Source organism: Pseudomonas sp. B1(2018) (genome assembly GCF_003097365.1).
GTDB classification, from domain to species: Bacteria; Pseudomonadota; Gammaproteobacteria; order Pseudomonadales; family Pseudomonadaceae; genus Aquipseudomonas; species Aquipseudomonas laurylsulfatiphila.
This window is the reverse complement of sequence record NZ_PYUK01000001.1, coordinates 288,357-519,042: the sequence shown is the minus strand read 5'-3', so window position 1 is coordinate 519,042 and position 230,686 is coordinate 288,357. Positions and strand designations below refer to the sequence as shown.

The following is a 230,686-nucleotide window of genomic DNA, read 5'->3' as shown; positions in this document are numbered from 1 at the left end:
GATCTACGAATACTTCCCGACGATGGAGGCGCTGATTGCGGCGATCTTCGAGGACTATCGCGCCCAAGTTCACATCGAGTTGCTGGCGGGCATCAGCGCATTGCCAGCCAGCGCAACGCTGTTCGACGGGATCGTCCTGACCTTGCGGGTCGGCCTGGCGGCCCATTACAAGAAAACCCTGTTCGATCCGGTGTTCAGCGTTCGCTCCACCCATTACGACGAGTTGGTGCGGCTGGATCTGATAAAGGCCAGGCAGATCTGGGACACCACTGCGACAGCGACACTGATGCAGCGCTTTGCCAGCGAAGTGGTGGTGAAGGATCGGGAGAAGGCCGAATTTCTGGTTTACCAGACACTGCTGGCTTTACCCAGGGCGATGTTGCTGGAAAACCCCGGCTACCTGACTGACGAAGACACCCCGCTGTTGATCGCGCGCATGTTGCATGCGCTGTTGACCACAGCCAGTCAATAAACGACGCCCCTGTAGGAGCTGTCGAGTGCAACGAGGCTGCGATCTTTTAAAGGCAGGATCAAAAGATCGCAGCCTGCGGCAGCTCCTACAGGGGGCTTCAGTGGCCACAGGTCCCGAGTAAACCCGGGCTCTCCCTGTGGGAGCCAGCCTGCTGGCGAAGAACGGCCGGACAACGCGATCATTCAGACAGGGCGCGTTATCGTTAACGTCCATCGCGAGCAGGCTCGCTCCTACAGGTCAGAGATCAACGATCAACGCACGCCGGCATTGCGTAGCGCCGAGGGCGTGAAGTCCGCCAGCTTGTAACTGACGTCGTAGTTCGGTCCTTTTCCGGTCTCGTTCATCATGCCGAATGCGACGTAACGGCCAGCGACCAGGTCGGCGATGCTTTGCACGGCATAGACGGTGATGCCGTTCACGTAGTCGCTGAAGGGATAGCCTTCGGCCACTCGCCACAGTTGACCGCGGCCGTCGTAGTGATCGGCTTCCACCAGCGTCCAGCTGTCTTCGTCGAAATACATATCGCGCTTGGCGTAGATATGGCGCTGGCTCGGCTTCAACGTGGCCTCGACATGCCAGACGCGGTGCAGCTCATAGCGCGAGAGATCCTGGTTGATATGCCCCGGCTTGAGAATATCAGCGTATTTCACGTCGGGTGATTGCAGCTTGTAGTTGTTGTAGGGGATGTACATTTCCTTCTTGCCAACCAGCTTCCAGTCATAGCGATCCGGTGCTCCGTTGAACATGTCGGCGTTGTCGGAGGTACGCATGCCGTCGGATGCAGAGCCCGGCCCATCGTAGGCCAGTTGCGGCGCGCGACGTACTCGGCGTTGCCCGGCGTTGTAGACCCAGGCCTGGCGGGGGTCTTTGATCTGGTCGATGGTTTCATGGATCAGCGATACAGTACCGGCCAGCCGCGCCGGCCCGGTGATGGTGTTCTTGTAGTAGTACAATACGTTCGCCGCTGTTGCCGGATCAACGCCCTGCATCTTTTCCGGGTAGCCCATTTCTTCTTCAATCTGGACGATGATGTATGAGCCGTCAGGCTGAGGAACGGCCTGGGCGGTTCCTCTTGTGTAGCCACCCCCGCGATAACGGGTCGCATGGTTGAAGTAGACCTCTACGCCGGATTTGGGAATCGGAAAGGGGAAGTAATGCGCATCACCGAAGTTGCCGACGCCGTTGCCGTCATTGACGAGCTGCGTAGACACCGCGTTTTTCTTCACGATGTCGTAGATTTTTTGTGGCGATGAGCTGGTGCGGTGGGTTGGGTATACCGGGATTTTGTAGCTGTTGGGATAACGCTTGAACATTGCGAGCTGGCCTGGAGTCAGCTTGTCTTTGTACTGTTCGGCGTTGGCCGGTGTGATCACCAGCAAGGGTTTCTCATTTTCGAACGGGTTGCCGACGAACCCATTGGTCACCGGTGCGGCATTGGTTTTCAAGCCACCGGTCCAGGCAGGGATGCTACCGTTGGCATTGCCTTCCTTTTGCCCGCCCAGCGGAGTCAGCGTCGCGCCCAACTGGGCCGCTTCTTCAGGGGAGACCGCGGCCATTACGCTGGTGGCCAACAGACTTAGCGCCAAAGCGCCCGCTTGCATCATGGATGTGGTTTTCATGCTGTATTTCCTCCGTCTGACGCCTGTTAGAAGTTCACGCCGAAGCTGAGTGAAAGGAAGTCGCGGTCAGTCTGGGTATTGAAATCACCACCAAAGAAGTTGGTGTAATTGAGGCTCGCGGTGTAGGTGCTCTGGTAATCCGCATCCAGGCCGACACTGATCGCCTTGGCGCCTTCCTCGAAGGTCGGGCTGCGGCCATTGACGTCATGGGACCAGGCCACGTTCGGTGTGAGGTTGACGCCAGCGATGGCGTTCGGGTAGTTCAGGCTGGCGCGCGTGCGGTAACCCCAGGAACTGGTGCTGTAGAAGCCCTTGTTGTTGCATTCCTGTTGCGGGTTGCTCGGCCGGGTTGTGCCGGCGGGCGCGCCGGGAACCTGTGTCGGGCTGCCGGCGCAGGTGGCCGCGCCGGCGGCTCCCGGCAAAATGCCGGGGCCGAAGGTGGTGCTGCGGCCGAAGCGCAGGTCGGTGCCGTCGGTTGCACCCAGGCCACTGATGTGGGTGTAGCCCACTTCACCGATCAGGGTCAGACGCTCGCCGCCCAGGACCTGGTTGAAGAACTTGGTGGCGGTCAATTGCGCCTGGGTCACAGGCATACGTTTGTAGCCAGGCAAGTAGGCGCCGGCAGATTTGCTGGCAAACCCGGAGGTGAACACCGGCGTCAGCGGCGAAACGCCGGTGGCTGCGTAGTTCAGATCGGCACCATTGATGCTCAAGGGCTGGTTGGGGCGGTAGCTGACTTCGCCGCCCAACGCGACGCCTTCATAGTTGGTGGCGAAACTCAAACCATACAGGCGGATGTCTTCGGGGTACTCGACGAAGTAGCGGGTCGCGCGAACCTGTTGGGCCAGCCCGGGCACTGTCGAAGTGTTTTGCGTGAAGCTGACCGAGGGGCTGCGGCTGTGATAGTTCAAGGCATAAGCGCCGAACTCGGTGTCGTTCAATTCCGGCACGTTCCAGCGCAAGGCCAGGCCGTACTGGCCACCGTCGCGAGCATCCTTGTCCTTGGCGCGCGGCAGGTAAACATCATCCAGTGCCCCGGCATTGATCTGGGGGATTGTCGCGGTGTTGCTGGCCACACCGGGCGCCAGGTCGAGGCCGGCCAGCACGTTGCGATCAGTACAGCCCTTGGCGATCGGGTCGACGCTGAAGAAGGTCCCGCAGTTATCGACGACCGACTTTTTCCACTCCAGCTGATAGAACGCCTCGGCGTTGAAGTTCTCGCTCAGGCTCTGTGACACATACAGCAGGTTCACGGGGATCAGGCCCTCCTTGACCTCTGCGCCCGGGCGACGCAAAGCCGTCACGTCGACCGGGTTGATCGCGTTGATGCCGTTGCTGATAAAGGTGCTTTCCCCCCAACTCACCACCTGCTTGCCCAGGCGTACGTTGCCTGCCAGATCGTCGATCGTGTAGTTGTGGTAGATGAAACTGTCGAGGAACATCGCACCTGAAGACTTGGCGGCACGATCGCGGCCATGGTCGTCGATGTCGTAGAACGATTGGTGCTCATCCATGAGCTCGAAGTCGTACCAGTACTTGCCGCGCACGAAGGCGCCACTGTCGCCGTATTTCAACTCCAGATCGTGAACGCCCTTGAAGATTTTCGAGAAGGTCTCGCCTTTCTTGAAATTCAATCGGCCATCGTCGGCGTTGCGTGCCGACGAGTTGCCGTTTGCGCCTACTGAGTTGAAGTTGGAAACAAACTTCGGATCCGGATCGGCTGCGGCCCAACTGGCGCCAATCGACAGCGACGAATCGAACTGCCCCTGAATCTCCCCGATGTTGAAATCAATGGCCTGTGCCTGAGCGCTAACGCCCAGCGCGACAGCCACCGCCAGCAACTGCGGCTGGAAGGCTTCGTACTTTCTTATTGTCATGTGGCGCTCCAATTGCAAATTTCAAAACGACGGGAAGTCAGTCCAGTTGACCGGGTTGTTCGCGGCGGTTGAGCAGGTGAGAGCAGCAGCAAAAATGCCGTGGTGGAGTTGAATCTGATGCAGTGCGGACGAGAGTCACGTTGCGGCTACCTGTGTGATTTTTGTTGTTGTTTTTGGTCGAGCTGGGGGCAACGCTAATCGCAATGCAGGCGAGCGATGCCCCCTCGGGGAGAGGGGGGTAAGACAGGTGGCGGGGAGGGGGGCTGTAGTGTTTTTCGGGCGTGCTGCCAGCCATGCAGGGCAGTTCGACCCATCCCCCTCAACAGGAGGGGGCAGGAGTCAGGCCGGTTTACGTAACTATCGATCCAGGGGTTGCTGTGATCGCCGCCAGACCAACGCGACGAACGGAGCCTTTCAACTGACCTTGGAGAAAATGATGTCGCAGAAAACTTACGTAGCCGGCGTCGGCATGATTCAGTTCACCAAGCCTGGTGCCAGCCTCAGCTACATCGAGATGGGCGCGCAGGCCATTCGCCTGGCCCTGAAGGATGCGGGCGTTGATTACAACCTGGTGCAGCAGGCGTATGCCGGCTATGTGTACGGCGATTCCACCAGCGGCCAGTCGGCGCTGTACGAAGTGGGCCTGAGCGGTATCCCGGTGGTCAACGTCAACAACAACTGCGGCAGCGGTTCGACCGCCCTGTACCTGGCTCGCCAGGCTGTGGAAAGCGGCGCCGTCGATTGCGCGCTGGCGTTCGGTTTCGAGCAGATGCAGCCGGGCGCGCTGAAGGATCACTGGCTGGACCGTCCAGGCACCTACGGCAAGGGTATGGCCGTGTCCAGCCAGATCTTCCCGGAAGGCGATGCCATGCCGAACGCGCTGCGCCTGTTCGGCGGCGCCGGTAAAGAGCACATGGAAAAGTACGGCACCAGGATGGAGACCTTCGCGGCCATCCGCGCCAAGGCCAGCCGTCACGCCGCCAACAACCCGCTGGCCGTGTTCAAGAAAGTCATCACCACTGAAGACGTGATGGCCGACCAGGTGATTTTCCCGGGCGTGATGACCCGCCTGATGGCTTGCCCACCGACCTGTGGCGGTGCTGCGGCGATCATCGTTTCCGAGCGTTTCGCCAAGAAACATGGCCTGCGTACCGACGTGACCATCCTCGCCCAGTCGCTGGTCACGGATAAACCGGATGCCTTCGATCCACCGTCGATGATCAGCATCGTCGGCGTCGGCATGACCCAGCGCGCCTCGCAGGAAGTCTACGAAAAAGCCGGTGTCGGTCCGGAAGACATTCGTGTTTGCGAGATGCACGACTGCTTCGCCCAGAACGAACTGCTGACCTATGAAGGCCTGGGTTTCTGCCCTGAAGGCGGCGCCGAGAAGTTCGTGATGGATGGCGACAACACCTACGGTGGCCAGGTCGTGGTCAACCCGTCGGGCGGCCTACTGTCCAAGGGACATCCGCTGGGCGCCACCGGTCTTGCCCAGTGCTATGAACTGACCCACCAGCTGCGCGGCACCGCCGGTGACCGTCAGGTCGAAGGCCTGCAGCACGCGCTGAAACACAACCTGGGTCTGGGTGGCGCAGGCATCGTGACCCTGTTCGGTCGCGGCTGATCAGCTGTACGCGCGCTCGCTTGGAGCGCGCGTTTTCCCATTCACCTGCAAGGAACCCAGTGCAATGGCAGACATCAGTCTGATCGGCCGTTCGCTCGGCGTGACCACTGCCGAGCTGGAAAAGGGGCGCCTGCGCTTCTTCGCCAAATCCATCGGTGAAACCGATCCTGTCTATACCGACGAAACGGCGGCCAGGGCGGCGGGGCACAAATCCCTGCCGATGCCACCGACGTTCCTGTTTTGCCTCGAGCGTGAAGGCCGGGATACCGACCATATCGTCGAAGGCATCATGGGCTTTGACCTCGGGCGCATCCTGCATGCCGAGCAAAGCTTCACCTATCACCGGATGGCGTTCGCCGGCGACGTGCTGACCTTCGATAGCCGGATTGTCGACGTCTACGACAAGAAGGGCGGCGCGTTGCAATTCGTGGTCAGCGAAACCCGTGTGACCAACCAGATGGGTGAGCACATCGCCGACGTTCGTTCGTCGGTGGTGCAGCGCTGAGGAGCAGACATGACGATCCCTCTATACAGCGAGCTACAGGTGGGTGACGCACTCCCGCCGTTGCAGCTGCCACCGGTCAATCGCACCACGCTAGCGCTGTATGCCGGTGCGTCGGGCGATCACAACCAGGTGCATATCGACCTCGATTTCGCACGCCGCTCGCGCCAACCCGATGTGTTTGCCCACGGCATGCTGTCGGCCGCCTACCTTGGCCGGCTGCTGACCGGTTGGGTGCCGCAAGCGCAGATCCGCTTTTTGTCGATGCGTTTTGTCGGTATCACCCAGCTCGGCCATGTCCCGCACCTGACCGGGCGCATTGTCGAGAAATACGAAGCCGACGGCGAAAAACGCGTGCGCCTGCAGATCCAGTGCAACAACCAATACGGCGAACCTCGCCTGACCGGTGACGCCATCGTCGCCGTAGCTTGAACTCAATGACAAAAACATTGGCAGGAACCCAACAATGAAAAAGCTCGAAGGTAAAGTCGCCCTGGTCACCGGCTCCGGCCGTGGTATCGGTCGCAGCGTGGCGCTGAAACTGGCCAGCGAAGGTGCCCGCATCGTGGTCAACGATCTGGACGCCGCGCCGGCCGAGGAAGTGGTCGCAGAAATCCGCGCTGCTGGCGGTGACGCCGTTACCTGCGTGGGCAGCGTGACGGCCGTTGACTTCGCCGATCGCCTGGTCAAGACCGCGATGGACAGCTACGGCACCATCGACATCATCGTCAATAACGCCGGTTACACCTGGGACAGCGTGATCCAGAAGATGACCGACGAGCAGTGGTACGCGATCATCGACTGCCACATCACCGCGCCATTCCGCATCCTGCGCGCGGCTCAACCGATCATCAGCGCGGCGGCCAAACAAGAGGCTGCCGAAGGCCGTGTGGTCAATCGCAAGATCGTCAACATCTCCTCGGTATCGGCCAGTGGCAATCCCGGCCAGGTCAACTATTCCACGGCCAAGGCCGGTGTATTGGGCATGACCAAGGCGCTGTCCAAGGAGTGGGGACGCTACAAGGTCAACGTCAACGCGGTGGCTTTCGGTCACATCGAAACCCGTATGACCCTGCCGGTGGAAGGTGATCCGAAGTTCATCAATATCGAAGGGCGGGAAATCAAGGTCGGCATCAGTCAGGCCACCGTCGAAGCTTCGAAATCCATGATTCCGCTGGGCCGTCCCGGCAACCCGGACGAAGCGGCCAACGCCGTGTATCTGTTCTGCATCCCGGAATCGGACTACCTCTCGGGCCAGGTACTGGTCTGCGGTGGCGGCCTGGGTACGGTTTGATCAGAAAGCAACGGCGGCCGTGTTGCACGGTCGCCTTTCCCGACTCTGGCGCGAGGCTGTTCGATGACCGACGACGAAGCAACCACTCCCGTGCGGCAACTGCTGCATACCCGCACCGTCACCTGCACCGGGTATTTACGCAGCGACGGCCTGTTCGACATTGAAGGACGTTTGCTGGACATCAAGGGCAGAGAAACCGAAATGCCCTTTGGCACCATTGAGGCCGGCGGGGCGCTGCATCAGATGGTCATCGTGATGACCGTGGACGCCAACCTCGTGATCCAGCACGTGGAAGCGCGCTCTGAAATCACGCCCGCACCCATGTGCAAGCAGATCAGCCACGCCTACGCGGCTTTGAAGGGCTTGAAAATCGGTGCCGGGTTCAAACAACGGGTGGCTGAACGCGTCGGCGGCGAGCGCGGCTGTACGCATCTGACCGAATTGCTTGGCCCCATGGCCACCACCCTGATCCAGACCACCGCACCGTTGTTGCGTGAGCAGCTGCGCCTGCGCGAGACCCGCGAACCTGGCTTCAAACGCCCGAAGCACTGGGTCATCGGCACCTGCCACACCTATCGCACCGATGGCGAAGCCGTGCGCACGCTGTGGCCGGACCATTACGAGCCCGGTACATCCGAAAAAGATTGACCCTGGCCATGTCGTGACATTGAAAACCTGTGCTGATCCCAACGAATAACAACAATGGAGATGCAACATGAAGTGCACTAAAACATGGCTGCCTGCTTTGCTATTTGCCACGTCGATGTGGTGCTGGGGGTCCACTGCGCTGGCCGCCGATAAACCGAACATCCTGGTGATCTTCGGCGACGACATCGGCTACTCCAATCTCAGTGCCTACAACCAGGGCATGATGGGCTACGAGACGCCGAACATCGATCGCATCGCCAACGAGGGCGTGCTGTTCACCCATGCCTACGGCGAACAATCCTGCACCGCCGGGCGCTCGGCGTTTCTGCTCGGCGAGCATCCGTTCCGCACCGGCCTGTTGACCGTCGGCATGCCCGGCTCCGAGCACGGCATCCCGGACTGGGCGCCAACGATCGGCAACGTCATGAAGCAGCAGGGCTACACCACCGGGCAGTTCGGCAAAAACCATATGGGTGATCGCGACAAACACCTGCCGACCCAACACGGTTTCGATGAGTTCTTTGGCAATCTGTACCACATGAATGCCGAGGAAGAGCCCGAGACCTATTACTATCCGAAAGACCCTGAATTCCGCAAAAAGTACGGCCCGCGTGGGGTGGTCCACTCCTATGCCGACGGCAAGATCGAGGACACCGGCCCGTTGACCCGCAAGCGTATGGAAACCATCGACGAGGAATTCGTCCAGGCCACCGGGAACTTCATCGACAAGGCGCACCAGGCCGATAAACCGTTCTTCGTCTGGTTCAACAGCACGCGCATGCATGTCTGGACCCACCTGAACGAGGAAGCCGATGGAAAGACCGGCATCGGCCTGTACCCGGACGGCATGGTCGAACACGACGGGCAGGTCGGTCAGTTGCTGAAGAAGCTCGACGACCTGGGCATCGCCGACAACACCATCATCATCTACACCACCGACAACGGCGCACAGAAGGTCAGCTGGCCGGATGGCGGCACCTCGCCGTTCAATGGCGAGAAGGGCACCACCAACGAAGGCGGGCACCGCGTGCCGCTGTTGGTGAAATGGCCCGGTGTGATCAAGCCGGGCAGTCACTCCAACGCCCTGATCGCCCATAACGACTGGATGCCGACCCTGGCCGCGGCGGCCGGCCTGCCCAAGCTGCGCGAGGACCTTGCCAAGGGCACGACCCTGGACGGCAAACCCTACAAGGTGCATCTGGACGGCTACAACTTCCTGCCTTTCTTCAAGGGTGAGGCCAAGGAGAGCCCGCGCGAGGAGTACTTCTACTTCGGCATGGGCGGCGAATTGAACGCGGTACGCTGGCGTGACTGGAAGGTGACCTTTGCCAGCATGACCGGCTCCTTCGGCTCTGCAACCCGGACGGTCACCAATGTGCCGGTGGTTACCAATCTGAAGGCTGACCCTTTCGAGACAGCTCGCCGGGACTCGGCAATGTCTGCGCGTTGGGCTGGCGACCAGATGTGGTTGTTCGTGCCGATCCAGGACAAAATCCAGGCGTTCATGGCCACCCTTGCGCAGTACCCGTTCCAGGAAGGCGTGAGCCTCAACGCCGCCAATATCAGCTATCAGAGCCTGGCGGTGAAACAGGCGATGATGAAGCTGCAGAAACTGACACCACCGGCCAACTGACAACAGCCAATCGTCCCCCTCTCCCTGAGGGGGACAGTACCCCCTCGGCATTTCCTATCGTGGACAAGCCTGGCCGGCAATGTTCGGCTCTTGTCCCTGAGGAAAAGCCATGATCCCCCGTATTTTGTTCGAGCATGAACACGAAGAGTTCCGTAACACCGTTCGCCGTTTCCTGAGCGAAGAGTGCAGCCCGTTTCACGAGCAATGGGAAGAAAACCGCTGCGTACCGCGCGAAATCTGGCGACGTGCCGGTGAACTCGGCATGCTCAACGCAACGACCCCTGAAGCGTATGGCGGACTGGGTCTGGATCGTCGCTTCTCGATGATCGCCTCCGAAGAAATCGCCTTCGCCAATACCACGGGCCTGAACGGTTTTTCGGTGCATGACATCTGCGCCGGTTACTTCATCAACTTCGGCACTGAAGCCCAGAAGCAGCAGTGGCTGCCGAAAATGGCCAGCGGCGAAGCCATTGCCGCCGTGGCCATGACCGAACCGAACACCGGCTCCGACCTGCAAGCAGTCAAGGCCCGCGCGGTGCTCGATGGCGATGACTACATCATCAACGGGTCCAAGACCTTCATCTCCAACGGCACCAACTGCGACATCATCGTCCTGGTGGCCAGGACCGGCAATACCGGCAAGGGCTCGCAGGATATTTCGCTGATATTGGTCGAGGCTGACCGGCCGGGGGTGAGCAAATCCACGCCGCTGAAAAAAGTCGGACTGCATGCGCAGGACACCACCATGCTGTTCTTCGAGGATGTGCGCGTACCCAAAGCGAACGTGCTCGGCGATGTACCGGGGCAGGGCTTCATTCAGTTGATGAGGGAACTGGCCTGGGAGCGCTTGTCGATTGCCGTCAGCAGCATTTCCGGTGCCCAGGCCGTGCTCGATCACACCATCGACTACACCCGTGGCCGCACCGTGTTCGGCAAGCCGATCATCGATTTCCAGAACTCGCGCTTCAAACTCGCCGACCTGAAAGCCGAGATCACTGTCGGCCAGACCTACGTCGATCGCTGCATGGAACTGTGCCTGGCGCACAAGCTGACCAGCGAAGCCGCGGCAGCCGCCAAGCTGTATTGCTCGGAACTGTATTCGAAGGTGGTCGATCAGTGCCTGCAACTGCACGGCGGCAACGGCTACATGCTCGAGTACCCGGTAGCGCGGCATTACCTGGATAGCCGCGTGACGCGCATTTATGGCGGGGCCAACGACATCATGCGCGAGCTCGTGGCGCGCACGCTCTGAGACTGACAGCGGTTGCGCAGCGCCAGGCCGCCGCGCAACCGCCAAACGATGAATGGACAGGGTAAGTGCAATGAATGATTTGAACGAAGCGAACCGGGCGCATTACGGCGTAGAGCAGGGTTGGTGGTTCGCCAAGGAACTGGAGACGCGCTGGAGCGACCTGGATCCTTACGGCCATGCCAACAATGGTGCGTACCTCACCTGGTGCGAAGAGGCACGGGTCGGCTATCTGACCGAAATCGGTGTGCCACGCCTCACTGCGGATACACCGGGGCCGGTGATCAAGGACGTTGGCTTTACCTACGACCGGCCGGTGTTCCAGGGTGAAAAAATCCTCGTGTGCGCGCGGATTGCCTGGATCAGGAAAACCAGTTTTCGCATGGAGTTTTCGGTGTGGAACGGCTCACTGGTCGGTCACGGCTATTCGGTCTGCGTCTGGCTGGTGAACCAGACCGGAGAGCGCGTCACCGTACCCGATCATCTGCGCAGCAGGATGGTCGAGGTTGATGGCTGTGAGCTGCTGTCGGCGACATCGGCGTAACAGGCATCTCCATTCGCCTTCGAGCCGGACGGACCTGCCTCTTTTTTCATTGAACGACAGGAAGAGCTCAACGATGAAAATTTCATGTTCCTCCCTCTCACCCCTCGTCCTTGCGCTGATGCTGACACCGGCACTGGCTAAAGATGAAAAAACGATCCCCCCTGTAGGCGACTGGCAAGAACAGTACGCTTACTCGGTCGGCGTGCAGGCGTATATCTACGCCTTCCCCATCCTGCAATTGGCGACGTTGCGGCACAAATGGGCCACTGATGCGGCGTCCTTCCCGTATGCGGCCCCCAACCATTTTTACCACTTCAGGGACATCGTCGATGCCGACTACAAGGATGGCGGCTCGCCCAACAACGATACGCTGTACTCATGGGGCTTCTTCGACCTGAGCAAGGAGCCGGTAGTCCTGGCGCATCCTGACATGGGCGAGCGCTATTTCGTGTTCCAGCTGGCGGACATGTACGCCGACAACTTTGGCTATGTCGGCAAACGAACGACGGGATCGAAGGCGGGCGCGTTCCTCATCGTCGGCCCCGACTGGCAGGGGGAAACTCCGGCCAATGTGCAAGGTGTGATTCGAGCCCGCACGCCCCACGCGTTGGTGTTCGGACGCACCTTTGTCGAGGACCGCAATGACGTTGCGGCCGTCAACAAATTGCAGGACCAGTACCAGGTCGTGCCCCTGAGTTTGTGGGACAAGCCCGGCGCGACACTGCCTGAAAATCGCGATGTACAGGTGCCCGTCGACAGCCAGCGCGACCGACTGGCGGACTGGAAGACGATCAACCAGGCCATGGCGCAGAACCCGCCTGCGGCCAAGGACAAGCAACTGCTCGAGCTGTTTGCGACGGTGGGTATCGGCCCCGGCCTGAATGGCCAACTCGAGCTGCTTGATGAAGCGAGCAAGCGCGGACTGGCTCGTGCTGCGCAGGGTGGTCGCCCCATGGTGGGTGGGATGTCTGCGGCAGGCGTGGCCAACAAACCCGTCAACGGCTGGCATTTCTCGCGCAAGAACGGTGGACGCGCCGGCCTCGAAGATGACTTCCGTGGCCGGGCAATCTGTGCCGCCGGGGGCATCATCTGTAATGAACCGCAGGAGGCGACTTACATTGTGGCGTATGCCGATGTCGATGGTCAGCCGCTTGACGGCAACAAGCGCTACACCTTGCATTTCGCCAAGGGCCAACTGCCGCCGGTCAAGGAATTCTGGTCACTGACCCTGTATGGCCCGGATAAAAACCTGGTCGACAACCCGATCAATCGCTATGCGATTCGGGATCGCACGCCAGGGGTCAAGCAGAATGCCGATGGTTCGATGAGTCTCTATCTGCAGAATGATTCGCCGGGCAAGGACAAGGAATCCAACTGGCTGCCTTCTCCCAGGCAGGGGCGTTTTTACCTGGCGCTCCGGGCCTACGTACCGGACGACGCGGTGCTGAACCAGACCTGGCAGCCACCGACAGTCAAGCAGATGGATTGACTGCCCCACGAATGTCCTCGCTCGGCGGTATCCCGCCACGCGTCACTTTGCCCTATAGAACAACAACCACAAAGGAGTGATTTATGCCGCGTTTCCCGCTGTCTCCACTGTTCATCGGCCTGCTCGCCGCCAGCGTCGCGCTGCCTGTGCTGGCCGACGAGTCACTGTTCATGGGTGCTCCGGTTCAAGTGGGGCACACCGCCAGCGGTGCACTGATCAACCAGGCGGTCATCGACAATGCCAGGCTCGTCAGGCATCAGAACAGTGAACCCTACAAACTCACCGAGGGGGTGTGGATTCTCCCTGGCCTGATGCTCAACTGCGCAGTGATCGAAGGCCCCGACGGGTTGATCGTCTGGGACACCGGCGAAGGCCTGGCCGATGGCAAGCGCTACCGGGAGGAGATCCGCAAGTTCAGCGACAAGCCGATCAAGGCCATCATCTACAGCCACTCCCATTACACCAAGGGTGCCCGCACACTGGTCGAAGGCGAGAAGGATGTGCTGACCATCGGCCATCCCAAGCTCAATGAGAACATGCAGATCAGCGGCCTGGGGTCGTACTACTCGGAGGTCGAACCGCTGCAGCGTGCCCGCGCGTACCAGCACGCACAGATTGCCTTGCCGGAGCAAGGGCCGGATGGCAAGGCCGGTTTCGCGGTGTCGATGGGTGAAAGCGGCTTTATTCCGGTGAACACACCCGTGCAGCATGGCCAGGAAATGGTGGTCGCAGGGGTGCGCCTTAAATTCCTCACCCGTGGTGGCTCCGACACTGACGATACCATTGCCGTCTGGCTGCCGGACCGCAAGGTCGCGCTGAACAACCTGGTGTGGCCGTGGATGCCCAACTTCTACACCCCGCGCGGTGCCAAGTACCGCGAGCCGCGCGACTGGACCCTGGGCCTGCAGGACCTGATCGATCTTCAGCCCGAGTACTTGATCAATCAACATTCCCTGCCGGTTTCCGGCAAGGAAAACGTGCTGCAAACCCTGGGCAACTACCGGGATTTCATCAACCTGGTGCTCGACCAGACCCTGCGTGGGATTCTCCAGGGCAAGGGACCGGAAGACCTGCGCGATTTCATCCGGCTGCCCCGGCACCTGGCAGAAGACCCCTGGATGTTCGAGTCCTACGGTCAACTGGATTGGTACGCACCCGCCATCATGGAGCATGCACTGGGTTGGTGGGACGGCGATGCTGCAAGCCTGGTGAAGCTGCCGCCGCAGGCCAGTGCAGAGCGGCTGGTGCCGTTGCTGGGCGGGCGCGACAAGGTGCTCGCCGAGGTGCGCAAGGCGCAAGCGAAGGGCGAACTGGCGTGGGCCTTGGAACTACTGGGGTATCAGTTCCGCCTGACACCAGACGATGCGGAAGTCAAACAACTCAAGGCTGACCTGCTGCGACGCAGCGCCAATGTGGCCACCGCGAGCATCACCCGCGCGTTCATGCTGAACCAGGCACTGGCGTTGGAAGGCAAGATCAAGCTGCCCCGGGTGATACCGCCCAATGCGGCACAGATTACTGCCAATCCGCCGCGCTTCGTCGACGAGTTGCGGGTGCGTGTCGATCCGGTCAAGGCTCAGGACACCGATGCGGTGATGCGCTTCGATTTTGTCGACGGCACTCAATCCTCGGTGGCGCTGCACGTGCGCCGAGGCGTGGCGCAGTTCGTTGCGGCGCCGGCGACTTACTCGCAGAAGGCTGATTACGTGCTGCGCCTCGATGCAGCGACGTTCGCCGCGCTGTTCCTGAACAAGCAGGGGCTGTCCGAGTTGCAGGGGAGCGGCAAGGTCGAGTTGACCGGAGACGAGAAGGGCGCCTCGGCGTTTCTCGCGTTGTTCGATCCGTACAAGGTCTAGTCGCGAATGCTGCTGCGCAAGTGGCAGACAAAACAAAGCAGGATCAAAAGATCGCAGCCTTCGGCAGCTCCTACAGGGAAACGCATTCCAATGTAGGAGCTGCCGAAGGCGGCGATTTTTTGATCCTGGCTGCTGTCCAGCCACCTCGACTCGGCAAATATCCCCAATCCCTGTGGGAGCTGGCTTGCCAGCGATGGCGGCCTGACAGCCGACCAATACCGTCACAGCCAAATCAACACCAGGATCAAAAGATCACAGCCTTCGGCAGCTCCTACAGGTGTACGCGTTTCCATGTAGGAGCTGCCGTGGCTGCGATCTTTTGATCTTATCGTCAGGCCCACGGAGAAGGACCGGCACAAGAGCATGCCGGTCCACAATCAGCCTGGAGCCCAAGTGAACAGTTGCGGGTTCACCTGCAACCCGTCAATCAACGCAACCCATCAGTACGCAAGGCCGCCGGCGTGTAGTCAAACACCTTCGCCGTCAGCCCATACTGCGTATTGCGCGCCTCTTCGTTGCGCAAGCCCAGGACCAGATAGCGTCCGGAAATCACGTCGTACAGCGTTTCAGCGGCAGCGTACGTAGTCTGCTGGTCGTAGCGAAACAGCGGATGACCTTCAGCGACACGCCACAGTTGGCCACGGCCGTCATAGTGATCGACCTCGACGATTTGCCAGGTGTCCTCGTCGATATACATATGGCGCTTGGAGTAGATATGCCGTGCATCCGACTTGAGTGTCGCCACGACTTCCCAGACGCGGTGCAACTCGTAACGCGTGTGGTCCGGATTGATGTGGCCGGCCTTGACGATGTCATCGTATTTCAGCGCAGGGGATTCCAGTTTGTAGCTGTTGTACGGGATGTAGATTTCCTTTTTGCCCACCAGCTTCCAGTCATAACGGTCCGGAGCACCGTTGAACATGTCCAGGTTATCGGCGGTGCGCAGACCGTCGGAGGCTGAGCCCGGGCCGTCATAGGCCAGTTGAGGCGCGCGGCGTACCCGGCGTTGCCCGGCACTGTAAACCCAGGCCAGACGAGGTTCCTTCACCTGGTCGAGCGTCTCGTGGACCAGCGCCACGGTGCCGGCCAGTCGCGCCGGCGCGGTGACTTGCTGCTTGTAGAAGTACAGGAGGTTGTCGGCGCGCTCGGCCGGCAGATCCTGGACGCTCTCCGGATAGATGGTTTCTTCATCGAAACGCACCAGGGTGTAGTCACCGTCTACCTGTGGAGTGGCCTGGACATAGCTGCGGCGTGCACTGCCACCCAGGTAGCGGGTGATGTGGTTCCACACCACTTCTTCACCGTTCTTCGGAATCGGATAGGCGAAGTAACCATGGAAGTTCGCCACGCCGTCACCCTTGTTGGTCGGCTCAACTTTCAACGCATTCTGCTTGGCCTCATCGGCGATGGCCTGTGGTACCGACGCCGTACGATGCGTCGGGTAGACCGGGATCTTGTAGGTCTGCGGATAACGCTTGAACAGCGCCATCTGGCCGTCGGTCAACTTGGCCTGGTACTGAGCGGCATTGGCGGCGGTGATCACGAACAGCGGTTTTTCCGCGGCGAACGGGTCGGATACAAAGCCGTTGGCAGACACCTGGCCCGCCGTCTTCGGCAAGCCGCCGGTCCATGCCGGAATGCTGCCGTCGGCATTGCCCGATTTCTCGGCGCCGAGCGGGGTGAGTTCGGTACCGAGTTTGTTGGCCTCACCAGCGGGTACAGCCGCCATGACATGGCAAGCCAACAGGCTGAGTGCCAGGATGCAACCTTTCTGAATTGTCTTGTTCATTATCTAGCCTTAAAAGTTAACGCCGAAGCTCAGCGCCACGAAATCGCGGTCGACCGAAGTGTTGAAATCACCGCCGAAGTTGTTGGTGTAACTGAGGCTGGCGGTGTAGGTGTTGCGGTAATCGGCATCGAGGCCCAGGCCGACAGACTTGGAACCCTCGGTAAACACCGGGCTGTAACCGGAAACGTCATGGGACCAGAACAGGTTCGGGGTCAGGTTCACGCCGGCAAAAACGTTGGTGTAGGCCAGCTTGGCGTAGGCGCGGTAGCCCCAGGACGAGGTGGTGTAGTAACCGTTGCGTCCGCCCTGGTTGATGTCCCCGTAGACTGAGTCCCGGCCGTAACGCTGCTTGTTGAGCGACTCGAGGCCACCGATGTGGGTAACGCCGATTTCGCTAGCGACGCTCAGGTAGTCAGCACCCAGCATCGGGTCAAAGATATGCACGAAAGAGGTTTGCGCCTGGGTGACTTCCTTGCGGCGATAACCCTGGATGACCTGGCCTTCTTCGCCGTCGACGGTCGATTCGGCGTTCGAACCGGTCAGCGCGCGGAAGGCCGGGTTCAACAAACCACCACCGAGGTCAGCACTGTTGATCGTTATCGGGGCATTGGGCCGGTAGCTGATCTCGCCACTCCAGGCCGTGCCATCGGGCAGCGTGGTCGCGAAGCTCAGGCCGTAGAGGTGGATGTCTTCCGGGTAATCCAGGGAGTAGCTGCCATTGCCGGCCGCGGTCGCCAGGCCCAGGGCGAATTGTTCGTCCGGGCCCAGGCCACTGGCAGGCAACACGTTGTTGATGAAGTTGGTCACGCCACTCGCCGGGCGCAGGGCCAGGGTCGGGGTGCGCGAGTGGTAGTTCATGTAGTAGGCACCGTATTCAGTGCCGTCACCCAGCCAGTGCAACGCTAGGCCGAACTGACCACCGTCGCGGGCCTCGTGGTCTTTGCCGCGCGGGACGAATACACCCTCACGGCCATTGAAGCCAAAGCCCAGCCCTGCGGCGGCGGCGATGGGTTCGAGCGGCTTGACTTCAGCCAGACCGGCGGTGAAGTTGTTGTTGCAACCCTTGGCGATCGGATCGGCGCCGAAGAAAGTGCCGCAGTTGTCAAGGGCGTAGGGTTGCCATTCGAGCTGGTAGAAGGCCTCGAGATTCAAGTTGTCGGTCAGACCTTGCGACACGTAGAGCATGTTGACCGGAATCAGACCTTCCTTGATCTCCGCACCCGGGCGGCGCAGGGCCGCGACATCGAGCGGGTTGATCGAGTTGATCGAGTTGCCGATGAACAGGCTTTCACCCCAGCTCACGACTTGTTTGCCCAGGCGAACATCCCCGGAGCGATCGGCAATGGAGTATTTCTGCGCCACGAAGGCGTCGAGTATTTCTGTGCCGGAAGACCGCGCGGACATGTCGCGGCCGTCGTCACTGATTGGCTTGAACGGACGGTTCTCGTCCTTGAGCTCGAAGTCGTACCAGTATTTGCCCCGCACAAAGGCGCGGGTGTCTCCGTAGGTCAACTGAAGGTCATGCACGCCCTTGAAGATCTTCGAGAAGGTCTCGCCTTTTTTGAAGTTCTGTCGGCCGTCGTCGCCGCCGGAGGAGAAGCCGCTGCCGCCATTGGTGGTGTCGATCAGCTTCTGGCTCGGCGCCTGGGTGCCCCAACTGGCACCGATCGACAGTGCTGAGTCGAACTGACCCTGGATCTCGCCGATGTTGAAATCGACCGCGAGCGCCTGACCCATGGTCGCGGCCGAAACCCCGGCCGCCAACAGGCAGCGATTGAATGTTTTGCTGTGCACTGGGTGTTCCTTATTGTTGTTGTCTTGTGTTGTTGAGCAGAGGGCAGTGGCTGCGCGTCAGCTCTTGGTCTGCAGGAAACACAGCACTGCCTGGCGTTCCTCGGCCTTGCGCAGGCCGCCAAAGGCCATGGCGGTTTCGGGGAATTTCTTTGCCGGGGCTGTCAGGAATTGGTCGAGTTGCTCGACGTTCCACGTTGACTTTGCAACGGCCAGGCCTGCCGTGTAGGTGAAGCCCGGCACCGAGCCGATCGGGCGACCGACGACCCCGGCCAATTTGGGCCCCACCCGACTTTCGTCGAGCGCATGGCAAGCGCTGCACTTGGTCTGGAACACTTGTTGGCCAGCACTGGCGTCGCACTCCGCGGCCTGGCTGATGCCATGTGCCATTGCGAAACCGCTGGAAAGGATGGCCAATGCCAATCCGCGAATGGTTGTCTGCATCGTGTATCCCACTGCTAACCGGGTCTTACCGCCGTTGTGGAGTAAGTGCGGATAAGGTGGCAGTTGAAGGGGGCGGATGAATCGCTGGATGGCGACAGGGTTTCTAGCTTTCGGCGCCAATCATCAAAATCAAAAGATCGCAGCCTTCGGCAGCTCCTACAGGTGTACGCGATCCTCTGTAGGAGCTGCCGAAGGCTGCGATCTTTTGATGTTTATTTCGGTGGGCTGTACGGATCCGGTGTCCCGGCCTCAATCGGTGGATACTGTTTGAGGCTCGCCTTCAAATCCCCGACGATTTTCATCATTGGCCTCACGATCCAGGTGTTCTGCGCAAGGACATCATGCTCCTCGCGCAGGTCGGTCAGCAGGTTGATGCCTTTCGCCACGGGCAACACCTGCGGTGGGTCGTACATGTTCTCCTGCCAGATGAAGTGCAATTTCCAGTTGCGCCATTTGACAGCCGTCAACCGGTCGGCCACATAGGCCGGGAAACCTTCGCGGCTGGATTTTTCCTGTTTGCCGGTGAAGAAGTCCAACTGATCCACCCCGTCAATCGGCCGATCCTGCGGCACTTGTGCGCCCCCCACATGGGCGAGGGTGGTGTACAGGTCGACAATGTGCACGACGTCATTGGTGACGCGGCCACCGCTGATTTTCCCCGGCCAGCGCAGGATGAACGGCGCGCGCAGGCTTGCTTCCATGGCGGTGAAGTAGCTGCCGCGCCAAGGGCCGTTGGCGCCTTGCCAGGGGTAGGTCGCCTCACCTCCGTTATCGCTGGCGAAAACCACCAGGGTATTGTCTTCAATGCCCGCCGCCTTGATCGCATCGAGAATCTGCCCGCTGCGATGATCCATCTCGGCCAGCGCATCGGCCCACGAACCATTCCCGGTCTTGCCGGCGAATTCCGGGTTGGGAAGGGTGGGCATGTGCACCAGGGAGAACGGTACATAGGCAAAGAAGGGTTTCCCCGCCTTGGCATTACGCTGGATGAAGTCCACCGCGCGGGTGGCGACTTGCGCGTCGAGCGTGCGCCGGGTCGCCAAGTCCAGCCTGGCCACCTTGCGGGCCGGCTCGCCCTTGCGTGCTTCATAGATGTATTGCGCAGGTGCCAGTGACTCGTCCCAGCCCTGATTGCGCCCAATGGCCGGCTGTTCGTTGTCGGTGTCATCGGCGGCCGACCACATCGCTTCGTCATAGGTGCGCGGTATCCCGTACCACTCATCAAAACCCTGGTGAGTGGGAAAACGGTCCTCGTTGCTGCCCAGGTGCCATTTGCCCCAGATTCCGGTGGCGTAGCCGCGATCAGACAGTAACTCGGCAAGGGTGACTTCCCATTGCGTCAAACCATCCGGCGCACCGCCGCCGACCACTTTGTAGGTACCGGAGCGAATGGGAAAGCGCCCGGTCATCAGCGCCGAGCGCGAAGGCGTGCACTGCGGTTCGACGTTGAAATTGGTGAAGCGCACGCCTTCGGCAGCCAGTTCATCGATACGCGGTGTTGGCGCACCACGCAGGATGCCGCCGCCGTATACGCCGAGTTCGCTGTAGCCCAGGTTGTCCATCAGTATGACGACGATGTTGGGACTGGCCGGCTGTGCGAAGGCCGGCGTAGGGACGTTCAGTAGCGCTGCCGTGAGCGCAACAATGGACGCTATGGAGTTCATCGACATTCCTTCGGGATCGGATTTTCTCGCTGCCGATGCGTCACCCGAATCGCCTTGCCTTGCCTGCAAGACGATTCGTCCAACGCTCGGCACTGAGGATGTGATGCGTCAGCCCAGCAACGTCTGCGTGCGCTTGGCGGCCTTGCCACCGGCGCTGATCGCGCCGTCGATGAAGCCGCGCCAGCCTTCGCCATGGTCGCCCTGACCGAAGATGACCCGACCGCGATCCTGCTGGAAATGGTCGTAGTATTTGCCCAGCCAGTTGGGTCTGTAGCTGCAGTAGGTGCCGCGCGAATAAGGGTCGAGCGTCCACTCGTAGCTGTAGCATTCCGTCACTTCGATGCCCGGGAAGAAGCTTTCGAAGACCTGCTGCACGGCGTCGCGGTCCTGGACGTCGAGCTTGTCCGGGTCGCTGCCGAAGCAGGCGAAAAGGGTGTGGTCATCGGCCTTGGCATAGGTGGTCACCAGGCTGAGCGGCTGGTGCGAGTCGGCGATGCCCGTGTATTTGCCTTCTACAGGCAGCTTGCCCTTGGTCCGCACGAACACCTTCATCCCGCTGCCGGTATGGGTTTCCTTGGCGGCTGCTACCAGAGCCGGGTCCAGGGCAGGGGAGAACGCGATGCGCGGCAGCACGTTCATCGGCACCGCGACGATCACGGCGCCGGCCACGATGGTGTCGCCCTGTTGGGTGGTAATCAGCACCCGATCGCCCTTGTCTTCAACTTTGGCCACTGGAGTCGACAGGCGCACTTCGGGTTTACCGTCCGCGATCATTGCGTTGATCAGACTGATGGTGCCGTTCTTGAAGGTGTAGCGGCCAAGGGAATCGCTGAACTGCGACAGCTCCCAGCCCGGCAGAGACCACCAACGCAGCACGTCGGCATAGGACGCTTTGTCGCTCGTGGTGTGCGAAATGCCGGCGATGTAGGCGTCCACCACGGTGCGTTGCAGCGGCGTGAGCGAGAGCTGCGCATAACGGTCGGTCGCGCTCATCGCGTCCACGGCGCTGAGCTGATTCCAGGTGTACTTGGCGTCGTAGGGGCGCTCCCACAGCTTGCGAGCCTCGGCGAAGTAGGCATAGATCCCTTCGACGGCGCTCATCAACTCTTTGCCCGCGAGTTCGATGCGTTTGCCCTCGTGGATCACCGACAAGGTGTCCTTGCCTGGTACGTGGTGCTCGGGGGTTTCCTTGAGTTGCAGGCCGTAACGCTCGACTTCACCCCAGACAAAGGGTTGTGTCCAGTGGATCCAGGTGCCGCCCAGTTCGATCTTGTGGCCGGCGAATTCGCTGCTGAACGTACGGCCACCGAGGCGATTGCGCGCCTCCAGCAGCAGCGTCTTGTAGCCGTGCTTGCTGCTGTCGCGGGCAGCGGTCACCCCGGCGAAACCACCGCCAATGACCACCACGTCGTAATCGCAGCCAGCGCTCTTGCAACCCTGGTTGTTTTCTTGTGCCTGCACGCCATCGATGTGCGCCGCCCCCACAGCCACCGCCGCGCCAGCTGCACTGACGACCCCGGCATCGCGCAAAAACCTGCGCCGACTGACGCCACACTGGGTGTTCACTTCACGCTCCGTCATAGCCCAACCTCTTTATTGTTGTCATCGCCCTCGGGCGTTTAGCGCACAACGGTGACAGAGAGGCCCCGCCAAGAATCGCCTAACGGCGCCAGGCAATCTGACATCTGACGCCAGCCACAACGCACCGGGATATTTGCGTCTTCGCTAGTCCCCTGTAGGAGCGAGCCTGCTCGCGATGAACCCCGGAACACCGCGGTTATCCAGCAAGCGTGCGTTAACGTCAGCGACCATCGCGAGCAAGCTCGCTCCTACAGAACGATGACACCCCGAGGGGCGAGGGACGCCCCCCTTTTATTAGGGGTAGAGAGGTGGCGATGTTTGGAGTGTAATGGCTCGTGTTTCAAGGCGATCCGAGCAAGAGGCCCATCATGTCTCATGGCAACTACACGGTGTTCAGCGAGACGCTGCTGCAACGGCATAGCGAGATCTTCACGCCCTACCTGGAGTCCGTTGGCTTGAGTCAGGATGTCGTCGATCGCGCAGACAGCGAGGTACCACTGAGCAGTTACGTTCAGCTTCTGGAGACGACTGCCGAACATGTCGACCCCTGCCTGGGGTTGCGCATGGGCCTGGGGCAGCTGAGTCCGCCGACTTCGGGAAGCTATCTGGGCGCCTTCGGACACGCTGCACGCAGTGCCAGGGATGTCCGCGCCATGCTCAACTTCATCAGCCGCTACCTGGTGGTACATGCCCACGCCAATGAGCTGACCTGGTACTTGCGCGGTGGACGTGTGGAAGTCCACTACCAGCTGACCGACCCGAGTATTACGCGGCGCCGACAGGATGCCGAGTTTGCGATGGCCGGGCTGTACGCCACACTGTGCAAAGTCACGAATAACAAGTTCGCCCCGCTGCGGGTCGATTTCGCCCATCCACAGCCCGCCGACATCAGCCTCCACCAGCAGGCGTTCCAATGTCCATTGCGGTTCGGCCAATCCATCAATGTGATGATCTGGCCAAGCGCAATGCTCGAAGAGCCTTTGGTCACGGCCGATGAGCGCCTCTTCCAGGCGTTACAGCCGTTTCTGGAAGAACAGCGCAAGAAGCGCCTGGCGGATACCGAACTGACGTCACGCATCAGTCAGACCATTGCCGGCAATCTGCGAGCAGGCCACGTCGGCCTCGACGCGATCGCCAAGCAACTGGGTTTCAGTGCGAGGACATTGCAACGCCGACTGCAAGAACAGGACCTGGAGTTCAACACGCTGGTCGAGGAAATCCGCATTGCCAAGGCGTTGGAATACATGGAGAACTCCGCCCGCAGCATCAACGACATCGCGCTGGGGCTGGGCTACACCGAGGCCAGTTCGTTTACCCGGGCTTTCCGTCGCTGGACCGGGCTCAGTCCGCGCGAGTTTCGTCAGCATATTCGCTAAAACAACGAACAGCCCCTAAACGACAATGCCCGTATCCTGCGATATGGGCATTGTCGTTGTGGCGTTGCCTCAGAGCCAGTCGCGCAGCACCTGTTCAGTGTGCTCGCCACGTACAGGCAGCGGGCCCGGCCTGCCAGCCGGCGTACCACTGAAGCGAGGTGCCGGGTTGGCCTGGAGCATGCCATTTTCGCGGTCGAATACCTTGCGAGCCTGAAGGTGAGGGTGGTCCGCTGCCTCATCCAGGTTCAGTACCGGGGCGAAGCAGGCGTCAGTCCCCTCGAGGATTTCACACCATTGCTCGCGGGTACGCCGGGCGAAAATCGAAGCGAATTTCTCCCGCAGCTGCGGCCAGGTTTTCGGGTTGTAGCCGTTGGCGGTTTCCGGGTCGTCGCCCAGGCCAAGCTTCTCCCGCAGCAGAGCATAGAAACGCGGTTCCAAAGACCCCACGGACACATACTTACCGTCGGCGCAAAGGTAAGTGTTGTACCAGTGCGGGCCATCGAGCCCGCTTTGCCCGCGCTCGTTGGGCAATTGACCACCGGCCTTGGCGCTCAGCAGCAAATTCTGCATGTGGGCGCAGCCATCGACGATCGCGGCATCGATGACCTGGCCCTTGCCGGTAGTGCGAGCGTTCATGACGCCGGCGAGCAAACCGATGGCCAGGTAGAGCGCACCACCGCCAACGTCACCCACCAGACTTGGCGGTGCAATCGGTGCCTGCCCGGGCTGGCCGGCATACCACAGCGCACCGGCCAGCGCGATGTAGTTCATGTCATGCCCGGCGGCATGGGCCAGCGGACCATCCTGACCCCAACCGGTCATGCGGCCGTAGACCAGACGCGGATTGCGCGCCAGGCAAACATCCGGTCCGAGGCCCAGGCGTTCCATCACGCCGGGACGCATGCCTTCGATCAGGGCGTCACAGCTTTCTACCAGGCTCAGTACGGTCTGGATGCCTTCCGGGCTTTTGAGATCAACCCCGACGGAGCGTTTGCCGCGCTTATAGATAGCACCTGCGCCCATGTCGATTTCGTCAGCAGTCTGTGCGCCACGCTCCACCAGCACCACATCAGCGCCAAGATCGGCAAGCAGCATTCCACAAAAGGGTCCAGGCCCAAGCCCCGCGATTTCAAGAACCTTAAGGCCCGACAGCGGCCCTTGTTTCGTCTGCATAGCGCTCTCCATTGAAAGTTCAGTACAGATCGATGATAGCGTTCGGACAAAACGCCCAACCCCACTCATTGGGGGTGGGTGGCAGTTCACGGCACTGGTTCAAGCTGCAGGTGATAACACGTCCATGGCCAGTCTGAAGAGGTAAGCATCGTGAACCGCAGCATTTCCACCTTGATCGGTAGAAACACCAAACTTGACGGTGGCATTGTCTTTGGCAATACGCCGCGTCTGCGCTGGGCAAACTGGATCAAGCCCGATCAGGACAACCTGGTGGACCTCGCCACGCGCGGCCTGCTGGTGCAGCAGGCCGGCAAAAATATCCTGATAGTCGCCGGAGCCGAGGCGCTTCTGGCTCCACCACCACGAACCTGCCGTTGTCAGCCGCGTGCTCCGGGGTTGCTGGACACCCTGGCCAAACTCGGGCTTGGCGAAGGTGATATCGATGCGGTCGTACTGCCTCATCTGCATGCGCAGCTATCAACTGAACTGGCTGGCCTGGTCAGGGAAGGGGAGATGCCGCGCCTGCTGTTTCCAAATGCGCACTACATCGTGGGTGAACGCCATTGGCAGCGTGCCCGGCACCCGCATCCGCGTGACAGAGGCCAGTTCGTCTCGCCGATCATTCACCGCCTCGAGGACAGTGGCCGCCTGGTGCTGGTCAATGGCGGCCGCTGTGACCAGCTCGGCGATGGCTGGCAGTTCCATGTCTGTGATGGCTATACACCGGGACATCTGGTGCCTGAAATCGCTATGCCGGGCGGTCCGGTGGTGTATGCCGGCGACCTGATCCCGGGCATCCATTGGCTTGACCTGGATATCACCAGCGCCTACGACCGCAATCCAGAGTGCGTAGTCGGCGAGAAGGAGCGCCTGCTCGACCACCTGGTGGCCAGCGGCGGCCGGTTGTTTTTTTCCCGGGATCCTGAGATCGCCATGATCAAGGTCACGCGCGATCGGCAGGCACGTTACACGCCCTTCGACCAGCACGCTTCGTTCAGCCGATTCGAGGCCTGAGCGAGGCTGCAAAAAAAACGCCGCTTATCTCACGATGGCGGCGTTTTTTTCTTATTGCAGTGCAGTATCAGGCCTGAACGACCAAGCGGCCAGCCAGCCCTGTCTGGCAAATAAAAAGTAGGGGCAGACCATTTAGCCGAGGAGGGTGACCGCCCGCACCGCCAAAATGGAACCTGCACCTACGAAAACTGTAAGTCGCTGACAATCAACAGGCTGGTACCGAACTTGATATATCGACGCTTTTGTTTCGACTTGATGTAAGCACCAAGCCGGACAGTTCCCAATTGTTGGCCATCACAGCGATGGAAACACCACCTTTTAGGGGGGGGTAGCGCTTGAAGAACACCACTCAGCTAGCAGTAGGGTGCTCGTTTCTGCGTTGGTAAAGTATATAACTCAACTAAATGGTTGTTTAGTTTAGTTATATGGATTACTTATATAAACGAACAGGGCAAAGGAACGTTTCTAACCGAAAACAGCCAACCAGATCGTATGCCCACCACAAGCCGGATCTTCCGTTGTTTGCTCAACGACGCTAAAACTATGGGCATTGAGCAGTGCAACATATTCATCGTGGTCCAGGCTGGCATGATAAAGCGTTTCACCCTCGAAGCTGCCCAACGCAATGCCATGGGCCGTTCCGCTGGTAAACATCAGAGCGGCACCAGGTTGGGCATGGGCCTGGAAAATCGGGAACATTCGACGCTGATCCTCAGGCGTCAGGTGAAAGAAACTGTCCCACGCCAGAATGCCAGCGAAACGCTGTTCAAGCGCCAATTGGCGCATGTCGGCCACATGCCAATCGTGCTGCGCAAAACGTTGCCGACACAAGGCGATCATCGCCATGGACGAATCAATGCCAGACACAGCGTGTCCCGCGCCGATCAAGTAACCAGCCATGGGTTCGGCACAGCCACAGCCGATGCCGAGGACATGACCAGCCGCAACCGGCATGGCCTGGCGAAAACGATCCAGCCAGGATTGTTCGACCAGACGCCGCGAGCGAACGCGATCCGCCGTCGTACCATGGGCAGCTCGACAGAATGGAGGTTGATATGGGACGCCTTGGTTGAGGCTGAAGGTATCGCGTCGGGAGAGACTGGAAGTTCATTCGCATGGATCAACACCCAATACGGAGAACCTGACCCCAATGCAGAACTGCACGGAGCTGCAATCAAGGATGCGCCTCGTGCAGAGATGGTGCTGCACTTAACGAATAGTCGAGATCGGTCTTCGGGAAGCTGAACGGTTGTCACGGTAGCCTTTACAAATATTGTCACTGACCGCTTTTCGCCTTTTTCTCACGACTGCGAAAATGACTCGACGCTACCCCTCATCCCGCCACGCTGGAGCTGGCCGGCAAATCGGTGAATATCGCGTTGGGCTTACTGGAAAGAATGGCGCATGATGGCGTAGGCGTAACAACAGGAGGCACGTAATGGTCAAGGTAGCGTTGTTCGTTCGTCTGGAAGCCAAATCCGGGAAAGAGAAAGAGGTAGAGAGCTTTCTCTTGGGTGGCCTTCCAATAGTGGAGGATGAGCCGGCCACTACGGCTTGGTTCGCCATCCGCTTGGGGCCGTCCACCTTTGGCATCTTTGACGCTTTCCCGGATGAAGCAGGCCGGCAGGCTCATCTTTCGGGCAAGGTCGCAGCGGCGCTTATGGCCAAGGCTGCCGAGCTGTTTGCCACACCGCCATCAATTGAGAAGGTTGACGTCCTTGCGGCCAAGCTACCCGGCTAAGCAAGTCCAACAAGGCGCTCCAACCAATTTCCCTGCCGCCACTTTGCAGCATCAGGGGCGCGGCTGAGTTTGGACGTTTAGCGATGCCAACTGGGATAAAGCCGTGGAGGGGGCTGGCGATCCTGCTGACGCCTGTATCCACACCAGTGTGCAAGCCGAATTGCCCGATGCCCTTTGGTTGGATATGGAGCCGAACGCTGCACCGAAACCCATCAAAGCGCTGACCCCGATATCGCCGGGCGATCACAGCCAGATGTTCAGCAGTTGGCTGTGGCAGGGCACCGGCAGCCTAAATGTTAAACAGTTGCGTTTTATATATGAAGTGAGCCGTCACATTTTTTTGTACACAGTCTTGAACGACTGCTTTTGGCTAGCGGCCGTTCAGATGGAAGCCCCAACCATCTACGTATAGGCTGTGCGCTTCTGAAATGGATTTCCAGGTGAGGGCAAGTGGCTTATGGAAAGTTCCGAAATTCACGAACGGTTGAACAACCGTCGATTCATCGTCGCCAACAACACCCAAGGGCTATCGGGTAACGGAACGGTATTTCATTATCTCGTCGACGGCGGGGCCATCACCGGCACTTACCACGGCGGCCGGATCCGCATGGGCAGTCAAGTGGGGCGGGTGACGGGCAGCAACACTATCGAGCTTCTTTATCACTGCCTTACCACTGAGGACGAGATCCTTGCTGGCTGGTCGCGCGGCGAGATTGGCCAAGACCATCATGGGCGCACGACGCTTCACTTTGTTTGGGGATGGCTATCCGGTGCGACGGGGGGGGGGCGAGTCTAGTTACGTCGAGCTTGTCGACTAGCTAGCCTATTGCAGAAGCAGCGATTCGCGAACGTCCGCGAAGAGTTGAAAGCAGATATGTCGTCAATTGAGGCAGGTCCATACAAGCTCGAAAGGCCGCAACTGCGGCCGCAAACTCCATTAAACGCTTTACTGGAACCGTTCCGGCTCTATCGGGCTCCGAGCCTGACTTCGGCTTTCAACATCTTCCAGCAACGAATCCACCAGCGCCTGGCAGATCTGCAGCAAATGTTCGGTCGCTGGATTGACAGCGACAGGCGAAAGGTTCCCGGGGCAGAGCAGGGGATTCAACGCGGGCGGCGAACTTTAAACACTGAACTCCGGCAACATGAGCGTTCGACCCACCCGGATCATCAGCACGTTGCCATCACGCACAGCAGGACGGGAACCCATGCCAAACCCTTCATTCGGTGAATCCTCCTGCACCACTGCGGCCAGCGGCCTGGTGGAAGTGCGCGGCGCGCGGGAAAACAATCTCAAAGACGTCGATGTCGCCATTCCACGCAATGCGCTCGTGGTGTTTTCCGGTGTGTCGGGTTCCGGCAAGTCCTCGCTTGCCTTCGGCACGATCTATGCCGAGGCGCAGCGGCGCTACTTCGAGTCGGTTGCCCCCTATGCGCGGCGATTGATCGACCAGGCGGGCGTTCCGGATGTCGATGCGATCGACGGCCTGCCGCCAGCGGTCGCATTGCAGCAACAGCGCGGGGCGAGCAATGCGCGCTCTTCCGTAGGCAGTGTGACCACGCTGTCCAGTTTCATACGCATGATGTACTCGCGTGCCGGCGCGTATCCCGCCCATCAACCGATGTTGTATGCGGAGGACTTTTCGCCAAACACGCCGCAAGGGGCCTGTCCGGCGTGTCATGGCCTGGGCCACGTGTACGAGGTGACGGAGGCGAGCATGGTACCCGATCCGTCGCTGAGCATACGTGATCGGGCCATCGCCGCCTGGCCACCGGCCTGGCATGGTCAGAACCTGCGCGACATCCTGGTCACCATGGGCTACGACGTCGACCGCCCCTGGAAGGATCTGTCCAGAAAAGACCGTGACTGGATCCTGTTCACCGAGGAGACGCCCACGGTACCGGTCTATGCGGGCTTCACACCTGGCCAAACCCGTGACGCACTCAAGCGCAAGCTTGATCCCAGCTACATGGGGACCTTCACCGGCGCGCGACGCTATGTGCTGCACACCTTTGCCAATACCCAGAGCGCATTGATGAGAAAGCGCGTGTCGCGCTACATGGAAGGCAAGCCATGTCCGACCTGCCACGGCAAGCGGCTCAAGGCCGAGGCGCTGTCGGTCACCTTTGCCGGGTTGGACATTGGCGAGTTCATGCAAATGCCGCTGGACCACCTGGCTGCACTGCTTGAGCCCATAGCCCAGGGCGATTTTCGCGCGCACGCCGCCGGGGAGGGCTCCGACCTGTCCGCGACCCGTCGTGATCGATCCGAACGTGCCGCGCACGGTCGTGCGGTGCATGCCGCATCGCCTGACGTGCGCCGGACCTCGGCGCTCTCGGAGGAGAAGCGCCTTGCCGCACAGCGCCTGGTCGGGGGTGTGATGGCGCGACTGCGCCAGCTGCGCGGATTGGGCCTGGGTTACCTCACCCTGGATCGGGCCACCCCGACGCTATCGGCTGGCGAGCTGCAACGCTTGCGCTTGGCCACGCAACTGAGCTCCATGCTGTTTGGCGTGGTGTATGTGCTCGACGAACCCTCAGCAGGCCTGCACCCCTCAGACAGCCAGTCGCTGTACGACGCGCTGGACAAGCTGCGCGATGCCGGCAATTCGGTGTTCGTGGTGGAACACGACCTCGACTTGATGCGCCGCGCGCAATGGCTGGTGGATGTGGGGCCGGATGCGGGAGAGCGGGGCGGCCATGTGCTTTACAGCGGTGTGCCGCAAGGGCTGCGTAAGATTGCCGAGTCGCGCACCGCACGTTATCTGTTCGATGAAATCCCTGCGCCGGCTAGCCGTGGGCGCGAACCCGCCGGCTGGCTGGAGTTGCGAGGTATTCGGCGGCACAACCTGCACGGCGTGGATGCCAACATCCCGCTCGGCGTGCTGACGGCGGTGACCGGCATCTCGGGTTCGGGAAAGTCCAGCCTGGCCGCTCAGGCCTTGCCGGAACTGTTGCTGTTGCACCTGGGGCACGAGCCCGAGGACGATGCGGCTGAAAACGCCGGCAGCGAAGGGCCGGCGATGATCGAAGTCACCGGTGGCCACCTCGCAGGCGATGTGGAGGTGGTCCAGCGCCTGGTCCAGGTCGACCAGAAGCCGATTGGCCGTACGCCACGTTCCAACCTGGCCACCTACACCGGTCTGTTCGATCACGTGCGAAAACTGTTTGCCGCTACGCCGGACGCGCGCCGTCGTCGCTTCGACGCCGGGCGATTTTCCTTCAACGTGTCGAAGGGGCGCTGCGAGACGTGCGAAGGTGAGGGTTTCGTCAGCGTTGAGCTGCTGTTCATGCCCAGCGTCTACGCACCCTGTCCCACGTGCCATGGCGCGCGCTATAACGAGGCCACGCTCGCCGTGCGCTGGAATGGAAGCAACATCGCCGATGTGCTGAACATGACGGTGGAAGAAGCCCAGGACTTCTTTGCGAGCCAGGACGCCATCGCGCGGCCGTTGCAGCTACTGCGGGACATCGGGCTGGGTTATCTGCGCCTTGGGCAGCCCGCCACGGAGTTGTCGGGGGGCGAAGCGCAACGCATCAAGCTCGCCACGGAGCTTCAGCGAAGCCAGCGAGGTCGCAGCCTGTATGTGCTCGACGAGCCGACTACCGGCCTGCACGCGTCGGATGTCGACCGCTTGCTGGTACAACTGCAGCGCCTGATCGATGCTGGCAATACCGTGGTGATGATCGAGCACGACATGCGCGCGGTGGCCCAGGCCGACTGGGTGATCGACGTTGGGCCTGGCGCGGGAGAGGCGGGCGGCCGGATAGTAGCGGTCGGCACGCCCCGGCAGGTAGCGGTCGCGCCAACAAGCCAGACAGCTCCTTTCATGGCTGAGGCGCTCAGGCGCGCGCCACAGTCAGTCGACTGATCGCACAAGGGCGACCTTGTTCTGGTCACGATCGCAAGGTTGGTACGCGTGCTCCGCCTGAGTCGAAAATGGCACTTCACAGCCGGCCGCTACCGACCGATTTTGTTGAAAAAGTCGGTTAAAGATTTCAATCTCACATCTGCTGACGTGCCGATAAATTTCAAATTTCATGTAGACGCACGCACTTCAATTTTGGCGAAGCGTTTTTACACACTCTGGGCCGATTGCTGCCGATCAATCCGAGCCGGAGTTGACCTGAAACAAGCGCTCTGCGAGCGCTACAAAACTTTAAGTGATTCAGTATTGAAGAATCTGACCGAGGACGGCAGTAGGGGGACTGTGGCGACGTACGCTGGAAAAGACATAATCGATTTGACCAGAGGGTGCTCCTAGGTCGAGCGAGTCGAGAAATCGAAGTCAGCTAAACGGCGGCAATCTGATACGGTTTTTTATGTTGGATCTGAACCTTTTTTTTGTTGGTCGGTGCTCTATAGAGTGCGCGTCCGACGCACTAGTGGACAGTGATCGGCCGCCCACTATTTCGGGCTCTCTGATGACCGGATGACCTCGAGAGTCTTCAGGAACCACCATGAATACTCGTCCTGGCTTCCACAGCAAGGCATTGCCCGAGTCGCAACGTGACATCCTCGGCATGATCGCGACCGACCATCATCTGGGCGAAATACTCTGCGCCATCTGCGAGATGCTCGACGCACAGTCCCCCGAAACCTTCTGCTCGATTCTGCTTACCGATGCCGAGGGTAAACGCTTGCTGAGCGGCGCGGCGCCCGGCCTGCCGATCGAATACAGCAAGGCGGTTCATGGTATGACCATTGGACCAGAGGAAGGAACCTGTGGCACCGCAGCGTTCCGGCGCGAACTGGTGGTCACCGAAGACATCGCCCGGGACCCCAACTGGGAGCGTTTTCGCGACCTGGCGCTGGGGCATAACCTGCGTTCCTGCTGGTCGGTGCCTTTGCTCTCCCATCAAGGAAACGTGTTGGGTACATTTGCCCTATACCAGAACCGCGTCCATGCACCGGACGAGGCGCAGATTCAACGACTGGCCTGCGCAGCCCAACTGGCAGTCATCGCGATCCGCCATGAGCGTGACGGCCAACGACTGGAGGAAAGCGAGCAACGTTTTCGGTCGTTGTTCACCTACAACCCCAACCCGGTGTTCGCCCTTGATCTGGCTGGCAACATCCAGAGTGTGAACCCAGCAGGCCTGAAGCTGAAACCGCACACCGCAACCGATTTCATTGGTCATCACTTTTCCCATCTGGTGCTTGAAGAAGACCTGCAACGGGTCAGTCAGCATTTTTCCGCAGCCCGCGCCGGAGAGCCTCAGCGCTTCGAGGCGCGGGTTCGCGACGAGAGTGAAAAGCTGTTGACCATGGACATCTCTAACCTGCCGATCATGGTCAACGGAGAGATCGTCGGGGTATTTGGCATTGCCCGGGACATCAGCGAGCAAAAGCATTTCGAGCGCCAATTGAGCTTCAACGCCAGCCATGACCGTCTGACCGGTTTGCTCAACCGTGTCTCGCTTGAAGACCGGCTTGTTCTGGATTGTCACATCAGTCGTCGGCGTAAGCGTCGTCTGGCGGTGATGTGCATAGATCTGGATGGATTCAAATCCATCAACGATTCGACCGGGCACTACTTCGGCGATCAGGTGCTGATCGAGGTGGCGCAGCGTATGACCCAGCAGGTTCGTCCCGGGGATACCATCGTGCGCATGGGCGGTGACGAATTTATCGTGCTGTTGCCTGACCTGCTTCGTGATGAGGACGTTGTACCGGTGGCCGAGCGCTTGATGGCCAGCATTGCCAGACCCTACTGTGTCCAGGGCATTGACTTGCACGTGAGTGCCAGTATCGGCATCACCCTGAGCGATGGTCACATCGAGCAGCCGATGCAGCTGATCCAGCAGGCTGACATGGCCATGTACAAAGCCAAGCAGCAAGGGCGCAACAACTTTCAGTGGTACACCAGCGATCTTAATCAGCGCGTTTGTGAGCACGCGAGCCTGCGCAATGACCTGCAAAAGGCTATCGAAACTCAATCGTTACAGCTGCATTATCAACCGCAGATAGACGCGCGCACGGGGCGGGTGGTCGGGATCGAAGCGTTGCTGCGCTGGGAGCATCCGGAAAAAGGATTCATCTCTCCGGCGGTGTTTGTGCCAGTGGCAGAGGACAGTGGTCAGATCATCCCGCTAAGCCTTTGGGTTCTTGATACGGCTTGCGCGCAGTTGCGCCAGCTAGGCGAGCAGGGCATCACCGGCATCTCAATGGCCGTGAATATTTCGCCGATGCATTTTCAGCGTGGCCATTTCGTCCAGTGTATTCAGGCTACCCTGGACAAACATGGTCTGCTGGGTGAGCAGCTGGAGCTGGAGATCACCGAGTCGCTTCTGCTGCATAACGCTGAACAGGCGATCGACACGTTGCACCGGCTCAAGGCGTTGGGGGTGCGCATTGCTCTCGATGATTTCGGCACCGGTTTTTCCAGCCTCAGCTATCTCAAGCGTTTGCCCATCGACAAGATCAAGATTGACCGCTCGTTCATCCAGGAAATCGCCACCGACCATCACGATGCAGCGATCACCCAAGGCATCATTTCCATGGCCCATCACCTCAGCCTGACGGTGGTCGCCGAAGGCGTGGAAACGGCTGCCCAGGTGGATTTTCTGGAGGTCAGTCGCTGCGATATTTTTCAGGGGTATTACTTTGCCAAACCGATGCCCTTTGCAGAAATCGAAGCGTTCCTGAGCCATCCCGTTTCCCTCTCCCTGACCGGCAATTGTGTCGGGTCCCAGACCTGAAATTCAGACGCTAAGGCAAATTTTCAGACCCCAGCGCAGAACTCCCTCTCCCCAGGCAAGGCGCTCCCTGCGCCTTTCTCACACACTCGGCTCTAACGCTATCGCGCTGCAAAACAACAAGAGCCGCGAAAAATGACTAGTTTCCAACCTGCTACCGAAAGCCAGACCGGCCACATCGGCGCCCGTCAGACCCGTGTCGAGGACGCCGCATTGTTGCGCGGCCTTGGCTGCTATGCCGATGACGCTGCGATCCCGCCGGGTACGCTACACGCGGCGATCATCCGTTCACCCCACGCTCATGCGCGGATCACCTCGGTGGACTTTTCCAAAGCGCTGCTGATGAAAGGCGTGCACGGCGTACTGGTCGGCGAAGACGTCAAACGCTGGGCGCTACCGTTCCCGGTGGGTGTGCGTCAGCCGATGGAGCACTGGTGCGTTGCCGTCGACAAGGTGCGTTACGTCGGAGAGCCGGTGGCCGTGGTGATCGCTGAGAGCCGCTATCTGGCCGAAGACGCCATCGAAGGTGTGCGCGTTGAATACGAGCCGCTGCCACCGATCATCGATCCTGAACTGGCCACCGCCGAACAGGCGCCGATCCTGCACGAAGCAGTCGGCAGCAACGTGGTCAACGAACGGCACTTTCGTTATGGCAAACCGGAGCAGGCGTTCGAGCAGGCGCCGCACAAGGTCTCGCTCAAAGTGAAGTTTCCGCGCAGTTCCTGCACACCCATCGAATGCTATGTGGTGCTGGCTCAGTACGAGCGCGCCACTGGCATTTATGACGTGCTTGCCAATTTCCAGGGCCCCTATGCGTTACACACGGTCATGGCCCGTGCACTGAATGTGCCCGGCAACCGATTGCGTTTGCGCACACCGAAAGATTCCGGCGGCAGCTTTGGCATCAAGCAAGGCGTGTTCCCTTACGTGGTGATGATGGGCCTGGCGTCACGCAAGGTCGGTGCACCGGTGAAGTGGGTCGAGGACCGTCTGGAACATCTTCAGGGGGCTTCTTCGGCGACCAATCGGGTGACCGAAATTGAAGCGGCGGTAGAAGCCGATGGCCGCATCACCGCGTTGCGTTATGACCAGATCGATGATTGTGGTGCCTACCTGAGAGCGCCCGAGCCGGCAACTTTCTACCGCATGCACGGGAATCTGACGGGTGCCTACGCAATCCGCAATGTACAAGTGCGCAACCGGGTGGTGCTGACCAACAAGACCCCCTCCGGCCTGAACCGTGGTTTCGGTGGCCCGCAAGTGTATTTCGCCCTGGAGCGGCTGCTGCAACACATCGCCGTGCAGTTGAAGCTTGATCCGTTGGACGTGATCCGCCGCAACCTGGTGCCCGCCGATGCCTTTCCTTACCAAGCGGCCGCGGGTGCGTTGCTCGATTCCGGCAATTACCAGGCAGGCATTGCCTTGGCGGTGGCTGATGGCGGTCTCGACGAGTTGCTCAAACGTCGTGATCGGGCGCGTGCCGAAGGCCGAATCTATGGCATTGGGTATGCCGCCGTCATCGAACCCTCGATTTCCAACATGGGTTACATCACCACCGCGATGACACCCGAAGAGCGGCGTAAGGCCGGTCCAAAAAACGGCGCTGTCGCAACGGCAACCATTAACGTCGGCCCGTTGGGGGACGTCAGTGTGCACGTGTCCTCGGCCCCGCAAGGGCAGGGCCACCAAACCACCGTGGCCCAGGTCGTCGCCGAAGTGCTTGGGGTTGCGCTGGAATCCATCGTGGTCAACGTCGAGCTCGATACCCAGAAGGACGCCTGGTCGATTGCCTCGGGCAACTATTCGAGCCGCTTCGCCGGTGCTGTAGCCGGTGCCGTCTATAAGGCCGCGCTGAAGATCCGCGATCGCCTCGCCGCGATTGCCGCCGAGCAGCTGCAGGCCAGTCCCGAAGATATTCGCTTCGCGGGCGGCAAAATTTTTGTCGTCAATGGTGGTGCGGTGGCGCCATTCCATCGGATTGCTGGTGCGACCCACTGGTCGCCGGGCCTGCTGCCGGAAGGTGAAAGCGGCGGTCTGCGCGAAACCGCCTTCTGGAGCCCGCCGCAACTGGTGGCCCCGGACGACCAGGATCAGGTCAATAGCTCGCTGTGCTACGGCTTTGTCTTCGACATCTGTGGTCTGGAAATCGACCGCATGACCGGCGAGATCCACATTGATCGCTACGTCACCTGTCATGACGCCGGCCGCCTGCTCAACCCGGCGCTGGTCGATGGCCAGATTCGTGGTGGCTTCACCCAAGGCCTCGGCGCGGCGCTGATGGAAGAGTTCGCCTACGGCGAGGACGGCAGCTTCCTGAGCGGGACCTTCGCCGATTATCTGGTGCCGACCGCACCGGAAGTGATCGAACCGATGATCCTGCACATGGAAACGCCATCGCCATTCACCCCGCTGGGCGCCAAGGGCGTGGGCGAGGGCAACAATATGAGCACGCCGGTGTGTATCGCCAACGCGGTGGCCGACGCCCTCGGTCGCTCGGACATTCGTCTGCCACTGACTCCCTCCAAAGTACGCACGCTCATCGGGATCGACGAACCACCACGGCCCGCCGGTATGGAGCCTGATGAAAACCTGGACACAGCACCTGCCGGTGGACCGGCACTGCGGGCCAACGACTCGGTGGTGATTCCTGCTTCGCCGCAACAGGTCTTCGATACCTTGCTCGACCCGCAGACGCTGGCGGCGATCATTCCCGGTTGTCACGACCTGGTGCTAGAAGGCGAAAACCGTTACCGCGCGGATGTCACCGTCGGCGTCGGCATGATCCGTGCGCGCTTCGAGGCCAAGGTTGCCCTGAGTGATCTGGACCCTCCGCATTCATTGCGACTGTCCGGTTCCGGAAGCAGCTTGATGGGTTCGGCCCAGGGCCAGGCCAAGGTGCGTTTCGTCGAACTGGAAAATGGCCACACACGCCTGGAATACCAGTACCAGGTGGCGGTCAGCGGCAAAGTCGCCGCGGTCGGCGGCCGAATGTTGCAAGGGGCCTCGAAAGTGATCATCGGACAAATCTTTACTCGCCTGTCGCAACGGGTCAGCGGCCAAGCCATTTCCACCAGCTGGTGGGCACGATTGCAGGCCTCGCTTGGCGCGCTGTTTGGCAAGGGAGGTGCGCAATGAAACCGGCTGCTTTCGATTACGTTCGGGCTGACACCCGTCGTCAGGTGATGGAGTTGCTCGCCGAGTACGGCCAGGAAGCTCGCATCATTGCCGGTGGCCAATCGCTGATGGCGGTGTTGAACATGCGGCTGGCTCAACCCAAGTTGCTGATCGATATCAATCATGTGGCTGAGCTGGCCTACATCGAACTGCGCAAGGATTGCCTGGCGGTAGGTGCCGGGGTACGACAGGCGCAGCTGTTGGCGCGTTCGACCCTGATGGACGAGGTGCCTTTACTGGCACTGGCGATGCCCTGGATCGGTCACTTCCAGACGCGTAATCGCGGCACCGTCTGCGGTTCGGTGGCTCACGCCGACCCCAGCGCCGAGCTGCCGCTGTGCCTGGTGACGCTGGGCGGCGAGATCGTTCTCGAGTCGAAAAAAGGCAAACGCATCGTCAAGGCTGCCGACTTCTTCCAAGGCATTCTCACCACCGATAAGCGTGCAGATGAACTGGTCGTCGAGGTGCGTTTTCCGCTCAAGCGCGAAGGCATCACTTATCGCTTCCGCGAAATCGCCATGCGCCACGGCGACTTTGCAATTGTCTCCCTGGCCGCGGCCATCGGCGCGGAGCAGGTCGAACTCGGCATCGGCGGGGTCGCTGACCGTCCGCAACGTCGCAGTCTGCCTCGTGGTGCGGGGCTGCCGGACGCGCTCAATCAAACCGCCTGGTCGCTCGACGCTCAAGACGACGTGCAGGCCAGCGCTGCCTATCGCCGCCAACTGATTCGCGAGCTGGGTCATCAGCTGATCGAAGGAGTCTGAACATGCGTGTAACTGCCGACCAAACCTTTCCGATTCGCCTGGAACTCAATGGCCGCTCCCGCGAAGCACTGGCTGAACCGCGGACCCAACTCTGCGACTTCCTGCGCCACGACCTCGGTGCCACCGGTGTCCATGTCGGATGCGAACACGGCGTCTGCGGCGCCTGCACGGTGTTGGTGGACGGAGTCGCCATGCGTTCCTGCCTGATGCTCGCGGTACAGGGGCACGAGCGCCGTATCGAGACCGTCGAGTCCCTGGCCGACGACGACACGCTGAGCGATCTGCAACAAGCCTTTCGCCGACATCACGCCTTGCAGTGTGGCTTTTGCACTGCGGGCATTCTCATGTCCTGCGTGGATTTCCTCGAACGGGTACCCAGCCCGGACGAGATCCAGGTACGCGACATGCTTTCGGGGCATCTATGTCGCTGCACCGGCTACACAGGCATCGTCCAGGCCGTGCTCGAAGTCGCTGCCCAGCGCCAAACGAACAAAGGGGTATAACAAAAATGTTCGATCTCGGACGCAGTTTCCTCGCTGCCGTTGAACGCCGGCCGCACGCCGTGGCGGTCAGTGACGGTGCACTGAAGAAAACCTATGAGGACTGGTTCGTCGATATCCAGAGCGCCGCTTGGGGCTTGCAATGCCTTGGGCTGCGACGCGGTGATCGACTGCTGGTAGCAATGCAAAACCGCTGGCAGATGGCAACCCTGCATTGGGCCTGCCAGTTTACGGGCATCGTCATGACCCCGTTGAACTGGCGTTCGACCGCCGATGAACTGGGCTACTGCATCGAAGATGCGCAAATCCGTGCAGTGGCTTACGACGACGCTACCGTGACCGCCGTGGCCGGTTGCAGCGCCGCCACAAGGCTGCCACGGATCACCGCCGGTCTGCGTGCCGCCAACACCGACCTGAGTTTCGAGGAACTGTGTTCGCAGACCCCCTCAGGCATCATTTTGCAGGCCGACGCCGAGGATTTTTCACTGCTGCTGTACACCTCCGGAACCACCAGCAAGCCCAAGGGCGTGCCCCGGCGGCACCGTTGCGAACGCGCCGCGGCGGTTGCCCACGTAGCGCAAAACCTCTACCGCCAGAGCGAGTGCACGCTGGGTGTCATGCCGCTTTACCACACCATGGGCGTGCGTTCGTTGCTGTCCATGGCGCTGATCGACGGACATTTCGTCTGTGTGCCGAAGTTCGACGTGGAAGCCACGCTGCAGGCCATCGAACGGGAAAAGGTCAGCAACCTGTACCTGGTGCCGACGCTCTACCACATGCTCATTGAGCACCCGGCCTTTGCCCGTGAACGAGTCGCCAGTGTGGAGAAAATCGGCTTTGCCGGTGCGCCGATGAGCGACGGTTTGATGCGTCGCGTCGAGCAGGCGTTCCAGCCGCAATTGTTCGTCAATCATTACGGCAGCTCGGAAATCTACACCTTCACCATCGACCAGCAAGCCAACCGCAAACCCGGTTCGTCAGGGCGCAGTGCTATGAACCAGCGCGTGCGCGTGGTGCCGATCGATGCTCAAACGCCGGACGTGCAGGTCAACCCATTGGAGGAGGGCCAGATCATCGCCGACCTGGCAAGTGACGAGGCGTTCGAGGGCTATCTGAACCGCCCCGAAGCGACCGCCAAGGCGTTGCGTGATGGATGGTATTTCACCGGCGACATCGGCTACTTCGATCTGGAGGGCGATCTGTTCGTCACGGGTCGTGTCGATGACTTGATCATCACCGGCGGCGAAAACGTCAGCCCGGCAGAAATCGAAAACATGCTTTCTCTGCACCCGGCAGTGGAAGAAGTGGTGGTGGTCGGTCTGCCCGACGAGCAGTGGGGCAAGATCATTGCCGCGTTTATCAAGCTGCGCGCCGAAGTCTCGGAAGGCGACCTCGATGCCCATTGCATCGCTTCGGGCCTGGCCAAATTCAAGCGGCCACGGCGTTACCAGTTCATCGATCAGATTCCCAAGTCTCCAGTGGGCAAGGTGCTGCGGCGCGTGCTGCTGGCCCAATTCCAGGAACAGGCCTTGAAGGCCATCAGCTAATCATCCAGAGGACACTCTCATGCAACAACAAGCGATCCAGCAATTTCTCGACACTCAGTTCGATGGCTTCCAGGTTGAAGTCGATGTGTCCCGCGAGCGCGCCGACATCATCCTCAACCGGGCGCCATTGAACGTCATTTCCATGGGGCAGCGCGATCAATTGCGCCTGGTCTTCGAAGCCCTCGATGCACACAAAGACGTGCGCGTCATCGTGCTGCGCTCGGTGGGTGAACACTTCTCCAGCGGCGGCGACATCAAGGGTTTCCTCGAAGCCTCGCCCGAGCACGTTTCGAAGCTGGCCTGGAACGTCGCGGCACCGGCACGTTGCGAAAAACCGGTGATCGTCGCCAACCGTGGTTACACCTTCGGCGTCGGTTTCGAACTGTCCCTGGCCTGCGATTTCCGTATTGCTTCGCAAACCACTCGCTACGCCTTGCCTGAGCAGAACCTGGGTCAGATCCCGGGCTCGGGTGGCTCCGCGCGCTTGCAGAAAATCATCGGCATCACCCGCACCAAGCACATGGTGATGCGCGCCAAACGCATTACCGGCGACCAGGCCTACGCCTGGGGTATCGCGACCGAGGTCGTGCCGGATACCGAACTGGAAAGCACCGTCGATGCGTTGGTCGATGAACTGCGGCGCTTCTCGCCGCTGGCTCAGCGCACGGCGAAAAAACTGATCAACGACAACGAAGACGCGCCGCTGACCGTCGCGATCGAAATGGAAGGTCACTGCTACAGCCGTCTGCGCAGTTCCAAGGACTTCAAGGAAGGCGTCGAAGCGTTTCACAGCAAGCGTGAGGCCGTATTTATCGGCGAGTAGATCGTACCGGCGAACAGGCCCGGGAGTATGTTGGTAACGGCGTACGCCTTACGGAGCAGGGCCTGCCGCTCCTTTTGATTCACCGCTTGTGTGAGGCAACCATGACTACGACAACAACAATAACTGCATCACCCACCAGCGCCGCTATCGATACGCCGCAGATTCCACCGGGCAAGGCTTTGCTCGCGGCATTTGCCTCGACATTCGGCTGGGCGCTGGATTTGTTTGACCTGTTCATTCTGCTCTATGTGGCGCCGATCATCGGCCGCCTGTTCTTCCCCTCGGACACCCCGACACTGTCGCTGGCCGCCGTGTACGCCTCGTTCGCCGTGGCCTTGCTGGTACGTCCGCTGGGCTCGGCGATCTTTGGCGCGTATGCCGACAAACACGGTCGTAAGCGTGCGCTGATGGTATCGATGGTCGGCGTCGGTATTTCCACGGCACTGTTTGGCGTGTTGCCAACCATTCACCAGGTCGGGGTGTTGGCCCCGATACTGTTTTTGGTATTGCGGGTGATTCAGGGCATTTTCGTTGGCGGCATCGTCGCTTCCACTCACACCATCGGCACCGAATCCATCTCGCCGCGCTATCGCGGCTTGATGTCCGGGTTGATCGGTGGCGCCGGTGCCGGCATGGGCGCGCTGTTGGCGTCATTCACTTATCTGGTGTTGTCGGAGATCTTTCCGGGGGGCGAATTCGACGTCTGGGGCTGGCGCTTCATGTTCTTCTGCGGCCTGCTCAGCACATTTTTCGGTCTGGTGATGTTCCGTTACCTGGATGAAAGCCCGGTCTGGCGGCAACTGCAACAGGCCCGCAAAACCAAGGGGCCGACGGTCGTGGTCGTGTCGCCACTCAAGCGTCTGTTCGGTCGTGAGTACCGCGCCGTGATGCTGGTCAATCTGCTGATTACCTTCGGCGGCGGTGCCACCTATTACCTGGCCTGCGGTTATCTGCCGACATTGCTCAACGTGGTCGCCAAAGTGCCTCATACGCAGACTTCGCAGCTGCTCATGTATGGGTCGGTGGCAACCATTGTCGGCGCACTGGCCTTCGGTTACCTGAGTGACCTGATCGGTCGCAAGAAGACCTTCATGCTGCTGGGTGTGATCAACCTGGTGGGCCTGCCCATGATGTTCCATGGGGTCGCCGAGCCGGGTTCGCTGACCCGCACTGCGCTGTATTGCATGGGCATAGGCTTCATGGGCGGAGCGATCATCGCGCCTATCCTGATCTTCCTCAACGAACGCTTTGCCACCGAGCTGCGAGCCAGCGGCACCGGATTATCCTGGAACATCGGTTTCGCCCTCGGCGGAACCATGCCGACCTTTGTGTCTCTGGTCAGCAGCAGCCCCGCGCAGATCCCCATGGTACTGGCGTTTTTTGCCGTCGGTCTGTCTGTGATCTACCTGATTGGCAGTGTGGTAATTCCAGAAACCCAAGGCAATTTCAAATAAACGCGGGGAGGTGCTCCAGGAATTCGCAGATCAGCTGCAAGGTCTGCTCGGGCGCTTCGGTCTGGGGAAAGTGCCGACAGTTATCCAGCAACACACAGCGGCACGGTCCAGGCACCTGTCGCTGGATGACTGCCAGTTGCTCGGGCGTCGCGTAGTGGTCTTCGCGACCCTGGATGACCAGCAGCGGTTTTTCGATATAAGCCAACTGCGTTTCGAGATCGTCCAGGGAAAAGTCCGCGTGCAACCAACTGTCGCTCCAGCCGTGAAAAGCACCGTCGACATTGCTCCCATGGTGGCGCGCCAGGCGTTCGCGCAGTTCGCCCTGATGCCAAGCCTCAGTGGTATGGCGAATGCCAACGAGGCTCTCGGTCTCGACAATCACGTGAGGCGCCAATGCAATGCTGCCCAACACGCGCGGATCGTTGGCGGCGGCATAGGCCAGGACGATGGATGCGCCGTCACTGTGACCGAGCAAGACCACTTGCGGCAGTTGCAAGGCATCGAGCAGTTGCCGCAGTTCACGAGGCCCGTCGCTGCTCAGGTAGTTCAGCGGACGCGGCAGGGTTACCGGGCTCGATTGCCCATAACCCTGACGGCTGTAAGTGACTACACCGTAACCGCTGGCCTGGGCCAGGCGCTGGGGAAAGTCTTTCCATTGATCGGCGCTTCCGAGGCCTTCGTGCAGCAGCACAAGCGTCGGTCGCGATGGGTCAGCCGCAGGGATTTGGCGATATTCCAGGCGCAGCGACCCAAGTTGCAAAAATTGTTGTGGCGACATGTTGAATCAACGATTGAACAAGGTTGCTCGCAGGTTACCGTAAACGTAACCCTGCATGCAGCACCACGCTTTGCTTGAGGTACAGAAAACATGCGTCATCTCGATGTTCAGGTGATCGACCAGGCACTGCAATGGGCTCGCGCCGGGCAGGCACAGTGGTTGTGCACGGTGCTCTCCACCTATGGCTCGGCGCCGCGTGCGCCGGGTGCGATGCTGGTGACCAACGGCTCGGGCGAACACGTCGGCTCGCTGTCGGGTGGCTGCGTCGAAGAGGAGTTTCTCGAAAGTCTGGCGCGCGGTGAATTACGCGAACCGGCACAGATCGTCAGTTATGGCGACAGCGTCGAGCAACGCCACCGCCTGAGGTTGCCCTGTGGTGGCGTGCTGATAGTGCTGGTCGAACACCGCGCTGCCAGCCTTGAATGGATCGCACACCTGGAGAGTCTGCAAGCGGCGTTACTCGGTCAGCGACGTCTGCAGCGCCATATCGAGCTGAGCAACGGTGCCTTGCGCCTGGATCCGGACGCGGGCCACGGCAGCGAACGGGTACAAGTCGACTACGAAAGGGTGCGCATCAGCGTTGGCCCGGCATTACGCCTGATTCTGGCAGGGCTCTCGCCGGTCGCTGAAGTTTGCGCCAGTTTCGCCCGAGCCATCGGCTGCGAAGTTATCGCCTGCGACCCCCGGGAAGAGATGCTGCATGTACATCTTGAAGGCGTGGAGATGCAACGTGTGCTGCCCTCAATGTTCATTGCCGCCGGAGGTTGCCACGCGGCGACCGCGGTAGTGGCGCTGACTCACGATCCGCGAATCGACGATCTGGCACTGATGGAAGCGGTGCACACGCCGGCGTTTTACATCGGCGCCATGGGGTCCCTGGCAACCTCGGACAAACGCGCCGAGCGGCTCAAGCGCATCGGTGGTCTCACGGATGAACAGATTGCCCGTTTGCACATGCCCATCGGCCTCGACCTGGGCAGCAAAGCCCCGGCGGAAATCGCCCTGGCGGTGGTGGCCGATATCCTGCGCGTGTATCACGGGAAAGAGCGTCATGCCTTGTAAGACGGTTTTTCCGACGAGTGTGGGGGCTGCGAAAGTCGAGGTAGACGCTCGGTCATTCGCGCGCGATAGTGGTTTGCTGAACCATAGAGCGATCGCCGGTGTTGAGAAATAGATAGACGCCCCGATGATATGCATTGAGGTCGATAACGATATCGCTTCATGCGAGCGGAGAAATCTGATGTCCATTGCCCAACGGGTTTTCCACGGCAGGTTTGGACGGGTCGCCTTGCTGAATATGGATCGTTCGCTGGTCACCCACACCCATTCCGAATGCCATGTGCTGGTCAAAGTGTCTGGCGAAGACACTTACTTCAACGTTAACGGTCGGCGGGTACCGCTCAGCGATCGCACGGCGGTGCTGGTCAACGCCTGGGAGCCGCATTTCTACGATCCGCAGCCGGATGCCGGTGCCACCCTGATCCTGGCGCTCTACATCGAGCCCGCCTGGCTGGCCACTGCCCAGCAGTCGCTGGCGCTCAGCGGTCGGCCGGACTTTTTTGCCCAGTCGTGCATCGAGCTGTCGAGTCGTAATCGCACCTTGGCTGACATCTTGGTCGCCGAAGCGCATGGCTGCGGGATTGTTCCGAAAGAGCGCATGGAATTCATGCTGTTTGATTTCCTGATCGAGCTGATCGAGGACTTTTCCAGCTGGCGGCATTTGTCGCTACTGGGTGCGCCGAACTCAGGTGAGTTCCGGGACGCACGCGTGCGCCGTGGCACCGCCTGGTTGCTTGAGCACCTCGATGATCCGAACCCGATCGACAACGCCGCACGGGCTTGTGGTCTGTCGCGGGCGCACTTTTTTGCGCTGTTCAAGAAAGATACCGGCATGACGCCGACCCTGCTGCTTAACGATGCGCGCATGCGCCGGGCTTTTGCCTGGCTTGAGCGTGAGCGCAGTGGAACATTGGGCCTGTTGTCGGAGAACCTCGGGTTCTCCGAGCAAGGTCATTTCACACGGTTTTTCCGTCAGCACATCGGAGCTTCACCCAGCCAGTATCGGCGTGTAGTGGATTGTTATCCGACGGTTTGAATCGAGAGAAGGGCGGGGGTATTGGGCAATACTCCCGTCGGTGAAGTTAGTCGTTTATCTACAGCATTGGAGGCGTGTATAGGCTACGAAAGTTATAGGGTGGACTAATCGTCCAGAAACTCATAAATCTCTTTCATGCGTTCTTCACCCATCAACTCAAGCTCTTCATTAGTGTTGGCTACCCATTGGAGAGTGAAGTCCCAACAATCACAGTCATGAGCGTCTGCTTCTGTTTCAAATGCTTCTTGCAGGAATTTATGGCGATATTCTTTGGGCGACAGCCCGCAACTTTCAGCGAGGCTGTAGTTCAACTCGCTGAGTTCAAGCTGGAGCCATAAGTTGGCGTCCAGGAATTTCTTCAGGGCGAGTTCGGCTCTGAATTCTTTTGCGATCATGAATATTCTCTTGTGGCATGAAAAATGTGGCGGGTTGTACGAGGTCGGCCCAGCGCTAAATCGGACTATGTCAATTTCCTGCCATCATCCATCCTCGAACGCCATGACTTTCACTCAACTCTTTCACGACTCGAGCCGCGTCTTGTTTTTGTTTATACGGGCCGATGACGACAAAGTTGTTTTCTTTACGCGCTACCGGTAATTCCAGTTGCTTAATGGCATTTGTGGCGCGATGGCGGCTGGGTGTGTTCAACGCTATTTCGATCACACACAAGCCTGATGAAGGCGTGGTTGAAGCTTCTTTTTTAGCGTGGAAAATATAGCTACCACACGTTAAGCACGGGCTTTCCAGCGTGATTAGCGACCCAGGTACGGAGCGAAAGACGTGCCATTGCGGATCAGAGGTTTTTTTGCGGGCGAAGAGCACCAGGAGCAGGCCGGTAGAAGTAATCAGGCCGCTAAGGATAATTGTCCAATTGCGTGCTTGTGTGGGCAGTGAAGGCAGCGAAAATACTGGCGATTCGTCTGGCTTTTCGATCAAAAACTGTACGGCGTGAGCCTCCGTTGAGTCGGGTATGGGGGATTCGTTTTCCGCAAGGGGCGTGAGCCCGTCGGAATATTTCGTAGTGAGGTTTGTTACAACTTCATTAGCGGTGTCATCGATGAGCTGTTTTAGCTTTGTCACGTTTTTCTGGATGTATGAATTGTCGACATTGTTTTCACAAAGTGGTCCTATGGATGTGTACGTCCATAATAATGCTGATAGTTGCCCTACAACGCCCGTTACCAGGAAACCCAAGCCAAGCTTTCGCACGGCACCATCTCCAAATCAAATGAATAGTTATTTGTCCCATTTCTTTCTGATAAAGCATGGTTCTATTGTTTATCCTGGGATGGCCTGGATTCTTGAGCGCGTCAGTGTGCCCAAGCGCCAAAATAAGTTGGCTTCTTTTTTGTTGTTTTAAAGAACATCGGGCTTGCACTTTATAGAATGCTGGTTGACGAAAAAGGCTCAGGTGAGCGAAAAAAAATAGTATCAGATGGGTTGTTATGCTGGCCTATTAAAACACTTGTATTTAAGGTGAATTTTGTGACCGAAGTAACTGGCCAAAGATTTAGGTCATACCTATGCACTTGCTATAAAGGAAAGGACTGTTAGCCGGCCCTTTACGGTACGGACAGGGAGAAGCTATTGAATTTTTTGTCACCCTTTCAAACGATGGCGGTGTCCTGCGCTACATTTCAGGTGTCATTCCTACCTTGGAGCGTTCTTGGTGAACGATCCGGACATTGTGCTTGGTGAGCGCATTGATCCGCCGAACCACGAAGCGAGGGATGCTCAACAAGCATCAATTGTCGTCATTCGGTTCAACTGCGCTTCAGGGCAGAAAACTGACCACTTAACCACGTATAAAGCTGGGAAACCGCAGGGCTGATCTGCTTGCGATGTGGGCACACCAGACTCAACGGCGAAGCTTCGCCAGGAAAATCCGGCAGCAGCACAAGCAAGCGCCCAGTGGCGATATCGGCACTGACATCCAGCCAGGATTTGTAGGCGATACCTTCACCGTCCAACGACCAGCGTCGCACGACATCGGCGTCATCGCTGAACAGTGGCCCCGAAACCTGCACGGTTTGCCCGCCCAGGTTCCACTTGTCGTAGACCCGGCCATTTTGCAGATAGAGCAGGCAGTGATGCTTGCTCAAGTCATCCGGCGTTTGGGGAGAACCGCAGCGTTTCACATACTCCGGCGAGGCAACCAGAACCCGCTGGTTCCACGGTGCAAGCGGCAGTGCCACGTAGTTGGCGTCTTCATTCGGGCCATATCGAATCGCCACGTCCACCGGGTCGCGAAACAGATTGGCCATCTGGTCTGACAGGAAAAAACGCAACGTCAATTCTGGATGCTGACGGCGGAACAGCGTCAGCCACGGCAGCAGTATGTTGCGCCCCAGATCGGAGGGTGCTGTCACCTGCAGGACGCCCCGCAGCGTGGCGTTCTTACCACGCAAATTTTCCTTGCCTTGCTGCAGGGTCTCAAGCACCGAGTGGGCGGTGGGCAGATATTGCTCGCCTTCGGCAGTCAATCGCAGGCTGCGAGTGGTGCGGGCGAACAGGCGTACGTCCAGCTCGCGTTCCAGACGTTTGATGGCGGCGGCGACCTGACCAGGCAATAGATCAGCCTCCAGCGCCGCTGCGGTGAAACTGCCCAGCGCGGCGCTGCGGATGAATAAACCAAGATCATCGATGCGGATCATTTTCACTCCTGCAGTGAAAGTGTTGGCGCATTCTGCTTGTTTTTCTTTGTACTTGGGAAGTCGAAGATGGCTGCAAACGAGTGCATCACCCTTCAGACAGCGAGTGTTTATGAAAGCCATCACGTTTACCGAACACGCTTTGCCCATCGACAATCCACACGCATTGATCGACATAAGCCTCCCGGTGCCCACGCCTGGTCCACGGGATCTGCTGGTCGAAGTTCGCGCGGTGTCAGTGAATCCGGTCGATACCAAGGTGCGCGCCGGAACTTTCACAAAAGAACCGAAAATCCTCGGCTGGGATGCCACAGGCATTGTCCGCGAGATCGGCTCTGAAGTGACGTTGTTTCAGCCGGGCGATGAAGTGTTCTATGCCGGCTCGATTGCCCGCACCGGCAGCTACAGCGAATTCCATCTGGTCGATGAGCGGATCGTCGGGCACAAGCCTCGGTCATTGAGTGCCGCCGATGCGGCAGCGTTGCCGTTGACCTCGATCACTGCCTGGGAATTGTTGTTTGACCGGCTCGGTGTCGTCGAGGGTTCGGGGGAGGGCAAGTACCTGTTGATCACCGGAGCGGCTGGGGGCGTCGGTTCGATGCTGGTGCAACTGGCACGACAGCTGACCCGCCTTACCGTCATCGGAACTGCCTCACGCCAGGAAACCGCTGATTGGGTACGGCAGTTGGGCGCGCATCACGTGATTGATCATAGCCAGCCACTGCTCGCACAGTTGCAAGCGCTCGGCGTGCCGGAGATCGACTATGTCGCCAGCCTGACTCACACCGAACAGCACTTTGCACAACTGATCGACGTTCTCAAGCCGCAAGGGCGTCTGGGTGTGATTGACGATCCCGACAGCCTCGACGTGATGCCGCTCAAGCGCAAGTCGCTGTCGTTGCATTGGGAGCTGATGTTCACCCGCTCGCTGTACGAAACCCCGGACATGATCAACCAGCATCACCTGCTCAATCGGGTCAGCGCTCTGATTGACCAAGGTGTTCTTCAAACCACTGTGGGCGAGCACTTCGGTGCGATCAATGCGGCAAACATGCGTCGTGCCCATGCGCTAGTCGAGAGCGGCAAGGCCCGGGGCAAGATCGTTCTCGAAGGTTTCTGATTTCACTTAAGGCGGGTCGCTTGCGGGCCCGCTGAACCGCCTGCGGCATCACTTGCCATTTTTTAATGTTGGAGCGTTGACGATGAATTCGTCCAGTAACGTGTTGGTATCGATTGCCGTGCTAAAGGCCAAGGCAGGCAAAGAGCTGGCATTGAAACAAGAACTGCTGGCGTTGGTAGAGCCGACCCGAGCAGAGCCGGGCAATCTCGATTATGTGTTGTTCAAGCTGCGCGACGAGCAGGACACGTTCTACATGCGCGAGGCTTTCAGGGATCAGACGGCGCTGGATGCGCATTTTTCGATGCCTTACTTTCAGCGCTTTGCCGCCACGGCAGATGACCTGCTCGAAGAGCCGTTGCAACTGATATTCCTTGAGCAGGTATCGGCCTGATGATTCAACCAGTTGAACCGCACCACCTCGGCCGGCGTGGAGGCGGCCGGCGGATCAATTCGCTTCAGGACGCGGCTGTACTCCGAATTGCGGAACGATGTGAGTCCCCAGCTCCTCAATGACTTGCGCAGCAGGGCGCTTTCCGTATTTGAGATTCAGGATAACGTGGTCCACTCCGATTTCCTCAAGCGACTCCAGCAAAAACCGGAGATGGTAGTGTCCAAGTTTGAACCCCAAATGAATGCGAGTGGGCGGCGTGGACGGGTTCTCATCGAGGTCGATGTAAAGCGACTGAGTGAAGGGCTTATAGACTGAACCACATTGCTTCATGACCTCCAGCCGCCAATCTTCCACGATCAGTCGCTGCATGTTCGGCGCACGTGGATAGTTGATCCATCCGGTGCTTTCGCGCGCGATCCAATCCAGTGACTGGCGACTATTCCCGGTCACGAGCATTGGAATAACTTGGGTCGTGGGTTTCGGAATGAGGTCTGCGCCCTGCATCTCACCATCGCTCCAGCGAATGGGCTCGAAGCTGGTGCTGTGGGCTCTGCGAATCACCTCGTAATGCTCCCGAAAGATTTCTGCGCGCCTTTCGGGATCAACGCCAAAAGCCGAAAACTCCACAGGGCGATCGCCGGAAGCTACACCCAGAATCAAGCGACCTGCGCTCAACTGATCGACGCTGGCTGATGCCTTGGCCGTGTGCAGAGGATGGTGTAACGGGATGGCAATGGATGCGGTGCCAAGCGCTATCTCTGACGTGTGGGCGGCCATATAGCCCAGGTAAACCCAGGGGTCGAAGACTTGGCCGACATCACCGAAATTAGGGTCTCGAAGAGGCACATCGCGAAACCAGAGCGCGCAGAAGCCCAGCGCCTCCGCTCGTTTGGCCAATGCGACCTGGTTGAGCATGCTCGGAGTGTCCCCATCGAAGGCCTCCAAAGGAAAGAACAATCCCAGGCTCAAATGACCCGGAGTGAAGGTTCGGCTGAACCCTCGATGCTCCTGATAAGGAATCGTGCTCGGCCGATACATACTCATCTTCCTCAAGGGGGAGAACGTGAACAGCGCCCCTGTTTCCAGAGGTGCTGCGGCATCGGTCGCTTGGGAACGACAGGTGGGGTAGTGGGTGCAATCTTTGCCCGTTGCGCCGTACATGCTGGTCGGGTCGACCGGAGTGAGGGGCCAGTTGCTGGCGATACGCGCGGGCAGGTCCAGATTAGCATTGAGCGGACGGTCAAAATAAATCAGATCGTACCAACCCGATACATCGCCTGAGCAAACGCATGGGGACCATCCAACAAGCGTAGGCGGCATTGCGGGGAACCGCCATGTTCGTCGTCCGTCTCGGTACCTGTTGCAGATGATTACACCGCAGTCTGGGCCTTGGACGTCGTGATCGCCGCGCCGCGGGTTGCTATAGAGGACAGTCGTCAGGTCAGCCCGCTGAGCCTTTGGGTACTCGACCGACAATTGGGTCCGGCCCCAATCCTGAAATTCAGACGATAAGATAAATTTTCAGACCGCAACGCAGAACTCCATTTCCCCAGGCAAGGCACTCCCTGCGCCTTTCTCACACAATCCGCTCTATCACTAGCGCGTTGCATAACAGAAACAGGTGCGATGAGCGACTTTGGAACTTGCATTAACAATATTAACTTGATGCAGGAGGGGCGAGGCATCGTCGATTTCTCGTTTTCAGCAGGATATTAAGAATAATAAAAAACGCGCACCTGAAAATCTTGCGTTGCTTCTATTACTTTAAAATAACAAATGGAGCGCTATATAAATGAGTGGAAAAACAATAACTGCAAGTTCGGTGTTTTTTAGTATTACCCTGAGTGCCCAGGTGCATGCGGACTTCCTGAGTGACAGCAAAGCCACCTTGGGAATGAGAAACTTCTACTTCAATAACGACAACCGCGATGGCGTTGCCGCACCTTCCAAAACCGAAGAATGGGCGCAGGGTTTCACGCTGGACTTCAAATCGGGCTATACCGATGGAATAGTTGGCTTTGGTGTCGATGGCCTGGGGTTGCTGGGAGTTACCTTGGACAGTGGCAAAGGACGGCATGTCGGTAGCAGCATGATGCCTTCTGACAGTGACAACCGCGCCGTCGACGAGTGGAGCCGGCTGGGGCTGACCGTAAAAGTCAAGATGTCGAAAACTGAACTTCGCTACGGCACTTTGATTCCCAAACTCCCAATTCTGGTCGCCAACGACGGGCGCGTGCTTCCACAAACCTTCGAGGGCGGTCAAATCACCTCGAGCGAGTTCAAAGGGTTGACCTTGACTGGAGGTCGTATCGAACATGCAACAGGACGTGGTTCGAGCGATCAGACGGGGTTGGCAGTTGCCGGTGGTACGCGGGAAAGCAATCAGTTTGACTTCGCCGGGGGCGATTGGAACGTTACCAAGGTTCTGACAGCTCAGTACTACTACGCCAGCCTCGACAACTACTATACGCAGCATTTTATGGGATTAATTCACACCCTTGCCCTCTCGGACAATCAGTCCCTTAAAACCGACCTGCGCTATTTCAAAACTGACTCGTCAGGGGCAAATAGCTCCGGGACGTCAGGCTACAGAATGAGTGGCTACACCAAAAACGGTAGTGGAGAGATCGACAACCGTACCTGGAGTGCCGCGTTGATTTACACACTGGGTGGTCACGCGATTACTGCGGGGTACCAAAGTGTGTCAGATGGCAGCAACTTCACTCAACTCAATCAGGGTAGCCTGACTGACAAGGGCGCCGGTGGAGCAAGCCTGTACTTGTATACAGACCGCCTTATCCAAACTTTCACCCGCGCAGGCGAGCGCACAGCTTTCGGTCAGTATGCTTACGACTTCGCCGCTCTGGGTGTCCCTGGCCTGAAAGGATCGGTCATGTACCTCTCCGGTGATAATATTAAAACTACGTCAGGCAACAACCAAAAGGAATGGGAAAGAGACATTAGTCTGGACTACGTTCTTCAATCCGGAGCGCTCAAAGGCGTAGGGTTCGGCTGGCGTAACGGCAAGTCCAACAGCGAAGCATCTCGTAACGTAGATCAGAATCGTGTTTTTGTGAGTTATAGCATTCCGCTTTTCTAGATAGTGGTGCGGGAAGTTTGATTCAACCAACGTCCGAACCCGTCATGGCAGACAAACGAATGTAAAGGGCGGGCCGGGATATCGGATGCTCATGATCGGCGCAGACCCGGAGTGCGACGCGCCAGTCATGGTCAAGCTGGTCGTCGATGCCGAGGTAACAGTGGTCCTTTTTTACCAGTCGGGAGCCATGCACCTCGGGCTAAATTTGATAGTGTCCATTCGAAGGCATACGATTGAGCGCGAGGGTGTCTACGTACAAGTTACAGCTCCGCCACGGTGACACCACGCCTGAAGCGGTCAGCAGACTGGGAGGTGTTACTTGAAGCACACAACTGATACGCCCGCTAGCGTCATCACGACACTTACCTACCTGGTCAAGCACGATGCGAAGCCCTATGTGCATACCGAGGCTCTGACCGGTAACAGTGAACCGCACTATTTTGCTGAGCAGGAGGAGCGCGAGGTCACGATACGCAACGGTCGTCCGTTGGCAGACAGCCTGTCTCTGGACAAGCAGGGGTTTGAACTCCATCGGCGGGATACGGTGGTCGAGGATCTCTACGACGATACCTCAGTGGAAAGCGTCTACTATGACGAGGTCAAGGCCTTGATCAAGGAGTTGACGGGCGCGAGCCGGGTCGTCATCTTCGACCACACCAGGCGCAGCGACGCCGAGCGGCGGGATATTCGCGGCCCAGCCAGCCGTGTGCATAATGACTACACCGACCGCTCGGGACCTGAGCGTATTCGCGACGTGCTGGGCCAGGATCAGGCCGCCGCACTGGTGTCGGTGGCCCAGATTAACCTCTGGCGCCCGATGAGCGGGCCCGTCAAGCGCTCACCGCTGGCCGTGTTGGACGCCTCGACGCTCAACTCCAATGACCTGCTGGCCACCGACTTGGTCTATCCGGATCGTATCGGTGAGATCTACCACCTGGCCTACAATCCGCAACAGCGCTGGTACTATTTTCCGGACATGCGCCGTGACGAAGTCTTGCTGATCAAGGGGTATGACTCACGTTACGACGGCCGTGCCCGCTTCACGCCCCATACCGCCTTCAAAGACCCCAATACGCCGCCGGGAGCCCCGCCGCGCGAGAGTATCGAAGTTCGCACCCTGGCCTTCTTTGATTAGGTTTTTGCCGCTTGGCGCGGGCCTCCCGCCGCGCGGTGTTCCCCCCCGTGCTTTACCATGCGACCACCCGCTTCTCGTTGGTAGGGATGTATAGCGACTGGGTGAAGGGTTTGAACAGCTAACCACATTCAGCACGATCCGCAGTGCGCCAGTCCTCGACAATCAGCTGCTGAGTCTTTGGTGCGCGCGGATAGCTGATCCACCCGTGATATGGCCCAACTTTAAAGATTCAACGATACCTGAAGTTTAATAAAACATAACAGATCATGGTTGCTGTCAGGCCGACCAATATGTACTCGACGCGGGGTAGGAATATAACCAAACCACCTAGAGAAAACACGATCAAGGTGTTTTGTAGTATGTATTTCCTTATTTTAGGTACCGCTATGAAGTAGCCATATTGCTTGCCTAAGAAAAATAAGGCCATGCCGATGATTGACGTAATCTGGAAATCGCGCATCGCAATGTCATTCAGGATCGCATGCCTGATCAAATTTGCGAGAAGTGCTAGCCCCATAAACAGAAAAAGGTGCGAGTAGATTAAGGAGTGTCCACTCATACTACTTTCATTTTTGCTCAGTAGGTAAAAGCTATCAAAATAGATCCACCAGATACTGCAAATCATGATAAATCCGGTGATTGCCGCCATCACATTATAACGATCCCATTGGATGTCAGATAACCCTACAGAAAGGCTAATTACCGACTCGCCCAATAAGATAAGGGTGAGTAAACCTAGTCGTTCAACCAAGTGTTCTGTATGTGCGGGCAATGGCTTTAGCTTACCCCAAGAAAATAAAGGGAGCAGAATGTCAAGAAAAATCCCAATGTAAGCGACAAGGTAACGCATAGGTGGGTCAAAAAGAATGGATGAAAGACTAATCACTGCGCTAACTAACAGGGCGAAGCCAAGCCTGGAGGAGAATTCGCTACGGTGATCAAATTTATTTATGGACGAAATGTACATAATGCTGATGATGGCACGTATACCAAAATAGCAGGCAATAACAAGCGCAAAGTTTACTTCCAATTCTTCCCCAATCCGTGCAGACAGCACAATGAGCAGCAACATTAAAAATAATGTTGCCAAGCGGTGAAGGCTACTGTCTGTATCAAACCTATTTGAGTAAATCGTGTGGCTGGACCAGATCCACCATAATGGAACAAAAAGCAGTAAAAATGTCCATAATTGCTCCTGTTCAAAGTGGCCGTGATGAAGATGTCCGAGAGTATGCGTAACCTTGCCAATTGCTACAACAAAAATCAGGTCAAAAAACAACTCTAACCATGTGGCGTGTCGATTTTTTTCATAATACTTCAAAGATTTCATTCGCTGCTGGCTCCGTGTGCACCTCTTTAATGTAGAAGGAAACTAACGGATAAGCGAACGGGTGGACGGGTATAGGCGTCAACCTTGGGGGCGGTCGCAAAAACTGAGTGCAACACCTGACCTAGTCCACCACCACGTCTGTTAGTACGGTCAATACAGAATCCAGCGTGCCATCGGGCCGATAGCAACATTGCGCACGGGCGGACCTTAACGGGCAACTGGGCTGCTGTTCCGCCAACCATTCATTCAGCGCCTCGACCAGGACACGCGCCTCGACTATGGAATCTTCCGAGCTGTCAAAAATTAACATCGCCATTTTTTATGTCCTCGGTTCTCTGGGCTGATATTTTCGTGCCGCTGCTTTATGAGCGATGCTTATCGTTGGCAGCACCGCGGATTCTTCAATCTCCCGTATTGAAATATTATCGAATGCACACCTGGTGCGCTGCGCAATGGGGCACGTTCGCCCTCGGCTACGGTGTGGGTGATGCCAAGCGATTCTCTATCTAGCGATTTCGTCAACTCACTAACGAAAGCTCAATCATCTGACTCATCTCGGTGAACTCTGGAGCCCCGTCATAGCGAAGCCCGTCAATGTAAAACGCTGGGGTGCCATTCACGCCGCTCCGTACGCCGCCATTAAAATCGGATTTTATTTTGGGTATGTAAGTGCCGTCCTGCATAGCAACATAGAGTTCTTCGCTGGAGAGGCCGTGTTTTAGAACGATGGCCCCAAACAGCGGCAGGCCCAATCGATCTTGATTTTCATACAATTCGTCGTGAGCCTCCCAGAAGAATCCTCGACTCCCGGCATACTCAGCGGTGACGGCTGCACCCATCGCATGCGGGTGAGCGGTGGTCAGTGGAAAGTTACGGAACACAAACTGCAGATCATCGCGAAAATGCTGCTGTAGCTTTTTGACGACCCAATACGCTAAACCGCAGTAGGGACATTCATAGTCGCCAAATTCCACCAAGGTGACTTTGGCATGCCCACTTCCTTGGCGATGGTCGTTGGCACTTACCGGGACTTTGAGAGTGGCCATGTGATCACCTGCTAATTTTTGGTTGGCGCGCTTTGGGGCGAACTCGCCAGAGCATCCAGCGCATCCAGAATGCCGTCCGCCCCAGGGTTGATTGCCATCGGTGAGATATAGCTCCAGGCGATCACTCCCTCCTTGTCAATCACGAACAGCGCCCGCTTACAAACTCCCAGGTGGGAGTCGTACGCTCCATACTGTCGAGCCACAGCCCCTTTGGGCTCAAAATCGGCGAGCAGGCTGAAGTGAAAATTCCGATCTTTGGAAAAGGCCTGATGACACCAAGCGCTGTCAACCGAGATACCCAGTAGCGTCGCACCGTATTCTCTGAATGTGGGTAGCAACTGGTTGTATAAGGTCAGTTGGTCGCCACAAACAGAAGTCCAGTCTGCGGGATAAAACGCCAGTATCACGGGATTTCCCTTTAGCTCGCGTAGCGACAACTGCTGATCAGGGGTCGCGTACAGCGAGAAGCCGGGCGCGACAGTGCCGGCTGACAGCGGCCCCTGAACCAGGTCGTCATTCGTTTCTTTTGCAACATCCAATTCTGAAGTGTTCATTGCTTGAGCCCTGATAGATAGGTGGGTGGGATCTACTCAGGGGGGATACGACTTTCCCGGCGGGATAACTCCATCCACCATCAAGGGATTTATAAAGGCAACGATGCCTCGATCTCAGCCTGAGCCTGAGTGTTTTCGGCAGCGAAACGTTCACGATCCGCGTCAAGAAGCACGACGACGTTCGCCGTGCTTTCGCGGTATTTGGATTGAGGGCCATGTGGGTAGCGCAACGGCAGGATTCGCTCTGGCTCACCAATGACTATAGTCGCTGTTGTCGCTTGCCGTAGTCGCTGAACGCATTTTCGGTTTCCACAGCAAGGCCTCGCGCTAATTCTGTTGCCCATCCGCCTTCACCGTAATCGCCCGATCCTCTCATTGCTGATCGATTCGCCCCCGCGAATCCCGACATCAAAGCGTTGCTCGATCACTGGTGATTCCCTAGCCTCAATTGCTGATGAGTTGGTGGTTTACGACTGGCGGTATTTTTGAGCACGAATTTATCAGACGTCGTTCGTCGGTATCCTGGGTCGCCCATAGCGTGTTTTGATGAGATCCGACTATCTTGATTGGATGGCATCGTCTGTCGTGACTGCCATTCCCCGCAACATAATCGTCTTCCTGATCAAGCTCAGCGTAATGCGGATCTCATGTCCCAGCTTCTTGTGCATCGTTTACAGGGAAGTAGATCCATCTGAATGAGTTCGTGTTATCCACCTTTGGAGACAACTCATCATGGCTACTCTCTGTGAAATATGTAATGCGAGACCAGCGGTCGCGCGAGTGACCGTATCGCAAAATGGCCAAGCCAGGACAATGTCCATTTGCGACCACGATTACCGTCAACTCTTACGCCATCAAAGCATGTTGAATCCATTCGATTCTCTGCTGGGCGGGGGAGTGTCTCGCTTTTTCGACAGCATGGGCGGAGCAAAGGATCAGGGGGGCGATGACTTCAGGCTCTCTGCGCAAGTGCCTCGAGAATCTGTCGATGCAACCGATGCATTCAGTTCCCAGACGCTGGAAATCCTGCAACGCGCGGGTGAAAAAGCCCATGAGCTCAACCGTAGCGAGCTCGATACCGAGCACTTGTTGTATGTGCTGGCGGATACCGATGTGGGTACGGCGTTGCTCAAGGAGCTGAAGCTTTCTGCGGACGAGATCAAAGGCTACATCGATCAACATGCTCAGAAAGGCACGGCGCAGGACCAGTCCCCGGTGGACCGGATGAGCATTTCGCCCCGGTTGAAGAAAGTGTTCAATTCTGCGTTCCAGGCCTCTCGTGATTTAGGACATTCGTACGTTGGCCCGGAGCATCTGTTGATCGGACTTGCCTCTGTACCAGACAGTATTGCCGGGACATTGCTTAAAAAATACGGCGTAACGCCTGAAGCCTTGCGGCAGAAGGTGGTCAAGGTAGTGGGTAAGGGCGCTGAGGATGGGCGAGTCGATACCCCGACGGGAACACCGACACTCGACAAGTTCGGTCGCGACCTGACGTCACTGGCTCGTGAGGGCAAACTCGATCCCGTACTGGGGCGCGCGCAGGAAATCGAAAATACCATTGAGGTGCTGGCGCGGCGCAGAAAGAACAATCCAGTTCTTATCGGCGAACCTGGCGTCGGTAAAACCGCCATCGTCGAAGGGCTTGCACAACGAATAGTGAAGGGCGATGTCCCTGAGATCTTGCGTGGCAGACGGCTTGTTGAAGTCAATCTGAACTCAATGGTTGCGGGCTCTAAATATCGTGGTGAATTTGAGGAGCGAGCCAAGCAACTGCTTGATGAAGTCGCCGCAAAAAGCTCGGAGCTTATTCTGTTCATCGATGAGTTACACACGATCGTTGGCGCGGGGCAGGGTGGTGAGGAGGGCGGCCTGGATATTGCCAACGTATTGAAACCCGCATTGGCGCGCGGGGAGCTTAGTTTGATCGGTGCGACGACACTCAATGAATATCAAAAGCACATCGAAAAAGACGCAGCGCTTGAACGACGCTTTCAGCCTGTGTTGATATCCGAGCCCACCGTAGAACAGACCATCATTATCCTGCGTGGGCTGCGCGACAAGCTTGAGGCTCACCATCAGGTCACATTCGCCGATGAAGCATTTGTGGCGGCAGCAGAGCTGTCGGATCGTTACATCACCTCGCGCTATCTACCGGATAAAGCCATTGACCTGATCGATCAGGCAGCGGCCCGGGTTCGAATCAGTTCCTCCTCGAGGCCGGCTGGCATTCAGGAGTTGGAAGCCGAAATCACCCAACTTAAACGTGAACAGGACTATGCATCCTCCCGTAAACGATTTGATGAATCCAAAGGCTTCGAAGAACGCATTGGTCAAAAACAAGCGCAACTGGGAGAGGAAACAGAAGCCTGGGAGCGCAAGACAGGCTCCGAAACCCTTGAGGTGACCCTGGAGTCGATTGCCGAGGTACTGTCCCGTCTCACCGGGATTCCTGTGACCGAGCTTACGCAGGAGGAGCGTCAAAAGCTGTTGAATATGGAAGACACATTGCGTGATCGGCTGGTCGGGCAGGAAGATGCTGTTCGCGCGGTCAGCGATGCCGTTCGTTTGTCTCGAGCCGGCCTTGGCCAAGCCAACAGACCGATTGCCACGTTTCTCTTTCTTGGCCCTACGGGCGTCGGCAAAACCGAACTAGCCAAAGCGTTGGCGGAAACGGTGTTTGGTGACGAGCAATCGATCATTCGTATTGATATGTCGGAGTACATGGAGCGTCATGCGGTTGCCCGGTTGATCGGTGCGCCACCCGGTTACGTGGGATACGACGAAGGCGGGCAGTTGACAGAGCGTGTCCGCCGCAAGCCCTACAGTGTGATTCTGCTCGACGAGATCGAGAAGGCGCATCCCGACGTGAACAACGTATTGCTGCAGGTATTCGACGATGGGCGTCTCACGGACGGCAAGGGGCGTGTTGTGGACTTCAGCAATACGATCATTATCGCCACCAGCAACCTGGGCTCTCCCATTATCATGGAGAATCTTGAGCGCCCTGAAGATGAACGCCTTACGGATAAAGCGTTACGTGATGAATTAATGGGAGTCTTGAAAGGGCATTTTCGTCCCGAATTCCTGAACCGTATTGATGACATCATCGTGTTCCATGCCCTTACCCGTGACAACATCCGATCGATTGTGAGCATTCAGCTTGATCGGGTCATTCGAACCGCATCTGCACAGAACATCACAGTGAAAATTGATGACTCACTCATTGATCACCTGGCGGATGTTGGTTATCAGCCTGAGTTTGGCGCGCGTGAGTTGAAACGTCAGATTCGCCAGGCCGTCGAAACGCGGCTTGCGAAGGAAATGCTCGCTGACAAGCTGCAAGCCGGCGACAGCGTTGAGTTGGGTTACGACAAGGAGCGTAGCGAAGTGGTCTTCAATAAGGTGGAGGTGGATGCGCCAAAGACCGCCGAAAAGGGTAGTCCTCCAGACCAGCCAGATGATCTGGCACCTGTTGCGGAGACTGGGACTTAGCCTCAACACACTCACGTAACCTGGGAGCGGGCCTGTTGATCACGACGTGCAATGATGAACTGGATCCTCAAATGCCTGGATGAGCCCGGCAGGCTGAAGACGCAAGTGTGGAGGATTATCGTGCCAAAACCTGATTCTGAAGGGCGTGAGCGCAACTCGACGCTGAAAAATTTCAGACTTCAGTGGGCGCTGATGAATGCTTACGAACGTTTCGAACAATTGGTTGTTCTTGCGCTCAGTCTCATCATCGCGTCTGTGATTTTGATGGCGCTACTGCAGCTCTGTCGCAGGGTTGTGCCGTTGGTGATCGGTGGTGCGATTGACCCTCTAGATCACGATGTTTTCCAGGCCCTCTTTGGTTCAATCTTCACCGTGCTGATAGCCCTGGAGTTTAAGCATTCGATTGTACGCCCGGCCCTACGACGCAACAGCATCGTTCAGGTTCGCACAGTGCTGTTGATCGCCTTGCTGGCGCTCAGCCGGAAGTTCGTTATTCTCGATTCTGCCGCTACTCCTGCGCTCACCATTGCCGCACTAGGATTTGCCACCCTGGTGCTCGGCATCGTCTGCTGGCTCTTACGAGAGCGTGATCAGGATGAATAGCTACAAGGGTTACGCAATGCCGACAATTTTTTAGCGAGAGCACCCCGGTATAGCCGTGCCGTACGCATTATCAGTGACACTGTGTGGCGGAACCGCACCGTATCTTATGGCCGCGATGGCCGGATGGGGCTATGGGCACTTGTTCTGGATCTACCTGACGGTGATCAGCGCCATCAGTGCCGTGGTCTATTTGCGCATGCCAGAAACCAAGGACCTGCCACTGCGCTAATTGTTTAGAGTTACACCGATACAACCAAACGCCTGATGCACCGCATCGGGCGTTTGGTATTTCAGTAATGAATAAGAAGGGCGAGGGCGGTTTTCGCTGTTGCACAATGCTTCAATGCGATTAAAATCTATCCAAACTTAGCTCAACTAAATAGATGTTTAGTTGAGTTGGCTCACGTTCTCCATATGAAGACTTTTAAGGTGCCTCAGGCGGTTGGTAATACATAGACTATCCTCAATAGCAAAAATCACTCGTCAGACATGACGTTCTGATGAGCTCCAACCCAACCTAACAGGGTGCCAAGCAATGGAAAAGCCTGTTGAAATTTGCACGTTTGAGCTCGACGTTATATTGGTAGATAAGGCGGTAAAACGCCTACCGAACCCGATGATTACGGTCGCTGTTGACCGTGAAACGCAAGTGATAATAGGGGTATGCATTTCGACTGGCAAACCCCGGAGTTCGAACAGCATAGCGGAGCATTGAATTCCCAGGTGCGCTAGGAGAATCAAGGTCTAACACGCAGGTTCAGCATTACTCTGTAAACTTGTTTTTGGACTTGTTAACTACGGTGATTAACAAGTCAAATTTGTGGTAAACAACGGTATCGGACGAGCATTGTACTGAGCTTTTCATCCAACCAGATTCTGGCGAGCCACCAGGGTATTTGGTGGCAGGAAAGCTCCACAGGCTTCAAGCGCAAGGCGTACACCGCCAAACCTGCAGCATCTGCAAGTAAATCAACCGGCGTTTGTGATTTCCACGTGTGGCAGCCCTTGAAATCTGCGCACCAACTCCATGCTGAACGCCGCAGATTTCACACAGCGACGTGTTTGCACGTGGTCCTGTAGCGTAAGCAATGCCGTAAGCGAACAAGCTGTTACTAAAAAAGACCCTTTATATCAGACGAACTCGCATGCAGTGCACGATCACGCGAATATAGGGTGATTCGCCGCGATTTCTTCCGAGATCTGCGGGCACCGACGACAGGCATGCTTACGGGAGGCTGCGAAGAGCTAAAATGTCAGATGGGACTCATCGATGTAGTGCATGAGTTGAGTCCAATGTACTGAGTGGAACAGCACCGATTACTTCATATGCTTAAACCACGAAGAATAATTTTCGTGACTTCCTAGGCCCATGAATTTTCGAGAATATTTTTTAAGATGATTTTTCTGATTTTTAAGTGACAACGACACTGAGAACCAAGGTTGCGGTTGATAAATTTAGCAATTACTCGTACATGGTTGTTTTTTCACTCGATAAGTCACTGTTTTTCTTAAATATCCAGGGAACCGTTAAAAAGTCCAGCTAACTGCTGACGGCCACAAATGTACCTGGGAGAGGCTCTGTGTGGAATACCTGTGAGTACGCATAATGTATATTATGTTAAATCAGATGTTATGTGAGAGATGTTCATGTGCAGCTTGAACCGCTGATTCGACAAAACCGTTTCTGACGTCCGCTCTCTCGACGGGCCATGTCATTACTGTTCGATGAAGCTGATTCAGTGCCGTTTCTCTTCTGGTCAGCGTGTACCGTTGCTCGTGCAAGTTGGTGATGCAGCGCCGTTGCCCATGGTCGTTCAGTTCATCTACGTCCAACTCAAACTCAGGCACCGCGCTTACAACACTGCGGCTGCACAATTGCGGGCGATTCAGGCGTTCTACACCTATGCCAAAAACCGAGATACCGGCGCTTTGCACTTGCCACCTTCCAAGCGGCCACCTCGTCAGCGCAGCACATAGGTTCGCAAGGTAACCGTAAGGCGAGATTTTGTTGATCGCTTTTGAGTTGCGGCGACCGCCTTGTTGCGTGAGAGTAAGCCGTGGTCCAGCCTTGGCCGCTAACAATCGGAGCCTTGCCTTGTCTCAATTCGCAATCACACCAAAACTGCGGTTTCGCTATCCTTCACTGCCGGTCTATGCGATCTGTGCAGCATCAGTACCCGTGCTTTTCTACGCTGCATGCTCCAGTTCGACGCTACCAGTAGATCTGTTGAATACCCTGCATTTTCATGAGTTCAGTAGTCAAGAGTTCTTCATAGGTGGTCTGAGTTTCTACGCTTTCGCGCTCGTCAATAACGGTTGGTGTCGAGCGCGCTTGTATCGTAAACACGCATGCGATATCGCCCGGCTGGCTCTGATGGTCGAGGTGGAGCGCTTATCGGGAGATCGTTATCCTCTGGCCGCTCATCACGCACGTATTGAGCAGAGTCATCTGCATAAGGAGTTGGGTAACCTGGTAGATCCTCGTACGGAAAAGGTTATTGCGTTCATCGGTAGGCTTCTGAAAAAGCTCCTGTGATTTCCAAGGGTTAGTCGTCCCACAGCAGAGCTAAGCGCCAAGGGTCGAGCATGGACGCTCATGATCGCTGAACCTCGGTCGTGGGCTGCAGTCATTTTTGATATTCACTGAAATCTAGGGCAACTACGCTTGAGCAGCGCGCGTCTTGATATGATGACTCGGATTGCGATTCAAAACCCGCAGTGACATTGCCCAAAGCCCCCGACTGCCTTGGGAGCTGGCCCCTTCTGCTACATCTCCCTAGCCAGGACTAACCGTTGCTCTACATAAGCGCTTTCACTCCGTTGATCATCATCCTCATCTCAGTGGGGCTTGGCTTGCCAGCGCGAAACTGGTTTCTGGAATTCGGGTTGGCCGTGGTTGTGATCTCATCGATTACCACGATAGCGTTAGCGCTCCAAAGCGCCCGCGCAGCCGCTAAAGCTGAGAAATGGACTTTCGACGATTTCCTTCCAAAGGTCGATGACGGCAGATCGTATAACTTCAAATTTACCGCCGGCATCACGGGTGTAGATACTCGAAATCCAATCGATCATCTACGGCGTCAAATCGATGAGCTACAGAGGGTAGCGATTCAGGACGAAGACAACGCGATTCGAAGGCATCAAATGATCGACCGCCGCATTGACATATGCTTGGCTAAGATTCGGCATCACGAAACGGTAACTCTCCCGAAGGTGTTGGGGAGCTCATCGGGAGCAGTTGCGCTGTCAGCAATGCTCACGCTTTTAGGCAGCGTATACCTCGCCTTCCCTGTGCCTGCCTACGAAATCTTCTCGGCATGCGCACAACGCCTTGGCAGCCTATGGTGAGAGCGCTTCATCAGTTGTTGATTGCACCCGACGTTGGGACATTCGGCTGCTTGATCTGCCCAGAGTGGACCGCCCTCGCACGCAACTTTAGCAACGCAACCTACAGAGCAATCGTGCAGCACCTGCTAAGCGCTCGTAGTGCCCATGTAAAAGCGCAGCGCATGAACACAGATCAATGAACAGTTGCGTTCATCAGTAAGCCACTGAGCCAGCAGTAGCGGCACTTTGAGCGACTTATGAACGCCCAACATCGCCCATAAGTTAAATTTACTAACTGGAAAATAGTCCAGCGCCGCGAAACAAAAACAGAACGAGCCATCCGCCACGTCATAGATACGCAGTACATAGGGGACATTGGTGCATGCGCCCTCCCCGGTTCATATGCACTGCCCCTACAATCCCGTCTATGCCAGCTACATGACGGTCGCCATGTGCAGGTGGAAAAGGCGCTGCAACAACATCGCAGGCCATCACCTCAATGCCCTTTGACTTTCCTGATACGCAGCACAATCAACGCAAGAATACCAATCGCGAGCGGCGCCATGACCAGCATGGCCTCTCGCGGGGACACCTCAACGCCAAGCAGGTGCACCCCTGAGTAACCCAGCTTGAGCAAGCTGAGCAGGTAGTAGGTAATGGCAATAATCGACAGCCCCTCCACTGCGCGCTGGATCTTGATCTGGGCATCGGCGCGGGCATTCAGGCTTTTCAGGATTTCCGAGTTCTGTTCCTCCATTTCGACCTGGACCCGTGCTTGTAACAGATCGCCCAGGTTGGCGACGCTTTCGGCCAGGTGCTCCAGGCGCTGCTCGGTGGCGGTGCAGTACCTGACGGTAGGTTTGAAGCGGCGCTCGATAAATACGCCCAGGCGTTGGCAATCGCCTACGTGACTTTCCCGCAGCTCACCCAGACGTTCGAACACCAATTGCGCATAGGCTTGCGTGGCACTGAAGCGGTGCCGGGTTTTCGCCGCGCTGCTCACCACTTGCGCAGACAGGTTGGAAATATCCGCCAGCAGGGCTTTCGCATTGCTGCCGTGCGGGTCGGCGTTGCGTTCGGAAAGGGTGACCAGGGTCTTGTCGAAAACATCGAGCTGCGCGCTCAAGTCCTTGGCCATGGTCAAGGATAACGAGGCCATCATCCTGTAGGTCTCGATTTCCAGCAGGCGGCGTATCATCCGGCCCTGGCGGTAGGCATTCAGGCGCCGGTTGACGAACAACATGTGGTTGTTGCCCTCCTCGCTCAGGCGAAAATCACTCCAGACCATGGCATCGCCACCGCCCACGCACGAACCGCTCGGATCCTTGAAGCCGTACCGGGACAGGTCCAGGCCGGTTTCACCACGCACGACAATCTGCACCGAGTTGATCAGGGCCGGCAAATGCACTTCGACCTTTGACGCCAGCACCTCGGGCAGCGTGGTCCAGGACAAGTCATCAGAGGATGAAGTGACCACCAGTGTCAGGGTGAAAAACTCGGCATGGCGCTCCCATTTCAGTGCATGGCCATCGAGTTGGGTAATTCCTTGGGCGGCATTCAGGTCGAGGGTGCCAGGGCAGCATTGTTCGAGGAATGCATTGCACGCCTGATCACTGTCGAGGAAGGCCAGATGAAACACATGGGCCGGCTCATCGAAATACAGTGACGGGCGCGCGTGCAGTTCGTTGTGCAGGCTTTGTCGTAACGGGTGCATGTTGTATGGCCATGTTGGAGTTGTTTTTGCCGCTTGCGATGAATGCCCACCCGAGCCAGGTGCCGGATTTTTCGGGGCATTATCGATTGCTGTTGATGGTGGGACAGTTTGGCGAACTCATGAGTCACGGCCAGGTGACAAACCAATACCTTTGAAGGTGAAGCTGCAGGCGTAAGCGATCAGATGCGCAAGTGCACACTCATGTAGTCAATGAAAACGCGCAACTTGGGCGAGGCATAACGGCTGGCTGGCCACAGCATCCAGAAGACGACCTCGCGGTCAATGTAATCGTCCAGCACAGTGACCAGCTGGCCGCTTTCCAGCGCTTCGCGCACCAGGAACGTCGGCAGAAAGGCAACCCCCCTGCCCTGAATGGCGGCGTAGGCAAGAGGCTCGATGGTGTTTGACGTCATCGTGGCGGGCAGCACCAGTTCAGCCTCGGAGGGTTCGAGCCGCAGCGGCCAACGTTCCAGCTTTCCGGTTGCGGGGAATTTGTGCTGCAGGCATGAATGGCGTTCCAGTTCACGCGGATAAGTGGGTACGCCATGCTGCTTTAGATACGTCGGCGACGCCACCAGCACATGTGCGCAGGAACCCAGACGGCGCGAGGTCAAGCGAGAATCGGTTTGCTCACCGGTGCGAATCACCGCGTCGAACCCCTCCTCGATCACATCGACCATGCGGTCGCAAAAATCGATATCCAGTTCGACTTCCGGATACCGCTCCATGAACCCGTCAAAGGCCGGCATCATCAGGTCGCCGAGTAGAGGCGTGCCCACCCGAAGCCGTCCGCGTGGGCTGCCAGCCAGGCCTGACAGTTCGGACTCGGCAGCGGTGACTTCACTGAGGATGCGGCGGCAGCGCTCAAGGAACAGGGTGCCCTCGGCCGTCAGCGTGATGCTGCGTGTACTGCGATGAAACAGCCGCACATGCAAGCGCTCCTCCATCCGGGCGATGGTTTTGCCCACGGTCGAGGACGACACCCCCAACTGCCGGGCGGACTCGGTAAAGCTGCGCGTTTCGGCAACCAGCACGAACGTCGAGATGCCATTCAGACTTTCCATCACCTTTCCTGCCTGCTCCGGTAGAACCCCATCCACAGGGTGGGATTACGGAAAAAACATCCGAAATGTTCGGCCTCGCGGGATATTTTTCTCCGCGAATTTTACGCCTACATTGCGCCCATCCCACCACTGACAGGTATCGACGTCATGTCCAAACTGCACACGAGTATCCAGATAGGTCCACACCAGATTTCCCATCGCGTCGTTCTGGCGCCACTGACCCGCATGCGTGCCGAGCCGGGCGACATCCCTGGCCCGCTGATGGCCGAGTACTACGCCCAACGTACCACCGCCGGTGGCCTGCTGATCGGCGAAGCCACTATCGCCGCCGCCAATGGTAATGGCTACCTCGGTGCTCCCGGTTTGTATGACGATAGCCAAATCGCCGGCTGGAAGCTCGTGACTGACACCGTTCATGCCAAGGGCGGCAAAATCTTTCTGCAGCTCTATCACGCGGGGCGCCAGTCCAATAGCCTCTTGCAGCCGGACGGCGGCCAGCCGGTGGCCCCTTCCGTCGTTGACCACGGAGGCCTCGCCTTCACCGAGACTGGATGGACCCCCGCCAGCCCGGCGCGCGAACTGACCATCGCTGACATCCACGGGCTGGTGGACAGCTTCCGCGCCGCGGCCGAACGCGGTATCGCAGCCGGATTCGACGGCGTGGAGATTCACTCGGCCAACGGCTACCTGTTCGATCAATTCCTCCAGGATGGCAGCAACAAACGTACGGATATCTACGGTGGCTCGTTCGAGAACCGCAGCCGGTTCCTGCTGGAAGCGGTAGAGGCGGTGATCTCCGTCTGGGGCAGCAATCGGGTGGCGGTGCGTCTGGGGCCGAGCGGCAATTTCGGCGATATGTCCGACAGCGACCCCATTGGCCTGTTCACCTATGTCGCACGCGAACTGAACAAGCTGGACCTCGCCTATCTGCACCTGATCGAGCCACGCATCCTGGGGCTCGTCGAAGACGAGCGCCGTGACCAGAATCCGGTGGCGTCTCAACTCATCCGCCAGCACTACAAGGGCACCCTGATCGCGGCGGGCGGTTTCTCCGGTGAGTCGGCCAACGCGATCCTCGAGGCCGGCGATGCAGACCTGGTCGCGTTCGGCCGCCACTTCATCGCCAACCCTGACTTGCCGGAGCGCCTGCGCAACGGCTGGCCGCTGAACCCGTACGACCGCGAGTCGTTCTTCGGCGGCACGGAAGTGGGTTACACGGACTATCCTTTCCACACTGAAGTTGCGTGATCATTTTCGCCACGGGTAACCGGGGCCACCGTGCCCCGGCTATCTCCCCGAAAAAAATCAATCACCCCAGCAGCAATGCGCCAGCTGACTGCCCCGTTTCAGCGTAGCTTCTTCCAGCGGACTCAAGGTGCATGCTGGCTGATGGAAGGTGCTAACGCATGAAGGACCTTTTCTCCTACAGGCTTTTCACAAGGGTGGCGCGACTGGGCAGCTTTTCGGCCGCGGCACGCGAAGTGGGCCTTTCTCAATCCCAGGTCTCCAGGATTGTGGCCGAGCTCGAAGCCGATCTTGGCACCCTGCTGCTGGCGAGATCGACACGTGCCGTCGTACCGACTGAGGCAGGGGCGGATTTTCTCTCGCGCATGGAACCCATCCTCGTCGCGGTGGAAGAAGCAGAGCAAAGCGTTCGCGGCGGCCAGGAACTGCGTGGCGTAGTGCGGATCAGCATGCCAACGAGCATCGGCGTACGGGAAATCATTCCGCGTATAGCGCCGTTCGCAGCGATACACCCCAACCTTCATATCCAGGTCCTGCTCGCCGATCATTGGCAGGATCTGGTGCGCGAAAATATCGATGTAGCAATCAGGTTGGGACGGCTGGTGGATTCCACTGCAACGAGCCGTCAGATCATGACGATCTCCAGATTCATTCTCGCCTCACCGGCCTACTTGCGCGCCGCCGGGGAGCCGACTACGCCTGAGGACCTGCAATCCCATCGAATCATCGCCGGTCCAGCCTCGACGGTTCCCAGTGGGTGGATGTTCAAACGCGACGGCGAGACCCGGACGATTCAGCTCGAGGCGCACTTCTCGACCGATGAAAACGAAGGTGCAGTCGCGGCGGCCACCGCCGGGTTAGGGATTACATCGACAACGGCCTGGGCCTGTCGGCGGGAGCTTGAAAGCGGTGAACTGGTCACCCTGCTCACCGATTGGGAGACCGAATCCGTACCGGTGCATGCCTACTTCCCCCACGGCTCGCGTACCCGCAGGGCCGGCCGCGCCTTGATTGAACATCTTGTCGTCAACCTGCTTGAAGATGCCGGCGGTGCTTATGCATCCGACGCATAGAAGATAGCCCGCCAAAGCGTCTACTCCGATCCCGCCGAAGCTGCCAGTTTAGCGCCATACCCCGCGACGCAGCGGTCGAGCTGATCGGCCTGGCAGCGTGGCGGACGCCCTGACTTTTTCATTCAAGGAAATCCCTCATGCGCATGACTGGCAACACGATCTTCATCACTGGCGGCGGCTCCGGCATTGGCCGTGGTCTGGCAGAAGCCTTCCACAAACTCGGCAATCAAGTGATCATCTCCGGTCGTCGCAAGGCGCGGTTGCAAGAGACGCTCGACGCCAACCCCGGCATGGCCGCACTTGAACTCGACATCAACGACACGGCCAGCATCCAGGCAGCAGCGCAGCACCTCACTGCCAATTACCCTGAGCTCAACGTGCTGATCAACAATGCCGGCATCATGCTGCTCGATCATGCCGAAGGTCCGGTGGACGATGAGCTTGCGCTCTTGACCGTCACCACAAACCTGCTTGGGCCGATCCGCATGACCTCGGCGCTGGTCGAGCATCTGAAGGCCAAACCGGATGCGGTCATCGTCAACGTCTCCTCGGTGCTCGGCTTCGTGCCAATGGCCGTGACGGCGGTCTATTCGGCAACCAAGGCAGCGTTGCACTCCTACACCCTGTCACAGCGCTACCTGCTGCGCGAACACGGCGTCCAACTGGTCGAGATCGCACCACCGTGGGTACGCACCGAGTTGCTCAACAGCAGCGAGGAGGAACGCGCCATTCCCCTCGACCAGTTCATTACCGAAACGATGAAACAGTTCGAAAGCGGTGCGGACGAAATCCTCGTCGCCCCAGCCGATGTCATGCGCGCCAACCCTGGCCCGAACGAGCATGCCTGGGTCAACGGCTTCAACGACATGATCGCAAACGGACCGGCTTTCGGTTGACTCCACAAGGCAATATTGGGCGACCCTGCGGCCGCCGACCTTTCACATTGCAAGCAGGATCAGACCATGACTTCACGTACCCCCGCCGAGAACAGGGCCATCGTCCTCGAAGGCTTCGCAACCCTGTTCAATCGCAAGGATCTGGCAGCAGCCGAACGCTTCTGGTCACCCTCCTATATCCAGCACAGTGCCCATGTGCCGCCTGGTCGCAAGGGGCTGTTCGAGCTGGTCGCCGCAGGATCGCCCGATATGCGTTATGAATGCCAGCTGGCAGTCGCTGAAGGCGACTTCGTGATGTTGCACGGTCGCTTCACCGGAATCGGTCAACCGACGAACTGGGTCGTTGTCGATATCCTGCGCCTCGAGGACGGGGTGATGGTCGAACACTGGGATGTGATCCAGGACGAGGCGACGCGCGAAGGTTCCGCCGGCGGCCACCCCATGTTTGGCGATCAGTTCCCCGGCTAACGCGCCTTGCCCTCTCGCCCGGCGATCGTTGCCGGGCGGGCGATCATCGCACCTGTTGCCGGGTGGACATTTGCCTTGGCAGGAACACCTCGGCCAGCATGCAGCGCGCGCTGCCGCCACCGATGCGCTCGATGGTGTCGATGTTCACCGGTAACGGCGTGGTGTTAGTTTCGATCAAGCGACGCTGATCGGCGTTCAGGGATTGCCAGGCGGTGCGCGACATCACCAGTAGCGGCTCGCCTGCTGCGTTGTGTACCTCCAGCATGTTGCCGGCGAAGGACTCCAGCTGCGCCAAGTTCAAGGCGATGACCTGTTTGCCGCTGGTTTCGAGTCGGTTACGCAGCGCCTCGCGTTCGCCCTGATGGGGTACGGACTCCAGGCAAACCACCGCCAGACGAGTGCCGACACTCATCATCACATTGGTGTGATAAATCGCCACGCCTTGGCGGTCCACCGCGTTGAACGCGCACAGTTCATAGCCCAATTGGGTGACCAACTGATCCAGTGCCAGGGCGTGGGTGCGGGTCGAGTACCCTGCGTAGCAGATCCGCTGTTGCCGATCCAGGACCATGCTGCCGGTGCCCTCCAGGAAAACCTCCTGCTCTTCAAGGCTGGACAGGTCCAGCACCTGTTCGACCCGGTATTCGCCCAGCAACCCGTCGAGTACACCCTTGTCCCGCTCCAGACGCCGGTTGTGGCCCTGCATCGGGTACAACACCAGGGTGCCATCCGGGTGGCTGCTCCACCAGTTGTTGGGGAAGATCGAGTCCGGGGTATGCGGCGCTTCGCGATCGTTGTGCACCAGGACTTCGACGCCGTGCCGACGCAACGCGTCAACATAGCCGTCGAACTCGGCAAGGGCCTTGAGTTGTACGTCTTCAGCAACGGTTGCCGGACGCTGGAAGCGGTTGTTCGCCGCCGTGTCCTGATTGAAGGAGAAACGTGTCGGACGAATCATTAAAACCGTATTGGTGGTTTGCATGGGCACAGACTCAATGAGGGACGAGAGAGGCTCATTGTCTGTTTCAAACGGGGAAAAACCCGGTTGATAACGGCTGTTGCGCTGATGGAAACGGCTGAAGATTCCTGGTTGCCCAGCCGATTCGGTGAGGGCCGGAAAGCAAAAGATCGCAGCCTTCGGCAGCTCCTACAAGGACCGTGTTCACCGCCGTTTTGTAGGAGCTGCCGCAGGCTGCGATCTTTTGATCTGGCTGAGCAGTTTGTCGATGTGTAAAAGCGGGGAAACCCGGTTGATTACGTCTGTTGAAGAATCTGCCCTTTTCGGCCGGAAAGCAAAAGATCGCAGCCTTCGGCAGCTCCTACAGGGACCGTGTTCACCGCCGTTCTGTAGGAGCTGCCGCAGGCTGCGATCTTTTGATCTTATTCCATGGTGGTCTTGACCATCGCCAGTTCCGGGTGGCTGACCAGTTTGTCGATGTGCAAATCCGGGTCGTCGAACCAGACTTCGGTCAACACCCGGTAATGCTCCATGTCACGGCAGCGCATGCGCAGGCTGTAGTCGAATGCACCGCTGATCAGGCGACATTCCAGCACCTGCGGGCAGGCGCGGACCTTGGCTTCGAAGGCCTTTTGCGCCGCGCGTCCGCTCTGGTTCGACAACGCCACCAGCACCAGCAATGACAAGCCCGGCGTCAGTTTCTTCTCGTCGAGAATCGCGCCATAGCCGCGAATGACCCCAAGCTGTTCCAGCTTGCGCACTCGTTCCAGACACGGCCTGGGGGTCAGGTGCACGCGCTCGGACAGCTTTTGATAGGTGATGCGCCCTTCGTGGCGCAACACTTCAATGATTGCCTGATCGATACGATCAAGCACGATCGACAGATCGCGGATATCCGCCATGTACGCCTTGCCTCACTTCAAACGACCCGATAGAAATTGCTGCAAACGTTCACTGTTCGGCCGGTCGAGTATCGTAGCATCACCCTGCTCCTCGACCCGCCCCTGATGCAAGAACAACACCTGGCTCGATACCTGCCGGGCAAAGCCCATTTCGTGGGTCACCATCAACATGGTCCGGCCTTCCTCGGCAAGCGCCTGAATCACCTTCAGCACTTCACCCACCAGTTCCGGATCGAGCGCCGAGGTTGGCTCGTCGAACAACAGGATTTCCGGTTCCACCGCCAGGGCCCGGGCGATCGCCACCCGTTGTTGCTGCCCGCCCGACAAAAACGCCGGGTACTGATCGGCCACCCGTTGCGGCAAGCCGACTTTGTCCAGATACGCCCGAGCGCTCTCCTCCGCGGTCTTGCGACTCATGCCCAGGACTCGACACGGCGCCAGCACGATGTTCTCCAGCACGGTCAGGTGACTCCACAGGTTGAAATGCTGGAACACCATCGCCAGTCGCGTGCGCAAACGCTGCAACTGTTTTGGATTGGCAACACGCATGCCACCGACACCCTGGCGGGTGAGGACTCGCTCGCCATCCAGAGCAATGGCGCCTTCATCCGCCCGCTCCAGAAAGTTGATGCAGCGCAGCATGGTGCTTTTTCCCGAACCGCTGGCGCCGATCATGCTCACCACGTCCCCTGCCCTCGCGTTCAACGAGACGCCCTTGAGTACTTCGTTGTCACCAAAACGTTTATACAGATTTTCAACGGTGAGTTTGTACATGCGAATACTCCTGCAGCGGCACACCTGTCGGCGCCGCTCTGGATAAAGAATGGAAGTCAGTGCGCCGGACCGAGGAAGCTCAGCCAGCGCTTCTCCGCCAGGCGGAACGCGCCGACCAGCCCGAACGACAGCACGAGGTACAGCAGGCCGGCGATACCGAAAGCCTGAAAGGTCATGAATGTCGCGGCGTTGGCGTCCCGGGCGATTTTCAGGATGTCCGGGATCGTTGCGGTGAACGCCACCGAAGTCGCGTGCAACATCAGGATCACTTCATTGCTGTAGTACGGCAGCGCGCGGCGCAGCGCCGAAGGCAGGATCAGTTGCAGATACAGGCGCCAGCCACTGAGACCATAGGCCTGCGCCGCTTCGATTTCACCGTAGGGAATGCTGCGGATCGCTCCGGCGAAAATTTCCACGGTGTAAGCGCAGGTGTTGAGGGTGAACGCCAGCAAGGTGCAATTCATCGCATCGCGAAAAAACGCTTCGAGCAATGGCTGTGAACGAACCACGGCAATGCCGTAGATTCCGCTGTAGCAAATCAGCAGCTGGATATACAACGGCGTGCCGCGGAAGACGTAGGTAAACAGCTGAACCGGCCAACGCAAAACGCCCCAGCGCGAGACGCGCAAGATCGCCAGGGGCAACGACAGGAAAAAGCCCATGGCAATACTCGCCACCAGCAACCACAAGGTCATGGCCAACCCGGTGAGGGTTTCGCCGTCGCTGAACAGAAAGGGTTTCCAGTATTCGGCAATCAACTCGATCATCGTGCCATCCCCCGTACACCCTGGTTGTAGCGCCGTTCCAGCACGCGCAAGACATAGTTCGAAGCGCTGGTGATCAGCAGGTAAAGCGCGGCGGCCAACAGCAGGAAATCAAGCATGTTGAAGGTGCTTTTGCCGGCCTCCTGCGCGACTTTGACCAGGTCCGACAAACCGATGATCGACACCAGCGCCGTGGCCTTGAGCAGCACCAGCCAGTTGTTGCCAAGGCTCGGCAAGGCGAAACGCATCATTTGCGGGAACACCACGAAACGAAAACGCTGCCAACGGCTCAGGCCAAAGCACGCGGCGGCTTCCTGCTGGCCGCGCGGCACACTGAGAATCGCCCCGCGAAAGGTCTCGGTGAAATACGCACCATAGATAAAACCCAGGGTGATGATGCCGGCCACGAATGGATCGATTTCCATGTAGGGCCAGCCCATGGCCTCGGTCAGGGCGCTGAGCCAGCCTTGCAGGCTGTAGAAGATCAGCAGCATCAACACCAGGTCGGGCACGCCACGGATCAGTGTCGTGTAAAAGGTCGCCGGCAGATTCAACAGCTTCAGCGGCGACAGCTTGGCCGCCGCGCCGAGCAGCCCCAGCGCCATGCTCACGACAAGCGCGAGCGCCGACAGTTTGAGGGTGACCCAGGTGCCGTGCAGCAACAAAGGGCCATAGCCTTGCAGGGCCGAAAGATCGACCCCGATCAGATTCAGGAAGGAGTTCACGCCAGTCACCTGTCTTGAGGCGCCCCGGTCGCTGCAACACAGCGACCGGGGCGCAGGGATCAGTTGTTGTAGAGGTCCAGGTCACCGAAGTGTTTCTGCTGGATCTGCGCGTAGATGCCCTTGTCGTGCAGGGCCTTGATGGCGGCATTGAGCATGCCCTTGAGCTCTTCGTTGTCCTTGCGCACACCAATGGCGATTTCCGACGGCACCAACGGGTCGCTGATGCCTTCACTGTTTTGGAAGTCCGCCCCTTGTGGCGAGGTCAGGAAACTCATCTGCGCTTGCAGCTTGTCCTGGATCGACGCATCGAGACGGCCGAACACCAGGTCGGCATAGACCTGATCCTGATTCTGATAGGCCCGCAGTTTCACCCCGCCCGGCGCCAGTTTGGCCTTGGCGTAGGTTTCCTGAATCGTGCCCTGCATGTAGCCGATGGTTTTGCCGCGCAGCGACTCGGCGGTCGGCAGCAGACCGGAATCCTTGCGGGTAACGATGGCGGTCGGTCCGGCGTACAGGCGATCGGTAAAGTCGATCTGTTTTCTGCGCGCGTCGGTCACGGTCATCGACGATTCGATGGCATCGAACTTGCCGGCCTTGAGCCCCGGGATCAGCCCGTCAAAATCATTGCTGACCCACACGCAGGTGAGCTTCAGTTCGGCACAGATTGCATTGCCCAGATCCACGCCGAAACCCTGTACGCCGCCATCGGCCGTGGTGGATTCAAAGGGTGGGTAACTTGGGTTGACGCCAAATCGCAGCTCCTTCCATTCCTTGGCACTGGCGCCCGTGGTGCAGCACAGCAACGCGAGTGCCGGCAAAGTCAGCCATTTGATGTTCATGTTCTTGAGTCCCGGATTATTTGGATTTATCGCGATCCGGCGCCTGCGTCGGACCACACTTTTTGACAGGGGCAGAGAGTCTTTGCGGTCTTCACCGCAGCCGTTTTTGTTGTTGTTATCGACTGCAAGCAGCCAGTCGTCGCAGTTGCACGCCATCTCAAGCGGCGAACGACAAGTGCTTGAAACGGACCGCCAGAATGCCAATTGCCGGGAGTGTGCTGGTGTCGTAACCCCCTGTTCAAACAGCGTGCCTGTGCTGAACGGAGGGGTTTCACAGCCGATTCTGTCGTCTGCTGAAAGTGGCTGTTTTTCCGCTTGATGGGAGCGCCATAGCCAATGTGATTGCCTTTGAGGCTGGCTTTATCTGCATAACGATGAGTCGTAAAGGGTGCCTGGCCGATTCCGCTGTGCGCGCTCTGTTTTTCGACTTCTCTGGCTGTATCCAGGGTCGGTATCGGCCGAAATCTTCTCGCCATTGCCTCGACAATAAGTCCGTTGCAACTACATGGATCACCTACAGGTAGTCCAGACCGGCACATTAAAAAGACGCGCAAAGGAACCCAATATGACCCGTTACATTGACGTAAATGATCTGAGCCTCCTCGTCCGGGAAAAAGGCTTGCCCAGCTGCCTGATCGAAATGGCCGAATACATCCGTCAAGACTACGTACGCTGGCCGGAATTCGAAAAATGCGCGCGCCTGGCGAACCACTCGCCCGAGGGCGTCATCGAGCTCATGCCCGTGTCTGATGCGGCGCTCTACGCCTTCAAGTATGTCAATGGACACCCGAAGAACACCCACAATGGCATGCTGACGGTCATGGCCTTTGGCGCGCTGGGAGACGTCGATACCGGCAAGCCTGTGTTACTGAGTGAAATGACGCTGACGACCGCCATTCGTACCGCTGCCACCTCTGCGCTCGCGGCCCGCTACCTCGCCCGACCGGACAGTCGCCGAATGGCACTGATCGGCAACGGCTCACAGAGCGAATTCCAGGCCCTGGCATTCCATACATTGCTCGGCATTACTGAAATCAGTCTCTACGACATCGATCCAGCGGCAACGGCGAAACTGGTAGCCAACCTGCGGGCCTACCCTGCCATTCAGGTGAGCGTTGCCAAAACCGTCGCAGAAGCGGTACGGGGTGCCGATATCGTGACCACGGTCACGGCCGACAAGGCCTACGCAACCATTTTAACGCCTGAGATGATCGAGCCGGGGATGCACCTCAACGCCGTGGGCGGCGATTGCCCAGGCAAGACTGAACTGCACCGGGACATCGTGGAGCGTGCACGGGTCATGGTTGAGTACGAACCGCAAAGCCGAATTGAAGGGGAAATTCAGCAGATGCCCGCCGATTCTCCGGTTATCGAGTTCTGGAAGGTCATCGATGGTCAGACTCAAGGTCGCCAGCATGCCGAGCAAGTCACCTTGTTCGACTCGGTCGGCTTCGCCATCGAGGACTATTCCGCCTTGCGCTATGTGCTGGATGTTGCACGAACGCTCAACATTGGCAGCGATATTCAGCTGGTGCCAGAGTTGCAGGATCCGAAGGACCTGTTTTCGCTGCTGCAGCCTTCGGCACCTGCCGATGCAAGGCTTCGGGCTTGATACCGCTCGACACTTCAACTCTTTCACCCGGCGGCCTCTTCGGTTGCCGGGTAGGACCCTGAGCAAACCTCGGTCGTTTGAGCCTTTTTTACAGCACCTTCCGCCTACCGGTCGACGCAACACAACCGAATTCTGTGCCGGCAGTCAGTGTTGATGAAGTCAGTACGATACGGACCACTACAGCCGATTCAACTACCCCACGGCGGTGCAGGAACAAACCTTGATTCGATCCATTGTTTGAAGGCAACCACCACGGCCGTGGGGAATTTGGCCGATGGCCTGACCAGATAGACCCCACCGGCAGTGTCCAATTGCCAATCCGCAAGGACACGCAACAACCTTCCGGTCGCGATATCACGACTCATCAACCAGTCACCGGCCCCTAGTATTCCCGCATCAGCACGGGCGGCCGCCAGCAATGACTCACTGTCATTGGCTGTCAGGTTGCCTTTCGGTGTAATCGTCTGAAGTTCGTTGCCGCGATGGAGTCGCCACTGCGGAAAAGACGCAAGGCCACTGAAGCGAAGGCAATTGTGCCTGATCAGATCCTGTGGCGTTTCGGGCATTCCGTGCTTTCGGATGTAAGCCGGCGAAGCGCACAGAATCCGGCGATGGTCGCTCAGCTTTTTGGCGATCAACCGGCTGTCTTCCAACTCGCCGATCCGTATGGCAGCGTCAAAACCCTCATCAATGATGTCCACCAGACGCTCACTGTAATCGGCGAGGATCGAGACATGAGGATAAAGCTCGAGAAACTCCGGCAGCATCGGACCTAGCCAACGCCGTCCCATCGCTGCCGGTAATGCAAGGCGCAAAGTACCTCGAACTTCGCTGGCGCCCTTCGCCGCTTGCTGCTGCGCTTCATTCATCAGCTCGACGGCAGAGCGAAGGCGCTGCTCCAGCTGGGCGCCGGCTTCAGTGATCCGCACCTGCCGGGTCGAACGCTCCACGAGCCGAACGCCGAGGCGCTTCTCCATGGCGGCGAGTCGTTTCGAGACGACAGTCGGGTGTCGCTGCAATAGCCGACCCGCACCGACAAACGAGCCTTGCGAGGCAACGGCCAGGAACGCTGCGATCTCGTCACTGGACTGACTAGACAGAACATCAATATTCATGGTTTTAGAATGATCGCTCCCGATGAACGCCCCGACTCCAGGTCGGCATGTGCCCGTGCTGCGTCAGCCAGCGAGTAGCTTGACCAGATCCGGGGTTTGATAATTCCCGCACCTATGGCGGCCAACACATCCTGTGCGCGCTCCTGGTACTCAGAGGCGCTCGCCGTGTGGGCAGCCAACGAAGGACGCGTCAGGAACAGCGAGCCTTTGGCGTTGAGCGTAGACAGCTCCACGGCTGAAGGCGCTCCGGAGGACGCGCCAAACGACACCATCAGGCCCCGTGGTCGCAGACTGTCCAGAGAGGCCTGGAAGGAAGCGCGCCCTATGGGGTCATAGACAACGTCGACCTTTTTACCCTCGGTGAAACGAGCGACCTGCGATGCCAGGGTGTCAGCGTCAAACACCAGGACTTCATCGCAACCCAAGGCTTGAGCTTTTTCGACACTGGCCGGCTTTGAAACGACGCCGATTACAGTCGCACCCAAGTGCTTGGCCCACGGCACCATGATTTCCCCCAGCCCACCCGCTACACCATAGAGAAGAATGGTTGTGCCCTGCCCCACAGGATAGGTGGCCTTCAACAGGTACTGCGCAGTGATGCCCTTGAACATGACGGCTGCAGCATCAGCAAACGACAATGCATCCGGAATCCTGACCAGCCGCTCAGCCGGATAAAGCCGGGCCGAAGCATAGGAGCCAATAGGGCCGGTGGCATAAGCGACGCGATCTCCAACCTGCACGTTGCTGACACCGGCACCCACAACGGCGACACGCCCGGCGCCCTCCAACCCAAGTCCGGATGGCAACGCAACGGGCACCGCGCCCTTGCGTTGAGTCACATCGAGGAAGTTGACCCCAATGGCTGCCTGCTCAAGCCAGACTTCGCCGGGTCCTGGCGATTGTTCGCTCAGTGCCTCCAGGTTCAGTACTTCAGGATTGCCAAACTGGTTGAATCGAATCGCAGAGACCATGGTCATTTCCCCTTCAATCGGAAGCTGCCTTCACACAAGTGCCGTTAGTGTGAGTACTGCCCCTCTGACGAACAAGGTAGGTTGATTGCAGGTAATTAATGCACAGCATGCAGCAATAACGTCACAGATACCACGCGTAACTGCGTGGTGTCCGGTTTCATCAGACCGCTATACCTTTTGCACCCGCCCCTACAGTGAATCGCCTCTGTTATCTGCAATGCTCAAATCGCCCTTTCTTGCAGACTGCACGCCCCAGTTGATGAACACGGATCGCAAGTCCTTGTTTACCGGGGTATTGGCTGGCGGATGCCCTTGGCACAGGAAATGCGATAGCTACCGGGGACGCCTCAATGCCACACCCCGTTGAGGCCCAATTCCACGCTAGCTGAGGCAGCCAACATGAACGCGATTGACCTTCTGAAAGCCGATCATCAAACCGTGAAAGCCATTCTTGCTCAATTGAGCGAGTCGACTGATAAAGCGATCAAGAAACGCACTGATCTCCTGGATAAGCTGGAGATGGAGATTTCCATCCATACAAAACTGGAAGAAGAAATCCTCTATCCAGCCTTCAAGGCGGCAGGGACCAAGGAGCAGGACGTCTTGTACTTCGAAGCGAAGGAAGAACATCGCACCGTCGACTCTTTGGTATTACCGGATCTGAAGCAGACTGATCCGGGCACACCGGAATTTGCCGGGCGGGTGAAGGTCGTCAAAGAGCTGCTGGAGCACCACATTGAAGAGGAGGAAACCGAAATGTTTCCTCAGGCGAAAAAACTGTTGGGGAAATCCAGGCTCGACGACCTCGGTGAGCAAATGGAAGCGATGAAAGCCAGTTGCAAGAAGGAATGGGCCGCAACCCATATGGCAGCCTGAGGCCTGCACGATCGCAAAGTCCGGCCTACAGCCTAATGCTGCTCACTTAAGAGATAGAGCGAACAATAAGCAACCTGTGGCGAGGGAGCTTGCTCCCGCTGGACTGCGCAGCAGTCCCATTTTCAGGGCCGCTACGCGCCCCAGCGGGAGCAAGCTCCCTCGCCACAGATACAGAGGAGATCCTCTATGAACAATCGCCGTTCACTTCCCCCTTCACGGAACTTGCACGACAGCCACTGAAACGCGTTGCCTGTCACTGACCAGGCCAGCAACCAGCGCCGCCACGGCAATGGCAAACAGATAAAGGGCTTGCCGTCCCAAGTGCTCCATCAATGCGCCTGCCACCAATGGCCCGATGGTCGCGCCGATGCCGAACGTCACCAATAACACCCCAGCCACCGATACACGCAGTTGGGGCTCCAGATTGTCATTGGCATGAACAACGCCCAATGGGTACAGGCAGAACTGCAGGAAACCTATGACGGCGCCCGCCAGCATGACCCAGCCCTGTCCCGGGGCCTGCAAAAAGGCCAAGGGCAGGTAAGCGATGCACAGCAGAACGGCGGTCAGGCGAATCAGGCCTACGCGGGAAAAACGGTCCGACAGCTTGCCCAGCGGCAATTGCGCAAACAGTCCGGCCGCAATGCTCAGGGCCATGAACTGGCCAACCTGTGCAGGGGTGAAACCCGATTGCGCCGCGAAGATCGGGGTCAATCCATAGAAGCAGCCATTGAGCAATCCCGACGCCAGGACAGTGCCCAACGACTGCGGCAGACGACGGACATATCGCATGAAGCTGACTCGGTCCTGGCTGATCGGGCTGGGCTGCATGCCCCGGTGCATGGCCATCGGCACCAGGCCGATGGCAAAGGCGATGGCCACACCGGACAACACCAGGGTGTCGAGCCCATTGCCCAGGCCCAGCAGCAGTTGTCCCAGCATCATCCCCACGTAGCTGGCCACCATGTACAGCGACATGGCGCCGCCACGACGATCACTCGGCGCACAGTCGTTGAGCCAGCTTTCGATGACCATTAGTTGGCACATCATCGCTACACCGACCACAAACCTCAGCGCCAGCCATAGCGTCAGCGAGTCGCTCAATTGGTGGCTCAGTACCGCCGTGACAATCACCCCCGCACTGACCACGAAGGCCCGCACATGCGAGATCCGGCCAATCAGCCAGTACCCGATCCGCCCTCCGAGCACCATTCCCAGCGCATTGGCCGCCATGAGCGCACCGCCCCAGAACTCTGCGACACCGGCAGCGTCCAGGCGCAAGGCCAGATACGTCATCAGCAGGCTGGACCCCAACTGCATCAGCAGAGCTGCAGCGTATATCGTTGCAAAAACCTTGGTGAGCGCCAACATGTTCAGTTTTCCGGATCAGACGAGGCCGTGACGTTGTTTCCAGTCACCGGGATGCACGACATAGCCAAACAGGGCGTGTCCGCCATAGACGAGCTCGGTACCTTCGGGTATCCAGAGCAATTGCCCTGGCGCCACCCGGTACAGTTCACCGTTCGCTCTCAGTTCGAAACAGCCTTCAATGACGAAAATGACCTCGTCATAAAGCAGCGTCCAGGCGACCTCCGCGCCCTCCCACCGCGCAAAGCCAATCCCCAGATGAGGCGACACGTCATTGCTCAGGGCTCGGGCAACGCTGGCGCCCCCCGGGGGGCCACCGCGATGCACAAAGTCCAGGTCCCGGTGGTCGACCAGCATCACCGGCTTTCTGTCAGCAGGCGCCTGGTTCATAGTTCGCGCCTGCTGTTCCACGCCGCCCAACGGATTCGTGAACGCACGCCCAGCCCCAGGAAGGGTTCTGGCGGATTGCGCGAAGGCATGCCCGTCACGGACTGGATGTCATCCAGACGCTGAGAGTCGGCGCCCACCACTTTATCCGCCAGCAATGTCCCCGAGATGGTGCCCCATGCAGCCCCAACCCCGTTGTCACAAGCCGTCGCGAAAACGCCGTCGTCGAGCTTGCCGAAGAAGTTGGTGAAGTTGCGCGAAATCGCATAGACCCCGCCCCAGGTGTGTGTGAAGGGAACATGGGCAAGTTGCGGATAACGGGCGTGAAAAGCCGCGCAATGATCCTCGCGGACTTTCTGGCGGATCGAATCATTGATGCTGCGCCCGTAGCGTGGCACGTGCTTGTAGGTATTGCGGATGATGAGACGACGATCCTGGGTCATTCTCACCGTGGTGCCGGCGTGGTCGGCCGGTGTCAGCCCCCAGTCGGCCTGAACGCCAACAGAGGCCATCTCGGCGTCGGTGAGCGGACGCGTCCAACTGGCAAACGTCATTACCGGCAGCAGCCGATTGCGCAAGTAACCAAACTCCTGGGTGAAGATGCTGGTCCCCAGCAGCACTTTCGGCGTGCGGATCAAACCCTCTTTACCCACCAGGATCCAGTTTCCGCCGGCGTCCTTCTCCAGGCGCTGGATGGGCGATTCCTCGAGGACTTCAACGTTCTGCGGCAGTGACGCGCCCAGGCCGCGCACCAGTGCCGCCGGCTGCATGAGGTAGCAACCGGGGGTGAAGATCGCGCGGCTGTAGTAGTCGGTCCCGAGTACGCCGGCCAGTTCCTGGCGTTCCACCTGGCGATAAGGCTCACCCAGGTCGGCCAGCAGTTTCTCGAAATGGTCGAGGTAGGCCAGACCACGCTCACCCACCGCCCCTTGGTACTTGCCGGCATGGGACCACTGACAATCGATGTCGTGGCGACCGATCAGGGTTTGCAGTTGATCGATGGCCGCGCGGTTAAGCCCCAGCAGGCGTTGCTTGTGCTGTGGGTCCGGATGTTCCAGGGCAAACTTGTGCGGCAGATCGATGACGAAACCGGAGTTACGCCCCGATGCCCCATAACCGACACGCTGGGCATCGACCAGGAGAATGCGCGACTGTGGCATGTGCTCGGCCAACCGGCGTGCGGCGGCGAGACCGGCGAAGCCGGCGCCGACCACCACGTAATCGGCCTTTTGTTCACCGGTCAGGCGCTTGGCCGGACGCGGTTCGGGCAGTGCGGCGTACCAGCCACAACTGTGGTCATCATGAGGCAGGTTAACGATACTGTTCATGGGTCAATTCTCAAGCCACATGCTGTGGGGTGTCCTGGCAGTTCTGCAGCCAGGCATTGCGTTTTTGTTGGGCCTGCCGCCCGAGCAGGACGAAGCCGCGCAAGGCGCCATCGTTGTCGCGGAAGGCTGCGCTGAGTCCGTCCCCGGTCGCGTCGCAGTGCCATTGCCCGGCACAATCGATAGGTGGCGGGAGCAAACACAAAGGCGCCGCCGGCGTCTTCACCGTCACCGGCGCGAGTGGATAGCTCACTGGCGTCGGCTGTCCGGACAAAGTCCTGGCCAGGGCGCGTATGCCCTCATTGATCGGCGCAAGGTAAGGCATCAGTTGCCCATTCACCTCGATACAATCGCCCAAGGCATAGATGCCGCTTTGCGAAGTCTGCAGGTGCGCATCCACCTTGATACCTCGCCCGCACTCAAGGCCCGCGGCTTGCGCCAGCTCCACGTTAGGCCGCAGGCCGACTGCCGACACCACCAGGTCCGCATCGAAGTGCTGACCATCGGCCAGTTCCAGCCGATAGCCGTTCGCACCCTGTTCGATACATTGCAAGGTCGTGCGCAAATGCCATTGCACGCCCAGACCGGACAACGCCTGTTGCAGTTGCAGGCCCGCCGGTTCCGGCAACAGACGCTCCATCGGCCATTTGCCCAGACCGATGACCCGAACCTGATAGCCGCTGCTCGCCAGGTCGTTGGCGAACTCACAGCCAATCAATCCGTCCCCCAGCACCGCAACGCTGCGCACACCGTCGAGGCGCTCACGGAACGCCCGGTAATCCTGCAGGTTGTTGACGCTCAGCAATGCATCGGCACAACCTTCGATGGGCAGGCGCAGCGGCGAAGCCCCGCTGGCCAATACCAGCTGGCCGTACTGCATCTCGCCCAGATTGGTATGAAGTCGTCGCGCCACAACGTCGATTCGCTCCACCCGGCAGTGGCTATGAATCCGGATGCCCAATCGCTGTTCCAGCGCCATCGGGCTTTCCGTCGCCAGGCCCGCGGCGCTGCGACCCTGGGCCAGCGCGATGGACAGCGCCGGCTTGGAATAGAGATGCCCACAGTCCTGGGTCAGTACCCGGACATCGAGTTGCGGGTTGGCTTTGCGCAGCGCCTGAGCCAGGCCGTAGCCGGCATGTCCGCTGCCGATGATGACCACTGGCTGGGCCGGTGAAACGTCAACCATGGCCTGCTTCACAACAACCGGGGCAACGGCCGCGACCTTGGCCGGCTCGCTGATTTCGATCATCTCGAAATCGGACTTGCCGACCTTGCACTCGGGGCACAGCCAGTCTTGCGGCACATCTTCCCAGCGGGTGCCGGCAGCGATGCCGTCGTCGGGCCAACCCAGGGCTTCGTCATAAATCAGGCCACAGATAATGCAGAGCCACTTTTTCATGCTGATGCCTCCTCACTCGCCCGAGATGCGCACGGCCAGGTTCTTGGTCCTGACGTAGCTGTAGAGCGCTTCCTGGCCTTTCTCCCGACCGAAACCGGAGAGACCTACGCCGCCAAACGGCGTTTCGATGCCGCCGGCGTACCACTCGTTGATGAACACCTGACCCGCACACAGTCGCCGCGCACAACGCAGGGCGCGATTGAGGTCTTGAGTGAACACGCCGGCGACCAGGCCGAATTCGGTGCCATTGGCAATGCGAATGGCCTCTTCCTCGGTATCGAAGGCAATGACCGCCAGGACCGGACCGAAGACTTCGGTCTGGGCAATATCCATGTGCGCGGTGACGTCGCGGAACACCGTCGGCGCCATGAAATGCCCCCGCAGCCCGCTGATCGCCTCACCGCCGGTGGCGACCACGGCCCCCTCCTCCTCGGCACGCCGGCAGATGGCCTCGATGCCCTGAAGCTGACTGGCGCAAATCACCGGCGTCAGGTCCGGGTTGTCCTGGCCAAGGCCGATGCTCAGGCTCTCGGCCATTGCCACCACATCAGCGACCACCTCGTCATACAGCGAACGATGCACCAGCAGGCGCGACATCGCCGAGCACACCTGACCGGCATTGAAGAAGATGCCGTTGCGCACGCTGGCCAGCAGTTGCTCGCGATCGGCATCGGGGAACACCAGCGCAGCAGACTTGCCACCCAGTTCCATGACGCTGGGAGTCGCGTGCTCGGCGGCGGCCTTCAGGATGCTCTGCCCCGTGGCGACGGAGCCGGTGAAGACAATCTGGTCGACCTCACGATGCCCGGCCATGTAGGCCCCCACTTCCCGGCCGCGGCCACAGATCAGGTTGACCGCCCCCCGTGGCAAGCCCGCACGTTCGATGGCCTGCAACAGCACACACAGTCCCAGCGGCGAAATCTCCGGCGACTTGATCACCACCGCGTTACCGGCCGCCAGGGCCGGCGCCAGCGAACGGGCGCAGATGGACACCGGAAAATTCCACGGTACGATCTGCAGCGACACGCCCATCGGGTCGTAGACCGTGAAGTCCATGTAGCCGTTGCCCAGGGGAATGGATGTGCCTTCGATCTTGTCGGCCATGCCGGCGTAATACTCGAAGTAACGCGCCGCCTCGACGAATTCGTCACGGGCATCGCGCAGGCTCTTTCCATTTTCCTGACACAGGACCCACGCGCCCTCTTCAGTCACTGCGCGAATTTGCGCGGCGATTTCCAGCAGCCAGGTCACCCGTTGCGCAGGGCGCGCGCGGGTCAGCTCACCACTGTCGGCACAGCGTCGCGCCGCTTGCAGCGCGCGCTCTGCGTCGGCCACTCCAGCCTGGGCGATAGTGGCGACAGGTTCCGCCGTGCCGGGGTTGTTGACGGTAATGTGCTGCTCACTGTCGGTCCAGGTGCCGTCGATGAAGTTCAGCCAGTGCGGTTGGATCGAATACATGCTCATCTCCTCACACGCTCTCGGCGCAGTCGAGAAGCTGACGCGCCGCCCACTGGTGGAAGAAATGCGTCGGCAAATCCATTTCCGGAGAGAACGCACCACCGCCATAGCCGGGAGAGTGACGGCCCTTCTGCATGCCTTCGACGGAAGCGATGTCCTCGGCAAACACCACGCGCCAGGACTGCATCACAGCGTCACGCGCCGCTTCGAAACGGTCATCGAGGGCCTCGTCGCCGACGTAGAAAAGACGCAGGTGTTCGACGGTTTTTCCGGGGGCAATCGGCTCCAGCATCATGGCGAAAGCATGGTCGGCCTGAATGCCCAGCAAGACGTTGGGGAAGAACGCTACGTATTCTGCGGTGCGCAGGCGATCCCGCGGCCAGGACGGGAACATGGGCAAGTGAGTGCCGGCGACGTCGGACAGGTTATAGGCATGGCTGCCCTGGCCGGCGAACTGATCGAAGATGATGTTGTAGTGGTCTTCCAGGCGCGAATAGCTGTTCAAGCTCGGGTGTACCCATGGCAAGTGGTAAGCCTCGCAGTAGTTTTCCACCGCCAGTTTCCAGTTGCAGTTGACCTCGATGCTGACCGCACCACTGTTGGGCTCGCGGCGCATCAGGTCCATGCCGTCGGTGCCGAGGAATTGGGTCCAGCGTTCGGTGAGCGGCGCGAGCTGCTCTTGCAGGTCCGGCGCGTCAGCCGACAGGTTGATGAACACCATGTCCATCCAGATCGCGCTGCGCAAGGCTTTCAGGCCATGTTTCTCGCAGGCGAAGCGCTCGTCCTTGTGCTGATTGATGCCGCCGACATGGGGCGTGCCTTTGAGGCCACCGTTCAGATCGTAGGTCCAGGAGTGGTAGGGGCAGCGAATCACGCCCTGCACTTCACCCGCCTGCTGCACCAGCTTCACGCCACGGTGACTGCACACGTTGTGGAACACCTGGACCAGGCCTTCGCGGTTACGCATCAGCAACAGCGGCAGCCCCATGAAGTCCACCGGCTTGACGTAGCTGTTGCCCGGCAGGTCGCTGGCGAAACCGACGCACGCCCAGTTGCGACCGAGCACGTGATCGCGCTCCAGGTCGAAATAACGTTGCTCGGTATAAAACTCATTGGTCAGGCCATGGGCCTCGTGGATCGGAGCCAGGACAGTCTCAAGTGTGTGTGTCGGGATGAGGCGGGTCGCGGTCGTGGAAGTCATTATTGTTTTCTCTTGCTGGCACGAAAGGAAATGCACGGCAGGTCTGGCCTGCTGCATGACGGCGAGTTTCGGCAAGAAGAGGAAGCCTCGACAAACGATTTTTGTTGCACGCATTAATGACTATTGATCATCAATATGCTCGGCATGCTTTGCTGATACGGTTCAGTAAAAGATGGGGTTTTAGCGTTTTGACGCGCTTCGGCATTAATGATCAAAAGTCATATATTGATGAGGATAAATGAGTTGTCGGCGGCCCCCTGTCTCCACCATTTTGTTGCCACATCCCGAGCCTGCCTCGAGATCACCCTGAGGAGTCGATGACCGGCCGCTGGCATCCGCCAATGACCGCCCTTCCCCTCACCCGGCGAAACCCTCAACCCTTGAACAATAATAAAAGGGGAAAAAAATGCGTGCAGAATCGGGCCTTCTCAAAGGTCTCAACCCGAATGTAACCCTGGCTTCGATCACCACCGTGGTCCTGTTTGTGCTGTTCTGTGCGTTCATGAACGAGCAGGCGGCCAAAGCGTTTGAAACCGCGTCGACCTTCATCCTGACCAACTTCAAGTGGTACTACCTGGCACTGCTGAGCGCTGTGCTGTGCCTGCTGCTGTACATTTCCGTCAGCCGGTTCGGCACCCTGAAACTGGGCGCCCACGACGACCAGCCGGAGTTCAGTTTTGGTTCCTGGATCGCCATGCTGTTCAGTGCGGGCATGGGCATCGGCCTGATTTTCTGGTCGGTCGCCGAACCCATGCTGCACTACGCCGACAACCCGTTCTCCAAGGGGCTGACGGATGAGGCCGCGAGCATGGCCATGCGTATCACCCTGTTCCACTGGGGCTTGCATCCATGGGCGATCTTCACCTTGATCGGCCTGAGCCTGGCGTACTTCGCCTATCGCAAGGGCCTGCCCCTGGCGCTTCGGTCCCTGCTCTACCCACTGATTGGCGACCGGATCTACGGCTGGATCGGGCATGTCGTGGATATCATGGGCGTGGCGATTACCGCCTTCGGCGTGTCCCAATCCCTCGGCCTGGGCGTTGCACAAATCAACACCGGCCTGCACCAGGTGTTTGGCGTGCCGGTCAGTATCGGCCTGCAGCTTTCGATCATCCTGGTGGTCACGATCATCGCCTCCATCTCACTCCTGGCAGGCCTGTCCAAGGGAATGAAACGGATTTCGACACTCAACATGTACATGTCGATCCTGTTGATGCTGATTGTCCTGGTGATCGGGCCGACCCGTTACATCCTTAACCTCATGTTCGAATCCACCGGGGACTATGTGCAGAACCTGGTCGGATTGAGCCTCTGGATGGACACGCAGAAAGACACCCAATGGCAAAACTGGTGGACCGCCTTCTATTGGCCATGGTGGATGACCTGGGGGCCATTCGTGGGGCTGTTCATCGCGCGGATTTCCAAGGGGCGGACCATTCGCGAGCTCATCGTCGGTGCTTTGGTGGTGCCTACCCTGGTCACCATCCTGTGGATGTCCGTCTTCGGTGGCGCCGCGTTGAAGAGCGAGCAAACCGAACGCCAGCAGTTCCAGAAAGCAGCGACAAGCACCGAGCAGGTTCAGGAACAGGCCACCTTCGAAGGCGGCACGATTCTGCTGGCGACCAAGAAGGAACCCACGGCGGCCATGTTTACCCTGCTCGGAAAACTGGACGGCCCCGTGATAGGTGGTGCGCTCTCCATCTTCGTTTGCCTGCTGCTCGCCGTGCACTTCGTGACCACGGCCGATGCAGGAACCCAGGTCCTCTGCACGCTTAACGCGATGGGAAGCACCAATCCACCCAACTGGATCAGGTTGCTCTGGTGTGTGCTGGAAGGTGGTGTCGCGGCGGGACTGCTATTGGCGGGAGGGCTCAAGGCCATTCAGATGGCGAGTATCGCCGCAGGCCTGCCCATTGCAATCCTGATGATGGTCATGAGCTACACACTGATTCGCAGCCTGCGGGCGGAACCCTTCGGCGACCTGCCCCACTTGCCTCCCGCTCGCCTGCCCATTCCGGAGCACACCCGGGAAGCGTTCTCGCAACGTGGCGGCCCCTTGCCGGACGGTCCCGGGGAATCCTTGCTGACCGCCAGAAAAGCCGGCTGAAACCAGCGCTGTGACCTGTGGAGACAGGTCACAGCGACTACTGAATGAAAAACGCCGCCAGCCAACCGCTGACGGCGTTTTTTTTGGTTCTTCACGCAATCCCGGGAAACTGTAGGAGCTGCCGAAGGCTGCGATCTTTTGATCTTGATCTTCAGTAATCTTCAGATCGCAAAAGCAAGATCAAAAGATCGCAGCCTTCGGCAGCTCCTACAGGGGAACGCGTGCACCACCAAACAACGAGGTCGAGCGTTAGCCCGCCTCGCGGTGCTGTTGCAGTGCACGCCCCTCGAGAGGCCGCCGCAGCAATGGATATGTACACCTCCAACAAAATACTCCAGCCATGAGGCCGTCATCGCCAGCAATCGAACGTCGACCGGCAGCTCCTACAGTTTCCCGGGATTCCGTGATGAACCTTTTTTTTCAGGACCGTGCCTTATCCCTGGACGGAAGGAAGTCCCATCAGCCAGTCGCGAAACAGCTTCACGCTGTGTCGTGGGCCGCGGGTACTGAGAGGTTCCAGCAAACAAAACTGGGCGTTTGTCTGCAGCACCAGATCGTTTGGTCGAACCAGCGCGCCCGTGCTCAGCGGCTCGTCGACCAGATTGTTCCAGGCCAGAGCCACACCCTGCCCGCTGATTGCCGACTGGATCAGCATGCTGTAGCTATTGATGTTGATCCGGTGTTTCGGGGCAACGGGAGCACGCTCCAGGCGCTTGAACCATTCCGGCCAGCCGATCCAGTCCCGCTGGGAATCCTCAAGCCATAGCCAGGTGCAGGAAGCCAGCCCTTCAATCGAAGACAACTGGGGATGCTTGGCCAGGTACGACGGACTGCACACCATGAAAATCTCTTCCGAAAACAACGGCGTAACGTCCAGGCCTTTCGGCGAGGCACTGCAGTAATACATCGCCAGATCGCAATCGAGCTTGGCGTAGTCCTTCACATGATCGATCGCAATGATCCGTAGATCGATCTCTTCATGCTGGCGTTGAAACTCGGCAACCTTGGGTAAAAGCCAGAGCGATGCCATGGCCGTGCTGGTGGCAACGGTCACCTGCTGGTCGCCGCGCCATTGCCGAATTTCCCCCGTGGACCGGGCCAGACTCTGCAGACAGTCGCGAACCGTCTCGTGGTACTGGGCGCCGGTCGGCGTGAGGTTGATGGTGCGGGTTGTCCTCTCGAACAATGTCTTGCCGAGGTAATCCTCCAGCAACCGAACCTGCCGACTGATCGCGCCCTGCGTGACATTCAGCTCTTTGGCAGCGAACGTAAAACTCAAGTGGCGGGCTGCAGCCTCAAAGGCAATCAAGCTGTTGAGGGGCGGAAGAGGCTGAATTTTCAAGGCGTTTACACCCACATATTCTTGTTTTTACCGAATCGCCATTCTAGTGATTCGCACGCGGTCAGGCGCAGGTTTTATGCGTAGCCCGCTATATTTATGCCGTGTTTTTTCGCTTTCTAGAGGTCGGGGGGGATTTGTACCTTCGATTGAGCAAAAACGACCCAAGGGGCACATGCCATGCACAGCTTGTTTTATGCAACAGCCCAGTTGACCAGAGTGCGCGTACGCCCTGTTGATTGGCTGGAGCCCCCTCGTGCTGCACAGGCATCCCCCCTCGAACGCCAGGCAGGCATTTGCGGAGGGCTTCTGCTTTTCGCGATGGGCGTTTCGTTCTTGCTGTGGTTACTCGGCAGCTAGACCCGCCCCCGCAAAGCACAGCAAGCAATGGTTGCCCCATGACTGCCACGCTTTGCGGCGTGCCAGTTTAGTGCCCGTTTTTGATCATGTCCGCGGCCTTTTCGCCGATCATGATGCACACCGAGTTGGGGTTCCCCGAGATCAGCGTTGGCATGACCGATGCGTCGGCAACGCGCAACCCTTCCATACCATGCACCCGGAGATCCGGGCCCACTACCGAAAGCTCATCCACTCCAATGCGGCAAGTGCCGGATGGGTGCAGCGCGGCGTGCGCTTGTTCGTGACAGAATTTTTTCATCTCTTCCCGGGACCGGACCGCCACGTCCGGCACATGCCGCCTGGCAATGAATGGTTTGAAGGCGGCCTGGGACATGATTTGCTCACCCACCAGGCAACCATCCACCAGGCTTTCAATATCGTAAGGGTCGGAGAAGTAGTTAGGCACGATCCGCGGAGGTGACATCGGGTCGGCTGAATAGAGCTCGACATAGCCTCTGGACCGTGGACGTATCTGCCCCAGGTTCAGCGTGCATCCATTGCCACCGGGAACAGAGTCAACGCCCTCCTCGATGCCTGCACCCACGACCATGAAGTACTGGATATCGGGATGGGTTGCCGCCTTGTCACCCCACCAGAAGGCCCCGCCTTCGATCAGGTTTGACGCCGCCGGACCTTGTCTGAACAACGCGTATTGCAAACCGGCCATCATTTTCCAAAGCGGCTTCTTGTACTTGTCGTAGCTATGCGGGCCCGTCAGTTCATACACCAGCGACACTTCAATATGGTCCTGAAGATTCTGGCCGACACCGGGCAAGTCCTTGATGACTTTGATGCCATGTTTATCCAGCTGCGCGGCCGGACCAATACCGGACAACATCAACAGTCGCGGCGAGTTGATGGCGCCGGACGATAAAATGATTTCCTTGTCGGCGTGCATCACATGGCGCACGCCCTTCTCGATGTATTCAACACCAATGGCTTTACTGCCTTGCGTCAAGATACGGATGACGCGACACCCCGTCTTCACCGTCAGGTTCTTGCGCGATTTGGCGGGTGCCAGGTACGCCACTGCGGCACTGCTGCGAAAGCCGTTTTTGGCGGTGATTTGATACAGCCCGCACCCCTCGGGCTTGCCCGAATTGAAATCTTCGTTGTACGGCAATCCGTGCTGCTGGCAAGCGCGAAGCCATACTTTGGTCAATGGATGGACATTGATCGGATCGGAAACGCCCAGCGGCCCGCCAACGCCGTGGGCCTCATTGCAGAAGCGCTCGTTGTCTTCGGCCTTTTTGAAGTATGGGAGTACATCATTGTAGGACCAGCCGGTGGCGCCCTGCTCCGCCCAACCATCGTAGTCGGCCGGAACACCGCGGATGTAGATCATCGCATTGACCGAACTTCCGCCGCCCAGCACGCTGGCCTGGACCATCGTCGGTGTCTCGGTCCGGCGTTGATCTTCGGTAGGCTCCCATGCATAGCGTTTGAGCAGCGGACCTTGCGCAGTCTTGTAGTAGGCGCCGGGAATATGGATATAGGGGTTGCGATCGCGAGGCCCCTCTTCGAAAAGGACGACGGATGCTGTTGCGTCTTCGCTCAGCCTCGAAGCCACGGTGCAACCTGTCGATCCGCCTCCGATTACGATAAAATCCACCATTACGACCTCAGATCTTTTTAGTATTGAGAACAAGGCTGCCGGGAGCAGTGGCAACCAATAGAGACTGGCAAGCGTTGACTTGCCCCTGCTCAATGACGAGCAGGCCGAAATCAAACTTGAAAAAGTATTTTTGGATCTTGTCGAAAAAGTTGTTTATCGACCCACAAGCCGGGTCAATAGTGACTTCAACTCTTTGGCGACTTCGTAGCTGTTCTGTTGTTGCTGCTTCTTGCAAAACAACTCACAACTCCACCAGCCCTGGTACCCGGTTGCCTTCACTGCGGCCGTCCACTCGGCAAGGTTCAAGACCCCGCTTCCCGTCGGCACATCCCTGAGGATTGCTTCGTTCGCAATGCCACCTTCGAACGGCAGCGAATCACAAACATGCACGCCATAGATCACGTCTTTGTTCATCCTGGCAATGTCTTGCGGCTTCACGCCGGAGGTAAAGTAATGCCAGTAGTCGATGACCATCTTGACGTTATCGCGCTCGGTGCGATCAATCAGCTGAAGTTGATGGTCCAGGCTGTTCAAGGGGGTCCAGGACAGCGCTTCAAGATAAAGAAGCACGTCATACTGCTTTGCCAGGTCAGCCAGCAAGGCGAGGTTCCTGGCGGTCAAGTCATACTGAGTCGCTTCATCAAAACCCAGCAAACCGGAGTAATACGTGCTCTTGCCATGATGCTGAAAATCGATCACGGCCTGAACATTGATTGGCCCGGTGAGCACCTGCACACCTTTTGCACCTGCCAGGTTGGCCAATTGGAAAAGTCGCTCAGCCTCTTTCAGCAAGTCATCGCGTTCGGCTCCCTGGCGCTCGATATCCCTCAGGTAACCAATGCCTGTGACAGGCACGTCCTTGAGCAGGCTTTTCAGTTCCGCTTCGGTGTAACCGGCCTGCAGCCAGGCTTCCAGTTTTGCGCTGTTGATCTCCAGCGCATCGAAACCCACGGTCTTTGCGATGTCGATGTCCATCGCCAGGGTCGAGTGCTTTGCAACTGTGGAATGCAGGGCCAGGATATTGTTTTGGGTTTGCATATGACGCTCCTACCGTTGTCATTCATTGTAGAGCGATCGGATTCAGGTAGAGATTTCGCAGCCACGCTAAATGCGGCGCAAACTGACGCAGTCAATGCGTCAGGTTCCGATTGTCGACCACTCAAGTGTTTGAAAGCCGGTTGGCCAAGGCCGATACCGCCAAGGCGGCGGTGTCCAGTCGCTCCTGAGGCAAGGCCCCACACGCGACGGCTGCGACAATCGCACGAGCAATCTGCGCAACCTCGGGCATCGCCTTTGCCGATATCAGCAGCAGATCGGCCCCTGCATTCAGCGCCGCAACCGCCACGTCGCCGAGCGATAACGAGCCGATGATGGAGCGGTGGTCCAGGTCAATAGTCATGACCAGCCCCTTGAACCCCAGCTCACGTCGCAGCAACCCGATCAGTTGGGGGGAAATGGATGCGGCCATCGCAGGCTCGCAGGCAGCAAAAATCGCCGGCCCCATCATGACCGCGTCCGCGCCGGCATCCACGCCGGCCTGGAACGGTGACCAGTACGCACGGAGTTGATCCAGTGACTCAGTCACGACCGCCACCTCCGTCGCCGGAGGGTGCAACAAGACCGGATGCCCCGGAAAGTGCTTCAAGGTACTCCCCACCCCGGCCCGTCGCACACCCCGGACATACGCCTCGACCATGTTGGCAGCCTGGTCCGCATCATCGGACAGCGTGCGCCCCTGCAACCAGACATTGGTGCCGCCCAAGACATCGGCAGTCGGCGATAACAGCAGGTTCACCCCGGCATCTCGCACGGCCGTTGCCACCTGAAAACACGCTTGTTCCAGATCTGCGAGCACCATGCTCCTGGCCAGATGCGGCTCAGGAAGTGCCGGCGCCACGCCTTGTAAACGGTGAACGGCGGAGATGTCGGCATCCGCCGCCAGAATCAATGGCCCGCCCATTTGCCTGGCGGCTGCGGTGAAGCGTTGCCATTGTTCCAGGGTTTCCGATTGCAGACGGCTGGCACTCATTTTCCCGCTGCCGTACTCCTGCGCCGTCTCGCCAAAGAGCAGGCTGCGACCGCCGCCGTCAAGAAACCTGCGTACGTCGTCACTCATGTCCAGATCAAGCAACACTGGAAACAGCACGCTCAATGCCTTGCTTTCATTTGCACTCATGACTTGTCCTGGCTCGAAGCGTTCTGGTCGGTGGTTGCATTGGCCAACGCCCGAACCTTGACCGCGGCTGCCAATAGCGCCCGGCGGTCGAGTACACCCTCATGGACGGCCGCAACAATCGCGTCGGCGATGGCATCAAGGCCGGATTCACTCGACACCAGCAAGAGATGCGCGCCTGCCGACAGTGACGCAACAGCTGTGTCGGTAATCGAATGTCCCCGGAGGATGGACACCGCATCGAGGTCATCGGAAATGATCAAACCATCGAAACCTAGAGTGTCACGCAAAATACCGATGACTGTTGACGAGGTGGAGGCCGAATGTTCCGGGTCGAGCGCCGGAAACACCGCGGGGCCCGGCATCACCGCTTTGACACCGGTGGCAATCACTTCCTTGAAGACCTCAAGGTTGTCATGCAGCAACTCCAGTGGCCCGGGAACCGTGGCTTGGGCAATCGCCGGGTCCTCTTCAGTGACGTAATGGCCAGGAAAATGTTTGGCCGTCGCAATCACGCCGGCCCGTTGAACCCCGCGGATAAAGGCACAGGAAACCCGGCTGACCTCGACCGGGTCGGCGCCCAGGTGTCGATTGAGTAGCCATGGATTGGCGCCGGTCACCACGTCGACAATCGGTGCCAGAAACAGGTTGACCCCCAGGCTTCGTGCCGCCTGGGCCATCTCGAAGCATCGCTGTTCGATATCCTGCGAGCTCAGCGTCTTGAGCTGCTCTCTCGACGCAATGGCAGGAACCAATTGATGAAGGCGTTCGATGCCGCCGAGTTCCTGGTCCACCGCAATCAGTACCGGCGCGCCAGCCAATGACGCCGCTTGCCGCGCGATGTTGACGAAGTCTGCGGGGGTTTCCGCACTCTTTCGCACCTCGCTCATGGCTCTGCCCACGTACTCCTCCCGTGTCTCCCCCAGCAAAAGCGAAACGCCACCTCGGCTCAGGTAACGACGGACGTTGTCGTCCAGGTGCAAATCCCCGAACGCGGGAAGTAGTACCGAATATGCAGCTCTATAGAGTTCGTCAGACATCGATTTTCCTTAGTTCCGTGGTGTTGAGCGGAGCGCTTGTTTTCAGAAAGTGTGCAGGTGTCAGTTGTGTGGAAAAGGCACCCAGGCGCGCCGTCGGCTGGACTCGACGCACGCCAGTGACAGGCCGACGCCACGTACGCCTTCATGGATGTCGGGTAGCGGGATGCTGGTCGCGGTGCGCCAACCTGCGCCGGCATCGAGTGCCTCGGCGAAGTCGGCGTAGAGAACGGCAAGTGCTTCCAGGTAACCCTCGGTATTGCCCGCGGGCAAACTGCTGAAGTTCAGCGTCTGGGCGGCATTGTCGCCCTGGCCTCGGCGGTGGATTCGCTCTGCGCCGTCAATTGGCGCAAACCGGAGTGTTTCCGGAGTCTCCTGGCACCATTCGATCGACGCCTTGCTGCCGATGATCTTGAAGCGCAGACCATTACGGTGGCCGGGTGCCGCAAAACTGGCCCACAGCAAACCGTCCACGCCGCCTTCATACTCCAGCTGCACCACACAGGTATCGTCCAGTCCCCAGCCGGGTACGACCGTGGTCAACTTGGCATTCAGGCTTGTGCAGCGACGCCCGCACAGAAACTCAAGCATGTTGAAGGCATGTGTGCCGATATCCCCGACGACACCGGTCGGGCCGGCCTTCTCTGGATCACCGCGCCAGGCAAGGCTTTTGCTCAACGTCGAGACACCCGGCGCCAACCACTCCAGCAGATACTCGACATACATGAAGCGAATGTCGCCAAGCTCCCCGGCCTGTATACGGCTGCGGGCATCCCTGACCATGGGATAGCCTTGATAGGTATAGGTCAGCGCGAAAAACGTATCGTGCTGATCGGCAATACTCGCCAATTCAATGGCTTGCTGGATGCTGTTGACCAACGGTTTGTCGCAAATGACCGGGATACCCGCCCGCAAAAACAACCGGCAAGGTTCAAAGTGCAGGTGGTTGGGCGTGACGATGACGACCGCCTCTATGGGATCGGGTCGACGTGACTCGGCAGCGGCCATGTCCTCGAATGACAGGTACGTCCGCTCCGGCTGGAGGCCAAGTGCCTCGCCCGCCTCCCGGCATTTGTCGGCATCCGAGGAGAAGGCACCGGCAACGATCTCGAAGCGATTGCAAAGACGCATGGCCGCCCGGTGATAGCTGGCGAAGTAAGCGCCCTGCCCGCCGCCAACCATGCCCACCTTGAATCGCCTTTGCCCTGGAATGTCGCCGGTTAACCTTGCCATCGCTTAAAGACTCCAATAATTGACACTAACTTTGCGAATGCGCGGAGTGAAGTATCGATGGCGAACTTTCTTTGCACCATTTCGCACACTATCGATACATGACGCGGACTGAAGCACTCGCCATTGCACAGGCAAGCCGGGGTTTTGTTTGTCATCTGGAGTGCCCTTTCAAAGCCGACGGCCAATATCTGTTACCGAGGGCCGGGTGAAGTGTTACTTATCGGGCTTGCGCGTACCCAATGGTGGTTCTGACACATCATCCTGGGCACCCAGAGGTGTGGCTTTTCCCGCCGGTCAGTACAGGGACACGCCGCTAAGTGCTTACAATCTGACGCATTGACTGATATTGACGGGTTGAACTTAAATACACTGAGCGGGCATGGAACATGCTTAATTAAATCGCTGATAATTCAAGTATTTAAGCTGGCACGAAGTTATACGGACGATTATTTCAATAACTGATTTATAACCTATATAACCTGCTGCTCTTAACCCCAGGCCTACATCGAGATAAAAAATGCCCAGCCGAGGAGATTCGCCCCCCATGTCGTTAAGTTCTGCCACCTCGCACCCTGAGCGACAACAGGTTCGCAGCGACTTGCAAGCCAACGTGCAAAAGAACCTGAGTACGCTGGTCGAGTCTTGCCGTTCGGTTGCAGACATGTGCCGCAAAGTTGATGTCAATCGCCAGCAGTTCAACAAGTACCTGGTGGGCCAGCACGTACCCTCACAGAAAATCCTGCAGAAGATCGGCCGGTATTTCATGATGGAGGCCGAAGACCTTTTCCGGCCGCCCGCTGAGTTCAAGAAATTTTATGAGGGCTACGAAAACGAACTACCGACAGACTTGCGGGCCTCGGCGCAATTCAATCATTTCCTGCCCCTGGCGAAGCAGTCGGCGGATCTGCTTGAAGACTATCTGGGCGTCTATTACCGGTACCACAACTCGTCCATCTATAAAGGCCGCATCCTGCGTTCGGTCACCTGCCTGTACCGGGCCGACTCGATGGTCCAGTACGTCACCGTAGAACGCTTCCCCTTGCTCGATGGCAGCGGAAAGATCGGCTACTCGTTCACTTATCACGGTTTCTGCCTGCTGCTGGGTGATCGCCTGTTCATGGTCGACTTCGAGGGCAAGCAACGTAACGAAATGACGTTTTCGATTCTCACGCCGCAGCATCGCCGGCCGATCCGCTTTCTCTACGGATTGGTCACCGGGGTGGCGTCGTCTTCTTTCCGCCAGCCCTTCTCTACCCGAATGGCCTTGGGGTTGGTGGACAAAGGCAAGATCCGTAAACATCACCTGCGCAATGCAACTGCTGTGCTTCCCAGCGATCAGTCGTTACCGCTGGAGGTGCGCGAATACATGACGGGCGATAACGCCACTATCGTCTGGGGCGGTCAGGATTAAGACGGTTGAAGGGCGGGCCCGTCGATGTGCCCGTCGATGTTCGGCGGGGCGTCGACAGCGGCGCAGGATGGCGTGACTACACTCATGAAGGTTTAATCAGGTTTCACGCGAACTGCGCGCAGTAATAATTTCCACCAACGAAGGCCCCTTGCTGTTCAGTGCCTTGATGAAGGCTGGATTGAGTTGCGAAGCATGCTCGACTCTCCACGCTTCAAGACCAAAGTTTCTGGCGATGCCCGCGAAGTCAGGCGAGTAAGGCTTGCCATCCGGCAAATTGAATTCCCCGGCCCGATGTTGCCCCGCAAGCGAAACCTGCACATCGCTCAACGACTCAGGCCCGCTGTTGTTGAACACCAGGAACACCACGGGAAGACTGTGCATCACGCACACCGCCATCTCCTGCATTGACTGCAAAAAATCCCCGTCACTTACGGCGCACACCACTTGACGTGCCGGCATGGCGAGCTTCGCGCCAATGGCTGCCGGAACTGCCCAACCCACCGCACCGACGCCAGCGGTGCAAAAATGACCTCGGTGCTGATAATCCGGGAACATCTCACCGACTATGTCCTGGAGACTCTGCGTCCCGACCATCAGAATCGCATCCTCTTCCAGACCCGATCTCAACTCCGCCATAGGTCGGTGAACCATCAGAGGCGGGATGTCGCTGGCGCTGTTCGCTCGCAAGGTGGCAGGTGACAAACTGGCGTCAACCGAGGCGCTCTGAACAGCCGCCGGGATGTCCAGGCTTACAGGGCCGATGCGACCACTGAACATCGTGTCGAAGGCCTGACGCAGGGACTGAGGCAATTGTTCAATCGTCGAAACCCGCACATGCTCTTTCGTGATGCCAGTGGCGGCGAATTCAGGCCGGTCATCGCCGCGATCGGGGTTCCCCCCACTGATCACCAGCATGGCCGAGCGATCCACCAAAGCAACCGCGATCCCGCCCAAGGCTTTCGAAACACCCAACGGAGCCGGCAGGAGAACCGCCATCGGACGACCGCAGGCACGAAAGTAGCCGTCGGCAAGATGGACTGCACTTTGCTCCTGTATGACATGAATGAACGGGATGTCGGAGCCAGTCTTCAGCAATGCTTCCACCAAGGCCCACGAACCATCACCCGGCATGCCGGCAACATAGTCGACACCGTTCGCTTTCAGCGATTTCGCAACAATCTGACCACCTGTGAGTTTCACAGAAAAACTCCCATCGAATAGACGCTGGCGCAAGGGCGGATGCACCTTGCGTCGTCTCAAGACCTTCATCGGAGTATTCCCCTGGAACAAACACGGCTCAATTTCGCACCCCCCGCAAAAGAGACGCACATTGACGCAGGTGAATGCCGCCCATCCCCCGCTATGGCGGGACTATCGTTAACAGGAGCCTGCTGCGCCGATTAGGTCACTTTGATGCGTCAGAGTGCGTCGCTTTTAAAGGGGCTGCGAAATTGAGTGCCCTGCCCGCCAGGCCAATACTCGATCCATGAAAACAACAAGCCGAGCCTATCAAGCGCTGGGCGCGCCACGTGAAGGCTTCACCTTGAAATCCGAGGAAAGTGGCGCGCAACCAGTCAAGGAAGAGTCGATCGGACCAATGGAGGCCAACTGCGCAATGCTCTGTTTAACAGGCGGCACAGCGCTAAAACCTCCCCAGCTGCATGGAAACAATGCTGGCCATAACTCTGCCGATTTACATGACCGCATGCATAGGGATGTGTCCGGCTAAACCCGCCGCGCCCACGCCCATGCAGGTCGCCAATTGTTAGCAAACAACCACCCTAGGCAGGAACTCAAAATGAAAAAAGAAAGAGAGACGGGTTATGGATCAACCGGCATCAGCCTGGATTCGATCAGCCTGAACCGGCGCACCTTCATGCTGGGGGCTGCTGCATCTGCCGCGGGGCTGTACATCAGTTCGTTCGTACCCAGTGCATTTGCCGCATCCTCTGGCCATTTGGAGATTCTTGGGTGGGAAGGTGAAACCGGTGATGCGGAACTCGCCGACTGGCGCAAACAGCGTGGCATCACCGTACGTTCCAGCTATGCCAGCAACCAGGACGACATCACCGCGCGGCTGGCCGGCTCCGACCCCGTCCAGCTTGACCTGACCATGTACGCGCTGGGCTACGAGACCATCTATCAGGAAATGGGCCTGCTCAAGGCGATCGATACCTCGAAGGTCCCCAACTACTCCGCCGAAAATACCGTCCCGCTTTTCTATAAAGGCAGCCGCTGGTACTGGGATGGCAAACAATGGGGCATCCCGCTGTTGTGGGGCATGAACACCATCGTCTACAACCCTAAGAACATGAAGAAACCCACCGAGTACAAAGACCTGCTCGACCCGAAATTGAAGGGCCGGCTGACCTTTGTCGATGACGGCACTTCCAACTGGTCACTCATCGCGATCATTGCCGGTTACGGGGACAAGTTCCCTAACCTGACCCGCGCCGAATTCGACGACGCCTTCGAAAAACTCAAACCGTATCGTGATCAATGCCGAGTCTTTGCTGCCTCCTCGGGCGATGCGGTTTCGCTGTTGGTCTCGGGCGAAGTCGACGCGGTATTTTCGGCGTCGGCCAACACCCCAAGCGAGACCAAGAAGCGCGGCGTAGTCACAGAACTATCAGTGCCCAAGGAAGGTGCTGCCCTCTGGTGTGATGCCCTGTTCATACCCAAGACCGCCAAGGACGTACCGCTCGCGCTGGAGTTCATCAACAAGACGCTCGAGGCCGATACCCAGGCGAAAATGGCAACCACGATGTTCTCTGGCGTGGTCAACAGCAAGGCAGTGCCGCTCCTCCCCGAAGAGCTGAGAAACACCTTCGACTACGCGAACCTGGACAGCTTTTTCGAGAAGTCGAAGCTCTACGGCCAGCCGCCCCTGAGCTCCGACAAGTACGTGACCTATGCTGAGTGGATCGATCAGTGGGCGAACTTCAAAGGCTCGTTCTAACCGCCTCGGCTATCCGGTGAGGTGAAAGAACGGCTTGAGTGTGTACGAGAGAGCGGGTGCTTGCGGGCACTCACTCCTCTGCTCGTTATCGAAACAAAAAGCAAAGGCACAATAATCATGAACGTAGTCAACAACAGCGAGCCCATCCTCCTCGATGACAGGGATTCAAAGGCTGGCAAACACGTGAAAATCGACAAGAAAACCCTCAGCGGGTATTTGCTGGCATCGCCTCCGCTGTTCTTCCTGGTGGTGTTCTTCCTCATTCCGTCGCTGCTGCTCCTGGTTGCGAGTTTCTGGACCGCCAAGACCTTCAGCATGGAACCTGCGGCAACCCTGGCCAACTACGCCAAGGCATTGAGTGCCACCGGGTTCTACGACTCGTTATGGATCGCCTTGCAGAATGGCTTCTGGACCGCGGTGCTGTCGACGGTCATCAGCGCCCCGGTCGCCTACTACATTGTTTACCGCACGCGCTCCAATGCCGTGCTGTACCTGGCCCTGGTCTCCTGGTTCTCCACCTACCTGGTGCGGGTCTACGCCTGGCGCTCGATCCTGGGCACCAACGGTGTGATCAATTCCACCCTGATGCACATGGGGCTGATCGATCAGCCGCTGGAATGGCTGGTCTTCAGCAAGTTCGCAGTGGTGTTGACCCTGGTGCACATCATGCTGCCCTTCACCCTGCTGCTACTGGTGTCAGGCTTGCGCGATATCAAGAAGGACTATCTGGAAGCCGCTGCGGATCTGGGTGCCGGCGGCACCACCATCCTGTGGCGGGTGATCATGCCGATGGCGCACAAGAGCATCGTCAGCTCGTTCATGTTCACCTTCGTCCTTGCCGCCAGCGACTACGTCACGCCCCAGCTCCTGGGCGGCCGAGACGCCATGACCACAGGCCTGGTGATCGCCAATCAGTTTCGTTCGGTCGGTAACTGGCCACTGGGGGCTGCGATGGCGTACTTGCTGCTGCTGGTTTTCATGCTGGTCTATGCGCTGTTGCTGGGAGTGTTGCGGGCTGCAAACCTGGCACCCGGCAAGCGTTACCACGACTGATGACCGCCCATAAAAAAGGTAACTCGCCATGATCAGGCTCTTCACTTACGTCTACATGCTGTTTCTTTATGCGCCCATCGCGATCATCGCGCTGTTCAGCTTTCATTCGTCGGCCTCGCTGTCATTCCCGTTCGAGGGCTTCTCGACCCAATGGTACGAGGCGCTGTTCAGCAGTCCGGACTTCATGACGGCTTTGACCAACAGCGCAATCGTCGCCGCGGGCTCGGCCATTCTGACCACCTTGCTGGGAACATTCTCGGCCCTGGCGCTGATGCGCATGAAGGGCCGGTTCAAATCCGTCTTTGCCTTCATGAACTTCGCCCCCATCGCCTTGCCCGGGCTATTCCTGGGAATTGCACTGGTGATTTTCTTCTCGTTGATTGGCCTGCCACGCTCACTGTTGACGGTGATCATCGGCCATACGTTGTTCACCTTTCCGTTCTTCGTCGAGTCCGTACGTTCACGTCTTGAGTACTTCGATCTCTCGTTCGAAGAAGCTGCACGTGACTTGGGCGCGTCGCCGCTCAAGGCGTTCTGGCTGGTGACGCTGCCCATCATCGGTCCAACGATTGCAGGTGCCGCGATCCTGGCGATCGCCCTCTCCCTTGACGAATTCCTGATCACCGTGTTCGTCACCGGCAGCGACACCACGTTGCCACTCATGATTCTTTCGATGATGCGCCGCGCCGTCAGCCCAACCATCAATGCCGCCTCGGTGTTCATGCTGGTCGTGACCATTGCCATCATTGTCATTGCCGGCCTGGTCATGACCCTGCGCCGTCGTCGCCTCGAACTTGAACGTGCAGAAACTGCAGAGTAATCGCCATGACCAACAGTATCGAACTGACCGGAATATCCAAGAGCTACGGCAATCTGACTGCCCTGGGCAAAGTCGACCTGACCGTAAAGCGCAACGAAATCCTGACTTTGCTGGGCCCCAGTGGCTGTGGCAAAACCACACTGATGCGCATCATCGCGGGCTTCGAAGAGCCGACCACCGGCAAAGTCGTGATCGACGGCAAGGACTCCACGGCGCTGGCGCCGGAACATCGCCCCGTCAACATGGTGTTTCAGAAGTACGCCCTGTTCCCGCATCTCGATGTTTTCGACAACGTGGCTTTCGGGTTGCGCCTGAAAAAGAAGCCGCGGGACGAAATCAAGCGCGAAGTGACCAAGGCACTGGAGCTGGTGCAACTGGAAAGTTTCAAGAATCGCTGGATCTCCGAGCTCAGTGGCGGCCAGGCACAACGCGTCGCCCTGGCTCGAGCCCTGGTCAACCGCCCCGCCGTGCTGTTGCTCGACGAACCGCTGGCGGCACTGGACCTGAAGATTCGCCATCACATGCTCAACGAGATCAAACGGATCCACGAAGAGACCTCGACCACTTTCGTTTACGTCACCCATGACCAGGACGAAGCGATGATCCTCTCCGACCGGGTGGTGCTGCTGAACAAGGGTGGCATCGAGCAGATCGGTGGACCACAAGAGATGTACTGGTCGCCGCGCACGTTGTTCGCCGCGAAATTTTTCGGCGACACCAATATCGTCAACGGCACCTATGGGCTGGGTGATACCAGCAGTGGTTATGTCGAGCTTCCGTTCGGACGCTACGCACACACGGCCAAGAACAGCCTGAGTGCCGGGCCGGTCAATGTCTCGATCCGTCCAGAAACCATCGGTCTTGAGCCTGCCCTGGGCAACCCGCTGGCCAACGGGGCCTTTGCCGGGAAAGTCAAAGACACGTCGTTCATCGGCAACCGGGTCATTTACCGCGTCGCTGTAGCCGACGGAACCATTGACCTCAAATGCCAGCAGTTGCCCACCCCCGGCAGTCTCACGCTGCCGCCCGGGGCGGATGTCGCCCTGACCTGCAAACCGGACAGTTTCGTGGTGATACCTGCCTGAACGGCTTTCGGTTGAACGACGATCCCTGCGTTATTTCGCGCGGAGTCTGCCAGTAGCCTCAACGCTGGATCAGCTCTTCACCAAGAGCTTGATCCGGCGTTTTTTTTGACCTGCACGGTGAACAACAATGGTCCAATATATCGTGGTCGGAGGTGGGTCAGCCGGATGCGTCATTGCTGCGCGCCTGAGCGAAGATCCCCAAGCGTCAGTCGTGCTGCTGGAGGAAGGGCCGAGGGACACCCACCCGTTTATCCATCTCCCGGTGGGATTCTATAAAACCAGCCAGGGCAACCTGGTTGAACGCTACCCCTGGGAGCCCCCGGTCGGTTATATCGGCGCGCCGAATCCGACCATGGTGCAGGCCCGGGTACTCGGCGGCGGGAGTTCAGTCAACGCCATGGTGTACTTGCGCGGACAACCTGCCGACTACGACAGTTGGGCCGATGGCGGTGCCCGGGGTTGGGCCTACAAGGACGTACTGCCGTTTTTCAAGAAATGCGAAAGCAACGACCGCTTCAGCAACGACGCCCATGGCACCGATGGCCCGCTCGGTGTCTGCGATCAACGATTTACCCATCCTTTGACCAAACTCTGGCTACAGGCCTGCCAGCAGGCAGGGTTGGCCTACAATGCCGATTTCAACTCCGGTGTGCAGGACGGTTGCGGGTTGTATCAAATCAATGCCCGCAACGGCTTGCGATCGAGCACCTCGGTCGCCTATTTGAAGCCGGCGCGACGGCGCCCCAATCTGACGGTGAGAACCCACTGCCGGGTCTTGCGAATCCTGGTCGAGAACGGTCGCGCCACGGGCGTTGAGTACCTTGAGAAAAACCGTCGCCATGTCTTGAGGGCCGATCGTGAAGTGATTGTCAGTGCCGGTGCAATCAACACACCAAAGTTGTTGATGCTGTCGGGTATCGGGCCGGCCAGTCACCTGCACGACAAAGGCGTCAAGGTAGTCCATGACCTGCCAGGGGTCGGGCAGAATCTGCAGGACCACATCGAAGTGTCGCTGATCAATGAATTGCGTCGCCCATTGAGCTACGACAAGTACAAAAAACCGCACTGGAAGATCGCCGCCGGCTTGCAGTACGCATTGTTTCGGCAAGGCCCGGTAACCTCCAACGTGGTCGAAGGTGGCGCGTTCTGGCGTACTTCCCTGGCCGAAAACCGTGCGGACGTCCAGTACTGTTTCATGGCCGGGGCCGGGGTCGAGGACGGTGTAGGTTCCGTCCCTGGTGGCAACGGTTGCACCTTGAATGTGTGTCAGACCCGCCCCCGTTCAAGCGGATTCCTGCAACTGCACAGCGCAGATCCCATGGACTTGCCCCGCATCGAGCCCAACTACCTGACCGACCCGCTCGACGTGGAGTGCATGGCCCAGGCCACCGAGTTTGGTCGGCACATCATGTCCCAGGCCGCATTGGCCGGCCACATTCAGCGCGAGCATGTGCCCGCAGAACCGTTACGCACAGGTGATGACTATCGGCGATTCGTGCGCCGACACGCCCACGCAGCACTGCATCCGGTAGGCACCTGCAGGATGGGAACGGACGCCATGGCGGTGGTGAGCAACGATCTGCGTGTACACGGGATCGATGGTCTGCGGATCGCCGACAACTCCATCGCGCCGAGCTTGTGTTCCAGCAACACCAATGCACTGGCAATCATGATCGGCGAAAAAGCGGCGGATCACATTCAGCGTGCTGATCAGTCTCTGTAGGAGCGTGGGCGCGATGGCGGCAACTTCGACGCCATCGCGCCCACCCTCTTGCCCGTGGGTCAGACCCGGAAGTTGTTCATCAGCACTTGCTGCTGGTTGGCAAAATCGTTCAGGGACTGGCTGATACGCGCCGATCGATCCGCGTGTTCCACCAAGGTGCCCGTTACATCCCTGATGGCCGAAATGTTACGGGTCACCTCTTCGGATACCGCACTTTGCTCTTCGGCAGCACTGGCGATTTGCAGGCTCATATCGCTGATAGTCTCGATGCAGCGACTGACATGGGTCAGTGCGTGTACAGCCTCAAGCGCTTGCGCTGCACTGGTGTCGGCCTGGCGGTGCTGGCTCTGCATGGCGTTGACCACGTCGCGTGTGCCGCTCTGCAAACTTTCGATGACACCCTGAATCTCACTCACGGAGTCTTGGGTACGCTGGGCCAGATGACGAACCTCATCAGCGACTACCGCAAACCCCCTTCCCGTTTCCCCTGCTCTGGCTGCTTCAATCGCCGCATTCAACGCCAGCAAATTGGTTTGCTGGGCAATCGTGCGGATTACATCGAGGACGCTACCGACTTTCTCACTGCTGTCGCCAAGTTCGCGGACCGCCACCATTGCGCCGCTCATATGTGTCGCAAGCGAGTGGATGGACTGTGCAGCAGTCTCGATGGTGCCTTTGCAGGAGCGGGCAGCGACATCGCCATCGCACGCGGCAGTCGCCGCCATGGATGCATGTCGGGCCACTTCCTGCGAGGTCGCACTCATCTCGTGAGCGGCGCTCGCCACTTGCTCGACCTCTCGCAGCTGTTGTTGCATGCCGCAGCTGGTGCGCATTGCAATCGAAGACGCCTGGTCAGCCGTGGACCGGGTGTCCATTACGCTCTGACTGACCTGCGCGATAATCGGCTGCAGTTTATCGAGGAATCGATTGAACCAACCCGCCAGCACGCCCATTTCATCCCGTCGCTCAACGCTGAGTCGCCGGGTCAGATCGCCCTCGCCATTGGCGATGTTTTCCAGCATTTCGGATACGCGTCGAATAGGTCGGGTGATACTCGCCGCCAGTAAGCCCATCAGCAACGTACCGACCAGAGTGACGCCAATCCCTGCGATCACCTGCACGGTTACCGACTGCTGATTTGATTGATCCAGAACCTGCTGCAACGTCGCCACGGAGGCCATCAACGTGGCACGCGGCACTTCAATAACTGTCATCCAGTGGTTGGAATTCGGTATAGGGGAAAACGGAACAACGAGCATGATGCTCGGGTTGCCAGGTTCGTCTATGGCGAGGGTTTCGCCAGTTTTCGCCCCTTCGAGCATCTCGGCGGCCTGACTCGGATAGATGTCCTTGATGGACTTCCCCAACGATGCGAGGTCGCCACTTCGCCCCATGATGACGCCGGCGGCACTGACGAAGGTGAGTCTTCCTTGCCCCTCGAACAGTGAAGCACTGGCTTTCTGCGCGATGTTTTGCAGGCTACTCAACGCCAGGTCGATACTGACCACGCCGATGAACTTTCCACCGTCCATCAGAGGTATCGCAATGCTGGAGGTCAGTGTCGGCGCGCCATTCAACAGGAAGGAATAGGGCTCGATCAAACAGGACTTGCGGGTTTTCTTCGGGCAATTCCACCAGGCCTTTCCCGGATCACCGTCATCCTGCATTTCCTTTTCTTCAAGGACGAAGTTCTGCATGGAGGAGACATACACCGCAAAACGACCCTTGGCATTGCCGGTGAACTCGGCTGCCTTGATGCTGATCGAGTCGGCGCCATCGAGCGCATTGGGCTCAAATGAGAGGCCTACGCCGAGTATCTCCGGTGTGGTTGCCACCTGTGCCCGAATCAGTCGATACAGATCACCCCGCAGTTGCCCGGCAGCCCATCCATTTTGTCGGGCCTGCCGGCGCATCATGACGACCTGGGTGGCCAGGGAGCGGGCAAACATCATGCTGCTGAAGAACCGCTGCTCAATCCCATTGGCCTGCAGATGCCCTGTCGCCTCAAGGTACTGCATGGATGCCAGTGACAACGAGTTCGTGCCGGATTCCCTGACCACCGTCGACGTGTCGGTCATCTGCTGAATTGAAAAGCCCACCAGGCAGAGCACCATGACAAACAGGCAACTCCCGGCGGCCAGCGTTATTTTTGTTTTGATCGACAAGGTTCCCATCGCATCGCCTCACTAAAATTCAGCCTGGAACAACAAGTTTTTTTGTGGCAACTAAAAAAAAAGCCCCCCAATCGGGGAGCCTGAAAACACTTGGAAAAGCGGTAAGAGTGACCAGCAGTACCGAGAAACGACCCTTTCTCCCGCTACCCGCTTGCCAAGTGCTGCAACTAACCAGGCGGCCTGGTGAGATCCGCCGGTTCGATGTTCAAAAAAGAGCGCTGTCACGCCGACAAACGTTGCGCTCTATAAACGGGAGAAATCAGACAGCCTGCTTGTAACGGCGAATGCGGATATCCGCCTGTTCCTTGTGCCCGGCAAAACCTTCCATGCCGCACAGGCGGGAGCAGTACTCGCCGACCAGCACAGAGGCTTCATCAGTCAGGACACGCTGATAGGTGCAGGTCTTGATGAACTTGCCAACCCACAGGCCGCCGGTGTAACGCGCAGTCCCGGTGGTCGGCAATGTGTGGTTGGTGCCGATCACCTTGTCGCCGTAGGAGACATTGGTCCGCTGCCCGAGGAACAGCGCGCCGTAGTTGGTCATATGCTCCAGGAAGTACAACGGGTCTCGGGTCATGACCTGGACGTGTTCGGAGGCAATGCGGTCGGCTTCCTGGACCAGTTCATCCACGGTGTCGCACAGGATGATCTCGCCATAGTCACGCCAGGCGACGGAGGCGACGGGTGCGGTCGACAGAATGGCCAGCTGGCGCTCGATTTCCGCCGGCAGGGTTTCTGCCAGTTCGGCGCTGTTGGTCAAAAACACCGCTGGCGAGTTGACGCCGTGTTCGGCCTGGCCCAGCAAGTCTGCGGCAATGATTTCTACGTCGGAACTGTCATCGGCTATCACCAGTGTTTCGGTCGGGCCGGCAATCAAGTCGATGCCGATTTTGCCGAACAGCTGGCGCTTGGCTTCGGCGACAAATGCGTTGCCAGGCCCGACGATCATATCGACCGGCTTGAAGTCATCGGTCCCCAATGCCAGGGCAGCAATGGCCTGAACGCCGCCGACACAATAGATTTCATCGGCGCCAGCGAGGTACATGGCCGTCACGATGGCCGGATGAGGCTTGCCGTCAAATGGCGGCGCGGCTGCAACCACACGCTTCACGCCAGCGACTTTAGCCGTCAGGACACTCATGTGTGCCGATGCCAGCAACGGATATTTGCCTCCGGGGATGTAGCAGCCCACCGAGTTCACCGGAATGTTGCGATGCCCAAGGATCACACCCGGGAGGGTTTCGACTTCGACATCGTGCATCGAGGCTTTCTGCACCTCGGCAAATCGACGGACCTGTGCCTGCGCAAACTTGATGTCGCCGATTTCCTGTTCCGAAAGACTGGCAACGCACGCGGCGATTTCTTCGTCGGTCAGGCGAAAGGTCGCAGGCTCCCACTTATCAAATTTCTTCGAATACTCCCGAACGGCTGCATCGCCGTTCTTGGCGACATTGGCAATGATCTGCTCGACCGTATCGCGCACTTGCAAAGCGATTTCGGCTTGGGCTTCGACGGGCTTACTTTTTTTCAGATAACGAATCATCAATATGCTCCAGGTGGTTCTTGATGCACGCAACATGCACTCAGCATTGGCAAACATCTTTTCTCACCCCCCTGCTCCGGGCAATTTCGCAGCCGCCTTATTGCTGACGCGATCTGACGCAGCACAGACGCAAAGTTGAAGCACTCCTGACAGCTCCGCCCCTCTGCCACGGGCAATCACACTTATTCGTATAACCTTTTATTCTCAAAAACGACGTGAACAAAACTGATCCGCAGCCTGTAGCAATGCACGCCATCTCGCCGCCACTCCTATTCTACTGGGTCATTTCATTAAAAATCCGATCAAGGCATTGACAGCACGGTTTTGAGTGATAGCTTAAATAAGCGGTTATACGTATAACCTTACAATCACACCCAACCTAAGAGGTGACCAACCGTGAGTCGAGTCTTGTATCTATACGGTGGCTGGCCCGGCCATTTCCCCTATGAAATCGCCGGGTGGGCCCGGACCGTTTTCCAGGAGCTGGATTTCGACGTCGAAGAGTCGACAGACATCTTCACATTGGACAGGGATTTGACCGGTTATGACCTGATCGTGATCGGCTGGAACAACGCGGTCACCACTGAAACGCTGACCACCTCGCAGGAAAATCGCCTGCTCGAAGCGATCGAAAGCGGCACCGGCCTGGTGGGTTGGCACGGTGCGGGCGCGGCCTTTCGCGCAAGCCTCAAGTACCACTGGGTATTGGGCGGTTCCTTTCTCGAGCATCCGATGGGCGAAGGCTTTCCCCATCCGTATCAGGTCAACGTCATCGACCGCACCCACGAAGTCACTCAAGGCGTCGAGGATTTCCAGGTGCGTTCCGAGCAGTACTACATGCAGGTCGACCCAAACATCCACGTGCTCGCCGAAACCACCTTCGACGGCAACCCGTTCCCGTGGATCAAGGGCCATCGCAGCCCGGTCGCCTGGGTTCGCCAGTGGGGTCAGGGACGCGTGTTCTATCACTCGATCGGACACGACACCAGCAACCTCGCCGACCCGAATATCCGCCGCCTGACCAAGCAGGGCCTGAACTGGGCAACGCGCGGGCGTGCTGAAAGTCAAGGCAAAAACACTGCATCCACCCCGCTATCATCAACCCAAGGAGTCCTGTCATGAGCAAATTGACCGGCAGCCAGATCGTGGCACAAACCCTGAAAAACTACGGCGTCGAGTATGTCGCCGGTATTCCCGGCCACGGCATCTGGACACTTACCGACGCCTTCCTCGAAGAAGACTCGAAACTCAAGTTCATCCAGGTCTTCCACGAACAGAGCGCCGTGCATCTGGCAGATGGTTACTACCGCGTGGCCGGAAAGCCGATGGCTGCGGTAACCTCCATCGGCGCCGGGGCCGCCAACACCGTGATCGGCATGGCCACCGCGTTCACCGACTCCACCAGCCTGATGCTGATCACTGGCGGGCCACCCACACACATGCGTGGCCACGGTCTGCTGCAGGAACTGGAACGCTACACCGACAATGACTTCCCTAAAATCGCCGAGGCCGTGACCAAGCGGCACTGGGTCGCGACGCGCGTTGAAGAGTTGCCGTTCATGATGCATCGGGCCTGGAGCTCGATGGTCACCGGTCGCCCAGGTCCGGTCCATCTGGAAATTCCGATGGACGTCCAGGCCGAGGCCGCCGAAGTGACCCTCCACGCCCTGGAAGAGCGTACGCCGATCGGCAAATGCTTCCCGGATCCGGCGGCCACTGCTCGCGCCGTTGAAGAATTGCAATCCTGCAAGCGCCCGGTGCTGGTCATCGGTGGCGGTGTCATCACGGGCGAAGCCAGCGCCGAAGTGCTCGCCTTGGCCGAGACCTGGAAAATTCCGGTGGTCACCACCTGGAACGGCAAAAGCGGCTTCCCGGAAGACCACCCCTTGTTCGCCGGCAGCGTCGGCCAGACCGGCACGATGTGCGGCAACAAAGTAGCCTCGACGGCCGATGTGATCATCGCCGTAGGTTGCCGTTTCACCGACTGGTCGTCGTCCAGTTATGCCAAGGGCGTGACCTTCGCCATTCCGCCGTCGAAGTTGATCCACATCGACATCGACCCGCACGAAATCGGCAAGAACTACCCCGTTACGGTCGGAATCTGTGCCGACGCCAAGCACGCGCTGGCCCATATCGTTGAGGGTCTGAAAGGCCAGACTGTCGATCGCGAAGAGTACCTCAGCGATCTGCGCGGCTATCAGGACGAATGGGAAACCAAGCTCGCCGGTCGTCGTGACTCCGACCGCTTCCCGTTCACCTCGCAACGTCCATTGGGCGCGTTGCGCAAGATTTTCCCGCGGGACACCATCGTGGTGGTCGGCTCCGGCAACACCCAGGGCGCGGTCAAGCAGACCTTCCCGGTCTACACCCCTCGCACTCACCTGACCTCAGGCGGGTTCTCCTCCATGGGTTGGGCCGTGCCTGCCGCCATCGGTGCCAAACTGGCTGCGCCGAACCAGCCGGTGGTCTGCATTCTGGGCGACGGTGACTTCCTGATGACGTCGCAGGAAATTGCGATCTGCGTGACCAACAATATTCCGGTCGTGTTCATGATCCAGAACAACGCCGGGTACATGTCGATTCGCGGTGGCCAGCGCAAGCAAACCAGCCGCCATATCGGCACCGAGTTCAACCATCCGGACGGCACGCCCTATAGCCCGGACTTCAAAGCGGTGGGCGAAGCCTTTGGCCTGAAGTCCTATCGTGTGGAGCGCCCGGAAGACCTCGAGCCGATCCTGCAGGAAGCCCTGGACTTGAACGCGCCGGTGTTGATCGAAATCCCGACTGACCGCGACGCGGCTGGCCCTTGGGTACCGGGTTGGTGGGACTTCCCGATTCCCGAGTACATCACTGACGAACGTCAGGACGAGTACTGGGAAATCCGGAACTCCGAACAACACCTATAAGAACTGGAGCGGCTCAAATGAGTGATGCATTGATTTCGCATCATGCAGAGCTGAATCCACAATCGGGGGCGTCGCGCGAACCGCGCGCCCTCGACGTGGTGACACCTGATGCTGATGGCAATATCAATTGTGATGTGGTGATTATCGGCTCGGGCATGGGTGGTTCGACCTTTGCCCATGCGCTGCGAGATAGCGGGCTGGACGTCGTGATCGTCGAGCGCGGTGATTTTCTGCCACGAGAAATACAGAACTGGAGCACCGAATCGGTCTTCGGGCAAGGCCGTTATCGCAATGCCGAGCAATGGCTGGACGAGTCAAACCAACCCTTTTCGCCCGGCGTATTTTATTACGTCGGCGGAAACACCAAATTCTATGGCGCGATGCTGCCGCGGTTTCGCGAAGAAGACTTTGCCGAAATCCAGCACGCCGAAGGCGTCTCTCCGGCCTGGCCGATCAGCTATGCGGATCTGGAACCCTGGTACGCCGAGGCGGAAAAACTCTACCGGGTACATGGCCAGGCAGGCGTCGATCCCAGCGAGCCCTGGCGCTCAGGCCCCTACCCACAACCTGCGCTCAAACATGACCCTGCCCTGGCTTCCCTGGAGCAGAGCATGCGCCGGTCCGGGCTCAAGCCTTTCGTGATGCCTGCGGCCGTGGACTATGGCAATGGCGGTGGCTGCGTACTGTGCTCAACGTGCGACGGTTACCCTTGCCTGCTGGACGCCAAGGCTGACGCCGAGGTTTGCGCATTAAGGCCGGCCTTGCGCAGTGCAACCGTCAGGCTGTTGACCCGCACCACGATCCAGCAATTGAAAACTGCAGCGGACGGGCGGACAGTCACTCAAGCCCACGGCCTGATCGATGGTCGCGCAGTGACGCTGCGTGCCAAGCGCTTCGTGCTGGCCTGCGGGGCGGTAAACAGCGCCGCGCTGTTGCTCAAGTCGGCAAACGAACAGCACCCCGAAGGCCTGGGCAACAGTTCAGGGCAAGTGGGTCGCAACTACATGGTGCACAACAGCACGTTCATGCTGGCGATCGACCCTCGACGCAAAAACAAGGTGGTCTTCCAGAAGACCCTGGCCATCAACGACTGGTACAGCGCCGGTGCGAACAACTCGTTTCCCTTGGGTAACGTGCAGATGCTGGGAAAAATCCGTGAACCCATGATCACCTCCATGCGTCCGTGGCTGCCGAAGTTCGCCTCGCGCTACATCACCGATCACAGCGTCGACCTGTACCTGACATCGGAGGACCTGCCAACCCGGGAAAACCGGGTCACGTATGACGCGCAACGCGGTGCGATCAAGGTCCATTGGAAACCCAATAACCTGAAAGCCCATGAAGGCCTGGTGACCAGGACCAGCCAGGTCATGCGGGCGGCAGGCTACCCGCTGATCCTGAAAGCACGCATGGGCATTGCCACCAACTCGCATCAATGCGGTACGGCGGTCATGGGCAGGGACCCGGTGTCGAGCGTGCTGGACCTCAATTGCAAGATGCATGACCTGGACAATGTCTGGGTGGTCGACAGTTCTTTCTTCCCGTCATCGGCCGCGGTCAATCCGGCACTCACCATCGCCGCCAACGCCCTGCGGGTCGCGGCGAACTTCAAGCAACTGGCGCAATGAATGGCATGACATGAAGCCAAAGGCTGCGGTCGCGCTAGGTCACCGCAGCCTTGTTCATCGATTGGCGTTAAACGTCCTGCACCTTGAGCGTCGAACTGCGCACGATCAATTTGGTGGCGAATATCTTCTGTTCAGGTTCCAGCGGAGTATCGGCCGGTGCATTCAACTGCTCGGTCAAAAGCCTTGCCGCGTAGACACCTTTCTCGACGATGGGTTGGCCAATGGTGGTCAGGCCCAGTTGCACCGCCTCGGGAATATCGTCGAAACCAATCACCGAAAGGGTTTGTGGAACCTCGCGATTGAGCGCATGGGCGGTTTTCATGCAAGCGATCGCCATGACGTCCGAACAGGCCACCACCGCCGTGACGTCGCTGGACGTCAGCAAGGTAAAGGCAGCGGTTTGCCCGGACGTCGAGTCAAGCCCGCCGGCCTCTATGATGCTCAAATCCTCGAATGCCAGGCCGGCTGCACTTGCCTCTTCCACGTAGCCGGTCAGCCGCTCCCTGACGATACGCTCACTTGCACTCTTGAACCGGTGCCGGTCGATGGGGCCGCGGTATCCGTCCGGATTAAGACGGTCAATGATGACCCCTATCTTGCGATGGCCCAGATCCAGCAAGTGACGCATCTGCGCACGTGCGGCACCCCGGTCATCAATCCCGACAAAAAAAGAACCTTCCACCAACGGCGAATCGATCACCACAAACGGAATGTTCTGTTTCACCACGGCCAGCACGGCCGGGTGGTCATCGGGCAGGGTCGAGATAATCAAGCCATCGACCAACCCGCGCAGCGCAAGGCTGCCGTGATTCGCTGCCTGCGTCCGGCCGACAAACCGGTTGTTGTTGAGCGGGAACAACGTCAGCGCGACGTTCTCCAGTTCCCCTACCTCGCTGATCCCTCGCAGCAGGGCAACAGTGCAAGGGTCGGCGAACGCCAGGGACAACTTGTCCATCATCATCAACCCGATCGCCCCGATCTTGCCTGATCGAAGGCTACGCCCAAGCACATTGGGTCCCGGGTAACCCAGTGACGCCGCTACGGCAAGGATATGCTCACGCTGGGCCTCGGACAGTTTGGATGGGCGATTGTAAGCGTAAGACACCGCGGGCTGGGACACCCCCGCCGCCAGTGCTACATCTTTCATTGAAACGGATGCCATCGCTTGCTTCCCAACCTTTTTGAAACCTCGTGAGAGGTCAGTGAAAAAAAACGCCATGCACTCAGTGTAACCGTTGAGGTGAAACCTTCGGAACCAGTCGAGTGGCACTGAAAATGATCGCGATCATCAACGCGGCAACAGCGAGCAACGCCAAGGGCAGGCTGCTTGCATGGGCGACGAAGCCAATGGCTGCCGGCCCCATCAAAATGCCGAGGTAGCCCAGACTGGTCGCAGCGGCAATGGCCAGCTCACCAGGCATCGTCTTTTGGGCACCTGCCAGCGACAGGTAAACCGGAGCGATGTTGGCCAGACCTGTGCCAATCACCGCAAACCCCACCAGGTTCAACAGCCAGTCATTCGCCAACACCACCATCGCGAACCCCAACATGACCACGAGCCCGCCGCCAATGAGCACCACCCGTGGCCCCAGTTTCAGCAGTATCCGGTCACCGTTCAATCGGCCCAGCGCCATCATCACCGCAAACACTGCGTAACCCAGCCCGGCCAGGGAATGCTGGACGCCTCGCTCGTCAGCCAGGAACACCGCGCTCCAGTCGAGAATCGCGCCCTCCGCAAGGAAGGCGAACAGACAAAGCATACCCAGCAGTAAAACCTTTCGGGTAGGCCTGACAAATATCGGGCTGCCTTCGTCACCGCTGCGCCCCAGCAACTGTCGGCCATGCGTCAGGACGAAGGCAACCAGGGTCGCCATGACCGCACTGCTTGCCATCAACGGCGTGGCGCCCAGCCACAACAAGGCGGTGATACCGGCAGCACTGACAATTGCGCCGAGGCTGAACAGCCCATGGAAGCCGGACATCAGTGAGCGTCCCGTCGCGCGTTCCACCATCACGCCCTGAACATTCATCGTCACGTCGACCGACCCGCACCCTGCCCCGAAAACGGTCAGGGCGAACATCAAACCGGCAAAGGAATGAGTCGTCGCCAACAAGGGCAACGTCAGCAACACCAGCGCAATACCCACGTGCATCGTAAAACGACAACCCCTGCGCGCATTGAGAATCCCCGCCAGCGGCATCATCACCAGCGAACCCAAGCCAAGGCACAGTAACAACAGCCCCAGGGCCGCGTCGTCGATCCCCGCTCTCGTGCGGGCATAAGGTACCAACGGAGCCCAGGCGCCCATGCATAACCCCGACAACAGGAACGTCGATCGATAGGCCAGCATATGAGGTGTAGCGCACGGCAGTAGCAATTCCTGAGATGACACGGAAACCCCTGTGCTCGGATCAATTTGAGTTATACGTATAACTCATAATAACCCGTTCGGCCACAGGATCCGTTCAAAACCAACAGTCTCGTCACACATGACTACATGCTATACGTCGCCTGAATTGAGAATAGCCACGAAAAAGTTGACATCGATCTTGCCACCAATGTTATTTTTGAATGGAGTTATACGTATAACTCTTGCCTTGCTCAGCTTTCGCATGAACACCCAACAAAAACAACAGGGACAATGCAGCGTGATGAATAACGTTCAAAAAACACCGATCCCCACTCGCATCCGCAAGGCGCGTATCGCGACGTTCCTCGGATTCATGATGATCGGCGCCATGATGTACATCTGGTCGACCGGGGTGAGTGTCTTCAGGACGCAACTGGGCTTTACCGGTGAACTGGGTGATGCGAACTTCGGCCTGATCGCACTCGGGGTCGGCGTCGGCTCAGCGGCGGGAGCGCTGCTGGTAGGCCGCCTGCTGGACACCTTCGGTGCTAAACCGGTAATCACCGTGTGCGCCCTCGCCTACCCCCTGTCCATTATCCCGCTGGGTTTCGTCAGCGGTTTCTGGTTTGCGATGTGTTTTGGCGTTGTGCTGGGCTTGCTGCGCGGCGCCCTGGATACCGCGTTGAATGCCCATGGCGTTCAAGTTGAGCGGTTTTACCAGCGCTCGATCATGTCCGGCTTCCATGCGTTCTATTCGCTGGGTGGCTTTCTGCTCGGGATGGCGTGCAGTTGGCTGACGGGTTTCTACACCGACAGCGTAAAAGTGCCATTTACCGTGCTGGGCATCGCCATGCTGATTGTCGGCTGTATTTTCAGCCGGTGGCTGCTGGGCAAGCATGATGTTCCAGACGCATCGTCCGGCGACTGGCAAGCAGACACTCAGTCCGCTGATGAAATCGGCAAGGGTCCATCGACCAGAACGCTACTGGTGATGATTGCACTCGGCGCTCTGCTACTTGGCAGCATGATGGGTGAAAACGCGATTGCCGACTGGGGCCAGGAGTACATTCGCCGCGAGTTCTCAACATCGACTTCCACCGCGGGCATGGCGGTGTCGATATTCGTCGGTGCGGCTTTCATCGGGCGCCTGTTCGGCGACCGTCTGGCGGCGACCTTTGGTAACGCTCAAGTGGTTTTCGCATGCGGGACGGTCTGTGTCCTCGGCATGACCCTCACCATCGTCGGCGGCACGGCTGTTACCGGCATCCTCGGCTTCGCACTGTTCGGCCTCGGCCTGTCCTGCATCGCGCCACTGATGATTTCCGCCGCCGGACGCCGGGACCCGCAACATGCAGGCCGCAACATCGGCATCGTCAATTGCATCGGCTTCTCGGGCATGCTGGTGGGACCCGCCGCCATCACCGTGATCGTCAGCCATTTCGGTCTGGATTCGCTGATGTTTTTCCCGTTGATCATGCTGGGCCTGCTAGCCACATTTGGCCCACTGCTGATGAGAGCGCCAAAAATCGACAAGCGCGTAAAACAGTCCGTCGTCAACAACACCAGCGCCTAGATCATCGGCGAACTGCTCGCGATACGCAGTGCCAGGCCTACATAGGCATCGAGGGTGATGGTGAATTCGCCCTCGACCCGTTCGTTGATGGATCAATCTCGTCAGCGTTTGCGAGTCAATGCGTGGCTGGGGTACCGGAGGTACTGTTAATGCACATGGCCCAATAACTCGCGCAAAAAAATGTAGTGCATAGGTATAGGGGGTATGGCTATCATGCGCAAAGCATAGGTAGAGGGGGTATCCATCCAATGGGCCATATCGCAGCAAACAAAGACGATCTTCTCAAGCGTGTAAAACGCATCGCCGGACAGATCCAGGCCGTTGAACGCGCATTGGAATCGGATCTCGATTGCGCCAGGACACTGCACCTTGTGGCCGCCACTCGCGGCGCCATCAACGGCTTGATGGAAGAAATCATCGAGGACCACGCGCGTGAACATGTCGCGAACCCTGCACTGAGCGAAGCAGAGCGCAACAAGGGCGTCGAAGAGTTGCTTGAAGCCATTCGCCGTTACTCCAAGTGAACGTATCCAGGTAGACATCATGAGCAGCCCCCACATCAACTACAGGCACGACCACGTGTTCCTTGGCCCGGCGCACGACGAAAATGCCAGGCGTACGCTTTGGGTTGTGGCATTGACCGTTGTGATGATGATTGGCGAGATCACCGCCGGGTACCTCACGGGCTCGATGGCGCTACTGGCCGATGGTTTTCACATGGCAACCCATGCCGGCGCATTGGGCATCGCGGCGGCCGCTTACGGATACGCAAAACGCCATGCCTACAGCCAGCGCTACAGTTTCGGTACCGGAAAGGTTGGCGACCTGGGCGGGTTCGCCTCGGCGCTGATCCTCGGCATGGTCGCCCTGGGCATTGGCGTTGAGTCTGTCATGCGCCTCTTGCAGCCAACAGAGGTTCAGTTCGGCACCGCGACGCTCATTGCGATTGCCGGCTTGATCGTCAACGTCGTCAGTGCGCTGCTGCTGGGACACGGACACAGTCATGGACACGATCATGAGGATCACGGCCATGCCCACGCCCATCACGGCAACGACTACAACCTGAAATCCGCCTATGTCCACGTCATCGCAGACGCGCTGACTTCGGTTCTGGCCATTGTTGCACTGCTCGCTGGCCGATATCTGGGCTGGGTATGGCTGGACCCGGTGATGGGCATCGTCGGCGCCATCGTTATTGCGCGCTGGGCCTGGACCTTGATGGGGACAACCGCAGGGGTGCTGCTCGATCAGACCGATGCGCACGTTGCCGGGGAAATCCGCGCACTGGTCGAGAAACCGGGGGATGCCACCATCACGGACTTGCACGTGTGGCGAGTCGGGCCGCAAGCCCATGCGGCCATCGTCAGCGTCCTTGGCGAAGCCACGGCGAGCGCCGACAGCATTCGTGAACGTCTCAAGCCGGTGCACGAGGTCAGCCACCTGACGGTCGAGTTTCGACCGGCCTGATCCCTCACCTCCCCACTCTTGTCTCCAAAGGAACCCCTAATGCCACCAGGGAAACGTGAACTGGCGCGGATCGAACGCCGGTTGATCACCACGCTCACCGAAGCGTGCGAAACCGCAAAAGGTGAAATCAAAGGCTTTACCTGGCTCACCCACACCGCTGACCTGAATGCGTTGACTGAAACCCTGAAGGTCATCTGGGTGTTCGAAACCCTGGCGGACAGGCAGCTCGCCCAGGTTCACGCGAAGGCGCGCATCCTTGAGTTGACGGCCATCGCGTTGAATGAGGCCAACATCGACCTGACCCCTTCAGACCGCAATGTCCGTTTCGACTCTGAGCAAGAGTGCCAACGTACTCACGGCGGCGACTGGAAAAGTCGCCTGGCTGGCCAAAGGTGACTGACAATGGCTAAGGAAATCGAAAACCCCTGCATTGCCGTTTGCCAACTCAGTGGTGATCTGTGTGTCAGTTGCGGGCGAAGCAAGGAAGACATCAGAAAGTGGAAACGCATGAAGCGGCCTGAAAAAATGGCCGCTGTGCAACGGGCGAATGTGCGCTTGAAAGGGCTCAGGAAAGTACCGGGTTAGTCAGCATGGCGCCACGAGCGATCGCCTGCCGGCAATCCGCGACGATGGGTTCGATGAGCGCGCAGTTTCAAGGTTTTCTTTTGCAGTGCGACTCGATCGCACCGTATCCCCACGTGATTGTCGTCTCGGCCTGATGCTCCCAAAGGCTCTCATTGCGCCCAAGGTATTTTATGCCACTGCCGCCTGGCTGCTGGTACATCAGCGATACGCTATCGCCACGCTCTGCGATTAGCGTCGGCGGATCGGTTTTGAAGAACGTGGCCGAAACCTCATTAGCCGGGTTGCCGTCGCACTCGTAGTAAACAGGCCCTGTGCCCGCTACCAGTCGGTACCGTGCCTGCAACTCGGCGATGCGGCGCTGGTATGCCATGCGTACGCAGGCACCCGCGTCATCGCTCTTCCAGCAGTCATCGCGCCCCTTGATCCATCCACGTTGCTCTGCTTTCAACGTGGGAGGATGCTCGTTGCCGGCCTTGATACTTGCACTGGCATAAACCTGCGACAGCTTGCGATCGAGTGCGGACAAGTCCTTGTCCTCACAGATCATCGCCTCGATACCACCGGGCTCCACCTTGGCGCAATCGTAAGAAGGACCAGGAACAACATTGACCGTCCGGGGTTTTCCGGTGTCGCTCCCGGTCGCCTGCATCGCCTTGGTCTGCTGATCAATGTACAAGCACCACTTTTCGGAGCTGCGTTCAGGGACGTTTGCCCCACCGCGAACCCCTGCTTTGAATTCGATCACCGATTTCCATTCGTCGGAACCAACATCCGGCCCGTGCCCTTGCGCATCGGCCGTTTGCAGTCTCTTGTCGATCGCCTGGTACCAGGCGTCAGTGCATTGGGTTTGCGCCTGGGCAAATCCTGTGGCGCCGAAAAAAAGCAAGGCAAGATACTGGGTCATGTGCAGTCCTTTTTGATCCGGGCAGTCGTCAAACAACGGCATAGGCCGGTTACTCCGTCAACGAGCAGATCCTTGCGAGTTTCGCAGATCATCCGTCGGGTCGACCACAACGGGCTTGTTATAATCAGCAAGAACCAACAGAACCCCGACAATTGAATACCTGACCGCCAGCGCTGGAATGAAGCACTCAATGAAGCGTCCAGGGTTAAAAAAGGACTTATCGCAGAATGTGGCCATATCATGCTCCGACCCTTCTGACGTGCGTCCTCCCACTGCTGGCAGCGAGCGCCAGCGCCGCACAGCAGACGCATGAAACGCTGACGATCATGGTAGAAGATGCCGCCGCCCCCTGGTCAAACAGCGACGGTACAGGTTACGCCAACGACGTGGTCCTCGCCGCCTTCAAAGAGATGGCCGTGGAGGCCAGGTTAAAAGTAGTGCCCTATTCACGCTGCAAGTACATGGTGCTCAACGGCCAGGTCGCCGCGTGCTTCAACATGAGCTGGCAACCCGAATTCCAGGGCAGGATCAAACTGGCGGCGCGACCGATATTCAACGTCAGTAACGATGTTTTTGAATCCATCAAGACCCCCTTGCCGAAGCCCCCGGACGGCCAATGTATTTTGCCGCCCGGCACCGTCGTCGGCATCACCAGAGATTACGAATACTCAACCCAGGTCATGGCACTCCAGACCTCGGGGGTCGTGTTCGAGAATTCCCTCTCAGACTTGACGAGCCTCCAGAAACTCGCTGCTCGGCGCTTTCAGGCAGCCGTGATAATGAGCAACGACCTCGAGGTCAGAAACCGAAAGGCCCAGCAGTCAGGAACAGAAGATACCGTGCGCTTTGCCTTCAATTGCGGTCTGGTGAACTCGACGATAGGTTTTAGCCTGTCCCATCCAGACGGATTGCGAGCACTGGAAATGTATGACGAGGGTTATCGACGCATCGAGGCCAATGGTGTGCTCAAGAAGCTTCACCAGCGCTGGTTTCCTGAGCAGTGAATCACCCAGGGTTTCACTGTAGGAGCCAGCCTGCTGGCGATGGATTCAAGTACGCCGCGTTCATCCAGTTCACCCGCGTTATCGTTAACGACCATCGCTGGCAAGCCAGCTCCTACAAAGGACCGCGTTTACCCGGTTCAAACGCGTTATCGTTAACGACCATCGCGGGCAAGCCAGCGCCTACAAGTGACCTCCAAGTCTGACCACTACAAACCTTCATTGAAACGGAACGAAGCGCCATAAGCCGACGCCGGCAAATGGTTTGAACCGTCACCCCGTAACCGCGAGCGGAAGGTACCGCTTTGCGGTTGGGTCCGGTAGAGCCCACGTTTCTGCAATTCAGGAATCACCAGCTCTACGAAATCCTCAAGACTGCCCGGGCTGATCAGCGGGTTAATCATGTAACCGCTGGTACCGGATATCCTTGCGTGTTCCTCAATGCGCTCGGCCACCTGGTGAGGGGTGCCCACGAGAATAAGATCACTGCCTCGGGTGACGCTGGCAAAACGCTGTTTGACGTCCCCTGCCGTCAAGGGTTTGCCACTGCCATCGGGGTGCATCACATAGGAGGTCATGCCCTCGGTGTGGGTGGAAAGCGCCTCGCTGTCGGCATAGCGGCCGATATCAATGCCGGTGTCGCCTGCGTAACTGACCAGTTGCGCCTGCAAGTGATAGTTGCTTTGCAGTTCGTCGTATTTACGCTGAGCCTCAATCTCGGTTTTCGCGGTGACGATACGCAGCACTGTCAGGGACTTCACATCATCACGCTGACGGCCACGCGCTTGAGCCCTGGCCCATATTTCCTCGAGCCCCTGGCGAATTTCCTGCGGGTTGGACTTGGCAATGAAGATCAATTCGGCGTGCTTGGCGGCGAACTCACGACCGCGCCCCGACCAGCCCGCCTGAATCAACAAAGGCGTCCGTTGTGGCGATGGGGACGTCAAATGCGGCCCGGCCACCCGGTAATGCTCACCCACATGATTGATCGGCCGCACACGCTCGCCCCGAGCGTAGAGCTGGCGCGCCTTGTCCGCGACCACGGCGTCGTCGGCCCAACTGCCCTCCCAGAGTTTGTAGACCACATCAAGAAACTCTTCGGCACGTTCATAGCGGTCATCGTGCTTGATCATCTGCTCCAGGCCGAAGTTTCGGGCGGCGCTGGACAGGTACGAGGTGACGATGTTCCAGCCGACCCGGCCGTTGGTGAGGTGATCCAGCGTGCTGAAGCGACGGGCATGGGTAAAGGGGTGTTCGTAGCTGGTGGTCACGGTAACGCCAAAGGCCAGGTTTTCCGTAGCGGCGGCCAATGCCGGAATGATCATCAGCGGATCGTTCGCCGGGGCTTCCACCGCCCACTTCATCGCCGCATCGGCGTTGCCACCAAATACATCGTAGAAGCCCAGCACATCACCAAAAAACAGCATGTCGAGGTGAGCCTGATCGGCAATGCGTGCCAGGTTCGACCAATACCCCAGAGAATTGATCGCCAGTCGTTCGTCAGCGGGATGGGTCCAAAGGCTTGGCGCGCCGCCACAGCCCACACTGGCTTGCTCATAGAGCGCAAACAAAAGAGGTTTTGGATCGGACATCGTGGTTCCTATAGATAAAGTCATTAAACGCGGCGGTTCACCGCTGATTCTTGAAACCTTTGCCGTAGTGGCGCTCAAGGCGGTGCTGCATCAATTCCAGCCCGATGGACAGCAACCAATAGATGACCGCTGCGGTGGTGAGCATTTCGATGTAGCGATAGGAAGAGCGCCCATAGGACTGCGCCAGAAACATGACCTCCCACACCCCCATCACCGAAATCAGCGATGAGTCCTTGAGCATTGAAATGAACTGGCTGGTTGTCGGCGGAATTATCGTGCGCATGGCTTGCGGCAAGATGATGTGCACAAAAGTCGCCCTCGGCCCAAGACCCAGCGCCTTCGCCGCTTCGCGCTGCCCGGGTGCGACAGCCAGGATGCCGGCGCGAAAGATCTCGCTCAGATAGGCCCCATAGTTAAGCGAAAGCGCAATGATCCCCGCGCTGATTGCCCCGGGTACAACGCCCAACTGCGGCAAGCCCAGATAGATCAGCAGGATCTGGATCAGCAGCGGTGTACCGCGAAAAAAAGACGCGTAGAAACTGGCGATACCGAATGCCACTGCGCTGCGTGACAGTCGCGCCAGCGCGGTGACAAAGCCAAGGAACAATGAAAGCCAGATCGAACAGAAACACAGGAACAATGTCAGCGCGGCGCCTTGCAGGAAACCATTCGGCCCAAGGTGCAGGCCGACCAGATTGGGCCATTTCTCCAGGATGATCGAAAACTTCAAATCGAAGCTCATGAAGAACAGGACGCACAATCCAGACAACGCCGCCCACGTCAAATACAGGCGAGTGCGAAATCCAAACAATTGGCTAAAGCGGCGCGTCTCGATTACAGGGGCGGCAGTGGACTTGGCCGGGAGTGGGTTGAGGGCTGTCATTGGCTGATGTCGGCACCGATCCACTTCTGCGAAATCTTGCTCAGCGTACCGTCAGTCTTGAGTTGAGTAATGACCTCGGTGACTTTGGCATTCCACTGCGGGTCACCCTTTTCAATGGCCACCACGTTCGGTTCGGCATATAGCGTTTCGCCGGCTATCTTGAAGCGCGGATCCTGGGCAATCCGCTCGCGAGCGGTGATGAGGTTGGTGACCATGGCATCCAGACGCACGCCTGTGCCCAGCGCCAAGTCCTGGAAGGCCACTGTTTCATTGTCATAAGGGGCCACTTGGACGTTATCGAACGGATAGTTCAACGGCTTGTCCTCGGCGCCCTCGATCACCAGATCCTTGTTCAAATAGGCTTCGTAAGTCGACGCGCTGATCACACCGACTTTTTTGCCGGACAAGTCTTTGCCCGCCGTGATGTCTTTGTCCTTGGCATTCACCACGATGACGGCCGGCGACTGGTAATACTCGACAGGAAAATCAAACACCTCGGCCCGTGCCTTGCTCGGGGTCATCGAGCAGACGCAGATGTCATAGCGCCCACTCCAGCGGCCGGCGGCAATCACATCCCAGGACGGTGTTTCCAGTTTGAGTTTGACCCCGAGGCGTTGCGCAACAGCCTTGGCAACATCCACGTCAAACCCGTCGAGTTGGTTCTGCTCATTGAGAAACGAGAACGGCGGATAACTTTCCATCAGGACGCCGGTCAGCTCGCCTTTTTGTGTCACGCGATCCAGGGTCGCACCCGCGAAAGCCGTTGAGCAGGTAGCGAGCAACGCCAGGCCAAAGGGTAGAAGCGCCATAGTTTTCAAAGACAAATGCTCCAATCAATTCAAAAAAACCTGAATAGATTAAAACGCACTATAAAATGCACTTGTACTATCTTTATGGAATATAAGGCTCGCTTCAGGCTATATCGAATCAATGGCCGGAACGTTCACGGGACAGGTCTATACTATGTTATACAGTAACAGTTCATGATCTGTCGGTGGCTACTGGCAGAGCTCTCCACTCCCTGCCTGCGACTTTCGATGACAAACTTCAATCAGATTCCGCCCGCCACGAGCGTAAGCCAGCGCCTGCTATCCATCGATGCCCTCAGGGGATTGGTGATCCTATTGATGCTGCTGGATCACGTGCGCGAGACATTCTTTCTACACCGCCAGGTAGCCGACCCGATGGTCATCGACACCACCGAACCGGCGCTGTTTTTCAGCCGAACCCTCGCCCATTTGTGTGCGCCGGTGTTCGTTCTTCTAACCGGACTGTCCGCCTATCTGTACGGCGAAAAGCAACAGGGCAAGAAAGCTGTGTCGATGTTCCTGTTCAAGCGTGGTCTGTTCCTGGTTCTGCTGGAGTTCACCCTGGTGAATTTCGCCTGGACATTCCAGTTGCCGCCCAATGTGATCTACCTGCAGGTGATCTGGGCGATTGGCCTGAGCATGACGGCCCTCGCTGCACTGGTCTGGCTCCCTCGGCCGTTCCTGTGTGTGCTGGGTCTGGTCATCGTCGCCGGGCACAACCTGCTCGATCCCCTGCACTTCCCGGTCGGATCAGCGATGCACCTGCCCTGGGCAATCTTGCATGATCGCGGCTGGATCGAATTCTCCGACAGCTTGCGCCTGCGCACTTCCTACCCCCTGCTGCCGTGGATCGGTGTCATCGCCCTGGGTTACTGCATCGGCCCCTGGTTCACACGCTCAACCTCGGCCACCGTGCGTCAGCGTTATCTTTTGCTGGCCGGGGCAAGCGCAGTGACCGGTTTCATCGTACTGCGCCTGGTTAACGGTTATGGCGAGGCACATTGGGTGCTCCATGAAAGCACCACACAAACCCTCATGAGCTTCTTCAACATCACAAAGTACCCACCTTCCCTGCTGTTCCTCTCGCTGACGCTAGGGGTGGGCCTGTTGCTGCTGCCTGGCTTGGAGCGGGCTCGGCAACGCAAGTGGATCAGTACTTTGGCAGTATTTGGCGCGGCGCCGATGTTCTTCTACCTGATCCATCTTTACGCGCTGAAAATGCTGTACCTGACCCATGTGGCGTTGTTCGGTTTGAATCAGGGCAACTACTTCGGTTTCGACAGCATTTGGGCGGTGTGGCTGACGGCCGCGCTCTTGGCTACAACGCTGTTTCTACCTGTACGCTGGTTTGCCGCATTGAAGGCTCGTCGTCGTGATATTGGCTGGCTCAAATACTTCTGATCCGGGCACAGGTTTTTCACAGGCGGCTGGTAATAGCGCGTAGACACTGACGTGCTGTCAGGCCGCCCGTTCCAGGGCATCCAGCAAGCCCGCGTACTCCAGCGAGAGCCTGTGGCGCGGGGCCAGATGCACGATGGGGACAGACACTTCGTGAGACTCGCGCATCTTGACGGAACTGCTGAGATAAACCGGCAGCACGGGCAAACCTTCGGCCAGCAGTTCATTGACGACATTCTGGTGAAACCCGGTGTGCCCGATGAACTGGTTCACCACCACCCCTTCCACTTCAAGCGACTCATTGTGATCGAGTCGCAGTTCTTCCACTTGAGCGATGACCCGGTACATCGCCTGGCGAGAAAAGCTGTCGCAATCGAATGGAATCAGCAACCTGTCCGCCGCCACCAAAGCGCTGAAGGTGTAGAAGTTCAGCGAAGGCGGCGTATCGATATAGATGCGCTCATAGTCCTCGGACAGTTCAACCAGCAACTTGCGCAGCTTGTTGATCTTGAACTTGCTCTCGAGTCTTGACTGCAGGTCTGCCAGATCCGGACTCGCCGTCACCAGATGGAGGTTGTTGTAATGGGTCTCGGTGATGGACACCCGATTGCGCCTGCCTTCGAAACTGCCGGACAGCGTCTGCTTGAAGAAATCGGCGATGCCGGCAGGAATACGCTCGTTGCTTAGCCCGGTGAGGTAGTGAGTCGAGTTTGCCTGGGGATCGAGATCAACCAGCAGCGTTCGGTACCCTTCGGCTGCACTCACAGCGGCAAGATTGCAGGCGATGCTGGATTTTCCAACGCCGCCTTTTTGATTGAATACGACACGACGCATGAGGCTTGCTCATCCATGAAAAGGCCAAAGGCCATCTGTAGTAAATGTAAGCAGTCATGTCAATTCTATGACTGCAATATTACAGTTTCACGACAGGGATTGCCTGAAGGCGCGGACTAGAGCATTCCACACCCATTCACGACTTGAATCGTACTGGCGACTATTCTGAAGCCAAGTCTGATTTCAACCGTGCGACGTCAGGTCCGAAGCACTACTTGGCCCTTTGGGAAACCGATATGACAAATCCGCAAGACAAACCCGACTCCGACGAGGGTTTAGCTCAGATGCTTATAGGGAAAGGTCCCTGCACCTATCTATTGCTGCTCTTGCTGGGATTGATCCTGCTGTTTCCCTTTCTTGAGGAAGGTCTGTTTGCTCGTACGTTGCTTGGCATTCTGTTTTCAATCGTGCTGCTCGTGGGGGCTTTCGCCACCAGGCAGACTCGGCGGGGGTTCATCCTCAAGCTGGGTCTGGCGTTGCTTGGGGTTGGTCTTCAATGGGCGGCGTTGTTGGCTGGGAGTACCGCGATTCTTGGGCTTGCCGGGATAGCTTTTACGGCGTCTCTTGCCGTCTCGTTTAGCGGAGTGCTTCGCTATATTCTCAAGCGCGGGCCAATTTCTGCCGACAAGCTGCATGGCGCGCTTGCGGGTTACATCATGCTGGCCTTCGTCTGGTCCTTCGTTTATGCCCTGGTCGAAGTATCCATCGCGGGTTCATTTGGCCCTGGCCACCTCGACTTCACACAGCCTGGCACGTTCTTCAAACTGATCTATTTCAGCTTCACGACGCTCACAACCACCGGTTACGGTGACTTTATCCCGTTGACCAACCATGCCCGCTCACTGGTGATGGTCGAAGAATTTTCAGGCGTTTTTTACGTGGGTGTCGTGATTGCGCGGTTTGCCGGTCTTTATCCATCGAATCAGAACAAGTGAAAGAACCGAATGGACCGGGCTTTTTCGTCTAACGTGAATTGATGCGTTTGCATGATCTATTCCCCTGAAAATGGAGTTCGACGATGAAAACTATCGCTTCCTGGCTGTCGGTTACGTTTCTTGGGCTGGTGCTCGGCGGCTGTTCCGCGGTCGGTGCCGGGAGCGGTGGCGCTGGCGAGACGGAGATTCGTTCGGGGAAAATCGAGCAGATTACCCTCACCCAGATGCAGACCAATCACGATAGCGGCGTTGGCGCCATATTGGGCGGTATTGGCGGTTTAGCCTTGGGAAGCCTGGTCGGCAAGGGCACCGGGCGGGATGTAGCGATGGTTGCCGGTGCCCTCGCTGGCGGGGTAGGCGGCAACTACGTCGAAAAGAAAAAGTATGATCAGCCCGTGGAGGCTCAGCAGATCATCGTTCGGACCCACAGTGGCGTACTGGTTCAGGTGACCCAGCCAATCAATCCGGCGCTGACAAAAGGCCTGAACGTTTATGTCGAGGGCAGCGGTAACGAAGCGCGGGTAGTTCCGCAAAGTTAGTGCCGCAAAGTTAGTGGCAGCAGCGTTAGCACAGCAGACAGGCCCGTCAGAATGCCGCTCGAACCGCCCGCGATGAAAGTCGGTGTGATCTCCGACACCCACGGCCTGCTCCGCCCCGAAGCCATCGCCGCCCTGCTGGGCTGCGATTGCATCATTCACGCCGGCGACATCGGCAGCGCGCACATCCTCGACCAATTGGCGGCCATCGCACCGGTGCACGGGGTGCGTGGCAACAACGACCTGGACGCGCCCTGGGCGCGCGAGCTGCCCGACTGTTTGCGCCTGGACCTCAACGGCTGGAAGGTCCTGCTGGTGCATGACATCGCCGATGTTGCAATCCATCCAGATGAGCGTATCGACCTGGTGATCACCGGTCACTCCCATAAACCAGGCATCGAATGGCGCGGCGAACGCCTGTTCCTGAATCCGGGCAGCGCCGGGCGTCGACGCTTCAAGTTGCCGGTCACCCTGGCACTGCTGGACCTGTCTGCACAGTCCATCGAACCTCGGCTGGTATCACTGCTCGAGTGATTCATCTGCCAGGCACCGCCCTCCCCCTCACCATAAATACCCTAAAGGAATATTAAAATAATTATTAATTCCTTTGAAGAATATAAGCAATCTCCTATAACTGTCCGAAATGGAACAGCTCGCAAGTGTTTCCAGGCAAACAGTGATTCAACAAAAATTGCCTGACAGCAACACACCAACCAAAAAAACCATATAAATCCCTTTGGTTTCATAGAGATAAAAACTGGTTCGGTTCTTGCTGAGCACTGCCACCGACTCTGTTTGTAGAGCGACAGCACAGGAATTGAACATGACTGCCCCCTTGAACGTAATCGCTGTATCCGGCGGTGCCTACCGCCCTTCTCGTACCCAGGTGCTCAGCCAGGCCATTCTCGACGAGTTCGCCAACCGTCTGAATATGGTGGGCCGGGTCATCGAGCTGGCCGATCTCGCCCGCGACGTGGGCGGTGCCCTCAGCCGTAAGGAGTTGTCTGCCGAGGTCGAGGCGCAACTGCAAGCCATCGAAAACGCCGACCTGCTGATTGTCGCTTCGCCGGTCTATCGCGGTTCCTATCCGGGCCAGCTCAAGCACCTGTTTGACCTGATCGGCCAGGACGCCCTGATCGACACACCGGTGCTGCTCGCCGCTACGGGTGGCAGCCCTCGTCACGCGCTGGTGATCGATCACCAGCTACGGCCACTGTTCAGCTTCTTCCAGTCGCTGACCCTGCCGCTGGGCGTGTATGCCAGCGAATCCGACTTCCGCGATTACCGCATCGACTGCGACCTGCTGCAGGCGCGCATCGGCCTGGCCGTAGAACGCGCCCTGCCCTTTTTCAACACCCACCAACGCCTGCGCCAGAGCGCCTGAGGAGCCCGTCGATGAATGTTTTCTGGTTCCTGCCGACCCACGGTGACGGCCACTTCCTTGGCACCAGCCAGGGCGCGCGCCCGGTGACCCTCAACTACCTCAAGCAGATCGCCCAGGCGGCGGATGGCCTGGGTTACTACGGGGTGCTGATTCCTACTGGACGTTCCTGTGAGGACTCCTGGGTCATCGCATCGGCGCTGGCGCCGCTGACCGAACGCCTGCGTTATCTGGTGGCGATTCGTCCGGGGATCATCTCGCCGACGGTATCGGCACGCATGGCCGCTACCCTCGACCGATTATCCGGCGGACGCTTGCTGATCAATGTGGTGACCGGGGGTGATCCGGATGAAAACCGTGGCGATGGCATCCACTTGAGCCATGCCGAGCGTTACGAAGTCACCGATGAGTTCCTGCAGATCTGGCGCCGTGTACTGCAAGGCGAGTCCGTGGATTTCCATGGCAAGCACTTCCAGGTGGAAAACGCCAAGGCCCTCTATCCACCGGTTCAGAAGCCCTATCCACCCTTGTATTTCGGCGGCTCTTCGGATGCGGCCCATGACCTGGCGGCCGAGCAACTGGACGTTTACCTGACGTGGGGCGAGCCACCGGCGGCGGTGGCGCAAAAGATCGCCGATGTCCGCGCCCGGGCAGCCCGGCATGGGCGGACCGTGAAATTCGGGATCCGCCTGCATGTGATCGTGCGCGAGACCGCAGCCCAAGCCTGGCAGGCCGCTGACCGACTTATCGAGCATATTTCCGACGAGACCATTGCCGCGGCGCAAACCTCATTCGCACGCTTCGACTCCGAAGGCCAGCGACGCATGGCCGCGCTGCATGACGGTCGCCGGGACAACCTGGAAATCTCCCCCAACCTGTGGGCCGGCGTCGGTCTGGTGCGCGGTGGCGCAGGCACGGCACTGGTCGGCGACCCCCAACAGGTAGCTGCACGGATCAAGGAGTACGCCGACCTGGGCATCGAAAGCTTCATTTTTTCCGGATATCCGCATCTCGAAGAAGCCTATCGCTTTGCCGAACTGGTCTTCCCGTTGCTGCCCGAACCCTACGCCAGCCTGGCAGGTCGGGGCGTGACCAATCTCACCGGCCCCTTTGGCGAAATGATCGCCAACGATGTCCTGCCGCAGACACAAAAACCATGAGCCTGACGTTAGCGACCTGCCTGGCAAGCACCCCCCAACAATCGAGGAATTGCGCGTGAGCACCCAACTACAGACTGCCGTCCTGAGCCCCTTGCAGACCGCGCGCAAACTGGCCGCCACCTTTGCCGAAACTGCCGCTGAACGGGACGAGCACGGCGGTACGCCGAAGGCCGAGCGCGACGCCCTACGGCACAGCGGCTTGCTGGCCCTGAGCATTCCGACCCAGTTCGGAGGCCTGGGGGCCGACTGGAGCGAGACACTCGGTGTGGTCCGCGAGTTTGCCAAGGTCGACAGCTCGATCGCCCACGTCTTCGGCTTCCAGCACCTGATGCTGGCCACCGTGCGACTGTTCTCGCGGCCCGAGCAGTGGCAGCCCTGGTTTGAACAGACTGCCCGCAACAACTGGTTCTGGGGCAATGCACTCAACCCGCTCGACACCCGCACTGTGGTGAAAAAGTTCGATGGCTGGCGTGAGTTTTCCGGCAAGAAAAGTTTCTGCTCCGGTGCCAGCGACTCGGAGATGCTGATTGCTTCAGCGGTCGACGAAAGCGCCGGCGGCAAGCTGCTGATCGCCGCCATTCCCAGTGGCCGTACCGGCATTACCCTGCATGGCGACTGGGACAACATGGGCCAGCGCCAGACCGACAGTGGCAGCGCAACCTTCGAGCGGGTGCGGGTGGAAGAGTCGGAGCTGCTGCTTGATCCAGGTCCCTTGAGCACCCCCTTTGCCTGCCTGCGCCCGCTGATCGCCCAACTGCACTTTGCCCATATTTTCCTTGGCATCGCCGAAGGGGCTTTCGAGGAGGCCCGTCATTACACGCTCAAGGAGGGACGTCCGTGGTTCACCTCCAAGGTCCGCCATGTCAGCGAGGACCCCTACATCCTGCGCCACTACGGCGAGTTCTGGGTGGGCCTGGAAAGCACACGTGTGCTGGTTGAACGCGCCGCGGCACAGCTCGACGAAGCCTGGCGCAAGGGACATAACCTGGGCAGCGAGGAGCGTGCGCAACTGGCGCTGTCGATCGCCTGCGCCAAAGTGACCGCGACCCGTACCGGCCTGGACCTGTGCACCCGTTTGTTTGAAGTCACCGGGGCGCGCGCGACTCACGCTTCGCTGCGGTTCGACCGTTACTGGCGCAACCTGCGCACCCAGACGCTGCATGACCCGGTGGACTACAAAATTCACGAGCTGGGTGACTGGGCGCTGAACCAGAACCGCCCAGTTCCCACTTTCTACTCATAAGCGAGGAAGCCCCATGCAACTGCTGACTCTGCCCCCATCCCCGTCGCTGGCCACGTCGATCCGCGCCACCGCCCAGGTATTCGAAGACCCCAAGTCGCAGGCCTTGCTTGCCCATTTGCAACAGGTCGCACCCAGCGAGGCCAGCGTCCTGATCATCGGTGAAACCGGCACCGGCAAGGAGTTGGTCGCACGCCATATCCATAACCTCAGCCGGCGCAGCCAGGGGCCCTTTGTGGCGGTCAACTGCGGCGCCTTCTCCGAATCACTGGTCGAGGCCGAACTGTTCGGCCATGAGAAAGGCGCCTTCACCGGCGCCATCAGCGCCAAGCCGGGATGGTTCGAAGAGGCCAATGGCGGCACCTTGTTCCTCGACGAAATCGGCGATCTGCCGATGCCCATCCAGGTCAAGCTGCTGCGTGTGCTGCAGGAGCGTGAGGTGGTGCGACTGGGGTCGCGCAAGAGCATTGCGATCAACGTCCGGGTGTTGGCCGCCACCAATGTGCAGTTGGAAAAAGCGATCAACGCCGGACATTTCCGCGAAGACCTCTACTACCGCCTCAACGTGGTCAGCCTGCACTTGCATCCGCTGCGTGACCGCCCCGGCGACATTCTGCCGCTGGCCCGCCACTTCATCCGCACCTACAGCGAACGCCTGGGATACGGACAGATTGCCCTCAGTGCCGACGCCGAACGCAAGCTGGCCGACTATGGCTGGCCCGGCAACATTCGCGAACTGGAAAACGTCATCCACCACACCTTGCTGATCTGCCGGGACGGACTCGTACGGCAGGAGGATCTGCGCCTGTCGCATTTGCGTATCGAGCGCCCGGCGGAAAAAACCAGTATCTCTGAAGAGTCGGCCCAGGCGCTCCTGCTGCGCGCGTTCAAACGGTTATTCGAAGAACACCAGGGCGCGCTGTACGAGCAGGTCGAGGACAGTTTGTTGCGCGCCGCCTATCAGTTCTGCCACCGCAACCAGGTACATACCGCCAGCCTGCTCGGACTCTCGCGCAACGTGACCCGGGCGCGCCTGATCGCCATCGGCGAGCTGGTGGTCAACAAGCGTCGTGCCGTCGATGACGCGCCAGACCATCGGGTGATCCAGCTTTCGATATGATTGCCCGGCACTGCCACCGTCAATACTGACTCAGGCGCCGACCTGCTCGACCCGATCGGCGATCTGTCGTGCCTGTTGCAGCAATGCGTCCAGTCCGCCACTGGAGGCTTCAACCCGCACCCGCAGGCGACCCAGCGCACGGCCCTGGATGCGCTCGATACCCCCTTGCACCAGGTGCGTGCGGCCACCGAACAGCGCGGCGATGGCCGACAACTCCGGCTCGTGGCCACTGGCCCCGGTGTAATGCAGGTCGAGCAGTATCGCGGCCGCCTGGGCTGACGGCACGTCATGCCCGGCCGGCTGCAGTGTGCCAAGCAAGGCACGGGTGACATCGTGTTGCGGGTCACCGAACACTTGCCAGACGTCGCCTTGCTCGACCACCCGGCCTTGCTCCAGGACCACCACGCGGTCACAGAGGTCGCGGATCACCTCCATCTCGTGGGTGATCAGCACGATAGTCAGCCCCAGGCGCCGATTGATGTCGCGCAGCAACGCCAGAATCGCCTGGCTGCTCTGCGGATCAAGTGCCGAAGTCGCCTCGTCACACAGCAACAGATCAGGCTGCAACACCAGCGCCCGGGCAATGCCGACCCGCTGCTTTTGCCCGCCGGAGAGCTGCGCCGGGTACGCGTCACGCTTGTCCTGCAGCCCCACCAGCTGCAACAGTTCGTCGACTCGGCGCTCACGCTCGGCACGCCCGATGCCCGCCAGCCGCAGCGGCAGGCCGACGTTGTCGCCGACGGTTCGGGAGGCCATCAGGTTGAAGTGCTGGAAGATCATCCCGGTGCGCTGCCGCAAGCCGGCCAGGCGTGCACGATCGAAACCGACGATGTCCTCACCTTCGATCAATACCTGGCCGCTGCTCGGTTGTTCCAGGCGGTTGAGCGAGCGCAGCAGCGAGGATTTGCCGGCGCCGCTGCGACCGATGATGCCGAACACCTCACCGCGGCGGATGTCCAGGTTGATGTCGTGCAGCGCTTGCACGCTCTGCTGCCCGACCCGGTAATGCTTGCCCAGGCCCACCAGCCGTATATGCACGGCGGCAGCCAGGGCCTGTGGATTGAAACTGACCATGAACGAAAGTCCTGCACAAACAAAAGAGACCATGTTCCCTGTGGCGAGGGAGCTTGCTCCCGCTGGGGCGCGAAGCGGCCCCAAAAGATGGGACTGCGTAGCAGTCCAACGGGAGCAAGCTCCCTCGCCACAGTAAGAGTGTTCGTCTTGGCTACCGGTCAGAAGCCGGGAGCGATCTGGCCCTTGTAGCGGGTCAGAATGAAATCGCGCACTTGCGGCGAGTTCAGGGCCTTGGCCAGCTTCTGGATACCCGGATCATTGATGTTGTCCGGACGGGCGACCAGGAACTCGACGTACAGGTCCTTGCCCTTCTCGACGATCAACGCGCTGTTGGTGTCGATACCGGCCTCCAGTGCGTAGTTGGCAAAGACGAACGCCAGGTCCACCTGGCTGACCGCACGGGCCAGCAAGGCGCCTTCCAGTTCGCGAATCTTCAGTTTGTGCGGGTTCTCGACGATATCGTGTTGCGTCGCCAGGGTATTGCTCGGGTCCTTGAGCTTGATCAAACCGGCTTCGTGCAACAACACCAGGGCGCGTCCGGTGTTCACCGGATCGTTGGGAATGGCGACACTGGCGCCTTCGGGCAGATCGGCGAGTTTTTTGATCCGGGTCGAATAGGCGCCGAACGGCTCGATGTGCACGCCCACTACCGGTACCAGATCGGTGTGCCGGGTCTTGTTGAAGTCATCGAGGAACGGCCGGTACTGGTAGTAGTTGGCGTCGAGGTTTTTCTCGGACAGTTGCAGGTTGGGCTGGATGAAGTCGCTGAAGACCTTGATGTCCAGATCAACCCCCTCCTTGGCCAGCACCGGTTTGACGAACTCCAGTATCTCCGCGTGGGGCACCGGGGTGGCGCCCACCACCAGTTTTTCGTTGGCGTGGGCGCTCAGGGATAAAACGGCAGCGAGGGCGGCCAGGGTCTTTTTCATGCTCATGACTCCAGAATGATCAAAAAGTGGCCGTCGTGAGGTGGACGTAGGGCCTGCAGCAGCGGTACCCGGCTGCTGCGTTCGGGTAAATCAGGCGCTTAGCGCCGTGTGTAATGCCGGACCAGGCGGTCGCCGCTCATCTGCAAGGCCTGCACCAGCAGGATCAGCAGCAGCACGGTGACCACCATCACATCGGTCTGGAAACGCTGGTAACCGAAACGGATGGCCAGATCCCCCAGGCCACCGCCGCCCACCACGCCGGCCATGGCGGTGTAGTCCACCAGCACGATGGCGGTGACCGTGACCGCGGCGATCAGTCCGGTCCGGGCTTCTGGCAGCAAGGTATGCAGGATGATCTGCGGGGTACTGGCGCCCATGGACTGCACGGCTTCAACCAGTCCGCGGTCAACTTCGCGCAAGGCACTTTCCACCAGCCGGGCGAAGAACGGCGTGCAGCCCACCACCAAGGGCGGAATCGCGCCGCGCACGCCCAGCGAGGTGCCGGTGACCAGGGTGGTCACCGGGATCAGCACGATCAACAGAATGATGAACGGCATCGAGCGCAGCACGTTGGCCACCACCGACAACAGCCGGTACAGCCGCGGCGATTCGAGCAACTGGCGCTGGCCCGTCAGGTACAGCAGCACGCCGAGCGGCAACCCGAGCAACACCGTGCAGGCCAGTGCCGCAGCGAGCATGCTCGAGGTGTCCAGGCAAGCCTCGGCCACTTCGCCCCAATTGACGTGAGCGAACCACTCGTTCATCGCCGATCTCCCACGCGCAAGGCCGCCGCCGGGTGTGGCGTCGCCAGGCGATCGCCCTGGCCGAAGAGCTTGTGGCGCAGGGTGCCGTCCTCATACTCGCGCTTGAACAGACCCCGTGCCTGCAACTCCGGCACGAGCAGATCGACCACCGCCTCAAAGGTCTCCGGGGCGACCACGCTGGCCAGGTTGAAGCCGTCGACATCGGTTTGCTCGACCCACTCCTGGAGTTGATCGGCCACGGTTTTTGCCGAACCCACCAGCACCGGGCCATCGCCACCGATGGCGCAATAATCGGCAATCTCTGCGGTGGTCCAGGTCCGATTCGGGTCGGCGCGGGTAAACGCCTCTACGGCCGACTGGATGGCATCGCTGGGCACTTCACGCAGAATCTGGTCGGGCCCGTACTCGCCGAAATCGATACCGGTCCAGCCCGACATCAAGGTCAGGGCGCCGCTGGCACTGGCGTATTCGCGGTACTCGCGCAAGCGCTCCAGGGCTTCGGCGTCCGTCGCGGCGACGATCACCGTGAGCTGTTCGAACACCAGCACCTGATCGGCCTCGCGACCGGCCGCCTGTACCGCCGCACGCAATTGTGCGACCTGTTGTTTGAGTACCACCTTGCTCGGCGCGGCCACAAACACGCACTCGGCATTCGCTGCTGCGAAGACCCGACCACGGCTGGAAGCGCCGGCCTGGTAGATCACCGGCGTGCGCTGCGGCGAAGGCTCGCTGAGATGGAAACCGGGCACATTGAAAAATTCGCCCTGATGAGCGATGCCGTGCACCTTGCGCGGATCGGCGTAAACCCCGCTGGCGCGGTCGGCCTGCACCGCGCCCTCCTCCCAGCTGGCTTCCCAGAGCTTGTAGCAAACCTGCAGATACTCCTCGGCCAGCGCATAACGCTGATCGTGAGACAACTGCCGCTCCTGGCCGAGGTTTCGCGCGCCGCTGCTCAGGTACGAGGTGACGATGTTCCAGCCCGCCCGCCCCGATGTCAGGTGATCGAGGGTCGACATGCGTCGGGCGAACGGAAACGGATGCTCGAACGACACCGACGCGGTGACGCCAAACCCCAGGTGGCGAGTGGCTGCGGCCATTGCCGGCACCAGTTGCAACGGATCGTTGACCGGCACTTGCGCCGCGCTGCGCAGCGCCTCGTCGGCACTGCTCTGGTAGACGTCATAGACGCCGAGCACATCGGCGATGAACAGGCCGTCGATCTTGCCGCGCTCCAGGGTTTTCGCCAGTTCGATCCAGTAGTGGATGTCGGTGTAGCGTGTGGACTGATCACGGGGGTGGCGCCACTGGCCGGGCGACAAGTGCCCGACGGTATTCATGCTGAAGGCGTTGAGACGAATTTGCTTGGGCATCTGCGCGACCTCAGGACCAGTCATGGCGAGGCGGCTTGATGCCGTTGAGCAACCAGTTACCCACGACGTGGTACTTCCAGCGCACAGGGTCGTGCAGGGTATGGACCCGCGCGTTACGCCAATGGCGATCGAGGTTGTGCTTGCGCAGCGTCGAGCGGGTGCCGCCCAGTTCAAACAGCTTGTTGCTGGCCTCGATGGCGATTTCGGTGGTCAACACCTTGGCCCTGGCCACGGCCAGCGAAGCCTGCGCAACCGACTGCTCATCGGGTGCCGAGCGGGCCTGGTCGAGCACCAGGCCCGCACGCTCGAGCAGCGCCTCGGCGGCTTCCAGACGGATGTCCAGTGCGCCGACCTGAATGATGGTCAACGGGTCTTCGCTGGCCTTTTCCACCCCGGCATCGATCCATGGCCGCGCCTGCTCGCGGACAAAGCTGATGGTGTCACGCAGCGCCGCACGGGCAATGCCCGCATCGATGGCCGCCGTGGTGATCTGCGCAAAGGGACCGGCCAGGGTCGGGCGTTCGTAGGAGCGGTAAGTCGGGAACAGGTTGAAGGCCGGCACCCACAGCCCCTCGACCAGCACGGTGCCGCTGGACGTGGTGCGCTGGCCGATGCTGTCCCAGTCGTCAACCACATTCAGCCCCTCGGTGTGACGCGGTACGAAGGCCAGTTGTGCACGGTCTTCGCTGTCCAGGGCCAATACGCCCAGCCAATGGGCATAGAGCGATCCGGTGCAGTAACCCTTGCGCCCGTCGATGCGATAACCCTCGCCATCCGCGACCAGGCGGGTACGGATGTCCTGCACGTTCTTGCCGCCGGTTTCCGACAGCGCATTGGCGAAACGATTGCCCGCCAGGGCCAGGTCGAAGAAGAACTGCTTCTGGTCGTCGCTACCCTGCAAGCGGATGTCTTCCAACAGGCAGTAATGGTTCTGCGGTATCTGGCCAAGGGATGGATCGGCCGCCGAGACAATCGCGATGACCTGGGCCAGGGTCGCATAGGACACCTCGGCGCCACCGTACTGCCGAGGCACTGTAATGCCCCACAGTCCGCTGTTGGAAAAAGCATCGACCACCTCGGCCGGCACCTGACGCGTCTGATCACGCTCGGAGGCGCCGACCTGCAGCAGCGCGGCGATTTCATGGGCAATGCGTATGGCTTCGGCGTCATCACGGATCACATGGGCCGAAGGTGGATTGATCGGGTAGGCGGCTGCAACTGACATGGATTCCTCACTCTAGCGATGGCTCCGCCAACGGCCGCACAGTCCTGCAAATGACTGTCGGTACGGAGCCTTACCCAGATGGAGCATGATCCATGCCATGATATTTAAACGTTAAATATCAGTACGTTACAAAATAAAGCGAAGAGTGAAATCGCCAGCCGGACAGTTGTTGTTGAAGTACTGTTGATTATTCAACAGTGCCGATTACTGCGATTCACCGGGAGCAGAGCGCGAACGGTTGCGCTTGTGTCGTGCCTGTTTCTCTTCAGCCAATGCCTGACGAACGAGGGCCCGCGCTGCCCAGGTGGCGGTGTCGAGTGATTCTTCGACGCTCGCGCGACTGATATCGCGCACGGCGATCAAGGCCTCGGTGCCCATGACGATCGACAGCGCCTGTTTCAGTCGTTTGCGCGCGCGGGGTGAGAGCACGTCCTTGAGCGAGTCGACGATCGGCTCGATGTAGCTCATGCGTCGACCCGGCCGCAGTGGCGTCTGGGGAGACGGGTTTTCCAGCCACACCGTCATGAACGATCGCTCCATCACGTGCAGGCCGATCTCGTCGTCGATCAGGACTTTGTTCAACGCCTGCGCCGCCAGGCCAATGCCCTTCACCGGATCGTCCCCCGGGCGCCAGATCTGCTCCAGTGGCTTGATGTCGCGCTCGGCGGCCGTCTCGCTGATCAGCGCTTCAGGTGAGGGAAAGTAGCGATAGGCGGTGGCGCGAGACACCATTGCGCGCTTAGCCACTTGCGCGACAGTCGGGTCGTGGCCCTCGTCGCGCAAGGCGATGGCGGCATCGATCAGCGCTTGCCGCGTTCTGAGCTTCTGGTTGGATCGGCCCTGGGAATCGCCGTCGCGGACAGACGGGCTTGACTTGGGATTCGGCATGGAATAAATGATACTCCGTCTTATCGTGAGACACTAGTCTCATAATAGAGGCGTGGCACGGGATATGCCACTGCCCCGTGTGCCGAACAACCAGCGCGCCGGGCTCAACGATTTCATATCAGGATTTCAGCAACTGAGCGCGCCCCCGGGCGCATGAGGTGAATGCGATGAATCACAATCCCCGTTCGCGGACCTGGTTTCGGCTGGCGGCCATCTACTTTGCCATTGGCGTGGCGCTGGGTGTCGCGATGGGCGCGTCCGGCGACCATTCGCTCTACGCAGTACATGCCCATATCAATCTGTTGGGGTGGGTGTCGATGGCCCTGTTCGGTGTCATCGGCACGCTGCACCCGTCCATCACCGGAGGGCGAGCGGCGGCCGCACAGTTCTGGCTGTACAACCTGAGTGTGCCGGTGATGCTGGGTGCACTGCTGCTGCGCCTCAAGGGCTTTGCGGCAGTCGAGCCATTGATTGCCATTGCCTCCCTGCTCATCGGCTGCAGCGTGCTGTTGTTCGTGTGGCTGGTGTTCTCGCGCATCGGGGCAACGGCCGAGAGTTTGAGCAACACGACACTTGAATCGCGCCTGTCATAGTTGGCGGGTTTTGGGCGGCGTATCGGTGCGGGGCGAGATCAACCCCGGACCGATGGCTGCCACTGACCGTCATGGGCCATCGATTCACGACTCGTCGGCAACCACCCTGACCCTGTGGCAGTCGGCCGGCCCAAGCTTCTGACCGCTGGATGAGCGAACTTCAATCGGCATCAGGGTCTGGCCGCGCTCATTGTCCAGCAGCACGGAACGCGTCTCCTCGCGCTTGAACAGGAAACGTTCACCCCACTGCCGCAGGCTGACCACCACCGGAAAGATCTCCCGCCCTTTGTCCGTAAGGGCGTACTCCTTGTAGGCGCTACCGTCTGATGCGGGTTGAACGTCGAACACACCGACCTCAACCAGGGTTTTCAAGCGCGATGCCAGAATGTTCTTGGCCACGCCCAGGCTTTTCTGAAATTCGCTGAATCGGCGAATGCCGTCGAATGCGTCGCGGATGATCATCAGCGACCATCGATCCCCAATGGCCTCCAGTGTTCTGGCTACCGGGCATTCGCTGCTGTGGGATGAAGTGTCTTCGACCATCGTATTGACCTTCTGGATTAAGGATTGCCGGGCCTGCTGTGCAACCCCGAGCAAAGTGGTTGCAATTTAAAACCTGATTCGATAACAATTCAAACAAGTTTTTAATTGAAACCAGTTTAGCGCCACGGAGGCTCATGTGACAGCCGATGCCGATTCAGCCACCCGCTCTTTCACCCAGCAGGCTTCGGGCCGGCCCCATACGGATAATGGAGAAAGCCCCCGCGCAGACAGCGCTGCCGGCCTGTCTCCGTCGCTTACGCTGCTGTTTTCCGTCACTTGCGCGCTGGCAGTCGCCAACGTGTATTTCGCTCAACCCCTGCTCGATTCAATGGCTCAGAGCCTGGGGGTTGCCTCATCGATGATCGGGGTCGTGGTGACGGCTACCCAGGTCGGTTACGCGCTGGGGCTGCTGTTCATCGTCCCGTTGGGTGACTTGCTCAACCGCAAGGGGTTGATCCTCACGCAAGTGCTGCTGTCTGCGGTTGCCCTGGCGGGGGTCGGCGCAGCGCAGCAATGGCTGGCCCTGTTGGGCGCCCTGGTCATCGTCGGTTTGCTCGCGGTGATGGTTCAAGTGCTGGTGGCCTATGCCGCCGTGCTGGCAACGCCGTCACAACGCGGCCAGGCCGTGGGCACCGTCACCAGCGGCATTGTCTTGGGCATTCTCCTGGCGCGGTTCACCTCCGGGCTGATCGCTGATCTGGCCGGCTGGCGCGCCGTGTATTTCGTTTCGTCGGGCTTGATGCTGGTCCTCGCGGCGGTGTTCTGGAAAGTGCTTCCTGCCACCGAGTCTGCACGCAACCGAAACACCTACCCGGCACTCATCCGTTCGATGTTCAGGCTGTTCATGACCGAACCGGTCTTGCGCATCCGTGGCCTGCTGGCCTTGCTGATCTTTGCCGCGTTTTCGGTGTTGTGGACATCCATGGTGCTGCCACTGAGCGCGCCTCCGCTGTCGCTGTCACACACGGCCATCGGCCTGTTCGGCCTGGCCGGCGTCGCCGGTGCCCTTGCTGCCAGAAGAGCCGGTCGCTGGGCCGATCAGGGTCTGGGGCAGCGCGTGACCGGCATTTCGCTGGTGATCCTGACGCTGTCCTGGTTGCCCAGCGCGTTTGCGCAGACGTCACTGATCGCGCTGGTATGCGCAGTGGTCCTGCTCGACTTCGCGGTGCAAGCCGTACACGTCACCAACCAGAGCCTCATTTTTGCCGCACGCCCCGACGCCCAAAGCCGCATGGTGGGCGCCTACATGTGCTTTTACTCGGTGGGCAGCGCACTGGGAGCCGCGGCCGCGACCCAGGTGTATGCGCACTGGGGCTGGACAGCCGTCAGCCTGCTGGGTGCCTCGATCAGTGCGACGGCCCTGATGCTGTGGTTGATCACCTGGCGTTGGCACAGGCAGCGCTACGCCAGATAACCTCAGTGCCTGGTTTTGCGCTCGAGCATGCGCACGCCAAGTGAAAGCGGATAACACAGGGCAAAGTAGATCGCGCCGACCAGAATGTAGATTTCCAGCGGCATGAAATACACCGAACTCAGATCCTGCGCCCGCAGCATCAAGTCCGGTGCCGCGATCAGCGAAGCCACGGATGTATCCTTCAACAGCGAGATCGCGACGTTGCCTATGGGCGCCAGCACGATGCGGATGGCCTGGGGCAACACGACCCAGCGCAGCACCTTGAGCTTGGGCATGCCAATCGCCTTCGCCGCCTCCACCTGCCCCTTGGGCACGGCCTCGAGCCCCGCACGGTAGATCTCTGCCAGATACGCCGCAGCGTTCAGTCCCAGGCCAATCATGGCAGCCTGGAACGAGCTGAAATGAACGCCGATTTCGGTCAGGCTGAAATAGACGATGAACAACTGCACCAACGCCGGAGTGCCACGGAACAGCTCGATGTAATAGAGCGCCGCGCGCCGCAATGCGCGGTTGCCGGAAAGCCGTGCCAGCGCCACCAGCAAGCCGACGATCAAGCCGATGACCAACGCACCGAACGCCAACTGGAGTGTGGCCCAGGCGGCCGCCAGCAATTCGACATGGGTCGCGTCCCACAACTCGCCATAGCCCATATCAATTCTCCTTGACGACTTTGAGACGGCGTTCGGTGCGCGCCGCCCAGTGGGAAAGCACCAGGCTCAGGATCAGGTAGATCATCGCCAGCAGGAAGTAGATCAGGTTGGTCTGGTAGGTTTCGCTGACCAGCATTTTCGCCTTGAACGTCAACTCCGGCACTGCCGCCGCAGACGCCAGGGAGGTGTCCTTGAGCAGGCCGATGGCGAAGTTGGCCATCCCTGGAATCGCCACCTTGAATGCCTGCGGCAGCACGATGATGCGCATCGCCAGAGACCGGGTCATGCCGATGGAGAACGCCGCTTCGCTTTGGCCACGGTCAATGGTGCGGATGCTCGACCGGAAAACCTCCGACAGAATGGCCGCACCGTTCAGGCCGAAACCGATGATCGCCGCGCCGATGGCCGGCAAGGTAATGCCGATATAGGTCAGGCCAAAGTACAGAATGAACAACTGGGTCAGGATCGGTATGTTGCGGAAGATCTCCAGGTAAACGCTGGCGATCAGGCTCAATAGGCGGCTGCGCGAAAGCCGCATCAACGCCAGGCAAAAACCCAGCAACGCCGCCACTACAAACGCAGCAGCCGTCAGGCCGATGGTGGTCAGCGCGCCGACGCCCAGTACGTTCAGGAAGTACGGCAGCATCTCGATGGCTTTGTTCAGTGCAGTGGTGTCGAACATCGATCAATGCTCCTGCACGGCGCGGATGAAGGAGCGGGTACGTTCGACCTGGCTCTCGCGGAAAATCTGCCGCGGCGGCCCCTGTTCGACGATATTGCCGTCGGCCATGAAGATCACCTGGTCGGAAACGCTTTCGGCGAAGCTCATTTCGTGGGTGACGATGATCATCGTCATGCCCTCCTCCGCCAGCCTGCGCATCACGCCCAGCACTTCCCCGACCAATTCGGGGTCCAGTGCCGAGGTCGCCTCGTCGAACAGCATCAACTTGGGTCTCATCGCCAGCGCCCGGGCAATGGCGATCCGTTGCTGCTGCCCGCCCGACAGTTGCTCGGGAAAGGCATCGCGCTTGGCGAACATGCCGACCTTGTTCAGCAGGTCCTCGGCCAGTTCCACCGCTTCGGCGCGATTGCGCTGCTGCACCTTGAGCGGACCGAGGATGATGTTTTCCAGCACCGACAGGTGCGGGAACAGGTTGAAGCGCTGGAACACCATGCCGATTTCGGCGCGCATCCGCGCCAGTTCCTTATCGCTCATGGGCACTTTTCGGCTGCCCACCAGGCGCTGGCCGATCAGTTCGTTGTCAATGTAGATGTCGCCTTTGGTCGGCTCTTCCAGGTAGTTGACGCAGCGCAGCAAGGTGGTCTTGCCCGAGCCGCTGGGGCCGATGAGCGAGATTTTCTGGCCCTGCTGCACGTTGAGGTCGATGCCTTTGAGAACGTCCAGGCTACCGAAGGACTTGTGCAGCCCTTCGATACGCACCAGTGGAGTGGATTCAGCCATGGGTCAGGTCCTCGATTCAGGCAAAGGCCTGACTGAAATCACGGGCTGGATGCTCGAAGGGTCCGATGACATTGCCCTTCTCGTCGCGGTCCACACCGATGCGCGGGTCCTTGGCGGGCGGCACGAGGTAGTCCGGGTTCTTGATGCCGTACTTGGCCAGCACCGGTTTGATCTGATCCGTGGCTTTCAACCAGCGCAGTCCCTGGTTCACCCCATCGAACAGGTCCTGGTTCTGTGGATGAACGCCCCAGATCGCCTCGAACTTGGCGGTCAGGCTGGGGAATTTCTCGTCGTAGGCCATGGGGATCTGCTTGAGCTTGAGGCTCGGGTCCTGAAGGATCATGTAGTCGATGGTCGGCGCATCCAGCACGGCAAAGTCCAGGCGCCCGGCACGCACGTCGCGCAGGCAGGAATCGGTGTTGTCGTAGAGTTTGACCTCCTTCACACCCTCGATTTTCTTCATGTCGGGGATGGTGAAATAACCGGTGATGGCGCCGATAGTGCGGCCCTTCACATCGTTGACGGTGATCGAGGTATCGAACGGCTCGTTGTCGCGCATGATCACGTAGGCACCGGTGTAGAACACTGGGTCGGTCAACAGCAGGATTTTCGAGCGCATGGGGTTCCAGGCGAAGTTGCCGCCGAACCAGTCGGCACGCCCGGACCGTACGGCTTCGACCACCGCCGGGAAGCCCATGGTCAGTACGTCGAGCTTGAGCTCGAGGCGGTCGGCAATCAGCTTGAGCAATTCCAGATCGGTACCGACCGGGACGCCTTCGCGCAGCGCGCCCAGGGGCATGTCGCCCAGGCAGGCCGCGGTCAGGTAGCCGGGACGTACGGTCTTGATCGGTTTGTCGGCAGCGAACGCGAACGACATCGGGCCCGTGGCACTGGCTGCCATTGCCGCCAATGAACCATAGCCTGCGGCCTTGAGCACTGCGCGCCGGGAAACACCCTGGGTATTGAACTTGAAGTCGGACATACATCACCTATAGGCAAATTATTGTTGTGACCGGAACAAGCCTTGCTACTCACCGCCGTCCGTGGCGCGATGCTTCCCGTGATTTATGACCGTGTCGGCAGACCCGCGAGGATGTCGATGGCATTGACGTGGGGGGTGGCGGCGGTTTGCCGTTGGCGCCTGAGGACTAGGTAAGCGACAGACACCACGGCGAGGCTGACGAGGCTGGCGAGGAACTGTGTACGCAAGGATTCCTGGAATGCCATGGCCACCAATACACCCGCAATCACTGCCACCACAGCATAGGACAGCCATGGGAACAGCCACATCTTGAGGGTCAGCCGCGCCGGCGCGGTGGCTTCGACCTGGCGTCGAACCCTGATCTGCGCCAGCGCCACGGCCAGGTACACGAACAGCATCACCGCACCGGAAGCGTTGACCAGGAACAGGAACACGCCCTGCGGAGAAATGATCGCCGCCATGATCGCGATGTAGCCGATCACACTGCTGAGCAGTACGGCGGCCCTGGGCACTTTGCGCCTGGTCAGCACCGACAGTTTTGCCGGGGCGTCACCGCGCTGGCTGAGGCCGAACAGAATCCGCGAAGACACGTACAGTCCGGAGTTCAGCGCCGACAACACCGCGACCAGCACCACCGCCTGCATGATCATCGCTGCCCCTGGAATGCGCATGACCTCCAGCGCTGCCACGAACGGCGAATGACCGGCGACGATCTGGCCCCAGGGCACCACGCACACAATCAGGAAGATCGAACCGACATAAAAGGTGATGACACGGAAGATCACCGAACGGGTCATGTTCGCGACGTTCTTCGACGGATCGTCGGACTCGGCGGCGGCAATCGTCGCGATCTCGGCGCCGCCGACAGCGAAGATCACCGTAGGCACGCCAGCCAGGATCGCACTCACGCCGTAAGGCATGAAGCCGCGGTCATTCACCAGGTTGCCCAACAGCGCGCCGGTGCTCGGCGCGAACCCGAACAGGTAGGCGCCCACCACAAAGATGAAGACGATGATCGCGAAAACCTTCAATGAGGCGAACCAGTACTCGAACTCGCCATAGGACTTCACCGACAGGCAGTTGATGGCGGTCATGATCGCCAGCAGGCTCAGCCCGATCATCCAGGCCGGCAGCGGTATCCACTGCTCAAGGATATTGGCGCCGACCACCGCTTCCACCGCCACCACGATCACCCAGAAGTACCAGTACAACCAGCCACTGGTGAACCCGACCCAATTACCCAGGCCGATACGTGCGTATTCGGTAAAGGAGCCGACGCCGGGCAGCGCCACGGCCATTTCACCGAGCATGCGCATCACCAGCATCACCACGATGCCGGCAGCGAGATAACTGAGAAACGCGGCGGGCCCGATCGCCTGGATCGTTGCGCTGCTGCCGACAAACAGGCCGGCACCAATGATGCCGCCCAGGGAGATCATGGTGATATGGCGCTGCCGCAGTGCCCCGCTGAGGCGTTGCTGGCCAGATGTTGTCTTGCTTGGCTGGACGTTGCTCATCGGAGGACCTCCGCTGCGGTGGATAGGGTCGATCGACCGGATAAATTCATCGAAGACTTTGCGCGAGGGGGACAACTCACCGGATACTCTGTGCCGCCCACTCTCGGGGACAAGAAGCTCTGGTGTCGGGTAGCCTGGGCTGAGCCCGGCTGGAAAGTTCTATGAGTCATGTGCTTACCCGTTTGGGCTGGTCATCGCCAGCCATTTTCTTATTGTGTTGCATGACAAGCATTACAACTCACACACTAATCACGGTTTTTTAGCTTGTCAATGGGCTTTGTATCGGATAAAAAGCAATACAAATTCGCTTATTGTCTGGCTTAGAGCATGACAAGCAGGGATAAAGCACCATGAGTCAATTCGAACAACTGCTGGACGAACTCAAAGCCAACGCGGCGTTGCAACGCGACAAGGCAGAAACCCTTTATGCCCAACTGGCCGAATCGCTGGCCGAAGCGATCGGCAACGGCAAGCTCAAGCCGGGCGAACGTCTGCCACCCCATCGCGATTTCGCCAGTGCACTGGGGGTGAACATCACCACGGTGACCAAAGCCATGGCGGTGCTGCAACAAAAGGGACTGGTGGAAAGCCGCCCGGGCCGCGGGACGCAAGTTGCACAGCCGCGGCATCCGGCGGCGCAGTTTCAGTCGGCCCCCAGCAATGACCCGGGCACCGTCGACCTGAGCGTCAATCGCCCCGCCACCCATGGCTTCAATCGGGTGTTGGCGCAGCTGTTGCCGCGCCTGGCGAGCGATCCGCGTTTTGCCGACATGAAGGACTATCACCCGTCCGAAGGTCCGCTGTGGGCCCGTGAAGCGGCGGCGCAATGGCTGCGCCACACCGGCGTCGAGGCCCAGGCCTCGCAGATGCTGATTTGCGAAGGCGCCCAGCACGGGATCGCCAGCACCTTGCGCAGCCTGACCAACAGCGGCGATACCGTGCTGGCCGACAGCGTGACGTATCAAGGCATCAATGCCTTGTGCCGTTCGCTGGGGCTGATTCTGGTCGGGGTCGACGCCGATGAGCGCGGCATGTCCCCCCAAGCCCTGCGCCAGGCCTGTGTCGAACATCAGCCACGCCTGTTGTTTCTGGTGCCGTCGATCCATAACCCGACCGCCATCACCCTCGATGCCGAGCGCCGCAAAGAACTGGCGACGGTCATTCGAGAAACCAGCCTGCTGGTCATCGAAGACGATGTCTATCGTCCCCTGCTGGACAAGTCGCCGGCGCCTTTCGCCGCGCTGCTGCCGGAGCGCACGATCTATATCTCGGCCCTGTCCAAATGCATCGCGCCGGGTCTGCGCATGGGGTTTGTCATGGCGCCGCAACCCCTGGTACAGGACATCGCCGCCATGCAGCGCATCGACTGCTGGAGTACGTCACCCCTGACGGCGCTGATTGCCGCCCGATTGATCGAGGACGGTCATGCCGAGCAATTGGTGTCGGAGCAGCGCGAAGAACTGCGCATTCGCCAGGCGCTGCTGGCCACGCACCTTGAAGGCCTGGAGTTCCAGCACAGCGCCACCGGCACCCACGCCTGGCTGGTACTGCCGGAGCCCTGGACCGGCTCGCGTTTCGCCCGCCTGTGTCAGGACCGCGGTGTGGTGCTGCTGGCCGGCGGCGCCTTCACCTTGCGTCCGGAACTCTCGCCGCAAGCCGTACGCATCAATATCTCCGCGGCCTTGTCACGGGAACAGTTGATCAAAGCCCTGACCATCATCAGCCAGTTGGCGCGTCAGGGTCACCTCCACATGCACAACCGGATCTGAGGACATGACACAGCCCGTTCATTGCGAAATTGCCGTTATCGGTGCCGGCGTTGTCGGCGTTGCCACCGCACTCTGGCTGCGTCGCCAGGGTTACCAGGTCGTGTTGCTGGAGCGCGACGCGATTGCCAGCGGCGCGTCCTATGGCAATGCCGGCACCCTGGCACCGTACGGCGTGATGCCGATTGCCCAGCCGTCGCTGCTGAAGGCGATTCCGTCACTGCTGTTTTCGAAGGAGTCGCCCTTTGTCATCAACTGGGCACGTCTGCCGAGGTTGATGCCTTGGCTACTGCGGTTTCTCAATGAATGTCGCGCTTCGCGCTGCGAGGCCAACACCCAGGCCCTGAGCAACATTCTCCAGCACACCTACAGCGGCTATGCGCCGCTGCTGGCCGACGCTCCGCTGGCCGACCGGCATTTGCGTCACAATGGTTGCATCTATGCCTATGGCACCGAGCAAGGCCTGGCCGGTGCGCGACCGGCGATCGAATTGCGCCGCGCCTTGGGCATTGCCCAGCAAGAGCTGAACGCAGCGGATGTCGAACAACTGGAGCCTGCGCTGGCAGGCAAGGCGGTCGGCGGCATTCTGTTTCCCGAGTCGTCGCACATGGATGACCCGCGCGCCTTCATCGAAGCGCTGGCCGCGCCACTGATCGCCGAAGGCGCAGTGCATCAGGCGACGATCACCACCGTGCAACGCAAGAGTGACGGCCTGTACCTGGGCAGCGCCGAAGGGAAAAGCTGGCGCGCCGATCGCGTCGTGCTGTGTGGCGGCGCCTGGTCCGCGGCACTGGCGCGTCAGGTGGGTGATCACATTCCACTGGACACCGAACGCGGCTACCACATCGAATTCGATCTGCAGGACACCCTGCTCAACCGCCCCTGCTGCCCGGTGGAAAGTGCGTTCTACATGACGCCCATGGCGGGACGCCTGAGGGTCGCGGGCACGGTGGAACTTGGCTCGATCAATGACCCGGCCAATCCGCAACGCTTCGACTACCTGGAGCGCCACGTCCGCCGGGTCATGGGCCTGACCCAGCCGGTCGCGCGCAAGTGGCTCGGGTTCCGCCCTTCCCTGCCTGACTCGTTGCCGGTCATTGGACCGTCACCCAACGAACCGCGATTGATCTATGCCTTCGGCCATCAGCACCTGGGCCTGACCCTGGCTGGGGCGACGGGCCAGTTGGTGGCTGAATGTATCGCCGGCAAGGCGCCCCAATGGCTCGACAGCTTTTCCGTGCAACGCTTCTGAGCAATGCCTTCCAAAGGAGTGCAATTGATGCAAACAATCGAACGCAAGCAGACCAACCAGCGCATGAGCCAGATCGTCATCCACGGCAATACGGTCTACCTGGCCGGGCAAGTGGGGGAAGCGCGTCACGACATCACCGGTCAGACCCGCGATGCCCTTGCACGGGTGGATGACTTGCTGGCACAGGCCGGTTCGTCACGGGAGCAGATGTTGCAAGTGACCATCTGGCTTGCTGACATGGCGGATTTCGCCGCCATGAATGCCGTGTGGGATGCGTGGGTACCGGCGGGCCATGCCCCCGCCCGCGCCTGTGGCGAGGCGAAGCTGGCAGACCCGGCGCTGTTGGTCGAAATCATCGTCTGCGCCAACCGGGGTTGAGTCGGGACGGCTTCAGTCAGCCCCTTTGCGCACCGCCCGCCTGACCTCGGCCTGTATGGCATAGGCCGGAGCTTCCACGGCATTGAAATCATGGGTATAGCGCTGGGCAAATCCCTGCACACCCCATTCCTGATACTGCTGCACATGCTTGAGCTCGTGAGCCCAGAGCGCGACGTCCGTTTCTGCGGCTTGGGGGGTGCGGAAGAGGATGATGTCGATCAGCGTCACGGCACCGACATCGGGGTTCTGCAGCATGGCAGTGGCGGCGCTGAACTGGCCGTTGTCGCTGATTTTGTAGCGCGCGGCATCGAGGACGCCGGGGTCGTACCAGGCCAGCAGTTGCTCACGGATAGGCGGTGGAATGGGTTGGGTGCCGGCGATGGCGGCTTCATCGCGGGCCTGGGTCAGCCACAACGCCAGGGCCGGCGTCGCGATCAGGTAAACGTCCTCGGGCACCATGTCCGGCAGGCAGATGCAGCCGTCCAGGCACACCTGTCTCTCGCCAGCCGGGCAGTCGCTGGTCTGGGCCGGCACTTCAAGCGCCAGGCATAGAACAAACAGCGCCACCAGGGGCGTGGTGATGGACGGCATTCGACACTCCGGGCAGCGGACAGTGGTGAACCGTTTCCGGGTCAGGCATTGACCTGGAGTTCATGCAGAAGAAAACCCAATGATTCCGGGGCTGCGCAATGACTTTTTTCCGAGCGTTGTTCATCCCATGGCATCGCGTCATCGGTGCAGAAATCTCCAATGCATTCCATGTTCAGCTCGGCGTCGAGCAGTCCGAGCGGAATCCAGAAATAAGGTGTTTCGCGAAGTACATTAGGCACGGTCGAGCCACATCGCGAGCAAAAGTCATTTCTGTACCCGCTGGGTTTGCGCCAACCGGTGATCGCCTCTTGCCCTTCTTCCCATCGAAAGTGGCGAGCATTGACCAGTGTGGCGAGATTATGGCCGACCCCGGTTTGCTTGCGGCACAACGTGCAATGGCAGCGATAGAAAAATCGTGGCTCAACCGCCAGGGAAAAGCGTACAGCCCCGCAAAGACATTGCCCTGATGCCATGAGTCCCTCCTTGAAAAATGTTCATCCGTATCGGCTTGCGCCATGAAGTCCGCTTGATCACTGGTGACCGAGCAGTTCACTCGCCAACAGCGCTTTCAACGCCATCGGCTTGGCAAAGTGATAACCCTGGGCCTGCCCTGCGCCCATTTCACGCAGCAGTTCCAATGTCGCCTCATCCTCGACGCCTTCGGCCACCACACTCAGGTCCAGCGACTCGGCCATCCGCACAATCGCACGGACGATCGCGCGACTGCGCGAACTGGTGGTCAGTTCGAGGATGAACGACTTGTCGATTTTCAAACCGCTGAAACGGTACTGATGCACATAGCTCAGGGAAGAAAACCCTGCGCCGAAGTCATCGAGCACCACCGACATGCCGTTGTCGGCCAGCTGCTGCATGGTCTGTCGGGCAATCGCCGGCTCGGCAACCAGCGCCCCTTCGGTCAGCTCCAGGCAGATCCGCGACGGCGACACCTGGTGCTGCGCCAACAGTTCCAGCACCTCACTGGCGAAGCCGGGGCGCGTCATGCTGTAGCTGGAACAATTGACGTGCACCGCAGGCCAATTGGCGTGCTCGGGCTGCGCGAGGATCGCGGCAATACTGGTCAGCATGTACAGGTCCAGTCGACCGATCAGGCGCAAGCCTTCGACGTCCGGCAGGAACTCGCCCGGCGCGATCACCCGGCCGCCCGGCTGATGCCAACGGATCAGCGCTTCCAGGGCCAGCAGCTCGCCGGTTTCGACGCTGACGATCGGCTGGAAATACGGCAGCAGTTCGTCAGTACGCTTGAGCGCGTTGCGCAAGGCCCCTTCCCGTTCGACCTGGTCCGAGACTTCACGGCGCACTTCCTGGTTGAACACCGCGTAGCTGTCGCGCCCGGCACTCTTGACCCGGTACATCGCCGCATCGGCATCGCGCAGCAAGTCGGCGGGCTCGTGATGAAACTGACTGTCGGCGCTGACGATGCCGATGCTGCAAGACGAAAAAACCTCATAGCCATTGATGAAAAACGGCAGGTCGAACGCCACCAGGATCCGTTCGGCGATTTCGATCAATACGTCCAGCGGGGCCTCGGGCGCCAGTACCGAAAACTCATCGCCTCCCAGGCGTGCCAGCATGTCGGTCTCGCGCAGACAACCGCGCAAACGCTGGGCCGCCTGCATCAACAGCAGGTCGCCAAAGTGGTGGCCGAGGCTGTCGTTGACCATCTTGAAGCGGTCCAGATCGATGAACATCACCGCCAGGTGCCCGCCTTCGCGGCCGAACCGCGACCAGGCCAGATTGAGGCGCTGTTGCAGGTAGGTGCGGTTGGGCAGCCCGGTCAGCGCATCGTGGGCGTTTTCGTGCTGCAACTTGGCATTGGCGTGATCGAGTTCGCGGGTGCGGCTCTGCACCCGGGCTTCGAGCTTGAGGTTGGCGGCATGGATCGCTTCGGCGGCCGTGCGTCGCGACAGCGCCGTGTCGATGTGCCGCGAAACGAACGTCAGCAGTTCCTGGTCACGCTGGGTATAGCGCACCTGCGAGGTATAGCTTTGCACCGCCAGCACGCCACGCACCGCCTCGTCTTCGAACAAGGGAATGCCCAGCCAGGAGTAAGAGCGTACAGACTCATGGGCAAGTTCGATTTCACCTTGCGCGGACAAGCGTTCGGCCTCGGCAACGTCGATCAGGCAAGGTCGGCGCTGACGGATCACATACTCGGTCAGGCCCCTGCGCCCTCGCCGTGCCGGCGGGCAGGTCGTCTGTCGTTCATCCACGTAATAGGGAAAAGTCACCTCGCCGATGGTGTCGTCGAACAGCGCAATATAGAAGTTCTGCGCGAACAGCAGGTCACCGACGATGCCATGCAGGGTCTTGAACAACTCGGCCATGTCACCGGGCTGGCTGGACAGTTCGGCAATCTGGAACAGCGCGCTCTGCAGATGTTCGGCGCGTTCCCGGTCCGCCACTTCCTGGCGCAATGCATCGTTGAGTGCGGACAGTTCCAGGGTGCGGCGTATCACCGTTTCTTCCAGGTCCTCCCGGTGCAGGATCCGGTCCAGCGCCATGGCCACGTGACGGGCGACTACCAGAAACAATGCACGGTCTTCAGCGCTGTAGATTCGCGAAACGTCGTAGACCTGCATCGCCAGCATGCCAAACACGTCATCCGAGGCGTTTTTCAACGGTGCGCCCATCCAGAACTCGGGACGATCACCCACACAGTGGAAACGGTTTTGTGCCTGGGCCGCGAGAATGCCGGCGGCGTCGATCAACAATGGCTGGCCACTGGTCAACACCTGCCCGGTCAACGACAGGCGCGAAGGGTCAAGGTATTCATAGTTTTCCGATTCCAGGGCATCGACGTCGATGATGTCGACGTAATACGGGTAATCAATCTTGCCCGTGTGCGGGTTATACAGCGCGAGATAGAAGTTCTCGGCGTCGATCAGGCTGGCCAGCAGCCGGTGAACCCCCACCAGGAACACAGAGCGGTCACGGGTCGAACTGGCCAGATAGGTAATTTCATAGAGCACACGCTGGGTGATCTGCGCACGGGCCAGGGTATTGGTCTGTAGCTCGATGCCCAGGCGCTGGGCAAAGTCCGCGAGCGCAGGTTCAGCAGCCTGATTGACGGGTGCGAGGAGCCAACCCAGCTCACTTTCGCCTCTGCCGGTCGGCCAACGGTGCAAGTTCGAAGTCCGGCAAAAGGCTTCAAACGCCTCATTGGCAATGCTCGAAGGCCATTGCACCCGTGGATCGCCTTGCCCGACCCAATGCATTTGTTCGCCGGCGCGGTAGAACACCCAGGCAGTGCTGTGGGCCCAGTGGCGCGCCGAGTCCAGCACCTGTTCGATCGAGTCTTCGTTGCCAGCGTAAGCCATGCCGACAGTATCCGGATTCACTATGGGTTGGAGTGCGGCCACTTCGCTATGGCTCGAATGCCGCCGGGAGTCGGTCAATGTACGAAAACTCATCAGGGCTCCCTAAGCCAAACTGCCGAAACTCACTGACTGATTGCTAGCAATATGCCATCTATCATCTTATTTATAGCTTATAGCGTTTTTTTCAAGGATTTGTTCACTTTAGTATCAGGTATGAGACGGGCTGCAAATTATTCGCTGTGTATTGCCCGGGTCGGCATCTTTACCGGGATGCGTTCCGTCGTCCTGAATGACGCGAGAACCGCAGTGGCGGCAACCGGCCCAGATAAAGAAACGCCACTCTGTTGCAGACCGCGTTTACACACGGCCTGCCATTGAGTGGCGTTTCAGCGATGCTGTCTATGGATTGTCTCAGCCATCGGGCACAGGGTCTGACTAACCCCTGCATTTCAATGTGACGTATCAGTCGTCATTGTCATCGCGATCACGGTAGCGACGGTGGTCACGATCATCGCCACGACGACCATAGTCACGGTCATAACCCTGATCATCGTCCCCTCTCCAGTCATAACCACGGCGATGATCATGATCGTGATATCGCCCGTACCGTTCTCCGTCATCCCAATGCGGGCCGCAGCCTCCCAACAACACGGCGCTGGAAATGGCCAAGATCAAGATGACTGCGCGATTCATGAAAACGTCCTGAATGTCGGGATTATCGAAGGGTCACGGCTGCTCGAAACGTTTATCCGGGCAGTGTTCAGACAGGCTTATGACCATTGCGTAACCCAATGATTCCGCTGGCAAATACAAAGAAGTGACGGGTCACTCCCAGCGACCCCGCCATCGAATGCCCGCCGAGACCTACCGGGTGTGTCATCAATAGCCAAGGAGCTGTCGTCGAATGAAAAGCGCCCCTGACACGGGGGTTATCTAATGGCAGTACTGAAAAGGTCTCTGGCGACGAGTCGACGTAAGCGACGCTGCGCCTGAGTCACGAGTTGCCTGGAACACCAGGCAGGAGAACAACAATATGAAATTCGTGAAAACTCTTCTGGCTGCCGTCCCCCTCATGGCGCTGGCCATCGATGCCCAAGCCTATGTATCGAGTCAGGAAGCCGCCCGACTGGGCAGCAGCCTGACGTGGGTGGGAGCGGAAAAGGCCGGTAATGCCGACGGCTCCATTCCGCCCTACAACGGTGGCCTGACCACCGCCCCACCCGGTTTCAAGAACGGCGACAGCATGCGCCCGGACCCTTTTGCCGGCGAAAAACCGCTGCTGGTGATCAACGGCAAGAACGTCGATTCGTACAAAGGCATGCTCACCGCCACCACCGTGGCATTGGCCAGGCGCTACCCCGGCTTTCGCATCGACGTGTATCCGACCCACCGCACGGCATCGCTGCCCCAGGCGGTACTGGACAACAGCCGCCGGAACGCCACCCATGCCAAATCCCTTAACGGCGGGATCGCCATCGACAATGTGATGCCCGGAGTGCCGTTCCCGATCCCGCAATCGGGCGCCGAGGCGATGTGGAATTTCCTGCTGCGCTACCAGGGCGTCAACATCCACTCCAAGTACGACTCCTGGACGGTCGACACGGCCGGCGTACCGAGCCTGGCGGTCACCGGCGAGGCATTCGTCTCCTTCCCGATCTACGAGAACATGTCCAAGCCGTTCAACAGCTCGGACATTTATTATCAGTTGAAATTGTCCTATACCGGGCCTGCGCGCCGAGCCGGCGAGTCGATCATGCTCAAGAACGCCACCAATCCATCGGAGTTTCCCGGCCGCGCCTGGCAGTACATGCCGGCCCAGCGCCGGGTCAAGCAGATTTCGATCCTGGCCTACGACACCCCCAACCCCGGTACTGCCCGTGCGCTCGAGCTGTATGACTGGACGCTGGTCGGCAAGCAGGAAATGATCGTGCCCTACAACACCTACAAACTCACCTACGCTCGCGACGCCAAATCCCTGACCACGCCGAATTTCATTGCCCCGGATTTCGTTCGCTGGGAAAAGCACCGGGTCTACGTCGTGGAGGGCAACCTCAAGCCCGGCGCCAGGCACATCTACCAGAAGCGCCGCTTTTACCTGGATGAAGATACCTGGGCCGCGGTGGCCTCCGATCAGTACGACACCGGTGGTCAGCTGTATCGTGGCTCCTTCGCTTTCTTCAGCCAGAGCTATGACCAGCAAGTCCCGGATGCCACGCCCTTCATGACATACGACCTGTCCAAAGGCACCTACAACATCAATGGCGTGGTCGGCCCTCATGGCGGCATCCGCTACATCGAGCCGCTATCGACGGCGCAGTGGGTGCCGGAATCCATGGCGGGCGCCGGTATTCGCTGAGTTCGTGGTGGCAGAGCCCCCTGATTGGAAAAAGGGGGCGTGAGCTGCGCGGATCAGCTCTCGCTGGCAACAACCGAGTCTTGAGTCGCCTCGGCAGCCAGCTTCAATCGGTCAGCCTTGCTGATGTACTTATCCTTGCTTTTCGGTGCCAGTTTGGCACTCGCCTTTTTGGCGTTAGCCTTTAACAACTGATTTATTTTCTTGCGACGATTCATGCTGTTCTGCTCAACGGGTAGTTCTTGAATGATATCAGCTTAAACATTCAGGCCGGGCTGCCATATCCCCCATAACTGGGGTCCTTCACCCACCCCTCCGGGGAATTACCACCAAATGGGAGGAATAGCCCCCGGTTCTGCTGCCGGCTACCCAGTCAACAACTTGTTCATTTATCTGAATTTTTTCTTTGCCCGGATGATGGCTCATTAGTTGCACTCCCCCACTTGTGCCCACAACAGCGGTCGTCCCGGACATGGAGACGACGGGACATCAGGCGAGGGGTCATAAAATGAAAAGCGCGACACCACAATGCAATTCCTTCGACCGGCTGCGCAGATCAAGCCTGCCTTGCGCGATGCTTCTTTCCCTGGCCACGGCAGACGCTGCGCCACTGGATGATGTCAGCCCGCCGCCGCCGACTGACCCCTCAGCCTATACCAACCCGCCGGCTGACCCCCAGGCCGCGCTGGATGCCATTCTGACCATGCCCCCTACCAACGAGGGCGCCATCGCCCTGCCCAACGGTGTGTATGGCGACCGGTACACGCCACGGGCCGAGAACGTGCTGCCGCCAGCACTGCAGACCTCGTTCAAGATCCCCACCAACGGCAAGCCCAGTCCGCTGTTCGGGGCGCAGCCGTACACTCAGCAACTGCTGTTGTTCGAAGAATTCGGCACGGAAAAACTCGACCCGACACTGCCAGCACCGCCCCTGACGTTCCCCCCTCCGACCGTCGGCCCGGCGCCCGTGCAGGACCCGAACAGCATCGCCCGCAGCGGCCCTTCGGCCGCGGCGCTGGAAGCCTTCATGCGCCAGCCCGGGCTGTACCCGTTTCCGTCACAGTATTCCAACGTGCTGGACCGTAACCCGTGGAAAGCGCAGGTAGAAGCCTTCCTCAACCGCCATCCGGTCGGCTCGCCGGCCGAAGGTCGTCCGCCAGGAAAAGGCTGGTCGCACCAGCGCTGGAACGAGTTCTACCCACAGGTCGCCTTCAAGACCGCTCAAGCGGGCGCCAAGCTCAACGGCGGCATGCGCGACCGCCGCCAGTTGCACAACTATGCCGTTGGTGAGTTCGGGCCGGGCGGCCTCTACAACCAGACGTCGGACGCCCCGGTCATCGCGGGCACCACCAAAGGCATCGACACGCGTTTTCACCCCAACATGCCAATTCAGAACCACAAGGCGCTCTGGACCTTCGACGGCACCTTTCCGCCAAAACTGTTGATGGTGCGCTACGGCCAACCGGTGCTGATGCGGCACTACAACGCCCTGCCGATCGATCCGGCGGCGAACATGGGGTTTGGCTTGCACACCCTCAGCACCCATGAACACAACGGCCACTCCCCGGCCGAAAGCGACGGCTATGCCAATGCGTTTTTCTTTCCTGGCCAGTACTACGACTATCGTTGGCCGATCCAGCTGGCCGGCTATGACAGCATCAACACCACTGCGCAGGATCCGCGCGCGGCGTTCCCCTGCGCTCCGGGTGAAACCCTGTTCGTCAACGATGCCTCACCAGGCCTCAAGACCTGCAACAACGGCAGCATCAAGATCCGTGGCGACTGGCGCGAGACCATGAGCACCCACTGGTTCCACGACCACATGCTCGATTTCACCGCGCAGAATGTCTACAAGGGCAACGCGGTGATGATGAACTATTACAGTGCCATGGACCGCGGTAACGAAGCCATGGAAGACGGCGTCAACCTGCGTCTGCCCAGCGGCTCGGCGTTGCCTTGGGGCAACCGTGACTACGACGTCAACCTGATGGTGGCCGACAAGGCCTGGGATGCCAACGGTCAACTGTGGTTCAACCCGTTCAACACCGATGGCTTCCTCGGCGATCAGATCCTGGTCAACTGGCAGTACCAGCCGCGCTTGAACGTGCGTGCGCGCAGCTATCGCTTCCGCATCCTCAATGGCTCGGTGTCGCGTTTCTTCAGGATCGCGCTGGTGCGTGAAGTCGTCGGCACCGGTGGCGAATTCCCCGGTCCGGCAGGTTCCGGCCTGTCCTATACCCGCGTGCCGTTCCACATGATCGCCAACGACGGCAACCTCATGGAACACGCCGTGCCGTTCGACGGCAGCATGGACCTGGACGCCGACGGCGATGTGCAGGACCACAACTCGATCCTGCCCACCCAGGGCATTGCCGAGCGCTTCGACATCATCGTCAACTTCTCGAAATACGGGATCAAGACCGGTGACAAGCTGTACTTCGTCAACCTGATGGAGCACCAGAACGGCAAGGGTCCGGAGAGTACTCCGCTGAGCCTGGCCGATGTGTTGTCCGGCAAGTACAAAGCGGTGCTCAAACTGGGCAGCAAAGGGCTGGAATGGGACTTGGGTGACCCGGCGGTGGGCAAGTTCATGCAGATGGTGGTGCAGCCTTATGCCGGCCAGGACGTGAGCATGAACCCCGCCGACTACGAGCCCGCCAAACCGGGTAAACCGGTCGGCAAGGTCATGATCCCGCTGACGGTCAACCGCGACGATCCAACGATGCAGGCCAAGCTCAAGACAGTGCGGCATCGCGAGTTCATCTTCGGCCGCTCCGACGGCACCGATGGAGAACCCTGGACCATCAAGACCGACGGTGGGTTCGGCAACCGCGCGGACCTGCGCCGGATTAGCGCCGCGCCGCAACTGGCCACCGGCCCGACCCCGGCCGGGTTCTCCGGCGACGGCACCCTGGAAGTGTGGAAAATCAAGAACGGCGGCAACGGCTGGAGCCACCCGGTGCATGTGCATTTCGAAGAAGGCGTCGTCCTCAGCCGCGACGGCAAGGCACCGCCGGAATGGGAAAAATGGGCACGCAAGGACGTCTATCTCATTGGCCAGGGCATCGACAGTACCGTGGACGTGGACATCGCCATCCGCTTCCGTGAGTTCGCCGGGACCTACATGGAGCACTGCCACAACACCCAGCACGAGGACACCTCCATGCTGATGCGTTGGGATAGCGAGAATCCGGGCCAGTTCCAGTTGATGCCAACGCCCCTGCCAGGTTGGGACGGCGTGACCTACGTCAACTCTGCCGCGCTGCCAACCTTCCGCACTGGCGATACCCGTACCAACGACGATAACCAGAAACCGATCGCCAACCCCGACAGCGCCATCAGCAACACCGGCCAACCGGTGACCATCAACGTGCTGGCCAACGACAGCGACCCTGACGGTAACGTGCCACTTAAAGTGGTGGGTCTGGCACAACCGGACTCCGGCATGGGCTCGGTCAGCACCGATGGCCTGCGCGTGATCTACACGCCACCGGCCACGGTCACCGCGCCATTCACTGCGACCTTTACCTATCAGGCCGCCGATGCCAAGGGTGCGGAATCGGCACTGGCGACGGTAACCGTGGCGGTCTCGGCAGGGGTCGTCGAGAACCTGATCGTCACCGGCGCTACCGTGACCGCCCGCAGTAACAGCCGCTGGTATTGGGTACTGTCCGGCACCACCTCGCGTGGCACGGGCAATACCATCACGGCGACGGCCACGACCACGACCGGCACGGTGAACCTTGGCACCGCCACCCTGACCACTACGCCTACAGGCGCGCGCTGGAATATAGCGGTGACGACCGTCGGCAGCGGTCCGGCGGCTGCCCCGACAGCGACCATCAAGTCGGCCTTCGGCAAGACCGTGACGGTTCCGGTAGTGAAGAACTGAGTTTCAACCTGGCTTTAGTGACGAGGGCCTCAATGGATCTGAGGCCCGAATCGGTCAGTTCAGCTGCTGCCTTCAACTGTGCGGCGCGATGATCCTGAGCCACGGCCAGCGAGCCTGATAACTCCTGGCCTTCTGATCGAACAAGTCCGGCCTGGGATTGCCTGGATTGATTCGAAGCAGCCCGTGCTCTGTATCGGCCAGGCCGTTGGGGGCATAGACCTCGCCGGTGGCGACATCCCAACCTATGCAGGTACCGGCCACCAGGTAGCGGTCGATCCCGTCTCGGGCAGACTGAAGCCTGGGATAATCCCCGCCGAACCGCTGGCTGTACCACAGGTGAACGCGGGCCTGATTCTTGACCTCAATGTTCACGTCGAGGTCGTTGAACAGCTGCCGGGCTGACTGGATGACCTCATTCTCTGCCTCCCAGGACAGATCATCATCGAAGTAGAAGACGTCGTAATCCTTCACGCCCCATTCTGGCGGTCGCTGCGACTGATGATTCCAGACGGCCTGGAACAGGCAACCGGCCGTGAGCATGCATTGGTTCAAACCGAGCTCGGGCAAGCGTGTGTAAATTTGTGCGTTGACCGGATTGGTCATTGCGATCCTGACCAGGCTTTCGGCAGTCAATGTCATCTTCATCCCTTCCCTGTCGATCTGATCCTGGCGACCGACAATACCCCCGGCGCTTTACAAGTTCACGAAAAACACGGCCCGTTACCCATGTCATTCAGCGTTATCTCGTCGGTACTGACTACGTGGATGACACTTTTGAAGTGAGCCGCCGCCGTGCCTGCCCCGATAATCGATAGCTTACTGACGAACTGTCGAGGTCAAGCATGACGAGCGCAAATATGGAACAAGTCAGCCCGGGAACACTGAGAAGAGTGATTGTCGCCGCCGGCATCGGCAATTTCGTCGAGTGGTTCGACTTCGCCGTCTATGGCTTTCTGGCCACGACCATCGCCCAGCAATTTTTCCCCAGCGGCGATGCCAGCGCCGCGCTGCTCAAGACCTTTGCGGTGTTCGCCGTAGCCTTCGCATTCCGCCCCCTTGGCGGGATTTTCTTCGGCATGCTGGGCGACCGGATCGGCCGCAAGCGAACCCTGGCGATGACCATTCTGCTGATGGCGGGCGCGACGACCCTGATCGGTCTGCTGCCCACTTATGCGGCGATCGGGGTCACGGCGCCGATTCTGCTGTCGCTGATCCGTTGCGCCCAGGGCTTTTCCGCCGGGGGCGAATACGCAGGTGCCTGTGCCTACCTGATGGAGCATGCACCCCATGACAAACGAGCCTGGTACGGCAGCTTCATTCCGGTGTCGACATTTTCCGCCTTCGCCGCGGCAGCCGTGGTGGCTTACGCGCTGGAGGCATCATTGTCGGCTGAAGCCATGGGCAGTTGGGGTTGGCGCCTGCCCTTCCTGATTGCTGCGCCGCTGGGCCTGGTGGGGCTTTACCTGCGCTGGAAGCTCGACGAGACGCCCGCATTCCAGGCAGTGACCCAGGAACATGCGGTCGCCCACTCGCCGCTCAAGGACACCTTGCGCAACCATGGGGCGGCGATCTGTTGCCTGGGTGCCTTCGTGTCACTGACCGCACTGTCGTTTTATATGTTCACCACCTATTTCGCGACTTACCTGCAAGTCGCCGGCGGCCTGAGTCGCGCCACCGCGTTGCTGGTGTCACTGATTGCATTGCTGTTCGCCGCGGCGATCTGCCCGCTGGCCGGGCTGTACTCGGATCGGGTCGGGCGTCGCATGACGGTGATGACGGCCTGCGCGCTGTTGATCGTTGTTGTGTATCCATCATTCCTGATGGCCAGCTCCGGCTCGTTCGCAGCGTCCGTCGTCGGCGTCATGCTCCTGGCGATTGGCGCGGTGTTGTGTGGCGTGGTGACCGCGGCCCTGCTCTCGGAAACCTTCCCGACCCGCACTCGATACACCGCCTCGGCCATCACCTACAACATGGCCTACACCCTGTTCGGCGGCACCGCGCCGCTGGTGGCGACGTGGCTGATCAGCACCACCGGCAGCAACCTGTCGCCGGCGTTCTACCTGATTGCGATTGCATTACTCGCGCTGGCGGGGGGACTGGCATTGCCGGAGACCTCGAGGATTTCCCTGCATGACGTGGCTGCGCAGGAGAAAGCCGAAGGCGTGGGCGCATCCGCCGCCTGACACACGAAACGAGCCGGCAGGCGTCATCAGCGAGGTTTTCCCCAGAGGCCTTTGACTGGCCAGCAAAACCCTGCACAATCGCCGGCTGTTTTTGGGGCTTTCACTGGTTTGGAGGCCACTGGCTTGCCAGCGATGGTCGTCAACGATAACGCGTGTGATCTGGATAAACGCGTTCCCATGTAGGAGCTGGCGCAGCCTGCGATCTTTTGGCGGCTTCGGAATGGCTTGAGATCAAAGGATCGCAGCCTGCGGCAGCTCCTACAGACACCCGATACCTTGTAGGCGCTGGCGCAGCCTGCGATCTTTTGGCGGCTTCGGAATGGCTTGAGATCAAAGGATCGCAGCCTGCGGCAGCTCCTACAGACACCCGATACCTTGTAGGAGCTGGCGCAGCCTGCGATCTTTTGGCGGCTTCGTAATTGCTTGAGATCAAAAGATCGCAGCCTGCGGCAGCTCCTACAGACACCCGATACCTTGTAGGCGCTGGCGCAGCCTGCGATCTTTTGGCGGCTTCGGAATTGCTTGAGATCAAAGGATCGCAGCCTGCGGCAGCTCCTACAGACATACCCGATACCTTGTAGGCGCTGGCGCAGCCTGCGATCTTTTGGTGGCTTCGAAATGGCTTGAGATCAAAGGATCGCAGCCTGCGGCCGCTCCTACAGACACCCGATACCTTGTAGGAGCTGGCGCAGCCTGCGATCTTTTGGCGGCTTCGGAATGGCTTGAGATCAAAAGATCGCAGCCTGCGGCAGCTCCTACAGACATACCCGATACCTGGGAGCTGGCTTGCCAGCGATGGTCGTCAACGATAACGCGGGTGATCTGGATGAACGCGGCGCGCTTGAGTGCATCGCCAGCAGGCTGGCTCCTACAGTTTCCCGGGAATGCGTAAAGAACTTTTTTCGACAGGACGTCACTCGTGCAACGGATTGTTATTCTGGGCAATGCCGGCAGCGGCAAATCCACCCTCGCCCGCGCCCTCGGCAAGCGTCTGGGCCGGCCCGTGGTGCACCTCGATACCTTGTTCTGGGAGCCCGGCTGGATCGAACCTGACGCTGAGCAGTTCCGCGCGCGGGTCAGCGCAGCGATCGCAGCGGATAGCTGGATCTGTGAAGGCAACTATGCCCGGCGCACCTTCGACCTGCGCCTGCCCCGGGCCGACCTGATCATCTGGCTCGATACGCCGCGACCCACCTGCTTCGCCCGGGTGATCCTGCGCAGCCTCATGAACCGTCCTCGCCCTGACCTTGCAGCCGGCTGCGCAGAGAAGCTCGACCGGGCGTTCCTGACGTTCCTTGGGTTCGTGTGGAATTTCGATCGAGGCTACCGCCCGGGTATCGAAGCGGTGCGCCTGGCCATGGGCCCGCGCATTCCCGTGGTGCATTTGCGCAATAGCCGGCAGATTGCCGCCCTTCTCCATGGCTTGCCCGCCATGCCTCAAACCTGCCTTGAATAGAGGGGCAGCGATATCCGTCACCCGAGGTGATGCCTCGCGCCCCGAAACCGACTCGATTGGACGTCACGCATGATTCCACAGCGACATCGTGGACTTGTCATGAAATGAAAAGAAATTGTCGTCGAATGAATCTCCGTCGACCTCCCCCCTCCATAAATTCCTCTCCGGGCCCGCACGCGTTGAATCCCGTGATCTGACGGCGGGCCCCGTCTGGTTCACAGGCTCAACATCATAATAATAATCCGAGGGGTCGCATCGTATGCGCGTGAATTTGCCCGTAACCGAGCATGAAAGAGTATTTCCCGCCGAACAACGATTGATCTCCACGACCGATCTCGATAGCCGGATCACCTACTGCAACGAGGCCTTTGTTGCCATCAGCGGTTTCACCTACGACGAATTGGTGGGCCAGCCCCATAACCTGGTTCGACACCCCGACATGCCTCCCGGGGTATTCATTCACATGTGGCACACCATCAAGCAAGGCAAACCCTGGATGGGCATTGTGAAAAACCGCGCGAAGAACGGTGATTTCTATTGGGTCAGTGCCTACGTCACGCCCATCCATGAAAACGGACGCCTGAGCGGTTACGAGTCGGTTCGTTCGCTGCCCAGCCGCGACCAGGTCCGTCGGGCTGCAGCACTCTATGCACGGATGCGGGCCGGCAAGCCCATCGTTTCGCTGAGTACGCGGATTTCCCGGCCGCTGCAACACGGCTGGCCGTTGTTGATCGCTGGCGCAGTTTCATTGCTCGCCGAGCAGTGGCTGCCCAGTTCGGCGGCACAGGGGCTGATGGTGGCGAGCCTGTGTATGGCCTGGTACCTGATCGAGTCCCGGCATCGCAGAGCCATCGAGCGCACCCTGGCCGAGCATCCGAAAGCCTTTTCCGATCCATTGGTCGCGCTCACCTACAGCGACAACCATGGTCCCCAGGGTCGCCTGGACATGGCCATGGTCAGTGAGGAAGCGCGTTTGCAGACCGCCCTGAGCCGACTCGTCGATGCCGGGGTCAATGTCAAGGCCAAGGCCGCGCAGTCATCCGAACTCTCCGGTTCGCAGGCACAGTCACTCGATCGTCAGCGCAGTGAAACCGATCAGTCAGCCGCCGCCATCTCACAGATGGCCGCCACCATCCAGGAGGTCACCCAAAACGTCATCAGCACCGCGCATGCCGCATCGCAGGCCGACCAGTTGACGCGTGAGGGCAGTGAGCTGGCCCGGCAAAGCCTGAGCGCCATGGAAACCATGCATGAGGCGGTCAACGAAATCGGCAAGGCGGTCAACGCATTGGCCAGTGAAACGCAATCGATCGGCAGTGTCGTGGATGTCATTACGTCCATTGCCGAACAGACCAACCTGCTGGCGCTCAATGCGGCCATCGAGGCGGCCCGGGCCGGTGAGCAAGGTCGCGGTTTTGCCGTGGTTGCCGACGAGGTGCGGTCCCTTGCACAACGCACTCGCACCTCCACCGAACAGATCCACGGCATCATTGCTTCTCTGTACGACGGTGCCGATCGCGCAGTGTCCACGGCCAGCCGTGGCGAGCAGATCTCCCGCGAAAGCATGCAGCGTGTCGAGGCGGTGCAGTCGGCGCTGGTCGGCATCAGTCAGGCCGTCACCCGGATTACCGGAATGAGCCAGCAGATGGCCTCGGCGTCTGAAGAACAAAGTCACGTGGCTGAAGACATCAATCAGCAGATCACGCGTATTGCCCAACTCTGTGACCACAGCGCCGGGCAGGCCAAACAAGGCGCCGCGATCAGCCAGGATCTTGAGGTCATGGCCGACTATCTGCACAGCCTGGCCGAGCGTTTTAACCGATAGTGGCGACAGGGTGACTCCTGCTTGGGCATGGTCCTCGCCACAGGGATGCAAGATGCCGCTAAGGCAATGCATAGACCCTGAACAGCCTTTTCACGGTAAGGTTGCTCCCGCCCAGATACTGGTCGTAGGCCTTTTCTATGTAGCCCGAGTAATAGGCTTCACTCAGGGCCGTATCGACCAGCAGGCGGAAGTCTTCGTCGTTGCGATCGACCATCATCGCCACCGGCGAGTACTCGAAGATGCGGTCCAGGATCATCAGGTTCTGCGCCGCACCTCCCTTGGCGACTTCATTTCGCAGCAGCATGCGTTCGGAGAAGAAGGCATCGGCCTTGCCCTCGGCGACCAGCTTGACGCCCTCGTCGTTGTTGGCCACGGTCACCAGCGAGGCGATCACGTTGAGCAGGCGCATGCGTTCGCGAATCCAGTCTTCGGTCACCCCGCCCTCGAGGGTCGCGTAGGTCTGGTTGGCCAGGCCGTTGTTGATGCTGGCACGCCAGGTCGGGCCGGCATTGGCGACCTTGCCATTGAGCACATTGAGCAAGGGTTCGGCCGCATCGTTGCGCACCACGACCGAGAGGCCGGCGGTGTACACCGGGATGGAGTAGCTGATCATCTTGCGCCGTTCCAGGGTAGGCGCTGTCGGCGTGCAAAGGATATCCACCTTGCCCTGGCTGACGGCACTGACCTGATCCGCAACCGTGACCGGCAAGTAGTGCACTTGCAGGTCGGACAGGCCCAGTTCGCTCTTGAGCTTGTCGGCGACTTTCAGGCACAGGTCGATGGCGTAACCGCTGGCCTTGTCGCCTTCCTGTTTGCTGAAGGGCGCCAGGTCAGGCAAGTAGCCCAGGGTAAAGGTGTGGCTGCTGCGCACGCGTTCAAGGGTGTTGGCACCGGCTACCAATGGCAGCGTCAAGAGTGCGAAGGCAAGCAGCAGTCTGGTGGTTGTGGCAAATGGTACGTTCATGTCCGGTTTCCCCGTATGCAGATGTCTGTGCAGTCCTGATGGCTACGCCTGAGGGTTTGCGGCCCTGGTCTGATTGGCCGCGGGCACTTCGGTGAAGCGCTTGGCGAGGAATCCGTAGAGCAGGTAGCCGACAGCGAGCACCAGGGTGCCACCCATCACTGCGTCCTTGCCGCAGGCATACAGGGCGTACAGGGAGTACGTGACGGCAATCAGCAAGACCACCACGTTACGCGTGCGAATCGCTGACGAGACCCCGGCCTTGTGCATGATCACCAGCAGGCCGGTCAGCGCAGTGATATAGGGGATCAGGTTGGTGACCGCCGCCAGGCTGACCAGCTTGCTGAACTGCGCGGCGGCGTCGGGCGAGATGGTCGACAGGGCCATGAGGGTTTGCAGCACACCGCAGACGATCATGCCGACGACGGGCGCATTCATCGAGTTGACCTTGCTGAACAGCTTGAGGAACAGGTTCTGGTCAGCCGTCATCTTGGCCGTTTGCGCCAGGGTGAATTGCCAGCCCAGCAGCGAGCCGACGCAGGCCATGACCGCCAGGGCCATGACGATATTGCCCACCATCGGGCTGAATATCGTGGCGTAGACCAACGCAAAGGGCGCCGAGGACTTGGCCAGCTCGGCGTTGGGAATGATGCCCTGGATGACGGTGGTCGACAGCACATAGACCACGGCGGCACCGAGGGTGCCGAACAGGCAGGCCAGTGGCACATTGCGCTTGGGGTTTTCCACGGCATCGGTGGCCTGGGCCGCCGACTCCATGCCCAGGAAAGCCCACAGGGTCAGGGGAATGGCTTTGCTGATGGCTTCGGAAATCGGCAGGCTGTTGGGGTTCCAGGCGGCGGCCAGCACATCGGGCTTGAACCAGAACCAGCCGATGATGCTCAGGCCCGCCACCGGAATGATCACGCCCCACACCGTGAACGCGCCGATCTTGCCGGTGATGCCCGGGCCACCGAAGTTGGCGAAGGTGGTCAGCCAGATCAGCCCGATGGTGCCGACACACAGCGGAATGGCCCCCGTGCCCAGCCAGGGCACGAAGGCGGTCATGTAGCCCACCGCCGAAATGGCCACGGCCACGTTGGCGATGGCCAAGGAGAGAAAGTACAGGTACGAGCAGAGGAAAAAGCCCGACTTCGAATGGGCCTCTTCGGTGTAGGCGGACAAGCCGCCGGAACGCGAACAGAAGACTCCGCATTGGGCAAAGCAGTAAGCGATGGCCATCGAACCTATCGCCGTGAAGATCCATGACAGCAGCGAGACGGCACCCAGTTGAGCCATGTTGGTGGGCAACATGATGATGCCCGAGCCCATCATGTTGACCGTTACCAGCGTCGTGAGCCCCATCAGGCTCATTTTCTTGCTTGAATCAGCCATCGCAAACTCCTTGCCTTGTTCAGAGTCTTGAACCTGGGCCTGGCGACGTGCAGCACACGGCCGGACAGGGGCTAATGCTTGATCAGACCTTGAGCCTGTAAACGCACCGCATTGCTGGCAGGGATTTTCAAAGCGTTCATCACCAGAATTTCTCGGTCTGTCCGACGTTGAAGTTCCTGGGACGAATATCTGTGGAGGCATCATGTCCCTGGGCCAGGAGCGATTGCCTTATTGGGTATAGTTCAATTTTACAATCTGTTACTTCTTGCCGAGTTTATTCCTGGACCGCCTGGGCATGCTCATGACGATCAGGCGCCCTCCTTTTCCAGGAATGCAGCCCCCCACAGGTTGCCTCCAACCAGTGGGATGCTGCTCATCCAGCCGTCAGGTGCGCCCGGCGGAACCTGTAACGGGCAGGTTCCCGAGCAATTTGAGCCCGGTGTTCTTCACGAAAGTGTCGTAGTCCATCGGCTTCTGGACACGGGTTTCAGCGTTGGGCAGTACGTAGGCCCAGGCCCGTTGGGATGAGGCGTCGTACACCAGCTTGAACAGGCGCGTTGGCACCCAGACCTGGTTGTCGCCGACGGTCGAGTGGCCTGGATCGAAGAGCGGACCGGTAAAGACGAACACGTTGCCATCGGCTCGCGTGGCAAACTTCCTGACATCCGACTCGACCTTGCTCCAGATCTTGCGGTTGTTGGTCGGGTCTTGCGGCACCATGTTCGACAGCGCAAAGGATTGGGCCATTGCCTTGGGGTTCGGTGCATCGGCTGCCGGAGATTGATGACCACGGTCCACGGCCGGATGCTGGCTGCGGTAGTCGCTCAACTCTGCACGCCCACCCTTGGGAATGCGTGGGTCCGGGTAGAACTGGTTGGTGCGCTCTTCCCCTTTGGCATCCCGCAACTGGGCCGCATTCAGGCGTTCGACCACCACCAGCGGGGTCTTGCTGGTTTGCGAGTACAGCACCGCGAAATTGTCGGAACACAAGGCCAGGGGTTTCATGGATGCAGGCACAGTAGCGGTGTTGATCGGTTTCGCTGCCGGGAACAGATCAGCACAGCCATCGAACGAGGCCTGTTTCTGTTTGCTTGAGTAGAGGTCCAGGGCCGCGCTCTGGCTGATCGAGCCTGAGCGGGACGCTTGTTCGTGTTGCGCGGCGGGTGGCTTGAGGAGGTCCAGCAGACTGCGGGCTTGCGCCCCGGGCGAGAGCAAAACAAGGGCCGACAGCCCAACTGCAATTTTGCGTAGGTACATGGGTTGATTCTTCGAAAGGAATTGAGGGGTAAACGTACGGCGAGTCCCGATTCACGGAACCGGGTGGAGGGGTTGCTGATTATGTGGCGGCGAGCATGCTTTCACTGTCCTTGATCAATTACCGATGCGGGGCCGGTCGGTTCGACCGCTGAGGGTCGTGCGGGGGTTATGGACCATGACCAGACCGGTTAGTGCAATGCCGCACTCGCCGGCCCTGTTATTGTGACGCTGGGGTGGATGACTTATCCAGCCCCCCTCGCTACCCTTTCGCACCCGGGTGCCTGACCGCGATTCAGGCCAGACCACATTCCATCCAGACGAACGAATAATGAAATCCTCCGCAGGTTTGCTGTTGTCGGGTATCGAGCTGGACCGTGCCAGTTCCACCCCCTTGTACCGCCAACTCTACTTGCAGATTCGCAAACAGATTCTCAGTGGAAGGCTTCAGGGCGGCGTGCGCCTGCCGTCCACGCGGACCCTGAGCAAGGAGCTTGAGCTGTCGCGAATCAGCATTCTCAATGCGTTCGATCAGCTGATTGCCGAAGGTTTCCTGACGTCACGGACCGGGGCCGGGACTTACGTCGGCCATGAATGGGAAGGCCGCGGCATTGATGACGAGCAGCCGCGCCAGCCGCCTCGCCTGTCCGACCTGAGCCAGTCGATGCTGTCGTTGCGCAGCGATCATTTCCGTGGCGTGTCCTATGCCGGCTGGGCTACGGACAGCCCGACGTCATTCCTGCCCAGTCACAGTGCTTACGATGCGTTCCCGCAATCGGTCTGGAAGCGCCTGTTGAACCGCCACCTGCACAAGCCGACCAAGGCCATGCTCGGCTATGGCGAACTGCAGGGGTTGCTGGCCCTGCGCGAGGCGATTGCCGAGTACGTCTTCGATGCCCGCGGCATTGATTGCAGTGCCGAGCAGGTGGTCATCGTGTCTGGCGCCCAGCAGGCCTTCAACCTGCTGGGCATGCTGTTGCTCAATCCGCAGGACAGCTTCTGGATGGAAGATCCGGGGCATATCGCGGCGCGCATTGCGCTCCAGGCCCAGGGTGGCCAGGTCGTGCCGTTGCGTATCGACGAACAGGGGATCGATGTCCGCCAAGGCCTGGCCTTGTGTCCTGACGCCCGCCTGGTGTTTACCACGCCTTCTCGCCAGCATCCCCTGGGCGTCACCATGAGTTATGGGCGACGCCAGGAGCTCATCGACTGGGCCGCCCAGAATCAAAGCTGGATCATCGAGGACGATTGCGACAGTGAGTTTCGCTACAACGGCCGTCCCTTGCCGGCACTCTATGCCATGGACCAGTGGGCCCGTGTCATCTACGCCGGGACCTTCAGCAAGGTGCTCTTCCCCTCGCTGCGACTGGGGTACGTGATACTGCCCGACGCCCTGGTCGATCCCTTCTGCACCCTGCGTGCGGTGATGGACCGCAGCCCGCCCACCCTGCTCCAGGCCGTCACGGCGGACTTCATGCGCGAAGGCCACTTCCTCGGCCATATCCGGCGCATGCGCGCCCTGTACCAGGCTCGCCAGCAGGCACTGGTCGAACAGCTGCAGAAACAACTGGGGACTTTCTTCAGGGTCACCCCGGTGGAAGCCGGCATGCACATGATCGCCTGGTTACCCGCGCATCTCGATGACGATGCCCTGGCCAGGGCGCTCGACCAGCATGGCATTCACACCTATCCCCTGAGCGACTACTGCGTCCAACATATCCTGCCGCCAGCGCTGCTGATCGGCTTTGCCAGCACCCCCGAAGACCAGGCCCAGGCGCGGGTCGAAGCGCTGGCCCAGGCCCTGGACACAATGGGCTACCTGCAGCCGGCCACCTGACGCCGGGCAAGTGGTCTTATGATTTAACTGATAATGGATCTATCGAGAGTTCCTGACTGGCGCGATAAAGGCTGCGCCGGTAGACCCGGTGTCTGAACCAGGAACGACTCGAATGAACAATAAGATCCAGGAACGATTCAACGCCTTGCTCAGCCATAAGGCTGTCGAGGCCGAGGCTCCCCCGCTACTGACCGAGGCACTGGCCCGCCAGTTGCTCGACCGACTTGGGCAACTGCGCCTGTTTGCCCATGCCTACCCCTTGCTGACCAACCTGACCCACGGCCGTGTCACCCCTGCCGACCTGCTGGACTTCGCCTATCGCCACGAACTCCAGGGCCTGAGCCTGCACCTGCTCGACGGTGAGGAAAACAGCCTGAGTCAAATGACGGCCACACAGCTCCAGGCGTTCGCAGACAAGGCCAATGCTCTCGGGCTGGATGTGCATCTGGAAATCAGCAGCACCCTGAAAAAAGATGTCGATCAAGTGATCGCCATTGCCAGGGCGCTGGGCACCCGCAACATCCGTGTCTACTCACGCTATGAAGGGTCGCTGTCCCGGGTCATGGACGTGATCGAGTCGGATCTGCACTACCTTGCGCAACAGGCAGACGAGCACGACCTGTTCTTCGACTTCGAGCAGCACGAGGAACTCAAGAGCGGCGAGATCGCGCAACTGCTGAGCCGGCTGAACCACCCGCGCCTGCACGCCCTGTTCGACTTCGGCAACATGATCAATGCCTGCGAACAGCCCCTTGCAGCCCTGCGCGCCCTGGCCCCGCACATACGCCAGACCCACCTCAAGGGTGTGCGCATCGTGCCTGAGCAAAACGGCTTCGGGCATTACGGTGTGCTGCAAGGCAGTGACGAAGACGACCTGCCCAGCGCTCGCATGCTGTTCGAACTGCTGATGCTCGGCGAATCAACCCCGCAAGTGATCGCCTTCATTCTCGAGCAGGAAAACCACTACGTGGCCCCGGCGTTCCGCCAGTTCGACGAAGCCGCCGACCCGTTCATCGCGTACCGGGAAATGAGTGAAACAGCGCTGCCGCAAGGCTATTCGCTGGAGCGAATGCTGGCCGATGAACACCGTTGGGCCAACAACCAGGTCGCCTATGTACGAGGTCTGCTGGCCGAGTTCCGAACCCTGGCCGAGTTGACCCTGGCCCATTGCGCTGACGCCTGAACCTGAGGTGCCGAGCGGCACTGCCTACCCCCAATACGCCTGGAGAACAATAATGACATCCCATGACAAGGCCAAATGGCTCAGATTCCTGATTCTCATCCTCGGTGGCGGCACCGTCTACAAGCTGGCGAACCTCAAGGACGCCTTCTACATCCCCATGCAAGAATTCATGGGGCTGTCCCACACTGAAATCGGCGTGCTGCTGAGTGCCAACGCCATCATCGCCACCGCGCTGTTCGTGGTCGGCGGCATGCTCGCCGACCGGTACGACACACGCAAGCTGATCCCCCTCGGCCTGATCGGTACCGGGGGCCTGGGGCTTTACCTGGCGACCTTTCCGCCCTTCAGCAACCTGCTGGTTGTGTTCTGCCTGCTGGCCGTGTGTGCCGACTGCCTCTTCTGGCCATCGCTGCTCAAGGCCATCCGCAACCTGGGGGACGATAAGGAACAGGGGCGCCTGTTCGGCCTGCTCGAAGGCGGGCGTGGCGTCATTGATACCCTGGTCGCGTTTTCTGCGCTGGGCGTCTTCGTCGCCATGGGCTCCGGTGAAAACGGTTTGAAGTCGGCGATCCTGTTCTACTCGGTCATCGACATTCTTGCCGGCACCCTGACCTGGCTGTTGCTCAAGAGCGGCAAGACCCAGTCGACCGTCAAGCCGAAGAACGGACTGTCGAACCTGCTCGAGGCCATCAAGGTGCCGGGCATCTGGCTGGTCAGCCTCAACGTGTTCATGGTCTACATCGTGTACTGCGGCCTGACCTATTTCATTCCCTACCTCAAGGACATGTACGAACTGCCCGTGGCCCTGGTGGGTGCTTACGGGATCATCAACCAGTACTTCCTCAAGATCCTCGGCGGCCCCGCTGGCGGCTTCATTGCCGACAAGCAGTTCAAGAGCTCCAGCCGTTATCTGAAGTGGGCATTCCTGGCGTTGTTGCCACTGATGGGCGTCATCATGCTCATCCCGAAAAGCCCGGGTTACATCTACGCAGGCATGGCGGCCACCCTGTCCTTCGCGCTGATCGTGTTTTCCATGCGCGGTGTGTTCTGGGCACCGATGGGTGAAGTCGGGATTCCCCAGCACATCACGGGCTCGGCCTTTGGCATTGGTTGCCTGATCGGCTATGCACCGGGCATGTTCGCCTACGTCATCTATGGCGCGATACTCGACCACTTCCCGGGTCAACAAGGCTACAACTACGTCTTTTCGTTGATGAGCCTGCTGGCCATTGTCGGGTTCATGGTATCGAGCCTGCTGTATCAAGCGGTGCGCAAGAACGCCACGGTCACTGGCGAGGTCAGCGCCGCGCAAGCCTGAACATAGGCCGGGTTTACCCAGTTCATACGCGTTATCGTTAACGACCATCGCTGGCAGGCCAGCTCCAGAGAAGACCGCAGCCCCCTAACCCCCTGTAGGAGCTGTCGAGTGCAACGAGGCTGCGATCTTTTAAAAAGCAGGATCAAAAGATCGCAGCCTGCGGCAGCTCCTACAGAGAAGACCGCAGCCCCCTAACCCCCGTAGGAACTGTCGAGTGCAACGAGGCTGCGATCTTTTAAAAAGCAGGATCAAAAGATCGCAGCCTGCGGCCGCTCCTACGGAGAAGACCGCAGCCCCCTAACCCCCTGTAGGAGCTGTCGAGTGCAACGAGGCTGCGATCTTTTAAAAAAAGCAGGATCAAAAGATCGCAGCCTGCGGCAGCTCCTACAGAGAAGACCGCAGCCCTCTAACCCCCTGTAGGAGCTGTCGAGTGCAACGAGGCTGCGATCTTTTAAAAAGCAGGTTCAAAAGATCGCAGCCTGCCAGCTCCCACAAGCAACGCAACGCCGTGCGGCGGTAACCGCCGCACCGACGCCAGCATCAGATATGGCGGGTAATCCACCCGTGAAGCTGTCGGATCGTCATGCAGTGATCTACTGTCAGTCATGGGCTTGGCGTCAATCTCCAGATGGGCGTTGAACTGCCGGGTTTGCAACCGACCTGTCTCGATGATCAGGGAACCGGACCTATGGCAAAAAATGCAAAAGCGGAATCCGAAAACCAGACGTTCGCCGCGCAGCAAGCCGAGGCGCAGGACGAAGCAGCGCCTGTTGGCGATGTGAATCGCAATGGCCTCTGGCGTACATGGATCAGGGGCCGGGCGCGCAAGCTGAGTCACTCGACCCAGTTTGTCATTGCCGCTGCTGTAATCCTGGGGCTGACCATGTTTTTCGTCGGCAATCTGGTGAGCGTGCGCATTGAAAGTGCCGCGGTACATAGCGCAGCAGAAGCAGGCGCTCAGTACATGGATACGTTCCTGGAGCCCTTTGTGCAGGAGTTGAGCCAGGACAACACCCTATCGGCTGCAAGTGTCCAGGCCCTGGACCGCCTCACGGAAAGTCGTTCGCTGAAACAGCACATTGTCTCGATCAAGATCTGGCGAGCGGATGGCACGGTGGTCTACAGCACGAACAAAGACATCACCAACGTTCAATTCCCGCTGGATGAGATCACCGAGGCACTCAAGGGCAAAGTGGTTACCGATCTTCAGGAACTGACCCAGGATGAGAACGTGTTCGAGCGCCAGCTCAACGTCCCGCTCTATGAAATCTACGCGCCCCTGCGGGATTCGCGCTCCGGGAAAATCATCGCGGTGGGCGAATTCTATGAAAAGGCCGACAGCCTCAGGCGCGAGATCAATCGGGTCCGGGAAGAGGTGTGGGGGGTCGTCGGCGCCGCGACACTGGCCATGCTGACCCTGCTTTTCTTCATCGTGCGACGCGGCGACAAGATTATCCAGCAACAGCAGGTGGCACTGCACTTGCGGCTGGTCGAACAAACCCGTTTGCACATCAGCAATGCTGAACTCCAGCACAAGATGGCAACGGCTACCCAGGAGTTTTCCCGAGTCAACGAACTCACCTTGAGGCGCATTGGCGCAGACCTGCACGACGGGCCGGCGCAACTATTGACCTTGATTCTGATCCGGCTCGACGACCTGGCCGAAAACTGCACGGAGGTCGATCAGGAATCGCTGGAAACCATCCGTGCCGCCGCCACCGACGCATTGCGTGAGGTCCGCGATTTATCACGCGGCCTGGCACTTCCGGAAATCAACGACGTGAGCCTGGTGGAAGAGTTGCAACTGGTGGCGCAACGGCACGAGCAACGCACTGGCACCAAGGTCACATTGACCCTGGGGCAGCTACCGAAGGCCGCGCCATTGCCGCTCAAACTCTGTTTGTACCGGTTTGTGCAAGAAGCCCTCAACAACGCTTACCGGCACGCCAACGGCGAGGGCCAGGTCATCCTGGCGAAGTACATCGATGGGGTATTGAACATCAGCGTCAGGGACAGTGGTCCAGGCATGGCGGCGGACGCGATGCAGCTCGAGAAATCCGGCAGGACCCGATTGGGCCTCGCCGGTTTGCGTTATCGCGTCGAATCCCTGGGCGGGTTGTTCAGCATCGACTCCTGCGACGCGGGTACGTCGGTCAATGCCCAGTTCAAACTCTAGTCAGGCGCCGCTTCGGCATCCATTGGCGCTTTCGCCGCGCCGATGTGAAGGTGACTGATAGCTTCGCGCTCCCGGTAGTGGCGCAGAGCCGTGACCGCTTCGACTCGATTTCGCGCGTTCAGCTTCTGCATCACACAGCCCATGTGGTGCTTGACGGTTTTTTCGCTGATCAACAGCCTGTCCGCCACTTCCCTGTTGGTCAGCCCCTTGGACACTTCACGAATGACCTCCTCCTCGCGGTGGGTCAGATCGAACTTGCGGGTTTCCGCTTCGTGCTTGTTGATGTTGCTCAGCAGTTTATTGGCAAACTCGGGGGTGATATACGACTCACCCTTGGCAACCGTCCTGATCGCCAGGACCAGTTCCGGCCCGCTGACACCTTTCAACACATACCCGCGCGCGCCGGCCTCCAGTGCCAGGAAGGCATCATCCTCGGACTCCGAAACCGTCAGCATCAGCACCCTCACATCCGACAGCTGTGTGGAAATGAACCGCACCGCGGCGAACACGTCGCCCGGCATATTGACGTCCATCAACATCACGTCCGGACGCTCCTTCTGCGCAATATCCATGGCATCCTGCGCATTGGAACCTTGCTCCACGACCTGAAGATCCGCCCGTTTTCTCAACGTATTGGCCACGCCTTCACGCAACATCGGGTGATCGTCGGCAATGCCGATGCGAATGAATGGACTCATGAGACGCTCCCGCAAGAATAAGCATTCGGATACACATTGATTAATAGCAGGGAACCCGAGAAGCCGCCGGTCATCAGTCGTATGTACCGGGCTCCAGTCGTCCGGATATCCGACTTAGGTCGGATGCAATCAGTCCCTGAACAAGCAGAAACCCTTACAAAACACTTTATATTTCTATTCTAACTATTTGTTTTAAATGTGTTTTTGCAGATAAAAAAACAAAAAACTTCATAAAACCCGGATCCATCTTCAATCCGACCAGCAGTCGCCCTGCAACACCTGGGTACAGGCGACCAGAGCACCCGGCATAACCAGGCTCAACGTCAAACGCGACAAATTTCCAACGTGGCGCGTAACCCGCCCGCGATGCGATTCTCCAGTTTGATCTGTCCACCCAGGCGAACCGCAATGGCCTTGACGATGGTCAGCCCCAACCCTGCCCCCTGATCATTTGCGCGACTGTAGAAACGCTCGAAAAGCCGATCACGATCCTGTTCATCGATACCCGGCCCCTCATCTTCGACAGACAGTTCGTAGCCCTTGCTCTTTTCGACCAGTTTTACCGTGATCACTCCGTGCCGGGGAGAGAAGTTCGCCGCGTTGGTGACCAGGTTGTTCAAGGCAATGTCGATGGCCGCAGGGTCGACCCTCACAAGGCCGATGTTGTCGCTGACATCGAAAACCAGTTCAAGGTCCTTGCTCAACAACCAGGGCGTCAACTGAACCAGGCTGTCGCGAACCGTGGCTGCCAGATCGACGGGCACAGGCGGTTGCGCGCCTGCTTTAGGCTCGATACGGGCCATCGTGAGCAATTGATTGACCAGCCGGCTGGTACGGTCCACTCCGGCAATCAAGTGCTCGAGCGACGCACGACGCTCCCCTTCGCTCCCCGCTTCCATCAGGTTCTGCGCATGCACCCTGAGCACGGCCAGGGGGGTGCGCATTTCGTGGGCGGCATCGGCGATAAAACGTCGCTCACGTCCCATGACTTCCTGAATCTGCGCAAGCATACGGTTAAGGGCCGCCTGCATCGGCTCAAGCTCCGTAGGCAGCGGAGTCAATTGCAAGGGTTCGAGCGAACCGGGATGCCTCGCCCGCAGTGTTGCAGCCATGTTGACCAGAGGTTTCAAGCCCCAACCAATAGCCAGCCAGAGCATGGCGGCCAGTATCAAGCTCCCCAGAATATTGGGCCACAAGGTGTGGCGTACGATGCGGTCCACCAGGTCCGTTCGCACATCGTCCCGTTCGCCCACCCAGATGCGCAGGTTGTTCTGTTTGTCTTCGAGCAGGAAGGCCCGCCAATGCCGGTTGTTCAGGTCGACTACATCGCTGAAGCCTGGTGTGACTGCGGGTTGGCTGAAGGACGGAGAACTGGCCGTATGCACCAGCACTTCATTCCTGGCATTCCAGACCTGAAACGCAATCTTCGTTTCATACGGATGCCCATCGTCCCTGGGCGTCGCCTCGTTCAGGGCCTGGTTGAAAGCCTTGTACAGGTCTGCGTGATCCTTGCTCACCATGGGCATGCGCATGACGCCTTGCAGCAGGCGAGCGTTCTGGGCCAGTTGGGCATCATAGACTTCGGCAATTTCATGGTTGCTGTCGTGCAGGTTCAGCACACTGATCACCGCCAGACCTGCGAGCATCAGGCCAATGATCAGGGTCAGGGTGCGACGCCGGATCGAGGTCATCGACGCTCCTCCACCAGATAACCGATACCGCGGACGGTGCGAATCAGGTCGGTGGAGAGCTTCTTGCGCAGGTGATGGATGTGCACTTCCAGCGTGTTGCTTTCGGCCTCCTCGCTCCAGCCGTAGAGCAACTGCATCAGATGATCGCGAGTCATTACCCGGCCCGGTGGCGAGAGCAGTTCGTGGAGCAACTGGTATTCCTTGGGTGTCAGGGCCACCGGTTCGCCTTTGTAGCTGACTTGCTGGGTGCCGGGGTTCAGGCTGATACCCGCGTGCTCGATCAGCGATTGCCCACGCCCGGCGCTGCGCCGAAGCAACGCACGCAGGCGCGCCTTCAATTCTGCCAGGTCGAAAGGCTTGATCAGGTAGTCATCGGCGCCGGCATCCAGGCCGGCGATGCGGTCCTCGGTGGCATCGCGCGCCGTCAGGATCAACACCGGCAGGTTGGAGCCGCTGTCACGCAAGCGCCTGAGCACTTCGAGACCGTCCATGCGCGGCAGGCCAAGGTCGAGCACCGCCAGATCAAAGACTTCACTGAGCAGCGAGTGCAAGGCACTGTTGCCGTCCTGCAACCAGTCGACGGTATAACCTTCACGGCGCAGGGCCTGATGAATGCCCTCGCCGAGCGCCACGTCATCCTCTACGAGTAATAAACGCACAGGGTCTCCTGTCAGCCGAGCTTCTTGTTCACGTCCACCAACAGCGCTTCGATCTCATTGCGGCGCCCGGCATCCGCGCTCTCGCGGCCGGGTCGGGGCGCAGCCTGCAAGGCTTTTTGCAACGCTGCCCTGGCTTCGACATACCGCTTCTGACGGTAGAGGTGATCGCCCCAGAAGTACAGGCTGTCGATGCCGTTGGGGTTTATTTGCAATGCCAGCTTGAGCAACTGCTCGGCCTTGTCCGAATCGCCGAAACCGATGGGCCAGCCCGGTACGCGGTCATACAGGGCCCCCAGACTGGTATAGGCTGAGCCTTGCAGGGCCTTGGGGTCCAGGGCCAGGGCTTTTTCCAGATCGGCCTTGGCATCCTTGACCTTGCTCAGCGCACCCAGCCCGCCCTGGGCGCCCGCCCAGCTACTGGTGACGATGCCAGACCAGATCCACGCCTCCGCCACCGATTGGCGCTCCTGCTTGAAGCTCGAAGCCTGGGCGGCCAGCTGTTCAAAAGCCGCAGTGCGTTGTCCCTCGGGCAACTCGTACTGAATGTGCGCCCAGCTTTGCTGGATACCGTTGAGACGCTGCTGGTCGGCAGCATCCAGCGCCCAGACACTCTGGCTCAATGCGCCCAGCAGCAGGCAAGCGATGATCTTTTTCATGGTTCGAGATTCTCCTGGTCGGGTTTCTGGCTCAGGCGGCGGATCAGTGGCAATTGCTTGCGCAACCCACGGTCCACCAGATGGGGCAGGAAGCTGTTCAGGCGTACAAAAAAACGCTCGGGCCAGCCCAGGTACAAGTCGCGACGGTCACCGGCAATGGCGTGAATCACCGCCGCCGCCACGGTTTGCGGATCGTCGACATTGGCCTTGAGCGCATCATTGAGCGCTTGGGCTGCCGGGCTGTTCATGCTGGTACGGGTCGCTCGCGGGGCTACGTAAAGCACACTGACCCGGGTGTCCGCCAGCTCTCGGCGCAGGGCTTCGGAGAACCCGCGCAGGGCAAACTTGGTGGCGCAGTAGCTGGCGTAGCCGGGGTAGCCAATGGAGCCATAGGTCGAACCGACGTTCACCACCATGGCACTGTCGGCTTGCTTGAGCAGTGGCAACATCAGTTTTGTCAGGCACATCGGCGCACTGATGTTCACCGCGAGCATCGAATTGATCTCACTGTCGTCGAGCTGTTCGAGCATGGCGAAATGGTTGACCCCGGCGGCATTGATCAGCAGGTTGATGCCGCCGATGCCCTGGGCCCGTGCCAGCACCTCGCGGCGGTCGCAGAGCAATGTCAGGTCTGCACGGATCCAACACAGATTATCGGGATATCGCTCAAGCAGCGGCATCAGGGGTTCTCGATGACGAGCCACGGCCAGCACCTTGGCACCACTGGCGCACAGTGCAGTGGCGATGGCCAGGCCGATGCCGCCACTGGCACCGGTCAACACGACACGGGCTTCAGACAGGCGCATGCAGGTTCTCCCCGTTACGCGGCAAGCCACGAAACATATCGGCGTAGAGCCGGTATACCACTTTGGAGGCATGAATGACGGCGGCCTGGTCGTGCGGGTCATCCAGAGTGTCCATCAGTCGACGGTAGGTCTGCATGTGTTCGATATCCAGCGAACCGTGGGAACTGAGGTAGCTGAAAGCGCTTTCCGGCAAGTCCAGGCGCTGTCGAATACTGCCCGCGGCGTGGGTCGCCAAGGCGATGCTCGTGCCTTCAAGTACGTTGACCATGCCGAACAGTCCCACCGGGTTGTCCCGGGCAATCAGGTCGTAGAGGAAGCTGACCATCAATTCGATCGGCAATGACGGGCGCCCATCGCGTACAGCGTCCCTGTCGCCGCCGCAGGCTTGAATGTCATTGAGTACCCATTGTTCGTGGCCGTATTCGTCCTCGATGTATTCACAGACCGCTTCGCGCAGCCATTCCAGACGCAATGGCAGGCGCGCTCCGCAGGCCATCATCAACGGCACGGTATGGCGCACGTGGTAATAGGCCTGTGCCAGAAAGGCCCGGTAACTTTCCAGGCTGACGTCACCCTGCAGCGCATCACGGATGATCGGCAGGTTGAACAGCTCATTGCGTTCTTGCTCAGTGGCTTGTTGCAAGGTGTCAAAAAAACTCATGGTGCGGATTCCTCGGAAAATGCAGATTCGGTCAATTGCCGCCGGTAGCGCTCGATGATGGCGTCACGGCGAGGCCGGCCATTGGCGGTGAGCAAACCGTTGGTGGCGGTAAAGGGTTGGTCGAGCCGACTCCAGTGGCGGACCTGGGCGTACTCGGGCAAGGCCTCGTTGGCCTGGGCCACGGCGGCGGCCAGTTGTTCGTCGGTACAATCCGGGCGATGCGGCCACAGCAGCGCATGGTTGTGGGGCATCGCCTCGCCATAGACGAAGGCCTGGGCGACAGGCCCGCGCTGGGTCAATTCGGCCTCCACCCACTCGGGGTTCACGTTGCGCCCGAAACTGGTCACGAACTGATGCTTCTTGCGTCCCTTGAGGTAGAGAAAACCTTCGGCGTCGAACTCGCCGAGATCGCCGCTGGGCCACCACTGGTCGGTGTGCGGCGCCTTTCCCAGATAGCCCAGCAAGGTTGACCCCTTGATCAGCACTTCTCCGTCATCCGCCAGGCGAATCTCCACATGGGGCAATGGCCGTCCGACACTGCCGGGGCGCCGAGCTTGCGGGCGATTGAGGCACACCACCGATGCGCACTCGGACAGCCCGTAACCTTCATAGACGGGTATGCGCATGCGTTCAGCGCGATGCAGTAGATCTTCACTGACCCGGGCACCGCCCACGGCGGCAAAACGCAGGTGCTGTGGATCGAAAGCCTTCTGCTCGGCAGCACCGACCAGCATCAGCAACAACTGCGGCACCAGGACCAGGCTCTGGGGGGACCGGCTGGCCAGGCAACCCAACAGTTTCGGCACTTCCACACCGCTGGCGCCTGCAATCCCCAGGGTTTTCTGGCTGGGCAGGCTCAAGGTGGCCCCGGCATACAGCGCGGCGTAACAACCGATGTTCTCCAGCAAAATGGCCAGCGGCAGCAGCGCCAGGTGGTGTTGCGGGTCGGTGGGTTCGCTGGCCAGGTCCAGCTCGCGAGCGACCCGCAGAATGCTGTCGGCACTCAAGCACACGCCCTTGGGTGTGCCTGTGGTGCCCGAGGTGAAGGTCAACTTCGCGGTGCCGTCAGGCATCCGGTTCGGGCCATTGAACGTGCGGTGCCAGAACTCGCCGCCCTTCTGATATCCAGCAGCTTGCAGCTCTTCCTGCAATGACGGTTCGGCAATGACGTGCTCGGCCTGGCTTTGCTCCAGGCAATGCTTGCGTTGCGCCGGACTGAAAAAAGGCGGCAAGGCCACGCAGGTCAAACCCTCGAACAGTGCGGCCAGGTCCCACAGCAGGGCTTCGATACCATTGTCCAGGGCCAGGGCGAGCACCCTGACCTCTTCATCGCGCAGGCGCTGCTGACGATAAATGACCTCGGCATAGAGCGTGGCGTAGTCGAGCTTGCGATGGTCGTCCCACAAGGCAAGGGCGTTGGCTTTTTGCTCAGCATGATTACCCAGGGTCTGTTTGAAATGCTCCATTTCAGGCGACATGGCAGGCCCCTTCAATGGAGGTCGGCAAGCCCAGGCGACTGAACAGGCCGATGTTGCGCAAATGAATGAACCCGGAGCGGATATTGCCGAAATGAACCCAGGGTTTGCTTTCGTAGTAGCTACCCCAGGCGTGGCGGTCGTCGCCCAGGCGTGCCGGATCGGCAGCACACAGGGTTACGGGCTTCAAGCCAAGGCGATGAAAGCTATTGACCAGCCCCAGGTTTCCGGTGAAGGCGACCCATTCCAGTCCCCCCATGGCCAGCAGGTAGGTCATGGCGATGATGCTCATCCGCGCGCTGCCGGTGTCGCTGGCAGCCAGGTTGCCGACCTCGACGATGGCTGAGCGGCTTACGGTGTGGTCGGCCGCGGCACTGATCAGTGGATCGATCGCCTCGTCCAGATAACCTTCAAGAAACAGCGGTCCACTGCTCGCCAGACGCACGCCAACCACAGCGCAAAGCGTGCCGGACGCATCGCTCATGCCAAACAGCTCCGGCATGAAGTGGCGAACATCGGCGCCATGGGCCCTGCGAAACCGTTGCTGGATAAAGGCTTCGAAGACACACCTTTGCGGGGCGTCCGGCAAGGCCCTGACAAGATGCATCTGCTGTGCTTCGGACAAGCCAAAGCGCAAGGGCAACTGAACGTTCCAGTTGAAATCGGCCATTGAAAAACATCTCCCCGGAGCAATTGGGGAGCAGTATCAAAAACAATTCTTAACGAAGTCTGAAGGTGACAAAACGGTTCTCTTCAGGGGCTGTTACGCGAGCAAAGCAAAAAAGCGCAGCCTGCGATCTTTTAGCGGTTTCGGAATCGCTTGAGATCAAAGGATCGCAGCCTGCGGCAGCTCCTACAGATGCATTCGATACCTTGTGGGCGCTGGCGTAGCCTGCGATCTTTTGGCGAAATCGGAATCGCTTTAGATCAAAAGATCGCAGCCTTCGGCAGCTCCTACAGGTGCATTCGATACCTTGTGGGCGCTGGCGCGGCCTGCGATCTTTTGGCGGTTTCGGAATCGCTTGAGATCAAAGGATCGCAGCCTGCGGCAGCTCCTACAGATGCATTCGATACCTTGTGGGCGCTGGCGCAGCCTGCGATCTTTTGGCGAAATCGGAATCGCTTTAGATCAAAAGATCGCAGCCTTCGGCAGCTCCTACAGACACACCCGGTACCCTGTAGGAGCTGCCGCAGGCTGCGATGGTCGTTAACGATATCGCGTGTGACCTGGATGAACGCAGCGCACTGGAGTTCATCGCCAGCAATCGAGCGTCGACCGGCTGCTCCTACGGTTTCCCGGGCCGCCGACGCTGCGCGGTTAAAAGTGCGCCGTATCCGCCCCGGCAACCGGCAGGCTGGTCGACAGGGGTACGCTCTGCGTGACATTGCCCATCCGGGTGATTTCCACCTGCACCTTGTCCTTGCCGAGCAAGTAGTCAGCCAGTTTCTGCGAAAACGGCCAGTAGTTCAGGTCGGCCGTCAGGGTCAGCGGCCCGACGGCATCGGCCGGCACCAGGAAGGAGAACTCCCCGATGTCGTAGCCCTTGGGCAGAATGCGGTTGTCCGAGAGAATTTGCGTGGCATTCCAGACCTCGACGTCCAGCGGGTTGCCGTCCTTGTCGCCTATGTGCACCTTGAAGTTTCGCGTGTTGACTTCGGTCTTGCCGTCCTTGATCGAGCCCAGCCGGTAGATCTCGCGCCCCGTGGCATCCTGCACGCGGAAATCGATCCACATCTCCCGGCCCTCCGGAAAGCCGGTCGGCAGCTTGTGCCCTGCGCCGACATTGGAAACCTTGACGGCGACCGAGGTGTATTGCCCGGCAACGATCGTCGCCGGCAATTGCTCGAAGGTAATTTCCCCCGCGCGCGCCAGCATGTTGCGGGCCCGTTGTGCACCCTCATCCTGACCGAGATGGTTGAGCATCATCGCGTTGGCCCCGCTGAACCAATGCGAGGCGACCTCCTCGCGATCCGGCCCCATGATCGCGGCCTTGCCCTTGAAACCCGGCATGTGGCAGCTCTGGCAGGTGATATCGTTAAGGCTGTAGGTGCTCTCCTGCCATTCGTCATAGGTGCGTTCCACCGCCACGCTGCTGAACGGGTGCGTGACGTTGTGGCAGGTGCCGCAAAAGTCCGAGCGGGTGTGCAAAGCCGAGTACACCGTGTCGTGATAAGGCGAGACGGCGTCTTTGCGCGGGCCGAACTTGGTCGGTTTGCCGTGCGCCCGGGGGCTCAGAACATAGGCGCCGTTGTCCAGGCCCGTGCGGGCACTGATGTTGTGGCAGGTTTCGCAATCGACCCCGGGCATCGGCGTGTTCTTCGCGCTGTCTTCAACCGAGGAGCGGTTGACTTGCGAGGTGATCTGCCCGGTCGTGAGACCGATCGGTGTATGGCAACCGGTGCAGAAGTTATCGACCTTGCCCTCGGTGGCCGAACTCGCACGCTTGAGCAAGGCCCGATAGATGGGTTCATCCCAGGCCTGGGACATCATCGACGAGCGCCACTGCTTGTAGATCTCCGTATGACAAGCGCCACAGACCTGGGCATTGTCGAAGTCCTTCACATTCAAGACCAGGTTACCGGTGGTATTGGCCCGGTGCGGGAAGAACGGCATCCCGCCATTCACATGCATGAGCCGGGAGCGTGCCGGCTCCAGCCACTTCTCATTGCTCTGATTGTCATTGCCCTGACTGTTAATGCTCTGGGGTTCGTCGGCCGCCACCAGCGTCACCGTCAGCAGGCAGGCCAGAAAGAACAAAATACGGCGAGCCAAAGGCCTGAGCGCCAGGAACAACGGTATGAACAATGTCGCCAGGGAAATGTTCAAGTCGACAATAGCCAGCTTGACGCCTGGCGGTACGTTGAACATTGCCATGTAAGACCCGGCGCTGATCATCCATAGAACAATCAAGGCCGATAGCCCATGCAGCGCTAACTGTGCACACGTTGATCTGGAGTGGCTCATAGCATTTCCTCTGGACGGTTCGCAGAGGATGACTGCAGTACATCTATTGAGTCGCCAGGGGTATTTCGTGATGCAAACCGATGGTTACATGCAATCACTCAATGGGGTACTTACAGCTCCACAGCTTGCCGACGCGGACCTTTCATGAACGGGACAAGCCCACTCAGCAATTACCCTGCCATCGCTGTAACAAAATATGTGCAAAGAGCGGAAGATCCCTGCAAACATTCGTCGAAAGTTGAAATGCCGTGCTGATGCTGGCGTGAATGCCGCTGGGGAATAGCGCCCCGTTTGTGGGGACGCTCACACCGAAATCGGGGGTCAATCAGCGTCTCGCGTCGATACCCCTTAGTCCCTGTCTTTCGTCGTCCGGATGAGATTGCCCCGTAACTTCACGATGGCCTTCTGCATTTGCACGAAGTCGTCGGGATCGAGGCCGGTTTGCGGGAAGCCGTCTTCGCGCAGGCCTTCACGCAGTGTTCGGCCCTCTTTTGTCAGATTGATCCGCACCTGGCGTTCGTCTTCCGGATCACGCTGGCGCAGCAAATAACCCATCGCCTCGAGCTTCTTCAGGATCGGCGTGAGGGTGTTGGATTCGAGAAACAGCTTTTCGCCAAGGCTGCCGACGGTCTGATTGTCTTCCTCCCACAGCGCGACCAGGGTGATGTATTGCGTGTAGGTCAGGCCGAGCCGTTCGAGCATCGGCTTGTAGGCCTTGCCGAAGGCCAGGTTGGTGGAATAGACGGCAAAACACAGGAAGTCGGAAAGTTTGAGATCCAGGGCGGATGTCTTGTCGGTGTTTTTCATGGACGTTCTCAGGGGGCAGTCTTGCGAGACTAAACTATACGTCGTACGCGATGATATCGGAAGTGCGTATAAACACCGACGACCGGCTCACCGGGAACATCCCCGTTGAGCCGGCCGTGCTGCGGGTCAGGCCGTCAAGACATTGATGTCGACATCAATGTTGCCGCGTGTGGCCTTGGAGTACGGGCAGATGGCATCGGCGTTGTGGGCCAGTTCGGTCGCCACCCCATGCTCCAGCCCCGGCACGCGCAAGGTCAGTCGGGCCTGGAGGAAGTAGGCCGCGCCGGTCTGGCCCAGATCGACTTCAATGTCGACGGCCGTGTCGGTCGGCAGTGTCACCTTCATTTGTTGGGCGGCCAGCCCCACCGCTGCGATGTAGCAGGCCGACCACGCTCCGGCGAACAGTTGCTCGGCTTTCGGGTGCGGCTGGACGGCGGTCAGCACGTGTGCCGGTGTGTCGCTGCCGGGGGACGACAGTACGATGTCGAGGTTACCGTTATGACCGCGCGACGTAGTGCCCGCGCTGTTATGGGTGGTGTGGGTTTTGCCGCTGGCCAGTACTTTTTCGATCTTGCTCATGATGATTCCCTCAGGATTACTATCGGTTATATTCGTATGCGCTTGTATCGCGTGCGATATTATTGATGCATCTGCGCGTCACGCCGTGATCACGTTCAGGGCAACATCGATATTGCCGCGTGTCGCTTTGGAGTAAGGGCAGATGGAGTCGGCGATGTGCGCCAGTTCGGTCGCGACATCCTGTGCCAGCCCTGGCACGCGCAGGGTCAGTCGGGCCTGAAGGAAGTAGGCCGGACCAGTCTGGCCCAGGTCCACTTCAATGTCGACGGCCATGTCAGCCGGCAAAACGATATTGCGCTCCTGTGCCACCAGCCCCACTGCTGCGGTGTAGCAGGCCGACCAGGCCCCGGCGAACAGTTGCTCGGCTTTCGGATGCGGCTGTGTGGCGGCGAAGACGTGGGCTGGCTGGGTGGAACCCGGTGACGACAGGACGATATCGAGGTTGCCGTTGTGACCGCCGACGCTGCTGCGGGTGGTGTGGGTTTTGCCGGTAGCCAGTACTTTTTCGATTTTGCTCATGGGGATTTCCTCAGGGTTTAAAGTTCGTGCGATTGTATCGCGTGCGATGCATGTAGCTTTCAAAAAGACAACGTTCCTCAATTGGCCTGTGCAACGATCCAGTTGTTGCCGTTGTGGCCATGGGAAGCTTGAGCGGTAGCGATCAACAGGGTGCGGCGGCTTCCGGTCTTCATGGCTGAATCTCCAAACGGCAAGGGTTGTCTGTATTTGTTATCGCATTCGACTTGATCGCATACGATGGATGAATATTCATCCAAAGCCCCAATAATGTCAAAGTTTATTTTATGTCTTGGCGACGAGCGGCAGGTTCGCGGCCGACCGTGCTGCCCTCCCCCTCGCCGAACCAAAAGATGAGCGGACAACCGGGGGGGAACACAGATAGCGAAATATCTGTAGGAGCTGCCGAAGGCTGCGATCTTTTGATCTTGCTTTTGCGATCCGGAGATTGCTGAAGATCAAGATCAAAAGATCGCAGCCTTCGGCAGCTCCTACAGGGGAACACGTGCACCACCAAACAGCAGGGTGTCAGGCTCCCCGCATCATCGTTTCTCGCCATCGCGCAGCAAACCGGTTATCGGTATCTCTGGAACTGCGTGAACAAAAAAAAACCCCCTCACAGGGAGGGGGTCTGGTGTTTGCAGGGTTCGAACGGCTTCACCCGTCTTCACCTGGACTTTCGTCAGCTCATCGCGCAGGGATTCCAGCGAACAGCCAGGTAGTCTCTTCAGCCGGCGTTGCCGCGCTGCGATTGCGCGCCCACTGGGTCAACGCCACCATCGTCGCAAAGCCGAGAACGATCAATACCGGATAGGCCATCAGCAACTCGGTCAACGAGTATTTCCAGGCCAGCGGTCGGCCAACACCGAGCATCGCGGCATACAGCCAGGAAACGCCCGACAGTGCACCAGAGAACAGAGCGAACATTCGCACATTGATAGGCAGGTCAAGCAAGGAACCGGCCTTCAGCATGGCGGGCAGTACATAGCGGTGCAACAGCATGCCGTTGAATGTCAGCAACAAGACGATAATAACTTTGGCTTGAAGTTTCGGGTTGGCAAAATAAGTCATCCCTTTATCAAGGTAATCAATGCCTATAATTGCCGCACCGCTGATCCACAAGAACAGCAATGCATTGGAAACAGACTTCTGCAGACTGGCCATATGATCATTATCGTGCCCGGACGACACACGACCTTTCAATAGATCCTTGACCATTGCGACATCGCTGGCAAACACCAGGCCAATGGCTACGCAGCAAGCCAACAGGTGTACGTATACAACTCCTAAACGCATGAACTCCATGGATTCTTTCTGGCCAAGCAGGCCGATCATTGTATTAATATCCACGTTTTACATCTCCACTTATTGCGGCAGTGTGAAGTGACCATGCCCCAGGCACGCGAATGAATTATCCACGCCTGCACAATCAAAGTTCACATTGATTGAAGCGACTAAATTAGTTTGGGTATTACAAGAGAGAGCGACTCGCCCCGCGAGTCAGTGATGACGGCATACTATCACTCCAGGTCTCAGGTAAAAAAAATCCCCATGTGCATTCCATTCAATGCAGATGAGGTATACGTCCAATTTACTAGGGATTGCAGTGCGAAGCTCAAGGGATCCGCCTGCTGGAAGATCAGAGCCCAGCATATCCCGATCGTTCATTTTTCGAACAAAAACCTCGACAAACGGTACTGTCCATAATGCCTCGGGAGGCCGGTTTCATTGGCTGAAACCACCGTTGCCAAGCGGCTGAATCGTTTCTTGTTTCGTGCCGAAAAAAAAAGCGGTTTTCGCGCGGAACTCACACCTTTTGACCCAGCGAATAGCGAGTTTTGCCTCGTACGCAGACACGTCATTCAATGCTGGCATTCCAGCATCCCGCAACGGAACTGCTACGCTTGAACAACGGCTTCGACTCTTTCCGAAACACCAGTGCAGGCGCGCCCTGAAGGCTGATGGAACAGTCGCATTAGCAGATCCTGTGCCCGAGGGAGTCAGCCTTCGTTGAGCAAAGGAGTGGACATGCCCCCCCGCAAAAGCAAGTCTGCCGACGGCCTGGCAAAACAACCGGACGACAGCGCAGACGAGTCAGACTTTCTCTCGCGCAAGGAGCGCCTGTTCGCAGGCGAGCAATTACGCGAACGCTTGCCCCATTCGGTTCACGGCGAATGGAAACCGCCGGGCAAACACCGCGACCCTATCGAACGCCTCGAAGAATCCAACCGCTATCGACTGCCCAACCTGGTGCCGCTGCGCTACGGCCGGATGCTGCGCAGCCCGTTCACCTTTTTACGCGGCTCTGCGGGTTTGATGGCCCATGACCTGGCCACTACCCCAACCACAGGCATTGAGGTGCAGGCCTGCGGGGATTGTCACTTGATGAACTTCGGATTGTTCGCGACACCTGAGCGCAATCTGATTTTTGATATCAACGATTTCGACGAAACACTCCCTGCCCCCTGGGAATGGGACGTCAAACGCCTGGCAATCAGTTTTGTCGTGGCGGCACGCGATAACCGGATCACAGATAAAGAGGCACGGGGCATTGCCGTCAAATGCGTTTGTGCTTACCGCGAGGGCCTGCGCAAATTCTCGAAAATGGGCCCGCTGGAGGTCTGGTATGACCGTCTGGATGCCCAAGCGATCATCGACATGGCGCCCAATGCCCAGATCAGGAAAATTCGCGAGCAAGTGGTGGCAAAAGCGAAGCTGCGTCTGGGTGATTACCTCTACCCCAAGATCAGCAGCGAAGTCGGCGGTCGACGGCGACTGATCGATCAACCGCCCCTGCTTTTTCATGTGTATGAAAAGGGCTTCAAACAGCGAGTGCGAATCGCACTGCAGGATTATCGTTTGTCGCTGCCCCATGAACGGCGCGTGCTCTTCGATCGGTACCGCCTCGAAGACGTTGCCGTCAAGGCGGTCGGCATCGGTAGCGTGGGCACCTATTGTTTCGTCGGCCTGTTCTTTTCTGCGGAAAACCACCCCTTGCTCCTGCAGTTCAAGGAAGCCTGCCCCTCGGTATTGGCGCCTTATGCCGGCGACAGCGAATACGAAAACCAGGGGCAGCGTGTGGTCACGGGGCAGCGGCTGATGCAGTCCTCCAGCGACATCTTTCTGGGTTGGACACGCGGACAAAATGGCCGGCATTTCTTTGTACGCCAGTTGCGCGACATGAAAATGTCAGCCCCCATTGAAGGCATTTGCGCCGCAAGAATGAAGATGTACGCCGAGTGGTGCGGGCATACCCTGGCCCGGGCCCATGCCAAATCCGGGGATGCCGCGCTCATCAGTGGCTACCTGGGCAAGACGGACGCCTTCGACCAGGCCATCGGCAAATTTTCCATTGCCTATGCCAATCAAAATGCGAAAGACCATGCCGCGCTGCTGGCAGCAGAAAAATCAGGGCGGATCCAGGCACTCAGGGAAGAAGAGTGATGAGGCCGATCCATCGCGTTGAGGTGTCTGGCTCGACGTTGCCGCAGCCACCCTGAATCGAGCTTCTCGGGCGCGGTGGGCCAGGTTTTATCAAGCCAGCAACTGGCTGATCCACCGGACCTGGCGCGCGATGTCCTGCACCTTTTCCTCAGGCACGGTTCGCTGCGCCCCGGCAAATTGGCCCAGGGTCTTCTGCTTCTGGCGCAGCTTGCGCTGCCACTTGACCAGGAACGCCGGGCTGCGGGCCTGCAACTGCAGTGGGCCGAAGTACAACTCTTCTGCGGTGTAGATCACCGGCCCGGCGCGCTCGGCGACGATGATTTCGTAGTCGAAACGATTTTCTCGCAGCACTTCCTCGCAGAGGATGCGATAGCCATTTTCCATCAGCCACAGGCGCAGTGGCTGCTCGCCGCCGTTGGGTTGCAGGATCAGGCGCTCCTGCCCGCTCAGGTACGCCTTGCCGCTGTCGAGGATGTCGCGGATCGTTTCGCCGCCCATGCCGCAGAGGCTGATCGCCGTGATCCCGTCTCCCGGCAGGATTGCCGCCAGGCCGTTGGCCAGGCGCACGCTGATCCGTTGTTCCAGATCGTTCTCGCGCACGGTGCGTTCGGCCGCGCGGAACGGCGTCAACGCCACCTCCCCGGCCACCGCCGTGGTGATGGCGCCACGGCGCATCAACGCCACCGGCAGGTAGCCGTGATCCGAGCCGATATCGGCCAGGCGCGCACCGGCCGGCACATGCGCCGCCACGCGTTCCAGGCGCATGGACAATGTCTGTTCGTTCAACTGCGGCCCCTTCTCACCACGAACGTCCGGCGCCTTTGGCCGGAACGGGGAACGATTGTGTCGGGCAATGCCGAGCATTTCAAATTTATGCGACCAGGTTACAGCCCCCCTTCACGCGATCACGCCCGCATACACCGCTCTGTCGACGTTTCCACCGGACAGAATCACCCCCACCCTTTTTCCCGACATGGCTTCACGCTCGGCCATGAGCGCCGCCAGCGCCGCCGCCCCGGCCCCTTCCGCCAGGTTGTGGGTATCGGTGTAATACACGCGCATGGCCTCGGCTATCTGCGCGTCACTGACCGCAACGATCCGCGTCGCACCTGCGGCATAGACGGCAAAGGCTTCAGGTATTGGCTTGCGTACGGCCAGACCGTCGGCAAAGGTGGTCGCCGAGGCGGTTTCGCGCAGGGTTCCGGTATCGAACGATAACTGTGCGGCCGCCGCTTCGGTGGAAACCACGCCCACCACCCGGGTGTCCAGGCCCAAGGCATCGCGGGCGGCGATCACGCCACAAATCCCTGATCCACAGCCAATCGGTACATAGACGGTATCCAGATCCGGCGCGGCGTTGAACAACTCCAGCGCATAGGTGGCGACGCCCTTGACCAGCTCGGTGTGAAACGGCGGCACCAGGAACAGGTCGTGCTCCTGCGCAAGCCGTGCCGCCTCTTCCCGGGCTTCATCGAAATCGCGGCCATACTCGACCACTTCTGCGCCAAAGCCGCGCATGGCGTTGTTCTTTTCGACCGAGTTGCCTTGCGGCACGACGATCAGCGCCCGCAAACCCAGTGCGCCAGCCGCCAGTGCAAGGCTCTGGCCATGGTTGCCGCGGGTCGCGCTGACAATGCCCTTCACGCCCGGATGCTCGCGTTTGAGCCAGTGCATGAACGTGATGCCGCCACGCACTTTGAAAGCACCGGTAGGCGTGTGATTTTCGTGCTTGACCCACACCGTGCAACCCAAACGGCTGGCCAACAACGGCCAAGGGTACTGGGCGGTGGCGGGCATGACCTGGTACACGTGGCGTGCAGCCTGTTCAATGTCGTCGCGAGTCAGTGTGTGCATGAGTGGTCTCCCCGGGATTTTGCCCAGTCTGAACAGGGGCGCAGTACACAGGCTTTCAAAAAACCGACCTGACTTTTGTGTGCCCTCTTCACTACTATGGTGCTCATGAGCCATCGAAACCGCCTGCATCCACCTCTGCTGTCCGAACCGGTCCGCCGCATCGAGGCTGGCCCCTGGGCGATCGAATTGCTCCCCGGCTGCGCCTACGTGACCCGATACGTAGCGACCCAGGCGGGAATCGGCTTTGCCTTCGACAGCCAGCGAGGCCTGCACGCGATCGGCAGCGACCGGGTACAACCCTTCGATGCCCTGCCCAACGGCCTGGCGTTCGTTCCGGTCGGGTGTGACGTGTTATCCGAATCGCCCAAGGGGGGTGAATATCTGCGGGTGATACGCACTGACGGTGTGGCGCTGGAGGGGGATCGCGCCTTCAACAATCGCATCGACCGGCAGGCCACGGCCCTCGCATGGCGCATGCGCGCCGCGCTGTTGCACGCGGGGGTGGAGGACGACTGGGAGGCCTGGGCACTGGCATTGTCCGAGCGCGCTACGGCCAGCGAAGCCGTGTCGACACAGCCCCAAGGCTCGATAACCGGCAGCCGGATGCGCTTGCTCGATGAGTTCATTGACGCAGGCCTCGATGGCCCGTTGAGCGTACCGGCGATGGCGAGCCTGCTTGGCTTGTCCGAAGGCTACTTCATGCGGGCCTTCAAAAACGCCACCGGCAAAAGTCCCCATGCTTACCTGATCGACCGACGCCTGGCCAGGGCCCGCGCCCTGATGCGCGACTCGACCGCCACGCTGGCTGAAATCGCCTACGCCTGCGGTTTCAATTCCCAGGCGCACATGGCGACCACCTTCAGACAACGCCTTGGCGTGAGTCCGGTGCAATTGCGTCGACAATGAAACGGCAGGAAAATCAGCGGTCGCGGGCGGGCAGCATGCCCTTGAGCACATCATCCTTTTCAACGAAGTGATGCTTGAGCGCAACCAGCAGATGCCCCCCCACCAGAGCGCCACACAACCACGCCATGTAGGTGTGAACCGCCTTTGCCAGATCGTACAGGCTCTGATCGGGGTCAACGATTGGCGGGAGCATGAACAGCGCCGCCACCATGATTGGTTTGTCGGCGACCGAGCTCCAGTACCAGCCGGACAACGGCAGCCCGATCAAGGCCACGGCGTACAGCAGCACATGTCCGACCAGCGCTCCACGCTTCATCGTCGGGCTCATCGAATCGGGTAGCGCCGGTGCCGGGTGACTCAATCGCCAGGCGATACGCACGACGATGAGAAACAGCAGCGTGCTGGCCATCGCCTTGTGCACGTAGGTGAGTTCATGGTGGGCATTGAACTCGTCGCGCCAATGCGTTGCCACAATTCCGATAACCCAGGCCCCCAACCAGATCAGGGCCATGCCCCAATGCAGCCACTTGGCTGTACCGGTGTAACTTCCTTCCTTCGCCATCTCACTGTCCTGCCCGTCACATTTGAAGGCGGATTATCGCGACAGGGTGTTATCGGAAAAACCGTGAAATGTTGCTTAAACACATCGAAATGTTTGATGTAGCTCGTGTTTCGCCTTCGACCTGACAGACATGAATCGACCCCATGTGGCCGGTGGTCGTTGCATGTCGATTGTCCCCGGCGTTTGACTAAGCTTATTGAATCAGGGCGACCTGAAACCCGGGGGAGCAGCAACGGATCTGTATTGGCATTACAACGGTACGCTCAAAGGAGACGACCATGTATGCGGTGATAAGAACCTACCTGGGTGCTGGAGCCAAGCAGCTATTCGAGTTTATGGAAGAACGCAGCGTCGACATCGAATCGACCTTGCGCACAGTACCTGGCCTCGTAAGCTACACACTGCTCAATACGGGTGATGGGGGTACTTCGATCACGGTTTGCGCGGACAAGGCCGGCAGTGATGCGAGCCTGAAAGTTGCCCGTGAGTGGATTCAGAAGAACACTTCGCATATCCGCGCGAACCCACCGATCGTGACGGAAGGTCCGGTCATTGTGCAGATCAACTAGCGACCGGTCCGCAGGATGGCGAGTGCTATACTTTTTTTCAGATTGCATGAAGTGTACAACGTTCCCCACGGTTCAGACACCGACTGCAAATCCAGGTTAATCGCTGCCGGACAAAGGAGGTCTACAGCAAACTCGAGTCGGGAGGTGTGGCATGAATCGGCACTATTACATCAGTGACAATCTCAACGATCTTGAAACCGTTGAATATGAACTGGAAGCCAGCGGCATCAATTCTGAACAGATACATGTGCTCAGTGAAAAAGTTGCCGATGTCGAACAACATCACCTCCACGAGGTTAACTCGTTATTGGAACAGGATGCTGTTCACTCGGGTGAGATTGGCGCGGTGATCGGTTTGCCACTGGCGGCACTGGTTCTGGGTGGCGCCTATTGGATGGGCTGGACCGAATCCGCTGCAGGCTGGATGCCGTTTGTCTTCCTTTCCATTGTCATCCTGGGCTTTTGCATCTGGGAAGGCGGTTTTTTCGGGTTCCAGATGCCCAACACTCACTTCCGCAACTTCAAACAGGTGGTAAACGAGGGCAAACATATCTTCTTCGTCGATGTTGAGCCGAACCAGGAATCGGTACTGGATCAGGTAATCAGGCAACATCCACAGCTGGAGATAGCCGGCACTGGCGCGGCAGCCCCCCATTGGACTGTGGCCTGGCAGCACAAATGGCATCAGTTCAAGCGAGTGATATCGGGTTAGCGCCTGGAGACTCAAGGTCATCCGCAAACGGCTTACTGGCCAAAGAAAATGACCCGACTGAGGAATATATAGTCAGCCTCGGTGGCCATCAGCCCGACGAGCACCAGCAAACACAGAGGTGGCACCAATATGGCGTAGACCATAGCCAACCGCTCCCAGGCCATATGCATGAAGATGGAGACAATCAAACCTGCCTTCAACAACATGAACGTGATAATCAGGGACCACCGAAGATAGCCATGGAAATGGAAATAGTCGACCAGGTACGACAGCGTGCTGAGGACGAATAACAGCCCCCAGATTTTAAGGTACAAACTGATTGGATGTTGCTGACCCTGAGCATGTGCCATTACCCGCCCTCCTCTACCATAAATAGAAGAATGCAAAAATAAACACCCATACCAAATCCACGAAGTGCCAGTAAAGCCCGGCTATTTCGACGTTCTGGTAGTTTCCGGAGCGTTCATAATCTCCGCGCAACACTTTCAGCGCCACAATGCTGAGGTAGATGGCGCCGATTGACACATGCAGTCCGTGAAAACCGGTAATCATGAAGAAGCTGGCACCAAATTGCGCCGCGCCCATGGGGTTCCCCCACGGACGCACACCTTCTGCAATGAGCTTGCTCCATTCAAATGCCTGCATGCCGACGAAAGTCACCCCCAAGGCCGCGGTCGCCAGCATCAGGGCCGTCGTTTTCGTACGATCACGGCGATAGGCGAAATTGACGGCCATGGCCATGGTGCCGCTGCTACTGATCAGCACAAAGGTCATGATGGCGATCAGAATAAGCGGGATTTCCCTTCCTCCGATCGTCAAGGCAAACACTTCACTCGGGTTCGGCCAGGCCGTCGTGATGGTCATGCGTACCGACATGTAGCCGGTCAAGAAACAGGTGAATATGAACGTATCGCTGAGCAGGAAGATCCACATCATCGCCTTGCCCCAGGGCACCTGCTTGAAGGCCTCTTTGTCCGTGGACCAGTCGCTGGCGATGCCTTGCCATCCCGGCGCAGTTGGCGAACCTGGGGGATTGGATGAGCCTGAGTCGACTGGGGCTTGCGGATGCAATGCCATGGCTTTTCACCTCAGGCCGCAGAATCTGGCGATGGCTTCATAGGTTTGCGGCGTGCTGGCCAGCAGAGCGAACAGCACGAACCAGAGCCCCAGCAAGTAATGCCAATAGAGGGCACAGAGGTCTACGCTGGCGCTCAGTTGCGCCACCGGCACATGACGCAGAAATTTGGCGACGATCCAACACCAGGCGATCAGTCCGCCCAGCAGGTGCAGCCCATGCAGCCCGGTCAACAGGTAGAAAAAACTGTTGGCCGGATTGCTCGCGACAAAGTAGCCCCAGGCAACAAACTGCTGCCAGACCCAGAGTTGCCCCGCCAGAAAGGCAATTGCAAAGACGCCCGCCAGTGCAAAACCAACCACGGTTGCGCCCAGTCGGGCCTGTCGGGCGGCCATGCGCGACCATTGCAGTGCGATGCAGCTCAATAGCAGAAAAGCCGAGTTCAGCCATAGCGGCCGCAAATTGCCTAACGGCGCCAAAGGCTCTGTCAGGGGTAGCCAGTCGGCCATTTGTGAACGGGCAACAAAGGCGATCAGGAAGAGGAAGAACAACGAACTGACCACCACCAGAAACAAGCGCAGGCCCACTCTTGCGATTTGACTTCTATTGGCACCCTCAGAGTCCTGAACACCCTCAGGGCCGCGATTCCAACTGCCGCCGGGGTCAGCGCCGTCGGCGTTTCTCAATAGCAGTCTGTTCATGTCTTGACGTCCGCTATTTTGGTTCCGGCATTGAGTTGGCGCATGTGCTCCAGTTCCTCGGCGGAGACTGTTTGCGGCACGAAATCCTGTTCTATCCCCGGCACGCTGTAGTCATAGGCCCAGCGATGCACGACCGGCAACTTCTCTCCCCAGTTACCGTGTATCGGCGGGGTGTTCGGCGTTTGCCATTCCAGGCTGGCCCCGCCCCAGGGATTACTGCCGGCGGGCTTGCCCTTGAATGCACTCCAGGCCATGTTGAACAGGAACAGCAACTGGGAAACCCCGACAGTCAATGCGACCACGGTAATGAAGGCATTCAGCTCTTGCGCCGACTGCGGGATGAACGCGTAGTTTTCATAGGCGTAGTAGCGGCGAGGCATACCCTGGAAACCCAAGTAGTGCATGGGGAAGAAGATGGCGTAGGTGCCCAGGAAGGTAATCCAGAAATGCAGTTTGCCCAGGGTGTCGTTCCACATGCGCCCGGTGACTTTCGGAAACCAGTGATAAATACCGCCAAACACCACCAGTACCGGTGCGACCCCCATGACCATATGAAAATGGGCGACGACGAAATAGGTGTCCGAGAGTGGTATATCCACGATCACATTGCCGAGAAACAACCCGGTCAGGCCGCCAACCAGGAAGGTGACGATAAAGGCCAGGGCAAACAGCATCGGCACGGTCAGATGGATGTCGCCGCGCCACAGGGTCAGTACCCAGTTATAGACTTTCAGCGCGGTCGGCACCGCGATGATCAAGGTGCTGACGGCGAAAAAAAAGCCAAAGTACGGGTTCATTCCGCTGACATACATGTGGTGCGCCCAGACCACAAAACTCAGTACTCCGATCGCAACAATGGCCCACACCATCATTCGGTAGCCGAAGATGTTTTTACGCGCATGGGTACTGATCAGGTCGGAGACCAGGCCAAATGCAGGGAGAGCGACGATGTAGACTTCCGGGTGGCCGAAAAACCAGAACAAGTGCTGGAACAATATCGGGCTGCCACCCTGGTGATCGAGCTGCTGCCCCAGTGAGACCATCGCCGGCATGAAGAAGCTGGTGCCCAACAGCTTGTCAAACAGCATCATGACCGCGCTGACGAACAATGCCGGAAAGGCCAGCAAGGCCATGATCGAGGCCATGAAGATGCCCCACACTGAAAGCGGCATCCGGAACAATGTCATGCCGTGCGTGCGCGCCTGCAACACCGTGGTGACGTAGTTCAACCCGCCCATGGTGGCGGCGACGATAAAGATCGCCAGCGAGACGAGCATCAGGACAATGCCCCACTCCACGCCCGGTGTCCCCTGGGCAATGGACTGGGGCGGATAGAGCGTCCAGCCGGCACCCGTGGGGCCGCCCGGGACGAAAAAACTGCTGAGCAACACCACTACCGCCAGCAGGTAAAACCAGTAACTGAGCATGTTGACATAGGGGAAGACCATGTCGCGGGCGCCCACCATCAGCGGGATCAGATAGTTGCCGAAGCCCCCCAGAAACAAGGCCGTCAGCAAGTAGATGACCATGATCATGCCGTGCATGGTCATCGCCTGATAGTAAGTATTGGCATCCATGAACGCCAAACTGCCGGGGAAGCCTATCTGCATGCGCATCAAGCCGGACAGCACGAGGGCGATAAGCCCCACGAACAGAGCCGTCAAGGAGTATTGAATGGCTATGACCTTGTGGTCCTGACTCCAGATGTATTTGGTCAGGAAGCTTTTGGGCTCGTGCAGTGCTTCTGTTTCGGCTTGCTCCGCATAGGCCATCACGTCATCCTCGTTCCGAAGTTTCAGTGTGTTTCTGGCTGCTTTACGGCTATTTCCCTGGCTCCGCCTTGGTCGCATCAGCGTCAGCATTCGCTTTGGATTTGATAAAAGCGATCAGTGCATTCAGTTCCTTGTCACTCGGAGCAAGCGTCGGCATTACGGCCGGATAGCCCTTGACGATTTTGGCATTGGGATGAAGAACCGACTCTTTCAAATAGCCCTCATCGACCTTTACGCTCGTATCGTCGGCAAGGGTTTCGGTCTTGCCAAACAGGCCCTGCCAGCTGGGGCCGACGCCCTTGTTGCCATCGACACTGTGGCAGGCCAGACAGCCAAGCGACCCCGCCAGTCGCTGCCCTTGCGCCACCAGGTCGTCACCCGGGCTCGACGCTTCGCCGGTCGAAGGTTGATCGTCTTGCCCGGCAGCACCCAGTGATTTGATCAGGGCGATGACAGCACCCAGTTCGTCGTCCTTGAGAGTATAGGCCACCATGACCGGCGGGTAACCCTGTACCAGGCGGGCCTTCGGATCGAGAATCGACTCTTTCAGGTAGGCCTCGTCGACCAGCACGCTGGTGCCGTCGGCAAGCTGTTCCGTGCGGCCGTACAGCCCCTTCCATCCCGGGCCGAGACTGGCACTGCCATCCTGGCTATGGCAGGCCTTGCAGCCTAGCTGTTCGACCAACTGACGACCTTTTTCCAGCACGCTGTCTCGACCGGGTTTGGCAGCTGTGGTCAATGTCTGCGCAAAAGTCGGTTGGCCTTTTAGCCATTGATCGAAGACGGCCTGCTCTTCCACGACCATATGCCCGCGCATGTTGTAATGACCTACGCCACAAAATTCAGCGCAAAGGACTTCGTATTTTCCGGTTTTAGTCGGCGTAAACCAGAAGTACGACACCATCCCTGGCACCATATCCATCTTGCTGCGAATTTGCGGAACATAGAAATCGTGCAGGACATCTTTAGAGCGCAATAAAACTTTCACCGGCCGATCGAGCGGAAGGCGAACTTCATTATTCATGACAAGCACATCGTCCTGGCCTGCAGGATCCTTGGGATCAAGGCCGAGGGGATTGGTGGAGTCGACAAACCTGATATCCGACTTGCCCAGCTTTGCGTCTTGCCCGGCAAAACGATAGGCCCACTGCCACTGCTGGCCGACCACTTCAAGTTCGTAGGCATCTTTCGGCACCCGGATGAAATCGTTGTAGACAACCAGGCCTGGCGCCAACATCCCGGCGATGCCTGCCGAGGTAACGATGATCAGCCATGTTTCCAGTTTTTTGTTTTCCGGTTGGTAGGCCGCCCTGGCACCCACCTTGTGACGATAACGAATCACCGCTACTGCCATGAACCCCGTGATGGCAATGAAAAATATTCCGCTGATGATCAGGGTGATGAACAGGGTGGTGTCTATGGATCCCCAGTTGGAAGCGGCCGTTGTCGCATGCCAGGGCGCCAGTATGTGGAATAGCACGGAGGCAATAACGATGAGTATCAGGACAATTGCTATTGCCATTTGCTCTTCATCCTATTCCTGTTGTTCATTGGTTATGCAATAAGCATCGCCACTGACGTCCAAGCAGGGCCGACAAATACCACCCGTCCGGGCGCTAAAGTCAGTAAGAAGTATAGAGCGATCGGCTTGTACCGTGAGGCCGGCAAGAGAGTTCCGGTTGCCAGCTATACTTGAGTGCTGATGACGGATGGCAGCGCTCGACCGCAAGCGGTTGCAAAGTTCGAACCCTGCCCTTGCAGCGTCGTCAAACGAATGTGGTGACATTGAGCAGGGACGGTAGCCACACAGTCCAGCAATCCACATGGGAGGTTTCGTCATGAGTGCCCTGACGATCGAAGGCTGGTGCAAAACCAGCGGCGACCAAAAGTCCACCCCGATGGGGGAAGTCCATTTCTACGTCGACGGACCTCTCCATCTCCGTCTGGAAGAGGCCGAAGAGCGCCTGCAGAAGACCCACGAGCGTGAAGCCATGGTCGATGTCGATATGGACTCGATGGATTTGAAAATGCCCGAGGGATACGCGCCCTTGTCCGACTGTCAGATGCGTGTCTATCTGCACCACGAACGCGGTCAGTTTCATCTGGTCGGGCATCGTGCGAGCGATGGCAGCCTGGTTTATACCAACGCGGTGTTGATCGATCAGCTGCTTGAGTAGCGGCGAGAGATTCGCTGCATCGATCGTTCTGCGCGGTGCGGTGCCGAAATCTCACTGATCGTTGACCGGACACCCGGAGCCTCAAGACCTGGCGTACCGCAATGCATGCCCGCTAGTCCTCGAAACGCCCGGTGGAATCCCGATCGCGCTCGTAGCGTCGTGTGAGCGCAAACGCCGGTAGCCAGGCCTCACGCCGCACGACCCAGCTCTCGTAGGTCGGCGTCAGCTGGTCCGGGGCATCCAGGGATCCGAGGTTCACTTCGATTTCGTCTGCACTGCGCGCGAACACGGACGAGCCGCAGTGCGGACAGAAATACCGCCCATCGTAGTCACGGGTTTCGCCCTCGATCGTCACCGCATCCTGATGAAATATCGCGGACGCGTGAAACAGCGCCCCATGATGCTTGCGGCAGTCGAGACAGTGACAGACGCCAACCCGAAACGGACGCCCCGATGCGACAAGGCGCACCTTGCCGCACAAACAGCCGCCGGTGAATCGGTCCATGGGGTGTCTCCTCCAGCCGTCCGAAACGGCGAATCAGCGTGGAAACAGGAACGTTACGGCGGCGCGAAAGCCCCAGCCTTGCGGGCCGTCTTCCGGGCTGTCGAGCCAGTAGCGCGGGCCGGCCTGCACGGTCAGCGGTTGACCGCCGATCTTCAACAATTGGGTGACCGTGAGGTTGACCGGGACCGACCACTCCCGCGATTGCCAGTTGTAGGTTGACTCGGTGTTGACCCCGTAGGTCGTGAGCGTATGGGTGGTGTACGAGAGGAAGGGTTGCAGGAAAGTCTGGTTGACCTTTTCCTTGTTGTCCGGCGGGTTGTCGTCCAGGCCCCAGATATGGTTGGCCAGAATGCCGCGGGTCCAGCCATTGGACTGTTTCAACGCCACCCCTGTCGGGCCCAGGCCCCATTGCTCGCTGCCGAGCAACTCGTCACTGCCGGTCGGTATCAGCAACGCCGGGCCGGCACCGAGTATCCAGCCACTTGCCGTCGGCTTGGTCGGCGAGAAGAAAAAACTCTGGGTGATATCGCCGGTGCCGGATTTATCCGCCGCGCCATTGGGGGCCAGGCCGTGCTGGTCGATGATCGGCAAAATGGTGCGAGAAATGAGATTCCAGTCCTCGTTCAGGGCAAACGGCAGCACCGGCTGGATATTGGTCACGCTGTGCATGCCCTCCCCGGTCGGCCCCATTTTCTGGTCCCAGTTGTACTGCACCGGCAGGCTGTACATCGCGGCGACCGGGTTGAGGGCTTTTTTCGCCAACTCTGCCGCATCCTCAGCCTGAGCCATCGGGATGCAGCCCAATGCAACGACGAGTGTCGACACGCTACCCATCCACCCTTCTTTCAAATCCATATCACTCACCTGTCGTTGTCAAAAACCGGCGTTGCAAAGGGTTAGCGTAGGCAACTCTGATCGATGTGCAACCCGGCCCGGCCCCTCGCTGGCCGTGTGTTTAACGGTTTTTGAGAGTTTTTGATTCGGATTATCCCACTGCTGCAGGCAGCATTCGGCCCGCATTGACCGGCGTGCAAACACCTGTACCCGAATGACAACTTTCATCACGTGAGAACCGAACACATGGGCATGTCGAATAAATGGATTGCGGGTATTGCTTTGAGCTGTGTATTTCAGGTCGGCTGTGTCTCGCAAGTGGCGCAACAGGAGCAATACTCGGGCTTCCTGGGCAATTACCAGGGCCTTGAGGAGCAAACTACGCCGAGTGAACAGAAGGTCCTGCGCTGGGTATCGCCGGGGTTCGATCCTCGCGCCTACTCCACTGTAGTGTTCAGGCAGATGGAGCTGTATCCGTCGCCGAAGCCGACCGCGCGCGTCAGCCTGAAGACCCTGCAAGACCTGCAATTGATGGCCAGCAACAGCGTCAAGCAAGCCTTTTCCCGCCGCTATGCGATAGTCCCTTATCCGCAACTGGCACCGACCGATTCGCGATCGCTGATCCTGCAAGCGGCGATCACTCATGTCAGCGCCAACAACGAAGGCATGCACTGGTATGAGGCCGTTCCGATCGGCGCCATTGTCGGGGCAACACAAGCAGCCACCGGGCATCGCGATCAGACTGCCGAGATGTACATCGAAGCCAACCTGATCGATGCCAAGACCGGTTTGCCGGTCGCGAAAATGGTTCGCAAGGTGTTTGGCGCGACACTCGACAATGCCCAGCAGCCGGTACTTGCCAGTGACTTCAAGGTCGCGCTCAAGAGCATGACAGACGATATGCAGGCCCTGCTCCTCAAGCACTGATGCCCGGATAAGCCCCATCGCACGCAGACTGGCATGGGGTTTCAACCGCGCTTGTTCCCTGACAAACCGTCAGCCGTGCCGACGCCTGACGTGAGACCCCATCATGAAAATACTGACCCATACCCTGGCGGTGCTGATGCTGTTGCTGAGCACCCGCGCCCTGGCAGTGACGGTGATCCCCCTCAAAGGTCAGGCTTCCCAGACCATCGCGCAGGACACCAGTGCCTGCCAATCCCAGGCCAACGCCCAACATCCGGTACAAAGCACCGTGCCATCCGGTGGTCGGGCAAAGGGCGCCGCAACCGCCGCCGTAGCCGGGGCGACCGCAGCTGAGGTCCGCGGCCGCCAGCATGAAAACGTCTATGACCAGATCGACGACGACACCCGGCAAGACTATCGCCAGAACCAGGCGCGCAGTGCCGCGGCGGCCGGCGCCGTGGTGGGGGCTTCCAGACAACGCCAGGCGCGCCGGCAGAATGATGCGGCGAGCGAGCAAAGCGTCACTGCCAATAACTCCGTCTATAGCAGTTGCCTGCAGCAGCGTGGCTACGATGTCTTGCCTTGAGCGGCGGCGACACTGACCTGAAACATTGACCGACCTTCTCAACGAACCGAATCGAATTTGAGGGCTTCACCGATGCGCCTTGCAGGTGTTCCTGTCGCGATCCTCGCTTCCTGGCTCCTGGCCGGTTGCGCGGCCTCCCTAACAACCCGACCTCATCGTTGCAAACGGACAAATCGCCCGAGCAGTATGTCGACTGCCTTGTACCGAAGTTGAAGGACAACGCGATGAGCCCGGTCGTATCCGGGAGCGAGCGCAGTTACCGGGTTGTCGTTTCAAGCAAAATTGCCGTAGACACCGTGTTGGAAACCCACAGGGCACAGGATGGAGGCAAGGTGTATTTGTACGAGCGCCAATTGCTGGCCTCGACCTTCAGGCCATCGAGCATCGAGCGTGCCGCGCAGGAATGCTTGTAGGTGCCAGCCTGCTGGCAATGGATTCGAATGCGCCGTGTTTACCCAGTTCACCCGCGTTATCGTTAACGACCATCGCTGCGATGCGGCGACCCGACAGGCCAGCTCCTACAGGGGACCGCGTTCATCCGGATCACACGCGTTATCGTTGACGACCATCGCTGGCAGCTCCTACAGAGGACCGCGTTCATCCGGTTCACACGCGTTATCGTTGACGACCATCGCTGGAAAGCCAGCTCCTGCAATTTCCCGAACCCAAAAAAAACCCCGCGTCCTCCATGAAGGGCGCGGGGCAAAAGCCGTCGAACGAGAGGTGAGGATCGTTTGCGCCGCGTCAGGCAAAGCCTGAACGCGATGCGTGTCAACGCTCCTCGAGATCCATTAAAAGCGCTAACGAGCGTGGTTCAAAGCTAATTGGAATCAAAAATAATCTGCCGTTGACCGGGTGCACAAACAACAATCATTGACTTGTATTGTGAACCTCTCGGCCCGCCCGGGAGCAGCCAATGCCTTGTCCCGACAGCGCAGGCAATCCGCCCCGTGCCTGGCTACGCGCAAACTCACCCGCCCGAGCTTGCAGTTTTCGGATAGCGCAAAACATCCATTCAAAGCATCATTCGTACTGTCAAAATCAAAACCCGTGGGTCATCCAGCAATGCTTTTCCTTCGTTTGATTCAACTGATACCGCTGACAGGCAGGGCTGTTTACCGCGCCGCGCGCTCCTGAACCGAGCCGGTCCCGCATCGTAAAGGCTCCACAGCGCGCCTTGCGCCTGGTCCTTATCCATTTCATCTCCCAGTCCCGAATGTACCGAGCCAAATCCGGCCCCTATACTCAGGCCAGCACGCCTGATCGGAAGATTTCTATGAGCTACACCTTCAAGTTGAAAAATGGCGCCGTGGCGATATTCGACCCAGATAGCGCCATGCTCACCCTTACAACACCCCATGGAGATGTACAGAATTCCACGCTAGGCAGAGCCGAATCGCGTCTATTGGACCTGCTGCTGATGGAGCCAGGTGTCACTAAAAGCCGAGATGAAATCATCGACTACACCTGGAATGACCGCGTGGTTGCTTCCGGCAGTTTGAATCAAACCGTTTTCTCACTACGAAACATTTTGAATGACAGTCGCGATCACGAGATCCTGATGACTGTTCCTCGCCGGGGATATTGCTTCAACCGGCACTTTGTCGTCGATGCAGCAGCCGACGTACCGGCACCCTCGGAAGAAGCTGTGCAGCCACCGGCAGCCACGCCTGGACAAAGACCGCCACCGGATGGCGATGAGTCGCTGGCGTCCTCGAGTAAAACCGAAAAATCCACCCGCATTACCAAGGCCCAACTGATCGCTTATATCGTTACCCTGGCAGTCGTGGCCTTGACTGTCTTTCAGTTCGACTTCGAGGCGCCAAAAATTGAAATTTCCAGCGTCGACAAGAATGGACTGATCATCCATGCCGTAGGCAATGATCTTGCCGAGGCACAAGCGTTGCTGGAGCTGTCGGCCAAGCAATCAGAACAGCTTCCACCCAATCTGAAAGGGCAAGTCTGGATCAACCTGTACAAAACCAACTATTCCGTTTCGTGCATTCGCCCGGATCTAAGCACTGCAAATCTACAATTAAACAGCAGCGAAAGAGACCTCGCCATGATGATTCGTCAATGCTTGGAAGTTACCTTATGAAGTTTGAAGTTCCGCAAGCGGTTCACTGGCCGATTATCGCCTTGATCAATGCACTGTGCATTTTCTCCTTTTTTTATTCTCCTTCGCACTACATGGAAAATACCAGTTATCAAACCAAGGCCCGGCAATGGCTGGAAGATCTCAATCAGCTCAACACCGAAGAGTACCTCACTATCGGGCATGGTCGACTTACCGGGACCACGCTGGAAAGCCTGAATGGGAAAATCCGCAATGCAACCATATCGGCCAATATAATCAGAGAAAGCAAATCGCAGGTTCAGATCAAAATCAGTAACGTCAAACTCAGCCAGGACAATGAACTCTTTGCCATTGAAAAGACCCCTGACCTGTTCTTCAGACGCCAATACGTCTTGCAGGAAGGCGCCATCCTGAACTACGAATTGATCCCCACACAGAATAAAAACGCCGTGTGCTTTTACATACATGATCTTGGCCGCTTGCGCTGCATGAACCATTAATTGACTCAGCACCCGCCTGGCACAGGCTCCTATCAAAGATCACTTCAAATAAAAATAACAGTTATTGAGTTGAATCAGATGGCGTCCCGGAAAAAAATCCCCCGCCAATAATCTCTGGAATCGAGCCTGCTTGATTCTCGTCCGGGACAATGCCCTACACAGGGGAATCAAGTGAAAACAATGCATTTCCTGCGCAGCAATAAATCGACGATCTTCGGATGCCTGGCGGTTATGTTTCTGTCTGCCCTGCCCTTTTGTTCGTCAGCGAACGACGAGCATGCCGTCGAAAGCACGACCATTGAATATTATGAAATTCAAACAAGCCCGGATGACACTCAGACACTATCGCATCTGAAAATCCATAGTGAGAATGAGTATCATACGGACGAACAGGACACTGATTCCGCCCTCCCTACTCCGCCACAAAGCGATACCGGAATGAGTTACGCCACCTCGCTCATATTACTTTGAACAGCGCGACATTCTCCGTCGAAAGCGGCGATTGCCTCTTCTGGCAACCTGGAAAATATGAGTTATTGACTTTGGAAGGCGCAGTCGGAGTGAGATTATTTGCAGACCACGTCGTGGCAGAGATACAGCTGACACTAGGTTCTGCCTGATTAAACTGTAAATAAGGAAATCGCCTCGATGCTACTGAAAAATTTCGTCACCGTGTCGTTTGGTTTATTGCTTTCCCTCAAGGCCATGGCCGACGACAAGGGCATCTACAGTACAAAATTGACGAGTGTCGAAACCAACAAGAAGGCTGCGGATTCTGTGAAAACTGGCTATCAGGTAAAAACGGGTTACCGTGTTGACGACTTTTATTCCTTTACAGCGGCAGCCATTGACCCGATGAAACCCCAATCGAAAATCTTCAGTCCGATGGTTGACTCGCGCAACGTACAACAGCTGGACGACTCGGCATCGCACAGCAATTACGCGTTTTCAGCGGAACTGGAAATAATCCGGGGGCTCTGACAATCCTCCCGACGCGCCTATACCTTCATCCGGCATGTGACCGTCATCGCCGCACGGACAGTCATTGCCTGATCCTAATCATTTAACAGGTGAGCTTTCAATTTCATGAGTATCGCACCTCCCGATGAAATCTTTCATTTGTCTTCTGCCCTGCCAAGCCAACTGAACAGAACCATAGGCAACTGGGAAATGAGCCTTATCCCGACCGAGCACGAGGCGCGCATCCGGCAACACAGGCTCTTTCACAGCCCTGAACTGCAGTGCAGTCGCCTCGAGTTCGACTCATCCGTCACCCTGGTCAGTTCTGTCCCCGCCGGATTCGTCACATTCGCCATTTCGCAGGCCCCGATTGGCCGTCCCGTCGTGAACAATCAAAAACTGCGGCCTGACGAAATCATCGTACTGCACAGCGACGAATCAGTGCATTACACCTGCGAACCGAATGAGACACTGTTCACCATCACCACAACACTGGAGCACTATGCCCGGTGCCGCCAACTTCACCCTGTCAAAGACATACTGGCGAACAGAACAAAACACAGCTACCAGGTTGATAACTTTCAATTCATACAATCTGCCATTCAAGCCGTCAGTGCTTGCTGTGTCGACATCAATGACGCTGCCTCGCCACAGTACGCTGAAGCAGAGCGTTCAACGATTGAAACTGCGGTACTTGCGTCTGTATTGCAATCATTGACCCCCGCTGGCGGCTTCAGCCGTAAAGTCCCGACCAGACGCAAGGTGGCGATAGAAGCCATCGAGTACATTCATGAAAATATCAAGAAAACGCTCACTATCAAGTCACTCGTAAGGCAACTCGAAACGACCACCCGCACCCTGCATTTTGGCTTTATCGAGACATTCGGGATGTCGCCAATCGCCTATATCAGAAACTTGAGACTCGCCAGTGCCCGCCGCGACCTGATCAACAAGACATGGCCCACCGTGACGGAAACCGCGATGTTCTGGAACTTTCATCATCTGGGCCGATTCTCCAAGGCTTATCAGACAGCCTACGGAGAGACACCATCAGAAACGGCCAGACGCAACTCAGACAGGCCCAGGAACATTACCTCATCCCTTTACAATCAGGTCGTTGGCACGTGTCCATCAACCCCCGGAAAATGAGGATTAATAATTTCCGTTGATTAACCATGGATGCCGACAATTGCTTGTTTTCCCACTCAAGGAGATAAGCATGCTTCATCGAATAAACACGCTGCCACTCAAACAGAAAATCATGCTGTGCATGACCGCCTATGTCAGCGGCATTTTATTGGCCTGGGTCATTGACTGGTACTGAAGAGGTTTAACTCGCGACTGCAAGGTGCACAGTGAAATAATGATACCTCGGGGTTTTCGATGATTTCCGTATATAAAGCGTTATTGGGAAGGCACGCAATCACTGTATGTCTGATTGCTGCAGCGGGCTGGGCCGCATGGTTCTGTGCCGCAGGTTTGGCGGAGTCAGTCATTGCACGGAAGTTGAGTAACGTTTATGCCGACCTGCGTGCGGCTCAAGTGGAGCCCAATGCGCAGATCGACAAGGTACTGGAAGCCCTCGGCGATCTTGATCGCTCAGGTCAGGAATGCTCGGTCGAGCAGTATTCACAACTGGCCGACCTGGTCAAAGACCTGCGTTTTGTTGATCAAGCGGCAATCCAGTTGCCCAACGGCAAGATCTGCTCCTCCTATGGACAAGAACTCCCGTCGATACTGGCCGGTAATGAAAAGCGCAAGTTCTCCGTTGGAAAGCGAACCTATTGGGTCGATTCCGGCCACGCCGTTTCTGCGGACACCGACTTTATCATCGTGTCGGAACAGTCGACCTACGTCTGGGCAAACAAGAAGATCCTGCTCGACAACTTGAAGTTTCCCCAGGACCTGCAACTGGACCTCATAGGCCCCGGCGGCGCAGTCCCCATTGCCTCCACCGGCCTCAAGCCCCTGCAGATGCTGAAGCCGTTCCACCTTGAAGAACTGGTCACCTCGGCAGACAAAGCCCTCATCGCCTTTGCCGGCAACCGAAATGAGCTCATTTCGGTCATTTCGCTTCCGTCGAGCTACCTGACAGCTCTCAAATTCAAATTATTCATTGGCCTTGCGTGCGTGTTCGCAACGCTGCTGTTGCTCGCAAGGTATGCCCGGCGGCATTACACCTCTACTGCCGTACGACTTCGCAAAGCCCTGAAAGCCAACACGCTGGGCGTTCACTATCAGCCCATCGTCAATTTGACGACGGGCTATCTGGTTGGCGCCGAATCACTGTCTCACTGGAGCGACAACGGCACCCCTGTGCCTGCGGACGTGTTCATTGCCGAGGCGGAGAAGTCTGACCTGATCCGCAAACTGACGCGTTCGGTGATTCGACAAGTAGCGGAGGATTACAGCACTTACCTTTGGGCGTGCAAGGACTTCTACATTACGGTCAATCTGTCCGCCCAGGATATTCAGGATCCGGACTTTCCAGACTATGTGGCCAGCGTGCTGGCAACCTACAACATGCCTGTGTCAGCCATGGCCTTTGAGATCACCGAAAGAACCATGCTCGACCAGAAGCCTGCCGCCATGCAATTGCGCCGGCTGCGTGCGTGCGGCCATCGCATTGCCGTGGACGACTTCGGAATCGGCTATTCCAACCTCTCGCTCCTCGATTCAGTGCCTTTCGACATTCTGAAAATAGATCGCTCGTTCATCGCCGGTGACAGGATCACGGCCGAGGATGCCCTGTGGCGACACATTGCCCAGTTGGCCAGGTCGCTAAGACTCAAGGTCGTGGCCGAAGGTGTCGAGACTGCGGAGCAACTGCCGCATCTGGTCTCGGAGGGCGTCCTGTTGGCACAAGGCTGGTTGTTCTGCAAAGCGCTACCTGTCCAGGCGTTGGCAAGGCGCTACTTTCAATGCCCGGCAAACAACCCGCCTCACGCCCCAAAAATATCAATCAATGACTTCTATTAACCCCCCATGGCCCCTCAAATGCTCGCCGAACCCTAACACCTGACGAACCTGTACAAGGACTCCACTACACATGCTACTTCGAAACCTTGGCTTCGCTTCACTGCTATCGCTGCTGTCTTTCCAGGCGCTCGCTGATGACAAAGGTTTGTATATAGGAGCTGGCGTAAGCAACATCCAGACCGACGAATCCCGACTGGACGACGAGGACACCAGCTACAAAGTTTATGCAGGCTATCGCGTCAACAGCTACCTGGCCTTCGAAGGCGCCTATGTCGATCTCGGTCAATTCAAGGACAAGAACATCGATTTCGACGGCAAGTCGGCTCAGGCTGCCGCCCATGTCGGCTTTCCGCTGGGTGATCGGTTGCGGTTGTTCGGCAGTGTCGGTGCCCACGCCTGGGACGCCGACGGCAATGCCACCGACGACGATACCGGGGTTGACCTGACCTACGGCCTCGGCGTGGAATTCGATGTCTTTCGCAACATCGGCCTGCGCGCTGAATACGAAGTCCTGGAGGTCGGAGAGATCGACCTGAATCAGACGACTGCATCCGCCTACATGCTTTTTTAACACCGCTGCAACCGAGCGACCTTGTCGGTCGCTCAACGCACTCTGCGCAACGCTCGTCCCCCGCCCAGCCTAACCCTGCTATTACTTCGCACACTTTGCCGCTGATAAAGTATCGAGACACTTGTCACTCCAGCGTGTAAAGAAATAGCAACACACCCAAGTCCTGACGCATTTCAAAGAGCCATCAAACAGCAACCACCCCTGAACAAATGAAACATTATGGGGCTCTTATATAACCCACCTACAAGCCATGCACCAATAGCGCGCCAAAAGTGTGAATCGCTATCATTCGCAACAGTCATCCATTAACAAATACACTACCCATCCCAACTAAGAAATGCACTAACCTCCCCATGACCCTGGACGCCCGCGAAAGTTTAATTTTTCCGACAGAATACAATTCTTTTATAAAAACAATACATTAGGAGTAGCGCACTCACAAACAGATAAAAGGTATGCTTTTTGACTTCTTATATTTTGACAGACCGCTTAGAGAGGTCGATAACTATATACCGCCCCACATGGATACTTCATGAGTGCAGCAGTACTATATATCCGAAGAGTCCGGGCAACACGTGAAGCACCTTTGTATACAGGACGCCAAGTGCGCGCCGTGCGGTAGCTTTGAGCCAGAGAAAGTTGCAGGGATCTTATTCCGCACACGGCCCTACTTGCACTCCGCCGAACTGCCTCATACTTGAAACACATATACGCTCACTTCTGAAACACATATAAATCCACCCATAAAAACATGATGCTTTTGGAATGATTTTTTATAAGGCCCGATAGGCCTACTACCTACTAGCCTGCACGACAGAGTCTCCTCCTTGCCGTGCTCAAAACCAAGCTATGTACGGAGCTCTCCAGAATGCTGACTAATAGCCCCAACGGCGCTCATTGGTATCTACTGCAGTGCAAACCCCGTCAGGACGAAAGAGCCCAGCTCAATCTGTTGCAACAAGACTACGTCACGTTTCGCCCTCTACACGTGAGTGAACGCCTGGTTCGCGGCAAACGCCACCGGATGCTGGAGTCCCTGTTTCCGGGGTACCTCTTCATCCAGCTGAGTCCGCGTGACCACTGGGCGCCCATACGCTCTACCCGCGGCGTCAGCCGTATCGTTGAATTCAACCATGTCCCCGCAGAGGTGCCCGACGAGGTCATCGAGCACTTGCGCGTGCGCAGCATTCAATCGCTGGATCAATTGCGAACCTGCAAGACAATCGAACCTGGGGAAAGACTGCAAATCGTCCACGGCCCGCTGGCGCCGCTCGAAGGTGTGTTCCTGTCTATGCTCGGCGCGGAACGGGTCATGCTCCTGCTACAGTTCTTGAACCGACAGCAGCACGTCTGCGTCCCGCTCAGTTATCTCGAGCGCCAACGTTAGCAACGACAAAACCAACAACAACCTGGCTTGTTCACTTTTCGGGAATAACGACATGCCCCTCAAGTCGCATGGCCCTTTTGCTCTGATCCTGGCGTCCCTGTATCCCGGCATCGCCTGGAGTATTGTCCCGCAATCCATCGATGTTTACGGATTCCAGTTCATCCCCACCTTCGGCTTGACGGAAAGTTACGACGACAACATTCGGGAGGTCGAGCACAACGCCCAGTCCTCGATGGTGACCAGGATTGCGCCCTCCTTCGAACTCAAGGCTGAAGACCGCAACAGCGCCACCCGCATCATCTGGCAACCGACTCGCTACATTTATCATTCGGAGTCCGATGCATCGAGCACCTCGCAGCGCCTGCGGGCCGACAGCATCATGGAATTCACCGACCGCCACCGCCTGAAGCTCGAAGCCGAGTACCGCAAGTTCGAGCGCACGACCGACACCGCCGTCGAAGGCGTCAACGACAAGATCAATAACAAACGCGTGGGGGGCGTCTATACCTACGGCGCCAAAAGCGCCGCCAACCAGATAGACTTCGGCGCCAACTACGCGCAACTGCGCTACGACAATGCCGACGGCGTCAACGACGACAAAGAACGCAACACCACCGGTTTGACCACGACCTGGTATCACCGCATCGGCAGCAAGACCCGTGGCTTGCTGGAATACGACCATACCCGCTTCGACTACTTGCAGTCCAACAGCCCGCGCAGCAGTAAATCCGACGCAGTGCTGACCGGTGCAGAGTGGGACATCACAGCACGCACGACCGGCAAGGTCCGCATCGGTTATGAGCGCAAGAACTTCGATGAAAGCACGTCCAAGGACCTGGACAACCCGACCTGGCAAATCGATCTGCAGTGGAAACCCCGCACCTACTCGACCTTCACTTTCCTCGCCCGCCAGGCCCTGGCCGAAGGTGACGATGGTTCAGACGCCGTCAAGGCAACCTTCACCCAGATCGGCTGGCGCCACGGCTGGACCGAACGGATCACCACGGTCGCGCAGGCCGGTTACGGGCACAAAGTCTACGAGGGTGAAAACCGCACCGACAAGCTTCAAGAGTACAACCTTGCGGTGATCTACCAGATGCGTCGCTGGCTGGACATCGAGATGGGTTATCGATTGCGCGATAACAACTCCGATGCCGACAACGAAAGCTTCTTGCGCAATGTGTTTCAGCTCAGTTTCAACGTCAGCCTGTAGGAGGACATGCATATGAACCCGCGCCTGTCTGGTTTGTTGTTATGGCTGTTGCTCGCTCCCGGCACCTATGCAGCAGACCCCCTCACCGATTACAAACTGGCCGCCGGTGATGTGTTGCGCATCACCGTGTTCGGGGAACCCGAATTGAGCATCAAGAAAGTTCGACTCAATGATGCCGGGACGTTTTCCTACCCGTTCCTGGGTGAAATCGTCGCCAAGGGCCTGACCCCGAACCAGGTTGAGAGAAAGATCGTCGACGGGCTCAAACAAGGCTACCTGATCGACCCGAAAGTCAGCATCAGCCAGATCGAATACCGTCCCTTCTACATCAATGGCGAAGTGCAGAAGCCCGGCAGCTACCCCTTCGTGCCCGGCCTGACCCTGGAAAAAGCCATTGCCCTGGGCGGCGGCCTGACCGAACGCGCCTCGATGAAACGCGTGACCATCCTGCGCGGCGACGGCGGCCCACCCCTTGAAGACAACATTTCCAAGACCACCGCCATATCCCCCGGTGACACCATTTCCATTGCACAAGGCTTTTTCTAATCATGGACAACAGCCCTAGCACCTACGTCGAACGTCCGCTCCAGGCGCATCTGCGTCCGCAGCACAGCGAAGAGTCGGACACCATTGATCTGCTCAAACTGTGGAGAGTCATCTGGCACGCCAAATGGAACATCGCCTGGTTTGTGGTGCTTTGTTGCGCCCTTGCGGTGGCGGTATTGTCCTTCATCACGCCCCAGTACCTGGGCATCACCACACTGCTGATCAAGGAAAAGACCCCACCGGTACTGACCTTCCAGCAAGTCTCCGACTCCGGCGCATCGACGACCGCAGACTATCTGCAAACCCAGCAAGCGCTCCTGCAATCGCGGGATCTGGCGGAACGGGTGGTAAAGAAACTCAGTCTCACCACCCACCCGGTTACCGATCCGCGCCAGCAAACGCAAACCTGGTTCAAGCCTCGTCAATGGTTGAGCGATCTCAACGCCGGTCAATGGCTGCCCTGGCTGGCCTATTTGCCCCCTGAGAAACCCGCGCCCACGGAACAGGACATATTCAATGACGTCACCCAGAACCTGATGCTGCACACCACGGTCAAGTTTGTCGGCAAGAGCCAACTGATCGAAATTGCCGTCGAGTTACCCGACCCTGATCTCGCGGCGGCGGCCGCCAACGCGCTGGCCCAGGGTTACATCGACAGCCAGCTCGACACCAGCCTGAAGTCCTCGCAAACCACCACCAACTGGATGAACACCCGCCTGGTCGAGTTACGCAGCAACTTGCGCGCCGCCGAGGACAAACTGCAAGCTTATCGGGAAGAGCAAGGCCTGGTGGACGTCGACGGCGTGGCAACGATCAGCGCCAACGAACTGCAAATGACCGGAAACCGCATGATCGATGCTCGGCGCAATCGCGCGGAAGCCGAAAGCCAGTTCCGCCAGGCCCAGTCGTTGAGCAACGGCGACATGAGCCGGTTGTCCAGTGTGCCGGCGGTATTGAGCAACCCGTTGATCCAGCAGTTTCAGGCGGAGGTGGCCAAGGCCCAAGCCAAGGTCGAGGAGCTTTCCGGACGCTATGGTTCCAAACACCCGGCGTTGATCTCCGCTCAATCGGAGTTGCGGACGGCGCAAACCAGCTTGCGCCTGCAAGTGCAGCAAGTGGTGGCCGGCATCGAGCGACAGTATCAACTGGCGGTGGCCAGCGAAGGTGCCCTGCAGAAATCCTTCAACTCCAACAAGGCGCAGATCCAGAACATTTCACGTAAAGAGTTCCAGCTGCGCGAGTATCAACGGGAAGTCGACAGCACCCGTGCATTGTACGAAACGTTTGTGACTCGCCTGAAGGAAACCGCCGCCACCTCCGACATGGACTCTGCCAAGGCCCGCGTCGTCGACCCGGCGATCACCCCGGTAGAACCCAGCAAGCCGCATAAAACCCTGATTGTGTCCATTGTCGCGGTGGTTGCGTCGATCATCGGTGTCGCGCTGGCCTTCCTGTTCGATACCCTGAGCAATACCTTCAGGACCGACGACAGCATCGAAAGCACTCTCAACGTGCCGTTGCTCAGCGTGGTGCCGCTGGTCATGAAAAAAAGTCGCCGGCAACTGGCGCGGCTGTTCGAAGACAACGACAACCCGCGGTTCTCTGAAACCATTCGCAATCTGCGAACCTGGCTGATGCTGCAAAGCACCGAGGCTCCTTCGCAGGTGGTGCTGATCACCTCGACCGTGCCGGGAGAGGGCAAAAGCACCATCGCCAATAACCTCGCCTCCTCGCTGACGCCACTGGAACGGGTGCTGTTGATCGATGCGGATCTGCGCCAGCCAACCTTGTCGCTGAACTTCGACTTTCCGCCGGACAGCCCGGGGTTCGCCAACGTGATCGCCGGGACCGCCCGCCTCGAAGACTGCATTCGCACCGTGGGCAATCTGGACATGCTGCCGGCCGGGAGTGTCTCATCGCCCTCTCTGGACCTGTTCGACACCCCTCGCCTGCCTTCGCCGAACGATCCGCTCGATACGCTGCGCCAGCCACCCGCGCAGGATCTGCTCAGTTCGCCGCGGGTGGCACGCATGCTCGACGTGCTCAAGTCGCGCTACCGGCACATCATCATCGATTCTCCACCCGCCGAGATGGTCAGTGATGCGCTATTGCTGGCCAAGCATTCCGATGCAGTGATCTATGTGGTGAAAGCCCAGAGCACGCCGATCGACCAGGTGCAAAAAAGCCTGGCGATGCTGCAACAGAGCCATGCGCCGGTGTTTGGCGTGGTGCTCAACCAGGTCGACCTGCGCAAGGCGCGCAAGTACGACCACAGCCACTCCAAATCCTTCTACGACTATGACTTCGCCCCCCGGTAAGCCCCCCGGATAACAACGGGCAGCAGCCGTAGCTGCACAACCTCATCCCCCATGTGCGCATCGAAGCCGGGCCGACCGATACGGCTTCCAATGACGCCCCATGTCCGGAGATTGAGCCGATGACTCCGATATATACCGCTCAAATGGCGCACCGCCGGGGCGTGACCTTCTGGGGCCAGTGGTTGAGTGCGATCACGCTGGTCAACCTGTTGCTGATTCTGCTGGTGCAGATGCGCGTCGGCAGCCTGACCCCCGAGTACCGCGTCCTGATCATTCTGACCGTCTTAGGTTCGGTGCCGATCTACAGCCTCATGCAGGTCTACCACAAGCGACATGGCCTGTTGGTCGGGCTCAGTCGCCTGCTGGCCGGCTGGCTGGTCCTGCTGGCGGTGTTGATCAGCATTGCCTTCGTCACCCAGACCAGCGCCCTGTTCTCTCGACAGGTCATCATTGTCTGGGCCTTCGTCGGGTTCCTGGTCCAGGCAGCCAGTTTCCTGCCCTTGCACTACTTTGCCCGGCTGTATGCGCGGATGGTTTTCTATGAACGCCGCTCGGTAATCATTGGCACCTGTCCGACTGCCCATGAGCTGGCCAAAAAGCTGTCGAGCCCCAATCGCGCATTGCTGCTGGGGTTCATTGCCACCAAAGAACACCATGGCCCTGCCCCCAGCACTCTGCCGCTGCTGGGTCACGTCGATGAGTTGCGGGAACTGATCACGCGCCTGGAAGTGCGCCGGGTCTATATCGTGTTGCCGATGGCGCAAGCCGCGACCATCGAGGCGCTGTACATCGACTTGCTGGACATGAACGTCGACGTGGTCTGGATTCCCGATTTCGGCGGCATGGTATTGCTCAACCACTCGATCTCGGAGATCGAGCGAATGCCCGCCATCTACCTCAACGAAAGCCTGATCACGTCCCACCCCGGCAGCCTGTTTTGCAAAGACCTGCTCGAACGCAGCCTGGCCGCTATCGCCCTGATATTGCTCGGCCCGTTGCTGTTGTGTGTGGCGCTCGCGGTCAAGCTGACATCACCGGGGCCGGTGTTGTTCAAGCAGAACCGCCACGGCTGCGACGGCCAGGTGATCATGGTGTGGAAGTTCCGGTCGATGCGCGTTCACGATGACGCCGAAGTCCGTCAGGCCACCCGCGACGACGACCGTGTCACACCACTGGGGCGCTTTCTGCGTCGCAGCTCCATCGACGAGCTGCCGCAACTGTTCAACGTACTGTTCGGGCAAATGGCCCTGGTCGGCCCGCGCCCGCATGCGGTGACGCACAACATCTACTACACCGGCAAAGTCCGCGCCTACATGGCCCGTCATCGCCTCAAGCCCGGCATCACGGGGCTGGCGCAGATCACCGGCCACCGGGGCGAAACCGAAACCCTGGAAAAAATGCAGCTGCGGGTAGCCCAGGACCTCAACTACATCAATCACTGGTCGCTGTGGCTGGACATCAAGATTCTGCTCAAGACGCCCTTCACTTTGTTCTCGAAAAACATCTACTGACCTCGTGCCCGGTCCAGGATCGGTCCCGCGAAACCTGAGGGTTTGCCATGAATGTGAGTGTATTTGGCATTGGCTATGTCGGACTCGTACAAGGTGCGGCGCTGGCCGAGGTCGGTCACACCGTGATGTGCGTGGACGTCGACGCCGACAAGGTCAAGGCGCTGAATGAAGGCACGCTGCCCATTTATGAGCCGGGACTGGAAGCCCTGGTTCGGGACAATCATAAAAGCGGTCGCCTGCAGTTCAGCACCGACCTCGCCGGTGCCGTGCAGCATGGTGATGTGCAGTTGATCGCCGTCGGTACGCCACCCGACGAAGACGGCTCGGCCGATTTGCAATACGTCCTGAGCGTGGCCCGGACCATCGGTTTACACATGCAACGCCATCAAACCATCGTCGACAAATCCACCGTACCGGTGGGCACAGGCGATTTGGTGCGGGCGTGCATCGCCCAGGTGCTGGCCGACAACAATCGCAGCGACCTGACGTTCGACGTGGTCTCCAATCCGGAGTTTCTCAAGGAAGGTTGCGCGGTAGAAGACTGCATGCGCCCGGACCGCATCATCATCGGCACCGACAGCCCCTGCGCTGAAGAGGTCATGCGCGAGTTGTACGAGCCGTTCAATCGCAATCGCGAAAAGATCATCGTGATGGACATCCGCAGCGCCGAGCTGACCAAGTACGCCGCCAACTGCATGCTGGCGACCAAGATCAGCTTCATGAACGAAATGGCCAATCTCGCCGAGCGACTGGGCGCCGACATCGAGATGGTCCGCCACGGCATCGGCTCGGACCCGCGCATCGGGTACCAATTCATATACCCCGGTGTCGGCTACGGCGGCTCGTGCTTCCCCAAGGATGTGAAGGCGCTGATCCATACCGCCAACAGCCTCGATTTTGATGCACGCGTGCTCAAGGCCGTGGAATCACGCAACAACGAACAAAAAGCCACGCTGTTCCACAAGATCCATGCGCATTTCAACGGCGCGCTGCATGGCAAGACCTTCGCCCTGTGGGGCCTGAGCTTCAAGCCCAACACCGACGACATGCGCGAGGCGCCCAGCCGTGTGCTGATGGAGGCCTTGTGGCGAGCCGGAGCCTGCGTTCAGGCGTTCGACCCCAAAGCCATGGAGGAAACCCAGCGCCTGTACGGCGCCCGCGATGACCTGACCCTGGCCGGCACCAAGGAAGCGGCGCTGAAAAATGCCGATGCCCTGGTCATCGTAACCGAATGGCAAGCCTTCCGTGCACCGGACTTCGAACTGCTGGCCACACAACTCAAGCAACCGCTGATCTTCGACGGGCGCAACCTGTACGACCCGCAGCGCTTGAGCAAACGCGGTTTCACCTATGTGTCGGTGGGCCGCCCGCCTCCTTCACTGCTGATACCACCGGGAGACAGGTCATGATCCGGCTGGATTTGATCGGCCAGTATTCGCCGGCCATGCTCGAGACCAACAAGGTGTTTTCCTTTATCAACTTCGCGTCGATCGGCAGTTTTTTCCAGCACCCGCCTGACGCCATTGCCTACTTTTGCGACGGCATGCTGATGTCGAGTTTCATGTCGAAAGTCACCGGACGAACCATCGACCGGGTCAGTTTCGACTTCACGTCGATTGCCGGTCCCGTATTCAGCGATGCCGAAAAACAGGGCAAGCGGGTGTACATCGTCGGCGCCACGCAAAACGAACTGGAACTGTTCATCTGCAAATTGCACGCTCGCTACCCACGGCTGCCGATTGCCGGTTACCACAACGGTTACTTCGATGCCCAACAGTTGTCGGCAATCAAGGCGGACATTTGCCTGGGTCGTGCCAACGTCCTGATCGTGGGCCTGGGCGCCGGTTTGCAGGAGCGCTTCGCGCTGAGCGCACTGAATGCCGGCTTCACCGGTGTGGCGTTTACCTGTGGCGCTTTCATTCGCCAGGAAGCCATGGCCAACGGTGTCTATTACCCCGAAGCAATCAATCGCCTGCACTTGCGGGCCTTCTATCGCATGTACCGCGAGCCGCACACGATCAGGCGCTACACGATCGACTACCCGAAAAATTTTTTGCAACTGGCGGCGTTGATTCTGCGCCACAAAGTCGCGATCAACATCACTGCGCCCTGAGCGCCGGAGAATGGCCATGCACATTATGTTCACTCTCAAGGATTTCAAGCTCGGTGGCGGTGTCGAGCGCGTCCAGCAACTCCTGGCCGGGCAGTTTCTCAAGGATGGGCAGCGCGTGAGTTTCTTCGTCATGAACGGCGAAACTCCGGATGTAGAGGGCGCGAAAATCATCGGCGGCGGCGGTACCGGGCTCCTGGGCCTGATCAAGTCGATTGTGCTGCTGCGCGGGATCATTCGTCATGAAGGCGTGACTCACCTGATCAGCGCCAAGGAGCAAGCCAACCTCTGTACCTGGGTTGCCACCCTCGGCAGCCGTTGCCAGGTCATCTACACCCGGCACACGGCGCTCGATTGCGCGGAACAGAAAACCGGTGTGTACAGCCTGCGCCTGCTCTACGCCTTGTACCTGTGTGGCAGCGGAAAAGTGGTGACGGTCTCCCGTGGCCTGCATCAAACCATTGCCCGTCTGATGCCCTGGGGACGCGAACGCATCCGCTACTGCCCCAATGCGGTGGTCAACGAGCAACTGCACATCGCCTCTCGGGCGCCATTGCCCAAGGACATGCCCCATGACTACTGGATCGCCGTGGGCCGCCTGGTCGAGCTCAAGGGTTTTCATCTGTTGCTCCAGGCCTATGCCCTGGTGATCCACAATCCGGACGTTCCCGACCTGGTGATTGTCGGTGACGGCCCGCAGCGCGAGGCGCTGACCGCTCAGGCGCGGCAACTGGGCATCGCCGACCGGGTGCACTTTACCGGCCACCTGCAAAACCCCTACCCGCAGATCCGCCATGCACGCCTGTTGATCCTCAGCTCTCTTTCCGAAGGTCAGCCCACCGTGTTGATCGAGGCAATGGCACTCGGTACACCCGTGCTCGCCAGCGACTGCCCCACCGGCCCCCGGGAGCTGCTGGATAACGGGCGACTTGGCCAACTGGTGAAAGTCAACGATGTGCCAGACCTGGCGCAAGCGCTACAGCAAAGCGTGCATCTCAGGGCGCACAGCGCAAGATCGATGACCCGCACCGTGCGTCCGTACACCAGCGCGCACGCCGCGCACGCTTACTACGCGGTGTGGGCTCAATGAAACGCCTGCTGATCATCCTGCACGACCTCAGCGCAGGCGGGGCCGAAAAAATGATGGCGCGCCTGGCCGGTGCGCTGGTCGACGCCGGCAATGACGTGACGTTGCTGATGCTCACCGGTGGCGGAGTCAACGTGGCGCTGGTCGACCCTCGGGTCAAACAGGTGGAATTGCGCAGCGCCCGCAGCGCCAGCGCGGTGCCCGCGCTGGCCAGTTTTCTGCGCCAGAACCACTTCGACGCACAACTGGCCGCCCTCACCCACGTCAACGTAGTGGCCATTGCCGCCGCTGCACTGTCGGGGACGCTGGCACGCTTGCACGTCAGCGAGCGCAATGCGTTTTCCCGGGATAAGCACGTCAATCCTGCATTGCCCGTACGCCTGGCCTATTGGTTGGCACCGCTGCTGTATCGGCTGATCCCCAACCCGGTGATTTGCGTCTCGCGCGGCGTGGCCCGGGATCTGGTCGAGACCACGGTTGCCCGCGCGCAGGACGTCACCATTGCCGACAATCCGGTACTGGACAATGACTTTCGCGACAAACCACCGGGCTGCCCGACGCATCGCTGGCTTCAGGAAAAGACCTCCCCGGTGATTGTCGCCGTGGGACGCCTGGCACCGCAGAAGGGTTTTGACATCCTGATCGAGGCGTTTGCCCGCCTACCGGTGCGCAACGCCCGGCTGATCATTTTCGGCGAGGGAGCGCTCAGGGACGACCTGCTGGCACAAGCCGCGCGCCTCGGCGTGGCGGACCGTTTCGATTTGCCGGGTTATGCCGACGACCCCATGGCCCAAGTGGCCGCCGCCGATTGTTTTGTCCTGTCGTCGCGTTTCGAGGGCAGCCCCAACGCCCTGGTCGAAGCCCTGTCCACCGGCACGCCGGTGGTCTCGACCCGTTGCCCCTATGGCCCGCAGGACATTCTCGAAGACGGCGCAGTGGCGCCGCTGGTGAGCGTCGATGACCCGCAGGCACTGGCCCAGGCCATCGGCATCGAACTGGCCCAGCCGCGGGATCGGCACCGCCAGACACGCATTGATGCCGCCGCACGGTTCATGAGCAGCCGCGCCGTGCAGACCTACCTCACCGCACTGCTAGGGAGGCAGTTGTCATGAACAAGCTGGAAGTCAGGTTTTCTACGCTACGCGATGCCTTCACACTGTTTGGTCTGCTGTTTTACTTCCAGGTGACGTCGTTTTTTCTCGGCCTGGGCAATGCGGCCGACATCGACGATGTCGCAAAAGACCTCGAAGGCAACGTGCTCAACCAGGTGTGCGGTCTGATCACCTTGCTGGTGCCGTTGTTCCTGTTCGTGCGCCACAAGGTGTTCCTGAGCAAAAGCTTTTACCGCGGCAACTTCTTTTTGCTGGCGTTCCTGATCTGCGTGGCGGCGTCGATCTTCTGGTCCGACGATCCGATGCTGAGCTTCAAGCGCTATATCGCGATGCTCAGTGTGGTGTCCTTCGCCGGGTTCATTGTCTACAACTACCGCATCGAAAGAATCGCCTTCATGCTCGGTTGCCTGATCGGTGCCATAGCCTTGATGGGGCTGATTTTCGCCGTGATCAGGCCCGATATCGCATTCGTCGCCGGCGGTATTCGTGACGGGGCCTTCAAAGGGATCTTTGCCGAGAAAAACGCCGGCGCGCGGATCAATGCCATCGGCATCCTGTTGCTGCTGCCGACGATCAGGCAACGCAAACCGCTGGCCATCCTGTATGCATTGTTCTCGCTGATAGCCATCGGCCTGGCCCAGTCCGCCACCGCGATCGCCTTGATCGTGGCCGGCGCTGCGAGCTACTGGTACTTCCTGACCCTGGTGCGGTTACGCGTCAACCGTTCGATGATGGCGTTCTTTGGCGCCACACTGGTTTATGCCTTGATTTGCGTGTTTTTGTACGGCAACTACACCTTGTTGCTGAACCTGCTCGGGCGGGACTCGTCACTCACCGACCGCACGCTGATCTGGGAACTGCTCTCGCCATTCATCGATGCCAAATTCCTCAAGGGCTACGGATACGGAGCATTCTGGGGCAGTGATGATGCCGAGATTTTCATCAAGCGCTGGGGCTACATCGGCAACGCCCATAGCGGCTACCTGGAAACCCTGCTCAACGGCGGCGTGATTCAACTGACGGCGCTGATCCTGCTGTTTGCCCACGCGCTGATCAAGCAATACCGGTCAATCACATCCGAACAGTCGGCCCAGGTGCGCACCTGTGCCCTGGTGATCATCGGGCTGTTCGTCATGACCAACTACGTGGCGTATGTGATTCCCAACTATCGCAGCGCCGAGTTCCTGGTGTTCTGCACCCTGGCCCTGTCGTTTCGGCCCGCTCACGCCACTCGCCCGCAACAGTCACCGGCAACAGGCCGGGCCCGCGCGCCCGGGCCGGCGAAGGCGTACTCCAAGGAGAAAACCTCGTGCTAGAGCAAAACCCTGCTTCAGTGCATTCAGTGTGCGTCGTGATCCCGATGTTCAACGGTGCCGACAGCATCGAGCAGACGCTGGCCTCATTGACCGGCCAGACCCGGTTGCCCGACCACGTCATCGTCATCGACGACGGTTCCAGCGATGACGGGCCGCAACGGGTCAGGGATTTTGCGGCGCCGTTTCGCCTGACACTGCTGCATCAAGCCAATGAAGGCCCGGCCAGCGCCCGCAATCATGGCCTGCGGCACACGGAAGAAACCCTGGTGGCGTTTCTCGATGCCGATGACCAATGGCATCCGCACAAGCTCGAAAAGCAACTGGCGCTGTATGACGACCTGCTCCGCCAGGGACGGCCGGTGGGGCTGATCGATTGCAACGTGATGATTGATTACAGCGACGGCACCCGGCTTGTGGAAGATCGCTACAAAAACGGCATGCATTTTTACGACTTCATCCATTGCAACATCGTCAATGGCGTTTCCGCCGTGCTGATCCGCCGCGATCTGCTCACACAACTCGGTGGCTTCGAAACCAGCCTGCGTTATTCCGAAGACCGGATGATGTGGGCCCGGATCGCCGAACACCGGGAAATCCACACGGTGCCGCAAGTCCTCGTGCGGCGGACGGTCAACGACGGCAACGTCACCGCCCAGCCGAAAAAATACTACCCGCACAAGCTCAGGTTCATCGAGCTGTTCCTCGCCCGCTACGGCGCGCAATTGAGCCGGCAACAGCGGATCGATTTCGTGCTGGGCAACCATGCGGATTTCCTCGGTGCCTTCTCCCGCTGCGGCGAGCATGCCGAGGTGATCAGCGTGTACCGGCGCATGCTGGCGCATTCCTGGCAGGCGCTGATTTTCAACCGGGGCAAACCGACCTTGCGCTACCTCTATGCGTGCGCCAGAGCCCTGGGCCGGACCGCCGAGTCAACCACCGCTCATTGAACCGGTGCCTATCATGGCCAACCATCGCCTGGTTACCCTGCTCTGGATCTTCACCGAGAAATTCGGCCTGATTTTCCTGTCGATGATCACCTTTGTCGTCTACGCGAGGTTGCTCACGCCCACGGAATTGGGCGTGGGCACGGTGATCATCGCGATTGTGGAAATGGTCGGGCTGCTTTACTCATCGGTGCTGGAAGATCCACTGGTCCGGGCCGAACGCCTGGAGGACAGGCACATCAGCACTGCGTTCTGGTTTGCCGTGCTGATCAGCCTCGCCTCCATCGTCGTCATCTCGCTGGCCGCGATGCTGTACACACCCTCGCCGGCACTGCAATGGATGACGGCGGTGGCCTCGGTGAAAATCCTCTTCACCATGATGGCGCGGGTGTATGTCGCGCAAATGCGCCGCACCAGCAATTTCAAGCGACTGGCCTCGCGCACGCTGCTGGGGAAAATCGTCGGCGGCGCCGGCGGGATTGTCGTGGCGCTCTGGGGGTTCGGTGCGTGGGCAGTGATCGCGCAGGCGCTGATCATGGAATTTGTCTGCATCGTGGTGCTGATGAACGGGGACAGGCGGCGCATCGCTTTTTGCATTGACGGGCCTTTCCTGCGGGAACTGCTCAAGACCGGAACCCCGGTGGCCATCAACGCGCTGACCACACAAACCCTGCAACGTGGCGTCACCGTGGTACTGGGCATGACCGCCGGGGCCCATGTGGTGGGCATGTTCAATCTGGCCATGCGCATCATAGACCTGCCCCGTTCGGCGATCTACAACGGACTGATGAGCTATGCCCTGCCGGTGTTCGCCCGGCGCAGCAGCGACCCGCCGCGACTGATCGGGATCATCAGCGACTCGACGGCGATCAGCGGTTTTCTGCTCACGCCGTTTTTCCTGGGGATTGCGCTGACGGCCGAGGATATCGTCCTGTTGATCTTCGGCGCCAAGTGGGCCGACGCCATTCCCATGCTGCAAGTGCTGGCGATCACCGCCGCCCTGGGCAACCTTGCCATGTACGCCACCACGGCACTGGTGGCGGTCAACCACACCCGCGTCACCCTCAAGGCCGAGGTGACCACCACCCTGCTCGCCCTCGGGCTGGTTTATCTGTTGGGCCCGACCTATGGCGGCATGGGCGCAGCCCTGGCCTTGCTGGTGCGCATGCTGCTCATCACGCCGCTGCAGATCCGCGGGCTGAACACTGCCATCGGATACGGCTGGGGCGCGTTCTTCGAGTCCGGCTACCGTAGCGTGATCGCCTCGCTGGTCATGGCGGTCACGGTGTTCTCGCTTTCCCCGCACCTGGCCTTGCAAGGCTTCTTGCACCTGGCCTGCAGCATCGCCATCGGTGCCCTGACCTATGCGCTGGCCTACAGCGTCCTGCACCCGCGCTGGCCGCAGGAATTCAAGTTGGTTTTCACTGCCCGCTGACCCTGATTTCTTCAAACAGGAGCGCCCAACATGCATAAAACCACGCTGATTACGGGCGGGGCCGGCTACATCGGTTCCCACACCGCGCTGACCCTCATCGACGCCGGCCAACACGTGCTGGTGCTGGATAACCTGAGCAACAGTTGCCACGAGCCCATCGATCGCCTGGAGCACCTGGCCCATGCCCGGGTCGACTTCATTGAAGGCGATATCCGCGATACGGCCTTGCTCGAGAGCCTCTTCAGTCAATACGACATTGACGCGGTGGTGCATTTTGCCGGCCTCAAGTCAGTGGCCAACAGCGTGAGTCATCCGCTGGACTATTACGCCAACAACGTCGTGGGCACCCTCAACCTGTGTGCGGTCATGGCGCGCTTCAATGTGTTCAAACTGGTGTTCAGTTCTTCGGCGACGGTCTACGGCGAGCCGGCGCACACACCCATCCTCGAGGATTCGGGCACTGGCTTTCCGGCCAGTCCCTATGGGCGTTCAAAGCTGATGGTCGAACAGTTGCTGACTGACCTTGCCCTCTCCGAACCGCGCTGGAGCATTGCCCTGTTGCGCTACTTCAACCCGATTGGCGCACACGAAAGCGGGCTGCTCGGCGAAGACCCCAACGGTCGGCCGAACAACCTGTTGCCCTGCCTGACCCAAGTGGCGATTGGCCGAATCCCCGAACTGACGGTGTTTGGCAACGACTACCCCACCGTCGACGGCACCTGCGTGCGGGACTACATCCACGTGGTCGACCTGGCCGAAGGACATGTCAAGGCCTTGCAGGTGTTGCACGGTGACGGCGGCGTGCACATCTGGAACCTCGGCACCGGGATCGGCTACAGCGTGCTGCAGATGATCCGCAGTTTCGAAGACGTCACCGGCGTCGGCATTCCGTTCCAGATCGCCCCGCGCCGGGCGGGCGATATTGCCCAGTGCTGGGCCGATGCCAGCAAGGCCCGGCGTGACCTGGGCTGGTGCGCCCGGCGCAACCTGGCACAGATGATCGAGGACAGCTGGCGCTGGCAATCGAGCAATCCATTCGGCTACCGCCACGCTGTCGAGTTGTCGGCCGCCCTGGCCAGGTGACTGCCGCGTCACTCCTCCATTGCCTTTCAGGGAACTCACATGCTCAGGGGATTTTGGCTGGTCTTGCTACTGGCCGCGATGGCCTGTTGTGCCCAGGCTGCGCCTTCGCGTCCGGCGACGGAGGGCCTGGTCCTGTGGCTCGATGGCGCCGATCGGTCAGCGATGTCCCTGGACCGGCAAAACCGGGTCCTGCGCTGGCTCGACAAGTCGGGCAAGTCCAACCATGCGAACGTTGACAACCCGAACGCTTCGTCGCTGCCAGAGCGCATCGACCATGGGATCAATGGCAACGCCGTGGTGCGTTTCAGTGGGGTTTCGGCATTCATCGGCAAGCAAATCCGCGAGGCGAAGGGGCCGGTCACGGTGTTTCTGGTGTCACGCCGGCTGCCCGAACAGGCCGGCGGCGATACCTGGCAGCGCCAGTTCAGCTCGCGTCCGCAGTTGGCCGATAACGACAACAGGGCGCCCAACTTCGCGCTCAGCGTGGAAAAGACCACGGCATTCGAGCCGACCCTGGACTTTCTGGAACTCAATGATGTGCCCATCGGCCCCTACGCTGTGGCGCGCAACGTGGTCGGCAGCACCGAAGTCTTGCGTGGCGACGTTGCTGAAGTGCTGGTTTATGACCGGCCGCTGATCACACAACAGGAGCGCCAGGCCGTGTTCGAGTACCTGGCGAACAAATGGTCGGTCGCCATTCCCAAGCAGGCGAATGTCTGGACCCGGGTGGGTCCGCTGGGCGCCGTGCCTGCATCGACCCATGCCAGCCTGCCACTGTCGGATCAGGCCAATGCCGGGCATTGGGTGCTCGACACGCCACTGTGCGACGACTTCAACGGCGATGCCCTCGACCGTGAGCGCTGGTACGTCAACAACGGCACGGGCACCGACTCGCTGGGACGTCGACCGGCCCTGTTCATGCCGGAAAATGCCAGCGTCGCAGACGGCAACCTCAATATCGTTTTCCGCAAGCAGACCTTGCCGCAGAAATACATCAAGTTGGGCTTCAAGGATTACACCTCGGCGATGGTGCACACCCATGACCGACGCTTGTACGGCTACTACGAAGCCCGCGCCAAACCGATGAATTCGGCCGGCTCCAGCGCGTTCTGGCTGGCGTGGACGGGACTGCCCGAAAACGCCACTGAAATCGATATTTTCGAAATCGGCGGCAAAACCGCAAACGGTGCTTTCGACCGGCTGTACAACATGAACGCGCATGTATGGGCCACGCCACAAAGCACCGAGCATTTGGCCAATGGCAGCACCTGGACCGCACCCTGGCGCCTGGCCAACGCCTTTCATGTCTACGGGTTCGACTGGCAACCCGACACCCTGCGCTGGTACGTCGATGGCGTGCTGGTCAGGGAATCGAAAAACACCCACTGGCACTTCCCGATGCAAATCGTGTTTGACAGCGAGGCCTTCTGGAACTGGTTCGGCGTCGTGGACGACGCCGACCTGCCTTCCACCTTTAGCGTGGACTACTTGAAGGTGTGGCAGCGGGGCAAATAACCGGGGCGGACTAGCTGTCCGGCGTAAATCAAGGCTCCTTCGAGTCCTGCGCCGGCGCCATATACCACTTGTCCCTTGGCACCCATTTCTCCTGTTGCGGATCACCCAGGTAGTGCGGCGACATGATCTGTACGCCGTACTCGTTGAACACATCCTGGATGTTGGCGTGCAGCATGCTCAGCAGCACCGCCCGTGGCCGTGGTTGGCTGGGGATGGCCTGGGCCACCAGCCGGTACTCGGGGTAGAAGTCCGACAACGCCGTCTGGAATACCTGCGGCGGTGGGGTTTCGAGGACGCCGGGCGTGCGTCTGGCGGCTTCCAGCAACATCCCTTCGACCTGTCGCCAGGGGGTGTCATAACCAATGGTGACCACGGTGTCGACCACATAACCGGGGCCTTGTACCACCCGTGAATAGTTCTTGGTGACGGTGCCTGTGATCATCGAGTTGGGCAGGGTCAGCACTTCGCCCAGTCCGGTACGAATGCTGGTGGTGAACATGCCCAGTTCGGTGACAGTCCCTTCGTGCTCGCCAATACGTACGAATTCACCGGGGCGCAGGGTCCTGGTGTACGTCAGGATCAACCCGGCCGCCGCCTGCCCGACGACGCTGGAAGCTCCCAGCGAGATCATCAGGCCGACCAGCACCGACAAGCCTTTGAACGCATCGGTACCGGCACCCGGCAAGTAGGGATATGCCATGGCCAGGGCAAACAGCCAGATCGCCAGTGACGTCAGGCGTTGAGTCGGCTTCAGGGTTTCGTGGTTCAGCCAGTTGAAGGTGCCCGGTGTGGCCATGCGCCGCAGTATCCGGCGAGAGAAGGCGGTCACGCCTCGCGCAATGAAGAAGATCGCCAGCGCCACGCCGAGCCCGGGGATGGCCCCGAGAATCCCTTGCAGCAAATAGTCGGCGACTTCCAGCAGATAGTTGTTAAGGCTTTCACCCCAGGGCCTGGTATAGGGAAACCGCGACAGGACAAACCCCAGCCACTCATAAGTGAGCAGCAGCACGATGACCCAGCGCAGCACTTCCAGCACGCGGCTGACCAAGGGATAGAGGAAGTTGGCGTCGATCAGCGGCACCCGCCCGACCTTCAGGGCCTGGGTGTGCCGATGCATCAGGTCGGGCAGTTTTTTCAGCAGTTTGCGCCGTAGCAAAGCCATGGCCAGGAGCAGGCCCAGATAGATACCGGTGGCGAGCAGCGCGGCGCCCAGCGACCGGAGTATCAAGTGCAGGCTTCGAGCTTCCTGGGTTTCGGCCACCACCT

General features: G+C 59.0%; 199 protein-coding genes and 9 pseudogenes (2 of these 208 only partly in view). 111 read left to right on the top strand and 97 right to left on the bottom strand.

Annotated elements, in window-relative coordinates; all coding sequences use genetic code 11:
- On the top strand, positions 1–472 hold the 3' portion of the coding sequence (locus C9422_RS02245; RefSeq protein ID WP_116579548.1) for a TetR/AcrR family transcriptional regulator. 200 nt of this gene lie to the left of the window's left edge; the window shows 472 of its 672 coding nt (coding positions 201–672); the start codon falls outside the window, past its left edge; its stop codon occupies positions 470–472.
- A gap of 251 nt (positions 473–723) precedes the next feature.
- Here C9422_RS02245 and C9422_RS02235 read toward each other — a convergent pair whose 3' ends face one another.
- Both C9422_RS02235 and C9422_RS02230 read right to left on the bottom strand, forming a co-directional pair.
- The gene (locus tag C9422_RS02235) at positions 724–2,091 is read right to left on the bottom strand and encodes a DUF1329 domain-containing protein (RefSeq protein WP_116579546.1); all 1,368 of its coding nucleotides are present in this window, start codon (positions 2,089–2,091) and stop codon (positions 724–726) included.
- A gap of 26 nt (positions 2,092–2,117) precedes the next feature.
- Complete coding sequence (locus tag C9422_RS02230) at positions 2,118–3,968, bottom strand: DUF1302 domain-containing protein (protein WP_116579545.1); 1,851 nt, start codon at positions 3,966–3,968, stop codon at positions 2,118–2,120.
- Positions 3,969–4,404: 436 nt separating this feature from the next.
- Between C9422_RS02230 and C9422_RS02225 the strand changes: the two genes are divergently transcribed.
- The 10 genes from C9422_RS02225 to C9422_RS02180 all read left to right on the top strand — a co-directional run bounded on the left by C9422_RS02225 (position 4,405) and on the right by C9422_RS02180 (position 14,807).
- Complete coding sequence (locus C9422_RS02225) at positions 4,405–5,592, top strand: lipid-transfer protein (protein WP_116579544.1); 1,188 nt, start codon at positions 4,405–4,407, stop codon at positions 5,590–5,592.
- A 64-nt stretch (positions 5,593–5,656) separates the two neighbouring features.
- Entirely contained in the window at positions 5,657–6,097 is a 441-nt protein-coding gene (locus C9422_RS02220; protein WP_116579543.1) for a MaoC family dehydratase N-terminal domain-containing protein, read from the top strand.
- Positions 6,098–6,106: 9 nt separating this feature from the next.
- On the top strand, positions 6,107–6,526 hold the full coding sequence (locus C9422_RS02215; RefSeq protein WP_116579542.1) for a MaoC family dehydratase: 420 nt from the start codon (positions 6,107–6,109) through the stop codon (positions 6,524–6,526).
- A 34-nt stretch (positions 6,527–6,560) separates the two neighbouring features.
- A complete protein-coding gene (locus C9422_RS02210; RefSeq protein ID WP_116579541.1) occupies positions 6,561–7,388 on the top strand; it encodes an SDR family NAD(P)-dependent oxidoreductase in 828 nt (275 codons plus the stop codon).
- A gap of 63 nt (positions 7,389–7,451) precedes the next feature.
- Positions 7,452–8,036, top strand: a complete 585-nt coding sequence (locus C9422_RS02205) for a DUF2889 domain-containing protein (RefSeq protein WP_116579540.1) — start codon at positions 7,452–7,454, stop codon at positions 8,034–8,036.
- Positions 8,037–8,103: 67 nt separating this feature from the next.
- On the top strand, positions 8,104–9,669 hold the full coding sequence (locus tag C9422_RS02200; protein WP_218279137.1) for an arylsulfatase: 1,566 nt from the start codon (positions 8,104–8,106) through the stop codon (positions 9,667–9,669).
- A gap of 109 nt (positions 9,670–9,778) precedes the next feature.
- On the top strand, positions 9,779–10,921 hold the full coding sequence (locus C9422_RS02195) for an acyl-CoA dehydrogenase family protein (protein WP_116579539.1): 1,143 nt from the start codon (positions 9,779–9,781) through the stop codon (positions 10,919–10,921).
- A gap of 70 nt (positions 10,922–10,991) precedes the next feature.
- Positions 10,992–11,462: a thioesterase family protein gene (locus tag C9422_RS02190; RefSeq protein ID WP_116579538.1), complete on the top strand. Its 471-nt coding sequence runs from the start codon at positions 10,992–10,994 to the stop codon at positions 11,460–11,462.
- A gap of 73 nt (positions 11,463–11,535) precedes the next feature.
- Positions 11,536–12,951 carry a DUF1254 domain-containing protein gene (locus C9422_RS02185; protein WP_116579537.1) on the top strand — a complete coding sequence of 472 codons (1,416 nt, stop codon included), beginning with the start codon at positions 11,536–11,538 and terminating at the stop codon, positions 12,949–12,951.
- Between the two features lie 83 nt (positions 12,952–13,034).
- Positions 13,035–14,807, top strand: coding sequence for an alkyl sulfatase dimerization domain-containing protein (locus C9422_RS02180; RefSeq protein ID WP_116579536.1), 1,773 nt, complete (start codon positions 13,035–13,037; stop codon positions 14,805–14,807).
- A gap of 427 nt (positions 14,808–15,234) precedes the next feature.
- Here C9422_RS02180 and C9422_RS02175 read toward each other — a convergent pair whose 3' ends face one another.
- The 5 genes from C9422_RS02175 to C9422_RS02155 all read right to left on the bottom strand — a co-directional run bounded on the left by C9422_RS02175 (position 15,235) and on the right by C9422_RS02155 (position 22,076).
- Positions 15,235–16,596 (bottom strand): DUF1329 domain-containing protein, encoded by a 1,362-nt coding sequence (locus tag C9422_RS02175; RefSeq protein WP_116579535.1) that lies wholly within the window; start codon positions 16,594–16,596, stop codon positions 15,235–15,237.
- 9 nt (positions 16,597–16,605) lie between these two features.
- The gene (locus tag C9422_RS02170; RefSeq protein WP_116579534.1) at positions 16,606–18,390 is read right to left on the bottom strand and encodes a DUF1302 domain-containing protein; all 1,785 of its coding nucleotides are present in this window, start codon (positions 18,388–18,390) and stop codon (positions 16,606–16,608) included.
- A gap of 57 nt (positions 18,391–18,447) precedes the next feature.
- Positions 18,448–18,831, bottom strand: a complete 384-nt coding sequence (locus C9422_RS02165; RefSeq protein WP_116579533.1) for a c-type cytochrome — start codon at positions 18,829–18,831, stop codon at positions 18,448–18,450.
- Between the two features lie 212 nt (positions 18,832–19,043).
- Complete coding sequence (locus tag C9422_RS02160) at positions 19,044–20,495, bottom strand: arylsulfatase (protein ID WP_116579532.1); 1,452 nt, start codon at positions 20,493–20,495, stop codon at positions 19,044–19,046.
- A 108-nt stretch (positions 20,496–20,603) separates the two neighbouring features.
- Positions 20,604–22,076 (bottom strand): NAD(P)/FAD-dependent oxidoreductase, encoded by a 1,473-nt coding sequence (locus C9422_RS02155; protein WP_116579531.1) that lies wholly within the window; start codon positions 22,074–22,076, stop codon positions 20,604–20,606.
- Positions 22,077–22,444: 368 nt separating this feature from the next.
- Here C9422_RS02155 and C9422_RS02150 point away from each other — a divergent pair, with 368 nt between their 5' ends.
- Positions 22,445–23,452 (top strand): AraC family transcriptional regulator, encoded by a 1,008-nt coding sequence (locus tag C9422_RS02150; protein WP_116579530.1) that lies wholly within the window; start codon positions 22,445–22,447, stop codon positions 23,450–23,452.
- A 69-nt stretch (positions 23,453–23,521) separates the two neighbouring features.
- On the opposite strand, the gene C9422_RS02145 is transcribed toward C9422_RS02150, so the two are convergent.
- Positions 23,522–24,625, bottom strand: coding sequence for a CaiB/BaiF CoA-transferase family protein (locus C9422_RS02145; protein WP_116579529.1), 1,104 nt, complete (start codon positions 24,623–24,625; stop codon positions 23,522–23,524).
- 150 nt (positions 24,626–24,775) lie between these two features.
- On the opposite strand from C9422_RS02145, the gene C9422_RS02140 reads away from it, so the two are divergent.
- Positions 24,776–25,639: an MBL fold metallo-hydrolase gene (locus tag C9422_RS02140; protein WP_116579528.1), complete on the top strand. Its 864-nt coding sequence runs from the start codon at positions 24,776–24,778 to the stop codon at positions 25,637–25,639.
- A gap of 465 nt (positions 25,640–26,104) precedes the next feature.
- Here C9422_RS02140 and C9422_RS32820 read toward each other — a convergent pair whose 3' ends face one another.
- Entirely contained in the window at positions 26,105–26,539 is a 435-nt protein-coding gene (locus C9422_RS32820) for a class I SAM-dependent methyltransferase (RefSeq protein WP_218279136.1), read from the bottom strand.
- Between the two features lie 165 nt (positions 26,540–26,704).
- Here C9422_RS32820 and C9422_RS02130 point away from each other — a divergent pair.
- The 11 genes and pseudogenes from C9422_RS02130 to C9422_RS02075 form a co-directional block, all read left to right on the top strand.
- A pseudogene (locus C9422_RS02130) lies at positions 26,705–26,845 on the top strand (FAD-binding oxidoreductase); the annotation flags it as partial.
- Between the two features lie 232 nt (positions 26,846–27,077).
- On the top strand, positions 27,078–27,380 hold the full coding sequence (locus C9422_RS02125) for a putative quinol monooxygenase (protein WP_095966138.1): 303 nt from the start codon (positions 27,078–27,080) through the stop codon (positions 27,378–27,380).
- A 457-nt stretch (positions 27,381–27,837) separates the two neighbouring features.
- Positions 27,838–28,198 (top strand): annotated as a pseudogene (locus C9422_RS02115) (hypothetical protein).
- A gap of 390 nt (positions 28,199–28,588) precedes the next feature.
- Positions 28,589–31,252 (top strand): excinuclease ABC subunit UvrA, encoded by a 2,664-nt coding sequence (locus C9422_RS02110; protein ID WP_116579524.1) that lies wholly within the window; start codon positions 28,589–28,591, stop codon positions 31,250–31,252.
- Between the two features lie 589 nt (positions 31,253–31,841).
- On the top strand, positions 31,842–34,082 hold the full coding sequence (locus tag C9422_RS02105) for a bifunctional diguanylate cyclase/phosphodiesterase (RefSeq protein ID WP_116579523.1): 2,241 nt from the start codon (positions 31,842–31,844) through the stop codon (positions 34,080–34,082).
- 132 nt (positions 34,083–34,214) lie between these two features.
- Complete coding sequence (locus tag C9422_RS02100) at positions 34,215–37,214, top strand: molybdopterin cofactor-binding domain-containing protein (RefSeq protein ID WP_095966133.1); 3,000 nt, start codon at positions 34,215–34,217, stop codon at positions 37,212–37,214.
- A complete protein-coding gene (locus tag C9422_RS02095; RefSeq protein WP_015095129.1) occupies positions 37,211–38,017 on the top strand; it encodes a xanthine dehydrogenase family protein subunit M in 807 nt (268 codons plus the stop codon). Before C9422_RS02100 ends, C9422_RS02095 begins: the two co-directional genes overlap by 4 nt.
- A 2-nt stretch (positions 38,018–38,019) precedes the next feature.
- Positions 38,020–38,520, top strand: coding sequence for a (2Fe-2S)-binding protein (locus C9422_RS02090; protein WP_015095128.1), 501 nt, complete (start codon positions 38,020–38,022; stop codon positions 38,518–38,520).
- Between the two features lie 5 nt (positions 38,521–38,525).
- Positions 38,526–40,064, top strand: a complete 1,539-nt coding sequence (locus tag C9422_RS02085) for an AMP-binding protein (protein ID WP_116579522.1) — start codon at positions 38,526–38,528, stop codon at positions 40,062–40,064.
- 19 nt (positions 40,065–40,083) lie between these two features.
- On the top strand, positions 40,084–40,887 hold the full coding sequence (locus C9422_RS02080) for an enoyl-CoA hydratase/isomerase family protein (protein WP_116579521.1): 804 nt from the start codon (positions 40,084–40,086) through the stop codon (positions 40,885–40,887).
- A gap of 101 nt (positions 40,888–40,988) precedes the next feature.
- Positions 40,989–42,341 carry an MFS transporter gene (locus C9422_RS02075; RefSeq protein ID WP_116579520.1) on the top strand — a complete coding sequence of 451 codons (1,353 nt, stop codon included), beginning with the start codon at positions 40,989–40,991 and terminating at the stop codon, positions 42,339–42,341.
- Here the strand turns inward: C9422_RS02075 and C9422_RS02070 are convergent.
- Positions 42,334–43,119, bottom strand: a complete 786-nt coding sequence (locus C9422_RS02070; RefSeq protein ID WP_116579519.1) for an alpha/beta fold hydrolase — start codon at positions 43,117–43,119, stop codon at positions 42,334–42,336. The genes C9422_RS02075 and C9422_RS02070 overlap by 8 nt on opposite strands.
- Positions 43,120–43,209: 90 nt before the next feature.
- Between C9422_RS02070 and C9422_RS02065 the strand changes: the two genes are divergently transcribed.
- Together C9422_RS02065 and C9422_RS02060 are read left to right on the top strand one after the other, a co-directional pair.
- The gene (locus C9422_RS02065; protein WP_116579518.1) at positions 43,210–44,181 is read left to right on the top strand and encodes an XdhC family protein; all 972 of its coding nucleotides are present in this window, start codon (positions 43,210–43,212) and stop codon (positions 44,179–44,181) included.
- Between the two features lie 178 nt (positions 44,182–44,359).
- On the top strand, positions 44,360–45,214 hold the full coding sequence (locus C9422_RS02060; protein WP_008060989.1) for an AraC family transcriptional regulator: 855 nt from the start codon (positions 44,360–44,362) through the stop codon (positions 45,212–45,214).
- Between the two features lie 104 nt (positions 45,215–45,318).
- Here the strand turns inward: C9422_RS02060 and C9422_RS02055 are convergent, their stop codons facing one another.
- The 3 genes from C9422_RS02055 to C9422_RS02045 form a co-directional block, all read right to left on the bottom strand.
- A complete protein-coding gene (locus C9422_RS02055; protein WP_116579517.1) occupies positions 45,319–45,609 on the bottom strand; it encodes a DUF6388 family protein in 291 nt (96 codons plus the stop codon).
- Positions 45,610–45,679: 70 nt separating this feature from the next.
- A complete protein-coding gene (locus C9422_RS02050) occupies positions 45,680–46,423 on the bottom strand; it encodes an SPOR domain-containing protein (protein WP_116579516.1) in 744 nt (247 codons plus the stop codon).
- A 554-nt stretch (positions 46,424–46,977) separates the two neighbouring features.
- A complete protein-coding gene (locus tag C9422_RS02045; RefSeq protein WP_116579515.1) occupies positions 46,978–47,868 on the bottom strand; it encodes a LysR family transcriptional regulator in 891 nt (296 codons plus the stop codon).
- Positions 47,869–47,977: 109 nt separating this feature from the next.
- Here C9422_RS02045 and C9422_RS02040 point away from each other — a divergent pair, with 109 nt between their 5' ends.
- Positions 47,978–48,985: a zinc-binding alcohol dehydrogenase family protein gene (locus C9422_RS02040; RefSeq protein WP_116579514.1), complete on the top strand. Its 1,008-nt coding sequence runs from the start codon at positions 47,978–47,980 to the stop codon at positions 48,983–48,985.
- A gap of 82 nt (positions 48,986–49,067) precedes the next feature.
- Entirely contained in the window at positions 49,068–49,376 is a 309-nt protein-coding gene (locus tag C9422_RS02035) for a putative quinol monooxygenase (protein ID WP_008155402.1), read from the top strand.
- A gap of 54 nt (positions 49,377–49,430) precedes the next feature.
- On the opposite strand, the gene C9422_RS02030 is transcribed toward C9422_RS02035, so the two are convergent.
- A complete protein-coding gene (locus C9422_RS02030) occupies positions 49,431–50,414 on the bottom strand; it encodes an LLM class oxidoreductase (protein ID WP_116579513.1) in 984 nt (327 codons plus the stop codon).
- A 754-nt stretch (positions 50,415–51,168) separates the two neighbouring features.
- On the opposite strand from C9422_RS02030, the gene C9422_RS02025 reads away from it, so the two are divergent.
- Both C9422_RS02025 and C9422_RS02015 read left to right on the top strand, forming a co-directional pair.
- Positions 51,169–52,476 carry an OprD family porin gene (locus tag C9422_RS02025; protein WP_116579512.1) on the top strand — a complete coding sequence of 436 codons (1,308 nt, stop codon included), beginning with the start codon at positions 51,169–51,171 and terminating at the stop codon, positions 52,474–52,476.
- Positions 52,477–52,795: 319 nt separating this feature from the next.
- Positions 52,796–53,611, top strand: a complete 816-nt coding sequence (locus C9422_RS02015; RefSeq protein WP_116579510.1) for a CmcJ/NvfI family oxidoreductase — start codon at positions 52,796–52,798, stop codon at positions 53,609–53,611.
- 229 nt (positions 53,612–53,840) lie between these two features.
- Here the strand turns inward: C9422_RS02015 and C9422_RS02010 are convergent, their stop codons facing one another.
- The 3 genes from C9422_RS02010 to C9422_RS01995 all read right to left on the bottom strand — a co-directional run bounded on the left by C9422_RS02010 (position 53,841) and on the right by C9422_RS01995 (position 56,541).
- Positions 53,841–54,941, bottom strand: a complete 1,101-nt coding sequence (locus C9422_RS02010) for a low temperature requirement protein A (RefSeq protein ID WP_116579509.1) — start codon at positions 54,939–54,941, stop codon at positions 53,841–53,843.
- Between the two features lie 518 nt (positions 54,942–55,459).
- Positions 55,460–55,987 (bottom strand): DsbA family protein, encoded by a 528-nt coding sequence (locus C9422_RS02000; protein ID WP_102674089.1) that lies wholly within the window; start codon positions 55,985–55,987, stop codon positions 55,460–55,462.
- 11 nt (positions 55,988–55,998) lie between these two features.
- Entirely contained in the window at positions 55,999–56,541 is a 543-nt protein-coding gene (locus C9422_RS01995) for a redoxin domain-containing protein (protein WP_095966124.1), read from the bottom strand.
- Positions 56,542–57,273: 732 nt separating this feature from the next.
- Between C9422_RS01995 and C9422_RS01990 the strand changes: the two genes are divergently transcribed.
- The 6 genes and pseudogenes from C9422_RS01990 to C9422_RS01975 all read left to right on the top strand — a co-directional run bounded on the left by C9422_RS01990 (position 57,274) and on the right by C9422_RS01975 (position 63,987).
- Positions 57,274–60,036 (top strand): ATP-dependent Clp protease ATP-binding subunit, encoded by a 2,763-nt coding sequence (locus tag C9422_RS01990; protein WP_095966123.1) that lies wholly within the window; start codon positions 57,274–57,276, stop codon positions 60,034–60,036.
- 192 nt (positions 60,037–60,228) lie between these two features.
- Complete coding sequence (locus tag C9422_RS01985; RefSeq protein WP_165824744.1) at positions 60,229–60,639, top strand: phosphate-starvation-inducible PsiE family protein; 411 nt, start codon at positions 60,229–60,231, stop codon at positions 60,637–60,639.
- A gap of 106 nt (positions 60,640–60,745) precedes the next feature.
- Entirely contained in the window at positions 60,746–60,868 is a 123-nt protein-coding gene (locus C9422_RS32455) for a hypothetical protein (protein WP_256589849.1), read from the top strand.
- Positions 60,869–62,364: 1,496 nt separating this feature from the next.
- Positions 62,365–62,559, top strand: a pseudogene (locus C9422_RS32815) (site-specific integrase); the annotation flags it as partial.
- A gap of 175 nt (positions 62,560–62,734) precedes the next feature.
- Entirely contained in the window at positions 62,735–63,175 is a 441-nt protein-coding gene (locus C9422_RS31970) for a hypothetical protein (RefSeq protein WP_133248993.1), read from the top strand.
- Positions 63,176–63,432: 257 nt separating this feature from the next.
- Positions 63,433–63,987, top strand: coding sequence for a hypothetical protein (locus C9422_RS01975; protein WP_116579506.1), 555 nt, complete (start codon positions 63,433–63,435; stop codon positions 63,985–63,987).
- A 475-nt stretch (positions 63,988–64,462) separates the two neighbouring features.
- On the opposite strand, the gene C9422_RS01965 is transcribed toward C9422_RS01975, so the two are convergent.
- Entirely contained in the window at positions 64,463–65,680 is a 1,218-nt protein-coding gene (locus C9422_RS01965; RefSeq protein WP_116579505.1) for a DUF3422 domain-containing protein, read from the bottom strand.
- 5 nt (positions 65,681–65,685) lie between these two features.
- Here C9422_RS01965 and C9422_RS32150 point away from each other — a divergent pair, with 5 nt between their 5' ends.
- Positions 65,686–65,835 (top strand): hypothetical protein, encoded by a 150-nt coding sequence (locus tag C9422_RS32150; protein WP_165824739.1) that lies wholly within the window; start codon positions 65,686–65,688, stop codon positions 65,833–65,835.
- Positions 65,836–65,859: 24 nt separating this feature from the next.
- On the opposite strand, the gene C9422_RS01960 is transcribed toward C9422_RS32150, so the two are convergent.
- Positions 65,860–66,744: a LysR family transcriptional regulator gene (locus tag C9422_RS01960; protein WP_116579504.1), complete on the bottom strand. Its 885-nt coding sequence runs from the start codon at positions 66,742–66,744 to the stop codon at positions 65,860–65,862.
- 147 nt (positions 66,745–66,891) lie between these two features.
- Between C9422_RS01960 and C9422_RS01955 the strand changes: the two genes are divergently transcribed.
- The 4 genes from C9422_RS01955 to C9422_RS01940 all read left to right on the top strand — a co-directional run bounded on the left by C9422_RS01955 (position 66,892) and on the right by C9422_RS01940 (position 70,426).
- Positions 66,892–67,992: an alkene reductase gene (locus C9422_RS01955; protein ID WP_116579503.1), complete on the top strand. Its 1,101-nt coding sequence runs from the start codon at positions 66,892–66,894 to the stop codon at positions 67,990–67,992.
- A 158-nt stretch (positions 67,993–68,150) separates the two neighbouring features.
- On the top strand, positions 68,151–69,062 hold the full coding sequence (locus C9422_RS01950; protein WP_116579502.1) for a LysR family transcriptional regulator: 912 nt from the start codon (positions 68,151–68,153) through the stop codon (positions 69,060–69,062).
- Positions 69,063–69,199: 137 nt separating this feature from the next.
- Complete coding sequence (locus C9422_RS01945; protein WP_116579501.1) at positions 69,200–69,958, top strand: SDR family oxidoreductase; 759 nt, start codon at positions 69,200–69,202, stop codon at positions 69,956–69,958.
- Between the two features lie 66 nt (positions 69,959–70,024).
- Complete coding sequence (locus C9422_RS01940; protein WP_116579500.1) at positions 70,025–70,426, top strand: ester cyclase; 402 nt, start codon at positions 70,025–70,027, stop codon at positions 70,424–70,426.
- Between the two features lie 43 nt (positions 70,427–70,469).
- Here C9422_RS01940 and ctlX read toward each other — a convergent pair whose 3' ends face one another.
- The 6 genes from ctlX to C9422_RS01910 form a co-directional block, all read right to left on the bottom strand.
- Positions 70,470–71,408, bottom strand: coding sequence for a citrulline utilization hydrolase CtlX (gene ctlX, locus C9422_RS01935; RefSeq protein ID WP_116579499.1), 939 nt, complete (start codon positions 71,406–71,408; stop codon positions 70,470–70,472).
- A 398-nt stretch (positions 71,409–71,806) separates the two neighbouring features.
- Complete coding sequence (locus tag C9422_RS01930; protein ID WP_007974731.1) at positions 71,807–72,286, bottom strand: Lrp/AsnC family transcriptional regulator; 480 nt, start codon at positions 72,284–72,286, stop codon at positions 71,807–71,809.
- A 12-nt stretch (positions 72,287–72,298) separates the two neighbouring features.
- Positions 72,299–73,060: an ABC transporter ATP-binding protein gene (locus tag C9422_RS01925; RefSeq protein ID WP_116579498.1), complete on the bottom strand. Its 762-nt coding sequence runs from the start codon at positions 73,058–73,060 to the stop codon at positions 72,299–72,301.
- Positions 73,061–73,116: 56 nt separating this feature from the next.
- Entirely contained in the window at positions 73,117–73,827 is a 711-nt protein-coding gene (locus tag C9422_RS01920) for an ABC transporter permease (protein WP_116579497.1), read from the bottom strand.
- Entirely contained in the window at positions 73,824–74,549 is a 726-nt protein-coding gene (locus tag C9422_RS01915; protein ID WP_007974734.1) for an ABC transporter permease, read from the bottom strand. Before C9422_RS01915 ends, C9422_RS01920 begins: the two co-directional genes overlap by 4 nt.
- A 59-nt stretch (positions 74,550–74,608) precedes the next feature.
- Positions 74,609–75,388 carry a transporter substrate-binding domain-containing protein gene (locus C9422_RS01910; protein WP_033047868.1) on the bottom strand — a complete coding sequence of 260 codons (780 nt, stop codon included), beginning with the start codon at positions 75,386–75,388 and terminating at the stop codon, positions 74,609–74,611.
- A 565-nt stretch (positions 75,389–75,953) separates the two neighbouring features.
- Here C9422_RS01910 and C9422_RS01905 point away from each other — a divergent pair.
- The gene (locus C9422_RS01905; protein WP_116579496.1) at positions 75,954–77,000 is read left to right on the top strand and encodes an ornithine cyclodeaminase; all 1,047 of its coding nucleotides are present in this window, start codon (positions 75,954–75,956) and stop codon (positions 76,998–77,000) included.
- Between the two features lie 188 nt (positions 77,001–77,188).
- On the opposite strand, the gene C9422_RS01900 is transcribed toward C9422_RS01905, so the two are convergent.
- Positions 77,189–78,115, bottom strand: coding sequence for a LysR family transcriptional regulator (locus C9422_RS01900; protein WP_116579495.1), 927 nt, complete (start codon positions 78,113–78,115; stop codon positions 77,189–77,191).
- Positions 78,112–79,086, bottom strand: a complete 975-nt coding sequence (locus C9422_RS01895; protein WP_116579581.1) for a quinone oxidoreductase — start codon at positions 79,084–79,086, stop codon at positions 78,112–78,114. The genes C9422_RS01900 and C9422_RS01895 overlap by 4 nt, the downstream gene beginning before the upstream one ends.
- Before the next feature lie 399 nt (positions 79,087–79,485).
- Here C9422_RS01895 and C9422_RS01890 point away from each other — a divergent pair, with 399 nt between their 5' ends.
- The gene (locus C9422_RS01890) at positions 79,486–79,962 is read left to right on the top strand and encodes a hemerythrin domain-containing protein (RefSeq protein WP_102700420.1); all 477 of its coding nucleotides are present in this window, start codon (positions 79,486–79,488) and stop codon (positions 79,960–79,962) included.
- A 213-nt stretch (positions 79,963–80,175) separates the two neighbouring features.
- Here the strand turns inward: C9422_RS01890 and C9422_RS01885 are convergent, their stop codons facing one another.
- From C9422_RS01885 to C9422_RS01860, 7 genes and pseudogenes are all read right to left on the bottom strand, one after another.
- Positions 80,176–81,333: an MFS transporter gene (locus C9422_RS01885; RefSeq protein WP_116579494.1), complete on the bottom strand. Its 1,158-nt coding sequence runs from the start codon at positions 81,331–81,333 to the stop codon at positions 80,176–80,178.
- 15 nt (positions 81,334–81,348) lie between these two features.
- Positions 81,349–81,720, bottom strand: coding sequence for an ethanolamine utilization protein EutQ (locus tag C9422_RS01880; RefSeq protein ID WP_116579493.1), 372 nt, complete (start codon positions 81,718–81,720; stop codon positions 81,349–81,351).
- Complete coding sequence (locus C9422_RS01875) at positions 81,717–83,045, bottom strand: FAD-binding oxidoreductase (RefSeq protein ID WP_116579492.1); 1,329 nt, start codon at positions 83,043–83,045, stop codon at positions 81,717–81,719. The genes C9422_RS01880 and C9422_RS01875 overlap by 4 nt, the downstream gene beginning before the upstream one ends.
- A 10-nt stretch (positions 83,046–83,055) precedes the next feature.
- Positions 83,056–84,228 carry an FAD-dependent oxidoreductase gene (locus C9422_RS01870; RefSeq protein ID WP_256589851.1) on the bottom strand — a complete coding sequence of 391 codons (1,173 nt, stop codon included), beginning with the start codon at positions 84,226–84,228 and terminating at the stop codon, positions 83,056–83,058.
- Between the two features lie 51 nt (positions 84,229–84,279).
- A pseudogene (locus tag C9422_RS32450) lies at positions 84,280–84,441 on the bottom strand (rubredoxin); the annotation flags it as partial.
- Positions 84,442–84,453: 12 nt separating this feature from the next.
- Positions 84,454–85,899 carry an aldehyde dehydrogenase family protein gene (locus C9422_RS01865; protein ID WP_116579490.1) on the bottom strand — a complete coding sequence of 482 codons (1,446 nt, stop codon included), beginning with the start codon at positions 85,897–85,899 and terminating at the stop codon, positions 84,454–84,456.
- Positions 85,900–85,909: 10 nt separating this feature from the next.
- Positions 85,910–87,100, bottom strand: a complete 1,191-nt coding sequence (locus C9422_RS01860; protein ID WP_116579489.1) for an aromatic ring-hydroxylating dioxygenase subunit alpha — start codon at positions 87,098–87,100, stop codon at positions 85,910–85,912.
- Between the two features lie 406 nt (positions 87,101–87,506).
- Here C9422_RS01860 and C9422_RS01855 point away from each other — a divergent pair, with 406 nt between their 5' ends.
- Positions 87,507–89,207: a BCCT family transporter gene (locus C9422_RS01855; RefSeq protein WP_116579488.1), complete on the top strand. Its 1,701-nt coding sequence runs from the start codon at positions 87,507–87,509 to the stop codon at positions 89,205–89,207.
- Positions 89,208–89,640: 433 nt separating this feature from the next.
- Here C9422_RS01855 and C9422_RS01850 read toward each other — a convergent pair whose 3' ends face one another.
- The 6 genes from C9422_RS01850 to C9422_RS01825 form a co-directional block, all read right to left on the bottom strand.
- Complete coding sequence (locus tag C9422_RS01850; protein ID WP_116579487.1) at positions 89,641–90,549, bottom strand: LysR substrate-binding domain-containing protein; 909 nt, start codon at positions 90,547–90,549, stop codon at positions 89,641–89,643.
- A 424-nt stretch (positions 90,550–90,973) separates the two neighbouring features.
- Positions 90,974–92,560: a GMC family oxidoreductase gene (locus tag C9422_RS01845; protein ID WP_116579486.1), complete on the bottom strand. Its 1,587-nt coding sequence runs from the start codon at positions 92,558–92,560 to the stop codon at positions 90,974–90,976.
- Positions 92,561–92,713: 153 nt separating this feature from the next.
- The gene (locus C9422_RS01840) at positions 92,714–93,535 is read right to left on the bottom strand and encodes a sugar phosphate isomerase/epimerase (protein WP_256589848.1); all 822 of its coding nucleotides are present in this window, start codon (positions 93,533–93,535) and stop codon (positions 92,714–92,716) included.
- Between the two features lie 184 nt (positions 93,536–93,719).
- The gene (locus tag C9422_RS01835) at positions 93,720–94,736 is read right to left on the bottom strand and encodes a glycoside hydrolase family 3 N-terminal domain-containing protein (protein WP_116579484.1); all 1,017 of its coding nucleotides are present in this window, start codon (positions 94,734–94,736) and stop codon (positions 93,720–93,722) included.
- Positions 94,733–95,773 carry a glycoside hydrolase family 3 N-terminal domain-containing protein gene (locus C9422_RS01830; protein ID WP_007974778.1) on the bottom strand — a complete coding sequence of 347 codons (1,041 nt, stop codon included), beginning with the start codon at positions 95,771–95,773 and terminating at the stop codon, positions 94,733–94,735. Before C9422_RS01830 ends, C9422_RS01835 begins: the two co-directional genes overlap by 4 nt.
- A gap of 60 nt (positions 95,774–95,833) precedes the next feature.
- Positions 95,834–97,003 (bottom strand): Gfo/Idh/MocA family protein, encoded by a 1,170-nt coding sequence (locus tag C9422_RS01825; RefSeq protein WP_116579483.1) that lies wholly within the window; start codon positions 97,001–97,003, stop codon positions 95,834–95,836.
- 544 nt (positions 97,004–97,547) lie between these two features.
- Here C9422_RS01825 and C9422_RS01820 point away from each other — a divergent pair.
- The gene (locus tag C9422_RS01820) at positions 97,548–98,414 is read left to right on the top strand and encodes a helix-turn-helix transcriptional regulator (protein ID WP_007974782.1); all 867 of its coding nucleotides are present in this window, start codon (positions 97,548–97,550) and stop codon (positions 98,412–98,414) included.
- A 96-nt stretch (positions 98,415–98,510) separates the two neighbouring features.
- Here the strand turns inward: C9422_RS01820 and C9422_RS01815 are convergent, their stop codons facing one another.
- On the bottom strand, positions 98,511–99,683 hold the full coding sequence (locus C9422_RS01815) for a thiamine pyrophosphate-dependent enzyme (RefSeq protein ID WP_256589847.1): 1,173 nt from the start codon (positions 99,681–99,683) through the stop codon (positions 98,511–98,513).
- 529 nt (positions 99,684–100,212) lie between these two features.
- Between C9422_RS01815 and C9422_RS01810 the strand changes: the two genes are divergently transcribed.
- The 5 genes from C9422_RS01810 (at position 100,213) to C9422_RS01790 (ending at position 106,054) form a co-directional block, all read left to right on the top strand.
- On the top strand, positions 100,213–101,373 hold the full coding sequence (locus C9422_RS01810) for a PotD/PotF family extracellular solute-binding protein (RefSeq protein ID WP_116579481.1): 1,161 nt from the start codon (positions 100,213–100,215) through the stop codon (positions 101,371–101,373).
- A gap of 117 nt (positions 101,374–101,490) precedes the next feature.
- Positions 101,491–102,426 carry an ABC transporter permease gene (locus C9422_RS01805; RefSeq protein WP_116579480.1) on the top strand — a complete coding sequence of 312 codons (936 nt, stop codon included), beginning with the start codon at positions 101,491–101,493 and terminating at the stop codon, positions 102,424–102,426.
- Between the two features lie 28 nt (positions 102,427–102,454).
- Complete coding sequence (locus C9422_RS01800; RefSeq protein WP_116579479.1) at positions 102,455–103,246, top strand: ABC transporter permease; 792 nt, start codon at positions 102,455–102,457, stop codon at positions 103,244–103,246.
- 5 nt (positions 103,247–103,251) lie between these two features.
- On the top strand, positions 103,252–104,331 hold the full coding sequence (locus tag C9422_RS01795; RefSeq protein ID WP_116579478.1) for an ABC transporter ATP-binding protein: 1,080 nt from the start codon (positions 103,252–103,254) through the stop codon (positions 104,329–104,331).
- A gap of 127 nt (positions 104,332–104,458) precedes the next feature.
- Positions 104,459–106,054 (top strand): GMC family oxidoreductase, encoded by a 1,596-nt coding sequence (locus C9422_RS01790; protein WP_116579477.1) that lies wholly within the window; start codon positions 104,459–104,461, stop codon positions 106,052–106,054.
- A 59-nt stretch (positions 106,055–106,113) separates the two neighbouring features.
- On the opposite strand, the pseudogene C9422_RS32810 reads toward C9422_RS01790, so the two are convergent.
- The 3 genes and pseudogenes from C9422_RS32810 to hisD form a co-directional block, all read right to left on the bottom strand.
- Positions 106,114–106,656: pseudogene (locus C9422_RS32810) on the bottom strand (methyl-accepting chemotaxis protein); the annotation flags it as partial.
- A gap of 315 nt (positions 106,657–106,971) precedes the next feature.
- Positions 106,972–107,967: pseudogene (locus C9422_RS32805) on the bottom strand (HAMP domain-containing protein); the annotation flags it as partial.
- A gap of 520 nt (positions 107,968–108,487) precedes the next feature.
- Complete coding sequence (hisD, locus tag C9422_RS01780) at positions 108,488–109,771, bottom strand: histidinol dehydrogenase (protein WP_102699585.1); 1,284 nt, start codon at positions 109,769–109,771, stop codon at positions 108,488–108,490.
- A gap of 396 nt (positions 109,772–110,167) precedes the next feature.
- Between hisD and C9422_RS01775 the strand changes: the two genes are divergently transcribed.
- The 3 genes from C9422_RS01775 to C9422_RS01765 are packed head-to-tail and all read left to right on the top strand — an operon-like array spanning position 110,168 to position 114,305.
- Positions 110,168–110,893 (top strand): ThuA domain-containing protein, encoded by a 726-nt coding sequence (locus C9422_RS01775; RefSeq protein WP_116579475.1) that lies wholly within the window; start codon positions 110,168–110,170, stop codon positions 110,891–110,893.
- A complete protein-coding gene (locus tag C9422_RS01770; RefSeq protein ID WP_007974804.1) occupies positions 110,890–112,677 on the top strand; it encodes a thiamine pyrophosphate-binding protein in 1,788 nt (595 codons plus the stop codon). Before C9422_RS01775 ends, C9422_RS01770 begins: the two co-directional genes overlap by 4 nt.
- A gap of 17 nt (positions 112,678–112,694) precedes the next feature.
- Positions 112,695–114,305: an FAD-dependent oxidoreductase gene (locus tag C9422_RS01765; RefSeq protein WP_116579474.1), complete on the top strand. Its 1,611-nt coding sequence runs from the start codon at positions 112,695–112,697 to the stop codon at positions 114,303–114,305.
- Between the two features lie 67 nt (positions 114,306–114,372).
- Here C9422_RS01765 and C9422_RS01760 read toward each other — a convergent pair whose 3' ends face one another.
- Both C9422_RS01760 and C9422_RS01755 read right to left on the bottom strand, forming a co-directional pair.
- Positions 114,373–115,467: a LacI family DNA-binding transcriptional regulator gene (locus C9422_RS01760; RefSeq protein WP_102699581.1), complete on the bottom strand. Its 1,095-nt coding sequence runs from the start codon at positions 115,465–115,467 to the stop codon at positions 114,373–114,375.
- A gap of 61 nt (positions 115,468–115,528) precedes the next feature.
- On the bottom strand, positions 115,529–116,656 hold the full coding sequence (locus tag C9422_RS01755; protein WP_116579473.1) for an MFS transporter: 1,128 nt from the start codon (positions 116,654–116,656) through the stop codon (positions 115,529–115,531).
- Between the two features lie 301 nt (positions 116,657–116,957).
- On the opposite strand from C9422_RS01755, the gene C9422_RS01750 reads away from it, so the two are divergent.
- From C9422_RS01750 to C9422_RS01730, 5 genes are all read left to right on the top strand, one after another.
- The gene (locus tag C9422_RS01750) at positions 116,958–118,229 is read left to right on the top strand and encodes an MFS transporter (RefSeq protein WP_116579580.1); all 1,272 of its coding nucleotides are present in this window, start codon (positions 116,958–116,960) and stop codon (positions 118,227–118,229) included.
- A gap of 248 nt (positions 118,230–118,477) precedes the next feature.
- Positions 118,478–118,753, top strand: coding sequence for a metal/formaldehyde-sensitive transcriptional repressor (locus tag C9422_RS01745; RefSeq protein ID WP_007974809.1), 276 nt, complete (start codon positions 118,478–118,480; stop codon positions 118,751–118,753).
- A 19-nt stretch (positions 118,754–118,772) separates the two neighbouring features.
- The gene (gene dmeF / locus C9422_RS01740; RefSeq protein ID WP_116579472.1) at positions 118,773–119,696 is read left to right on the top strand and encodes a CDF family Co(II)/Ni(II) efflux transporter DmeF; all 924 of its coding nucleotides are present in this window, start codon (positions 118,773–118,775) and stop codon (positions 119,694–119,696) included.
- A 39-nt stretch (positions 119,697–119,735) separates the two neighbouring features.
- On the top strand, positions 119,736–120,092 hold the full coding sequence (locus C9422_RS01735; RefSeq protein WP_116579471.1) for a hypothetical protein: 357 nt from the start codon (positions 119,736–119,738) through the stop codon (positions 120,090–120,092).
- 6 nt (positions 120,093–120,098) lie between these two features.
- Positions 120,099–120,281: a DUF1289 domain-containing protein gene (locus tag C9422_RS01730; RefSeq protein WP_116579470.1), complete on the top strand. Its 183-nt coding sequence runs from the start codon at positions 120,099–120,101 to the stop codon at positions 120,279–120,281.
- Positions 120,282–120,348: 67 nt separating this feature from the next.
- Here the strand turns inward: C9422_RS01730 and C9422_RS01725 are convergent, their stop codons facing one another.
- Positions 120,349–121,227, bottom strand: coding sequence for an MliC family protein (locus C9422_RS01725; protein ID WP_256589844.1), 879 nt, complete (start codon positions 121,225–121,227; stop codon positions 120,349–120,351).
- A gap of 185 nt (positions 121,228–121,412) precedes the next feature.
- Here C9422_RS01725 and C9422_RS01720 point away from each other — a divergent pair, with 185 nt between their 5' ends.
- A complete protein-coding gene (locus tag C9422_RS01720) occupies positions 121,413–122,189 on the top strand; it encodes an ABC transporter substrate-binding protein (RefSeq protein ID WP_116579469.1) in 777 nt (258 codons plus the stop codon).
- A gap of 206 nt (positions 122,190–122,395) precedes the next feature.
- On the opposite strand, the gene C9422_RS01715 is transcribed toward C9422_RS01720, so the two are convergent.
- From C9422_RS01715 to C9422_RS01705, 3 genes are read right to left on the bottom strand one after another with little or no spacing between them, the layout of a single operon-like run.
- Positions 122,396–123,778 (bottom strand): LLM class flavin-dependent oxidoreductase, encoded by a 1,383-nt coding sequence (locus tag C9422_RS01715; RefSeq protein WP_116579468.1) that lies wholly within the window; start codon positions 123,776–123,778, stop codon positions 122,396–122,398.
- Positions 123,779–123,815: 37 nt separating this feature from the next.
- Positions 123,816–124,661, bottom strand: coding sequence for an amino acid ABC transporter permease (locus tag C9422_RS01710; protein WP_116579467.1), 846 nt, complete (start codon positions 124,659–124,661; stop codon positions 123,816–123,818).
- Entirely contained in the window at positions 124,658–125,470 is an 813-nt protein-coding gene (locus tag C9422_RS01705) for an ABC transporter substrate-binding protein (protein ID WP_116579466.1), read from the bottom strand. The genes C9422_RS01710 and C9422_RS01705 overlap by 4 nt, the downstream gene beginning before the upstream one ends.
- 228 nt (positions 125,471–125,698) lie before the next feature.
- Between C9422_RS01705 and C9422_RS01700 the strand changes: the two genes are divergently transcribed.
- Positions 125,699–126,871, top strand: a complete 1,173-nt coding sequence (locus C9422_RS01700) for a DUF1624 domain-containing protein (protein WP_116579465.1) — start codon at positions 125,699–125,701, stop codon at positions 126,869–126,871.
- Between the two features lie 57 nt (positions 126,872–126,928).
- Here the strand turns inward: C9422_RS01700 and C9422_RS01695 are convergent, their stop codons facing one another.
- Entirely contained in the window at positions 126,929–127,702 is a 774-nt protein-coding gene (locus tag C9422_RS01695) for a ParA family protein (RefSeq protein ID WP_116579464.1), read from the bottom strand.
- 236 nt (positions 127,703–127,938) lie between these two features.
- Here C9422_RS01695 and C9422_RS01690 point away from each other — a divergent pair, with 236 nt between their 5' ends.
- The 7 genes from C9422_RS01690 (at position 127,939) to C9422_RS01660 (ending at position 134,074) form a co-directional block, all read left to right on the top strand.
- Positions 127,939–128,637, top strand: a complete 699-nt coding sequence (locus C9422_RS01690; RefSeq protein WP_116579463.1) for a potassium channel family protein — start codon at positions 127,939–127,941, stop codon at positions 128,635–128,637.
- Positions 128,638–128,720: 83 nt separating this feature from the next.
- Positions 128,721–129,176 (top strand): glycine zipper 2TM domain-containing protein, encoded by a 456-nt coding sequence (locus C9422_RS01685; protein ID WP_116579462.1) that lies wholly within the window; start codon positions 128,721–128,723, stop codon positions 129,174–129,176.
- A gap of 72 nt (positions 129,177–129,248) precedes the next feature.
- Complete coding sequence (locus tag C9422_RS01680; protein ID WP_116579578.1) at positions 129,249–129,707, top strand: metallophosphoesterase family protein; 459 nt, start codon at positions 129,249–129,251, stop codon at positions 129,705–129,707.
- Positions 129,708–129,996: 289 nt separating this feature from the next.
- The gene (msuE, locus tag C9422_RS01675; RefSeq protein WP_116579461.1) at positions 129,997–130,557 is read left to right on the top strand and encodes an FMN reductase; all 561 of its coding nucleotides are present in this window, start codon (positions 129,997–129,999) and stop codon (positions 130,555–130,557) included.
- An 11-nt stretch (positions 130,558–130,568) separates the two neighbouring features.
- On the top strand, positions 130,569–131,714 hold the full coding sequence (gene ssuD, locus C9422_RS01670; protein ID WP_116579460.1) for an FMNH2-dependent alkanesulfonate monooxygenase: 1,146 nt from the start codon (positions 130,569–130,571) through the stop codon (positions 131,712–131,714).
- 55 nt (positions 131,715–131,769) lie between these two features.
- Positions 131,770–132,957, top strand: a complete 1,188-nt coding sequence (locus C9422_RS01665; protein ID WP_116579459.1) for an acyl-CoA dehydrogenase family protein — start codon at positions 131,770–131,772, stop codon at positions 132,955–132,957.
- Positions 132,958–132,970: 13 nt separating this feature from the next.
- Complete coding sequence (locus C9422_RS01660) at positions 132,971–134,074, top strand: sigma-54-dependent Fis family transcriptional regulator (RefSeq protein WP_116579458.1); 1,104 nt, start codon at positions 132,971–132,973, stop codon at positions 134,072–134,074.
- Positions 134,075–134,104: 30 nt separating this feature from the next.
- On the opposite strand, the gene C9422_RS01655 is transcribed toward C9422_RS01660, so the two are convergent.
- The 6 genes from C9422_RS01655 to C9422_RS01630 form a co-directional block, all read right to left on the bottom strand.
- Entirely contained in the window at positions 134,105–135,148 is a 1,044-nt protein-coding gene (locus C9422_RS01655) for a methionine ABC transporter ATP-binding protein (protein WP_116579457.1), read from the bottom strand.
- Positions 135,149–135,306: 158 nt separating this feature from the next.
- Complete coding sequence (locus C9422_RS01650; protein WP_007974850.1) at positions 135,307–136,077, bottom strand: MetQ/NlpA family ABC transporter substrate-binding protein; 771 nt, start codon at positions 136,075–136,077, stop codon at positions 135,307–135,309.
- A 98-nt stretch (positions 136,078–136,175) separates the two neighbouring features.
- Positions 136,176–136,841 (bottom strand): methionine ABC transporter permease, encoded by a 666-nt coding sequence (locus C9422_RS01645; protein WP_116579456.1) that lies wholly within the window; start codon positions 136,839–136,841, stop codon positions 136,176–136,178.
- On the bottom strand, positions 136,838–138,211 hold the full coding sequence (locus C9422_RS01640; protein ID WP_116579455.1) for an LLM class flavin-dependent oxidoreductase: 1,374 nt from the start codon (positions 138,209–138,211) through the stop codon (positions 136,838–136,840). Before C9422_RS01640 ends, C9422_RS01645 begins: the two co-directional genes overlap by 4 nt.
- Positions 138,212–138,221: 10 nt before the next feature.
- Positions 138,222–139,436 carry an SfnB family sulfur acquisition oxidoreductase gene (locus C9422_RS01635; RefSeq protein WP_116579454.1) on the bottom strand — a complete coding sequence of 405 codons (1,215 nt, stop codon included), beginning with the start codon at positions 139,434–139,436 and terminating at the stop codon, positions 138,222–138,224.
- 204 nt (positions 139,437–139,640) lie between these two features.
- Positions 139,641–140,324, bottom strand: coding sequence for a TetR/AcrR family transcriptional regulator (locus tag C9422_RS01630; RefSeq protein WP_116579453.1), 684 nt, complete (start codon positions 140,322–140,324; stop codon positions 139,641–139,643).
- A 167-nt stretch (positions 140,325–140,491) separates the two neighbouring features.
- Between C9422_RS01630 and C9422_RS01625 the strand changes: the two genes are divergently transcribed.
- Positions 140,492–140,917, top strand: a complete 426-nt coding sequence (locus C9422_RS01625) for a hypothetical protein (protein WP_116579452.1) — start codon at positions 140,492–140,494, stop codon at positions 140,915–140,917.
- Positions 140,918–141,001: 84 nt separating this feature from the next.
- On the opposite strand, the gene C9422_RS01620 is transcribed toward C9422_RS01625, so the two are convergent.
- Positions 141,002–141,460 carry a helix-turn-helix domain-containing protein gene (locus tag C9422_RS01620; protein WP_007974861.1) on the bottom strand — a complete coding sequence of 153 codons (459 nt, stop codon included), beginning with the start codon at positions 141,458–141,460 and terminating at the stop codon, positions 141,002–141,004.
- A 136-nt stretch (positions 141,461–141,596) separates the two neighbouring features.
- On the opposite strand from C9422_RS01620, the gene C9422_RS01615 reads away from it, so the two are divergent.
- Positions 141,597–142,874: an MFS transporter gene (locus tag C9422_RS01615; protein ID WP_116579451.1), complete on the top strand. Its 1,278-nt coding sequence runs from the start codon at positions 141,597–141,599 to the stop codon at positions 142,872–142,874.
- Positions 142,875–142,876: 2 nt separating this feature from the next.
- On the opposite strand, the gene C9422_RS01610 is transcribed toward C9422_RS01615, so the two are convergent.
- The 5 genes from C9422_RS01610 to C9422_RS01590 all read right to left on the bottom strand — a co-directional run bounded on the left by C9422_RS01610 (position 142,877) and on the right by C9422_RS01590 (position 147,485).
- Positions 142,877–143,524 carry an amino acid ABC transporter permease gene (locus C9422_RS01610; RefSeq protein WP_116579450.1) on the bottom strand — a complete coding sequence of 216 codons (648 nt, stop codon included), beginning with the start codon at positions 143,522–143,524 and terminating at the stop codon, positions 142,877–142,879.
- Position 143,525: 1 nt separating this feature from the next.
- The gene (locus C9422_RS01605) at positions 143,526–144,206 is read right to left on the bottom strand and encodes an amino acid ABC transporter permease (RefSeq protein ID WP_102699563.1); all 681 of its coding nucleotides are present in this window, start codon (positions 144,204–144,206) and stop codon (positions 143,526–143,528) included.
- A gap of 3 nt (positions 144,207–144,209) precedes the next feature.
- Positions 144,210–144,986 carry an amino acid ABC transporter ATP-binding protein gene (locus C9422_RS01600; protein WP_116579449.1) on the bottom strand — a complete coding sequence of 259 codons (777 nt, stop codon included), beginning with the start codon at positions 144,984–144,986 and terminating at the stop codon, positions 144,210–144,212.
- Positions 144,987–145,002: 16 nt separating this feature from the next.
- Entirely contained in the window at positions 145,003–145,968 is a 966-nt protein-coding gene (locus C9422_RS01595) for a transporter substrate-binding domain-containing protein (protein ID WP_116579448.1), read from the bottom strand.
- Positions 145,969–146,051: 83 nt separating this feature from the next.
- Positions 146,052–147,485 (bottom strand): amino acid permease, encoded by a 1,434-nt coding sequence (locus tag C9422_RS01590; RefSeq protein WP_116579447.1) that lies wholly within the window; start codon positions 147,483–147,485, stop codon positions 146,052–146,054.
- Between the two features lie 350 nt (positions 147,486–147,835).
- Between C9422_RS01590 and C9422_RS01585 the strand changes: the two genes are divergently transcribed.
- From C9422_RS01585 to C9422_RS01575, 3 genes are read left to right on the top strand one after another with little or no spacing between them, the layout of a single operon-like run.
- The gene (locus C9422_RS01585; RefSeq protein WP_116579446.1) at positions 147,836–149,254 is read left to right on the top strand and encodes a PLP-dependent aminotransferase family protein; all 1,419 of its coding nucleotides are present in this window, start codon (positions 147,836–147,838) and stop codon (positions 149,252–149,254) included.
- 4 nt (positions 149,255–149,258) lie between these two features.
- The gene (locus C9422_RS01580; protein ID WP_116579445.1) at positions 149,259–150,503 is read left to right on the top strand and encodes an FAD-binding oxidoreductase; all 1,245 of its coding nucleotides are present in this window, start codon (positions 149,259–149,261) and stop codon (positions 150,501–150,503) included.
- A gap of 27 nt (positions 150,504–150,530) precedes the next feature.
- Entirely contained in the window at positions 150,531–150,881 is a 351-nt protein-coding gene (locus C9422_RS01575; protein ID WP_116579444.1) for a RidA family protein, read from the top strand.
- 12 nt (positions 150,882–150,893) lie between these two features.
- On the opposite strand, the gene C9422_RS01570 is transcribed toward C9422_RS01575, so the two are convergent.
- The 4 genes from C9422_RS01570 to C9422_RS32445 form a co-directional block, all read right to left on the bottom strand.
- On the bottom strand, positions 150,894–151,472 hold the full coding sequence (locus tag C9422_RS01570) for a DUF4157 domain-containing protein (protein ID WP_116579443.1): 579 nt from the start codon (positions 151,470–151,472) through the stop codon (positions 150,894–150,896).
- 41 nt (positions 151,473–151,513) lie between these two features.
- Complete coding sequence (locus tag C9422_RS01565; RefSeq protein ID WP_116579442.1) at positions 151,514–151,945, bottom strand: GFA family protein; 432 nt, start codon at positions 151,943–151,945, stop codon at positions 151,514–151,516.
- 57 nt (positions 151,946–152,002) lie between these two features.
- Positions 152,003–154,903 carry an EAL domain-containing protein gene (locus C9422_RS01560; protein ID WP_116579441.1) on the bottom strand — a complete coding sequence of 967 codons (2,901 nt, stop codon included), beginning with the start codon at positions 154,901–154,903 and terminating at the stop codon, positions 152,003–152,005.
- A 369-nt stretch (positions 154,904–155,272) separates the two neighbouring features.
- Positions 155,273–155,503 (bottom strand): hypothetical protein, encoded by a 231-nt coding sequence (locus C9422_RS32445; RefSeq protein ID WP_116579440.1) that lies wholly within the window; start codon positions 155,501–155,503, stop codon positions 155,273–155,275.
- 340 nt (positions 155,504–155,843) lie between these two features.
- Here C9422_RS32445 and C9422_RS01550 point away from each other — a divergent pair, with 340 nt between their 5' ends.
- Positions 155,844–157,166, top strand: a complete 1,323-nt coding sequence (locus C9422_RS01550) for a DUF1329 domain-containing protein (RefSeq protein ID WP_116579439.1) — start codon at positions 155,844–155,846, stop codon at positions 157,164–157,166.
- Positions 157,167–157,219: 53 nt separating this feature from the next.
- On the opposite strand, the gene C9422_RS01545 is transcribed toward C9422_RS01550, so the two are convergent.
- On the bottom strand, positions 157,220–157,381 hold the full coding sequence (locus C9422_RS01545) for a DUF2986 domain-containing protein (RefSeq protein ID WP_116579438.1): 162 nt from the start codon (positions 157,379–157,381) through the stop codon (positions 157,220–157,222).
- 356 nt (positions 157,382–157,737) lie between these two features.
- On the opposite strand from C9422_RS01545, the gene C9422_RS01540 reads away from it, so the two are divergent.
- The gene (locus C9422_RS01540) at positions 157,738–161,055 is read left to right on the top strand and encodes an Ig-like domain-containing protein (RefSeq protein ID WP_256589843.1); all 3,318 of its coding nucleotides are present in this window, start codon (positions 157,738–157,740) and stop codon (positions 161,053–161,055) included.
- Positions 161,056–161,127: 72 nt separating this feature from the next.
- Here the strand turns inward: C9422_RS01540 and C9422_RS01535 are convergent, their stop codons facing one another.
- The gene (locus C9422_RS01535) at positions 161,128–161,658 is read right to left on the bottom strand and encodes a nucleotidyltransferase family protein (RefSeq protein ID WP_116579577.1); all 531 of its coding nucleotides are present in this window, start codon (positions 161,656–161,658) and stop codon (positions 161,128–161,130) included.
- Between the two features lie 239 nt (positions 161,659–161,897).
- Between C9422_RS01535 and C9422_RS01530 the strand changes: the two genes are divergently transcribed.
- The 4 genes and pseudogenes from C9422_RS01530 to C9422_RS32795 all read left to right on the top strand — a co-directional run.
- Entirely contained in the window at positions 161,898–163,238 is a 1,341-nt protein-coding gene (locus C9422_RS01530) for an MFS transporter (protein ID WP_116579436.1), read from the top strand.
- A gap of 919 nt (positions 163,239–164,157) precedes the next feature.
- Positions 164,158–164,694, top strand: coding sequence for an AAA family ATPase (locus tag C9422_RS01525; RefSeq protein WP_116579435.1), 537 nt, complete (start codon positions 164,158–164,160; stop codon positions 164,692–164,694).
- 259 nt (positions 164,695–164,953) lie between these two features.
- Positions 164,954–165,232: pseudogene (locus C9422_RS32800) on the top strand (PAS domain-containing protein); the annotation flags it as partial.
- A 312-nt stretch (positions 165,233–165,544) separates the two neighbouring features.
- Positions 165,545–166,519 (top strand): annotated as a pseudogene (locus C9422_RS32795) (methyl-accepting chemotaxis protein); the annotation flags it as partial.
- Between the two features lie 58 nt (positions 166,520–166,577).
- On the opposite strand, the gene C9422_RS01515 reads toward C9422_RS32795, so the two are convergent.
- From C9422_RS01515 to C9422_RS01505, 3 genes are all read right to left on the bottom strand, one after another.
- Positions 166,578–167,483, bottom strand: a complete 906-nt coding sequence (locus C9422_RS01515; RefSeq protein WP_116579433.1) for an amino acid ABC transporter substrate-binding protein — start codon at positions 167,481–167,483, stop codon at positions 166,578–166,580.
- 42 nt (positions 167,484–167,525) lie between these two features.
- Positions 167,526–168,872 carry a putrescine-ornithine antiporter gene (gene potE, locus C9422_RS01510; RefSeq protein WP_116579432.1) on the bottom strand — a complete coding sequence of 449 codons (1,347 nt, stop codon included), beginning with the start codon at positions 168,870–168,872 and terminating at the stop codon, positions 167,526–167,528.
- Between the two features lie 384 nt (positions 168,873–169,256).
- Positions 169,257–170,129: a DNA/RNA non-specific endonuclease gene (locus tag C9422_RS01505; protein WP_116579431.1), complete on the bottom strand. Its 873-nt coding sequence runs from the start codon at positions 170,127–170,129 to the stop codon at positions 169,257–169,259.
- A 328-nt stretch (positions 170,130–170,457) separates the two neighbouring features.
- Between C9422_RS01505 and C9422_RS01500 the strand changes: the two genes are divergently transcribed.
- The 4 genes from C9422_RS01500 to C9422_RS01485 all read left to right on the top strand — a co-directional run bounded on the left by C9422_RS01500 (position 170,458) and on the right by C9422_RS01485 (position 176,640).
- Positions 170,458–171,963, top strand: coding sequence for a PLP-dependent aminotransferase family protein (locus tag C9422_RS01500; protein WP_116579430.1), 1,506 nt, complete (start codon positions 170,458–170,460; stop codon positions 171,961–171,963).
- A 112-nt stretch (positions 171,964–172,075) separates the two neighbouring features.
- Complete coding sequence (locus C9422_RS01495) at positions 172,076–173,146, top strand: sugar phosphate isomerase/epimerase (protein WP_116579429.1); 1,071 nt, start codon at positions 172,076–172,078, stop codon at positions 173,144–173,146.
- A 52-nt stretch (positions 173,147–173,198) separates the two neighbouring features.
- The gene (locus tag C9422_RS01490; RefSeq protein ID WP_116579428.1) at positions 173,199–174,464 is read left to right on the top strand and encodes a nitrate/nitrite transporter; all 1,266 of its coding nucleotides are present in this window, start codon (positions 173,199–173,201) and stop codon (positions 174,462–174,464) included.
- Positions 174,465–175,152: 688 nt separating this feature from the next.
- A complete protein-coding gene (locus C9422_RS01485; RefSeq protein ID WP_116579427.1) occupies positions 175,153–176,640 on the top strand; it encodes a sensor histidine kinase in 1,488 nt (495 codons plus the stop codon).
- Here C9422_RS01485 and C9422_RS01480 read toward each other — a convergent pair.
- The 14 genes from C9422_RS01480 to C9422_RS32140 form a co-directional block, all read right to left on the bottom strand.
- Complete coding sequence (locus C9422_RS01480; RefSeq protein ID WP_116579426.1) at positions 176,637–177,338, bottom strand: response regulator transcription factor; 702 nt, start codon at positions 177,336–177,338, stop codon at positions 176,637–176,639. The genes C9422_RS01485 and C9422_RS01480 overlap by 4 nt on opposite strands.
- Before the next feature lie 323 nt (positions 177,339–177,661).
- Entirely contained in the window at positions 177,662–179,029 is a 1,368-nt protein-coding gene (locus C9422_RS01475; protein ID WP_116579425.1) for a HAMP domain-containing sensor histidine kinase, read from the bottom strand.
- Positions 179,026–179,688 (bottom strand): response regulator, encoded by a 663-nt coding sequence (locus C9422_RS01470; RefSeq protein ID WP_116579424.1) that lies wholly within the window; start codon positions 179,686–179,688, stop codon positions 179,026–179,028. Before C9422_RS01470 ends, C9422_RS01475 begins: the two co-directional genes overlap by 4 nt.
- Positions 179,689–179,699: 11 nt before the next feature.
- Entirely contained in the window at positions 179,700–180,344 is a 645-nt protein-coding gene (locus C9422_RS01465) for a tetratricopeptide repeat protein (RefSeq protein WP_116579423.1), read from the bottom strand.
- Entirely contained in the window at positions 180,341–181,150 is an 810-nt protein-coding gene (locus tag C9422_RS01460; protein WP_116579422.1) for an SDR family oxidoreductase, read from the bottom strand. Before C9422_RS01460 ends, C9422_RS01465 begins: the two co-directional genes overlap by 4 nt.
- Positions 181,137–181,811, bottom strand: a complete 675-nt coding sequence (locus C9422_RS01455) for a TenA family transcriptional regulator (protein WP_104448179.1) — start codon at positions 181,809–181,811, stop codon at positions 181,137–181,139. Before C9422_RS01455 ends, C9422_RS01460 begins: the two co-directional genes overlap by 14 nt.
- Positions 181,808–183,289 carry an AMP-binding protein gene (locus C9422_RS01450; protein WP_116579421.1) on the bottom strand — a complete coding sequence of 494 codons (1,482 nt, stop codon included), beginning with the start codon at positions 183,287–183,289 and terminating at the stop codon, positions 181,808–181,810. The genes C9422_RS01455 and C9422_RS01450 overlap by 4 nt, the downstream gene beginning before the upstream one ends.
- Positions 183,279–183,956, bottom strand: a complete 678-nt coding sequence (locus tag C9422_RS01445; protein ID WP_116579420.1) for a thermostable hemolysin — start codon at positions 183,954–183,956, stop codon at positions 183,279–183,281. Before C9422_RS01445 ends, C9422_RS01450 begins: the two co-directional genes overlap by 11 nt.
- Before the next feature lie 648 nt (positions 183,957–184,604).
- Positions 184,605–186,251, bottom strand: coding sequence for a multiheme c-type cytochrome (locus tag C9422_RS01435; RefSeq protein WP_116579418.1), 1,647 nt, complete (start codon positions 186,249–186,251; stop codon positions 184,605–184,607).
- 348 nt (positions 186,252–186,599) lie between these two features.
- Positions 186,600–187,058, bottom strand: coding sequence for a MarR family winged helix-turn-helix transcriptional regulator (locus C9422_RS01430; protein WP_007979155.1), 459 nt, complete (start codon positions 187,056–187,058; stop codon positions 186,600–186,602).
- Between the two features lie 126 nt (positions 187,059–187,184).
- Complete coding sequence (locus tag C9422_RS01425) at positions 187,185–187,637, bottom strand: Ohr family peroxiredoxin (protein WP_007979154.1); 453 nt, start codon at positions 187,635–187,637, stop codon at positions 187,185–187,187.
- Between the two features lie 78 nt (positions 187,638–187,715).
- Positions 187,716–188,156, bottom strand: coding sequence for an Ohr family peroxiredoxin (locus C9422_RS01420; protein WP_104448183.1), 441 nt, complete (start codon positions 188,154–188,156; stop codon positions 187,716–187,718).
- A gap of 684 nt (positions 188,157–188,840) precedes the next feature.
- Positions 188,841–189,488: a hypothetical protein gene (locus C9422_RS01415; protein WP_116579417.1), complete on the bottom strand. Its 648-nt coding sequence runs from the start codon at positions 189,486–189,488 to the stop codon at positions 188,841–188,843.
- A gap of 390 nt (positions 189,489–189,878) precedes the next feature.
- The gene (locus C9422_RS32140; RefSeq protein WP_165824737.1) at positions 189,879–190,028 is read right to left on the bottom strand and encodes a hypothetical protein; all 150 of its coding nucleotides are present in this window, start codon (positions 190,026–190,028) and stop codon (positions 189,879–189,881) included.
- A 375-nt stretch (positions 190,029–190,403) separates the two neighbouring features.
- On the opposite strand from C9422_RS32140, the gene C9422_RS01410 reads away from it, so the two are divergent.
- A complete protein-coding gene (locus tag C9422_RS01410; protein ID WP_256589842.1) occupies positions 190,404–191,597 on the top strand; it encodes a DUF2252 domain-containing protein in 1,194 nt (397 codons plus the stop codon).
- A 90-nt stretch (positions 191,598–191,687) separates the two neighbouring features.
- Here the strand turns inward: C9422_RS01410 and C9422_RS01405 are convergent, their stop codons facing one another.
- Positions 191,688–192,383: a tRNA (adenine(22)-N(1))-methyltransferase TrmK gene (locus tag C9422_RS01405; RefSeq protein ID WP_305887991.1), complete on the bottom strand. Its 696-nt coding sequence runs from the start codon at positions 192,381–192,383 to the stop codon at positions 191,688–191,690.
- A gap of 111 nt (positions 192,384–192,494) precedes the next feature.
- On the bottom strand, positions 192,495–193,451 hold the full coding sequence (locus C9422_RS01400) for a threonine dehydratase (protein WP_116579415.1): 957 nt from the start codon (positions 193,449–193,451) through the stop codon (positions 192,495–192,497).
- A 96-nt stretch (positions 193,452–193,547) separates the two neighbouring features.
- Between C9422_RS01400 and C9422_RS01395 the strand changes: the two genes are divergently transcribed.
- A complete protein-coding gene (locus tag C9422_RS01395) occupies positions 193,548–194,357 on the top strand; it encodes an AraC family transcriptional regulator (protein ID WP_116579414.1) in 810 nt (269 codons plus the stop codon).
- Positions 194,358–194,370: 13 nt separating this feature from the next.
- Here C9422_RS01395 and C9422_RS01390 read toward each other — a convergent pair whose 3' ends face one another.
- A complete protein-coding gene (locus tag C9422_RS01390; protein WP_116579413.1) occupies positions 194,371–194,919 on the bottom strand; it encodes a cytochrome b in 549 nt (182 codons plus the stop codon).
- A 278-nt stretch (positions 194,920–195,197) separates the two neighbouring features.
- Here C9422_RS01390 and C9422_RS01385 point away from each other — a divergent pair, with 278 nt between their 5' ends.
- Both C9422_RS01385 and C9422_RS01380 read left to right on the top strand, forming a co-directional pair.
- On the top strand, positions 195,198–195,488 hold the full coding sequence (locus tag C9422_RS01385) for a hypothetical protein (RefSeq protein WP_116579412.1): 291 nt from the start codon (positions 195,198–195,200) through the stop codon (positions 195,486–195,488).
- Between the two features lie 151 nt (positions 195,489–195,639).
- On the top strand, positions 195,640–196,200 hold the full coding sequence (locus tag C9422_RS01380) for a magnesium transporter (RefSeq protein ID WP_116579411.1): 561 nt from the start codon (positions 195,640–195,642) through the stop codon (positions 196,198–196,200).
- Between the two features lie 32 nt (positions 196,201–196,232).
- Here C9422_RS01380 and C9422_RS01375 read toward each other — a convergent pair whose 3' ends face one another.
- Genes C9422_RS01375 through C9422_RS01355 form a run of 5 tightly spaced genes read right to left on the bottom strand, consistent with a single transcriptional unit; the run spans position 196,233 to position 201,270 of the window.
- Positions 196,233–196,550 (bottom strand): cytochrome C oxidase subunit IV family protein, encoded by a 318-nt coding sequence (locus C9422_RS01375; RefSeq protein ID WP_007977898.1) that lies wholly within the window; start codon positions 196,548–196,550, stop codon positions 196,233–196,235.
- Between the two features lie 13 nt (positions 196,551–196,563).
- Entirely contained in the window at positions 196,564–197,277 is a 714-nt protein-coding gene (locus tag C9422_RS01370; RefSeq protein WP_116579410.1) for a heme-copper oxidase subunit III family protein, read from the bottom strand.
- Positions 197,278–197,283: 6 nt separating this feature from the next.
- The gene (locus C9422_RS01365; protein ID WP_116579409.1) at positions 197,284–197,976 is read right to left on the bottom strand and encodes a cytochrome c oxidase subunit 3; all 693 of its coding nucleotides are present in this window, start codon (positions 197,974–197,976) and stop codon (positions 197,284–197,286) included.
- Positions 197,973–199,748, bottom strand: a complete 1,776-nt coding sequence (ctaD, locus tag C9422_RS01360; protein WP_116579408.1) for a cytochrome c oxidase subunit I — start codon at positions 199,746–199,748, stop codon at positions 197,973–197,975. The genes C9422_RS01365 and ctaD overlap by 4 nt, the downstream gene beginning before the upstream one ends.
- Before the next feature lie 49 nt (positions 199,749–199,797).
- Positions 199,798–201,270 (bottom strand): cytochrome c oxidase subunit II, encoded by a 1,473-nt coding sequence (locus C9422_RS01355; protein WP_116579407.1) that lies wholly within the window; start codon positions 201,268–201,270, stop codon positions 199,798–199,800.
- A gap of 316 nt (positions 201,271–201,586) precedes the next feature.
- Here C9422_RS01355 and C9422_RS01350 point away from each other — a divergent pair, with 316 nt between their 5' ends.
- Positions 201,587–201,925 carry a hypothetical protein gene (locus C9422_RS01350; protein ID WP_116579406.1) on the top strand — a complete coding sequence of 113 codons (339 nt, stop codon included), beginning with the start codon at positions 201,587–201,589 and terminating at the stop codon, positions 201,923–201,925.
- Positions 201,926–202,037: 112 nt separating this feature from the next.
- Here C9422_RS01350 and C9422_RS01345 read toward each other — a convergent pair whose 3' ends face one another.
- Together C9422_RS01345 and C9422_RS01340 are read right to left on the bottom strand one after the other, a co-directional pair.
- On the bottom strand, positions 202,038–202,430 hold the full coding sequence (locus C9422_RS01345) for a GFA family protein (protein ID WP_116579405.1): 393 nt from the start codon (positions 202,428–202,430) through the stop codon (positions 202,038–202,040).
- 33 nt (positions 202,431–202,463) lie between these two features.
- Positions 202,464–203,264, bottom strand: coding sequence for a transporter (locus C9422_RS01340; RefSeq protein ID WP_371924656.1), 801 nt, complete (start codon positions 203,262–203,264; stop codon positions 202,464–202,466).
- Between the two features lie 246 nt (positions 203,265–203,510).
- On the opposite strand from C9422_RS01340, the gene C9422_RS01335 reads away from it, so the two are divergent.
- The 24 genes and pseudogenes from C9422_RS01335 (at position 203,511) to C9422_RS01220 (ending at position 229,420) form a co-directional block, all read left to right on the top strand.
- A complete protein-coding gene (locus C9422_RS01335; RefSeq protein ID WP_116579403.1) occupies positions 203,511–204,191 on the top strand; it encodes a DUF3313 domain-containing protein in 681 nt (226 codons plus the stop codon).
- Positions 204,192–204,294: 103 nt separating this feature from the next.
- Positions 204,295–204,756, top strand: a complete 462-nt coding sequence (locus tag C9422_RS01330; protein WP_116579402.1) for a hypothetical protein — start codon at positions 204,295–204,297, stop codon at positions 204,754–204,756.
- 72 nt (positions 204,757–204,828) lie between these two features.
- Positions 204,829–205,169, top strand: a pseudogene (locus C9422_RS01325) (hypothetical protein).
- Positions 205,170–206,032: 863 nt separating this feature from the next.
- Positions 206,033–206,854 carry a winged helix-turn-helix domain-containing protein gene (locus C9422_RS01320; protein WP_116579401.1) on the top strand — a complete coding sequence of 274 codons (822 nt, stop codon included), beginning with the start codon at positions 206,033–206,035 and terminating at the stop codon, positions 206,852–206,854.
- On the top strand, positions 206,851–207,333 hold the full coding sequence (locus C9422_RS01315; protein WP_116579400.1) for a hypothetical protein: 483 nt from the start codon (positions 206,851–206,853) through the stop codon (positions 207,331–207,333). Before C9422_RS01320 ends, C9422_RS01315 begins: the two co-directional genes overlap by 4 nt.
- 180 nt (positions 207,334–207,513) lie before the next feature.
- Positions 207,514–207,804: a hypothetical protein gene (locus C9422_RS01310; protein ID WP_116579399.1), complete on the top strand. Its 291-nt coding sequence runs from the start codon at positions 207,514–207,516 to the stop codon at positions 207,802–207,804.
- A gap of 177 nt (positions 207,805–207,981) precedes the next feature.
- Positions 207,982–208,314 carry a hypothetical protein gene (locus C9422_RS01305; RefSeq protein ID WP_007977871.1) on the top strand — a complete coding sequence of 111 codons (333 nt, stop codon included), beginning with the start codon at positions 207,982–207,984 and terminating at the stop codon, positions 208,312–208,314.
- 105 nt (positions 208,315–208,419) lie between these two features.
- Positions 208,420–209,442 (top strand): helix-turn-helix domain-containing protein, encoded by a 1,023-nt coding sequence (locus C9422_RS01300; RefSeq protein WP_116579398.1) that lies wholly within the window; start codon positions 208,420–208,422, stop codon positions 209,440–209,442.
- Between the two features lie 234 nt (positions 209,443–209,676).
- Positions 209,677–211,272 (top strand): EAL domain-containing protein, encoded by a 1,596-nt coding sequence (locus C9422_RS01295; RefSeq protein ID WP_116579397.1) that lies wholly within the window; start codon positions 209,677–209,679, stop codon positions 211,270–211,272.
- A 70-nt stretch (positions 211,273–211,342) separates the two neighbouring features.
- The gene (locus C9422_RS01290) at positions 211,343–211,843 is read left to right on the top strand and encodes an outer membrane beta-barrel protein (RefSeq protein ID WP_116579396.1); all 501 of its coding nucleotides are present in this window, start codon (positions 211,343–211,345) and stop codon (positions 211,841–211,843) included.
- An 868-nt stretch (positions 211,844–212,711) separates the two neighbouring features.
- Positions 212,712–213,230 (top strand): transcription/translation regulatory transformer protein RfaH, encoded by a 519-nt coding sequence (rfaH, locus tag C9422_RS01285; protein WP_116579395.1) that lies wholly within the window; start codon positions 212,712–212,714, stop codon positions 213,228–213,230.
- A gap of 52 nt (positions 213,231–213,282) precedes the next feature.
- On the top strand, positions 213,283–214,443 hold the full coding sequence (locus tag C9422_RS01280) for an outer membrane beta-barrel protein (protein ID WP_116579394.1): 1,161 nt from the start codon (positions 213,283–213,285) through the stop codon (positions 214,441–214,443).
- A 12-nt stretch (positions 214,444–214,455) separates the two neighbouring features.
- On the top strand, positions 214,456–214,989 hold the full coding sequence (locus C9422_RS01275; RefSeq protein WP_116579393.1) for a polysaccharide biosynthesis/export family protein: 534 nt from the start codon (positions 214,456–214,458) through the stop codon (positions 214,987–214,989).
- 2 nt (positions 214,990–214,991) lie between these two features.
- Positions 214,992–217,307, top strand: a complete 2,316-nt coding sequence (locus C9422_RS01270; RefSeq protein WP_116579392.1) for a Wzz/FepE/Etk N-terminal domain-containing protein — start codon at positions 214,992–214,994, stop codon at positions 217,305–217,307.
- A gap of 119 nt (positions 217,308–217,426) precedes the next feature.
- Positions 217,427–218,818 carry an undecaprenyl-phosphate glucose phosphotransferase gene (locus C9422_RS01265; RefSeq protein WP_116579391.1) on the top strand — a complete coding sequence of 464 codons (1,392 nt, stop codon included), beginning with the start codon at positions 217,427–217,429 and terminating at the stop codon, positions 218,816–218,818.
- A 47-nt stretch (positions 218,819–218,865) separates the two neighbouring features.
- The gene (locus C9422_RS01260) at positions 218,866–220,227 is read left to right on the top strand and encodes a UDP-glucose/GDP-mannose dehydrogenase family protein (RefSeq protein ID WP_116579390.1); all 1,362 of its coding nucleotides are present in this window, start codon (positions 218,866–218,868) and stop codon (positions 220,225–220,227) included.
- On the top strand, positions 220,224–220,931 hold the full coding sequence (locus C9422_RS01255; RefSeq protein WP_116579389.1) for a WecB/TagA/CpsF family glycosyltransferase: 708 nt from the start codon (positions 220,224–220,226) through the stop codon (positions 220,929–220,931). Before C9422_RS01260 ends, C9422_RS01255 begins: the two co-directional genes overlap by 4 nt.
- A gap of 16 nt (positions 220,932–220,947) precedes the next feature.
- Positions 220,948–222,018, top strand: a complete 1,071-nt coding sequence (locus C9422_RS01250) for a glycosyltransferase (RefSeq protein WP_116579388.1) — start codon at positions 220,948–220,950, stop codon at positions 222,016–222,018.
- Positions 222,015–223,127, top strand: a complete 1,113-nt coding sequence (locus C9422_RS01245; RefSeq protein WP_116579387.1) for a glycosyltransferase — start codon at positions 222,015–222,017, stop codon at positions 223,125–223,127. The genes C9422_RS01250 and C9422_RS01245 overlap by 4 nt, the downstream gene beginning before the upstream one ends.
- On the top strand, positions 223,124–224,443 hold the full coding sequence (locus C9422_RS01240; protein ID WP_116579386.1) for an O-antigen ligase: 1,320 nt from the start codon (positions 223,124–223,126) through the stop codon (positions 224,441–224,443). Before C9422_RS01245 ends, C9422_RS01240 begins: the two co-directional genes overlap by 4 nt.
- Positions 224,437–225,390, top strand: a complete 954-nt coding sequence (locus C9422_RS01235; RefSeq protein ID WP_116579385.1) for a glycosyltransferase family 2 protein — start codon at positions 224,437–224,439, stop codon at positions 225,388–225,390. Before C9422_RS01240 ends, C9422_RS01235 begins: the two co-directional genes overlap by 7 nt.
- Positions 225,391–225,403: 13 nt before the next feature.
- Positions 225,404–226,822, top strand: coding sequence for an oligosaccharide flippase family protein (locus tag C9422_RS01230; protein WP_116579384.1), 1,419 nt, complete (start codon positions 225,404–225,406; stop codon positions 226,820–226,822).
- 30 nt (positions 226,823–226,852) lie between these two features.
- A complete protein-coding gene (galE, locus tag C9422_RS01225) occupies positions 226,853–227,905 on the top strand; it encodes a UDP-glucose 4-epimerase GalE (RefSeq protein ID WP_116579383.1) in 1,053 nt (350 codons plus the stop codon).
- A gap of 39 nt (positions 227,906–227,944) precedes the next feature.
- Positions 227,945–229,420: a family 16 glycosylhydrolase gene (locus tag C9422_RS01220; RefSeq protein WP_116579382.1), complete on the top strand. Its 1,476-nt coding sequence runs from the start codon at positions 227,945–227,947 to the stop codon at positions 229,418–229,420.
- Between the two features lie 28 nt (positions 229,421–229,448).
- Here the strand turns inward: C9422_RS01220 and C9422_RS01215 are convergent, their stop codons facing one another.
- Positions 229,449–230,686 carry the 3' portion of a mechanosensitive ion channel family protein gene (locus C9422_RS01215; protein ID WP_116579381.1) on the bottom strand. The gene runs 373 nt beyond the window's last position, so only the last 1,238 of its 1,611 coding nucleotides appear in the window; the start codon falls outside the window, past its right edge — the gene reads right to left on this strand; its stop codon occupies positions 229,449–229,451.

What these genes read in the sequence shown, in the direction of transcription:
- C9422_RS02235 (WP_116579546.1), bottom strand. Translation starts at nt 2,091, where the DNA reads ATGAAAACCACATCCATGATGCAAGCGGGCGCTTTGGCGCTAAGTCTG.
- C9422_RS02230 (WP_116579545.1), bottom strand. Translation starts at nt 3,968, where the DNA reads ATGACAATAAGAAAGTACGAAGCCTTCCAGCCGCAGTTGCTGGCGGTG.
- C9422_RS02225 (WP_116579544.1), top strand. Translation starts at nt 4,405, where the DNA reads ATGTCGCAGAAAACTTACGTAGCCGGCGTCGGCATGATTCAGTTCACC.
- C9422_RS02220 (WP_116579543.1), top strand. Translation starts at nt 5,657, where the DNA reads ATGGCAGACATCAGTCTGATCGGCCGTTCGCTCGGCGTGACCACTGCC.
- C9422_RS02215 (WP_116579542.1), top strand. Translation starts at nt 6,107, where the DNA reads ATGACGATCCCTCTATACAGCGAGCTACAGGTGGGTGACGCACTCCCG.
- C9422_RS02210 (WP_116579541.1), top strand. Translation starts at nt 6,561, where the DNA reads ATGAAAAAGCTCGAAGGTAAAGTCGCCCTGGTCACCGGCTCCGGCCGT.
- C9422_RS02205 (WP_116579540.1), top strand. Translation starts at nt 7,452, where the DNA reads ATGACCGACGACGAAGCAACCACTCCCGTGCGGCAACTGCTGCATACC.
- C9422_RS02200 (WP_218279137.1), top strand. Translation starts at nt 8,104, where the DNA reads ATGAAGTGCACTAAAACATGGCTGCCTGCTTTGCTATTTGCCACGTCG.
- C9422_RS02195 (WP_116579539.1), top strand. Translation starts at nt 9,779, where the DNA reads ATGATCCCCCGTATTTTGTTCGAGCATGAACACGAAGAGTTCCGTAAC.
- C9422_RS02190 (WP_116579538.1), top strand. Translation starts at nt 10,992, where the DNA reads ATGAATGATTTGAACGAAGCGAACCGGGCGCATTACGGCGTAGAGCAG.
- C9422_RS02185 (WP_116579537.1), top strand. Translation starts at nt 11,536, where the DNA reads ATGAAAATTTCATGTTCCTCCCTCTCACCCCTCGTCCTTGCGCTGATG.
- C9422_RS02180 (WP_116579536.1), top strand. Translation starts at nt 13,035, where the DNA reads ATGCCGCGTTTCCCGCTGTCTCCACTGTTCATCGGCCTGCTCGCCGCC.
- C9422_RS02175 (WP_116579535.1), bottom strand. Translation starts at nt 16,596, where the DNA reads ATGAACAAGACAATTCAGAAAGGTTGCATCCTGGCACTCAGCCTGTTG.
- C9422_RS02165 (WP_116579533.1), bottom strand. Translation starts at nt 18,831, where the DNA reads ATGCAGACAACCATTCGCGGATTGGCATTGGCCATCCTTTCCAGCGGT.
- C9422_RS02160 (WP_116579532.1), bottom strand. Translation starts at nt 20,495, where the DNA reads ATGAACTCCATAGCGTCCATTGTTGCGCTCACGGCAGCGCTACTGAAC.
- C9422_RS02155 (WP_116579531.1), bottom strand. Translation starts at nt 22,076, where the DNA reads ATGACGGAGCGTGAAGTGAACACCCAGTGTGGCGTCAGTCGGCGCAGG.
- C9422_RS02150 (WP_116579530.1), top strand. Translation starts at nt 22,445, where the DNA reads ATGTCTCATGGCAACTACACGGTGTTCAGCGAGACGCTGCTGCAACGG.
- C9422_RS02145 (WP_116579529.1), bottom strand. Translation starts at nt 24,625, where the DNA reads ATGCAGACGAAACAAGGGCCGCTGTCGGGCCTTAAGGTTCTTGAAATC.
- C9422_RS32820 (WP_218279136.1), bottom strand. Translation starts at nt 26,539, where the DNA reads ATGGCTGGTTACTTGATCGGCGCGGGACACGCTGTGTCTGGCATTGAT.
- C9422_RS02125 (WP_095966138.1), top strand. Translation starts at nt 27,078, where the DNA reads ATGGTCAAGGTAGCGTTGTTCGTTCGTCTGGAAGCCAAATCCGGGAAA.
- C9422_RS02110 (WP_116579524.1), top strand. Translation starts at nt 28,589, where the DNA reads ATGCCAAACCCTTCATTCGGTGAATCCTCCTGCACCACTGCGGCCAGC.
- C9422_RS02105 (WP_116579523.1), top strand. Translation starts at nt 31,842, where the DNA reads ATGAATACTCGTCCTGGCTTCCACAGCAAGGCATTGCCCGAGTCGCAA.
- C9422_RS02100 (WP_095966133.1), top strand. Translation starts at nt 34,215, where the DNA reads ATGACTAGTTTCCAACCTGCTACCGAAAGCCAGACCGGCCACATCGGC.
- C9422_RS02095 (WP_015095129.1), top strand. Translation starts at nt 37,211, where the DNA reads ATGAAACCGGCTGCTTTCGATTACGTTCGGGCTGACACCCGTCGTCAG.
- C9422_RS02090 (WP_015095128.1), top strand. Translation starts at nt 38,020, where the DNA reads ATGCGTGTAACTGCCGACCAAACCTTTCCGATTCGCCTGGAACTCAAT.
- C9422_RS02085 (WP_116579522.1), top strand. Translation starts at nt 38,526, where the DNA reads ATGTTCGATCTCGGACGCAGTTTCCTCGCTGCCGTTGAACGCCGGCCG.
- C9422_RS02080 (WP_116579521.1), top strand. Translation starts at nt 40,084, where the DNA reads ATGCAACAACAAGCGATCCAGCAATTTCTCGACACTCAGTTCGATGGC.
- C9422_RS02075 (WP_116579520.1), top strand. Translation starts at nt 40,989, where the DNA reads ATGACTACGACAACAACAATAACTGCATCACCCACCAGCGCCGCTATC.
- C9422_RS02070 (WP_116579519.1), bottom strand. Translation starts at nt 43,119, where the DNA reads ATGTCGCCACAACAATTTTTGCAACTTGGGTCGCTGCGCCTGGAATAT.
- C9422_RS02065 (WP_116579518.1), top strand. Translation starts at nt 43,210, where the DNA reads ATGCGTCATCTCGATGTTCAGGTGATCGACCAGGCACTGCAATGGGCT.
- C9422_RS02060 (WP_008060989.1), top strand. Translation starts at nt 44,360, where the DNA reads ATGTCCATTGCCCAACGGGTTTTCCACGGCAGGTTTGGACGGGTCGCC.
- C9422_RS02055 (WP_116579517.1), bottom strand. Translation starts at nt 45,609, where the DNA reads ATGATCGCAAAAGAATTCAGAGCCGAACTCGCCCTGAAGAAATTCCTG.
- C9422_RS02045 (WP_116579515.1), bottom strand. Translation starts at nt 47,868, where the DNA reads ATGATCCGCATCGATGATCTTGGTTTATTCATCCGCAGCGCCGCGCTG.
- C9422_RS02040 (WP_116579514.1), top strand. Translation starts at nt 47,978, where the DNA reads ATGAAAGCCATCACGTTTACCGAACACGCTTTGCCCATCGACAATCCA.
- C9422_RS02035 (WP_008155402.1), top strand. Translation starts at nt 49,068, where the DNA reads ATGAATTCGTCCAGTAACGTGTTGGTATCGATTGCCGTGCTAAAGGCC.
- C9422_RS02030 (WP_116579513.1), bottom strand. Translation starts at nt 50,414, where the DNA reads ATGTATCGGCCGAGCACGATTCCTTATCAGGAGCATCGAGGGTTCAGC.
- C9422_RS02025 (WP_116579512.1), top strand. Translation starts at nt 51,169, where the DNA reads ATGAGTGGAAAAACAATAACTGCAAGTTCGGTGTTTTTTAGTATTACC.
- C9422_RS02010 (WP_116579509.1), bottom strand. Translation starts at nt 54,941, where the DNA reads ATGAAATCTTTGAAGTATTATGAAAAAAATCGACACGCCACATGGTTA.
- C9422_RS02000 (WP_102674089.1), bottom strand. Translation starts at nt 55,987, where the DNA reads ATGGCCACTCTCAAAGTCCCGGTAAGTGCCAACGACCATCGCCAAGGA.
- C9422_RS01995 (WP_095966124.1), bottom strand. Translation starts at nt 56,541, where the DNA reads ATGAACACTTCAGAATTGGATGTTGCAAAAGAAACGAATGACGACCTG.
- C9422_RS01990 (WP_095966123.1), top strand. Translation starts at nt 57,274, where the DNA reads ATGGCTACTCTCTGTGAAATATGTAATGCGAGACCAGCGGTCGCGCGA.
- C9422_RS01985 (WP_165824744.1), top strand. Translation starts at nt 60,229, where the DNA reads ATGAATGCTTACGAACGTTTCGAACAATTGGTTGTTCTTGCGCTCAGT.
- C9422_RS32455 (WP_256589849.1), top strand. Translation starts at nt 60,746, where the DNA reads ATGGCCGCGATGGCCGGATGGGGCTATGGGCACTTGTTCTGGATCTAC.
- C9422_RS01965 (WP_116579505.1), bottom strand. Translation starts at nt 65,680, where the DNA reads ATGCACCCGTTACGACAAAGCCTGCACAACGAACTGCACGCGCGCCCG.
- C9422_RS32150 (WP_165824739.1), top strand. Translation starts at nt 65,686, where the DNA reads ATGGCCATGTTGGAGTTGTTTTTGCCGCTTGCGATGAATGCCCACCCG.
- C9422_RS01960 (WP_116579504.1), bottom strand. Translation starts at nt 66,744, where the DNA reads ATGGAAAGTCTGAATGGCATCTCGACGTTCGTGCTGGTTGCCGAAACG.
- C9422_RS01955 (WP_116579503.1), top strand. Translation starts at nt 66,892, where the DNA reads ATGTCCAAACTGCACACGAGTATCCAGATAGGTCCACACCAGATTTCC.
- C9422_RS01950 (WP_116579502.1), top strand. Translation starts at nt 68,151, where the DNA reads ATGAAGGACCTTTTCTCCTACAGGCTTTTCACAAGGGTGGCGCGACTG.
- C9422_RS01945 (WP_116579501.1), top strand. Translation starts at nt 69,200, where the DNA reads ATGCGCATGACTGGCAACACGATCTTCATCACTGGCGGCGGCTCCGGC.
- C9422_RS01940 (WP_116579500.1), top strand. Translation starts at nt 70,025, where the DNA reads ATGACTTCACGTACCCCCGCCGAGAACAGGGCCATCGTCCTCGAAGGC.
- ctlX (WP_116579499.1), bottom strand. Translation starts at nt 71,408, where the DNA reads ATGCAAACCACCAATACGGTTTTAATGATTCGTCCGACACGTTTCTCC.
- C9422_RS01930 (WP_007974731.1), bottom strand. Translation starts at nt 72,286, where the DNA reads ATGGCGGATATCCGCGATCTGTCGATCGTGCTTGATCGTATCGATCAG.
- C9422_RS01925 (WP_116579498.1), bottom strand. Translation starts at nt 73,060, where the DNA reads ATGTACAAACTCACCGTTGAAAATCTGTATAAACGTTTTGGTGACAAC.
- C9422_RS01920 (WP_116579497.1), bottom strand. Translation starts at nt 73,827, where the DNA reads ATGATCGAGTTGATTGCCGAATACTGGAAACCCTTTCTGTTCAGCGAC.
- C9422_RS01910 (WP_033047868.1), bottom strand. Translation starts at nt 75,388, where the DNA reads ATGAACATCAAATGGCTGACTTTGCCGGCACTCGCGTTGCTGTGCTGC.
- C9422_RS01905 (WP_116579496.1), top strand. Translation starts at nt 75,954, where the DNA reads ATGACCCGTTACATTGACGTAAATGATCTGAGCCTCCTCGTCCGGGAA.
- C9422_RS01900 (WP_116579495.1), bottom strand. Translation starts at nt 78,115, where the DNA reads ATGAATATTGATGTTCTGTCTAGTCAGTCCAGTGACGAGATCGCAGCG.
- C9422_RS01895 (WP_116579581.1), bottom strand. Translation starts at nt 79,086, where the DNA reads ATGGTCTCTGCGATTCGATTCAACCAGTTTGGCAATCCTGAAGTACTG.
- C9422_RS01890 (WP_102700420.1), top strand. Translation starts at nt 79,486, where the DNA reads ATGAACGCGATTGACCTTCTGAAAGCCGATCATCAAACCGTGAAAGCC.
- C9422_RS01885 (WP_116579494.1), bottom strand. Translation starts at nt 81,333, where the DNA reads ATGTTGGCGCTCACCAAGGTTTTTGCAACGATATACGCTGCAGCTCTG.
- C9422_RS01880 (WP_116579493.1), bottom strand. Translation starts at nt 81,720, where the DNA reads ATGAACCAGGCGCCTGCTGACAGAAAGCCGGTGATGCTGGTCGACCAC.
- C9422_RS01875 (WP_116579492.1), bottom strand. Translation starts at nt 83,045, where the DNA reads ATGAACAGTATCGTTAACCTGCCTCATGATGACCACAGTTGTGGCTGG.
- C9422_RS01870 (WP_256589851.1), bottom strand. Translation starts at nt 84,228, where the DNA reads ATGGTTGACGTTTCACCGGCCCAGCCAGTGGTCATCATCGGCAGCGGA.
- C9422_RS01865 (WP_116579490.1), bottom strand. Translation starts at nt 85,899, where the DNA reads ATGTATTCGATCCAACCGCACTGGCTGAACTTCATCGACGGCACCTGG.
- C9422_RS01860 (WP_116579489.1), bottom strand. Translation starts at nt 87,100, where the DNA reads ATGACTTCCACGACCGCGACCCGCCTCATCCCGACACACACACTTGAG.
- C9422_RS01855 (WP_116579488.1), top strand. Translation starts at nt 87,507, where the DNA reads ATGCGTGCAGAATCGGGCCTTCTCAAAGGTCTCAACCCGAATGTAACC.
- C9422_RS01845 (WP_116579486.1), bottom strand. Translation starts at nt 92,560, where the DNA reads ATGGTGGATTTTATCGTAATCGGAGGCGGATCGACAGGTTGCACCGTG.
- C9422_RS01840 (WP_256589848.1), bottom strand. Translation starts at nt 93,535, where the DNA reads ATGGACATCGACATCGCAAAGACCGTGGGTTTCGATGCGCTGGAGATC.
- C9422_RS01835 (WP_116579484.1), bottom strand. Translation starts at nt 94,736, where the DNA reads ATGAGTGCAAATGAAAGCAAGGCATTGAGCGTGCTGTTTCCAGTGTTG.
- C9422_RS01830 (WP_007974778.1), bottom strand. Translation starts at nt 95,773, where the DNA reads ATGTCTGACGAACTCTATAGAGCTGCATATTCGGTACTACTTCCCGCG.
- C9422_RS01825 (WP_116579483.1), bottom strand. Translation starts at nt 97,003, where the DNA reads ATGGCAAGGTTAACCGGCGACATTCCAGGGCAAAGGCGATTCAAGGTG.
- C9422_RS01820 (WP_007974782.1), top strand. Translation starts at nt 97,548, where the DNA reads ATGTCGTTAAGTTCTGCCACCTCGCACCCTGAGCGACAACAGGTTCGC.
- C9422_RS01815 (WP_256589847.1), bottom strand. Translation starts at nt 99,683, where the DNA reads ATGAAGGTCTTGAGACGACGCAAGGTGCATCCGCCCTTGCGCCAGCGT.
- C9422_RS01810 (WP_116579481.1), top strand. Translation starts at nt 100,213, where the DNA reads ATGAAAAAAGAAAGAGAGACGGGTTATGGATCAACCGGCATCAGCCTG.
- C9422_RS01805 (WP_116579480.1), top strand. Translation starts at nt 101,491, where the DNA reads ATGAACGTAGTCAACAACAGCGAGCCCATCCTCCTCGATGACAGGGAT.
- C9422_RS01800 (WP_116579479.1), top strand. Translation starts at nt 102,455, where the DNA reads ATGATCAGGCTCTTCACTTACGTCTACATGCTGTTTCTTTATGCGCCC.
- C9422_RS01795 (WP_116579478.1), top strand. Translation starts at nt 103,252, where the DNA reads ATGACCAACAGTATCGAACTGACCGGAATATCCAAGAGCTACGGCAAT.
- C9422_RS01790 (WP_116579477.1), top strand. Translation starts at nt 104,459, where the DNA reads ATGGTCCAATATATCGTGGTCGGAGGTGGGTCAGCCGGATGCGTCATT.
- hisD (WP_102699585.1), bottom strand. Translation starts at nt 109,771, where the DNA reads ATGATTCGTTATCTGAAAAAAAGTAAGCCCGTCGAAGCCCAAGCCGAA.
- C9422_RS01770 (WP_007974804.1), top strand. Translation starts at nt 110,890, where the DNA reads ATGAGCAAATTGACCGGCAGCCAGATCGTGGCACAAACCCTGAAAAAC.
- C9422_RS01765 (WP_116579474.1), top strand. Translation starts at nt 112,695, where the DNA reads ATGAGTGATGCATTGATTTCGCATCATGCAGAGCTGAATCCACAATCG.
- C9422_RS01760 (WP_102699581.1), bottom strand. Translation starts at nt 115,467, where the DNA reads ATGGCATCCGTTTCAATGAAAGATGTAGCACTGGCGGCGGGGGTGTCC.
- C9422_RS01755 (WP_116579473.1), bottom strand. Translation starts at nt 116,656, where the DNA reads ATGCTGGCCTATCGATCGACGTTCCTGTTGTCGGGGTTATGCATGGGC.
- C9422_RS01750 (WP_116579580.1), top strand. Translation starts at nt 116,958, where the DNA reads ATGAATAACGTTCAAAAAACACCGATCCCCACTCGCATCCGCAAGGCG.
- C9422_RS01745 (WP_007974809.1), top strand. Translation starts at nt 118,478, where the DNA reads ATGGGCCATATCGCAGCAAACAAAGACGATCTTCTCAAGCGTGTAAAA.
- dmeF (WP_116579472.1), top strand. Translation starts at nt 118,773, where the DNA reads ATGAGCAGCCCCCACATCAACTACAGGCACGACCACGTGTTCCTTGGC.
- C9422_RS01735 (WP_116579471.1), top strand. Translation starts at nt 119,736, where the DNA reads ATGCCACCAGGGAAACGTGAACTGGCGCGGATCGAACGCCGGTTGATC.
- C9422_RS01730 (WP_116579470.1), top strand. Translation starts at nt 120,099, where the DNA reads ATGGCTAAGGAAATCGAAAACCCCTGCATTGCCGTTTGCCAACTCAGT.
- C9422_RS01725 (WP_256589844.1), bottom strand. Translation starts at nt 121,227, where the DNA reads ATGCCGTTGTTTGACGACTGCCCGGATCAAAAAGGACTGCACATGACC.
- C9422_RS01720 (WP_116579469.1), top strand. Translation starts at nt 121,413, where the DNA reads ATGTGGCCATATCATGCTCCGACCCTTCTGACGTGCGTCCTCCCACTG.
- C9422_RS01715 (WP_116579468.1), bottom strand. Translation starts at nt 123,778, where the DNA reads ATGTCCGATCCAAAACCTCTTTTGTTTGCGCTCTATGAGCAAGCCAGT.
- C9422_RS01710 (WP_116579467.1), bottom strand. Translation starts at nt 124,661, where the DNA reads ATGACAGCCCTCAACCCACTCCCGGCCAAGTCCACTGCCGCCCCTGTA.
- C9422_RS01705 (WP_116579466.1), bottom strand. Translation starts at nt 125,470, where the DNA reads ATGGCGCTTCTACCCTTTGGCCTGGCGTTGCTCGCTACCTGCTCAACG.
- C9422_RS01700 (WP_116579465.1), top strand. Translation starts at nt 125,699, where the DNA reads ATGACAAACTTCAATCAGATTCCGCCCGCCACGAGCGTAAGCCAGCGC.
- C9422_RS01695 (WP_116579464.1), bottom strand. Translation starts at nt 127,702, where the DNA reads ATGCGTCGTGTCGTATTCAATCAAAAAGGCGGCGTTGGAAAATCCAGC.
- C9422_RS01690 (WP_116579463.1), top strand. Translation starts at nt 127,939, where the DNA reads ATGACAAATCCGCAAGACAAACCCGACTCCGACGAGGGTTTAGCTCAG.
- C9422_RS01685 (WP_116579462.1), top strand. Translation starts at nt 128,721, where the DNA reads ATGAAAACTATCGCTTCCTGGCTGTCGGTTACGTTTCTTGGGCTGGTG.
- C9422_RS01680 (WP_116579578.1), top strand. Translation starts at nt 129,249, where the DNA reads ATGAAAGTCGGTGTGATCTCCGACACCCACGGCCTGCTCCGCCCCGAA.
- msuE (WP_116579461.1), top strand. Translation starts at nt 129,997, where the DNA reads ATGACTGCCCCCTTGAACGTAATCGCTGTATCCGGCGGTGCCTACCGC.
- ssuD (WP_116579460.1), top strand. Translation starts at nt 130,569, where the DNA reads ATGAATGTTTTCTGGTTCCTGCCGACCCACGGTGACGGCCACTTCCTT.
- C9422_RS01660 (WP_116579458.1), top strand. Translation starts at nt 132,971, where the DNA reads ATGCAACTGCTGACTCTGCCCCCATCCCCGTCGCTGGCCACGTCGATC.
- C9422_RS01655 (WP_116579457.1), bottom strand. Translation starts at nt 135,148, where the DNA reads ATGGTCAGTTTCAATCCACAGGCCCTGGCTGCCGCCGTGCATATACGG.
- C9422_RS01650 (WP_007974850.1), bottom strand. Translation starts at nt 136,077, where the DNA reads ATGAAAAAGACCCTGGCCGCCCTCGCTGCCGTTTTATCCCTGAGCGCC.
- C9422_RS01645 (WP_116579456.1), bottom strand. Translation starts at nt 136,841, where the DNA reads ATGAACGAGTGGTTCGCTCACGTCAATTGGGGCGAAGTGGCCGAGGCT.
- C9422_RS01640 (WP_116579455.1), bottom strand. Translation starts at nt 138,211, where the DNA reads ATGCCCAAGCAAATTCGTCTCAACGCCTTCAGCATGAATACCGTCGGG.
- C9422_RS01635 (WP_116579454.1), bottom strand. Translation starts at nt 139,436, where the DNA reads ATGTCAGTTGCAGCCGCCTACCCGATCAATCCACCTTCGGCCCATGTG.
- C9422_RS01630 (WP_116579453.1), bottom strand. Translation starts at nt 140,324, where the DNA reads ATGCCGAATCCCAAGTCAAGCCCGTCTGTCCGCGACGGCGATTCCCAG.
- C9422_RS01625 (WP_116579452.1), top strand. Translation starts at nt 140,492, where the DNA reads ATGAATCACAATCCCCGTTCGCGGACCTGGTTTCGGCTGGCGGCCATC.
- C9422_RS01620 (WP_007974861.1), bottom strand. Translation starts at nt 141,460, where the DNA reads ATGGTCGAAGACACTTCATCCCACAGCAGCGAATGCCCGGTAGCCAGA.
- C9422_RS01610 (WP_116579450.1), bottom strand. Translation starts at nt 143,524, where the DNA reads ATGGGCTATGGCGAGTTGTGGGACGCGACCCATGTCGAATTGCTGGCG.
- C9422_RS01605 (WP_102699563.1), bottom strand. Translation starts at nt 144,206, where the DNA reads ATGTTCGACACCACTGCACTGAACAAAGCCATCGAGATGCTGCCGTAC.
- C9422_RS01600 (WP_116579449.1), bottom strand. Translation starts at nt 144,986, where the DNA reads ATGGCTGAATCCACTCCACTGGTGCGTATCGAAGGGCTGCACAAGTCC.
- C9422_RS01595 (WP_116579448.1), bottom strand. Translation starts at nt 145,968, where the DNA reads ATGTCCGACTTCAAGTTCAATACCCAGGGTGTTTCCCGGCGCGCAGTG.
- C9422_RS01590 (WP_116579447.1), bottom strand. Translation starts at nt 147,485, where the DNA reads ATGAGCAACGTCCAGCCAAGCAAGACAACATCTGGCCAGCAACGCCTC.
- C9422_RS01585 (WP_116579446.1), top strand. Translation starts at nt 147,836, where the DNA reads ATGAGTCAATTCGAACAACTGCTGGACGAACTCAAAGCCAACGCGGCG.
- C9422_RS01580 (WP_116579445.1), top strand. Translation starts at nt 149,259, where the DNA reads ATGACACAGCCCGTTCATTGCGAAATTGCCGTTATCGGTGCCGGCGTT.
- C9422_RS01575 (WP_116579444.1), top strand. Translation starts at nt 150,531, where the DNA reads ATGCAAACAATCGAACGCAAGCAGACCAACCAGCGCATGAGCCAGATC.
- C9422_RS01570 (WP_116579443.1), bottom strand. Translation starts at nt 151,472, where the DNA reads ATGCCGTCCATCACCACGCCCCTGGTGGCGCTGTTTGTTCTATGCCTG.
- C9422_RS01565 (WP_116579442.1), bottom strand. Translation starts at nt 151,945, where the DNA reads ATGGCATCAGGGCAATGTCTTTGCGGGGCTGTACGCTTTTCCCTGGCG.
- C9422_RS01560 (WP_116579441.1), bottom strand. Translation starts at nt 154,903, where the DNA reads ATGAGTTTTCGTACATTGACCGACTCCCGGCGGCATTCGAGCCATAGC.
- C9422_RS32445 (WP_116579440.1), bottom strand. Translation starts at nt 155,503, where the DNA reads ATGAATCGCGCAGTCATCTTGATCTTGGCCATTTCCAGCGCCGTGTTG.
- C9422_RS01550 (WP_116579439.1), top strand. Translation starts at nt 155,844, where the DNA reads ATGAAATTCGTGAAAACTCTTCTGGCTGCCGTCCCCCTCATGGCGCTG.
- C9422_RS01545 (WP_116579438.1), bottom strand. Translation starts at nt 157,381, where the DNA reads ATGAATCGTCGCAAGAAAATAAATCAGTTGTTAAAGGCTAACGCCAAA.
- C9422_RS01540 (WP_256589843.1), top strand. Translation starts at nt 157,738, where the DNA reads ATGCTTCTTTCCCTGGCCACGGCAGACGCTGCGCCACTGGATGATGTC.
- C9422_RS01535 (WP_116579577.1), bottom strand. Translation starts at nt 161,658, where the DNA reads ATGACCAATCCGGTCAACGCACAAATTTACACACGCTTGCCCGAGCTC.
- C9422_RS01530 (WP_116579436.1), top strand. Translation starts at nt 161,898, where the DNA reads ATGACGAGCGCAAATATGGAACAAGTCAGCCCGGGAACACTGAGAAGA.
- C9422_RS01515 (WP_116579433.1), bottom strand. Translation starts at nt 167,483, where the DNA reads ATGAACGTACCATTTGCCACAACCACCAGACTGCTGCTTGCCTTCGCA.
- potE (WP_116579432.1), bottom strand. Translation starts at nt 168,872, where the DNA reads ATGGCTGATTCAAGCAAGAAAATGAGCCTGATGGGGCTCACGACGCTG.
- C9422_RS01505 (WP_116579431.1), bottom strand. Translation starts at nt 170,129, where the DNA reads ATGTACCTACGCAAAATTGCAGTTGGGCTGTCGGCCCTTGTTTTGCTC.
- C9422_RS01500 (WP_116579430.1), top strand. Translation starts at nt 170,458, where the DNA reads ATGAAATCCTCCGCAGGTTTGCTGTTGTCGGGTATCGAGCTGGACCGT.
- C9422_RS01495 (WP_116579429.1), top strand. Translation starts at nt 172,076, where the DNA reads ATGAACAATAAGATCCAGGAACGATTCAACGCCTTGCTCAGCCATAAG.
- C9422_RS01490 (WP_116579428.1), top strand. Translation starts at nt 173,199, where the DNA reads ATGACATCCCATGACAAGGCCAAATGGCTCAGATTCCTGATTCTCATC.
- C9422_RS01485 (WP_116579427.1), top strand. Translation starts at nt 175,153, where the DNA reads ATGGCAAAAAATGCAAAAGCGGAATCCGAAAACCAGACGTTCGCCGCG.
- C9422_RS01480 (WP_116579426.1), bottom strand. Translation starts at nt 177,338, where the DNA reads ATGAGTCCATTCATTCGCATCGGCATTGCCGACGATCACCCGATGTTG.
- C9422_RS01475 (WP_116579425.1), bottom strand. Translation starts at nt 179,029, where the DNA reads ATGACCTCGATCCGGCGTCGCACCCTGACCCTGATCATTGGCCTGATG.
- C9422_RS01465 (WP_116579423.1), bottom strand. Translation starts at nt 180,344, where the DNA reads ATGAAAAAGATCATCGCTTGCCTGCTGCTGGGCGCATTGAGCCAGAGT.
- C9422_RS01460 (WP_116579422.1), bottom strand. Translation starts at nt 181,150, where the DNA reads ATGCGCCTGTCTGAAGCCCGTGTCGTGTTGACCGGTGCCAGTGGCGGC.
- C9422_RS01455 (WP_104448179.1), bottom strand. Translation starts at nt 181,811, where the DNA reads ATGAGTTTTTTTGACACCTTGCAACAAGCCACTGAGCAAGAACGCAAT.
- C9422_RS01450 (WP_116579421.1), bottom strand. Translation starts at nt 183,289, where the DNA reads ATGTCGCCTGAAATGGAGCATTTCAAACAGACCCTGGGTAATCATGCT.
- C9422_RS01445 (WP_116579420.1), bottom strand. Translation starts at nt 183,956, where the DNA reads ATGGCCGATTTCAACTGGAACGTTCAGTTGCCCTTGCGCTTTGGCTTG.
- C9422_RS01435 (WP_116579418.1), bottom strand. Translation starts at nt 186,251, where the DNA reads ATGAGCCACTCCAGATCAACGTGTGCACAGTTAGCGCTGCATGGGCTA.
- C9422_RS01430 (WP_007979155.1), bottom strand. Translation starts at nt 187,058, where the DNA reads ATGAAAAACACCGACAAGACATCCGCCCTGGATCTCAAACTTTCCGAC.
- C9422_RS01425 (WP_007979154.1), bottom strand. Translation starts at nt 187,637, where the DNA reads ATGAGCAAGATCGAAAAAGTACTGGCCAGCGGCAAAACCCACACCACC.
- C9422_RS01420 (WP_104448183.1), bottom strand. Translation starts at nt 188,156, where the DNA reads ATGAGCAAAATCGAAAAAGTACTGGCTACCGGCAAAACCCACACCACC.
- C9422_RS01415 (WP_116579417.1), bottom strand. Translation starts at nt 189,488, where the DNA reads ATGATCGGCCTGCTTGGCCAGAAAGAATCCATGGAGTTCATGCGTTTA.
- C9422_RS32140 (WP_165824737.1), bottom strand. Translation starts at nt 190,028, where the DNA reads ATGCCAGCATTGAATGACGTGTCTGCGTACGAGGCAAAACTCGCTATT.
- C9422_RS01400 (WP_116579415.1), bottom strand. Translation starts at nt 193,451, where the DNA reads ATGCACACACTGACTCGCGACGACATTGAACAGGCTGCACGCCACGTG.
- C9422_RS01395 (WP_116579414.1), top strand. Translation starts at nt 193,548, where the DNA reads ATGGTGCTCATGAGCCATCGAAACCGCCTGCATCCACCTCTGCTGTCC.
- C9422_RS01390 (WP_116579413.1), bottom strand. Translation starts at nt 194,919, where the DNA reads ATGGCGAAGGAAGGAAGTTACACCGGTACAGCCAAGTGGCTGCATTGG.
- C9422_RS01385 (WP_116579412.1), top strand. Translation starts at nt 195,198, where the DNA reads ATGTATGCGGTGATAAGAACCTACCTGGGTGCTGGAGCCAAGCAGCTA.
- C9422_RS01380 (WP_116579411.1), top strand. Translation starts at nt 195,640, where the DNA reads ATGAATCGGCACTATTACATCAGTGACAATCTCAACGATCTTGAAACC.
- C9422_RS01375 (WP_007977898.1), bottom strand. Translation starts at nt 196,550, where the DNA reads ATGGCACATGCTCAGGGTCAGCAACATCCAATCAGTTTGTACCTTAAA.
- C9422_RS01370 (WP_116579410.1), bottom strand. Translation starts at nt 197,277, where the DNA reads ATGGCATTGCATCCGCAAGCCCCAGTCGACTCAGGCTCATCCAATCCC.
- C9422_RS01365 (WP_116579409.1), bottom strand. Translation starts at nt 197,976, where the DNA reads ATGAACAGACTGCTATTGAGAAACGCCGACGGCGCTGACCCCGGCGGC.
- ctaD (WP_116579408.1), bottom strand. Translation starts at nt 199,748, where the DNA reads ATGGCCTATGCGGAGCAAGCCGAAACAGAAGCACTGCACGAGCCCAAA.
- C9422_RS01355 (WP_116579407.1), bottom strand. Translation starts at nt 201,270, where the DNA reads ATGGCAATAGCAATTGTCCTGATACTCATCGTTATTGCCTCCGTGCTA.
- C9422_RS01350 (WP_116579406.1), top strand. Translation starts at nt 201,587, where the DNA reads ATGAGTGCCCTGACGATCGAAGGCTGGTGCAAAACCAGCGGCGACCAA.
- C9422_RS01345 (WP_116579405.1), bottom strand. Translation starts at nt 202,430, where the DNA reads ATGGACCGATTCACCGGCGGCTGTTTGTGCGGCAAGGTGCGCCTTGTC.
- C9422_RS01340 (WP_371924656.1), bottom strand. Translation starts at nt 203,264, where the DNA reads ATGGGTAGCGTGTCGACACTCGTCGTTGCATTGGGCTGCATCCCGATG.
- C9422_RS01335 (WP_116579403.1), top strand. Translation starts at nt 203,511, where the DNA reads ATGGGCATGTCGAATAAATGGATTGCGGGTATTGCTTTGAGCTGTGTA.
- C9422_RS01330 (WP_116579402.1), top strand. Translation starts at nt 204,295, where the DNA reads ATGAAAATACTGACCCATACCCTGGCGGTGCTGATGCTGTTGCTGAGC.
- C9422_RS01320 (WP_116579401.1), top strand. Translation starts at nt 206,033, where the DNA reads ATGAGCTACACCTTCAAGTTGAAAAATGGCGCCGTGGCGATATTCGAC.
- C9422_RS01315 (WP_116579400.1), top strand. Translation starts at nt 206,851, where the DNA reads ATGAAGTTTGAAGTTCCGCAAGCGGTTCACTGGCCGATTATCGCCTTG.
- C9422_RS01310 (WP_116579399.1), top strand. Translation starts at nt 207,514, where the DNA reads ATGCATTTCCTGCGCAGCAATAAATCGACGATCTTCGGATGCCTGGCG.
- C9422_RS01305 (WP_007977871.1), top strand. Translation starts at nt 207,982, where the DNA reads ATGCTACTGAAAAATTTCGTCACCGTGTCGTTTGGTTTATTGCTTTCC.
- C9422_RS01300 (WP_116579398.1), top strand. Translation starts at nt 208,420, where the DNA reads ATGAGTATCGCACCTCCCGATGAAATCTTTCATTTGTCTTCTGCCCTG.
- C9422_RS01295 (WP_116579397.1), top strand. Translation starts at nt 209,677, where the DNA reads ATGATTTCCGTATATAAAGCGTTATTGGGAAGGCACGCAATCACTGTA.
- C9422_RS01290 (WP_116579396.1), top strand. Translation starts at nt 211,343, where the DNA reads ATGCTACTTCGAAACCTTGGCTTCGCTTCACTGCTATCGCTGCTGTCT.
- rfaH (WP_116579395.1), top strand. Translation starts at nt 212,712, where the DNA reads ATGCTGACTAATAGCCCCAACGGCGCTCATTGGTATCTACTGCAGTGC.
- C9422_RS01280 (WP_116579394.1), top strand. Translation starts at nt 213,283, where the DNA reads ATGCCCCTCAAGTCGCATGGCCCTTTTGCTCTGATCCTGGCGTCCCTG.
- C9422_RS01275 (WP_116579393.1), top strand. Translation starts at nt 214,456, where the DNA reads ATGAACCCGCGCCTGTCTGGTTTGTTGTTATGGCTGTTGCTCGCTCCC.
- C9422_RS01270 (WP_116579392.1), top strand. Translation starts at nt 214,992, where the DNA reads ATGGACAACAGCCCTAGCACCTACGTCGAACGTCCGCTCCAGGCGCAT.
- C9422_RS01265 (WP_116579391.1), top strand. Translation starts at nt 217,427, where the DNA reads ATGACTCCGATATATACCGCTCAAATGGCGCACCGCCGGGGCGTGACC.
- C9422_RS01260 (WP_116579390.1), top strand. Translation starts at nt 218,866, where the DNA reads ATGAATGTGAGTGTATTTGGCATTGGCTATGTCGGACTCGTACAAGGT.
- C9422_RS01255 (WP_116579389.1), top strand. Translation starts at nt 220,224, where the DNA reads ATGATCCGGCTGGATTTGATCGGCCAGTATTCGCCGGCCATGCTCGAG.
- C9422_RS01250 (WP_116579388.1), top strand. Translation starts at nt 220,948, where the DNA reads ATGCACATTATGTTCACTCTCAAGGATTTCAAGCTCGGTGGCGGTGTC.
- C9422_RS01245 (WP_116579387.1), top strand. Translation starts at nt 222,015, where the DNA reads ATGAAACGCCTGCTGATCATCCTGCACGACCTCAGCGCAGGCGGGGCC.
- C9422_RS01240 (WP_116579386.1), top strand. Translation starts at nt 223,124, where the DNA reads ATGAACAAGCTGGAAGTCAGGTTTTCTACGCTACGCGATGCCTTCACA.
- C9422_RS01230 (WP_116579384.1), top strand. Translation starts at nt 225,404, where the DNA reads ATGGCCAACCATCGCCTGGTTACCCTGCTCTGGATCTTCACCGAGAAA.
- galE (WP_116579383.1), top strand. Translation starts at nt 226,853, where the DNA reads ATGCATAAAACCACGCTGATTACGGGCGGGGCCGGCTACATCGGTTCC.
- C9422_RS01220 (WP_116579382.1), top strand. Translation starts at nt 227,945, where the DNA reads ATGCTCAGGGGATTTTGGCTGGTCTTGCTACTGGCCGCGATGGCCTGT.